Annotated in this window: 172 protein-coding genes, 4 tRNA genes and 2 pseudogenes (2 of these 178 only partly in view); 99 read left to right on the top strand and 79 right to left on the bottom strand. The window is 38.0% G+C overall.

Translation table 11 applies throughout. From position 1 onward, the window contains the following. The 6 genes from IPP32_08275 to IPP32_08250 all read left to right on the top strand — a co-directional run. Positions 1-387, top strand: partial view of a DUF3830 family protein gene (locus IPP32_08275; GenBank protein MBL0048073.1) — the 3' portion only. It extends 36 nt beyond the left edge of the window; 387 of the gene's 423 nt are visible here — the last part of the coding sequence; the start codon falls outside the window, past its left edge; its stop codon occupies positions 385-387. 416 nt (positions 388-803) lie between these two features. Further along, the gene (locus IPP32_08270) at positions 804-1,259 is read left to right on the top strand and encodes a nuclear transport factor 2 family protein (GenBank protein ID MBL0048072.1); all 456 of its coding nucleotides are present in this window, start codon (positions 804-806) and stop codon (positions 1,257-1,259) included. 307 nt (positions 1,260-1,566) lie between these two features. Further along, the gene (locus IPP32_08265) at positions 1,567-2,343 is read left to right on the top strand and encodes a CPBP family intramembrane metalloprotease (GenBank protein ID MBL0048071.1); all 777 of its coding nucleotides are present in this window, start codon (positions 1,567-1,569) and stop codon (positions 2,341-2,343) included. 180 nt (positions 2,344-2,523) lie between these two features. Then, positions 2,524-3,705: a beta-lactamase family protein gene (locus IPP32_08260; GenBank protein MBL0048070.1), complete on the top strand. Its 1,182-nt coding sequence runs from the start codon at positions 2,524-2,526 to the stop codon at positions 3,703-3,705. Positions 3,706-4,015: 310 nt separating this feature from the next. Beyond that, entirely contained in the window at positions 4,016-4,474 is a 459-nt protein-coding gene (locus tag IPP32_08255; GenBank protein ID MBL0048069.1) for an SRPBCC domain-containing protein, read from the top strand. Between the two features lie 122 nt (positions 4,475-4,596). Then, positions 4,597-5,175, top strand: coding sequence for a YdeI/OmpD-associated family protein (locus IPP32_08250; protein ID MBL0048068.1), 579 nt, complete (start codon positions 4,597-4,599; stop codon positions 5,173-5,175). A 747-nt stretch (positions 5,176-5,922) separates the two neighbouring features. On the opposite strand, the gene IPP32_08245 is transcribed toward IPP32_08250, so the two are convergent. Then, positions 5,923-8,340 carry an outer membrane beta-barrel protein gene (locus IPP32_08245; GenBank protein MBL0048067.1) on the bottom strand — a complete coding sequence of 806 codons (2,418 nt, stop codon included), beginning with the start codon at positions 8,338-8,340 and terminating at the stop codon, positions 5,923-5,925. Between the two features lie 219 nt (positions 8,341-8,559). Here IPP32_08245 and IPP32_08240 point away from each other — a divergent pair, with 219 nt between their 5' ends. After that, positions 8,560-8,979 (top strand): hypothetical protein, encoded by a 420-nt coding sequence (locus tag IPP32_08240; GenBank protein MBL0048066.1) that lies wholly within the window; start codon positions 8,560-8,562, stop codon positions 8,977-8,979. A 60-nt stretch (positions 8,980-9,039) separates the two neighbouring features. Beyond that, positions 9,040-9,540: a DinB family protein gene (locus IPP32_08235; GenBank protein ID MBL0048065.1), complete on the top strand. Its 501-nt coding sequence runs from the start codon at positions 9,040-9,042 to the stop codon at positions 9,538-9,540. Between the two features lie 119 nt (positions 9,541-9,659). Here the strand turns inward: IPP32_08235 and IPP32_08230 are convergent, their stop codons facing one another. The 4 genes from IPP32_08230 to IPP32_08215 form a co-directional block, all read right to left on the bottom strand. Beyond that, on the bottom strand, positions 9,660-23,366 hold the full coding sequence (locus IPP32_08230; GenBank protein ID MBL0048064.1) for a gliding motility-associated C-terminal domain-containing protein: 13,707 nt from the start codon (positions 23,364-23,366) through the stop codon (positions 9,660-9,662). Positions 23,367-23,482: 116 nt separating this feature from the next. Continuing rightward, the gene (locus IPP32_08225) at positions 23,483-25,177 is read right to left on the bottom strand and encodes a hypothetical protein (protein ID MBL0048063.1); all 1,695 of its coding nucleotides are present in this window, start codon (positions 25,175-25,177) and stop codon (positions 23,483-23,485) included. Further along, positions 25,144-27,375 (bottom strand): hypothetical protein, encoded by a 2,232-nt coding sequence (locus IPP32_08220; GenBank protein MBL0048062.1) that lies wholly within the window; start codon positions 27,373-27,375, stop codon positions 25,144-25,146. The genes IPP32_08225 and IPP32_08220 overlap by 34 nt, the downstream gene beginning before the upstream one ends. Further along, complete coding sequence (locus IPP32_08215; GenBank protein ID MBL0048061.1) at positions 27,368-27,784, bottom strand: hypothetical protein; 417 nt, start codon at positions 27,782-27,784, stop codon at positions 27,368-27,370. Before IPP32_08215 ends, IPP32_08220 begins: the two co-directional genes overlap by 8 nt. 494 nt (positions 27,785-28,278) lie before the next feature. On the opposite strand from IPP32_08215, the gene IPP32_08210 reads away from it, so the two are divergent. The 11 genes and pseudogenes from IPP32_08210 to IPP32_08160 all read left to right on the top strand — a co-directional run bounded on the left by IPP32_08210 (position 28,279) and on the right by IPP32_08160 (position 36,002). Then, the gene (locus IPP32_08210) at positions 28,279-28,797 is read left to right on the top strand and encodes a GNAT family N-acetyltransferase (protein ID MBL0048060.1); all 519 of its coding nucleotides are present in this window, start codon (positions 28,279-28,281) and stop codon (positions 28,795-28,797) included. A 48-nt stretch (positions 28,798-28,845) separates the two neighbouring features. Continuing rightward, positions 28,846-29,136 (top strand): hypothetical protein, encoded by a 291-nt coding sequence (locus tag IPP32_08205; GenBank protein MBL0048059.1) that lies wholly within the window; start codon positions 28,846-28,848, stop codon positions 29,134-29,136. Further along, entirely contained in the window at positions 29,133-29,327 is a 195-nt protein-coding gene (locus IPP32_08200; protein ID MBL0048058.1) for a nuclear transport factor 2 family protein, read from the top strand. The genes IPP32_08205 and IPP32_08200 overlap by 4 nt, the downstream gene beginning before the upstream one ends. A 225-nt stretch (positions 29,328-29,552) precedes the next feature. Continuing rightward, positions 29,553-30,175 (top strand): annotated as a pseudogene (locus IPP32_08195) (methyltransferase domain-containing protein). Positions 30,176-30,300: 125 nt separating this feature from the next. Then, a complete protein-coding gene (locus tag IPP32_08190) occupies positions 30,301-31,209 on the top strand; it encodes a tetratricopeptide repeat protein (GenBank protein MBL0048057.1) in 909 nt (302 codons plus the stop codon). Continuing rightward, positions 31,199-31,966, top strand: coding sequence for a hypothetical protein (locus tag IPP32_08185; protein MBL0048056.1), 768 nt, complete (start codon positions 31,199-31,201; stop codon positions 31,964-31,966). The genes IPP32_08190 and IPP32_08185 overlap by 11 nt, the downstream gene beginning before the upstream one ends. A gap of 11 nt (positions 31,967-31,977) precedes the next feature. Beyond that, the gene (locus IPP32_08180; GenBank protein MBL0048055.1) at positions 31,978-32,331 is read left to right on the top strand and encodes an adenylate/guanylate cyclase domain-containing protein; all 354 of its coding nucleotides are present in this window, start codon (positions 31,978-31,980) and stop codon (positions 32,329-32,331) included. Between the two features lie 107 nt (positions 32,332-32,438). After that, positions 32,439-33,098 (top strand): hypothetical protein, encoded by a 660-nt coding sequence (locus IPP32_08175; protein MBL0048054.1) that lies wholly within the window; start codon positions 32,439-32,441, stop codon positions 33,096-33,098. A 403-nt stretch (positions 33,099-33,501) separates the two neighbouring features. Continuing rightward, positions 33,502-34,500: a hypothetical protein gene (locus IPP32_08170; GenBank protein MBL0048053.1), complete on the top strand. Its 999-nt coding sequence runs from the start codon at positions 33,502-33,504 to the stop codon at positions 34,498-34,500. Beyond that, on the top strand, positions 34,500-34,853 hold the full coding sequence (locus tag IPP32_08165) for a hypothetical protein (GenBank protein MBL0048052.1): 354 nt from the start codon (positions 34,500-34,502) through the stop codon (positions 34,851-34,853). Before IPP32_08170 ends, IPP32_08165 begins: the two co-directional genes overlap by 1 nt. Before the next feature lie 153 nt (positions 34,854-35,006). Further along, complete coding sequence (locus IPP32_08160) at positions 35,007-36,002, top strand: T9SS type A sorting domain-containing protein (GenBank protein MBL0048051.1); 996 nt, start codon at positions 35,007-35,009, stop codon at positions 36,000-36,002. A gap of 452 nt (positions 36,003-36,454) precedes the next feature. Here IPP32_08160 and IPP32_08155 read toward each other — a convergent pair whose 3' ends face one another. Beyond that, positions 36,455-40,351 carry a SpoIIE family protein phosphatase gene (locus IPP32_08155; protein MBL0048050.1) on the bottom strand — a complete coding sequence of 1,299 codons (3,897 nt, stop codon included), beginning with the start codon at positions 40,349-40,351 and terminating at the stop codon, positions 36,455-36,457. Between the two features lie 245 nt (positions 40,352-40,596). On the opposite strand from IPP32_08155, the gene IPP32_08150 reads away from it, so the two are divergent. From IPP32_08150 to IPP32_08130, 5 genes are all read left to right on the top strand, one after another. Beyond that, a complete protein-coding gene (locus IPP32_08150; GenBank protein ID MBL0048049.1) occupies positions 40,597-41,205 on the top strand; it encodes an alpha-ketoglutarate-dependent dioxygenase AlkB in 609 nt (202 codons plus the stop codon). Between the two features lie 93 nt (positions 41,206-41,298). Continuing rightward, complete coding sequence (locus IPP32_08145; GenBank protein ID MBL0048048.1) at positions 41,299-42,063, top strand: DUF3667 domain-containing protein; 765 nt, start codon at positions 41,299-41,301, stop codon at positions 42,061-42,063. 112 nt (positions 42,064-42,175) lie between these two features. Next, on the top strand, positions 42,176-42,892 hold the full coding sequence (locus IPP32_08140) for a pirin family protein (GenBank protein ID MBL0048047.1): 717 nt from the start codon (positions 42,176-42,178) through the stop codon (positions 42,890-42,892). 148 nt (positions 42,893-43,040) lie between these two features. Further along, a complete protein-coding gene (locus IPP32_08135; GenBank protein ID MBL0048046.1) occupies positions 43,041-43,388 on the top strand; it encodes a hypothetical protein in 348 nt (115 codons plus the stop codon). A 586-nt stretch (positions 43,389-43,974) separates the two neighbouring features. Then, positions 43,975-44,892, top strand: a complete 918-nt coding sequence (locus IPP32_08130) for an NAD-dependent epimerase/dehydratase family protein (GenBank protein ID MBL0048045.1) — start codon at positions 43,975-43,977, stop codon at positions 44,890-44,892. Positions 44,893-45,070: 178 nt separating this feature from the next. Here IPP32_08130 and IPP32_08125 read toward each other — a convergent pair whose 3' ends face one another. Then, positions 45,071-45,577 (bottom strand): DUF2141 domain-containing protein, encoded by a 507-nt coding sequence (locus IPP32_08125; GenBank protein ID MBL0048044.1) that lies wholly within the window; start codon positions 45,575-45,577, stop codon positions 45,071-45,073. Positions 45,578-45,784: 207 nt separating this feature from the next. Here IPP32_08125 and IPP32_08120 point away from each other — a divergent pair, with 207 nt between their 5' ends. The 3 genes from IPP32_08120 to IPP32_08110 all read left to right on the top strand — a co-directional run bounded on the left by IPP32_08120 (position 45,785) and on the right by IPP32_08110 (position 48,665). After that, positions 45,785-46,222: a response regulator gene (locus IPP32_08120; GenBank protein ID MBL0048043.1), complete on the top strand. Its 438-nt coding sequence runs from the start codon at positions 45,785-45,787 to the stop codon at positions 46,220-46,222. An 83-nt stretch (positions 46,223-46,305) separates the two neighbouring features. Beyond that, complete coding sequence (locus IPP32_08115; protein MBL0048042.1) at positions 46,306-48,258, top strand: PAS domain S-box protein; 1,953 nt, start codon at positions 46,306-46,308, stop codon at positions 48,256-48,258. After that, positions 48,255-48,665 (top strand): response regulator, encoded by a 411-nt coding sequence (locus tag IPP32_08110; protein ID MBL0048041.1) that lies wholly within the window; start codon positions 48,255-48,257, stop codon positions 48,663-48,665. Before IPP32_08115 ends, IPP32_08110 begins: the two co-directional genes overlap by 4 nt. Positions 48,666-48,915: 250 nt before the next feature. Here IPP32_08110 and IPP32_08105 read toward each other — a convergent pair whose 3' ends face one another. Beyond that, positions 48,916-49,254, bottom strand: a complete 339-nt coding sequence (locus tag IPP32_08105) for a hypothetical protein (protein MBL0048040.1) — start codon at positions 49,252-49,254, stop codon at positions 48,916-48,918. A 129-nt stretch (positions 49,255-49,383) separates the two neighbouring features. Here IPP32_08105 and IPP32_08100 point away from each other — a divergent pair. From IPP32_08100 to IPP32_08090, 3 genes and pseudogenes are all read left to right on the top strand, one after another. Further along, positions 49,384-49,867: pseudogene (locus tag IPP32_08100) on the top strand (AraC family transcriptional regulator). Positions 49,868-50,143: 276 nt separating this feature from the next. Further along, positions 50,144-53,488: a T9SS type A sorting domain-containing protein gene (locus IPP32_08095; GenBank protein ID MBL0048039.1), complete on the top strand. Its 3,345-nt coding sequence runs from the start codon at positions 50,144-50,146 to the stop codon at positions 53,486-53,488. A 106-nt stretch (positions 53,489-53,594) separates the two neighbouring features. Beyond that, positions 53,595-54,284: a DUF2461 domain-containing protein gene (locus IPP32_08090; GenBank protein ID MBL0048038.1), complete on the top strand. Its 690-nt coding sequence runs from the start codon at positions 53,595-53,597 to the stop codon at positions 54,282-54,284. Between the two features lie 30 nt (positions 54,285-54,314). Here IPP32_08090 and IPP32_08085 read toward each other — a convergent pair whose 3' ends face one another. Next, the gene (locus IPP32_08085) at positions 54,315-55,277 is read right to left on the bottom strand and encodes a peptidoglycan DD-metalloendopeptidase family protein (protein MBL0048037.1); all 963 of its coding nucleotides are present in this window, start codon (positions 55,275-55,277) and stop codon (positions 54,315-54,317) included. A gap of 235 nt (positions 55,278-55,512) precedes the next feature. Here IPP32_08085 and IPP32_08080 point away from each other — a divergent pair, with 235 nt between their 5' ends. The 4 genes from IPP32_08080 to IPP32_08065 all read left to right on the top strand — a co-directional run bounded on the left by IPP32_08080 (position 55,513) and on the right by IPP32_08065 (position 59,537). After that, entirely contained in the window at positions 55,513-55,950 is a 438-nt protein-coding gene (locus tag IPP32_08080) for a peptidylprolyl isomerase (GenBank protein MBL0048036.1), read from the top strand. 104 nt (positions 55,951-56,054) lie between these two features. Further along, complete coding sequence (gene purE, locus IPP32_08075; protein MBL0048035.1) at positions 56,055-56,573, top strand: 5-(carboxyamino)imidazole ribonucleotide mutase; 519 nt, start codon at positions 56,055-56,057, stop codon at positions 56,571-56,573. A gap of 17 nt (positions 56,574-56,590) precedes the next feature. Further along, positions 56,591-57,409 (top strand): hypothetical protein, encoded by an 819-nt coding sequence (locus IPP32_08070; GenBank protein ID MBL0048034.1) that lies wholly within the window; start codon positions 56,591-56,593, stop codon positions 57,407-57,409. A 7-nt stretch (positions 57,410-57,416) separates the two neighbouring features. Then, entirely contained in the window at positions 57,417-59,537 is a 2,121-nt protein-coding gene (locus IPP32_08065) for a hypothetical protein (GenBank protein MBL0048033.1), read from the top strand. A gap of 187 nt (positions 59,538-59,724) precedes the next feature. Here IPP32_08065 and IPP32_08060 read toward each other — a convergent pair whose 3' ends face one another. Together IPP32_08060 and aroB are read right to left on the bottom strand one after the other, a co-directional pair. Next, on the bottom strand, positions 59,725-60,975 hold the full coding sequence (locus IPP32_08060; GenBank protein MBL0048032.1) for a 3-phosphoshikimate 1-carboxyvinyltransferase: 1,251 nt from the start codon (positions 60,973-60,975) through the stop codon (positions 59,725-59,727). Beyond that, positions 60,972-62,054, bottom strand: a complete 1,083-nt coding sequence (aroB, locus tag IPP32_08055) for a 3-dehydroquinate synthase (GenBank protein ID MBL0048031.1) — start codon at positions 62,052-62,054, stop codon at positions 60,972-60,974. The genes IPP32_08060 and aroB overlap by 4 nt, the downstream gene beginning before the upstream one ends. A 94-nt stretch (positions 62,055-62,148) precedes the next feature. On the opposite strand from aroB, the gene IPP32_08050 reads away from it, so the two are divergent. After that, on the top strand, positions 62,149-62,535 hold the full coding sequence (locus IPP32_08050) for a hypothetical protein (GenBank protein ID MBL0048030.1): 387 nt from the start codon (positions 62,149-62,151) through the stop codon (positions 62,533-62,535). A gap of 49 nt (positions 62,536-62,584) precedes the next feature. Here the strand turns inward: IPP32_08050 and IPP32_08045 are convergent, their stop codons facing one another. Next, positions 62,585-64,387, bottom strand: a complete 1,803-nt coding sequence (locus IPP32_08045; protein ID MBL0048029.1) for a flagellar FliJ family protein — start codon at positions 64,385-64,387, stop codon at positions 62,585-62,587. Positions 64,388-64,682: 295 nt separating this feature from the next. On the opposite strand from IPP32_08045, the gene IPP32_08040 reads away from it, so the two are divergent. Beyond that, a complete protein-coding gene (locus IPP32_08040) occupies positions 64,683-67,262 on the top strand; it encodes an adenosylcobalamin-dependent ribonucleoside-diphosphate reductase (protein MBL0048028.1) in 2,580 nt (859 codons plus the stop codon). A gap of 5 nt (positions 67,263-67,267) precedes the next feature. Here IPP32_08040 and IPP32_08035 read toward each other — a convergent pair whose 3' ends face one another. From IPP32_08035 to IPP32_07995, 9 genes are all read right to left on the bottom strand, one after another. Beyond that, positions 67,268-68,602, bottom strand: coding sequence for a cbb3-type cytochrome c oxidase subunit I (locus tag IPP32_08035; protein ID MBL0048027.1), 1,335 nt, complete (start codon positions 68,600-68,602; stop codon positions 67,268-67,270). Between the two features lie 24 nt (positions 68,603-68,626). After that, positions 68,627-69,070: an OsmC family protein gene (locus tag IPP32_08030; protein MBL0048026.1), complete on the bottom strand. Its 444-nt coding sequence runs from the start codon at positions 69,068-69,070 to the stop codon at positions 68,627-68,629. Between the two features lie 25 nt (positions 69,071-69,095). Next, positions 69,096-70,475, bottom strand: coding sequence for a tryptophanase (locus IPP32_08025; GenBank protein ID MBL0048025.1), 1,380 nt, complete (start codon positions 70,473-70,475; stop codon positions 69,096-69,098). A gap of 2 nt (positions 70,476-70,477) precedes the next feature. Next, a complete protein-coding gene (locus IPP32_08020; GenBank protein ID MBL0048024.1) occupies positions 70,478-70,942 on the bottom strand; it encodes an acyl-CoA thioesterase in 465 nt (154 codons plus the stop codon). Beyond that, positions 70,939-71,388, bottom strand: a complete 450-nt coding sequence (locus IPP32_08015; protein MBL0048023.1) for a hypothetical protein — start codon at positions 71,386-71,388, stop codon at positions 70,939-70,941. Before IPP32_08015 ends, IPP32_08020 begins: the two co-directional genes overlap by 4 nt. Continuing rightward, a complete protein-coding gene (locus IPP32_08010) occupies positions 71,388-72,776 on the bottom strand; it encodes a tyrosine phenol-lyase (GenBank protein MBL0048022.1) in 1,389 nt (462 codons plus the stop codon). Before IPP32_08010 ends, IPP32_08015 begins: the two co-directional genes overlap by 1 nt. A 3-nt stretch (positions 72,777-72,779) precedes the next feature. Next, complete coding sequence (locus IPP32_08005) at positions 72,780-73,148, bottom strand: cytochrome c (protein MBL0048021.1); 369 nt, start codon at positions 73,146-73,148, stop codon at positions 72,780-72,782. Positions 73,149-73,523: 375 nt separating this feature from the next. After that, positions 73,524-75,002, bottom strand: coding sequence for a phytoene desaturase (gene crtI / locus IPP32_08000; protein MBL0048020.1), 1,479 nt, complete (start codon positions 75,000-75,002; stop codon positions 73,524-73,526). A gap of 13 nt (positions 75,003-75,015) precedes the next feature. Next, on the bottom strand, positions 75,016-76,047 hold the full coding sequence (locus IPP32_07995) for a radical SAM protein (GenBank protein MBL0048019.1): 1,032 nt from the start codon (positions 76,045-76,047) through the stop codon (positions 75,016-75,018). A 279-nt stretch (positions 76,048-76,326) separates the two neighbouring features. Here IPP32_07995 and IPP32_07990 point away from each other — a divergent pair, with 279 nt between their 5' ends. The 4 genes from IPP32_07990 to IPP32_07975 all read left to right on the top strand — a co-directional run bounded on the left by IPP32_07990 (position 76,327) and on the right by IPP32_07975 (position 90,361). Continuing rightward, the gene (locus tag IPP32_07990) at positions 76,327-82,329 is read left to right on the top strand and encodes a T9SS type A sorting domain-containing protein (protein ID MBL0048018.1); all 6,003 of its coding nucleotides are present in this window, start codon (positions 76,327-76,329) and stop codon (positions 82,327-82,329) included. A 347-nt stretch (positions 82,330-82,676) separates the two neighbouring features. After that, on the top strand, positions 82,677-83,192 hold the full coding sequence (locus IPP32_07985; GenBank protein MBL0048017.1) for a hypothetical protein: 516 nt from the start codon (positions 82,677-82,679) through the stop codon (positions 83,190-83,192). Between the two features lie 19 nt (positions 83,193-83,211). Further along, positions 83,212-89,064: a PKD domain-containing protein gene (locus IPP32_07980; protein ID MBL0048016.1), complete on the top strand. Its 5,853-nt coding sequence runs from the start codon at positions 83,212-83,214 to the stop codon at positions 89,062-89,064. Positions 89,065-89,194: 130 nt separating this feature from the next. Then, the gene (locus tag IPP32_07975; GenBank protein MBL0048015.1) at positions 89,195-90,361 is read left to right on the top strand and encodes a proline dehydrogenase family protein; all 1,167 of its coding nucleotides are present in this window, start codon (positions 89,195-89,197) and stop codon (positions 90,359-90,361) included. 19 nt (positions 90,362-90,380) lie between these two features. On the opposite strand, the gene IPP32_07970 is transcribed toward IPP32_07975, so the two are convergent. Continuing rightward, positions 90,381-90,749 (bottom strand): hypothetical protein, encoded by a 369-nt coding sequence (locus IPP32_07970; GenBank protein MBL0048014.1) that lies wholly within the window; start codon positions 90,747-90,749, stop codon positions 90,381-90,383. A gap of 21 nt (positions 90,750-90,770) precedes the next feature. Then, positions 90,771-91,295 (bottom strand): NAD(P)H-dependent oxidoreductase, encoded by a 525-nt coding sequence (locus tag IPP32_07965; protein ID MBL0048013.1) that lies wholly within the window; start codon positions 91,293-91,295, stop codon positions 90,771-90,773. 133 nt (positions 91,296-91,428) lie between these two features. Between IPP32_07965 and IPP32_07960 the strand changes: the two genes are divergently transcribed. The 13 genes from IPP32_07960 to IPP32_07900 all read left to right on the top strand — a co-directional run bounded on the left by IPP32_07960 (position 91,429) and on the right by IPP32_07900 (position 103,333). Next, a complete protein-coding gene (locus IPP32_07960) occupies positions 91,429-92,109 on the top strand; it encodes a metal-dependent hydrolase (protein ID MBL0048012.1) in 681 nt (226 codons plus the stop codon). 16 nt (positions 92,110-92,125) lie between these two features. Continuing rightward, positions 92,126-92,938 (top strand): ParA family protein, encoded by an 813-nt coding sequence (locus IPP32_07955; protein ID MBL0048011.1) that lies wholly within the window; start codon positions 92,126-92,128, stop codon positions 92,936-92,938. Then, positions 92,931-93,857: a ParB/RepB/Spo0J family partition protein gene (locus IPP32_07950; protein ID MBL0048010.1), complete on the top strand. Its 927-nt coding sequence runs from the start codon at positions 92,931-92,933 to the stop codon at positions 93,855-93,857. Before IPP32_07955 ends, IPP32_07950 begins: the two co-directional genes overlap by 8 nt. A gap of 60 nt (positions 93,858-93,917) precedes the next feature. Further along, positions 93,918-94,559 (top strand): hypothetical protein, encoded by a 642-nt coding sequence (locus IPP32_07945; protein ID MBL0048009.1) that lies wholly within the window; start codon positions 93,918-93,920, stop codon positions 94,557-94,559. 253 nt (positions 94,560-94,812) lie between these two features. Next, positions 94,813-95,532, top strand: a complete 720-nt coding sequence (gene dapB / locus IPP32_07940; protein ID MBL0048008.1) for a 4-hydroxy-tetrahydrodipicolinate reductase — start codon at positions 94,813-94,815, stop codon at positions 95,530-95,532. A gap of 186 nt (positions 95,533-95,718) precedes the next feature. Further along, positions 95,719-96,948, top strand: a complete 1,230-nt coding sequence (gene lepB, locus IPP32_07935; GenBank protein ID MBL0048007.1) for a signal peptidase I — start codon at positions 95,719-95,721, stop codon at positions 96,946-96,948. Positions 96,949-97,000: 52 nt separating this feature from the next. Next, on the top strand, positions 97,001-97,618 hold the full coding sequence (locus tag IPP32_07930) for a WbqC family protein (protein ID MBL0048006.1): 618 nt from the start codon (positions 97,001-97,003) through the stop codon (positions 97,616-97,618). 110 nt (positions 97,619-97,728) lie between these two features. Then, complete coding sequence (locus IPP32_07925; protein MBL0048005.1) at positions 97,729-98,715, top strand: T9SS type A sorting domain-containing protein; 987 nt, start codon at positions 97,729-97,731, stop codon at positions 98,713-98,715. Positions 98,716-98,841: 126 nt separating this feature from the next. Next, positions 98,842-99,972 (top strand): Re/Si-specific NAD(P)(+) transhydrogenase subunit alpha, encoded by a 1,131-nt coding sequence (locus tag IPP32_07920; GenBank protein ID MBL0048004.1) that lies wholly within the window; start codon positions 98,842-98,844, stop codon positions 99,970-99,972. 82 nt (positions 99,973-100,054) lie between these two features. Next, positions 100,055-100,360: an NAD(P) transhydrogenase subunit alpha gene (locus tag IPP32_07915; GenBank protein MBL0048003.1), complete on the top strand. Its 306-nt coding sequence runs from the start codon at positions 100,055-100,057 to the stop codon at positions 100,358-100,360. Between the two features lie 101 nt (positions 100,361-100,461). Beyond that, positions 100,462-101,868 carry an NAD(P)(+) transhydrogenase (Re/Si-specific) subunit beta gene (locus tag IPP32_07910; GenBank protein ID MBL0048002.1) on the top strand — a complete coding sequence of 469 codons (1,407 nt, stop codon included), beginning with the start codon at positions 100,462-100,464 and terminating at the stop codon, positions 101,866-101,868. A gap of 143 nt (positions 101,869-102,011) precedes the next feature. Then, positions 102,012-103,106, top strand: a complete 1,095-nt coding sequence (locus tag IPP32_07905; protein MBL0048001.1) for a M42 family metallopeptidase — start codon at positions 102,012-102,014, stop codon at positions 103,104-103,106. Positions 103,107-103,117: 11 nt separating this feature from the next. Next, a complete protein-coding gene (locus tag IPP32_07900; protein MBL0048000.1) occupies positions 103,118-103,333 on the top strand; it encodes a YwbE family protein in 216 nt (71 codons plus the stop codon). 109 nt (positions 103,334-103,442) lie between these two features. On the opposite strand, the gene IPP32_07895 is transcribed toward IPP32_07900, so the two are convergent. Further along, positions 103,443-105,212: an ABC transporter ATP-binding protein gene (locus tag IPP32_07895; GenBank protein MBL0047999.1), complete on the bottom strand. Its 1,770-nt coding sequence runs from the start codon at positions 105,210-105,212 to the stop codon at positions 103,443-103,445. 129 nt (positions 105,213-105,341) lie between these two features. Between IPP32_07895 and IPP32_07890 the strand changes: the two genes are divergently transcribed. From IPP32_07890 to IPP32_07865, 6 genes are all read left to right on the top strand, one after another. Further along, positions 105,342-106,211: a hypothetical protein gene (locus IPP32_07890; GenBank protein MBL0047998.1), complete on the top strand. Its 870-nt coding sequence runs from the start codon at positions 105,342-105,344 to the stop codon at positions 106,209-106,211. Next, positions 106,097-106,972: a hypothetical protein gene (locus tag IPP32_07885; GenBank protein ID MBL0047997.1), complete on the top strand. Its 876-nt coding sequence runs from the start codon at positions 106,097-106,099 to the stop codon at positions 106,970-106,972. Before IPP32_07890 ends, IPP32_07885 begins: the two co-directional genes overlap by 115 nt. Then, a complete protein-coding gene (locus IPP32_07880) occupies positions 106,888-109,044 on the top strand; it encodes a GHKL domain-containing protein (GenBank protein MBL0047996.1) in 2,157 nt (718 codons plus the stop codon). The genes IPP32_07885 and IPP32_07880 overlap by 85 nt, the downstream gene beginning before the upstream one ends. A 62-nt stretch (positions 109,045-109,106) precedes the next feature. Continuing rightward, entirely contained in the window at positions 109,107-109,517 is a 411-nt protein-coding gene (locus tag IPP32_07875; protein MBL0047995.1) for a cobalamin B12-binding domain-containing protein, read from the top strand. A gap of 76 nt (positions 109,518-109,593) precedes the next feature. Then, the gene (locus IPP32_07870; GenBank protein MBL0047994.1) at positions 109,594-110,370 is read left to right on the top strand and encodes an enoyl-CoA hydratase/isomerase family protein; all 777 of its coding nucleotides are present in this window, start codon (positions 109,594-109,596) and stop codon (positions 110,368-110,370) included. 1 nt (position 110,371) lies between these two features. Further along, the gene (locus IPP32_07865; GenBank protein ID MBL0047993.1) at positions 110,372-111,871 is read left to right on the top strand and encodes an oligosaccharide flippase family protein; all 1,500 of its coding nucleotides are present in this window, start codon (positions 110,372-110,374) and stop codon (positions 111,869-111,871) included. A 276-nt stretch (positions 111,872-112,147) separates the two neighbouring features. Here the strand turns inward: IPP32_07865 and IPP32_07860 are convergent, their stop codons facing one another. From IPP32_07860 to IPP32_07840, 5 genes are all read right to left on the bottom strand, one after another. Then, positions 112,148-113,347 carry a pyridoxal phosphate-dependent aminotransferase gene (locus IPP32_07860; GenBank protein MBL0047992.1) on the bottom strand — a complete coding sequence of 400 codons (1,200 nt, stop codon included), beginning with the start codon at positions 113,345-113,347 and terminating at the stop codon, positions 112,148-112,150. Positions 113,348-113,525: 178 nt separating this feature from the next. Next, complete coding sequence (locus IPP32_07855) at positions 113,526-114,971, bottom strand: T9SS type A sorting domain-containing protein (GenBank protein ID MBL0047991.1); 1,446 nt, start codon at positions 114,969-114,971, stop codon at positions 113,526-113,528. Between the two features lie 7 nt (positions 114,972-114,978). Then, positions 114,979-116,703, bottom strand: coding sequence for a T9SS type A sorting domain-containing protein (locus tag IPP32_07850; protein ID MBL0047990.1), 1,725 nt, complete (start codon positions 116,701-116,703; stop codon positions 114,979-114,981). Positions 116,704-116,983: 280 nt separating this feature from the next. Continuing rightward, the gene (locus tag IPP32_07845; protein MBL0047989.1) at positions 116,984-117,451 is read right to left on the bottom strand and encodes a DUF1573 domain-containing protein; all 468 of its coding nucleotides are present in this window, start codon (positions 117,449-117,451) and stop codon (positions 116,984-116,986) included. A gap of 46 nt (positions 117,452-117,497) precedes the next feature. Beyond that, entirely contained in the window at positions 117,498-117,962 is a 465-nt protein-coding gene (locus IPP32_07840) for a DUF1573 domain-containing protein (GenBank protein MBL0047988.1), read from the bottom strand. 186 nt (positions 117,963-118,148) lie between these two features. On the opposite strand from IPP32_07840, the gene IPP32_07835 reads away from it, so the two are divergent. Continuing rightward, entirely contained in the window at positions 118,149-120,806 is a 2,658-nt protein-coding gene (locus IPP32_07835; protein ID MBL0047987.1) for a valine--tRNA ligase, read from the top strand. A 7-nt stretch (positions 120,807-120,813) separates the two neighbouring features. Here IPP32_07835 and IPP32_07830 read toward each other — a convergent pair whose 3' ends face one another. From IPP32_07830 to IPP32_07765, 14 genes are all read right to left on the bottom strand, one after another. Further along, positions 120,814-121,563, bottom strand: a complete 750-nt coding sequence (locus tag IPP32_07830; protein MBL0047986.1) for a glycosyltransferase — start codon at positions 121,561-121,563, stop codon at positions 120,814-120,816. Between the two features lie 5 nt (positions 121,564-121,568). After that, the gene (locus IPP32_07825) at positions 121,569-122,726 is read right to left on the bottom strand and encodes a glycosyltransferase family 4 protein (GenBank protein ID MBL0047985.1); all 1,158 of its coding nucleotides are present in this window, start codon (positions 122,724-122,726) and stop codon (positions 121,569-121,571) included. A gap of 14 nt (positions 122,727-122,740) precedes the next feature. Beyond that, positions 122,741-123,304: a colanic acid biosynthesis acetyltransferase WcaF gene (wcaF, locus tag IPP32_07820; GenBank protein MBL0047984.1), complete on the bottom strand. Its 564-nt coding sequence runs from the start codon at positions 123,302-123,304 to the stop codon at positions 122,741-122,743. A gap of 1 nt (position 123,305) precedes the next feature. After that, positions 123,306-124,460, bottom strand: coding sequence for a glycosyltransferase (locus tag IPP32_07815; GenBank protein MBL0047983.1), 1,155 nt, complete (start codon positions 124,458-124,460; stop codon positions 123,306-123,308). Beyond that, positions 124,460-126,349: an asparagine synthase (glutamine-hydrolyzing) gene (gene asnB / locus IPP32_07810; protein MBL0047982.1), complete on the bottom strand. Its 1,890-nt coding sequence runs from the start codon at positions 126,347-126,349 to the stop codon at positions 124,460-124,462. Before asnB ends, IPP32_07815 begins: the two co-directional genes overlap by 1 nt. A gap of 5 nt (positions 126,350-126,354) precedes the next feature. After that, complete coding sequence (locus IPP32_07805) at positions 126,355-127,413, bottom strand: glycosyltransferase (protein MBL0047981.1); 1,059 nt, start codon at positions 127,411-127,413, stop codon at positions 126,355-126,357. Between the two features lie 8 nt (positions 127,414-127,421). Beyond that, entirely contained in the window at positions 127,422-128,765 is a 1,344-nt protein-coding gene (locus tag IPP32_07800; GenBank protein MBL0047980.1) for an O-antigen ligase family protein, read from the bottom strand. Continuing rightward, a complete protein-coding gene (gene rffA / locus IPP32_07795) occupies positions 128,762-129,907 on the bottom strand; it encodes a dTDP-4-amino-4,6-dideoxygalactose transaminase (GenBank protein ID MBL0047979.1) in 1,146 nt (381 codons plus the stop codon). Before rffA ends, IPP32_07800 begins: the two co-directional genes overlap by 4 nt. A gap of 104 nt (positions 129,908-130,011) precedes the next feature. After that, the gene (locus IPP32_07790; protein ID MBL0047978.1) at positions 130,012-130,926 is read right to left on the bottom strand and encodes a glycosyltransferase family 2 protein; all 915 of its coding nucleotides are present in this window, start codon (positions 130,924-130,926) and stop codon (positions 130,012-130,014) included. Positions 130,927-130,977: 51 nt separating this feature from the next. Then, positions 130,978-131,667: a WbqC family protein gene (locus IPP32_07785; GenBank protein MBL0047977.1), complete on the bottom strand. Its 690-nt coding sequence runs from the start codon at positions 131,665-131,667 to the stop codon at positions 130,978-130,980. Between the two features lies 1 nt (position 131,668). Continuing rightward, positions 131,669-132,295, bottom strand: coding sequence for an acetyltransferase (locus IPP32_07780; GenBank protein ID MBL0047976.1), 627 nt, complete (start codon positions 132,293-132,295; stop codon positions 131,669-131,671). A 21-nt stretch (positions 132,296-132,316) separates the two neighbouring features. After that, positions 132,317-133,546, bottom strand: a complete 1,230-nt coding sequence (locus tag IPP32_07775) for an amidohydrolase (GenBank protein MBL0047975.1) — start codon at positions 133,544-133,546, stop codon at positions 132,317-132,319. Between the two features lie 71 nt (positions 133,547-133,617). After that, positions 133,618-133,980: a sulfite exporter TauE/SafE family protein gene (locus tag IPP32_07770; protein ID MBL0047974.1), complete on the bottom strand. Its 363-nt coding sequence runs from the start codon at positions 133,978-133,980 to the stop codon at positions 133,618-133,620. Positions 133,981-134,000: 20 nt separating this feature from the next. Beyond that, the gene (locus IPP32_07765) at positions 134,001-137,354 is read right to left on the bottom strand and encodes a PD40 domain-containing protein (GenBank protein ID MBL0047973.1); all 3,354 of its coding nucleotides are present in this window, start codon (positions 137,352-137,354) and stop codon (positions 134,001-134,003) included. Positions 137,355-137,455: 101 nt separating this feature from the next. On the opposite strand from IPP32_07765, the gene IPP32_07760 reads away from it, so the two are divergent. Then, complete coding sequence (locus tag IPP32_07760; protein ID MBL0047972.1) at positions 137,456-138,094, top strand: MBL fold metallo-hydrolase; 639 nt, start codon at positions 137,456-137,458, stop codon at positions 138,092-138,094. Positions 138,095-138,186: 92 nt separating this feature from the next. On the opposite strand, the gene raiA is transcribed toward IPP32_07760, so the two are convergent. The 8 genes from raiA to IPP32_07720 form a co-directional block, all read right to left on the bottom strand. Further along, positions 138,187-138,486, bottom strand: a complete 300-nt coding sequence (raiA, locus tag IPP32_07755; GenBank protein ID MBL0047971.1) for a ribosome-associated translation inhibitor RaiA — start codon at positions 138,484-138,486, stop codon at positions 138,187-138,189. 54 nt (positions 138,487-138,540) lie between these two features. After that, positions 138,541-139,419 carry a tyrosine-type recombinase/integrase gene (locus IPP32_07750; protein ID MBL0047970.1) on the bottom strand — a complete coding sequence of 293 codons (879 nt, stop codon included), beginning with the start codon at positions 139,417-139,419 and terminating at the stop codon, positions 138,541-138,543. Between the two features lie 75 nt (positions 139,420-139,494). Next, entirely contained in the window at positions 139,495-139,692 is a 198-nt protein-coding gene (locus IPP32_07745) for a 30S ribosomal protein S21 (GenBank protein ID MBL0047969.1), read from the bottom strand. A gap of 64 nt (positions 139,693-139,756) precedes the next feature. Continuing rightward, positions 139,757-140,896, bottom strand: coding sequence for an acyl-CoA dehydrogenase family protein (locus IPP32_07740; GenBank protein MBL0047968.1), 1,140 nt, complete (start codon positions 140,894-140,896; stop codon positions 139,757-139,759). A 58-nt stretch (positions 140,897-140,954) separates the two neighbouring features. Further along, on the bottom strand, positions 140,955-141,482 hold the full coding sequence (locus IPP32_07735) for an adenine phosphoribosyltransferase (GenBank protein ID MBL0047967.1): 528 nt from the start codon (positions 141,480-141,482) through the stop codon (positions 140,955-140,957). Positions 141,483-141,548: 66 nt separating this feature from the next. Beyond that, a complete protein-coding gene (locus IPP32_07730) occupies positions 141,549-142,523 on the bottom strand; it encodes a helix-hairpin-helix domain-containing protein (protein MBL0047966.1) in 975 nt (324 codons plus the stop codon). Between the two features lie 129 nt (positions 142,524-142,652). After that, the gene (locus IPP32_07725; protein MBL0047965.1) at positions 142,653-144,086 is read right to left on the bottom strand and encodes an amino acid permease; all 1,434 of its coding nucleotides are present in this window, start codon (positions 144,084-144,086) and stop codon (positions 142,653-142,655) included. A gap of 4 nt (positions 144,087-144,090) precedes the next feature. Beyond that, a complete protein-coding gene (locus IPP32_07720; protein MBL0047964.1) occupies positions 144,091-145,581 on the bottom strand; it encodes an amino acid permease in 1,491 nt (496 codons plus the stop codon). Between the two features lie 159 nt (positions 145,582-145,740). Between IPP32_07720 and nhaD the strand changes: the two genes are divergently transcribed. Further along, positions 145,741-147,006, top strand: a complete 1,266-nt coding sequence (gene nhaD, locus IPP32_07715; protein ID MBL0047963.1) for a sodium:proton antiporter NhaD — start codon at positions 145,741-145,743, stop codon at positions 147,004-147,006. Here the strand turns inward: nhaD and IPP32_07710 are convergent. Together IPP32_07710 and IPP32_07705 are read right to left on the bottom strand one after the other, a co-directional pair. Then, positions 147,003-148,286, bottom strand: a complete 1,284-nt coding sequence (locus tag IPP32_07710) for a hypothetical protein (GenBank protein ID MBL0047962.1) — start codon at positions 148,284-148,286, stop codon at positions 147,003-147,005. The genes nhaD and IPP32_07710 overlap by 4 nt on opposite strands. A 33-nt stretch (positions 148,287-148,319) precedes the next feature. Next, a complete protein-coding gene (locus tag IPP32_07705) occupies positions 148,320-149,705 on the bottom strand; it encodes a hypothetical protein (GenBank protein MBL0047961.1) in 1,386 nt (461 codons plus the stop codon). A gap of 216 nt (positions 149,706-149,921) precedes the next feature. On the opposite strand from IPP32_07705, the gene IPP32_07700 reads away from it, so the two are divergent. Then, positions 149,922-152,021: a SurA N-terminal domain-containing protein gene (locus tag IPP32_07700; protein ID MBL0047960.1), complete on the top strand. Its 2,100-nt coding sequence runs from the start codon at positions 149,922-149,924 to the stop codon at positions 152,019-152,021. A 70-nt stretch (positions 152,022-152,091) separates the two neighbouring features. Here the strand turns inward: IPP32_07700 and IPP32_07695 are convergent, their stop codons facing one another. Both IPP32_07695 and IPP32_07690 read right to left on the bottom strand, forming a co-directional pair. Beyond that, the gene (locus IPP32_07695) at positions 152,092-153,555 is read right to left on the bottom strand and encodes a glyceraldehyde-3-phosphate dehydrogenase (GenBank protein ID MBL0047959.1); all 1,464 of its coding nucleotides are present in this window, start codon (positions 153,553-153,555) and stop codon (positions 152,092-152,094) included. 165 nt (positions 153,556-153,720) lie between these two features. Beyond that, positions 153,721-154,419 carry an SDR family oxidoreductase gene (locus IPP32_07690; protein ID MBL0047958.1) on the bottom strand — a complete coding sequence of 233 codons (699 nt, stop codon included), beginning with the start codon at positions 154,417-154,419 and terminating at the stop codon, positions 153,721-153,723. 163 nt (positions 154,420-154,582) lie between these two features. On the opposite strand from IPP32_07690, the gene IPP32_07685 reads away from it, so the two are divergent. The 5 genes from IPP32_07685 (at position 154,583) to IPP32_07665 (ending at position 158,677) form a co-directional block, all read left to right on the top strand. Next, complete coding sequence (locus tag IPP32_07685) at positions 154,583-156,022, top strand: AAA family ATPase (GenBank protein MBL0047957.1); 1,440 nt, start codon at positions 154,583-154,585, stop codon at positions 156,020-156,022. 64 nt (positions 156,023-156,086) lie between these two features. Next, positions 156,087-156,845 carry a polyphosphate kinase gene (locus tag IPP32_07680; GenBank protein ID MBL0047956.1) on the top strand — a complete coding sequence of 253 codons (759 nt, stop codon included), beginning with the start codon at positions 156,087-156,089 and terminating at the stop codon, positions 156,843-156,845. Between the two features lie 6 nt (positions 156,846-156,851). Further along, positions 156,852-157,439 (top strand): NTP transferase domain-containing protein, encoded by a 588-nt coding sequence (locus tag IPP32_07675; protein ID MBL0047955.1) that lies wholly within the window; start codon positions 156,852-156,854, stop codon positions 157,437-157,439. 5 nt (positions 157,440-157,444) lie between these two features. Next, entirely contained in the window at positions 157,445-158,275 is an 831-nt protein-coding gene (gene fdhD, locus IPP32_07670) for a formate dehydrogenase accessory sulfurtransferase FdhD (GenBank protein MBL0047954.1), read from the top strand. A 3-nt stretch (positions 158,276-158,278) separates the two neighbouring features. Beyond that, positions 158,279-158,677, top strand: a complete 399-nt coding sequence (locus IPP32_07665) for a DoxX family protein (protein MBL0047953.1) — start codon at positions 158,279-158,281, stop codon at positions 158,675-158,677. Here the strand turns inward: IPP32_07665 and IPP32_07660 are convergent. From IPP32_07660 to IPP32_07630, 7 genes are read right to left on the bottom strand one after another with little or no spacing between them, the layout of a single operon-like run. Further along, positions 158,661-160,085, bottom strand: a complete 1,425-nt coding sequence (locus IPP32_07660) for a hypothetical protein (protein MBL0047952.1) — start codon at positions 160,083-160,085, stop codon at positions 158,661-158,663. The two genes, IPP32_07665 and IPP32_07660, sit on opposite strands and share 17 nt — an antisense overlap. 11 nt (positions 160,086-160,096) lie before the next feature. Continuing rightward, the gene (locus IPP32_07655; GenBank protein MBL0047951.1) at positions 160,097-162,478 is read right to left on the bottom strand and encodes a TonB-dependent receptor; all 2,382 of its coding nucleotides are present in this window, start codon (positions 162,476-162,478) and stop codon (positions 160,097-160,099) included. A gap of 38 nt (positions 162,479-162,516) precedes the next feature. Next, a complete protein-coding gene (locus IPP32_07650) occupies positions 162,517-163,398 on the bottom strand; it encodes a T9SS type A sorting domain-containing protein (protein MBL0047950.1) in 882 nt (293 codons plus the stop codon). A gap of 53 nt (positions 163,399-163,451) precedes the next feature. Continuing rightward, complete coding sequence (locus tag IPP32_07645; protein MBL0047949.1) at positions 163,452-165,749, bottom strand: CotH kinase family protein; 2,298 nt, start codon at positions 165,747-165,749, stop codon at positions 163,452-163,454. Position 165,750: 1 nt separating this feature from the next. Beyond that, entirely contained in the window at positions 165,751-166,077 is a 327-nt protein-coding gene (locus IPP32_07640) for a hypothetical protein (protein MBL0047948.1), read from the bottom strand. After that, positions 166,067-166,441 carry a phage holin family protein gene (locus IPP32_07635; GenBank protein MBL0047947.1) on the bottom strand — a complete coding sequence of 125 codons (375 nt, stop codon included), beginning with the start codon at positions 166,439-166,441 and terminating at the stop codon, positions 166,067-166,069. Before IPP32_07635 ends, IPP32_07640 begins: the two co-directional genes overlap by 11 nt. A 2-nt stretch (positions 166,442-166,443) precedes the next feature. Beyond that, positions 166,444-166,641, bottom strand: a complete 198-nt coding sequence (locus IPP32_07630) for a hypothetical protein (protein ID MBL0047946.1) — start codon at positions 166,639-166,641, stop codon at positions 166,444-166,446. 515 nt (positions 166,642-167,156) lie between these two features. On the opposite strand from IPP32_07630, the gene IPP32_07625 reads away from it, so the two are divergent. Next, entirely contained in the window at positions 167,157-172,745 is a 5,589-nt protein-coding gene (locus IPP32_07625) for a T9SS type A sorting domain-containing protein (protein MBL0047945.1), read from the top strand. Between the two features lie 305 nt (positions 172,746-173,050). Here IPP32_07625 and IPP32_07620 read toward each other — a convergent pair whose 3' ends face one another. Together IPP32_07620 and dnaE are read right to left on the bottom strand one after the other, a co-directional pair. Beyond that, positions 173,051-173,914: a sigma-70 family RNA polymerase sigma factor gene (locus IPP32_07620; protein MBL0047944.1), complete on the bottom strand. Its 864-nt coding sequence runs from the start codon at positions 173,912-173,914 to the stop codon at positions 173,051-173,053. A gap of 126 nt (positions 173,915-174,040) precedes the next feature. After that, positions 174,041-177,529: a DNA polymerase III subunit alpha gene (dnaE, locus tag IPP32_07615; GenBank protein MBL0047943.1), complete on the bottom strand. Its 3,489-nt coding sequence runs from the start codon at positions 177,527-177,529 to the stop codon at positions 174,041-174,043. A 238-nt stretch (positions 177,530-177,767) separates the two neighbouring features. On the opposite strand from dnaE, the gene IPP32_07610 reads away from it, so the two are divergent. After that, a complete protein-coding gene (locus IPP32_07610; GenBank protein ID MBL0047942.1) occupies positions 177,768-178,442 on the top strand; it encodes a hypothetical protein in 675 nt (224 codons plus the stop codon). A gap of 106 nt (positions 178,443-178,548) precedes the next feature. Continuing rightward, a complete protein-coding gene (locus tag IPP32_07605) occupies positions 178,549-179,244 on the top strand; it encodes an ATP-binding cassette domain-containing protein (protein MBL0047941.1) in 696 nt (231 codons plus the stop codon). Here the strand turns inward: IPP32_07605 and IPP32_07600 are convergent, their stop codons facing one another. After that, on the bottom strand, positions 179,245-180,369 hold the full coding sequence (locus IPP32_07600) for a glycosyltransferase family 1 protein (protein MBL0047940.1): 1,125 nt from the start codon (positions 180,367-180,369) through the stop codon (positions 179,245-179,247). Further along, positions 180,359-181,486: a glycosyltransferase gene (locus IPP32_07595; protein ID MBL0047939.1), complete on the bottom strand. Its 1,128-nt coding sequence runs from the start codon at positions 181,484-181,486 to the stop codon at positions 180,359-180,361. Before IPP32_07595 ends, IPP32_07600 begins: the two co-directional genes overlap by 11 nt. Positions 181,487-181,574: 88 nt before the next feature. Between IPP32_07595 and murB the strand changes: the two genes are divergently transcribed. Both murB and IPP32_07585 read left to right on the top strand, forming a co-directional pair. Next, positions 181,575-182,591 carry a UDP-N-acetylmuramate dehydrogenase gene (gene murB, locus IPP32_07590; GenBank protein MBL0047938.1) on the top strand — a complete coding sequence of 339 codons (1,017 nt, stop codon included), beginning with the start codon at positions 181,575-181,577 and terminating at the stop codon, positions 182,589-182,591. A 19-nt stretch (positions 182,592-182,610) separates the two neighbouring features. After that, a complete protein-coding gene (locus tag IPP32_07585) occupies positions 182,611-183,258 on the top strand; it encodes an NAD(P)-binding domain-containing protein (GenBank protein ID MBL0047937.1) in 648 nt (215 codons plus the stop codon). Positions 183,259-183,265: 7 nt separating this feature from the next. Here IPP32_07585 and IPP32_07580 read toward each other — a convergent pair whose 3' ends face one another. Both IPP32_07580 and IPP32_07575 read right to left on the bottom strand, forming a co-directional pair. Further along, positions 183,266-183,721 (bottom strand): MarR family transcriptional regulator, encoded by a 456-nt coding sequence (locus tag IPP32_07580; GenBank protein MBL0047936.1) that lies wholly within the window; start codon positions 183,719-183,721, stop codon positions 183,266-183,268. Between the two features lie 99 nt (positions 183,722-183,820). Continuing rightward, positions 183,821-184,417, bottom strand: coding sequence for a YceI family protein (locus IPP32_07575; protein ID MBL0047935.1), 597 nt, complete (start codon positions 184,415-184,417; stop codon positions 183,821-183,823). Positions 184,418-184,866: 449 nt separating this feature from the next. Between IPP32_07575 and IPP32_07570 the strand changes: the two genes are divergently transcribed. Then, on the top strand, positions 184,867-186,519 hold the full coding sequence (locus tag IPP32_07570; GenBank protein ID MBL0047934.1) for an LTA synthase family protein: 1,653 nt from the start codon (positions 184,867-184,869) through the stop codon (positions 186,517-186,519). A gap of 15 nt (positions 186,520-186,534) precedes the next feature. On the opposite strand, the gene kynU is transcribed toward IPP32_07570, so the two are convergent. Beyond that, positions 186,535-187,809 carry a kynureninase gene (kynU, locus tag IPP32_07565; protein MBL0047933.1) on the bottom strand — a complete coding sequence of 425 codons (1,275 nt, stop codon included), beginning with the start codon at positions 187,807-187,809 and terminating at the stop codon, positions 186,535-186,537. An 80-nt stretch (positions 187,810-187,889) separates the two neighbouring features. On the opposite strand from kynU, the gene hemL reads away from it, so the two are divergent. Together hemL and IPP32_07555 are read left to right on the top strand one after the other, a co-directional pair. Next, positions 187,890-189,182 (top strand): glutamate-1-semialdehyde 2,1-aminomutase, encoded by a 1,293-nt coding sequence (gene hemL, locus IPP32_07560; protein ID MBL0047932.1) that lies wholly within the window; start codon positions 187,890-187,892, stop codon positions 189,180-189,182. Between the two features lie 147 nt (positions 189,183-189,329). Further along, positions 189,330-190,070: an acyl-CoA desaturase gene (locus IPP32_07555; protein ID MBL0047931.1), complete on the top strand. Its 741-nt coding sequence runs from the start codon at positions 189,330-189,332 to the stop codon at positions 190,068-190,070. Between the two features lie 30 nt (positions 190,071-190,100). Here the strand turns inward: IPP32_07555 and IPP32_07550 are convergent, their stop codons facing one another. After that, positions 190,101-192,059, bottom strand: coding sequence for a gliding motility-associated C-terminal domain-containing protein (locus tag IPP32_07550; GenBank protein MBL0047930.1), 1,959 nt, complete (start codon positions 192,057-192,059; stop codon positions 190,101-190,103). A 208-nt stretch (positions 192,060-192,267) separates the two neighbouring features. On the opposite strand from IPP32_07550, the gene prfB reads away from it, so the two are divergent. Further along, positions 192,268-193,357, top strand: a protein-coding gene (prfB, locus tag IPP32_07545) for a peptide chain release factor 2 (GenBank protein ID MBL0047929.1) whose coding sequence is annotated in 2 segments (ribosomal slippage) — positions 192,268-192,321 and positions 192,323-193,357 — 1,089 coding nt in all. Because the reading frame shifts where the segments join, the coding sequence is not laid out codon by codon here. An 11-nt stretch (positions 193,358-193,368) separates the two neighbouring features. On the opposite strand, the gene IPP32_07540 is transcribed toward prfB, so the two are convergent. Both IPP32_07540 and IPP32_07535 read right to left on the bottom strand, forming a co-directional pair. Then, positions 193,369-194,061, bottom strand: a complete 693-nt coding sequence (locus tag IPP32_07540; protein MBL0047928.1) for a UbiA family prenyltransferase — start codon at positions 194,059-194,061, stop codon at positions 193,369-193,371. A gap of 198 nt (positions 194,062-194,259) precedes the next feature. Further along, positions 194,260-194,880: a hypothetical protein gene (locus tag IPP32_07535; GenBank protein MBL0047927.1), complete on the bottom strand. Its 621-nt coding sequence runs from the start codon at positions 194,878-194,880 to the stop codon at positions 194,260-194,262. A gap of 145 nt (positions 194,881-195,025) precedes the next feature. Between IPP32_07535 and gcvP the strand changes: the two genes are divergently transcribed. Both gcvP and IPP32_07525 read left to right on the top strand, forming a co-directional pair. Continuing rightward, on the top strand, positions 195,026-197,923 hold the full coding sequence (gene gcvP / locus IPP32_07530) for an aminomethyl-transferring glycine dehydrogenase (GenBank protein ID MBL0047926.1): 2,898 nt from the start codon (positions 195,026-195,028) through the stop codon (positions 197,921-197,923). A gap of 96 nt (positions 197,924-198,019) precedes the next feature. Then, on the top strand, positions 198,020-198,511 hold the full coding sequence (locus IPP32_07525; protein ID MBL0047925.1) for a methionine-R-sulfoxide reductase: 492 nt from the start codon (positions 198,020-198,022) through the stop codon (positions 198,509-198,511). A gap of 58 nt (positions 198,512-198,569) precedes the next feature. On the opposite strand, the gene IPP32_07520 is transcribed toward IPP32_07525, so the two are convergent. Continuing rightward, positions 198,570-200,759, bottom strand: a complete 2,190-nt coding sequence (locus tag IPP32_07520) for a glutamine synthetase III (GenBank protein ID MBL0047924.1) — start codon at positions 200,757-200,759, stop codon at positions 198,570-198,572. Positions 200,760-201,200: 441 nt separating this feature from the next. On the opposite strand from IPP32_07520, the gene IPP32_07515 reads away from it, so the two are divergent. After that, positions 201,201-201,602 (top strand): acyl-CoA thioesterase, encoded by a 402-nt coding sequence (locus IPP32_07515; GenBank protein MBL0047923.1) that lies wholly within the window; start codon positions 201,201-201,203, stop codon positions 201,600-201,602. 153 nt (positions 201,603-201,755) lie between these two features. Here IPP32_07515 and IPP32_07510 read toward each other — a convergent pair whose 3' ends face one another. Continuing rightward, positions 201,756-203,609, bottom strand: a complete 1,854-nt coding sequence (locus IPP32_07510) for a M1 family metallopeptidase (protein ID MBL0047922.1) — start codon at positions 203,607-203,609, stop codon at positions 201,756-201,758. 106 nt (positions 203,610-203,715) lie between these two features. Here IPP32_07510 and IPP32_07505 point away from each other — a divergent pair, with 106 nt between their 5' ends. Genes IPP32_07505 through IPP32_07495 form a run of 3 tightly spaced genes read left to right on the top strand, consistent with a single transcriptional unit; the run spans position 203,716 to position 206,783 of the window. Then, entirely contained in the window at positions 203,716-205,089 is a 1,374-nt protein-coding gene (locus IPP32_07505; protein MBL0047921.1) for a hypothetical protein, read from the top strand. Beyond that, on the top strand, positions 205,090-205,776 hold the full coding sequence (locus IPP32_07500) for a hypothetical protein (GenBank protein ID MBL0047920.1): 687 nt from the start codon (positions 205,090-205,092) through the stop codon (positions 205,774-205,776). Continuing rightward, positions 205,773-206,783: a c-type cytochrome gene (locus tag IPP32_07495; protein MBL0047919.1), complete on the top strand. Its 1,011-nt coding sequence runs from the start codon at positions 205,773-205,775 to the stop codon at positions 206,781-206,783. The genes IPP32_07500 and IPP32_07495 overlap by 4 nt, the downstream gene beginning before the upstream one ends. 360 nt (positions 206,784-207,143) lie before the next feature. Here the strand turns inward: IPP32_07495 and IPP32_07490 are convergent, their stop codons facing one another. Then, positions 207,144-207,923 (bottom strand): hypothetical protein, encoded by a 780-nt coding sequence (locus IPP32_07490; GenBank protein MBL0047918.1) that lies wholly within the window; start codon positions 207,921-207,923, stop codon positions 207,144-207,146. 171 nt (positions 207,924-208,094) lie between these two features. Between IPP32_07490 and IPP32_07485 the strand changes: the two genes are divergently transcribed. The 12 genes from IPP32_07485 to IPP32_07430 all read left to right on the top strand — a co-directional run bounded on the left by IPP32_07485 (position 208,095) and on the right by IPP32_07430 (position 218,602). Further along, positions 208,095-209,456: a YHYH protein gene (locus IPP32_07485; protein ID MBL0047917.1), complete on the top strand. Its 1,362-nt coding sequence runs from the start codon at positions 208,095-208,097 to the stop codon at positions 209,454-209,456. Positions 209,457-209,520: 64 nt separating this feature from the next. After that, a complete protein-coding gene (locus IPP32_07480; protein ID MBL0047916.1) occupies positions 209,521-210,534 on the top strand; it encodes a toxin-antitoxin system YwqK family antitoxin in 1,014 nt (337 codons plus the stop codon). Then, on the top strand, positions 210,531-211,616 hold the full coding sequence (mnmA, locus tag IPP32_07475) for a tRNA 2-thiouridine(34) synthase MnmA (protein ID MBL0047915.1): 1,086 nt from the start codon (positions 210,531-210,533) through the stop codon (positions 211,614-211,616). Before IPP32_07480 ends, mnmA begins: the two co-directional genes overlap by 4 nt. 9 nt (positions 211,617-211,625) lie before the next feature. Further along, complete coding sequence (locus IPP32_07470) at positions 211,626-212,333, top strand: hypothetical protein (GenBank protein ID MBL0047914.1); 708 nt, start codon at positions 211,626-211,628, stop codon at positions 212,331-212,333. A 19-nt stretch (positions 212,334-212,352) separates the two neighbouring features. Beyond that, complete coding sequence (locus tag IPP32_07465) at positions 212,353-214,020, top strand: S8 family peptidase (GenBank protein ID MBL0047913.1); 1,668 nt, start codon at positions 212,353-212,355, stop codon at positions 214,018-214,020. A 138-nt stretch (positions 214,021-214,158) separates the two neighbouring features. Then, positions 214,159-216,741 (top strand): DNA translocase FtsK, encoded by a 2,583-nt coding sequence (locus IPP32_07460; GenBank protein ID MBL0047912.1) that lies wholly within the window; start codon positions 214,159-214,161, stop codon positions 216,739-216,741. A gap of 62 nt (positions 216,742-216,803) precedes the next feature. Then, positions 216,804-217,472 (top strand): outer membrane lipoprotein carrier protein LolA, encoded by a 669-nt coding sequence (locus IPP32_07455; GenBank protein ID MBL0047911.1) that lies wholly within the window; start codon positions 216,804-216,806, stop codon positions 217,470-217,472. A gap of 18 nt (positions 217,473-217,490) precedes the next feature. Next, entirely contained in the window at positions 217,491-217,994 is a 504-nt protein-coding gene (gene paaJ / locus IPP32_07450; protein ID MBL0047910.1) for a phenylacetate-CoA oxygenase subunit PaaJ, read from the top strand. A gap of 130 nt (positions 217,995-218,124) precedes the next feature. Beyond that, positions 218,125-218,198: transfer RNA gene (locus IPP32_07445), tRNA-Thr, on the top strand. 39 nt (positions 218,199-218,237) lie between these two features. Next, positions 218,238-218,323: transfer RNA gene (locus IPP32_07440), tRNA-Tyr, on the top strand. Between the two features lie 83 nt (positions 218,324-218,406). Next, a tRNA-Gly gene (locus IPP32_07435) sits at positions 218,407-218,479 on the top strand. Positions 218,480-218,530: 51 nt separating this feature from the next. Beyond that, a tRNA-Thr gene (locus tag IPP32_07430) sits at positions 218,531-218,602 on the top strand. A 1,130-nt stretch (positions 218,603-219,732) separates the two neighbouring features. Here the strand turns inward: IPP32_07430 and clpB are convergent. After that, positions 219,733-222,360, bottom strand: coding sequence for an ATP-dependent chaperone ClpB (clpB, locus tag IPP32_07425; protein ID MBL0047909.1), 2,628 nt, complete (start codon positions 222,358-222,360; stop codon positions 219,733-219,735). A gap of 210 nt (positions 222,361-222,570) precedes the next feature. Between clpB and IPP32_07420 the strand changes: the two genes are divergently transcribed. The 3 genes from IPP32_07420 to IPP32_07410 all read left to right on the top strand — a co-directional run bounded on the left by IPP32_07420 (position 222,571) and on the right by IPP32_07410 (position 226,156). Next, a complete protein-coding gene (locus IPP32_07420) occupies positions 222,571-223,614 on the top strand; it encodes a quinone-dependent dihydroorotate dehydrogenase (GenBank protein ID MBL0047908.1) in 1,044 nt (347 codons plus the stop codon). After that, entirely contained in the window at positions 223,611-224,462 is an 852-nt protein-coding gene (locus IPP32_07415) for a hydroxymethylglutaryl-CoA lyase (protein MBL0047907.1), read from the top strand. Before IPP32_07420 ends, IPP32_07415 begins: the two co-directional genes overlap by 4 nt. A 65-nt stretch (positions 224,463-224,527) precedes the next feature. Next, positions 224,528-226,156, top strand: a complete 1,629-nt coding sequence (locus tag IPP32_07410; protein MBL0047906.1) for a T9SS type A sorting domain-containing protein — start codon at positions 224,528-224,530, stop codon at positions 226,154-226,156. 157 nt (positions 226,157-226,313) lie between these two features. Here the strand turns inward: IPP32_07410 and IPP32_07405 are convergent, their stop codons facing one another. Then, the gene (locus IPP32_07405) at positions 226,314-227,096 is read right to left on the bottom strand and encodes a hypothetical protein (GenBank protein ID MBL0047905.1); all 783 of its coding nucleotides are present in this window, start codon (positions 227,094-227,096) and stop codon (positions 226,314-226,316) included. A gap of 170 nt (positions 227,097-227,266) precedes the next feature. On the opposite strand from IPP32_07405, the gene IPP32_07400 reads away from it, so the two are divergent. Further along, entirely contained in the window at positions 227,267-227,872 is a 606-nt protein-coding gene (locus IPP32_07400; GenBank protein ID MBL0047904.1) for a hypothetical protein, read from the top strand. A 178-nt stretch (positions 227,873-228,050) separates the two neighbouring features. Here the strand turns inward: IPP32_07400 and IPP32_07395 are convergent, their stop codons facing one another. After that, the gene (locus IPP32_07395) at positions 228,051-230,162 is read right to left on the bottom strand and encodes an AAA family ATPase (GenBank protein ID MBL0047903.1); all 2,112 of its coding nucleotides are present in this window, start codon (positions 230,160-230,162) and stop codon (positions 228,051-228,053) included. 142 nt (positions 230,163-230,304) lie between these two features. Next, a protein-coding gene (gene rplQ / locus IPP32_07390; GenBank protein MBL0047902.1) for a 50S ribosomal protein L17 crosses the window boundary here: on the bottom strand, positions 230,305-230,686 show its 3' portion. The gene runs 230 nt beyond the window's last position; 382 of the gene's 612 nt are visible here — the last part of the coding sequence; its start codon lies beyond the right edge, outside the window; the stop codon is at positions 230,305-230,307.

Raw genomic sequence — 230,686 nt, 5'->3', positions numbered from 1 at the left:
AGCATACGTTTTGAATTTTACCTCGATGCTGCCCCCGCTACCTGTAAGGCATTTCTAGAAACCTTGCCTTTTACCCGCCCTTTCAAGCATGCGCGAGTTTCGGGAGCTGAAATTTGGATTGACGACGTGCCCCCTATCGATGTACCTCAAGAAAATGCCTCTGTTTTTACGGAACCCGGAGAAGTGGTGATTGGTCCGTCGAAACCTGCGCGAGCCAAGACGGCCAATTGTTTCGGCATATATTACGGAGAGGGCAAAGGATTGGATGCCTGCAATATTTTTGCAAAAGTGCTGGTAGAAGATCAGCAAAAATTGATTGAGCTGGGGAAGCGCATTTGGGGGCAGGGTTTTCAGGAATTAAGGCTTGAAGCTTATAGCACCGAATAAATTAATAGCGTCATTAACTGCAATCCATGCGCGAGTCACTGCGTTTGCTTTACCACCCCCTGCCCCCGCCGGCGGGGGATACTTATTGTTAGATGTCAAAAGATTGCTTCTTGCCAACGAAATGCCGCATTAGGGATAGCAGCGGAAATCCTTTTTTTGCGGGCATTTTGGGCCGAGCAAAAAAAGATTAGAGCGAATAGCCCGACCAGCTGCCGCTGGGAATGCCCAAGCTATTAAAACTGTATGTCATAAATTATTTCTCCGAATTTATCCTTATAATTAATTGAACATTCTATTTTTAAACTGTGCATAAACATTATCCCTTTGTTTGGCTCGGTAGTATTTTAATATATAAATTGGGAAAGTGTTGTTATCCTTAACTTCGTGTATAAATAAATGCCAAAAAAAAATCTAATATGAAAAATGCTAAGTGCTTTTTGATGCTTCTTTCTGTTTTATTTCTACTCCCCTATTCAGGAAATTGTCAAGTTAAATTGGAGGCAAACTCCAGCCTTTCGAGCTATATAATAGAGTTGGATAAAGCCGGTTGGGAAGCCTGGAAGAATAAACAAGCGGATTGGTTTGAACAAAATACAACAACTGATTTTATTTCGATAAGTGCGGAGGAAGTGAGTACAAAATCGGAAGTAATAAAAGCGACCGTTAGTGCCTGTGAAATAAAAAGTTATGTCTTAAGTGAAATCACCTGTACGCTGTTAGCGCAAAATTCTGTTTTGTTGAGTTATATCTGCACGCAGGAAGGCAGCTGTGGCAATGCCAAAATTCCTTCCAAAATAAGAGTTGCAGCCAATTACATTCAACAAAATGAAAAGTGGTTAGAGGCATTTTACATGGAAGCTAAAATAGATTGACATATCCAAGTAGTCCGCGTTTACAAAGCGTGCCTTCCTCATTTGCATGTATTCATTTTTTGATAATTTCTTAAGACATTCCTGATTCGGCTGCTTCTAACTGGTTAGGCAATAAAAAAACAATTTCAATAGAAGCTCGCGCTTGGCCGCTGCCGCAAAATACTGCGCGTCATTAATGAGAATAAATTTGTTTATTTGCTTCTTGTCGTCTTGCTTACAAAATTTGATGCGCCTGCCGAATAACATTTTTACTACCGCAAAAGCACTAGCGGCAGTACTTACAAGTTAAACAAGTTTTATAAATAAAATGGAAAGCACTGCCACACTAAACACCCAAGACCAAAAAATTAGCTTCGTCCGCTTATTTCTTTTCTTAGCTATTGCGGTGGTGATTTCCAATATATTTAGGTTTAACCTTTTTCATTTAAATGAAATTTTAGAAAGTCAATCGGGCTGGAGTTATTTGATAACAGAGGGAGTGCTGGAAGGAAGTGGAATTTTTATGGCCGGAATACTAGGATTGTTTTTGCTGCGCAAACAAAGAGCAACGAGCATTTCTTTTTGGGGCACTTCAAAAATAAAAAGCTTTGTGATGGCGCTAATTCCTACTGTACTTTTAATTGGCATTGGTGTGCAAAATAAATATAGCATAAACGCGCATTTATTTGGATTGATTGCCGCCATTGGAAGTTTTATGTATTGCATCATGGAAGAATACGGCTGGAGAGGCTATTTACAAGAAGAATTTAAATTTCTAAAACCAGTGGGCCGATTCTTACTCATTGGCTTTATTTGGTATGCATGGCACTTGGAATTTTTAAAAGAAACTACTCTTATTGATAATTTATTTTTTTTAGGAACGCTAATTTTAGGAAGTTGGGGAATTGGAAAAGTGGCGGAATTAACCAGCTCTATTTTAGCATGCGCTTGTTTTCACTTGATTGTGAATATTTTTATGTTTAATCATTTTTTTAATAATGCTATAAGCGGGGCCGGAAAATTAACGATACTCGGGATTTGCATTTTGCTTTGGGTGCTGATTCTTAATCGATGGAAAAAAGAGTTGATGGTGAATCAAGTGTAATCGGCCTCAACTTTTTCATGTAATCCTCACCCTTTACATTTCGTTCTTGCGGAATTTGAAATTTACCTTTTTTAAACATTAATTTCAATACCTCATTCTTCAGTTACTAAAGGGAGATTTCCTATACTTGTAGTGGACTTACAAATTGTAAAATAAAATTATTCCTCTCCCCTACTTTACATGAAAACAACAAACCTTTTTGCCATACTATTGCTACTGAATTTTGTTTGCTTTGGACAAAACATAGTTCAGCTCAACAAAAAAGAAGTTGCGGCCGGCGACTTAGATGCACGAATTAATTTGCTTATGAAGGCAGCGCAGGTGCAAGGATTGGCAATAGCTATATTCAATAACAACGAAGCGGTTTATAAAAAAACATTTGGCTATAAAAATGCAATTAAAAAAGAGCCCTTGCTGGCAAGTACCAATATTTATGGAGCATCCTTAAGCAAACCGGTTTTTGCGGTGATGGTAATGAAATTGGTAGAACAAGGGGTATTGGATTTAGACCAACCTTTGCAAAGTTATTTACCTAAACCCATTTATGAATACACGCCCAGCAAAAAATGGCACGATAACTATGCCGATTTGAAAGCCGATAGTGCGTATCGGAAAATTACTGCGCGCATGTGTTTGGATCACAGCAGTGGATTTCCGAATTGGCGCTGGGATGAAGCAGATCAAAAACTGCGCGTTAAAACTACTCCCGGTTCACGTTACGGTTATTCGGGCGAAGGAATGGTGTATTTGCAGGTAGTGCTCGAATATCTCTTAAACAAACCCTTGGAGCAACTGATGCAGGAAACTATTTTTACCCCTTTACAAATGAACAGTTCCTCCTACACCTGGCAAGCCCAATTCGAAAACGATTATTGTTTAGGCCATACTTCCAAAGGCGAAACGTATGAAAAAGATAAGGACAATGATGCCCGCGCAGCAAGTACCTTAGAAACAACATTCGACGATTATGTGCGCTTTACAACGGCAGTCTTGAACCAAACGGTGCTCAATGCCAAAAGCAGCAAAGAAATGTTTAGCCCTCAACTAAAAATAAAATCAGTGACTCAATTCGGACCCCTTCGCCTGCGCGACTCAACACTAAATGAAAGCATCGAATTAAGTTATGGACTTGGCTGGGGCTTACTGAAATCGCCCTACGGAATAGGCGCTTTTAAGGAAGGGCATGGAGATGGTTTTCAGCATTACAGCATTATTTTTCCGCAAGCCGGCACCGGCATTATACTCATGAGCAATAGCGATAATGCGGAGAGTATTTTTAAGGAACTGTTAGAAATTACGATAGGAGATATTTACACGCCCTGGCGCTGGCAGAATTACATTCCTTATGATTTAAAGGATTAACTGATTTGTTGATTAGCCGATTAGCCGATAAGCTGATTAACTGATGGATTTTTAAATACTTTGACTAATGATAAAATAAAAATTTCTATATCCCCCGCTGGCGGGGGTAGGGGGTGGTTAGGAACGCTGATTTGCTGATTATCCGATTAGCTGATTCACTAATTTGTTGATTTTATTTTAGCAATACCCTATCTGAAAGCTATGTGATCTATGTGCCTATGTGTTTATAAAAAGCAGGTTCATTTGATATGCTGATTTGGAAAAAATAAAAAACATTTCTTAATTTAAGCTTCCCTAAAAATTTATACACATGAAAAAATTACAATTTAAAGTAAGTATCGCTTCGCCCGCTGGAACGGTGTATAAGACCATGCTGGGCTTAGCGAATAAATCGAGCTATGAGCAATGGACGGCATTGTTTAATTCTACTTCTACCTTTGAAGGAAATTGGAATAAGGGAAGTAAAATGCTATTTGTTGGTACCGATGCCAAAGGTGAAAAGGGCGGCATTATTTCGGAAGTAGCGGAAAATATTCCCAACAAATTTGTTTCATTACGCCATTATGGTTTGGTGCAAGGAGACAAAGAAATTACAGAAGGCCCGGATGTTGAAAAATGGGCAAACGGATTTGAAAATTACACCTTTGAGGAGCAGGGTGGCAGCACATTGGTTACCGTTGATTTAGATGCTACAGCGGAATTTGTTGACTATATGGAAGAAACATACCCTAAAGCACTGGCTAAGTTAAAGGAAATTTGTGAGCAGTAAAATTTAAACACATAGAATCATAGGTATCACACAGGGCCACATAGAGGTAAGGCTATGTTCCTTATGTGCCTATGTGTTAAAAAAAAATCACATCGAAACAAACTTTATAGTTTAATAAAAGTATGTCTTTTCACGAAGTAGAAAAATTTTATCCCAAGTCGCGCAAAGCCTGGCGAAAATGGTTGGAAAAATACCATTCCAAAAAAAATTCAGTATGGGTAATTTTTTATAAAAAATCGGCACAAATGCCCACCCTCAGCTGGAGCGATGCTGTGGAGGAAGCCCTTTGTTTTGGATGGATTGACAGCGTGAAACGAACCTTAGATGAAGAACGATCCATTCAGTTTTTTAGTAAACGGAAAGCTAAGAGCACTTGGTCTAAAATCAACAAAGAGAAAGTACAAAAACTTATCGCATCAGGACACATGTTTCCGGCGGGATTAACAAGTATTGAGCTTGCCAAACAAAATGGTTCTTGGGAAATACTTGATAGTGTGGAAGAATTAAGCATGCCGCCCGACCTCTTAAGCGCACTCGAAGCAGAAACACATGCTTTAGAATTTTTCACTGGTTTAAGCAAATCGATTCGGAAAGCGATGTTGCAATGGTTGGTGATGGCTAAAAAAGAAGAAACGCGTCAAAAAAGAATTTCTGAAATTGCTGTGTTGGCGGGGAATAAAATGAAGCCTAAGCAGTTTTGATGGGGTGTGGATTTAAACACATAGGAACATAGAGATCATAGCTTTCACATAGGTATTGATGTTAATTAATTTAGCTATTGTGCTATCTTAAAAATCATAATCATCTTAATTGATCTGCGTTCTATATTGAAGGGAAATTTTTTAACACATAGGCACATAGAAAACATAGCTTTCACATCAATTTTCATCAGCTAATCATCCTTCGACTCCGCTCAGGATGACATTGGGTTACAATATTAACCCAGCATTTAATCAGCTAATCAACTAATCCGCTAATCCGCTAATCAACAAATCAGTTTTCAATCTTAAAAAAATCATAATCATCTTAATAAATCAGCGTTCAATTTGGGCGGAATTTTGAAACACAAAGGCACATAGAAAACATAGCTTTCACATCAATTTTCATCAGCTAATCATCCTTCGACTCCGCTCAGGATGACATAGGGTTTTAATATTAACATAGCATTTAATCAGCAAATCGGCATATCAGCTAATCGGCTAATCAACAAATCAGTTTTCAATCTTAAAAAAATCATAATCATTTTAATAAATCAGCGTTCCCAACCACCCCCTACCCCCGCCAGCGGGGGATATTGAAATTTATATTTTATTGCTACTCACACTAATTATAAACCCATCTTCAAATCGGCTAATCATCCTTCGACTCCGCTCAGGATGACATTGGGTTACAATATTAACCCAGCATTTAATCAGCTAATCCGCTAATCTGCTAATCAAAACATCAGTTTAACCCACTTTCACCCGATTCTTTTCCTCTTCTGCACCGCTTCTTTTCTTTACTTGTGCTCCGGACTTACCGAAACCATAGGAAAAAGAAAGCGTTGCTACTCGTGTTTCATGCCTTGCTAAGAAGCGAGAATTCACATTTGCAAAATGTACTTCGCCACTGGAATTATTCTTCCAAAAAATATCGGTGATATTCAACTTTAGTTGTCCTTTATTTTTTAGTATTTTCTTTTGTATCCCAAGGTCAGCTTCCCAACTGCCTTTCATTTCAAGTATTCCACCAATAAAACGGTGCTGATAAAAACCTCCTACCTCTACAGAAAAATCTTTGGGTAGAATAAAGGTATTTGTGCTATTAATATAAAAAGTTGGCCGAGCACGATTCAAGGTCACTCCTGTTAAAGTACCACTGTACTTGCTTTGCCAAACATCAATTTCGGTTGCGGTTTGAAACCATTTATTGAGTTGTGTAGAATAATTTATTGCTCCCAAATATTGTTCACCCCGCTCAATATTCATATCTGTTTGGATGGTTATTTTATCGGCGTCATCTTGCAAAAAAACAGTTTGAATATCATTTTTTGTTTGGCTGTAATTCAGTGTAAAAGTGAGGCTTGAATGATAGGTATAGGTAAGCTCACCTGAATATGTAAGTGCCGGTAACAAAAATGGATTTCCGGCACCGTAGGTGGTTTTATCCACATATCTTCGAATAGGATTGAGCTGTTGATAATCCGGTCGATGTATGCGCCGACTTATGGTAAGACCGGCTTCATTCTTATCGTTGAATGTATAATTCGTCGCCATGCTAAAAAAGGGTTGTAAATAGTTGCGCGAAAAAACGGAATCGTTCGACAACTGAATTCCTTTAGCCAAAGTTTGCTCCATCCGCAAACCGGCTTGAACATTTAGTTTTTCCCATTCCTTATTTGCATTCAGGTAAGCAGCATTAATGTTTTCGGAATAAATAAAATGATTGCTATTTGCACTATCGGGATAATCAATTTCAGCAATCCGGTTAAAATAACGTAACTCATTATCGGTAGTCACATAACTTACTTTTGTTCCCAATTCTAATTTTACTTGTTGAGCTAAAGGATGCACGTAGTCTGCTTTCACCGAATAAATATCCAGCACACCGCTTTGATCCCCATTTAAGATAGACTCATTTTGCAGTACACTTTGCGCATCGTAGAGATAGGTTGTAAAAATTTGATCGTTGGTATTTTGATAATGCGAGTAATCTACATCCGCCGAAAATTCCCTACCCAGTGAATCTAACTTATGTCGCAGATTAGCGTTTGCATTGTAATTGTACCAAGTGTTGTCTGTTCGGCTTTTCGTTGCAAAACTTCCGAATTCAACATTGTTTCCATCCTTCACATAAGTTGTGTTGTTGGCTTGGCCATTAATAAAGTTACCCATTCCACTGAGCTGAAACCCAACAGTTGTTTTCGTGTTCACAGTATAATCGGCACCGAAACGTGGAACATGTGCATCGGAAGGAAAGGTAGCATAAATGCGTTGATCATATACTTCATTCCCATAAACACCTTTATTAAAATTGCGTACATGCTGCGTTTTATTTATTCCTTTGCGGTGTGCATAATTATAACTGAAAAATAAATTCCAATTTCGATTCCGGTAATTTACATTTAAACCTGCTGATGCCTTAGCATAAATCCCTTGTCCATAGCTGCCGCTAAGCGTTCCGTTAGTACCCTGACGTTTATCCTTTTTTAAAATAATATTTATTATTCCACCGGTTCCTGCAGCATCGTATTTTGCTGATGGGTTTGTAATAATTTCAATTTTACTCAGGCTTGCGGAAGGAATACTTCTTAAGTAAGTTACCAATGCATCGCCGGCGAGTACGCTTGGTTTTCCATCTATCATGATTAAGGTTCCCGATTTTCCTTTAAGCAAAATACTCTCGTCTTGAGCAATCATTACCCCTGGAGCGCGACTTAAAATTTCCATGGCAGTGGAGCCTGCGTTTACAATACTGTTTTCGACATTCACAATGGTTTTATCAAACTGATGTTCTATAAAAGGCTTAATTGCTACCACCGAAATTTCTTTTAATTGTTTGGATTCACTAAGCAATTGAATAGCTCCCGCATCAAAATCTTGTGCTTGCAATTCAAACATTCGTCCGTAATATTTTTGATATCCCACATAAAGCGCTTGCAAAAAATAAGTTCCAACGGGAATATCCTCCAGCACAAAATTCCCTAATGTATCAGTAATCGCAATCTTTACTAAAGACGAATCTGCTTGCTTCAACACCATTACATTAACAAATGGAATTGCCTCGCCAGTTTGTTCTTGAATGTTACCCATAACCCTATTCCCATTGTTTTGAGCCTTCAAACAAATAGTCCAGCTTGAAAGCAAAATCAATAAAAAGCACTTCATATATCTTAAATTTTACTTGAATATAATTCTATTTTTTCGTTTCAATGCGCCGTCCTACAGAAAGCAGGAATGAACCTATGAAGGAAAGACATCGCACACACTCTGTTCTGAATCATGCAAATTTAGCTTTACGTTTACAGCAGTTCCTTACATTTTAATGACCATGTATTTTCTTTAAAACAGTTTGCATTTTGAATATTTAATATATTCGCAGCTGATATGAATACCTCGAAACCCTTTCCACTCTATAGCGAACTATCCATCTCCGAAATTTTAGCCTTTGATAATTATGCTGTGTTTTTACGTAGCGATAACATCATTCAGGTTCAAATAAAAGATGACTTTGACTGTGACGTAAAAGATGCGCAGAACATTCTTAATTGCATCAAAAAACTGAGTAATGGCAAGAAGTATCCATTGCTTGCAATTTATTCTGATTTTAATTCCTTCAGTAAAGAAGCCAATGCTTTGGTTGCAAAGCACAAACTAACATTGGCCGATGCACTTGTAACAAACAATAATTTTGGCTTAAAGTTGATGGCGAAGTTTTATCTGAAAATAAATAAACCCGTGCGTCCAACCCGAATTTTTAATGAGGTGGAAACTGCCCTAGTATGGTTGAAAACCTTTAATTCTTAAACTAATACTTTATCGGTTTATTGAATTCATTTTTTACATTTGATTTTCAAAAATAAGCTTATGAGTCTGCATCGCTTGGTAACAAATTACAGTGCCTACAATGAATGGGCAACAAACGAAATCGTAAATTGGTTAGGTAACTTAGATACTGATTTGCTTTGTCGTAAAACTCCATCGAGCTATCCGAGCTTGGATTATACGGTGCAGCATATTTTAAGGGCACAAACGTTTTGGTTGGCCTTCATTTGTGGCGAAGATACCTCCAAACTAAATTGGGCGGTGCGAGAGGGAGAAGCAAAACAAATTTTATTGGAACTGCAACACAATTCTGCCGATATGAAACTTCGATTTGCATCTTTTTCAGAAGATGATTTGTTACATCACTTAAATCTAAACATGCCTTGGGCTAAAAATAAATTAGCGCGATACGAATATATTCTACATGTAATTAATCATAGCAGCTATCACCGTGGACAATTGGTTAGCATGGCGCGCAATTTGGGCATTGAATCAGGTATTCCTATTACCGATTACAATATTTTTAATTGCATTGAAAAATAGTTTCATGGCTTTAAAACAGTTGGATTTAAACACAGCTATAGATTTGAAAACAAAGGACACCTAGGATTAAAATCTATGCGAAACCTATGATATCTATGTGCCTATGTGTTTAAAAAAAATTACCTTATAAGTACAACCTGCCCGGTATAGTCGTGCATGTTGTGGTGTACATCTTTACAAATAATTTTGTAAACATAAGCATCGATGATAGCATTACTGGTTGTAAATAGGCTGCTAACAGTTCCTTTCCAACCTTCTTCAAAATTATTAGTTTCAAATATTTTTAATCCCCAACGATCAAAAATCATAAAAGAATAATCTTCAGTCGAAACCCCTACTCCTTTTGGTTTAAACACATCATTAATGCCATCACCATCTGGAGAAAATGCATTTGGAATATACAATACAAATCCATCGCTGATGCAAATTGTGCGCAAAGCAGTATCACTACAACCTTTTAGAGTATTCACAATTAATTGCACATCATAACAACCTGTATCTTGATAGGTGTGATATGGATTATGGATGGATGCAGTATTTCCATCGCCAAAATCCCAAAGGTAATAATCAGCATTACTACTGGAGTCCTTAAAATTAATATTAGCTTCTAAAATGGAAGCAGTGTGTGGCTCTGCTTGAAATGCGGCTTTCGGTAATCCGTTAACTTCAATAAAATTTGTATGTGTGTATGAGGAAGTACATCCATAAATATCTGAAACTTGCAAGCTCACATCATAATTTCCAGCTTGGTTATAACAATGATTTTCGATGCAAGAACTAGTGCTGCTGCTGCCATCCCCATAAATCCAGCTACAGCTTGCGATATTTCCAACAGTTGTATTTTTAAGTTGCACACACAATGGCGCGCAGCCAATTGTATCACTTGCTATAAAAGAAATTGCAGGTTGTATATACACATCAATACGAATAGAATCGCGCACTGCAGGTGTGCTACACCCATCGTGCACACTTACATAAACCCATTGTGAAGTATCTGCTTGTACATCTTGCGAAGGACTCCAAGTATAAGTATAAGTGCCATCTCCCCCACCGGCAAAAGCATCGGAATGTATAAGGCTGCCTTTACAAACTGTTACATCCGCACTTTTGCTGAGCGATAATTTTGGACGCACGGCTTGTGTGATAACTTGCGTAGCGCTTATACATCCATTCGTATCGCTCACAAAAACACTGTAAATAGTTGTAGTATCGGGCGCTACCAATGGTCCGGCCGGACTCCAATTAAAAGTATATCCTGCTGTTCCACCACTCGCATTCGCGCTAAGCAAACTAGTTTGACCAATGCAAATTAATTGTGGCGTGGTAACAGTTACTAAAAGTGGAGCAGGTTGTTGAATGGTAAAATAAGCCGTATCTGCGCAAGCCAAACTATCGGTAACTATTACTTGATAAAATCCTGCGCTTAAGCTTGTAAACGAATTGGTGGATTGAATAATACTTCCATTGGAAATAGAATAGTTCAAACTTCCCGTTCCAAGCAGTGCAGAAACAAAAGCGGTACCTATCGATTGCCCGAAACATTTTTCATCCTGTGTTACCACACTTGAAATGCTTGGTGGAACCGTATTTGTAATGGCAACCGTAGTTTGAGCCACACATGCATTGGCATCTTTCACCAACAGTGTATAATTTGAAGCCGTCAAATTACTAAATGTATTTCCTGTTTGAAAAAGGGTTCCATTTGAATTGCTGTATTGATAATTTCCGGTTCCACCACTCGCGGTAATAACTACTGTTCCATTATTTTGATTACAACTTGCTTGCGTAACAGTGGTGTTAATTACAAGTGGTGTAGGTTGGCTAAGTAAAACAATCGAATCGGAAGTACATCCGTTCGCATCCCGCAATTTAAGGTGATAGGTACCCGGCACTAAATTGATAAAACTTCCTCCAGACTGATAAGTAGTTCCATTATCGATACTATACCCAATTGCTCCAGCACCACCAGAGGCTTGAATAATAATGCTTCCATTATTTAATCCGTTACAAGTACTATTGCTTTGCGCGATGGATGCAAAAATGGGAGCAGATTGATTGTTCAGAAGAACACTTTGCGCGAAACTACAATTACTGCTATCCTTAACCACAATCGCATAATTGCCTTGCGATAAATTTGCAAATAATGAATTTGCTTGAAATGTAATTCCACCATCCATACTATAAGCATAATTGCCCATTCCCCCATTCACATTTAAAATTTGAATGGCTCCATTCGTATTTCCACAGGTAGTAGCAGTGAGCAGGTAGTTAAATTGAATAGCGCTCGGTTCTTGAATAACAAAATAAGCAGTATCCGCGCAAGCATTCACATCTTTTAAAATAACCATATAGTTACCTGCAGTCAATGCATTAAAATTAGCTGAAGTTTGAAAAGAAGCTCCCGAATCAATACTAAAACTTAACACACCCGTTCCATTGCTAACACTCACACTTGCACTTCCATCATTATTGCCATGGCAGGTGACATTACTTGTAACAACAGTTGCAATAGAAGGTGCAGGAATAGCTGATAACAGTGCAACAAAAGAATGTGTGCAAGCATGCGCATCTTTTACCACCACATAATAATTACCGGAAGCGAGATTGCTAAAACTGTTGGTGGATTGATAAGTTAATCCATTGTTAATGCTGTACTGTAATGTGCCACTCCCTCCGCTTGCATTAATTTGCAACGTTCCATTATTTGCACTGCAGGTTGTTGAACCATTTGTAACAGTAAATACAATAGGGCTTGGTTCTGCAATAAAAACAATGGAATCAACAGGACAGGCATTTGCATCGCGCACGATAACCGAATATATACCGGATGAAAGATTAGTGAACACAGCTGAACTTTGAAAATTTGCTCCATTATTTATACTGTAACCCAACGTACCACTGCCACCAGATGCCACAATACTAATGCTTCCACTATTGCCGCCATAACACAATGAACTATCAAGTGCAATAGATACAATGCTCGGACCATTTAAATTAGGCAGTAAAAAATTTTGTGTAGCTAAACAATTATTCGTGTCCTTCACAGCCAACACATAGTTGCCGCTTTGCAAATTGTTAAACACTGGACTTTGCTGAAAAGTTAATCCACCATCCTTACTATACCGATAATTACCGGCTCCACCACTCACATTTAAAATACTTATACTTCCGTTGATATTGCCACAAGTGCTAGCATTACTGAGGGCATTAAATGAAATACTCAACGGCTCTGAAATTGTAAAAGTACTTGTATCTGCGCAAAGCAAATCCTTAACAATTATGCTGTAGTTCCCGGCAGTTAAATTTGAAAATACATTTGACATTTGGTAGCTGCTTCCATTATTAATGCTGTATGAATGAGGTGCAACTCCGGCGTTTACAATGATAGTTGCAGTTCCATCCGCACTCCCATTACATGCAGCAGCAGTAGTGCTCACTGTTGCAATAACTGGTGAAAGAGGCGAATTACTAATAGTCACAGTTTGCGCTAGCTGACAATTGTTTACATCTTTCACCACGCAATCGTAATTACCTGCAGCAAGATTGTTGAATTGATTACTGAGCTGAAACGTCAAGCCATTATCGATACTATATTGCAATAGGCCTGTGCCACCGCCTGCATTTAATGTTAGTATTCCATTACTTAATCCACATGAAGCTGAATTAACAGCAACATTTAAGTTAAGAGCGAGTGGATCACTTATAGAAAGTGCGACACTTGCTAAACAATTATTTGCATCGCGCACAACGATTGCATAATTACCCGCAGTTAAGTTTGAAAAGAGATTTCCGGCTTGGAAACTAATGCCGTTGTTGTTACTGTATTGAATAGCACCGGTTCCACCTGTAACAGCAATCGCAATTGTACCATCATTTCCTCCATGGCATGTAGGTGAAGTGGATTGTGCACTTGTAATTATTGGACTTGCCTGGTTGAGAATAGCAGCTGTAGCAGCTATTTGGCAATTATTTGCATCCTTCAAAACCACGGTATAATTTGTAGCTGCTAAATTTGAAAATAAATTTCCGGCTTGAAATGATGCACCATTCGTAATACTATATTGATAATTTCCGCTACCCCCACTTGCATTTATCACGGTAAGTGATGCATTGTTTAGTCCGCAAGTAGCAGGAATTACTGAGGTAGCAAATGAAAGTTGCTGCGGCTGTGCAAGTATAAAATTTGAGGAAGCAATGCAGCCATTTGCATCTTTAACAAGCACAGTATACTGCGCCGGTGCGAGGTTTGTAAAATTATTTCCGGCTTGATACGTTACACCATTATTTATGCTATACTGTAAAGTACCGGTGCCTCCAATAGCCGAAAGGAGTGCAGCACCATTATTCAATCCAAAGCATGAAACATTTGTAACACTTGCTGCTACAGCACTTGGGCCGGCAGCATTTTGCACAATTGCTGTGTTTGATGCGGTGCAATTATTTGCATCTTTAACTACAATTTGGTAATTCCCGGCAGGCTGATTTGTAAAAATGGATGCTGCTTGATAGCTGATACCATTGTTAATGCTGTATTGCAAACTGCCGGTCCCACCACCTGCAAGAACTGTAATTTGTCCATTGGCTCCTCCACAGCTTGCGGTATAAGCGGTTGTTCCAACAAAAATTGCTACCGGCTCAACAATGGCAATCGAACTCGTAGCAAAACAGGAAAGCGCATCTTTTATTTTTATGGAATAGTTGCCTGGAGCTAAGGAGCTAAACAAATTAGCGAGCTGATAAGTTAAGCCGCCATCGATGCTATATTGAATTGCACCGGTTCCACCTGTTGCCGTAATGGTAATGGTTCCATTGTTAGCTCCACTGCAAGTAATATCGGTTTTTGCAGTAGCTACTAACGTTGGTGCTGCTTGATCAAAAATGCTTACTGCATTTGTGGCTGTACAATTATTTACATCCTTCACTACTATTAAATAATTACTTCCAGGCAATCCCGAAAATAAATTAGCGGCTTGAAAACTTACACCATTGTTCACGCTATAAAGCAATGTTCCTGTACCGCCTACGGCATTAATTGTAATTGACCCATTGCTATTTCCGCAGGAACTTGGAGCACTTAAACTGTTTACAACAAGCGCAGCAGGCTCACTAATGGTAGCGTTGGTGGTAGCAATACAACCGCTTGCATCTCTTACTACAATACTATAAATACCTACATTCAAATTGGTAAATGTTGCTCCTGCGCTAAAGCTTGTTCCATTATTGATGCTGTATTGCAAAAGTCCTGTTCCGCCGCTTGCAGCAATAGTTATACTCCCATTTGCAGCTCCATTACAGCTTGAATTTTGAACTACCGCATTTACAATTGTCGGAGAATTTGTATTGCTTACCGAAGCAACTAATGGTAAGATACATCCGTTCGCATCCTGAATTAAAATGGAATAATTTCCAGCCGAAAGGCCTGTAAATACAGCCGAATTTTGATACGTCAAACCCGAACTAATGCTGTATTGCAAAATACCTGTACCACCATTGGCAATAATTGTTGCACTACCATCCGGACTTCCGCAACTTGCCGCAACTGTTGTTGCACCTGCTACAATTGCGGTCGGCTCACTAATTATAGCAGAACTTGAGGCTGTACATCCATTTGCATCCTTAACTTGTACAGCATAATTTCCGGATGAAAGCAAAGAAAATAAATTGGAACTCTGAAAGGTAAAACCACCGTCGATACTGTATTGCAAAACTCCTGTGCCACCATTTGCAGCAATATTAATACTGCCTGTAGCCGCACCATTGCAAGTGTTATTCACTGCAGTTACTTGCGAAATAATTGGAGCAGCAGCATTAGGCACATTCACATTCTGACTTAACTGACATAAATTAATATCCTCCACAACAACTGAATAAATTCCTTGTGCAAGGTTTGAAAAAACGTTTCCGCTCTGAAAAGTAAGTCCTCCATCCACACTATAAAGTAATGCACCGCTCCCACCACTGGCATTAATTACTATTCCGCCATCCGAATTTCCACAAGTAGTGCTGCTCGCATTGCACAACATTGTTAATGCTGTTGGTTGATTTAATTGAACAGCGCCATTTGTTTGGCATCCATTTATATCACTCACCACAACTGCATAAGTTCCTGTCGACAATAAATTAAAAACATTGCTGCTTTGAAAAGTTAAACCATTGTCGATGCTATAAGTGAAGGGTAAACCACTTCCGCTTACTGCAATTGAAATTGTTCCGTTGGTTCCACCATTGCATAATGGATCCGTCCCAAGTATTGATGTTATAATTGGACTGGCTGCAACTGCAACATTCACAAGCGCATTCGATATACAATTATTAGCATCCTTAACAACAATAGTGTAATTGCCGGATGTGAGCGAATTAAATAAATTTCCACTTTGAAATGTTAAGCCGTTATCTTTACTATATTGATAGGGCACTGTTCCTCCACTAGCTGAAATGTTTATACTCCCATTCGCATTACCACAAGTTTCCTTGGATGTGCTTGCAGAAAAAGTAAGCAATGCCGGCTCGGTAATTAATACTGTTGTAGCAGCTGTGCAGCCACTTGCATCCTTCACCAACACACTGTAATTTGCCGGCAACAAATTGCTAAATAAACCGGCCGCTTGAAAACTACTTCCATTCGTTATACTGTATTGTAGAAGTCCTGTACCTCCGGTAGCAGTGATGCTGATACTTCCATTTCCTGCTCCATTGCAACTCACATTTGTTGCAAGACTTGCTGTAATGCTTGGCGCAGAGGCCGTTCCTACGTTTGCTGTGCCGGTAAGTTGACAATTGTTTGCATCCTTCACCACTAAATTATAACTACCTGCTGCAATAAATGAAAAATTATTACTGCTTTGAAAGGATGCTCCTCCATCAATACTGTATTGCAAAATTCCGGTGCCTCCGCTTGCTGTAATGGTTATACTTCCATCAGCATTTCCACAACTCGCTAATGTTGTGGTGCTGCTTAGCGCGATGGCTGTAGGTTCGGTAATGCTGATGCTTGTTGTTACCAGGCAATTGTTTGCATCCTTCACGGTGATGTTATAAAGCGCTGGTGCTAATCCTGTAAATAAATTTATGGCTTGAAACGTTGCTCCACCATTAATGCTGTATTGCAAAGGCGCTGTGCCTCCCAAAGCATTTATCGTAATGCTTCCATTATTGGCGCCATTACATGTGCCATTCGTTTTAGGTGTTGATGTCATGGTGGGTGAAGGAGCATTCGGCACAACTGCTGTTCCGTTAGCTTGGCAATTATTTGCATCTTTTAAAACAACCGCATAAGTAGTCGCAGCAAGTGAATTAAACACATTGCTTGCTTGAAAGCTTGTGCCACCATTGTTACTGAATTGCAAAATTCCTGTACCACCGCTTGCATTAATTGCGATACTTCCGTTTGAATTGCTGCAGGTGCTACCTAAAATTACTGTGGTAAAATTTACTGCCAGTGGTTCTGTGATGATTGCCGTGCCCAGCGTTTGACATCCGTTTGCATCTTTCACCACTAAATTATAAGAACCGGGCGATAAATTGGTAAATGAATTACTTGCCGTAAAAGTTACACCTCCATTACTACTATATTGTAAAGCTCCTGTACCGCCTGTAGCTGTTATTTGTAAACTTCCATTGTTAGCACCATTGCAAGTAGCGTTCACAACCGGTATAGTTGTAATGCTTGGTGCAGCAGCCGTTCCCACATTTGTAGTTCCCGTAAGTTGACAATTGTTTGCATCCTTCACGACCAAGTTGTACGCACCTGCTGCAATAAATGAAAAATTATTACTGCTTTGAAAGGATGCTCCTCCATCAATACTGTATTGCAAAATTCCGGTGCCTCCGCTTGCTGTAATGGTTATACTTCCATCAGCATTTCCACAACTCGCTAATGTTGTGGTGCTGTTTAGCGTGATGGCTGTAGGTTCGGTAATGCTGATGCTTGATGTTACCAGGCAATTGTTTGCATCCTTCATGGTGATGTTATAAAGCGCAGGTGCTAATCCTGTAAATAAATTTATGGCTTGATACGTGGCTCCACCATTAATGCTGTATTGCAAAGGCGCTGTGCCTCCCAATGCATTTATCGTAATGCTTCCATTGTTGGCGCCATTACACGTGCTATTTGTTTTGGGTGTTGATGTCAAGGTGGGTGAAGGAGCATTCGACACAACTGCTGTTCCGTTAGCTTGACAATTATTTGCATCTTTTACAACAACCGCATAAGTAGTCGCAGCAAGTGAATTAAACACATTGCTTGCTTGAAAGCTTGTGCCACCATTGTTACTGAATTGCAAAATTCCTGTGCCACCGTTCGCATTAATTGTGATACTTCCGTTTGCATTGCTGCAGGTGCTACCTAAAATTACTGTAGTAAAATTCACAGCCAATGGTTCTGTGATGATTGCCGTGCCCAGCGTTTGACATCCGTTCGCATCTTTCACCACTAAATTATAAGAACCGGGCGATAAATTGGTAAATGAATTACTAGCCGTAAAAGTTACACCTCCATTACTACTATATTGTAAAGCTCCTGTACCGCCTGAAGCTGTTATTTGTAAACTTCCATTGTTGGCTCCATTGCAAGTAGAATTCACAAGCGGGATAGCTGCAATGCTTGGCGCTGAAGCCGTTCCTACATTTGCAGTTCCGGTAAGTTGACAATTGTTTGCATCTTTCACCACTAAATTATAGCTACCTGCTGCGATGAATGAAAAGTTATTACTGCTTTGGAAAGATACTCCTCCATCAATGCTATACTGCAAAACACCGGTGCCTCCGCTTGCTGTAATGGTTATACTTCCGTCAGCATTTCCACAACTAGCTAATGTTGTGGTGCTGCTTAGCGCGATGGCTGTAGGTTCGGTAATGCTGATGCTTGTTGTTATCTGGCAATTGTTTGCATCCTTTACAGTGATGTTATAAAGTGCCGGTGCTAATCCTGTAAATAAATTTATGGCTTGATACGTGGCTCCACCATTAATGCTGTATTGCAAAGGCGCTGTGCCTCCCAATGCATTTATCGTTATTGTTCCATCGTTGGTGCCATTACATGTGCTATTTGTTTTGGGTGTTGATGTCAAAGTGGGCGAAGGAGCATTCGGCACAACTGCTGTTCCGTTAGCTTGACAATTATTTGCATCTTTTACAACAACAGCATAAGTAGTCGCAGCAAGTGAATTAAACACATTGCTTGCTTGAAAGCTTGTGCCACCATTGTTACTGAATTGCAAAATTCCAGTGCCACCGTTCGCATTAATTGTGATAATTCCGTTTGCATTGCTACAGGTGCTTCCTAAAATTACGGTAGCAAAATTCACAGCCAATGGTTCTGTGATGATTGCCGTGCCAAGTGCTTGACATCCGTTCGCATCTTTCACCACAACATTATAAGATCCGGGCGCTAAATTGGTAAATGAATTACTAGCTGTAAAAGTTACACCTCCATTACTACTATATTGCAAAGCACCGGTACCACCCGAAGCTGTTATTTGTAAACTTCCATTGTTGGCTCCATTGCAAGTAGCATTCACAAGCGGGATAGCTGTAATACTTGGTGCAGAAGCATTACCAACAATAACATTGGTACTCGAAATGCAATTATTTGCATCCTTCACTACAATACTATAATTTGATGCAGAAAGCGAGCCAAATAGTGTACTTGCTTGAAAAGTTAATCCCCCGTCATTACTATATTGCAAGGCTCCGGTTCCACCAGTTGCATTTACTGTTATAGATCCATTACTCTGTCCACAAGATGCATTTTGTACAACAGTTGAAAACGAAAGTGCTGATGGTTGAGTAATAGTTAGGCTTGAACTAACCTGGCAATTATTTGCATCCTTCACAAGCACATTATAAGTAGCTGCCGTAAGTGTTGCAAACAAATTCCCTGCTTGAAAATTTGTTCCTCCATTGATACTATATTGAAGTGGAGCAGTACCACCTGTTGCGTTAATCGTGATGCTTCCGGTATTGCCTCCATTGCATAAAACATTTTGTTGTGGTGAGGAGGTGATAGTTAAAAGTGGTGGTTCTGTGATTGTAACTGTTGATGTTACTTGACAATTATTTGCATCTTTTACTACAATGTTATATGCAGCTGCAGTGAGTGTTGAAAATACATTCCCTGCTTGAAAACTTGTTCCTCCATTTATGCTGTATTGCAGTGGGGATGTGCCGCCTGTTGCGTTAATCGTAATGCTTCCGGTATTGCCACCATTGCATAAAACATTTTGTTGTGGTGTGGAGGTGATGGTTAAAAGGGGTGGTTCTGCGATTGTAACTGTTGTTGTTACTTGACAATTATTTGCATCCTTCACAAGCACATTATAAGTTGCGGCAGTGAGTGCTGCAAAAACATTTCCTGCTTGAAAACTTGTTCCTCCATTTATGCTGTATTGCAGTGGTGCTGTGCCACCTGTTGCATTTATAGTTATGTTTCCAGTATTGCCTCCATTGCATAAAACATTTTGTTGTGGTGTCGAGGTGATGGATAAAAGTGGAGGTTCTGTGATTGTAACTGTTGATATTACTTGACAATTATTTGCATCTTTTACTACAATGTTATATGCAGCTGCAGTGAGTGTTGAAAATACATTTCCTGCTTGAAAATTTGTTCCTCCATTAATACTGTATTGAAGTGGAGCAGTGCCGCCTGTTGCGTTAATCGTGATGCTTCCCGTATTGCCTCCATTGCATAAAACATTTTGTTGTGGTGTGGAGGTGATGGTTAAAAGTGGTGGTTCTGTGATTGTAACTGTTAATGTTACTTGACAATTATTTGCATCCTTCACAAGCACATTATAAGTTGCGGCAGTGAGTGCTGCAAAAACATTTCCTGCTTGAAAACTTGTGCCGCCATTTATGCTATATTGAAGTGGAGCAGTACCACCTGTTGCGTTAATCGTGATGCTTCCGGTATTGCCTCCATTGCATAAAACATTTTGTTGTGGTGTGGAGGTGATGGTTAATAGAGGTGGTTCTGTAATTGTAACTGTTGTTGTTACTTGACAATTATTTGCATCTTTTACTACAATGTTATAAGTAGCTGCAGTGAGTGTTGAAAATACATTGCCTGCTTGAAAATTTGTCCCGCCATTTATACTGTACTGAAATGGTGCTGTACCTCCTATTGCATTTATTGTTATGCTTCCGGTATTGCCTCCATTGCATAAAACATTTTGTTGTGGTGTGGATGTAATTGCCAAAACCAGAGGTTCAGTAATTGTAACAGTTGTTGTAACCTGACAATTATTTGCATCTTTTACTACAATGTTATAAGTAGCTGCAGTAAGTGTTGCAAACAAATTCCCTGCTTGAAAACTTGTTCCTCCATTTATACTGTACTGCAGTGGAGCAGTACCGCCAGTTGCATTAATTGTTATGCTTCCCGTATTGCCTCCATTGCATAAAACATTTTGTTGTGGTGTGGTGATGATGGTTAAAAGTGTTGGTTCTGTGATTGTAACTGTTGATGTTACTTGACAATTATTTGCATCTTTTACTACAATGTTATTTGCAGCTGCAGTGAGTGTTGAAAATACATTCCCTGCTTGAAAACTTGTTCCTCCATTTATGCTGTATTGCAGTGGGGATGTGCCGCCTGTTGCGTTAATCGTGATGCTTCCGGTATTGCCTCCATTGCATAAAACATTTTGTTGTGGTGTGGAGGTGATGGTTAAAAGGGGTTGTTCTGTGATTGTAACTGTTGTTGTTACTTGACAATTATTTGCATCCTTAACAACTACATTATAAGTTGCAGCTGTGAGTGTTGAAAACACATTCCCTGCTTGAAAACTTGTGCTGCCATTTATGCTATATTGAAGTGGAGCAGCACCACCTGTTGCGTTAATCGTGATGCTTCCGGTATTGCCACCATTGCATAAAACATTTTGTTGTGGTGTGGAGGTGATGGTTAAAAGGGGTGGTTCTGCGATTGTAACTGTTGTTGTTACTTGACAATTATTTGCATCCTTCACAAGCACATTATAAGTTGCGGCAGTGAGTGCTGCAAAAACATTTCCTGCTTGAAAACTTGTTCCTCCATTTATGCTGTATTGCAGTGGTGCTGTGCCACCTGTTGCATTTATTGTTATGCTTCCCGTATTGCCTCCATTGCACAAAACATTTTGTTGTGGTGTGGAGGTGATGGTTAATAGAGGTGGTTCTGTAATTGTAACTGTAGATGTAACCTGGCAATTATTTGCATCCTTAACAAGCACATTATAAGTTGCAGCAGTGAGTGTTGAAAATAAATTCCCTGCTTGAAAACTTGTGCCACCATTTATGCTGTACTGCAGTGGTGCTGTGCCACCTGTTGTATTTATTGTTATGCTTCCGGTATTGCCTCCATTGCATAAAACATTTTGTTGTGGTGTAGATGTAATTGCCAAAACCAGAGGCTCAGTAATTGTAACTGTTGTTGTAACCTGGCAATTATTTGCATCCTTTACTACAATGTTATACGTAGCTGCAGTAAGTGCTGCAAACAAATTTCCAGCTTGAAAACTTGTGCCTCCATTTATGCTGTATTGAAGTGGTGAAGTGCCACCTGTTGCATTTATTGTTATGCTTCCCGAATTGCCTCCATTGCATAAAACATTTTGTTGTGGTGTAGATGTAATTGCCAAAACCAGAGGCTCAGTAATTGTAACTGTTGTTGTTACTTGACAATTATTTGCATCTTTTACTACAATGTTATACGTAGCTGAAGTGAGTGCTGCAAAAACATTTCCAGCTTGAAAACTTGTGCCGCCATTTATGCTGTATTGCAGTGGTGCTGTGCCACCTGTTGCATTTATAGTTATGCTTCCCGTATTGCCTCCATTGCACAAAACATTTTGTTGTGGTGTGGAGGTGATAGTTAAAAGTGGTGGTTCTGTGATTGTAACTGTTGATGTTACTTGACAATTATTTGCATCTTTTACTACAATGTTATATGCAGCTGCAGTGAGTGTTGAAAATACATTCCCTGCTTGAAAACTTGTTCCTCCATTTATGCTGTATTGCAGTGGGGATGTGCCGCCTGTTGCGTTAATCGTGATGCTTCCGGTATTGCCTCCATTGCACAAAACATTTTGTTGTGGTGTGGAGGTGATAGCTAAAAGTGGAGGTTCTGTGATTGTAACTGTTGTTGTTACTTGACAATTATTTGCATCCTTCACAAGCACATTATAAGTTGCGGCAGTGAGTGCTGCAAAAACATTTCCTGCTTGAAAACTTGTTCCTCCATTTATGCTGTATTGCAGTGGTGCTGTGCCACCTGTTGCATTTATAGTTATGCTTCCCGTATTGCCTCCATTGCATAAAACATTTTGTTGTGGTGTGGAGGTGATGGTTAAAAGGGGTGGTTCTGTGATTGTAACTGTTGATGTTACTTGACAATTATTTGCATCCTTCACAAGCACATTATAAGTTGCGGCAGTGAGTGCTGCAAAAACATTTCCTGCTTGAAAACTTGTGCCACCATTTATGCTGTATTGCAGTGGTGCTGTGCCACCTGTTGCATTTATAGTTATGCTTCCCGTATTGCCTCCATTGCACAAAACATTTTGTTGTGGTGTGGAGGTGATGGTTATAAGCGGTGGTTCTGTGATTGTAACTGTAGTTGTAACTTGACAATTATTTGCATCTTTTACTACAATGTTATATGCAGCTGCAGTGAGTGTTGAAAATACATTTCCTGCCTGAAAACTTGTGCCGCCATTTATGCTATATTGAAGTGGAGCAGTGCCGCCTGTTGCGTTAATCGTGATGCTTCCGGTATTGCCTCCATTGCATAAAACATTTTGCTGAAGTGCGGAGGAGATGGTTATTGCCACTGGTGCAACCAAATTCACTGTATCGGTTTGTATTGTATAAGGTATGACACAGGTATTATTTAAATAAGTTGCTACACCACTTCCACTAAAATTAACTACAGCACCATTATCATTCGCTGTGTTATGCCCGCCACTTAAGTGACAAGAAAATTGGCATTATAAGTAACATTATCAGTGCATCCTGCACCAAAATTCATCACCAAATTTCTTAGGGTATTTGCAGTTGCAGTATAATTTGAAAAATGTCCAAATGTATTACCAGCGCATTGAAACAACACATAAAGCGTATCACTTAGGTTTGCAAAACTGTTAAAGGAACTTGTAGGTGTATTACTTGTGAGTAAAACTGCATTTGCGCCAGCCGGCAAAATACCGCTTGGAGGAGCCGGTAAAACAATTCCTCCTCCGGTTATAGTAGAATTTACATTAGCAATAAAAGTAGGATTAGTGCATAAACCTAACCAAGGGTCTTGTACACCACCTGATACTGTAAAAGTTGGCCAAGTAACTGACAAGCCGCTAAAGTTTAATGGGTTTTGACCAACTTGAAAAAACACCATCTCCTGATCTGATTCAGTTGGGGAACATGCATCAACAAGTATACTTTGTATTTGAACACAAGCAGCCGGAATTATTGGCTGAGTAGAAGATACACAACCATTAGCGTCTGTTACAGTCACAATATTAGTGCCTGCACAAAGGCCACTAATTGTTTGTGAAGTACTCGGATTTCCTGTCCATGCGTAGGTGTATGGCGATGTACCTCCGGAAACATCAACCGTTGCGGTACCGTTACAAACGCCTGCACATGTTGGATTCACACCATGAGCATAAATCACAAGTGGATCAAGCGTTTGGGTGATGGTGATAGGAAGCGTGCTGCTACAATTATTTGCATCACTCACGGTAACTGTATAATTTCCGGCAGATAATCCGATGGCAGTTGAAGCATTTTGAACCGGCACTGTGTTCCAAGAATACGTGAAAGGTGCAACTCCACTGCTCACTGTAACTTTAGCACTTCCGGTAGATGCGCCATAGCACAAAACATTTGTAGAAGCTGTAATTGCTGCAGTCAAAACATCCGGTGTAATTGCAGTAGTCGCTGAAGAAAAACACCCTGCAGAACTAGTTCCGGTAACTGTATAAGTTGTTGCAAGTGCCGGATTTGCTGTAACTAATGGCCCGGTTGAAATGGATAATCCACCAACAGGAAGCCAAGTATAAGTACCTCCTGCCCCAGCTCCACCAGCCGATAACACAACATTGCTCGTACTACAAAAAGTTGCAGTTGTTGGACTAACAGTAATTGTTGGTAATGGGTTTACAATTACCGTTACACTTGCAGTATCACAACATCCATTTGCATCACAAACCCTATAAGTAAAAGAAGCACTACCTGTGAATCCACCTGTGGGCGTAAATAAAATTTTTCCTGCGCTAATTACCGCAGTACCTTGTGATAATGTTGGATTAGCCGATATCGAAAGTGTTGCACTTTGGATGGCGCTTCCACCGGGCAAGTCATTTGCCAATACAGGAATTAATACACTTGATCCACTGCACACTGCAGCATTATCTTTTAATGCATTTGGTGGAGCACCAACAATTGTTGGGTAAAGGGAAATATCATCAACACCCAAATCAAAGCCGATGCTACCACAATTGGCATTATATAAACACACATTTATAACCCCTCCGGCACCCGAATTAAATTGCACGCCGTAATTATGCCACACACCATCCTCGGCAATAAGTGGAGTAGTAAAAAGATTTGCACCGTTAACATAAAAACTCACAGAAGGAGCTGGTACCCCTGTTCCAGGCACATCCAAATTAATAAAGTATGCGCTAAAACAATAATCTGTGTTAGGCAAAAGCGTAACTGATTTACAATAAAAGGGCTGAAAAAAGCGGGTCCAACCGGATAATCAACAATTAACATGTTGCTTGAACCTGTAGTATGATCGCCAATTGCAGCCCAGGTTGGATTACATGGAGGTGGCGTAGTTCCAACCGAATAAGCATACTGGCACATGTATGTACCGCCACAAAGCGGGTTCGCACCGGCAACACAAGCGCCATTATTTTGAAAGCTTGTACTAAAAGAAGCAGCAGGATCAAAACTTCCATCGCTAATTAAATTGGCCCCAAAACATCCGGTAACTGAACTACATGAATTAGCAATGGCACAATTTGCATTTGGCAGATAAGCTGCAGATGTGCATGTTCCGGCAGTAACAGTGATAGCAGGATTGGTGCCGGTTGGTATCGCAGATGAGGTAAAATTATTTCCTGTTAAAGTGCCACTCACACCATTTACAGTGAACGGACCGGTTCCTGTAATTGAAAAAGTAACCGTGTAAAACGTACCGCTTGCATCGCAGGTGGCAGTTGCGGCAGTGATTACCGGAACGTTAGCAACAGCAATGGGTAGAGTTGCAGGTGCAACACAGCTCCCCACCGCCACAGCTGTATAGGTAGTGGGTACGGTAGGTGAAACAGTAATGGAAGGACCAATAGGATAAACTCCAGCAGGCACAGATGTCCAGGAATAATTTGCAGAAGGAGAAGCTGTAAGGGTTGTACTGGAACCCATACAAACGGTAGTGTTGCTTGCACTCACTGTAGGGTTGGTAACAACTCCAGAAGCAGCGCCAATTACAAAATCACAATTATCCCCGGCATTGCCATCAATCATTAAATAGTAAGTATTGCCAATTGTTAGTCCTGTTGCTGAAATGGTTCCATTCTGCATTACGCCGGGGTTCCAACAATTTGAAACAGATGTAAAATTTGTACAATTGGCAGTTGAATAAATTTGCATTTGTATACCATATCCCAAGGCACAATTCGAAACCCATATATTTAAAGTAGCAGTTGTTGCATTCGCAACAAAACTCAACCAAGAATTATTTTCAATGGAACCACAAAAAACAGCAGACAAATTTCCTCCACCAGTTGCAGTATAGGCGGCACTAGTATTTCCACAAAAACCATTTAAATTACAAATGGGAGTAGCTGAACCACATAAATCATTCGCCGCGGGATTGGCTAAACAGGTAGGTGGCGGCGGTGGCGGTGTGGGAGAAGTAATGCAAATACCAAAAGTACCGTTGTTATCGTTTCCATATTCCCACATGCGAATGTAAATGGTTGCACCAGCAGTTAAGCCTGATAAAACAAGCTCCGGCATTAATCCGTTCGGGCTGTTATCATCGTCACATGCTATTTGGGTTAGTGCATTACAAGATCCGGTGTATACAGCCATTCCACCATCCGTAATAGTCCCGGTTTGAGTATTAATATCGAGTGAACCATTTGGCGGTACGGTTATCGAAAACCAAATATCTCCTCCTAAATAGCTGGAGCAAGTTGGTGCTGGAACTATTGGAGTTGAAGTTGCTCCTGCATTGGAATAAATGGCGTAATTACAGGTAGCACCAACTGTTAAATTAATAGCCGCGCATGGATTATCATTTGCGGGAGGCGGTGGAGGTTGAGTAACACATAATCCGAATGTTCCATTGTCTGCATTATCGTATGAAAAAAAACGCAAAAAAACAGTTGAGCCGGGAGTTAATCCGGTAGCCGTAAACATTGGCATAAAGCCATTTGCACTCGCATCGTCATCACAAGCTACTTGTGTGAGAGTGCCTCCGCATGTGCCGGTATACAAGGCCATTCCACCATCTGTCATGCTTCCGGTTTGACTATTAATTGTAAGCGAACCGGATGCAGGAACAACTATCGAAAACCAAACATCACCCCCCAAATAACTAGAACAGCTGGGTGTAGTTTGACCTGCAGTAGCTGTGGCAGCCACATTTGTATAAGTAGTATATACACAAGAAGCATTTACAGGTAAACTAATTGCATTGCAGGGATCATCGTTAGAGGGAGCGGCATAAGAAATGCTAAATTGTGAAATAAAAAAAAGCAACGTAAGGATACCTGCCCGAAAAAATCCGCTCAATGCTATTCCTATTTTTAGCTTCGTTTTCAATACAAACCAAGATTTACTCATGCGTAAAAAGTTCCTCTTTATACTGTTCAATTTGCCATTTGGTGTGTAATTGCATCACTTCCTTTATTTGCTCAATACGCACATAATTAATTTCCTTCTCCGATTTCACGTATAGCATAAAACTTTTAGAATCCAAAAAACAATCTATCACCCCCTTTGTGTTTCTCAGGGCTGCTATGAATTGAGCGGAAGTTTCAGGTGAAATTTTTATGCTGCTAATGTTGATAGAATACAAAACGGAGACAGCATGAAACGGCGACAAGCCCTTTGTGCGGTTGGCATATATAGCCTTTTCGAGAGAAGAATTATCAAGAATATTAAGATTTTGAAAATCCTGTAGCTTGCTTTGAGCAGATGAAAACTCAAGCGAAAAAAGAAATACTAAACTGATGAGTAAAAGTCTAACCATACACCACTGCTCTTAAATCAATAAAATAAACTTGCCGATGGTGTGACAAAAGGGGTGTGAAAATGTTAATTGCTACTCTTATAATTAAAAGCTCCTTTTGCAATTAGTGAGCAATTTATAAAAATATTATTCCTTTCGCAAAATAAAGTTGCCAACCGAAATAATTTTGGTTCATATGAAAAAATATATTTAAAATGATTACTATAAATTCATTGGCATATTCCTAAATACTATTTTTGTTGATACACATAAATCCCTTTCACCGCGCACCTTTAATACAATAAATGAATTTTGAAGTACCTTCCTATTTCTGCCAAAATTCAAAAGCAAGTCCGAGGAAATAGTTAGTCTGCTGTTGATAAATTTTTACGTATTGGAAATCAATATTTATTACCTTTTAAAAAATAATTAAACACAAAAGCATTTCGATAAATGAATTTGGATATACTAATCTTTGAACTTAATTCGCAATCTTATTTTATAAAGTAAAGAATATGAATGAACAGATACTTTACAGAAACGCAATTCCTGAAGATGCTATAAAACTCTCGATTCTCTATAAACAGGTATATATTCAAACCTACGGAAAGGAAGGGGTTTCGGACGAGTTTGCGAATTTTATTGTCAAACAATTTGCAGTCGAAAAAATTGAAAAAACCATTCAAAATCAGCCAGACACCCTGTTGGTAGCTGCTTATAAAAACAACTTAGTAGGTGTATTAGAATTGGAGTATGATAAAAAATGTCCCATAAATAATATTGTAGCCCCTGAATTAAACAAGCTATATATTCTCGAATGGTTTTGTGGTAAAGGTATTGGACACGCCTTGTTGCAGCGTGCCGAACATCTTTTAAAATCTAAAGGAAAAAATGAGATGTGGCTCTGGGTGCTGGAATCCAATAGCAGGGCAATTAAATTTTATGAACGTCAGCACTATAAATGGATTGGGAATGCACCCTTTCAAATGGAAGTAAATAGGTATGACAATAAGGTGATGCACAAAATTTTTTGAATCGCATACTACCTCAATTAAAAACAGTAATAAACAAAATAGTATACCATGAAAAAATCAAATCGATTACTAAGTTATTTGCTCCTTCTATCCTTGCAATTTGGCTTCTTGCAATCTACAGCACAAACTAAAAAAGTTGCTCCTACTCCGCTAGCGCTTTATACCGAAATAGCGCAAATGGATAGCCTCTTGTTTCATTATTTCAACACACAAAACTTAAATCCATTTAAAGCACTCTTTTCAGAGGATTTAGAATGGTATCAAGACAATGAAGGTTTGATACCCTATCCAAAAGTTTTTGAAAATTTTTCGGATAACTTTAAAAAGAAAATAAATTGAGCCGCAAATTAGTTAATGGAAGTTTGGAAGTTCATCCTATAAAAGATTTTGGCGCAATCGAAATTGGCACACATGAATTTAGGCACATGGAAAATGGAAAAGAAGAACTTGGTGTTTTTAAGTTTGTGATGATATGGCAAAAACAAAACGATGGTTGGAAAATTTCACGCGTAATCAGTTTTGATCATTAATTAAATCCATTACAGCTGTTGCTTTTTTTATTCAAAACCATAAAATAAATTGGCTATTTGCAAAGAGGCGAGTTTATTGGAAAGAACAAAAGTGAAAAAACTGTAAACGGTTTATTCTTAAAGGAGCTAAATACCATCAAGATTATGTAGATTGGCATTACCATGAATATAGATGATTTATTTTTTAGATTAGTTTATACCCAATCCAACCAAAATTAAATAGCCATGAACACAGAGGAAGCATACAATAAATGGGCAGTACAATATGATAACAATGAAAATAAAACGCGAGATCTTGAAGCCTTAGCGTTGCGAATTATTTTAAAAGACTATGACTTTACTTCTAGTATAGAACTAGGATGTGGAACAGGCAAAAACACAAGTTGGCTAAGTGCAAAATCAAAGGAACACCTTGCAGTTGATTTTTCGGAAGAAATGCTTGCATTTGCACGTGCTAAAAAACTAAGGCAAGCTCCATACAATTTATCAAGGCCGATTTAACACAAGCATGGAACTTTGGTGTGGAAAAATTTGATTTAGCTACTTTTAGTTTAGTGCTCGAACACATAGAAAATTTAGATCATATTTTTTCAGAATGCGCTAAAGCAATAAAAGCGGATGGACTACTTTACATTGGAGAATTACACCCTTATAAACAATATGCAGGATCAAAAGCCCGATTTGAAAGTTCTGGGGAAATGCATTATCCTGATTGTTACACCCATTCTATTTCAGCTTTCATTCAAACTGCGAAAAAAAATAATTTCCGGCTGCTTGATTTAAATGAATTTTATGATGCTGAGAATGACCTACCAAGAATATTAACCTTGCTTTTTAAAAAAAGATAATCCTATCCCATTTACTCATTTGTAATATTATTTTGATTGCCGATATATTTGGCAAGTTTCCCGAAAGTAAATTAACCGTTATAATTTTTTTTTGCAAATTTCGACATTAAAACACCCCACTGCTTATGAAAGAATCACCCCATTTCATTCGCCAACTACTTCTCTTCTTATGTTGCTTTAGCTTGACTATTTGTTTGGCTCAAAACAACACAAAAATTGATTCATTAGTAAATCAGCTGGTGATTGGAAAAGCGGATACTTTGCGGGTTGCTCTATACATAGAGCTTGCAGAAGAATATTATATGAGTGCTCCAAATATTTCTATAGGCTACTGCCTAAAAGCTAAGACACTCGCAGATAGTCTTTACTATACAAACGGACAAACAGTTGCTTTGGGCTGGTTGGCCTATTTATATGAACAACAAGGAGAACTAAAAAAAGCACTTGAGTATTACCAAATTTCTTTGGCTATTGCGACTAAATCAGGTAAAAAAAAAGCTATTGGAGCATGTTTAAATAATATGGCTGCTATATACAAAGACTTGGGAAACATACCGGAAGCAATTCGCTATCATTATAAAAGTTTAGAAATAAAATTCGCTATTAACGATATAGAGGGGCAGGGTTCATCATACAATAATCTCGCATTTATTTACCAGTCGCAAGGAAAAATACCGCTGGCGCTCGACTACTTTAGTAAAGCCTTAAAAATTTTCGAAAAGATAAATGATAGCGATGGAATTGCAACCACTTTAAATAATCTTGGAAACTTATACAAACAGCAAAAGCAATATTCCGAAGCTTCCGCATACATTCATAAAGCCTTTCGCATCTATAAAAATCAACAAAATTATTATGGTGAAGGATACTCCTTAAATGCTTTGGGAGGATTGTATGAGGAACAAAATAATTTAGATGCTGCCCTAGGATTTTATCAAAAAGCCCTTCAAGTAAGAACTAAAATTGACGACAAACAAGGCATTGCCTATACACTAAAAAAACATAGGAAATGTTTACATAAAATTGAATCGTAAGGAGGATGCTAAAAACCATTACCTAAAGAGTTTACAAAATTTTGAAGAAATGGGTGATAAATTAGGTCTTACCGTTGTTAGCGATTTATATGGCACTACTCTAATTGCCGAAGGGAATGCTGCAGGTGAAGTGTATTTAAAAAAGTCATTGTTACTAGCCCGTGAACTGGGTTATCCTGAAAATATCAGAAATGCAGCCTACAATTTAGATGCATTATTTCGACAAAAAAAGCAATACAAGGATGCGCTTGAAATGAGCGACCTGTATATTCAAATGCGCGACAGTGTTGAAAATGATAAAAGTAGAAAAGCTGCCTTACAAACACAGTTTAAGTATGAATACGAAAAAAAGGAAGCCGTTTTAAAAAGTGAACAAGAAAAGAAAGATGCCATATCTAAAGCCGAAATAGCGAAACAAAAACTCATGCGTAATGGATTTGTGGCAGGCTTTGCAATTGTGCTGCTATTTGCCGGAGTTGTATTTAGGCAGCGTAACCGCATCTTCAAAGAAAAACAAAGAAGCGATGAATTATTACTCAACATTTTACCCCAAGAAACAGCCGAAGAGTTAAAATCGACAGGTGCAGCAAAAGCAAAAGATTTTGATCAAGTCACCATCCTATTTACCGATTTTAAAAATTTCACCAAGGTAAGTGAGCAAAAATCAGCTCAAGAACTGGTTAATGAAATTAATTTTTGTTACAGCGAATTCGATAAAATTGTGCAGCGCTTTGGTGTCGAAAAATTAAAACGATAGGCGATGCCTATATGTGCGCAGGCGGATTGCCTGTGGCTAATTCAACGAATGCTGTAGATACTATTTGCGCGGCACTAGCCATTCGTGATTTTATGCTTGCTGAAAAAATAAAACGCGAAGCGCAAGGTGAACTCTTTTTCGAAATTCGTATTGGCGTGCATACCGGACCGGTAGTAGCAGGAATTGTAGGCATCAAAAAATTTGCCTACGATATTTGGGGTGATGCCGTAAATACTGCTTCACGCATGGAGAGCAGCGGCGAACCCGGCAAAGTAAATATCAGTGGAAGTACTTATGCACTTATTAAAGATCAATTTATATGCACTTACCGTGGAAAAATTGAGGCAAAAATAAAGGCGAAATAGATATGTATTTCGTGGAAGGACATCAAAACGCTTCTTTCGTTTCATGAGAATTTATAATTTAGCATTAAGAAGGTACTTTAATGTACTCCTCAAGAATGCTTTGATTCATGAAATTGAATAATAAAATAATATTTGCACTAATTTTATTACTACCGTTTGTTGCTTGTAAACGTAAGAAAGTAATTGATTGTCCCGGTTTCCCGGAATCACATTTGGATTGGCTTCCATACGATGAAGGAGACACAATTCGATTTACAGATTCAATTGGGCAGCAAATAATTTTTATAGGAAAAGCGAAGTACGCAACAGCATTCGAACAACGAACATGTAGAACATCTTTTCCCACGCCTTGTGAGTGTTATAATTACCCGCGAGCAGGCGCTTCGGCTCATACGAATGATACTTCATATCGAAAAACAAATTCAGCCGGAAAAACCATACTTTTATTTAATGATCTTTATGTGGATATATATGGCGATGAAACAAATGGCTTTACTATTTCATACCATGTTTTGGATGGAACCAGCACTTACCATCTAAATCCGGATATCGAACTTTCAGGAAACGACATTCTTTTGCCCAGCTATTCAGTTGGTGGTCAAACCTATTCTAAGGTAGTTGAACATACAGTTGACACGGCAAACAACCCATATGTTGACCCGGGATTAAATGTAAATTTTGTATATAAAATGTATAGCAACAAATCACACGGTGTTATCGCATTTCAAGATTTAAAAAGCAATTCGTTTTATTACCGCAAGCTTTAAAAAAGAGTTTTGTTGTTAAAAGTAGGTAGACAAATGGTATACATTTATCAATATGTTCCCATTTTTAATAAAATCCACAAAAATATCTTCACATTTGTGATGTGCTCCTTTTAAAGAGAAGTGTTGAATTGTTGCGCTAAATTTTGAAGTGAAAAAATAATCCCATTCCTGTTTCTTATTGTACAATGCTTTCAAGCACTTACTGCTGAATCTGACATACATATTCAAAAGGGTTGGGCCAATTTATTAAAAGACAACGATACTACGGCACTGCGAAATTTCGAATCAGCCTATCAATCGGCTTTAGCCGAAAGCAATACACTAAACGCTGCAACAGCGCTGCTAAACATGGGTATTTGCAGCTTTGGTGCAAGTTACAGCCATGGTCTTAAGTTTTGTTTGAATGCTATGGCTGAATTTAAAAAAACTCGAACAAAGCAATCCGCAACAGGCACTCACCGGGCGTTCCAAATGCCTTCAACTCATCAGCACTATTAAAAGCCGACAAGGAAAATACCGCGAATCCATTTCATTAAGCAAAGAAGCTCAAAAAGGATTTCCGGATAAAAACGATACCAGTTCTTACTTAGGCTTAATTTACAATAGTCTTGGAATTGCTTATACCCGACTAAACCAGCATGATTCGGCCGAATATTTTCACCGACTTGCGCTAAATGAAAGAATACTAACCCACAATTGGATGTACTTACCCGGCTCTTATCTAAGTGTGGCAGAAATTGAATTGCGACACGAAAACAAGGATTTGAGTTTAGCTTTATTTTCCAAATCACTCGCTATTGCAGATAGCACAGGGAATCGCCAAGCACAAGTATCGGCATGGATTGGATTGGGGAAATGGCATTCTCATTTCGAAAAAAATGATGTTAAAGCGGAGGCAAATTATCAGCAAGCGAAAGAAATCGCAAGTAACTTATCAGATAAATCATTTTATTTGAATGCCTTGAATGCACTTCTTCAATTAAAAAAGCAACAAAGTCGTTTTGCTGAAGCACTTCAACTGGATGAAGAAATACGCATTTTAAAAGATTCGCTCGCCAATTGGGAAAAAGATAAGGTTACCAAAAGCCTGGAAGTGCAATTCGATGTTGCCGAAAAGGATCGCTTACTAAGCTTATTACAAAAGGAAAAAGACATTGCAAAACTCACCAATTACCTCTTGTACCTTGGAATCGCTTCCTTGTTGCTAATTGCAGCCGGAATAATTTTGTTTTTAAGAAAAATAAATGCGCGCGACAAACAACTCTTAGCCGCAAATGCTTCGCTATTCATCGCACAGGAAGAGCAAAAAAAATTAAAGGAACAGCAATTGCAAAATGAGCTTGAATTTAAGGAAAGTCAATTGAGCGCCATGACTTTACAAATGCTTCAAAAAACGAATTGATGCATGAACTTCAAGAAAAAGTGGAATCAGATGAGAAACTTCAAAAAGATAATTCCCTCACAAAGCTTATAAACAAAGGATTAAATCACGATAAGGAATGGACCGATTTTAATTCTCACTTTGAAAGCATTAACAAAAACTTTTATGCACGACTCAAACAATCCTATCCGGATATTAGCCCGAATGATTTACGCATTTGTGCGCTCATAAAACTCAATCTCTCCACAAAAGAAATGGCAGGCATTTTAAATATTTCGCCCGATAGCGTGAAAACAGCACGCTATCGTTTACGTAAAAAATTGCAATTAAATACCGAAGATAATCTTACTGATTTTATACTAAATCTAAAATAAATACTTTTGTTTACCTCTTGCATACATTAAAAATCAAACTTGTCTACCTCCTGTATACCTCTAAAATTATGAAAAAGTAAAAGGCCACTGTAGTTTTATCCTGTTCAACTAAATTGAAAGTTGAAGGAAAATACTAACCAAAAATAGAACCTTATGAAAGCAAGAATTTACCAAAACAGCACGCAAATGAAAAACGCAATCAAAACCGGAATAATAAAAATGAAGACTTTTGGCATCCTAATTTGTATCACTTTTATAGTTCATTCATTTGAAAGTTTAGCTCAAATTCCCAACAGTAGTTTTGAGAAAATAAATCCGGATGGAAGCCTTTGCAATTGGGGTAATGTGTATATATTTTCCGTCTTCATTGATTCAAATGGAGTGAGCCACAACGACTCAATTGTGTACGACAATCCTTTTTATGCACCGGTAAATGACGCATTTGGTGGCACGCATGCACTTCAACTTGCTAATGCATTCAATTATACCACCAATACAGGTATTGCGGGAGCTGTAGCGTGCGATGAAGATTCAGTGTTCAGTTCTTGGGGTTTGCTTAATTTGATTCCCACCCACTCCACTCCATTTACACCATTTGCGCCAATTAATTTTGGCTTTACCTATAAGTTTTTTCCGGTGTATGGAGATTCAGCCTATGCACAAATTGCACTGTGGGACAGTCTAGGCAATCAATTGGCCGGTGGAATTTTAATCATTTCTGATTCAGCTAGTACCTATACACAGGCTGCGGCGCCAATTAATTACTACCTTGCCGGTGATGCGGCATTTTACAGTTTAAGCATTCACAATTTTTACACCGCCACTCCCGGATTGCGACAACCAACTTTTGGAACAAGACTTATAGTTGACAATGTTGGATTTAATTTTGTAACCAACACTACAGCAATTCAAGCAAATGAATCAAAATCACAACTTAACATCTCCCCTAACCCTGCTGCAAACCGTATAAAACTTAACTTAACTCAAACGTCTCCATTTGAGGTGAGAATAATTAATAAACTCGGAGAACAAGTTGCTTATGTTAAAAATCAAACCGAACTTGATTTAAGCGCATTGGCATCCGGAATCTATTTCATATCCGTGATGCAAAACAATCAAGTTTTAAGTTCAAAATTTGTAAAAAATTAAGATAACGCTCTAACCCCAATTAAAACCGCAAAAGGGAAGTATCGAGTTAAATCGTGTCTTCCCTTTTTAGTTTATGATTTGATCCTTAATCGAGAGTTTACTTTTTGACTTTAATTTAGTACTGTGTTTGTGCGCGGTTACAAAGGTGAAACGAAGTAATTGGTATTTTATTCAAATCAAAAAATAAGCATGAATCATTGAACAAGTGATTTATAATAAACTGATGAATTACATACTGCCAGCGCGTTCGAAAATAGGATGCAAATTTTAATGAACTAAAAAAATAAGGCACTCAGTGTGTTGGATGCAATACTTTATATACCGTTTGGGCAACGAGTTAATCGTGAAAGTTCGCAATATTATTGGTTTTCAGTGTAGTATTTGCGTTAATTTGCAACGAATGTGAATAGTATATTTGAAGCTAAAAGTCAATTGGCTTTCTTTGCATTTCTTTAAACTCTTACACCAATTATACAAACATCATCCACCTGTTTTAAATTTCCTTTCCAATTATCAAAAACATCATTCAAGATGTTTCTTTGCACTTCCATCGGCTCGTAATTAATTGATAATAATAACTCTTGCAGTTGCTTATTTTTAAACTTTTTACCGCGGGCTCCACCAAATTGATCAGGAAATCCATCCGTAAGCGCATATATTACATCCCCCTTTTGCAATTTTACGGTATGTCTAGTAAATGCGTTCATATCGTTACTATGCTTTCCAATCGGCATTCTGTCAGCCTTAATTTCTATTAATTTGTACTCGCTCACATCGCCTTCCATCCCACTATTACGAACTAACCAAACTGAATTATAAGCACAAGCACATTCCAAAATATTGTTCTTAAAATCAAAACTAAGTATACTTCCATCCATTCCATCCTTTCCGCCTTCCTCGCTTCCATCGTATCTTAAATTCTCAATAATCAATTTCCTAGTTTCATTCAACAATAAATCGGGTCGTGCTATTCCTTTTGAAGATGCTTCTCTTAAACTTGCAATATTTAAAATACTCATAATAGCGCCTGGAACACCATGTCCGGTGCTGTCTGCAGTAACAAGAAGAAAATTATTATCGTTCAATTTTGTTGCCCAATAAAAATCTCCACTCACAATGTCCTTTGGATTAAAGAAAATAAAATACTCCTTTAAATTTTCATCCAAAAGAGCTTTATTTGCGAGCAAAGCTCTTTGAATTCGTTCTGCATAATTTATACTATCCGTTATTTCTTTATGCTTTTCTTCGATAACTTGTTTTTGTTCAATAACAACAGCTGTTCGCTCTTCGACAGTTCTTTCGAGATTTTCATTTTCCTTTCTTAAAAGTGCTGTTCTCCATTGAAAAAATCCATAAGATGCCATAATCAAAACGATTACCATAAATGAACGAAACCACCAGGTAAGCCACCATGGAGGGCGAACAACAAATTTAAATTCAAATGGCCGGCTCCAAACACCACTTTGGTTCAAGGCTCTAACTTTAAAAATGAAATTACCATTGGGTAAGTTGCTGCAAGTTGCTTCTGTTTTATCTGTGATGGCACTCCATTCCGAATCTAAGCCTTCTAATTTATATTGGTACAGAATGTGATTTCGGCTTTGCATATGTACACCTATAAAAGAAAAGCTAAGATTGTTGTTTTTATAGGGTAGACTCAAATGCTCAGGCAAATTGTACCATTGTGATAGCCCATCAAATTTTATTTCCTTTAACTGTATTCCATTTGATAAAATTGTATCTCGCATAGTTCCATTAACTATTTCCTTTCCTAGGCTATCAACACTAACAGAGTTTAATTTTGACCATTCAATTTCTTCACCAAATAATTTTACACTTGTTATATTCACTAAGGGAGCAATAGTATCTAAATGATCTTCTTTGGGTTCATAACAAGTAAGTACATCTGCACCCCACCAAATTCTACCTTTACTATCTTGAAAAACTGAATTACGGCGGCAGTTCAATCCAAAGAATCCATCATTATATCCATAGTTATAAAACAATGACACATTTGAAGCGACGGAGGGATTGCTTTTTTGGCTCAACTTATTCAATTGAGCTGCGCCCATTTTACTTAATCCTTTCCTTGTACCAAACCACATATTTCCATCAACATCCTGAATAATGCCTTGTACAGCATTATTCACGAGCCCTTCCTTCTCAGTTAAAATAGTTAAATATTTACCGTCGTAAAACATACATCCTTCAGATGTGCCTAACCAAAGGTGACCACTTTTATCTTGGCACATGCTTGAAATCGAATTATTAGCTAATCCTTCTTTCTCAGTATAATGGGTAAAGGTTTTTCCATCATAGCTACAAATACCACCTCCTTCCGTTGAAAACCAAATGTTTCCTTGCTTATCTTCTAAAATATCCAAAATTAGATTACTGGATAGACCTTCCTTTACTGTATAGTTAGTAAAGGTTTTAATCCATTTTCCATTTTGTTTTATTAGATTGTGTTGCGCTGCTATTGGAATATTTTCTCCTCGTTCAATAGCTTCAACTCGATTTCCGTCATATCTGCAAACTCCGTAATCCGAACCAAACCAAATGTTTCCTTCCCTATCTTCGAAAATAGTATTGATAAAATTATTAGTTAAGCCTTCATTAGTTGTAAAAACAGCAAACGATTTACCATCATAACGGCATACACCACCACCATTAAATCCAATCCAGATATTGCCATTTCTATCTTCTAACAATGAAAAAATAAATTTTTTTGGCAAGCCTTCTTTCTCTGTGAAATTGGTAAAGGTTTTTCCATCATAATGACAGAGTCCATTATTCGTTGCGAACCACAAATTTTTACTTTTATCTTCTATAATACAGGTAACGAAATTGTTGGTTAAGCCATCTATTTCTGAATAATTGGTAAAGATCTTTCCATCATATCGATTGAGCCCTCCGTTATAAGTCCCAACCCAGAGGTTTCCACTTTTATCCTCCAGCAAACTCCAAATAATATTATCTGACAATCCTTCATTCTCGGTATAATGAACGAAGGTTTTTACCAACTTTCCATTTATTTTTTGAAGATCAAATTGTTGATCTAATGGAATATTGTCTCCACGTTCAACTGCATCTACACGGTTTCCATCAAATCGACACAGGCCTCCTCCATAGGTGCCAAACCAAAGGTTTCCAACTTTATCTTGTATGATTGAGGGTACTTCTTTGTGCGATAACCCTTCCTTTTCGGTATAACGAGTTAAAGTTTTTACCAATTTACCATGGAGTGTTTGAAGATCCTTTTGGTATTTCTGAGGTATTTTTTCACCGCGTTGAATTGCCTCCACCCTGTTTCCATCATATCGACAAACACCGTTGCTTGTGCCGAACCATAGGTTTCCGATTTTATCTTCAAGAATACTCCAAACTAAATTATCGTTTAAGCCCTCATTTACAGTAATATTTGTAAATGATTTTCCATCGTAACGATTCAAACCACCGCCATATGTTCCAAACCAAAGCGCTCCGGTTTTATCATTAAAAATACAGGTGACAAAATTATTGGACAAGCCTTCATTCACAGTAAAATTCGTAAAAGAATTTCCATCAAAGCGGCATACTCCCTTTTCTTTAGTTCCAATCCAAAGATTTCCATCTTTGTCATCTGAAATACTCCAAACATAATTATTAGATAGGCCTTCCTTTTCAGTATAAGTGGTAAAGGTTTTACCATTGTAGCAACACACACCACCGCCATTGGTACCGAACCAAAGCTTACCACTTTTATCTTCAAAAATGCACATCACCATATCGTTGCTCAGACCTTCTTTCTCAGTAAAATTTGTAAAAAATTTCCCGTCATAACATCCCACTCCACCGCCTCTTGTGCCGAACCATAGGTTACCCGCTTTATCCTTAAGCAAACAGCGAACATTGTTATGCTTAAGCCCTTGTAAGGTTTTATAATAAGAAAAACTTGCCGGGTTATTGTCTTTGGTGTCTGCATCTTTAGCAAGCACAATTTCCGGTTTACCTGCAGGTAATACTTTGCCTTTAGCACGAATTATTTTGGGTAACAAAAAGGTATCAACACCCGGGGTAATTTTTCTTAAGGCATCTGTATTTAGTATTGCTGTTGATGGGACACCGGCAACGTGCGTATTTAAATGCGCAAGAACCACATTTGGCTTGCCAACCTTAATAATTTCCGGTGATCCAACAGGTATAACTTTAGCCTCACTTACACTATCTTTTGGGACAATATATCCCTTAACTTCAATAGTTTTTGATGCAATAGAAACTGGATGGGTTTTATTTTGTTCTTTACACGAAACTACAAAAACGAAAAATAGACAAATAGCTTGGATAGCGCTTATTTGGGAACGAAACATAATGAATTAGATTTATGAACACAATACCATAAAAATAGTGAATTTAGAATTATTGTCAAGACAAAATCAAAAAATATCACACCCAAAAGGAAATCGAAATTTATAAACGTGTCTCATAAGGATAAAACACTTCTGAATCTGACCATAATTATAGTTAAGAACAATTATCAAGTCTAATATAATTAAATCCTATCAAAAGAAGTTACGTACTTTTAACATAAATGATTCCTCCTTAATTTACCCAAATGGACTTATTCAATACTGAAGTTATTTCCACTATATTACCCTTTGACGGTGAAGTAATATATTATGGAAAGCTTATGAATACAAGCGCAGCAAATGCTTTTTATACTGCCTTGTTAGCCAACATCCAATGGGAAAACGACCAAGCCATCATTTTTGGAAAACGTATTATTACCAAAAGAAAAGTTGCCTGGTATGGCGATTCACAATTTGAATATACCTATTCAAACACTACTAAACAGGCGCTTCCATGGACTAAAGAACTACTGGAATTAAAAGCACTTTGCGAAACTTCAAGCGGAGAAACTTACAATTCCTGCTTATTAAATTTATACCATAGCGGAGAAGAAGGAATGGCCTGGCACAGCGATGGTGAAAAGGACTTAAAAAAGAACGGTGCCATCGCCTCACTTAGTTTTGGTGCTGAAAGAAAATTTGCATTTAAACACAAGCAAAGCAAAAAAGTAGTTTCACTGTTGCTCGAACACGGCAGTTTGTTGGTAATGAAAGGAACCACCCAAAACAATTGGCTGCATCGCTTACCGCCTACAAAAAAGATTTCGCAAGCACGCATCAATCTTACTTTTAGAACCATAATTGAATCTAACTAGTTCCTCCGCCTGAATAATTAGTTAAGCAAATCATTTTTTTTAATTTTGAAGAGCAGCTTTTTTTGCTGTGATGTGTCGCTTAATTAAATTATTATGAAGAAACAAAATTGCCTCAATTGTGGAACTGAAATAAACACAAAGTATTGCAGCAATTGCGGGCAGTCTGCCAATACCCACCGCATAAATCTAAGCTTCTTATGGCACGATATTCAACACGGTTTGTTGCATGTGGATAAAGGGATATTTTTCACTTTGCGTGAATTGTTTACCCGTCCGGGATATAGCATTCAAGAATTTATTTCCGGAAAACGGGTGCAGCATTTTAAACCCCTCTCCTTAATAATTGTGCTGGCCGGGGTATTTGGAATTCTTTCACATTATTTCGACATAAACATTTTAGCCAATAAAATTGAAGTCACTGGAACTGGTGAAGTGGCTGATAAATTAAAAAACGAAGTCTCTAATTTTGGAATTTGGCTCTCGCAACACTATTCCCTTTTTATTTTTATTGAAGTCCCCCTTTTTGCTGTTGGAACTTATTTTACCTTTAAATCAACAGGCTATAATTTTATTGAACACTGCGTTTTGCATACATTTTTAGCGGCACAGCGTCTTATGTTGCACATACTCTTTTTGCCGCCCCTGTATATTTTTCATGCCGAAAATTATTTAAAACCCGTTGAGCGAATGATTGATATTGTTGGAATTTCACTGGTGTTTTGGTCGCTCATGCAATTCTTCAAAAATATTTCTTTAGTGACGCGAATACTAAAAATAATCCTAAGTTTAGTGCTGTTTTTTGGATTGATGTTTTCACTGCTTACCGGCTTATCCTTGATAGTTTTTCCGATCCACTAATTTGAATGCATAAACAACAATTCACTTAATCTAGGTTAAGTACATTTCTTAACCTTGTTTATTGCAATAGCTTGCACTTGCATCGCACCTTTGTCGCACAATATTTAGAAACATGAAAAATACAGTATTACATAAAGCAGCAACGCGCGGACATGCCAGCCACGGCTGGTTAAATAGCTACCACACTTTTAGTTTTGCCAATTATTATCAGCCGGATCGCATGAATTTCGGGGTGCTTCGTGTGCTCAACGATGATACAGTGCAAGCAGGTATGGGCTTTGGAAAGCACCCGCACGACAACATGGAAATAATTTCGATTCCATTAGAAGGAGATTTGGAACACCAAGACAGCATGGGTAATAAAACGGTGATTAAAAATGGCGACATCCAAGTAATGAGCGCAGGCACCGGGATTCAGCACAGCGAATTCAATCGAAATAAAGATAAACTAGTTAAGTTTTTACAAATTTGGATACTTCCTAACAAACGTAATGTTACACCGCGTTACGATCAAATTACACTTAACGTGGACGATCGTCACAATAAACTGCAACAGATACTCTCACCCAATGAAAACGATGAAGGAGTGTGGATACATCAAGATGCATGGTTTCATTTAGGAAGCTTTGATAACGGATTCTCAACCGAATACAAGATAAAAAAAGCAGGAAACGGTGTTTATGCATTTGTACTTAAAGGCAATATTACAATTGATGATACCGCATTAAATGAAAGAGATGGCCTGGGTTTTTGGAACACTGATGCACTCACCATAAAAGCCGATAGCAATGCTGAACTTTTGCTGATGGAAGTGCCAATGACAATTTAATTAATATCAAAATGAAAAATTTAAAAATAGCTTTCACCCTTTACCCTGTGATAGACGAAATAAAAAATCATTGGAGTGCACCTGCATTTTCTCATAATCACTTATCAAAACTAACACGCAAAGCGATTTCAGAATTTGTAACGACACTATGAAAAAATTAACCCTTCTCGTTATTGGACGTCATGATCTTATTCTTGACTTGCTGTTGAATCAATTAAATCAAATCGAAAATTGGGAAGCCATCGGAACGCTCGAAGATGAAAAAGCAATTGAATTATTTCATCAATACAAATTTGATTTTGTGGTGTTAGGTAGCGGGATTCCTCAAGAAACACAAGCTAAATACCGCAAATTATTTAGGCTACAAAATCCGCATGTAAACATTATCCAACATGCAGGTGGAACTAGTGATAAACTCGAATTTCATATCCGCAACATAGCAGAAAATCAGCAAAATGGTTCGCTTAATGTGTTGGATAATCCTTTTCAAGTGTAAAGAAGAATAAGGACCAGATGCTCGATATTATTGACATTTTGTTAAGGAATAATATATCAATTAATTCCTTAACGCTAATAACATTTTCACTCTCCAACTTTAAACTGATAATCGAAACCGAAAACGACCGGCCTATGAGAAATTGGCGTTAAGAAATCCAATTAATTTTTAAAGCGTTGGCCTGGCGCCAAGCAATCCTCGAGCGAAAACGCAATTTGGTAATTATACCTACCTATTATTGAGCGCTTGGATTGCGTAGCTAAAAATTGGTTGGATTTTAGTCGATTTATCATAAGCCTTGATTTCTTGTTTCTTTTTTATCAAGAAAAAAGAAATAAAATAGCATTTGAAACGCCTGTAAAATATACCCTGTGGTGTCCTTAATAAAAAGTATATTCATTAAATTATTTTGGCAAATTACCGGATTAATAACCATTCAATAAAAAATGAACCCGCTTTTCGTTTAGACATTCAGCGAGAGCCGGTTTGAGTTAGGCTGCTAATAGTAAAGATAGCTTAACATAATTCTAGATAAGCTTTATGTAAAATAACTATTTTTAGGGACCAATTTTTAATTAAAATTTTCATGCAAACAATACTCGGCGCAAACGGAACAATAGGCAGTGTGCTCGCAAAAGAACTAACTGCCTATACCAGCAAAATCAGATTGGTGAGTCGGAATCCCAAAAAAGTAAACGAAACAGATGAACTTTTTCCTGCCGACCTTTCCAACCCAAGTCAAGTAGATAAAGCCGTGGAAGGCTCGGAGGTAGTGTATCTGTTGGTAGGATTTGAATATAAACTGAGTGTATGGCAAGATAAATGGCCCAAACTGATGCGCGCCACAATCGATGCCTGTGTAAAACACAAAGCCAAATTGGTATTTTTCGACAACGTTTATTTATACGATGTATCTGAAATTGGGCACATGACTGAAGCATCCAAAATTAATCCGCCCAGCAAAAAAGGAGCCGTTCGGCAACACATTGCGGAACTCTTAATGCAAGAAGTTAAAGCAGGAAAATTAACTGCAATGATTGCACGTTCTGCTGATTTTTACGGACCCAAAAATGAAAAAAGCTTTTTGTTGGAATTGGTTTACAACAACCTCAAAAAAAATAAAAAACCACAATGGATAATGGATGCTTCCAAAAAGCACTCTTTTACTTTTACACCGGATGCGGCAAAAGCTACTGCATTATTAGCAAATACAGCTGATGCATACAATCAAGTTTGGCATTTGCCTACCGATAAAAACACTTTAACAGGGAGTGAAATCATTGCGCTTTTTAATGCCGAGATGCACAGCTCCAAAAAGGAAATGGTGCTACCCATGTGGATGATAAAATTAATCGGATTGTTTATTCCCATTATGCGCGAAATGCCCGAAATGATGTATCAGTATGACCGTGATTATGTTTTCGATTCTTCAAAATTTGATAGTCGCTTTAATTTCAAAACCACGTCGTATCAAGAAGGAATAAAATTAACTGTACAAAATTAGTTTACCACATCTGGCACGCGCGTGAAGCGCTTGCATATATCTGGCGCACGCTTGCAGCGCGTGACTTCCATAACTAGCGCGCGCTTGTAGCGCGTGCCTACCTACTTACCTTTCTTGCAACTGACACTGGCGCGCACTTGCAGCGCGTGCCTACAACTTTATAATCAAGCAACATTTCTCATAAATAAATCAAACTCACATTAAACTTCATCGAATCCAACGAATCCACTGTAAATTTTAATTGATTGAAGGAAGGAGCTCCAAATGTTATTCCCGGATTGTTCGAAAAACCATAGCCCTCCGTGGGGGCACCAAAGAAATTTTTATCGAGGACATTATTCGAATTCGCGTCGTGAAAACAGCTCATGCAATAGGTTCCAGACGGGATGCTATCAAAACGAATTACAATACTATCTGCAAGCAACGGAGCGGTGTATGATTTGAAACGAACACTGTTAGTGTAATTTGAAGGAGAATTAAAGAGCGCTGCCAATACGTTCCCGCTATTCGAATTAAATGTTTTTATGCTAAAAATGAGTTTCGTATACTTCACAACAATGCTGTCCATTGCTGTAGTGTCTTGTATTGCCAGCGGAGCTGCTCCCGGGCTTATCTCATTATCCTTCTTTTTACAGGCTGTCGCCAATCCAACTAAAAGCAGCAAAAAACTTAAATACCTTTTCATAAACATTAAATTAAAATATGTAAACCCAACAGTCAAAGTCGCAAGATGTTTAGAAAAGGTGTATCAACTTAAAATGATTTATGGTTGATATAGTCCAATCATTTAAATACCGAACCAAAACGCACAATATGCTTGATAATTTGAAAGTATCTTGCTTTCTTCGTATAAAAATCAACTCAATGATTAACCAACCCCTAAATTCAAACCATGGATATAGTAGATATTTTACTTGTAGAAGACAATGATGCCGATGCAGAGATTTGTATTCGGACACTGAAAAAAACAGGGCTCAGTAATTTGATTTTTCGTGTCAAGGATGGACTGCAAGCCCTTGATTTTTTATTTGCAACCTCCGACTTTTCGTATCGTAAAATAGAAAATGTTCCTAAATTAATTATCCTCGACCTCACAATGCCCAACATTGATGGACTTTCCGTGCTGAAAGTAATTCGTGGTGATGATTGTACATTAAAAATTCCAGTTGTAGTTTTTACAGCATCAGCGGAAGCAGAAGATGAAGCAAAGTGCCGTGAATTGGGAGTAAGCCGCTACATTCAAAAACCAATCGAGTCGGCAGAATTTGCAAAGGTGGTGGACGAAATTGGCAGGTATTGGTTAAGTCCCGATAAGATTTTAAACGAGTAATTCAATTTTCATTCTACCCGAAGGACTGATTTTGGAATACAAAATCAGCACTTTCTTACAATTTAACTTTCTTACACATATCTATGGAATCAGGGCGTCTGAATTGGTTCAAAAATATTTCCATTTCTAAGAAATTATATTTTGCCGTGGGCGTGATGGCCTTTCTGATTTTAGTGGAATTAGCCACTCTCTTTTTTTCTATTTCCACCCTTTCTTCAGTGCGCGCATTTGTGGGAGCAGAAGGGCTTTGGTCAAAAGCTCAAAAAGATGCTATTTATCATTTACGTAAGTATACCCGTTCGGGAAATGAAAAAGATTATCAAGATTTTTTGCACTTCATGAAGGTTCCATTGGGTGATCGCAAAACGCGACTCGAAATGGGCAAAGCCAATCCTGATAAGGAAATTATGCGGCAAGGATTTATTGAAGGCCGAAATCATCCTGATGATGTGGATGGCATGATACAATTATTTTTGCGCTTTCATTCCATTACCTATATCAATAAAGCCATAAGAATATGGACAGAGGCGGATTCCACCATCGCAGAAATGCAAATTACAGCTGCTAAATTACATGCGGCAATTGTGGCATCGGGCGTAAATGCGGCTCAAATGGAAGAAAATTTAAAACACATTAATGACATAAATAAAAAACTCACGCAGTTGGAAGATGATTTTTCATTTACCCTCGGCGAAGGCTCACGATGGCTCGAAAACCTGATTCTGAAAATATTATTGCTCATCGCACTAACCGTTGAAATTTCAGGCCTTTGGCTTTCTATCTCAATTAGTCGCAACATCTCCAAAGGAATAAACGAAATCATTAACACCTCGAAAGCAGTTGGTGAAGGTAATTTTTCGAGCCGGGCAAATATTTATTCTACGGATGAAATTGGCCAATTGGCAAGCCATTTCAATGGGATGATTGGAAAATTAGATGAAAAAATAATTGCCTTAAGTGAAAGCGAGGAAAAATTCTATTCCATTTTTCATTCCAGTTCGGTGGGCATGACCATTAGCCGCTTCTCCGATAAAGTCATCTTGGAAGCCAATGAAAAATTTTTAAGCTCCTTGGGCTTCAGCAAAGATGAGGTTATTGGAAAAACCTCTTCCGAAATGGGCATCATTGCCAATATGGATCAACGAAATCAGGTCCTTAAACTAATTAATGAAACAGGTAAAACACCCGACTTTGAACTTACCTTTCGCACTAAAAGCGGCGCCTTGATGGATGCACTCATCTCCTTAACGGTGATGAAAATAAATGGCGAACAATGCGTAGTTTCTATCTTCTACGACATTACCGAAAAAAAACAAATTGAATTGGCCTTACATAAAAAAACACTAGAACTGGCCTCCATAAATAAGGAACTCGAGCATTTTGCACACATCTCTTCCCACGATTTGCAAGAACCATTGCGCACTGTTTCCAATTACATGCAAGTTTTTGAAGAAGACTATTTAGATCAACTCGATGAGAATGCACGTAAATACATTACTTCCGTAAACAATGCAACCAAACGGATGAGTCAACTGGTTAAAGCACTGTTAGATTATTCCCGCTTAGGCCGAAATAAAAACTTGATTAAAGTAAGTTGTACCAAATTAGTTTCGGATGTGATCGCTGATTTGAACAGCACTATTAGTGCTTCCGGTGCTGAAATAATTGTTTCGGAGCTTCCTGAATTGATGATATATGAAACCGAATTCAGGCAATTATTTCAAAACCTAATTACCAATGCAATTAAATTCCAGAAAAAAAGCATTGTTCCCAAAATCCAAATCTCGGCAGCTTACGTAAATACTGTTTGGCAATTTACAGTGAGTGATAACGGGATTGGAATTGAACCGAATAATTTTAAGAGAATATTCGATATTTTTCAACGCTTACATGCCAATACTGAATACGAAGGGAGCGGAATTGGATTAGCCAATTGCAAAAAAATTGTAGAACTGCATCAAGGCGAAATCTGGGTAGATTCTATCTTCGGAGAAGGCACAACATTTACGTTTACTATTCCAATTTTAGAAACATGATTAAAAAATTAAATTGCATATTACTGATTGACGATAATCCGGATGATAATTTTTACCACGAACGTGTAATTCAAAAAAGCAATGCAGCACATTCAGTATTGGCAAAAACATCAGCAAAGGAAGCACTCGACTTTTTAGCTGCTAAAAAAGCCGGTGAGGCACCACCCGAACTCATCTTACTCGATATAAATATGCCGGGCATGAATGGTTGGGACTTTTTGGAGGCATATCAAAAATTAGATTCAGAATTAAAAAGTCAGGCCGTTGTGGTTATGCTCACCACCTCACAAAACCCCGACGATAAAAAAAAGGCTGAAAAAATTAATATAATCTCAGATTTTAAAACAAAACCCTTAACAAAAGAAACCCTCGAAGAAATCTTAATCGCTTTTTTTTCAGAAAAATAGGTTTGATTTGTTGATTAGCCAATTAGCTAATTTATTTCTATGTGAAGCCTATGCTTCCTCTGTGCCTATGTGTTATATAGAATCACGTTTCAAATTCAATTCTCTGATATAGAACGCTGATTTTTTATGATGATTATGATTGTTTATGATAATTAGTTGATTAGCCGATTTTATGCTGTGTGATTCCTCTGTTTCCTATGCTCCTATGTGTTTAAATAGAATTTAGATAGAATTGAAGTTACAAAATGTGCTATTGAAAAATAAAAACCAAACCACCAAACACGATGCACAATCCAAGTATGGTTAGGCCATAAAGTGGCAAACCAATCTCACCACCTGTGTTATGGATAATCACACACGAAATAAAACCCATGCCCAAAATCAATACCCCCAATACCACTAACAAACTCCCGTTGCGTGTACGCATTGCATGACGCATGCGCTTAGCACTTGCAAGCAATTCGGGTACATAGAGTTTATCAATGCCCTTCTCAAGCAAATGTTGCTCAATAAAAACATTGTCATGCCCCTGTGCAACCAGCGTTCTGATTACTTCTTGCTGCGCTTGAGTATCTGCACTTTGCTCCATGAGTGAAATTTTAAAAGCCAAGTTAAAAATTAATTGCAATAAAAAAAGTAGCATACATCACAGCTGCAAAATTTCTCTATTCAAAATGAATTTAAAATTTTGTTATTACTTTTCCAAAAATTCTTTGCCATGTTTTCACGGATAACCCAACTTTCAGAAAAAAAATTAATTGGACTAAGCCTAAAAATGAGCTTAGCAGAAAATAAAACGGTCGAATTGTGGCGCAGTTTTATGCCCCGCAGAAATGAAGTTAAAAATCGTATTAATGCAGAATTAATTTCACTCCAAGTATATCCAGCCGATTTCAATTTCGAACAATTTAATTTTTTGCCCCTTTTGATAAATGGGCTCTAGCCGAAGTGAATTCCTTTGAGTTTGTTCCGGAAGGCATGAAAACTTTTATTTTAACGGAAGGTATGTATGCCGTTTTCTTGCATAAAGGTCCGGCCAGTGAAGCAGAAAAAACATTCCGTTATATTTTTGAAAGCTGGTTGCCCGCTTCGGGCTATGCGCTAGCTCAAAGACCCCACTTTGAAATTTTAGGTGAAAATATAAAAACAATGACCCTTCCTCTGAAGAAGAAGTATGGATTCCTGTAGCAAAGAAAAACTAAGCTATTCCTTACCTCAATTAATTGTTTACAAACAATTCTTTCGCATAAATCACTTTTTCAACTTACCGTTAAATAGGTTTTTTTCACAAAATAAAATGGGCCTCTGTGCTAAGTAATAAGTTAAATATCCAATATCTTCAGGTGTTTCAAACTTTTTAACACTAGGACTATCGTCAATCAAATCCTTTTGAACTTAGCATGGTCAAACAAACTAATAATTTTAGTTGTAATTTTAGGTAGCTTTCAAATGAAATTTAACACAACAAAAAAATTCCCATGAAATATAACTTTAACCTTCCATCAGGACTATTTAGAAACATACTGTTTTCTTATTTAAGTTTTGTTTTAATTGGAAATATTAATGCTTCCCAAGTATATTGTATTCCCCCTTTTTCGAATTGCTTTGTCGAAAACATCGATGCAGTTGCCATTGCAGGAACTGGCTTCAATAATTCCGGTACAGGCTGTGCCAACACAAATTCCATGGGATATTCCGTTTATGCACCCAGCTATTATACCACCGCTTCATTAACCAAAGGAGGCTCCTACACCATTAGCGTAACAACTTCCGTTTCGTGTATAATTTCGGTATGGATTGACTTTAATCACGACAATGATTTTGATTTTTTGGAGTGGAAGCAAATTAGTACTGCATCCACAGCAGGGGTGCCTGCCTCAGCAACCATGTCTATTCCTACAAACGCGCTTACGGGTGCAACACGAATGCGTGTAAGGGCACGTTACCGCGGAAATTATAATGGATCAGGCGACTATTGTACAAACTTCACGAATGGTGAAACCGAAGATTACCTAGTAACGATTTATGATTATTGTGATATACTATATGGTGGCTTGCAATGCAACGGACTTTATAACATAAATGATTTTTCCATTGTTGGAACTTCATTAGTAAATAATGGAACCGGATGTTCGGGACTTAACAATAAGGCTTTTAAAGTTTACCCACCTAGTGGAAATACAACCACCTCACTTCAAAAAAATACCACTTATTATTTTAGCGCAGCTTCTCCTACCAGCCATGCCATTGCTGCTTGGGTGGATTATGATCACAGTCATACTTTTGATGCCAGTGAATTTACTCTCATTTCAAGTGGAAGTAGTCCGGGAAGCGCATCAATTGCTCCCTTTACAATTCCGGCTAGTGCACTATCGGGGCCAACCGCAGTTCGGGTTCGAGCAACCAGTCCAAGCTTTCAAATTACAGCGGTGGATGCTTGCAAAATTTTTACAACAGGGGAAACTGAGGAGTACACCGTAACAATTGTATCCTCACCAAATATTGAGGCAACATTTCGCGTAAACATGAGCAATCAAATAATTTCACCCAATGGAGTTCATTTGGCGGGAAGTTTTAATAATTGGGACGCCAATGCAACGCCCATGCTGCCTATAGGAGGCAATGTGTATGAAGCAATTGTTAGTTTAGATACTACTAGCACCATACAATATAAATTTATTAATGGAAATACTTTTGCAGGTGAAGAAACGGTACCTGCCTTATGCGGAATTACGAATGGCTTAGGCGGATACAACCGAAATTTAGTAGTACCACAAAATAATACTATTCTAAATACAGTTTGCTTTTCATCCTGCTCCAATTGCTCATCACCCGGAAATTCAGCTATCACTTTTCAAGTAAATATGAGCAATGTATCTGTATCACCCAATGGGGTTCATTTGGTAGGTAGCTTTAATAACTGGGATGCCAATGCAACGCTTATGTCTCCAAGTGGTAACAATATTTATACTGTCACTCTCAATTTAGATAGTACTTCTATTGTTCAGTATAAGTTCATTAATGGTAATAGTTTTGGTTTTGATGAAGAAGTCCCTGCATCATGCGGCGTACCTAATGGTGTAGGAGGTTATAACAGAAGCTTAGCAATCCCACAAACTTCAACTACTTTGCCGCTTGTTTGTTTTTCATCCTGCACAAATTGCATTGTATCAACAAATGTAAACGTTACTTTTCGAGTTGACATGAGCAATGAATCAGTGTCACCAAATGGAATTCATCTTGCCGGAAGTTTTAATAACTGGAATGCAGCTAGTACTGCTATGAATCCGATAGGATTAGGAATATATGAGGTTACGCTTCCGTTGGATTCGAGTGCTACTATTCAATATAAGTTTATAAATGGTAATGCTTTTGGTATGGATGAACTGGTTCCTGCTGCATGTGGCGTATCAAATGGTGTTGGAGGTTATAATCGAAATTTAGCGGTACCTGAATTTGGAACTACTTTAAATTCTGTTTGCTTTAGCAATTGTAGCAACTGCACAACTTCCAACCCAAAAGTGAATGTAACTTTTAGAGTGAATATGAGCAATCAAGTAATTTCTCCGAACGGAATTCACCTTGCAGGAAGCTTTAATAATTGGGATGCGGATTCAACTGCTATGGCACTTGTTACTGCCGGCATTTATGAAGTAACATTAGCACTCGATTCAACGAGTACAATTCAATATAAATTTCTAAATGGAAATACCTTTTCAGGAGAAGAAACGGTGCCGCAGGCATGCGGTTTATCAAATGGCTTTGGAGGTTATAATCGTAATTACAAAGTGCCGGAGGCAAATGCTACACTTCCTTTGGTTTGCTTTTCCTCTTGCAATAACTGCCCAACAAATTCCCCTCTTGTAAACGTAACTTTTCGAGTGAATTTAGGCAATCTGCAGGCATCCGCAAACGGTGTTCACCTCACAGGTAGTTTTGTAAACTGGGATGCCGATTCCATCCAAATGATTCCGGTAGGTGGCAATCTTTATGAGGCTACACTAGCATTGGATTCAACAAGTAGTATCCAATACAAATTCTTAAACGGAAACACTTTTTCAAACGAAGAAAGTGTGCCCAGTACTTGTGGTATTTCAAATGGTTTCGGTGGTTATAACAGAAGTCTAAATGTACCGCAACAAAACACAGTTTTATTTCCAGTTTGTTTCGCTGCTTGCACTGCATGTGCAACTCCTGCTTCCTATATAAACGTTCAATTTCGTGTCGATTTGAGCGGAAATAGCATATCACCCAAAGGAGTTCATTTAGCTGGAACTTTCAATGGCTTTGATGCCGATTCAACTGAAATGATGCCTATTGGAGCTAATGTATACGCTGCTTCTATCAGTTTGGATAGCACACTTGTAGTGCAATATAAATTTTTAAATGGCAATGCATTTGGAATTGGGGAAGACGAAATCGTTCCTGCTCAATGCGGCTTTCCCAATGGTTTAGGAGGCTATAATCGACAATTAAATGTGCCGGAATCAAATACTGCATTGCCTACTGTTTGTTTTGAAGCTTGTAACCCCTGCAATACGGTTGGTATAGAAGCAACTGAAGAAGCACTGCATGGCTTGAGTATTTTCCCTAATCCAGCCAATGTTTTTGTTACAATACGCTACACACAAAAAAGCAGTGTTCCTATAACCATCTTAATCTTTAATTCTAGCGGAAAAATAATAGAGAACCATTTCATACAAAATGGTACCGCTAATTATCGCTTAGACATTAACACTCAAAATTATTTACCGGGGCTCTATTCAGTTCTGATAAATGATGGAAAAGAGCAACACAGTAAAAAATTTATCATAAATAGGTAACTCCTCTCTTTACGTTGATTTTGATCAAATGCGCATCTATTCCTGAATCTGCTTTTATTAGTACATTCATAGTTTTAAAATTGTTTGTTAAACAGGAACTAGTAAAATGACGCGAGCGCAGTTGAATAAAAGCACTTTAACTTTTCTAACCAAACTCAGTGAAAACAACAATCGGGAATGGTTTACCAGCAACAAAAATACCTACCTCAGTAGCCATCAAAACCTTTGCGATATTGCAGATGCTTTGATTAAGGAAATGAACAAACACGACCAACTCGAGAACGAATCAGGTAAAAAGAGTTTATTCCGCATTTATAAAGATGTCCGTTTTAGTAAAGATAAATCGCCCTACTCTCCCCGCTTTGCCTTTGGTTTGAAACGTGCTACCAAACTACGTAGAGGCGGATACTACATCCATATTCAACCCGGAAAATCTTATTTAGCTTGTGGATTTTTTGCTCCTAATCCAGAAGATTTAAAACGAATACGACAGGATATTGAACTGAATTATGTAGATTGGAATAAAATTTTATCCCAGAAAAAACTCAAAAATTCCTTTGGTGCAATGCAGGGCGAAAAGCTACTAACTTCACCCAAAGGCTTTCCAAAAGAACATCCAGCAATTGAATTGTTGCGTTATAAACAATTTATTTTTCGACACCCTCTTAACGACAGCGAAATTTTGGCCAGTGATTTTGTAAATAAGGTAAACGAACTATTTAAACGAATGCGCCCTTGGCTTGATTATATGAGTGAAGTGCTCACTACTGATACGAATGGAGAATTGATTCGTTGAAAATAAAAAGAAGAAATTAATTTTCTGAAATTAAACCAATCGCAACTTCTTGCCGGGACGCAACACAGTTGTGGATTTTATTCCATTTAGACGGCATAATTTTTTAAGCGGAATATTTTTGCGCTGTGCAATTTTTCCTAAGGTATCACCTTTTCGCACCACATAATATTTTCCATGCTTTCCGTGTTTAGAGGCATATTTTGAATGATCTCTAAAATCAACTAAATAATGGAAACAGCTACGGTCAATTGCCACACTATCCATCATCAATCTACTGTCAGAAAACGAAATAATTGAATTTGGATTAATGGGCATGCCTTTGTAACGCACTTCAAAATGCAAATGGCTACCAAAAGAATGTCCGGTATTGCCACCCAATCCAAGCAATTCGCCCGATTCCACATGCTGTCCAATTCTAACATGGATAGCAGATAAATGCGCATAAATAGTTTCCAAACCATTGCGGTGACGCACCATAACTACATTTCCAAAAGTGGAACTTCTGCGGGCAATTCGAACTGTTCCTTCAAATGCACAACGCACCGAATCGCCGGTGGCCAACTTAATATCTACACCATAGTGATAACGCACGCGACTTCTCGGGCCAAAATCAGAGGTAATGACACCCGAAAACGGATGATTGTAATCGCAACGGTATTTATCTTGTAATATAATTAAGGAAGTATCACTTTTTAGGGTTAAATCAATTTTATAAGGATTTACACTTATCGTATCCCAAATTCCGTAATAATCGAAGTTAGGATCGTAACTGCTGGCTTCCGATTCGTTAATGTTATCAGAATTATCAATATCATCAAAACTCTCGATATCATCCGCTTTCATAAAATTTTCAGGTGAAATAGGATAAATAAGGGTGTCTTTGCCCCTGTCGGCAGATGCAGTTGAAGGGCCGGCGTTCTTTTCGCTGCCCGCAAATGCACTTACTAAAAGCAAGTTACAAAAGACTAGTACCAGTGTTAAACCTTTTTTCAAACTCAATTATTTTTACAAATTCGATGAATGGTAGTTTTTTAACTGCGGCTAAAATATTAATTAATGTTTAATATCAAAAAAATATTTAGCCCAATTGGGATAAACTTGCTGTTAAGTTTCGTTAATAAGTCCGAAAGTATGATTTGGCGGGCGCTTGCTAATTTTTTATACTTTTGAGGAAATTTCCTGAACGGGAATTTTTTTATACTCAAAAATCATACAATAATTTTTTATCATGAAGACAGCAGAGATTGTAACAAACAAAGGAACTTTAAAAGTGGAGTTTTTCGAAAAAGATGCTCCCAATACAGTTAAAAACTTTATAGACCTTGCCAAAAAAGGCTTTTACGATGGACTTACCTTTCATCGCGTTATTCCTGATTTTGTAGTCCAAGGCGGTTGCCCTAAAGGAAATGGCACCGGTGGTCCGGGATACAAAATTAAATGTGAATTAGACGGTGAAAATCAATACCACGATAAAGGCGTGCTTTCAATGGCTCATGCAGGAAGAGATACCGGCGGCTCACAATTTTTTATTGTGCTTAGCCGAAGCAATACCGCACACCTCGACCGCAACCATACTTGTTTTGGAAAAGTCGTAGAAGGCCTCGATATTATTGATGATTTGCGCATGGGGGATGTGATGGAAAAGATTACTGTTTCCGAAAATTAATCCCCAACCAATTGGTTGCCAAAAAATGCAAGCTGCTTATAAAATAAAGTAGCTTGCATTTTTTGTTTTGATTAAGAAAAAAAATAATCCTATTTTCAACCTCTATGTTTCAAGCACTCGTCGGCATCATTATGGGTAGCAGCTCTGATTATACTATCATGAGCGAAGCTGCAACACTCCTCGAAAAACTGGAAATTCCTTTTGAAGTCAATATTGTATCGGCTCACCGAACACCCGAAAAAATGATGGAATATGCACATACTGCTCATACACGTGGGATAAAAGTAATTATTGCCGGAGCAGGTGGAGCAGCACATTTACCTGGAATGGTAGCAGCGGTAAGTCCCTTACCGGTGATTGGAGTACCCGTAAAATCAAGCAACAGCATTGACGGATGGGATTCTATCCTAAGTATCTTGCAAATGCCAAACGGTGTTCCGGTGGCAACTGTTGCCTTAAATGCAGCTCAAAATGCAGGAATTATTGCTGCCCAAATTTTAGGTACTGGGGATGCCGCAATTCAAAACCGTATCATCACGTTTAAAGAAGAATTAAAAATCAAGGTGAACTTGTCGCAAAAAGAAGTGAGCGATAAGGGATATAAATTCCAAACGAAATCATAAATCTATACTCACAATTGATGCAAAAATATATAAGCTCCCTCCTTTTATTTAGCGCACTTTGGAGTATAGCGTTTGCAGGAAATGACAACCTTCCACTTGGTGCACGTTCGGCCGCGTTAGGAGGAGCAAGTGCTACCCTCAGCGATTTGTGGAGTGCCCAAAACAATCAGGCAGGTCTGGCACAATTAGATACTATTGAAGTTGGCGTGTATGCCACACGAAATTTTTTATTGCCCCAACTTGCCTATAATGCTTTTGCCGGTGCCTTGCCCATTAAAGGTGGTACTTTTGGTTTGAGTTATTCTCGTTTTGGGTATTCAAAATACAACGAAAATAAAGTTGGAATTGCATTTGCAAAAAAATTGGGCGATCATATTTCAGCCGCTGTACAACTCAATTACCTCAGTAAATTTATTGGGGATGGTTACGGAAAAAACGGAACAATTGCTGCCGAATTCGGCATACAAGCAAAACTGGTGAAAGGCCTTTCAGTGGGTGCGCATGTATTTAATCCAACCCGCGCCAAAAGTGCGGATTACAACAAAGAAAAAATTCCAACTATTATTAAGGTTGGCGCTCAATATGCTTTCTCAGATAAAGTATTTTGGGCCATCGAATCCGAAAAAGACATTGATTACAAGCCCAATTTTAAAACCGGTATAGAATATCGTGTAGTCCCTCAACTATACATACGCGGTGGCATCAGCACACAACCTACCTTAAGTTCTTTTGGCTTTGGCTTAGTATTGAAAAACTTCAAGTTAGATGTGGCTGCCAATTACCATGAGCAACTTGGCTTTACCCCTCATCTTGGATTAAGTTATGGTTTTAAATAAGGAGCGCATGAAACTGCATCGACTCACTTTTTTAACTTTCCTATTTTTTTTACTTGTATTTATTTTACCCCATGCCCTGTTGGCACAAGATAAAGAGACCAAACTAGACATTCAACAACGCATCGAAAATGCTGCTGAAAATGCAGAAAATGAAGAAACAGATTACACTATTTTATTGGATGAACTTCAATATTATCAAGAACATCCTATTAACTTAAATTATACAGATCGGGACGAACTCAGTAAATTGGAATTACTCAGCGATATTCAAATCAATTACCTCTTAAAACACATCGATAAAAATGGAAAATTAATGACCATTTACGAATTGCAAACCATAGAAGGTTTTGATTTGAATTTGATTTTTAGAATTCTTCCTTACGTGAAAGTTGAAAATAATTTTGACAACCCCCATGTTTCCTTTAGTGAAATTTTTAAATACGGAAAATTCCAACTAGTATCACGCTACCAGCAAGTACTGGAGCAGCAATTGGGCTATTATGCGGCGAATCATTTGTCGGATAGCGTAAAAAAGGAACACCCCAATTACTATTATCTCGGACCACAATTTAAATTGTATGAACGATTTAATTTTACTTATGCCAATAAGATAAATTTTGGCGTGGTAGCTGAAAAAGATCCGGGCGAAGAGTTCTTTAAAGGTTCACAAAAAAACGGATTCGATTTTTATTCGGCTCATCTCTTTCTCAAAAAATTTGGAAAACTTAAAGCACTTGCTCTTGGCGATTTTCAAGCGCAATTCGGTCAAGGCATTACGTTTTGGAGCGGTTTAGCCTTTGGAAAAACAGCTGACCCAACGGTGATAAAAAAAAGTGCCCGAGGTTTAAGTGCCTATAACTCGGTGGATGAAAATTTATTTTTGCGTGGCGGTGGCGCTACAGTTGCCATTAAAAATTTTGAATTCACTGCTTTTGGTAGCACAAAAAAAATTGATGCCAATGTTTCTGTTTTAGATACACTAAGTAATAATGCAGAAGAATTTAGTGCTTTTCAAACATCGGGTTTACACCGCACCAAAACTGAATTAGCCGATAAAGATGCTGTTACCGAAAATATTTTTGGAGGCAATGTATCGTATGTGACACGCAGTTTTTCGGCCGGAATTACCGGAGTAAAAACAGAGTATAAAGCCAGCTTAAAAAGAAATTTAGGGGTGTACAATAAATTTGAATTCAATCAAAATCACAACTTAAATATTGGAGCCGATTACAATTATCTCTGGCGAAACTTCAATATTTTTGGAGAAATCTCCCGCAGCGAAAATGGTGGTATCGCATACATGAATGGCGCTTTGATAAATTTGGATCAACGCTTTTCTATTTCTGTTTTGCATCGGCATTATGGCAAAGATTACCAGCCATCAAAATCAAAAGCATTTGGAGAAAGCTACACGAATTTTAATGAACAAGGTTTATTTATTGGTGCAAGTGCTAAAATTCTGCCCAAGTTTACTTTAGCAGGATATTTCGATCGATTCACTTTTCCTTGGTTGAAATACCAAGTGTATGCGCCTTCTCATGGCTACGATTACCTTGCCCAACTTAATTATACCCCTTCTAAAACCATAGATATGTATGTGAGAGTGCGCACCAAACTCAAACAGAAAAACACTCCCGAAACAGTTGATTATATTGATTATTTAGTCAACACAGAAAAAACAAATTACCGATTTAATATTTCGTATTCCTTAAGTCCGGAATGGAAATTTGCCAATCGGGTTGAACTTATTAAATACAAGGAATCAAGCTCCCCAAGTAGCACCGGCTATTTAATTTATCAGGATATAAAATTCAAACCACGAGGATATAAACTTTCGGTGATTGCACGCTACATGTTGTTTCAAACACAAAGCTTCGATTCACGTGTATATACTTACGAAAATGATGTTTTGTATTCCAATTCCATTCCCTTTTTTAGCGGAAAAGGAAGCCGCATATTTGCTTTAGTAAATTACGATATCAGTCGTAATGTTGAGGTATGGGTGCGCTATTCCCAAACTTATTTCACCAATCCAAATGTATTTATCATCACAGATTCAGGCAGCTTGGATACCGTAATCGGAAACAAAAAATCGGAAATAAAAGTTCAGGTGAGAATCAGCTTTTAAATAATTTCTTTTGGTGATTAGCTGATTAGCCGATTAGCTGAATTTTGTATCCCCCGCAGGCGGGGGCAGAGGGTGGAATGGAACGCGTATTTGTTGATTGGCTGATAGGATAATTACCGAACTAAAAACTATGTGAAACCTATATTTCTATGTGTCTATGTGTTAAAAAAAAATGGCAACTCTGTTCCTACACCTCATCCACCACAAATCCCACCGAGCGTAAATCCTTCCAAAAATTAGGATAAGATTTAGTTACCACTAGCGGATCTTCAATTTCCACTTCATCAAAGAGCATCGATAACGGAGTTAAACACATGGCCATTCGATGGTCGTTATAGGTTTTGAAAAAGGATGTAGGTGCATGAATCGATTTTTTAATTTTAGGAATTAAGAGATTTCCAATGTCCAAATCGGTAGCAGATACTCCAATTTTTTTTAGCTCTATGATGATTGCTTTTATACGATCGGTTTCTTTTATTCTAAGCGTGCGTAAGCCATACAGCTCCGCGTAAACTTCCATTGCAGCATAAGTAACAGCAAGTGTTTGAGCAATGTCTGGTGTATTCATCAATTCAAGATGAACATTGGCAATTGGAATAGTGATAGCTTTTTTAGTAAGATGAATTCCGCCTTCAATAAAAGTAGTCTTCACACCAAGAGGCTCAAAATAATCCACGAGCGCAGAATCGCCCTGCAAGCTATTTTTTCTTAATCCCCAAATTTTAAAATCCACCTCTTTTGCAAAGGCAGCTATTTGATACCAATACGAAGCGGCACTCCAATCGCTTTCGATGTTGTATTCCTTTAAGTTAAGAGGATTATATGCTTGTGGAGCTATTTCAATTAAAGAATTTTTCCAAGTAGATTTTACACCAAAAAAATCCATCATTTTTAAGGTCATTGCCAAATAAGGTTTTGAGATAATCTCACCTTTTAACTGGATAATAAGTCCACTGGGCAAAGTGGGAGCAATCAGCGCAAGTGCCGATAAATATTGACTGCTCATGCTTCCATCTATTGCAATAGCACCTCCTGCTAAATTCTTTCCGATAATTTCTAAGGGTGGATATCCATCCTTTTCAAGATACTTGATTTGTGCACCCAACTCGTTTAGTGCTTCCACCAATAATTTAACAGGTCGTTCCTTCATCCGCTCCGATCCAGTTAACACGCGTTTACCCTCAACTAATGAAAGGTAAGCTGTTAAGAAACGCATAGCCGTTCCGGATGCTCCAACGTCAATAACAATATCCTGTTTATCAGATTTTAAAATCGCATCCAACACCACTGTATCATCTGCGGTTGAAAGATTATTGATTTTAAATTTTGCACTGCAGAGCGCCTGAATAATAAGGGCTCTATTGCTTTCGCTCTTGGAAGCGGGTAAGTGTATTTCTCCGATTAAACTTTTAGGCGACTTCGAAATTCTGTATATCATCCAATCAATTTTCTATAAAACTCAAGCGATTCAAGAATTAATGCTTCTGAACACTGGCAATTAATTTCGCACTTTCCAATTTCCGACAACAAGGAAAAATTAAATTGCGTTCCCTCATTTTTCTTGTCGTTACGCATAAAGCGGATCAATGTTTCAAAATTTTGAGTCTTAATTTTATATGGCTTGAAATCGGCGATGAAGTATTCAACTATTTCGTTGAATTGTTTTTTGGCTAAACCTGATATTTTAGTCGAAAGGTAACTCTCACAAAGCATTCCAATTGCAATTGCTTCACCATGCAAAAGTGGCTTTTTATCCTTTTGAAGAGAAAAGCTCTCTAGCGCATGACCAATAGTATGCCCAAAATTCAAACTTTTTCGAATGTTCTTTTCTAAAAAATCTTGTTTAACTATTTGATTCTTTATGCGCACACTTTGCTTAATAAGTGATTCCAGGTTTGAATTGTTTAATGTATTGGACTTTACTTGTTGCCACAATTCCTCATCGGTAATCAACGCGTGTTTCACAATTTCGGCATACCCCGATTTTAGTTGAATTAGAGGCAATGAATTAACAAAAGGAGGATAAATAAAAACCGCTTTAGGATTCGAAAATAATCCCACAGCATTTTTTAGCGCATTTAAATCAATACCCACTTTGCCGCCAATGGAGGCATCCACTTGAGCTAATAATGTAGTAGGGAAATTAACAAAATCAATTCCTCTTTTATAGGTACTTGCTGCAAATCCGCCTAAATCGCTTATTACGCCACCGCCTAGGTTTATGAAGAGTGTATTTCGATCGGCATTAAAATTTGCCAATTGCTCCCAAATACGTGAACAGGTGCTTATATTCTTATTCGTTTCACCGCTTTCAATTTCAATAAAAAGTGCATCCTTTAAATAATCAATTTCGATTAAAAGTGGAGTGAGGCAATGCTTGCTCGTATTCTCATCGAGCAGCACTACATATTTTGAATAGTTGCTTTGTGCGCCCGAAAAAAAAGAGTTAGTTAGCTCATAAAAATCTGAACCGATATAAACAGAATAACCTGTGGATTTTATTTCGGTAGCTTTCATAGAAATATTTTTCACAAAGAAACAAAAACTTTAAATTCTATTTTTTTTAGCACATCCACACATTTAAGCCTAGTTTTACCTTCTACTAAATACAATGAAACTCGACTATATTCCCAATATTAATTCTTACAAAGATGATTTGGTGCGGCTTTATGCATTTAATCAAGCGGAAGCAAAACTATTTCACGATAAAATTCATGAAGTGTTGGTGCTGCAAAAAAATAACCTGGCGCTTGAAAGTCTTGATTTTATTGAATCACGTAACTGTAAACTTACGTTACGTATGGCAAATAGCGACGAAGGAATTACCTCAGAAGATGCTACGAATTTCTATTGCGATTTAACCTTGGAGGGCTACATTAACATGCTTGAGCTCCTGAAACCTTTTTGCAGCAAAGAAACCAAAGGGCATCAATATTTGTATTCCGATATCGATTCTCCTACCGATTTCCTTTTCTCTCCGGCAGGAACTTGGGAGTAAACTAATTTCCTTTCAGTAAAAATTGTAAGATAGAAAAGAAGACAAAATCTTAACTAAATTGATAATTCAACTTTATCGAATTTAATTCAATCAAGGCCTGCTGCAAGCCCTCTCTAAATAGTTTAAAATTACTAAAGGAACTCTCTTTCAAGTTTTGATAATACTCAATTGCATCGGCCAAATTCTTAATAAAATTTTGAAAATGATTTTTTCTTTTGGCATCCAAACTATCCCCCTTTAATTGATTTAATTCATCCGTGAGATAGTTAAAATAAATTTTCATCTCTGCTATAAAAACGTGCGGTCGCTCTGCATTTCGGATAATATTTACCTTTCCATAAATATGATCAATCATGGTTTTTAAGCTTACCACTTCCGAAAAATTTGCAATGTTAGGTCCGGGGCAAACATTTACCGATTTTAAATTTTTAAGAAATGGTTCATCGTAACTCAATGCAGCGGAATTGCTCAAGCCAACGCACAAACATTCCTTAGCAAGTACTGCAGACTTCTGCATTTCATAATCAGCCTCAGGCAAATTTTGTTGGCTCAAACTTTCCAATTTTAGTTTTTGATACTTATGCGATGCAGTGCAAATAGGCGCTTTGGTAAATTCGGTATTAAAACTCAAATGCTTTTCTGTACACGGACTACCCGGCTTTCCATCCTTTATTCGCTTTTGTTTTTCAAGGTCAGACGTTGTGCCTTTTAAATAATGAAAGCGCACACCTAAAGGTGAATTGTTACTCAATACCACATCTTCCTTATTTGCTTTTGCAAGTAATTGAAGAGTATGCTCATCTACTGTGGTAGCTTCAGGAACCAGCAAAAAAGGCGTTCCCCAACCGGTGCTGCTCACTTGGTAATTAGAGCGCAAAAATGAATCCTCTTCGGCTGTTCCAATTCCACCTTGAACAGAAATTTCAATCGCAGGAAAATCAGTAAACAGGAAGCCCGTCTTTTTTTCAATACAAATTTTATAAATATCAAAAATGGATTGAGCCAATTCATTTCGTTTAGTTTTAAATTCTTCCAGGATAGGCCCCAACAAAAAGCCATCTGTAGCAAAAGCATGCCCACCGCAATTCAAGCCCGATTCAATTCTAAACTCACTTACCCAAATTCCCTTCTTTGCTAAAAACTTTCCTTGAATTAAAGCAGAGCGAAAATCACTCACTTTAATCACCACTCTCTTTTTAAAATTAAAATCCTTATCGGGATCAAATGCGCTAACACTTTCCATGTAACTATACAATCGCGGATTCATACCTGCCGAAAAAATGATGGAGGAATTGCTCAGTGAACTGTTGATATATCCGCGCAAAGCAGCAACCGCTTCGGATCCATCCGGAATTGAATTCCCCTGCACATCGAGTGTTTCTTGGTCTACTTTTGTCATGATGTTCACATCAATACCACCTGCTACCACCTGTGAAACAAGGTACTCTTGCTGTTCCTTTTGTATTGTTAAATCAGCACAGTTCAACATTTCAGCATATAAAATAGCCAAATGACTCGTTGCCGGCAACATTTCAAAATATTTACACAAATCGCTGCCTGCCTCAAAAGACTGCACTTTTAGTTCTTCCACTTGCTTGCTAACGAGCAAATCCACCAAATTCAAATAATCGCAAATGCGCTTTGCGCGATAATCCGGTTCTTGATCTGTTATAGGAACATAGGTCAATCCGGAAAGCGGATAATAATGTTTGCGCATCATTTCAATCAATCGATCTTCAATGATTGATATCACCGACGAAATGCCATATTTAGCGACTTTAATTGGAGAATCAATAGTATAAGCTAATCCCATCACCGGGATGTGAAAGGTATGTGCTGATTTTTGGTACATGCTGTTGTCCGCTAATTTTAAAATGGAGATTGTAAATGCTTCTAAGAACAAGTGTTGGGTTCCATTTTACTCAGCACAAGAAGCGAAAAGAGGGCGCAAAATTACTTGTAATTCCAATCATAAAAAATGACGAGCATCATAAATTCACGCCAACAAAACCGCTTCAAGGAATTGCAAATTCTGAACAAATTTGGGTTGAAAAGATTCAATCGGATATGATTCCAATCAGTTTTTTCATTCCGCTTCCATTCTACTATTGAGGAAATTTTTGACACTAATTATAACTCCCAAAAAGATGACACTTGTGCAATCCCAAACGCTTGTAAATACAAACACACAACAAACATTCACCTATGAAGAAGCACTAGCAGCTTCGCTTAACTATTTTGATGGCGATGAATTGGCCGCTACAACTTGGCTTAATAAATATGCGGTAAAAAATAAGAAGGGTAAGCTAACCGAACTTACCCCCGAAAATATGCATCGCCGAATGGCTCGTGAATTTGCACGCAAAGAAGCTTTGAGTAAAAGCAAATTAAGCTTAAATGGTAGTTTTAAACACCTGTCAAACTATGGACAAAAACGGATTATGCTCGAGGAAGAAGCCATTTTTCAACTCTTTCATCAATTTAAATATGTGATACCACAAGGGAGCGTAATGTCCACTTTAGGTAATCCCTTTGTTATTGCGTCCCTAAGTAATTGTATTGTGTTGCCGGAAGTGTATGATTCTTATGGAGGGATTTTTTATGCCGATCAGCAAATGGCACAGCTTTTTAAAAGACGATGTGGGGTTGGATTAGATATTTCCACGATTCGACCGGAAGGTATGTTTGTTTCCAATTCAGCCGGTTCTACCACAGGGGCAGTATCTTTTATGGAGCGATTTTCGAATACTACCCGTGAGGTAGCCCAAAACGGAAGGCGCGGTGCATTGATGATTACAATGGATATAGCGCATCCTGATATTGAAAAATTTATCACCCTAAAACAAGATTTAAAAAAAGTAACCGGTGCGAATATTTCCATTCGCTTATCCGATAAGTTTATGAAGGCAGTGGTTGCAAATGAAAACTTTAAACTACAGTTTCCAATTGACAGCCCAAATCCTGAATTTGAAAAAACAGTTAAAGCCTCCGATTTATGGAACAGCATAATTACCTGTGCACACAATACTGCTGAACCCGGACTAATTTTTTGGGATCGACAACACCATTATTCCACCTCTTCGGTGTATCCCGAATTTAAAAATGTTTCCACCAATCCCTGCTCCGAAATTGCAATGCAAGGAGGCGATAGCTGCAGATTAATGGCACTTAACCTTTATAATTTTGTGGAGCATCCCTTCACCGAAAATGCAGTATTTAATTATTCAAATTTTTACGAAAAAACCTATGAAGCGCAACGTTTGATGGACGATTTGGTGGACCTCGAATTAGAAGCCATTGAGCGCATTCTCGAAAAAATAAAAAGTGACAAAGAGCCGGATTATATTAAAGAAACGGAGCTACGCACATGGAAGTTGCTTTATGAATCAGGTAAAAAAGGACGTCGCACAGGACTTGGATTTACAGCACTTGCAGATGCAATGGCAGCGCTTAATTTAAAATTCGATTCAGAAGCCGCCCTGAGTGAAATTGATAAAATCATGAAGCAAAAATGCCGCGCCGAATTTGATAGCAGCATTGATATGGCCATAGAACGTGGTGCTTTCGAAGCCTTTGATCCCGCAATAGAAAAAACATCCGATTTTATTAAAATGTTAGAGACTGAGCTTCCCGATGTATATGCACGAATGATGAAATTTGGAAGAAGAAATATTTCGCTCAGTACTGTCGCTCCTACCGGAACACTAAGCCTTCTAGCACAAACTTCTTCGGGAATTGAACCGGTGTTTATGCTGGCCTACAAGCGTCGAAGAAAAGTGAATATACATGACAAGAATGCAAGCATCGATTTTATAGACCCAATGGGTGATGCTTGGCAAGAATTTACAGTGTATCATCCCAAACTAAAAATTGCGATGAAGACCACAGGAGATAAAAATATAGAAAATAGCTCGTACTATGGTTCCACTGCTAACGACATCAATAGTGAACGTAGAATTGAACTGCAAAGTATTGTTCAAAAATACACCACACACTCTATCAGTTCCACTATCAATTTACCAAAGGAAGCCAGTATTGATGAAGTGGGCAAAATCTATTTGAATGCTTGGGAGCAAGGATTAAAAGGCATAACGGTGTATCGCGACGGTTCACGCACGGGTGTTTTAGTAGCCGCTAATGAACCCAAAAGTCAAGAAAAAAGCAGCAGCATTGTTGAAACAAATGCCCCCATTCGCCCAAAGGTTATTGATGCCTCTGTTATCCGTTTTCAAAACGCTGATGAGAAATGGATTGCCTATGTTGGTTTGTTAAACAATAAGCCTTATGAAATATTTACCGGCAAAGCACAAGATGCTTTTAGTATTCCAAATTGGGTTGAAAAGGGTTGGATTATCAAAGAAAAAAACGGAAAGGGCAAATCGCGTTACGACTTCCAATACATGGATGCAGAAGGATATCGCGTCACCATTGAAGGCCTTTCGCGCTCCTTTGACAAAGAATATTGGAATTACGCAAAACTATTAAGTGGCGTACTTCGTCACGGTATGCCACTTCCGCAAGTTGCTAACTTAATTGAGGAGTTACATTTGCTGGATGAAAATATAAATACCTGGAAAGCAGGTGTTGAACGCGCATTAAAAAAGTTTATTCCCAATGGAACACTAGCAGCGGATCATGCTTGCGGAGAATGCGGTGATCCCGAAGGTTTAATTTATGAAGAGGGCTGTTTAAAATGTAAAAACTGCGGTCACTCTAAATGCGGGTAGCATTCTTAGGATGCAGATTTTATTGCCAGTAAGCTTTTGATGGCAGGTATTACTAAAATAAAAAATCCAATTAATAAACCGATTCCTGCAAAAGTAAATAGTTCGAATACCACTGATAAACTATGCATGAGCGCTTGAAAATTTGTAACCTCACCGGGGCTGCTGTGAACTGCCTTAGTAATGCCTGCCGCAAGTAAGGCAATCCAAAATACAAGCAATGAAATATTACTTAACCATAGTCCTAATTTTAATCTTACTAAGTTGGCGGAAATGAACCGGCTATCTTCCAATGACAAAATATAAAATATGGATGCCAACAAGAGCATTGAATTTATTCCAATAGTAGTGCCCATGGCATGTGCAACAGTGATGTGTGTGCCATGCGTATATTGATTCACCGCCGGAATAGATAGTAAGATGGCAAGTATTAAATTCAAAAATATCCAAACGTCTGCCGCCATTAAAAATCGATAGGGAATAAAATGAATATGCTTTAGTGAAGCGCTAACTGTCTTACTCCAATTTCGGATGATGTTTCCCAAAATCAACAATTCCGTCATGCTTATAATATATGCAGTATTCTTAATCCATGGTGCTGCAGGAATAATATAAGTGTGATGTCCCCAATTAAACATCAAGTTTGCTAATCCTAAAAAATAAAAAAAGAAAGTACTCGGAACTGTTGCCAACTTTTTGTCCCCACTTATTTTTTCCATCACATAAAATGCTGTTCCATAAATAAGCATATTCCAGGAGCCTACCATGCTTCCATTCGCCTTCCACTGAACAGTCATATCTCGAACAACATCATTCCCGAAAAATGCAAATTTCCACATGTATGATTCTCCAAATGTTATCAGAAAAAATAATACGCCGGTTGCCCACATCCACATATAAACAGGCCATTCACGCAGATTCCAATTTATGGTGAAAATAAAATTAACTGTAAACAAAAGCCAAGTGAGTAACATGGGGAGCGCAAAAATGGGGGGAAATTCTAAATATTCGCGTCCACCAAAATACCCCAATAAATAAGCAATTAAAATGCATACACCGGTAAGAAGTAATAGCACCAAATGTGCATGAGCAAGAAACATGGAATACAATTTACGCCCGCCGATTTGTGGCAAATAATAATAAACTCCACCCAAGGCTGCTGTAAATATCCAAGTAATAACAAGGCTTACATGTATTGGTCGCGTTTTATTAAATGGAAGGACTTCTTTCAAAAACTCAGGAAGTATATACTGAAAACTACCAATAACTCCCGCAAACAATCCTGCTAATAATGCTACTAATGCGGTAGCAATAAAAAGAAACGATATGCGCGAAGTTTTCATTAGCATTGAGGACTGACCAGCAAATTAATTCACAAAATTAATTTCGGTATGCAGGCTTGCAAACATCCTTGCCATGGCTATTACACCACAATATTTATCAATAGCTAAATGTACTGCTCTTTCAATTTTTTGGTGCTCAGTTGCTGCACTCTTAATATTTATCTTTAGAATAATTTCTTTGTACATTTTAGGTTGAGTATCGGTAAGTTCGCCACTCACTTCCATTTCAAATGCATCAATCTTTAACCGCATTTTATCGAGTATGCCCATAATTTCCATTCCTGCACAACCCCCAATGGCCGATAGGATAAGCGGTTTGGGACGTGGACCAAAATTATCTCCACCGTGTTGCTGCAATTTATCCAAGTGAATAGTATGTTCATTTACTTCGCTTGTAAAATGCATTTTGCCTTCCCATTTGGTAATTACTTGATGAACATCTTTTTTAATTGCTGACTGCGTTTCCATTTTTTAGATTTTTAATTCTTTGTATTTAACTAATGGGTTGAAAATGTGCTGTAAAATGCCTCAAAAATTGAGGTTCCTTTGTAATTTTTATACCCTTAGCATTTTGCTTAGTGCGCATAATCTCATCAAATACTTCCACCACATAGTCAATATGCGATTGAGTATACACCCTGCGAGGTATAGCCAGCCTTACTAACTCCATCGGTGCAGGAATTAATTTTCCGGATGCATCGTATTTTCCAAACATTACCGAACCAATTTCACAACTTCTAATTCCACCAATTTTATAAAGTTCACACACCAAAGATTGGCCAGGGTATTGCTCCACAGGAATATGATCGTACAATTTTTTTGCATCAATATATACCGCATGCCCTCCCACAGGATAAATTATGGATATGCCCTTTTTTAAAATAGCTTCACCCAAATATTGTGTACTGGTGATTCTATACTTTAAATAATCCGGTTCAAATACTTCTTTCAGTCCAACAGCAATTGCTTCCATATCACGTCCTGAAAGACCTCCATAAGTGGTAAATCCTTCGGTAATAATTAGCAATTGCATGCAAGCATCCGAAAGCTCTTTACTTCTTAAGGCAAGAAAACCGCCCATATTAACAAGCGCATCTTTCTTGGCACTCATGATGCAAGCATCCGCAAGTGAAAACATTTCTTGAGCAATTTTTTCAAATGAAACATCTTTGTAGTCCGCTTCATGGGCATGCACGAAATAGCTGTTTTCAGCGATGCGACAGCAATCCAAAATAAATAATACACCGTATGCTTTGCAAATCTTGCTCACTTCCTTTGCATTTTGCATACTCACCGGTTGCCCGCCACCACTGTTATTGGTAACAGTGAGTATAACTCCTGAAATAGAATCTGCTCCGTATTGTTTAATTAATTCTTCAAGCTTCACTGTATCCAAGTTGCCTTTGAAGGGATAATTAGAAGTATAATCAATTGCTTCCTTTACAGGAATATCAATTGCAGTAGCTCCACTGAATTCAATATTTGCACGAGTGGTATCAAAATGTGTATTGCTTATAAAGTACTTTCCTTTACCTCCGATGTGACTGTATAAAATGCGCTCAGCTGCACGTCCTTGGTGTGTAGGAAGCAAGTAAGGCATTCCGGTTAATGCGTGCACTGCTTTTTCAAAACGCTGCCAACTTCTGGCACCGGCATACGATTCATCACCTTGCATCATTGCCGCCCATTGGTCGCTGCTCATGGCAGACGTACCACTATCGGTTAAAAAATCAATAATTACTTGATCTGAATTTAACAGAAAAGTATTGTAATGCGCTGCTTCCAAAAATTGCACGCGCTCTTCGGCAGTGCTCATGGTTATTGGCTCAACCGTTTTTATTCGAAAAGGCTCGATAATTGTCTTAAAGTTCATAATTAATTTATTTTGGTTCTGTCTGATTTTCGTTTCAATGCTAATTTAAATTGTCTTTTTTCTTCTGAAGTGCTCGGCGCAAAATCACAGATTTGGGTTGGTTTTGCCTGTTCGTCCAATGCCACAAATGTAAAATAGGCCTCAGTTGTTAGTACGGATTCCATAGTTGGAAGACGTTTAGCCCACACTGCTGCATAAATCTCCATAGAAGTCTTAAAAGCCCTTGCAATTTTTGCTTTAATAGTTAAGATGTCGCCCAATTTTGCCGGTTTTATAAACGAAACTTTATCGATGGATACAGTAACCGCAATTTTTTGCGCATGTGTTTGCGCGCATATTGCACACGCAATATCCATCAGTTGAATGATACGTCCACCCTGCACAATACCCATTGGATTGGTATCATTCGGAAAAACAACTTCCGACATCGTTACTTCTGAATCTACCGATGTTTTATATTTTTTCATTGCGTTTTAATTTCAGGCTTTTCCATTTTTCCAATCTCCCATTTCAATTTTTTTCCAAAGCCAAGTGTGCTGTCTATCATTTTAATACTATGCAACTCTATTGCCCAAAAATCGCCATGCATTGCTATCGAAACCGGATGTTTTAAAAAATACCTTTTCTTCGCTTCTGCAAGAAGATCATCATTTAACTCTAAAAATTTTCCAGTAAACTGAATACCTTTTACAACACCTGCTTTGTGTGTTCCGGGAGTGATGGTACCTGCAACCGCATTATTTTCTAGTGCGTTTTGAATGTGCTTCGTACTTCTGTCGGACTTAATTATAAGGAAATTTATTACCTGCATATATGCATAAAAACAGCTTGCACAATAAGGTGCATTTAATGAAACGGTGCATAGGGTGAGTTGGCTTTCCGCTGAAATAAACGACTGAATTGAATTTTCCATTAGCTTAATTTTTGAAATTTGGCTTGAAAAAATCTCAGGTATTGCGGCTCATAAACCATTTTTAATCCTTTAATTTTTTTTCGATTTAAATACACCTGCTCCACCGATTCAGCAACAACATCCATGTGTGCTTGCGTGTATACACGGCGGGGAATTGTTAAGCGTACCAATTCTAATTCGGGTAAGTAATCTTCTCCTGTTTCTTTATTCCTTCCGGCAGATACTATTCCTCTTTCCATAGCACGCACACCACTATCGAGATACAATTCGGCAGCCAGAGCTTGCGCTGGAAATTGTTTTTGTTTAATGTGTGGAAGAAACTTTTTAGCATCCAAAAATATTCCGTGACCACCAATAGGTCTCACAATTGGAATCTTGGCATCGATTAATTTATTTCCCAAATACTCCACCTGCCCTACCCTTGCACGTATGTGATTGTCATCCACCGACTCGGTAATTCCAATCGCCATGGCCTCCATATCACGTCCTGCAAGCCCTCCGTAGGTATGTAAACCTTCATACACCACCACCAAATTGCTTGCTTCCTCATAAAGTGCTTTATCATTCAAGGCCAAAAATCCACCTATATTCACCAATGCATCCTTCTTCGCACTCATGGTAGCACCATCTGTAAGCAAGCAAATTTCTTTCACAATCGATTTAATGGTACGCTTTGCATAACCGGCTTCTCTTTGTTGAATAAAATAGGCGTTCTCTGCCACACGCGTCATGTCGTGTATTATTTTAATCTTGTACTTATTGGTTAAAGCTCTTAATCCTCGTAAATTTTCCATCGAAATGGGTTGGCCACCTGCCATATTTACGGAAGTTGCTAAAGACACATAGGGAATTTTCTTGGCTCCAAATTTTTTGATAATCCCTTCCAGTTTTTCCAGATTTACATTGCCTTTAAATTTATGCTCACTTACTGAATCATGCGCTTCATCAATAATAATATCCATAAAAGTTCCACCTGCCAACTCTTGATGCAAACGTGTAGTGGTGAAATACATATTGCCCGGAACAATGTCACCCGGCTTAATCATAAGCTTTGAAACAATATTTTCTGCTCCTCTTCCTTGATGTGTTGGAACCACATATTTGTAGCCATAGTAATTTTTTATCACCTCTTCTAAGTGATAAAAATTTTCGCTCCCTGCATACGATTCGTCCCCCATCATCATTCCCGACCATTGCTTGTCGCTCATAGCACTTGTTCCACTATCGGTAAGCAAATCAATATACACATCGCGCGAACGCAATAAAAAAGTGTTGTAACCTGCTGCTGCAATTGCTTTTTGTCTTTCTGCTCGTGTGGTCATTTTAAGCAATTCCACCATTTTAATTTTATAGGGTTCTGCCCATGAGCGTTTTAATTGTGTTGCCATAATTTATTTTTTAGTAGGATATGTTATTGCAGTTGCATCAATATATTTTAAGTACGCTATCATTTCATTAATTTCATTTTCGCTCAAATTAAAATTGGGCATCCTTTGCGATCCCGCTGCCAATAAAGCTTTTGCGTAACTGTCGTTATTTCCTCTTGCCCGTATGCAGGTAGTTAATTCAGGTCCAAGGTATCCGCCCAAACCATAAATTTGGTGACAAGCTGTGCAGTTGAATTTTTGATACAGTAATTTTCCTTTCACCGCTTCAGGGTTCATGTGCACAATAGCTGTGGAAGTTCCTTTTGTATAAACTAAAAAGGAGTAACTCAAAAAAAGAAAAAATAAAAAAAGAAACACTAGTGGCTTGTACACTGCTTATGAATATAAAGGTGTATGATTCAGATTTCGACGCAGTTCGAAACTTTGTTGATTCTTCTGACGAGTAACTTTTAAAACTGAATAAGAGAAATATGGCGAATGCAAAAGGTTCGAATTTTTTTGCATTCCGCAAGCACAAAAACCATTTTGATTCTTTTCAAACAGACTGATTATAGCCTGATTCAGTGGTAAGCGCTCGGATAAGGAAGTTGTTTCAAACGTTTCCATTAGGTTCTTCTCTTTTAAAGAAGCATGCTATTTTTAACATCCAATTTAGGAATGCTAGCAGGAAACAAAATTCTGTTTTTTAAGTACGACCTTCTATGACCATTATCATGAAAATCGACAATATTAAAAAGGAAGAAAGATTTAAAGCGGAAAATTTTTCGCCACCTCTTTCGCAACAATTTGCCCCGATATTATGGTTGGGGGAACGCCCGGACCTGGAATACTTAATTGTCCGGTATAAAATAAATTGCTAAGCTTTTTGTTTCGGATGGAAGGCTTTAATACAGCAGTTTGCATAAGGGTATTGGCCAAGCCATAAGCATTGCCACCAAATGAATTATAATCTTGCTTGAAATCAGAAATACAAAAACTTTTTTTCACAACAACATGTGGCAATATAGATTGCTGGGTCAAATGCTCCAAACGTTTCATAATGATGTTATAATACCTTTCTCTTATTTCTTCTGTATCTTCTAAATCAATTGCAATGGGAATAAGCAGTACTAAATTCTCTTTGCCTGCCGGAGCAACGCTCGAATCGGTTTGAGTAGCACAGGTAACATAAAAAAGCGGATCGCTCGGCCATTGTGGGCGATCATAAATTTCTTCACTATGCGTTGAAAAAGAACTGTCAAAAAATAAATTGTGGTGCGCCAGTCGCTCTAAGCGTTTATCAATGCCCACATAAAACATTAAACAAGAAGGCGCCATTTTTCGGCTCGACCAATACTCCGCACTGTAGTTTCGATACTCGGCAGCAAGTAATTTTTGTTCTACATGATGATAATCAGCAGCAGCAACCACTACATCTGCCGCAATGAAAACACCATTCGACACTACTCCTTTAACCAATCCCTGCTCCACTTGTATTTTTTCAACTACTTCACCCGCTAATAATTTAACGCCTTGCTTGCGAGCAACATTCACCATTGCCTCCACAATTTTAAACATCCCACCCATCGGATACCAAGTACCTAAAACCAAATCGGCATAATTCATCATGCTATATAAGGCAGGCGTTTCGCTGGGTTTAGCTCCTAAAAACAAAACAGGAAATTCCAGCAATTGTATTAAGCGTGGGTTTTTAAAATGTTTCTGAATGTCTTTGCTAATAGACTTAAACAAATCCATTTTAAAAAGAGCTTTCAATATTTTAATATCCATAAACTCCAAAATACTTAAACTGGGTTTATGAATAAAATTGGTCATGCTGGCGTGGTACTTAAATTCAGCATCGGCTAAAAATTTTTTTAAGTGAGCGCTACTGCCCTTTTCTTCTTTCTCAAAAAGTGCATACAATTGATCCAAATTTGCCGGAATTTTAAAAATATCGTCCGGTCCAAAAAACATGTGGTAAGCGGGATCCAGGCGAATTAAATCATACTGTTGAGCAACAGTTGTATTAAATTGTGCAAAATAATTTTCAAAAACCTCGGGCATCCAATACCAACTTGGTCCCAAATCAAAAGTGAATCCATCCAATTGCAAGATGCTAGCACGGCCACCAAAATTTTTGTTCTTTTCGAGTAAGGTAACTTCGTATCCTTTTTGTGCCAGGCTTGTTGCTGCCGATAATCCCGCAAATCCCGACCCTATTACCACTACCCTTTTTGAACTCATATAATTTTTTTGTTTACACAACAAGTATTTCTTGCAATTGTTTTGAAGGTGCACTGCACTTTAAAAAATACTTGCAACCTTTACAAGGCAAAGGTACATTATCTAATTTTGATTGATCTGAAAACATAGATCTGGAGGTCACGTATTTTTCATTATTCCATATCGTTTTAAAATCCGAAGATAATAAGTTCCCAAATGATTCACTTGGTCGAAAAGCAAGGGAACAAGGAAATACTGTTCCATCCGCACCTACATAAATACTTGCCCATAAACTTTTGCAATTGCTGGTTAAGCCATCAAGTAACGCTGGATCCTTTCTGTAATTTTCCGCTTCATCATATATATCCATCAACTTTAAATTCGCATCAAAAACCTCGAAGTTGCTCACCCCAATTTCGGTTGCTTTTGCTTTTGCAGTTTCCAATTCAAATTCATTGTGTGGAAATTTTAAAAATTTCCAGGTGACAAAGGGAAGCGAACTTTTACCTTTTCGTTTAGCATCCACCATTAACTGCAGATTATTTGTTACGGTATCTATATTTCCTTTCACTCTATATTTCGAATACACCTCCTGACTCGCTCCATCAATTGATAAATACAAGTGCGTAAGTCCCGATTTCACAGCTTCCTCCGCCATACTTTCATTAAAATGATTAAAGTTGGAATGCAAAGTGGTTCCCACTTTTTGCTCATTGGCATAGGCAATAATGTCGAAAATTTCCTTGTTTAAAAAAGGTTCACCCCAGTTGTAAAGCGCAATGCTTATTGCACGATCCTTTACTTGATCAAACATGTGTTTAAAATCGTTCAATTTCATAAAGGCCGGCTTTACCATTTCTGCATGCTTAATACCGGTGTGACAACCCGGACAGCGCAAATTACAAACGTTACCAGGGTCGAAGGTATACTTGTAAGGATAACTCTTTAAACGAGCTTTTCCGCTTTTGTATTCTCTTCTATTTTCAAGTATATTTAATAACTTTTTAGGAGTTGAAAAATGATTCAAATAGTATAAATATTTCTTGTAGGCTGTGTATCGTATCATGACAAAGAATTTTAATAAACCCACAAAACAAGATTTTTTTTCACGAAAACAATATGTCCAAAATCATGTTCTTTAAAAAAAAGTCTTGCTACTTGATAAACGCAAAAAAATAATACACCTTTTGAGCTGCAATTGGCAATCCTTGCAATTACTTATCATAAGTTTTAAAAAATTAATCTAAATCACTTTTATTCGGCAATATTTATTCTATATTCAACCATTAATTAATTTATTCTTTCCGGTAATAAAACGCTTTCATTCAGTAACATTCAACTCATTATGAAAAATAACTACTTCACTTTAATTACGCGCAATTTCAGCAACAATGTGTTGCGTATTCAACTCGTATTACTATTTCTTTTTAGTGGTGCGAAATTAGTTGCGCAAGATGCAAATGCATTAAAAGTTTGGACCGATATTCCTGAAACTGAAATAGTAAATAAAGCCGATCGGTTTACAATTCCTAGTGCATACCGCACGCTTCACATCAATAAAATAGAATTGCAAAATCAACTTGCAAGCGCACCAAATGAGCCTGCAAATACTGCAGATCTGAGGAATGGACAACTATTTTACCTTCCCTTTCCGGATGGCAGCTTCCAAAAATTTCAGATTTTCGAGTACAATGTGATGCATCCCGATTTGGCCGCTAAATATCCTGAAATAAAAACATATACCGGTGTTGGATTAGATGACAAAAGCGCAAAAATAAAACTGGATTTTACTCCACATGGTTTCCATGCACTGGTGCTTTCACCGAAAGGAACCATTGTTATTGATCCCTATTCTAAAGGAACTACAGAAGAGTATATCAGTTATGATAAAAAAAATGCACCGTCAAGCTCACCTTTTCAATGCGAAACATCAAACGAAATAATTTCAAAAAAAGCAATAGAGTCTAACCTCACTGCATTACGCACTTCCGGCGCCAATTTGCGCACCTACCGTTTGGCGCTAGCTTGCACAGGCGAATATGCTGCTTTTCACGGTGGTACAACTCCGCTTGCACTTGCTGCTATGGTTACTTCCGTAAACCGCGTTAACGGAGTATATGAAAGTGAAGTAGCCATTCGATTGGTACTGATAGCAAATAACAATTTACTTGTTTATACCAATGCTGCAACCGATCCCTACACCAATAACAGCGGTAGTACCATGCTTGGAGAAAACCAAAATAATCTTACAACCATTATTGGTACCGCCAATTTCGATATTGGACATGTATTTAGCACCGGGGGTGGTGGCGTTGCCGGACTCGGTGTTATTTGCAATGCTGGTAATAAAGCGCGCGGTGTTACCGGAATGAATGCTCCAATTGGTGATAATTTCGACATTGATTACGTCGCGCATGAAATGGGACACCAGTTCGGTGGAAACCATACCTTTAATAGTGTAACCGGAAGTTGTAGTGGAAATAGATCTACTAATTCAGCATACGAACCAGGAAGTGGAATTACAATTATGGCCTATGCCGGTATTTGTGGTGCCGATGATTTGGCACCACATAGTATTCCTTATTTTAGCACAAGAAGTTTCGACGAAATTGTAATTTACTCCACCACTTCTACCGGCAATACTTGTCCTGTTACCACAGCAACCGGAAATACAGCTCCAAATGTTACCAGCATGGGCGCCAATAAATCAATTCCTATTTCCACACCTTTTACTTTAACAGGTGCAGGCACAGATGCCGATAACGATCCGCTTACCTTTTCATGGGAACAATTCGATTTAGGAACTGCCGGTGCTTGGAATGCCAACCTTGCCTCAGCTCCTCTGTTCCGGCCATTTAGCCCCACAACTTCTCCATCACGCACTTTTCCGCAGATTTCAGACATTGTAAATAACGTGACAAGTATTGGTGAAATATTGCCCAATGTGGCACGTACCCTACACTTTCGACTAACCGCAAGAGATAATAAGAGCGGTGGTGCCGGTGTAATGCATCCGGATACAACTTTATCGATTAATGTGGTGAACAATGGGGGAGCCTTCGCAGTGACTGCTCCAAATACAGCTGTTTCTTGGATTGGGAATTCAACTCAAACAGTTACTTGGAATGTAAGTGGAACCACTGCAGCACCTATTAGTACTGCGAATGTTAATATTTTGCTTTCTACCGATGGAGGTTTCACTTATCCTACCCTAGTTTTAGCGAACACTCCAAATGATGGTTCTCAAATAATTACTGTTCCAAATTCTCCTACCACTACTGCACGTATTAAAGTGGAAGCAGTTGACAATGTTTATTTCGATATCAGTAATACTAATTTTACCATCACCGCGCCCACCATTCCGGATTACACACTTTCTGTAACTCCCGGTACACAAAATGTGTGTGTGAATGTTGCTGCCGTTTATACTATTAATACCTCTTCTATTTTAGGATACACAGGTGCGATTACCTTAACTGCAAGCTCTTTACCTCCTGGAGCTTCCGCATTATTTAGCCCCAATCCAATAACTCCCGGGGCAAGCAGTACACTCACACTTTCTAATTTAACTCTTGGTGGTGCTTATACTTTTAATGTAGATGCTGCATCTGCCAGCTCTAACAAAAATTTTAGTACCGGATTAACCGTTTTTGATAGCCCCGGAAATTTTAGTTTGCAAACCCCTGCTAATAATGCAACGGGCCAAAGTGTGCTCCCAACATTAACATGGACTTCAAGTGCAAATGCTTTAAGCTATGATCTAGAAATCGCCACAAATGCTGGTTTTACAATAGGATTGCAAACGTTTAACGGTATTAACACAAACAGCTATACCCTAGCAAGTTCACTCAGCTCATCTACCGTTTACTTTTGGCGAGTACGTGCTGTTAATTCTTGTTTTACCGGAAACTTTAGTTCAGGATTTAGCTTTACAACTTCAAATGTGTACTGCACCACATTTAACAGTACAAATATTCCTCTTGCAATTTCAGCTACTGGAGCTCCAACAATTACTTCCAATTTGGTTATTCCGTTTACTGGAACGATTTCCGATATTAATTTAGTAAACGTAACCGGTACTCACTCGTGGATAAACGATTTAACTTTTACGCTAAGAAGTCCGGGTGCTGTGAACGATATTGTGTTGCAAAATATTTGTGCAAGTGAGGATAATTTTAATGTAAATTTTGACGACGAAGCTGCAAACCTTTATACAGCTTTACCTTGCCCACCAACAAGCGGACTGTTTTATAAACCAAAAAATCCGCTAAGCATTTATGATGGAACTGCCTTATCGGGTACGTGGCAATTAATTGTTAACGATATTGCTGATCAAGATGGTGGTAGCCTAGCTACGTGGGGTTTAAATGTTTGCTATACTCCTATTTGTAATTTACTTGTAAACGTTACTCCGGTAAACGCATCCTGTCCTGCCGTTTGCGATGGTACCGCAAGTGCTGTTATTTCAAATGGAATTGCACCCTATGTGTACGCATGGTCAAATGGACAAAGTTCCGCAACCGCCAGTGGATTATGTGTACAGAATTACTCCTTAACTGTTTCAGATGCGCAAGGTTGTTCAGTAAGTCAAAATTTTTCAGTTGGAACTAACGGTTCAGTGCCTTCGCAACCTGCTTCCTTCACCGCCTCTACATCATCGGTATGTGTTGGTCAAACGAATGTGACTTATACAGTTCCATCAGTGGCTGGCGTAACGTACACTTGGTCCTACTCCGGAACAGGCGCAAGCATTTCTGGAACCGGTAATTCCATCAGCATCGATTTTTCGCTTTCAGCGACTTCCGGTGACTTAACTGTTACCCCTTCGAATGCTTGCGGAAATGGAATTGCCCTACAAATGAGCATCACGGTAAGTAGTGGAATTAATTGGTACCTCGATGCCGATTTAGATGGCTATTATACCGGATCCCCAATAGCCTCTTGCAGTTCTCCGGGTAGCGGATATACTTCGGTATTGCCTCCAAATGGCAGCGGTGATTGTGACGATGCAAATATAAATGTGCATGCATTTCCTGCTGCAAGTACCATCTCGGCAAACGGACCCCTTACCTTTTGTGAAGGCGAAAGTGTTACCTTACTTGGAAATACTTCTGGTGGTGAATGGAATACAACAGAAACAAGTAATGCCATAAATGTAATTAGCAGCGGCACTTATTTTGTAATCAATAGCAATTCCTGTGGCAACACAAATTCAAATAGTATAGTCGTTACAGTAACACCTGCTAGCATCGCTCCGGTTGGCGTAACTGCTGCAAGTCCCTATAACTATGGTTTTGAGAATGCTACTCCCCCAGCTGTGTTTTGTGGCATGATTATCAGCAATGACAATTTCCCTGCTGATATCGAAAAATGGCATACTTCCACACAAGCGCCACACAGCGGCAACAATCACATGGCAATAAATGCTAATGCTGATGGTGTTAGCGCTAAGGAGGATTGGTTTTTCACTGCTCCGCTTACTTTATTGGCAGGTAAATCGTATCGAATTTCGTTTTGGTACAGAAGTACTAATGCTGCTAAACTCGAAAAATTGCAAGTATTTACCGGACTGTTAGCTGATGCAGCAAATATGCAAATTAATGCTCCGCTCTACAGTAAAAATAATATACAAAATACATCTTATAGTATTGACTCCTCAAGTGCTTTTATTCCATCTTTTAGCGGTACTTATTATTTTGGATTCCATGCGTTCAGCGCTGCCAATCAAGCTAATTTATTTGTTGATGACATTCAAGTTAAAGAAGTATCCACGACCAACTTAAATCCAATTTATTGCACCACTATACCAAGTTTGTACAGTCAAATTTTTGTTCAACCGGTGCCGGGTGCATCCAATTACCGCTTTAAAATTGTTGGCTCTGGCGCGCAAGCCAGTTATAATTATGAACATTACCGCAACAATGCAAATCCTGATTATCGCCTTAAATGGGCTCCCGGCGTGATTTATGGCTATACTTATGACGTTTCTGTAGCATACTTTAAAAATGGTGTTTGGAGTCCCTACGGCGCCTCATGTCCGGTTTCATTGGGCGCTTTCCCAACAATTAAATTGCGTAATAATCCGCTCACCCCGGGGCAATGCAATTACACCATTTCCGACTTAAACGCTCAATTGTTTACCGATTCACTATCAGGTGCAAATGATTATATGTATAAAATAGTAGAAAACAATTCAGGCAATTCCTACAATTATGATCACACTTGGCAGCGCTATAGCGGAAACCTCGATTACCGTTTGGTGTGGGCTTATCAGACATCACCATTAATTGATCGGGTTAGATTTGGCTATAAGTACGATGTGCAAACACGCGCACTTGTTGGGAAAACAAACGCTGCTTTTGGAAATCGTCCAGGCGAATGGGGCAATTATGGTGCTACTTGTGAATTAGATTTAAGCACAAACTCGCCAACTACTTCGCTAAGCAATTGTAACATCCTATTGTCATCGCTCAACCAACAAATTTTCACAACCCCTGTTAACGGTGCAACCAATTATGAGTATGAATTTACGGCGCCCGGGTACACAGCTGTTGTTTACCGTGGCAATGGGAATACCGATTTTCGCTTGATATGGATACCTACAAGTCCTGCAGTGCCCGGAGGTCCTCGCTATGCCACTACTTATAGTGTGCGGGTTAAACCTTATGTTGGGGGTGTATGGCTTAATTATGGAGCAGCTTGCACAGTAACTACACCGGCAGCACCAAGCACTACTATTTTGGGAATATGTGGTACAACTCTATCTTCGGGTCAATTCAGCAGCACAATCAGCTGTACTGCCGTTCCGGGCGCTAGTATGTATTCTTATCGCATTACAAATGTTGGTGGAGTAGCTTATTCAAAAGTGTTTTACAACTTTAATCCAAACAACACTTTCAGCTTAGCGCGAACATTAGCTTGCTGTGGACAACAAAACCTCTTGCCAAATGCAACTTACACTATCGAAGTGGCTTATTATGCCGGTGTATGGAGCGCTTACGGTCCTGCGTGTACATTCACCACAGGGACTACTGTTCCGCGCTATTCTCCCTTTGAATCAAACAGTGTAACGATAGATGAAAACTCTTTTAATCTTTCTATTTATCCCAATCCTTCTTTGGCTAGTGAAGGTATTTCAATCGAATTAAATAGCACTAATTTTAAAAACCAAGAAGCTGAACTTGTTATTTATAGTGCAATGGGTAAAAAGGTTTATAACAATAGCTTTATGATTACCGAAGGGTCGAGCTTTGCTTATCAGCCTAACATCCGCTTGGCAGCCGGTGTTTATATGGCAGAAGTGCATATTCTGGAATCCGTGCACTATCAAAAATTTGTAGTGAAGTAATTTTCGGTTCGCATTTGCAAAATCCGATTTAGCCTTGCTAGATCGGATTTTGTTTTTAAGTAAGGTATCCTTCTATACTAAAAAGCGGTATAGTCTAGATTATCCTGACAAAATAATTTTAATAATCACTCTCGAACAAAATTTTTTTCAAGAAAACATAATGTCCAAAATCATTGTCTTAAAGAAACTTTTTAACGTGGTAAGACATTAACCTCATAGGTATTATTTTAAAACCTGATATTGACGTTCAATAGCATTTTAGGTAGATTTCATACCTAACATTTGTCCTGTTTTCTTAGCTAAAATTCTAATAGATTTACCCACTCAAAATTTTAATAAATGTCCAAATGAAAAAACTACTATTCCGAAGCTATTTAAAACAAAAGCTAATGCTGCTTTTTATTCTACTCACCAATGCTTTAGCGCAAGCACAATCAAATACATCAAAAGAGAGTGAATACCGCAATAGCCCTTTATGGATAACGATGATGAATGATCCAAATGAAAATTATTTTGAAACCGTTAAAGCGTTTCGGATTTTTTTTACAGATAGATTTTTACCCGAAGAGCCTTGGGAAAAAATGCAGGAAGGAGCCGATTCATTCGAAAAAGAAGTTGGATTAGAAACGGGTAATGAAAATAGCAGGGAAAAGGAAAGAGAAAAAGAACGTGAAAAAAGAAAACAAAAACCAAATTCACCAAATTATGCTGCCGAAGTGCGTGCATTTAGAAGTTGGTTTTATAGTGTTCAACCTTGGGTGCAAAGTGACGGCTCAATTGTTACGCCCGATGAACAACAGCGCATTATTGATGCCCAACATAAAGAATTGAAAGAAGAAGAATTAAAAAATGGCAAAAACTAATTCAAGAAATAAAATGAATATGAAAAAACTTACCCAATTTTTACTGCTTCTTTTAATAACAGGTAGTACATCTTTTGCTCAATTGGCGAATTGGACACCCGGTTCAAATCCAACATTTACAAATTTCCCTGTCAATGTTTCGGGACAAATTAATGGGCTTTGCCGCATTAGTCAAATGAAATTTCACAGCACCGATCCCAACAAATTATATGCAGTTACCGGAGAAGGCGGCTTTTTTGCAAGTAATGATGGCGGCACCAATTGGACGGTTAAAGCAGGCACCGAAAATCTAACCGGTAGTTGTGCATCCTTGTGTATTGATTATACCAACGATCAAATTATTTATCTCGGTTCAGGCGATGCCAATTATTATTCCAATGGACAAGGTATTTACAAATCAACCGATGGCGGAAACACATTTACTTTGTCGACTTTAACAAATTGTCTTGTTATTGAAATCATACAAGATCCGAATAATTCCGCAACTTTTGTTGCAGCTACAAACAAAGGAATTTACAAATCCACCAACAACGGTGCGAATTGGGTGGCAACTACTTCAACTGCATTACAATTTTGTGATTTAAAACAAAATGCCGCGGCTAATTCTAGTACTTTGTATGCTTGTACTCGTGAAAATAGTGCACGCTTTTATCGTTCAACCGATTTTGGAAGCAATTGGACGCAGATAACTTCCGGAATTACGACTGCAGTAAATTTTGTTCAAGCCGGTGGTCGAATTGGTGTAACTCCTGCCGATCCCAATGTGGTTTATTTTGAAGCTATTGGTGGCGGTGGAATTGTGCATAAATCGAGCGATGGTGGATTAAATTTTGTGGTTACTAAACCCGAAGGTGCCGGAACTGCATCCCTACCTTATATTACATTTTATGATTTCGACAACAATAATACTTTAACAGGACAAGGTAATTACAACAACGCCATTTGGGTGGATGTAGCAGACCCTTCTAAACTATGGTTACAGGCACACAATACTTGGTTATCGCTTGATAATGGCGCCACTTGGACAGAAATTACGCACTGGTCAACAAAAGTGCATACGGATATGCATCAGGTACAGCAAAGTCCGTTTGATGCCAATAAACTTTTTAGTTGCAACGATGGCGGGATATGGCTCAGCACAGATGGCGGATTTAATTGGACTACCAAAAGTAATGGACTATATGCCTATGAAACCTACAACAATTGTGGAAAAAGCAGTAATACCGACCGCAATTATGTAACGTTAGGAACACAAGACAATGGACGAGTTTTCAGAAATGCAGCCGGTTGGTTTACCGATAGAGGTGGCGATGATACACGACAAAAAGAATACGACTACCTACCCAATGGCGGATTTTATTATGAAAAAACACAACTCAATCGCAAGTCAGTAAGCAGTGGAGCAACGTCATCATCCGGACTTCCTACCACTGGAAATTTTTGGGAATACCTTGCTTTTAATCGCAGTAATACCAGTTTAGGATTTATGTGGTTTACCGATAATAATCTTTACCGAACAACAAATCTTTCAGCAGCTCCTCCCACATGGTCCTCTGTTTTCACTTTCACAGTTCCGGTTATGGCTATGCACAGTTGTGTTGCCGACCCTAACCAACTGTATGTGATAACCAACGATGGCAAAATTCAGGTTTCAACCAATGCTTTAGCGGCAAACCCAAGCTTCACCACTTTTAATTTACCTTCCGCATCCTCTTCACTTGCTAGTATTACAGCTATTGCCAACGATGCAAATAAAGTTTATATATCCATAAACAATAGAGTTTACTATTCGAGCGATGGTGGAGCTACTTGGACAAATATTTCTTACAACCTGCCAAATGTAAATCATAGAAAAATTATCGCTGAAGAAATTGGTGGTACGCAGGAATTAGTTTTTATTGCCACCAACAATGCGGTGTACTACAAAAAAGCAGGTCAAATTACTTGGACAAATTACAGTACAAATCTTCCAGGACGAAGGGCTCCAACAAATTTTACTTTGTATGATGATGGTACCTCACAATCACTAATTCGCTACTATACTTATGGTCGTGGTGTTTGGGAATCTTCCTTTGCTAACTTGCGTCCACTTAACGCACAAATTACAGTATTAAATGAGGCTAATCCCGATTGCAGCGCACATACTGTAACCTATGGTGATGCTTCTATGGGGAATGTTGTTTCTTATGCTTGGAGTTTCCCGGGTGGCAATCCTTCAACTTCAACTTCACCCACACCAACAGTAAGCTATGCTGCAAACGGAAACTATAATGTAAGCTTAACCGTCACAGATAATTTAAATGTTACTTCATCAACAAGTATCTCAAAAGCAGTTCAACTCATTCCACAAATTAAATCCGCGCTCTCTGTAATACCGGCCCCGGTTTCGGCCGACTTTTGCAGAGGTGGACATGTTAATTTAACCACAAATGGAGGTGTTTCGCCAAGTTTTGTGGAACTTGGAAATGGAAGTTCTGTTACGGTTGGTAATTCCTCCTCCTCTACTTTAGGCCCAAACCCGCTGCAAAACTGGTATGGCGGTTCAAAGCAGTTAATGCTCTTTACTGCTGCCGAGTTAAATGGTTTAGGTATTATCGGAGGAGCACAGCTATCTGGTTTTGCGGTGAATATGCCTAATGCAGTTACATCTTATGTGCTGCAAAACCTTCAAGTAAAAATTCAAAATACGTCGTTAACTAACCTCTCCGGATTCTTGACATCGGGTTGGACTGTTGTCAGAAATGCAGCAAACTATACACTTAGCGGCAATGGCTGGAATACGATTACATTTAATTCTAATTATACTTGGGATGGTACGAGCAATTTACTCATTGAAATAAATTATTCCAACAACAATGGCGGGAACTCCGGAAACACTGCTCTTTATGGAACAACTACAAATGTAAGTACGCTGCTTTATCGGGCTGATAATGTAACCGCCGCCGCAGTTGATACCTATAGCGGAGGTGCTACTTATATGTATAGTGCACGAAACAACGTACGATTTTTCATGAGTGGAACTGCATCTTCCTATAGCTGGTCGCCCTCAAGTGGGTTAAATATAGCCTCGGGAACAAGTGTTGTTGCAAGTCCTTTAACCACTACAAACTATACTGTTACTGCAACATCTGCCGGAACGTGCCCTGTTGCTGCAAGCCAAGTGGTTACCCTCTTAACAAATACGATAAGTGCTAGCGCCGGTAGTAACGGAATCATTTCTCCATTAGGTAACTCTACAATAAATTGTGGTACTGATCTCTCTTACACAATTACACCCGATGCCGGCTATACAGTGCAAGATGTTCTTGTGGACGGTATTTCACAAGGTGCAATTACTTCTTATACTTTTACTAATGTTATCCTCAACCATACCATAAGTGCAAGCTTTGTGGCCAATTGCATTCCTTTTAACTGGTATCTCGATGCCGATTTAGATGGCTATTATACAGGCGCCCCTGTACTCTCTTGCACTTCTCCGGGGAGCGGGTATACTTCGCTATTACCTGTAAATGGAAGCGGCGATTGTGACGATGCAAATATAAATGTGCATGCTTTACCGGCTGCAAGTACCATCACGGCAAACGGACCACTTACCTTTTGTGAAGGCGAAAGTGTTACCTTACTTGGCAATACATCAGGTGGTGAATGGAATACAACTGAAACAAGTTACGCAATAAATGTAATTAGCAGCGGCACTTATTTTGTAACTAATAGCAATTCTTGTGGCAACACAAATTCAAATAGTTTAGTCGTAACAGTAACACCTGTTAGCATCGCTCCGGTTGGCGTAACTGCTGCAAGTCCCTATACCTATGGTTTTGAGAATGCTACTCCCCCCGCTGTGTTTTGTGGCATGATTATCAGCAACGACAATTTTCCTGCTGATATCGAAAAATGGCATACTTCCACGCTAGCGCCACACAGCGGCAACAATCACATGGCAATAAATGCGAATGCCGATGCTGTTAGCGCGAAGGAGGATTGGTTCTTTACTGCACCGCTTAATTTATTAGCTGGTAAGTCCTATCGAATTTCATTCTGGTACAAAGGAACAAATGCATCAAAACTCGAAAAACTGGAAGTATTTGCAGGACTGTTAGCTGATGCGGCTAACATGCAAATAAATGCTTCGCTCTTCAGCAAAAACAATATACAAAATACAACTTATAGCAATGACTCCTCAACTGCTTTTATTCCATCCTTTAGCGGTACTTATTATTTTGGATTCCATGCATTCAGTGATGCCAATCAGGCTAATTTACATATTGATGATATACAAGTTAAGGAAATATCTACTACCAACTTAAATCCAATTTATTGTACAACTATTCCAAGTTTATACAGTCAAATTTTTGTCCAACCGGTTCTTGGCGCTTCCAATTACCGCTTTAAAATTGTTGGCTCCGGTGCACAATCCAGTTATAACTTTGAACATTACCGCAACAATGCGAACCCTGATTATCGCCTTAAATGGGCTCCCGGCGTGATTTATGGCTATACTTATGACGTTTCTGTAGCCTACTATAAAAATGGAACATGGAGCCCTTACGGTGCATCGTGTCCTGTATCATTAGGCGCCTTCCCAACAATTAAATTGCGAAACAATCCAGTAACTCCTGGATTTTGTAACTATACTATAAGTGATTTAAATTATCAATTATTTACCGACTCCCTTCCCGGTGCGAATGATTACATGTACAAAATAGTAGAAAACAATTCAGGCAATTCCTACAACTATGACCACACTTGGCAGCGATTTAGTGGAAACCTCGATTACCGATTGGTATGGGCTTATCAGGCTTCACCGCTTATTGATCGGGTGAGATTTGGCTATAAGTACGATGTGCAAACACGCGCGCTTGTTGGGAAAACAAATGCTGCATTTGGCAACCGTCCGGGCGAATGGGGCAATTATGGTGCAACATGTGAATTAGATTTAAGCACAAACTCGCCAACTACTTCACTAAGCAATTGTAACATCCTTTTGGCTTCGCTCAATCAACAAATATTTACAAACCCTGTTAACGGTGCAACCAATTATGAGTATGAATTTACTGCGCCCGGATACACAGCAGTAGTTTACCGCGGCAATGGAAATACGGATTTTCGCTTGACTTGGATTCCTACAAGCCCTTCAGTACCTGGTGGTCCACGCTATGCCACCACTTATAGTGTACGCGTGAAACCATTTGTGGGTGGTGTGTGGCTTACTTATGGCTCGGCATGTTCTGTAACTACTCCGTCAGCGCCAAGTACTTCAATAACCGGAATTTGCGGAACAACACTAAGTCCCGCGCAATTCAACAATACCCTCACATGTACTGCTGTTCCTGGCGCAAGTATGTATGCGTATCGCATCACAAATGTTGGCGGCGTGGCCTATTCAAAAGTGTTTTATAATTACAATTCAAATAACACATTTAGCCTATCTCGAACATTACAATGCTGCGGACAACAAAACCTGTTGCCGAATTCCACTTACACCATCGAAGTGGCATATTATGCCGGAATTTGGAGCGCTTATGGTACTGCGTGTACTTTCACAACTGGAGCTACAGTTCCACGCTATTCTCCTTTTGAATCAAATAGCGGGACAACACGTGATAACTCATTTAATTTTGTGATTTATCCTAATCCTTCCAAAGTGGGTGAATCTTTTTCGTTAGAGTTATATGGCGTTAATTTCGTAAATGAAAAAGCAGAGCTTGTTATTTATAGTGCAATGGGGAAAAAGGTGTTTTACAACAACTTTACAATCAACGAAGAAGCCAGCTATACGTATCAACCTAACATTCAATTAGCGGCCGGAGTGTATATGGCAGAAGTGCATATTTTCGGATCTGTGTATTATCAAAAATTTGTAGTGAATTAATTTTATTAGCGCTACTATGCAAAATCCGATTTAGCCCTGCTTGGTCGGATTTTGCTTTTTTGAGCAGTATCATTCCATTCCCAAAAGCGGGTAGTCTATTAAATTTTATCTTTGCACAAAAATTCAATTTATGATCTCATTTGACAATACCGAAATTGCCTTTTCAGCTAAAAAAAATGCAGACTTAAATCGTTCCTTCTGGTTGTTCAATATGGTAAGCCGACCTTGGATGGTTAACCTTGGAAAAGTGCTTACCGAATGGTCATTGGCAATTAACCTTCCTATAAAATCTGCTGTTAAAGCAACCATATTCAAACAATTTTGTGGCGGTGAAACCATTGAAGACTGCAACAAGACCATTGCCGAACTAGGAAATTTCAATATTGGAACCATTTTAGATTATTCGGTCGAAGGCAAAGAAAGTGATGATGATTTTAATGCCTCCACCCGCGAAATTATTGCGACCATTTCCCGCGCCAAAGGCGAGAAAAATATTCCCTTTAGTGTATTCAAAGTTACAGGTGTTGCGCCCCTAGCCCTTCTCGAAAAGGTGAGTGCTAAAATACCTTTGACTAAAGCTGAAGAAATTGATTTTGCTAAAGTGCATCAACGTGTTAAAAATATTTGTGAAGCAGCTTACAACGCCGGTGTTCCTCTATTTATTGATGCAGAAGAAACCTGGATTCAACCGGCGATTGATGACCTTGCCAATGAAATGATGGAAAAATACAATACCCAAAAAGCGGTGGTGTATAATACCTATCAGCTATACCGCAAAGACAGACTTGCCTACCTTAAAGAATCATTTGAAAAAGCCCGACAAAAAAATTATTACATAGGAGCTAAGCTGGTGCGCGGGGCTTACATGGAAAAAGAGCGGGAACGCGCCCTCGAAAAAGGATACCCCTCACCCATTCAGGACACAAAAGAAGCTACCGATAAAGACTACGATGCAGCTGTTGAGTTTTGTATACTTAACCGAGAAACAATTTCGCTTTGCGCCGGAACCCATAATGAAAATAGTTCTTTACGCTTAGTGGAGCTTATCGAAGCAAGTAAAATAGCTAAAAACGATAAACACATTTATTTTTCGCAATTGCTTGGCATGAGCGACCACATCAGCTACAACCTTTCCAAAGCCGGTTATAATGTAGCTAAATATGTTCCGTATGGTCCCATCAAAGAAGTGCTCCCTTACCTCATTCGCAGAGCGCAGGAAAATACTTCGGTTAAAGGCCAAACCGGTCGCGAATTAAGTCTCATTATTAAGGAGCGTCGCCGCCGAAACGGGAAATAATTTTAAGTTTAAATTCCAATCAACAATTCCGATTGGGATTTGGATAATTATCGGATTGGTCTTCTGTGGTATGATCGAGGCACACAAAATCCTTTTCTATCAAAATAAATAACTGCTTATCCGAAGCTGTTTTCATTTTATTTTCAAAACCCACCCGGTCTGTTGTGGTCCATTCCTTTTGGATATTTAATGGAACAAACACCGTCATTCTTGAAGCTTCGAATTGGGCTGTCAATTCAGTTGCACTTTTATCAGCAGATAAAGCATAATAAAAAGTTCCGTTTGGGAATTCGGTTTTTTCTTCCAGGTTTCCAACTTCTCCAAATCGGTCTATTTCGGATTTACTCAACCGCAAGCGAATGGAATTTCCTCTGATTCTGATTTTCATGGATTCAAAAATACACTTTAGCTAAAACTTCTCGAAAAAATTCAATTGGTTCTCAATCGCTTTAAGGGTTGCGGCATCCAGCAATTTACCTTCCTTTACCAGGATGTGAACAGACGAAATGGGGAGCTTTTGAGCCAGTACATTGGCTTGTAAATAATTGAAAATATTGGTAAGATGATCCAAACCACGCAAATTACCGGCCCTGCCATTGGAAACCCCAACTAAGGCTATCTTTTTGCCATGAAAAAACTCTGGACGGATAAAATCAAGAAAGAGCTTAAAAATACCCGTAAAACTTCCCTGGTATTCCGGTGATACAACAATTATCTTATCGGCCGAAGCAATATACTCCTGAATAATAGCAGCCATTCCCGCCTTTTCTGCTGCAGTTTTTTCACTGTCCAGTTTTAAAAACTCAAACGGTAGGTTTTGCAAGCTAAAATATTTTACTTCCAAGCCTCTGGCTTCGAGCACATCCAAATAGGCACGTGCTACAATCTGCGTTTGGTTATCGGGTCTATTGGTGGCATTAATGAGTGTAATCATAAGCTAAATAATTCACAATCAAAGTGTTTAAAAGAAATTAACAATGCCTTTAAAAAAGGTGAATAAACCCTACCTTTGCCCTTTAGTAAAATGCCTTTGTCAGCATAAATCCAAGACAAAGAAATACAAATTTATGAAGATAACATATTACGGCCATTCTTGTTTTGAAATCGTTGTGAATGGTAAAAAATTACTGTTCGACCCTTTTATTACTCCAAACGAGCTAGCAAAAGCGGTCGACATCAGCAAAATAATGCCCGATTATATTTTGGTCTCTCACGGGCATGCGGATCATATCGCCGATTGCATGACAATTGCCGAACAAAGCGGTGCTACTGTTGTTGCAAATTATGAAGTGGTATCCTGGTTACGCAAACAAGGACTGAAAAACGGACATGAAATGAACGTAGGCGGAAAGTGGATGTGCGATTTCGGAAAAGTAAAATGCGTGGCTGCAGTGCATTCCAGCAGTATGCCCGATGGTGCTTACGGCGGCGTGGCAATGGGCTTTATTATTGAAAGCAGCGAAGGAAATTTTTATTATGCCGGAGATACTGCACTTACTTACGACATGAAACTAATTGGTGAGTTTCGTCAATTGAATTTTGCCTTTTTGCCTATTGGCGATAACTTTACGATGGGTATTGATAATGCGGTAATTTGCAGCAAATTTATTAAATGCGATAAACTAGTGGGAATGCATTACGATTCATTTCCACCTATAAAAATAGATCACGAAGAAGCGCTTTCAAAATTCCGAGATGCAGGAAAAGAGCTGATTTTAATGAAAATTGGCGCATCAGTTGAACTTTAATAAATACGATAAGAGGATGGGAAAAATTATTTCGATAGCGAATCAAAAAGGAGGTGTAGGTAAAACTACCACCGCCATTAACCTTGCTGCAAGTTTAGCAGTGTTGGAATTTAAAACATTACTGGTGGACGCCGACCCGCAAGCGAATTCTACGTCGGGCGTTGGCTTTGACCCACGCAATATTAAAACCAGCATTTACGAATGCTTAATCAATGAAGTGGAGCCTCAAGATATAATTCTTGAAACAGCTTCGCCTAATTTATATTTATTGCCCGCACACATCGATTTAGTAGGTGCCGAAATTGAAATCGTAAACCTTCCCGACCGTGAGCGTATGATGCGTGCTGCCCTTGCAAAAATTAAGGATGATTACGATTTTATCATTATCGATTGCTCTCCTTCTTTGGGATTGGTTACCATCAATGCCTTAACTGCATCCGATTCGGTAATCATTCCGGTGCAATGCGAGTACTTTGCCTTAGAAGGTTTAGGAAAATTACTTAACACCATTAAAATTGTTCAATCCCGCCTCAATACCGATTTAGAGATTGAAGGTATTTTACTTACCATGTACGACATCCGTTTGCGCTTAAGCAATCAGGTGGTGGAAGATGTTAAAACACATTTTCAATCCATGGTATTTGATACCATTATACAACGCAATACCAAGTTGGGCGAAGCCCCTAGCTTTGGCGAAACCATTATCATTCACGATGCCAGCTCAAAAGGTGCTATCAATTACTTGAATTTAGCACGTGAAGTATTGCAAAAAAATAACTTAACAAAAATTTCTTCAGAAGAAAAAATCATAGACGTACAAGATGAGTAGCATTAAGAAAAGCGCACTGGGTCGTGGACTCAGCGCATTGTTAGAAAATTCGGAAACAGATATTACCCAAACTAAGTTGGAAAACGATGGCTCTCGCGACCATCACGTTTCCGGTTCAGTTCCTTTATTGAAAGTGGAGCAAATTGAAGCCAATCCCTTTCAACCCCGCACCCATTTCGAAGAAGAAGCTTTACTCGAACTTTCTGAATCCATTCGCAAACACGGCATAATTCAACCGGTTACCGTGCGCAAAATGGGTTATGATAAATACCAACTTATTTCAGGGGAACGCAGGTTTCGTGCTTCTCAAATTGCAGGCTTAACCGAAGTACCGGCCTATGTTCGCGTTGCAAACGATCAGGCAATGCTCGAAATGGCCTTGGTTGAAAACATTCAACGCGAAAACCTCGATGCCATTGAAGTAGCCATAAGCTACAAACGCTTAATTGACGAATGTAACCTCACCCAAGAAGAATTGAGTAATAAGGTAAGTAAACAACGCTCTACCATCACCAATTTTTTACGCTTGTTAAAACTTCCAATAGAAATTCAATTGGGAGTGCGCGAACGTAAAATCTCGATGGCGCATGCTCGTACCCTTATTAATGTAGAAGATAAAGAAACTCAAATCGCTTTATTTGAAGCCATTTCAGAGCAAGATTTATCGGTTCGCCAAGTGGAAGAAATGGTAAAAAGCCTCAACGAAAAAGAACCGGATGAGGTGATTGCTACTAGCGTTCCCAAGGCTAAAAAATTAATTGAGCTAAGTGGAGAACATAAAAAAATTGCTTCCGAATTAAAAAGCAAGTTCAGTAAAAGTGCCGAATTTAAAAGACTACCAAATGGAAAAGGAAAAATTGTGATTCCTTTTAATTCGGATGAAGATTTAAATAAGTTGCTTTCAATGCTTGGTGTTTAAGTGCAAAACAATTTTTCTTAACCCACTTTGAGTGAATTTTTGGCTGAACGCAAGCGCTTGATGAAAAAAACAAAATACATTTTTTGCCTTCTTTGCTTTTTGCTGTTTGGATATGTTTTCAGCTTTGCACAAAATCCATATACCCATATCGAAGGTGATTCAACCGTAGAAAAAGCCAATTTTGATACCGTAAAAATTAATAATGCAAGTGCGCCCGCCATTAAATTGGATAGCACTAAAACTGCTGAACTACACGCTCATTCCCCGCGCAAAGCAACACTCTATTCAACTATTCTTCCGGGATTAGGACAAGCCTACAATAAAAAATATTGGAAAATCCCCATTGTTTATGGCGGTTTTGGTGCGATGGCTTATTTTTTTACGAGCAACAATGCGAAATACAACAAATTCAAAAAAGCATTAATTCTTCGTTCGGATGGCGACGAAACAACAGTGGATGCCTATGCCACACAATATCCCAATCAGCAAAGCCTTATCGATTACAAAGATTATTACCGCCGCAACCGCGATTTAAGCGTGATTGGTTTTGCACTTTTCTACATCTTAAATATTGTGGATGCCAACGTGGATGCCAATTTATATTACTTTGATGTAAGTGATGATTTAAGTTTGCAATGGAATCCCGCAGTAATTCCTGGAGCTACATTTGCTTCGGGAATTAGTTTGAGGTTGAAATTTTGAATCCCAAGCCTCGCCCTTTCCTTAAAACAAACTTTCGCTCGCATCCTGCGAGTGTAAACACAACCATGCGCTCTACAAAACATTCGCCCGCATCCTGTGAGCGTGAGCTATTATTAAAGCCTCTGGCTTAATGCAACCCCATATTAAAAAATCTCAATTCAATCAATATTCCCTCAATTCCAAACAAAGTTTTGCAAGCTCACAGCAATACCGTTATTTTGCACGCAAATAAAAAAACAAAACATTTAGCTGAATGAAAATTGCATTGCTCGGTTATGGAAAAATGGGGAAAGAAATTGAAGCTATTGCACTTCAACGCGGGCATACAATTGTGTTAAAGGTTAGCTCCCAAAATGCTTCCACCTATACCAACGACGATATAAAATTAGCGGATGTTGCCATCGATTTTAGCAAACCTCAATGGGCTGCGGCCAACAGCATACGTTGCTTTAATAGTGCAATACCAATAGTTATGGGCACTACGGGTTGGTACCAAAAGTTAAATGATGTTAAGCTAATTGCTACTCAATTAAATCAATCTTTCCTTTACGCCAGCAATTTTAGTGTGGGTGTAAATTTGTTTTTTGAATTAAATAAAAAATTGGCGGAGTTGATGAAGAATAATCCCGAATACACTATAAGTATGCAGGAAACGCATCACCTCCAAAAGCTCGACGCGCCAAGCGGTACAGCAATTTCACTGGCAGAAGATGTTATAAAAGTGTTGCCTGAAAAAACGAAATGGGTGAACCATCTATCAACTGAAAAAGCAGAAATTGGAATTGAGTCCTTTCGTGAAGAAGGAGTTCCCGGTACTCACGCAATTACATACACATCAGAAATTGACAGCATCGAAATAAAACACACCGCCCATAACCGAAAAGGTTTTGCGTTGGGCGCAGTACTCGCAGCAGAATGGCTCTTAGGTAAAAAAGGAGTGTTCACCATGAAAGATGTGTTAGGTTACGAATAAACGGATGGTTACGGATAAACGGATGGTTACGGATAAACGAATCGTAACGAATAAACGAATTGTTACAATTAACGAATGATTAGGAAGAAACAAATAGTTACGATTAAATAAACAATAGAAGTCTTTGTACTAAATACTAAAATCTTTGTACTAAAAAATATGGCTGAATCAAAAAAGAAAAACATAATGGTGGTTATCTTCTTAGGATTAATCACGTTTGGATTATACTTCGTCCTCCGCAAAAGCGACAAAAAAAAATCAATGGGGCGCGAATGGGCCGATGCCATTATTTTTGCAGTGATTGCAGCCACTTTAATTCGTACCTTTTTTATTGAAGCCTACACCATCCCAACCTCTTCGATGGAAAAATCCTTGCTCGTGGGCGATTTTCTTTTCGTAAGTAAAGTGAGTTATGGCGCACGCATTCCTAACACGCCTCTTTCGTTTCCTTTTGCCCACCATACACTTCCATTTACCGACGATACAAAATCTTACTTAGAGTGGATTAAACTTCCTTACTACCGTTTGCCGGGATTGGGCGAAATTAAAAACAACGATGTGGTGGTTTTCAATTATCCTATGGAGGATTTCAGACCGGTGGATAAACAAGAAAATTATATTAAACGCTGTGTTGCCATTCCCGGCGATACATTGCAGGTAAAAGAAAGCACGCTTTACATCAACAATAAAATGGCCGAAAAGCCGGCCAACATGCAATTCCGTTACCATGTGGTAACCGATGGAACCATGCTTAATCCCAAAACGATTCAAGAACTAAATATTACCGATGGTAATCCGCTCGAAACTCCGGGTGAATATGTGATGATGCTTACCAAAGAAACAGTCGAAAAGGTAAAACAAATTGCCGTGGTGAAAAGTGTGGAACCTTATATCGAAAATCCAAAACTTGCGGATACCATGAGCATGTATCCACACGATAGAAATTTTCCTTGGAATGTGGATAATTATGGGCCCATTGTAATTCCTAAGGAAGGTGCCACTGTTAATTTAACAAGAAAGAACCTTGCACTTTATTCCCGAGTTATAGAGACTTACGAGCACAATAAATTGGAAGTAAAAGACAGTATAATTTACATAAATGGAAATGTTGCCAATTCCTATACTTTTAAAATGGATTACTATTTTATGATGGGTGACAACCGCCATAATTCAGCCGATTCACGCTTTTGGGGATTTGTGCCTATTGATCACATTGTTGGAAAAGGTGTGTTTGTATGGTTGAGTTTAGATCCTAATGAAAGCAATCTCTTTAAAAAAATACGCTGGAATAGAGTATTCTCCTTTATTACCGATTATGGTGTAACGCATTCCTTTTTCCTACCCATTGCAGGTGTAATTGCTTTAATTTATGGGGGATTAGCACTTTACAGAAGACGAAAAGGCGCAAAAGTTTAAGTATGATTTTGCATCTATTTCAAATTGCTAGATGAATTAGAAGCATCATTTTATGCAACACGACTCCATTTTGTTAAGCACTGCTTACTTTGCGCCGGCGGAGTATTACAGTGAGTTGCTTGCGCATCAAACCATTCATATTGAGCAGCACGAATTTTTTTTAAAGCAAACCTTTCGCAACCGCTGTGAAATTTTAGCAGCCAATGGAAAACAAACGCTAAGTATTCCGCTTCAAGAACGCAAAAATAAAAGCCTTACAAAAGACATCCGCATTGATTACAAAACACCGTGGCAATTGCAGCATTGGCGCAGCATTTCTAGTGCCTACAACGCTTCCCCGTTTTTCGAATTTTATCAAGACGATTTATTTCCACTTTTTGAAAGAAAATTTGATTTTTTACTGGATTTAAATCAAGCCGCACAAGAAAAGATTCTTGAAATTATGGGCATCAAAATAAAAACGCTGCTAACCCCACACTATGATGCGGAACCGGAATCAATAACCGATGCGCGCAATCTATTTACTCCTAAAATCAAAAGTCAAAAAAATTTTCCACCCTACATTCAAGTCTTCGAAAACAAGTACGAATTTGTTCCCAACCTAAGTATTTTAGATGCGCTGTTTAATTTAGGAAACGAATGCGAATATTATTTAAGAAGCATTTACTAATCGGCAATTCCAAATTTTGTAAAATTTAGATTTTTTAGCCTGCGCTTTCACTTCATTACTTTTTTATTGCCCATAATAATAGTAAGTTTGCGCCTCTTAAAAATGATGGGATGAAACATGTTATTTTGATTTTTCTTGCACTATTAATTTCATGCGCAAGCTTTGCTCAACGCAATTTTGTGAAAGAACAAAAAGTCGGAACAAATGGAATTGCTTTTGTAAAAACCTTAAGTTGTGCAGATACCTTGGGTTTATGTGCGTATAATGCGTCTCCTCAAGCTTTGTACAAAGACCAATTGGGTGGTTATGCAGTAGGAACAAATTTTTTTGGGGATATTGCCAAAGCACAAGAATTTTTAGTGGATGATACCGCTCGCTACAACATTCGCAAAGTAATGTTCTTTTTTGCCGCCAAGAAAAAAGCTGCACAAGATTCCTTTCTATTGGTTAATATTTATAAAATAGACAGCATTGGCTTTTCTGCAGGAAATACCACAAAAGCCTGCCCGGATACAATTATCGCCTCTCGTAAATTATTTTTAGATTCAATTGATACCATTGCCGGACACCCTACCGTGTTGGATTTTGAATGGGGTGTGAGTACCAAAGGCAAATTCGCAATAGGTTTCGACATGAGTCATTTGGATACAGCAGATAGAGTAGGCTTGTATTCAACAAAAGACTCATCTGCATTAAAAACAGAACTATCCTGGGAAAAACAAAGTAATGGCCGCTGGTACACCATGCTCAGAAGTTGGCCGCTGGATGTTGATTTTGCAATTTTTCCAATTGTAGATAAAACAGCAATCGGAATAAAAGAGCTTAGCGCTTCATCATCTTTGGCGCTTTCCATTCATCCCAATCCTTCCAATACCACCTCTAATGTTCAATTTACCATAACTGAATCCAGCCCGGTTCAACTCAGCATCTGCGACAAAAATGGAAAAATGATTCACCTTAAAAAATATAGCATTCTTGAAAAAGGACTTCATGAAATAACTCTTCCTACTGCCGACTATGCTTCGGGGGTTTACACACTAAAGGTTCAAACTGCTGCCGCCTATAAAAGCTTAAAATTGATTGTCCTGCACGATTAGTGTTAGGCACATAATATACAAAAAAATAAGTCCAAAAACCTGAGGCATATCTGACCTGTTCTTTCAATAAAATTTCTACTTTTGCGGGCGATTTTTTAAATTACTAATTCATTAAAAAATAACCCATTGATACTATCTGTTCCCAAAGAAACCAAAGAAAAAGAAAACCGAGTGGCACTTACTCCTGATGTTGTGAAAGCCCTCGTTAAAGCAGGTTTCGAATGCCGCATACAAAAAGATGCCGGTGCACGCTCCTATTTTCCCGATGAAGCTTATCTTGCTGCAGGTGCTACAATTGTTGAATCAATTAATAAGGTTTACTCGGAAGCCGATGTAGTGCTTAAAGTAAATGCACCCCATCCGGCCGAAATCACTTGGATGAAAAAAGAGGCAGTGCTTATTTCTTTTATGTTCGCTGCAACCAATCCCGATTTAGTAGATGCCTGTGTGAAAGCAGGAATTTCGGCCTTTTCGATGGATGCAGTTCCGCGTATTTCACGCGCACAAAAAATGGATGCGCTTTCCTCTCAAGCTAATTTAGCCGGATATAAAAGTGTTTTGCTTGCCGCTGATACACTAGGTAAAATCTTACCAATGATGACCACCGCAGCTGGCACAATTCGCCCTTCGAAAGTGGTGATATTTGGTGCAGGTGTAGCAGGTTTACAAGCCATTGCAACAGCTAAACGATTGGGTGCTGTGGTGGAAGTGAGCGACGTGCGCACCGATACTAAAGAACAAGTGGAATCCCTTGGCGGTAAATTTATTGAAGTTCCTTCCGATAATACCATTATGGTTGAAGGGGGTTATGTTCGAAGCGTTTCAGAAGAATTTCTAACCAAGCAAAAAGAAACCGTTGCAAAACACGTGAAAGATGCCGATATCGTAATTACGACGGCACTCATACCAGGCAAAAAAGCACCTTTGCTCGTAACCGACGAAATGGTAAAAAGCATGCGCTATGGTTCTGTAATCTTGGATATGGCCGTTGAGCAAGGTGGAAATGTAATAGGAAGCGAATTAAATAAAACAGTTCAAAAACACGGCGTAACCATCATTGGCGAAAGTAATTTACCTTCTATGCTTCCCATGAACGCGAGCGATTTATACGCTAAAAATATTCAAACTCTCCTCCTTCACCTTGCCGATAAAGACAAATTCAAATGGGAAATGGAAGAAGACATCACAAAAGGTAGTCTTATCACACACCAAGGAAAAGCAGTGCACACCAGTGTTGCAAAGCCAGTAACTGCTTAATTTAGATACAATGTTAACCAATTTTCAAACCTGTCACAAATCAGCTAATCGGCTAATCGGCTAATCAATAAATTAAAAAAATATGTCAGAAATATTAGATTTTATCGGGAACAATAAGGATATGATTTACTTCATCGTGCTTTCCATTTTTGTGGGTGTAGAAGTAATTGGCGGTGTTCCAACGGTTTTGCATACCCCCTTAATGTCGGGTGCAAACGCCATACACGGTGTAGTAGTAGTAGGTGCAATATATGTGATGATGAGCGTAGATCCAAGCGATTACCTAGCTTTAGGTTTGGGCTTCCTTGCAGTTGTGCTTGGAACCTTAAACGTGGTAGGTGGATTCGTAGTAACCGACCGCATGCTCGACATGTTTAAAAAGAAATAAATTCAGGCTACCGGTATTCGTAAATTCGGTACGATTCGTTTATTCGTAACCATTCGTTTATTCGTAACCATTAAAAAACTAGATTACCCAATATCAAAAATATGAATCATAATCTGCTCGAAATCTGTTACCTCATTGGCTCTGTAACCTTCATACTAGGTTTAAAAATGATGGGGAATGCAAAAACCGCTAAAAAAGGAAATTCAATTGCCGCAATCGGAATGACATTGGCCATACTTGGAACAATTGTGTTGCATGAAGGCGAAGTTAGTGGAATAATTTACGGATTAATATTCGGCGCCATTGCCCTCGGAACTGCCATTGGATGGTCTACCGCTAAAAAAGTGCAAATGACTAAAATGCCCGAATTGGTATCCATGTTTAACGGTATGGGTGGTGCCTGTGCTGCATTAATTTCGCTTATCGAATTAAATCACCATTACCACAACGAAGTTACCGGTGCTACCACTGGCTACGGAACCATGATTGCAATCGTAGCCGGATTAATAATCGGTACCGTTTCCTTTTCGGGAAGTATTATTGCTTACCTAAAGTTAAATGGAACCATGGGAAAACCGGTTCGCTTACCAAGTTATAATATCATAAATACAGCGGTGATGCTTGCTGTACTTGGATTTGGAGCTTACTTTGTTGCCACCGGTGGAAACATGATGCTTGCTTATACTTTATTTCTTTGCGCAGCCGTTTACGGAATTTTATTTACCATTCCAATTGGTGGTGCGGATATGCCGGTTGTGATTTCCTTGCTTAACTCTTTCACAGGATTAGCAGCCGCTTTCGGAGGATTTTTGTATGACAATAAAGTAATGTTAACAGGTGGAATTTTAGTGGGATCAGCCGGTACATTGCTAACTTTAATTATGTGCAAAGCCATGAACCGCCCGCTTAGCAACGTTATTTTTGGAGCCTTTGGCGGTGGAAATGCAACGATTGGCGACGGACCGGATGTAAAAGGTTCAATTAAAGATATTCAGGTGAGCGACCTTGCCGTGCAAATGAATTATGCACGTAAAGTGGTAATTGTTCCAGGTTACGGACTTGCAGTTGCACAAGCACAACACGTAATTCACGAATTAGAAATGCTGCTCGAAGAACGCGGCGTAGAAGTTAAATATGCCATCCATCCTGTTGCCGGTCGTATGCCCGGTCACATGAATGTGTTGCTGGCAGAGGCAAATGTTTCTTACGATAAATTAGTCGAAATGGATGACATTAATCCTGAATTTGAACAAACCGATGTGGTATTAATTGTGGGCGCCAACGATGTGGTAAATCCGGCTGCAAAGAGCGACCCCTCCTCTCCTATTTACGGAATGCCAATCTTGGAAGTGGATAGAGCCAAATCAGTTGTAGTTAACAAACGCTCCATGAATGCCGGTTATGCCGGGATTGATAACCTGCTCTTTTATGATCCCAAATGCAGCATGTTCTTCGGCGATGCTAAAAAAGCATTGACCAGCTTGGTTGCTGAACTTAAAACAATGTAATGATATACTTGAACAATTAGTAATCGAAGGCTGTTTCATCTAAGAGACAGCCTTCTTAATTTCAGAATTTTAAGTTTATACTTGACAATCCTCAAAAAATATTTTTACTTCATACTTTATTTCAAAATTAACAGCATCATAACATGGCCAAGAAAACCCAATCTATCCTAACCAAAAACTCTCTTACTTTTTTAGAAAAATACATCAATAATGCTGCCCCTACAGGATTTGAAAAAGAAGGACAAAAATTATGGCTGAATTATATCCGCCCTTATATTGACGAGCATATTGTGGATACCTACGGAACAGTTGTTGGGGTAATAAATCCGAAGGCTGAGTATAAGGTGGTAATTGAGGCCCATGCCGATGAAATTTCCTGGTTTGTAAATTACATTACGAATGATGGTTTTATTTACTTGAAACGAAATGGAGGGTCTGATCACCAAATCGCGCCCAGCAAAAGAGTAAATATTCATACCGATAAAGGCATCGTTAAGGCTGTATTTGGATGGCCCGCCATTCATGTTCGAGATGCCGCAAAAGAGGAAACTCCTACCCTTAAAAACATTTTTTTAGATTGCGGTTGTAACTCCAAAGAAGAAGTTGAAAAGCTGGGCGTACAGGTAGGATGTGTGATTACCTACGAAGATGAGTTTATGATATTGAATGATCGCTATTATGTTGGCCGTGCTCTAGATAATCGTATTGGAGGCTTTATGATTGCTGAAGTTGCTCGCCTTTTGCACGAAAACAAAGTGAAACTACCTTTTGGATTGTACATCACAAATTCGGTTCAAGAAGAAGTTGGTTTGCGTGGCGCTGAAATGATTACACACCGTATTAAACCTAACGTTGCAATAGTTACCGATGTCACACATGATACACAAACACCCATGATGAATAAAATTGTGAGTGGTGATATTCATTGCGGAAAAGGACCATCGTTAACAGTTGGACCCGCAGTTCAAAACAATTTATTAAAATTGATTTTTGACGCAGCGGAAAAAAATAAAATTCCTTACCAACGTGCCGCAGTTTCGCGCGCTACCGGAACGGATACCGATGCATTTGCTTATTCAATTGGCGGAGTTGCTTCTGCGCTTATTTCGCTTCCGCTGAAATACATGCACACCACTGTAGAAGCAGTGCATAAAACGGATGTTGAAAATGTAATTTTATTGATTTACGAAAGCCTTAAACAAATTAAAAAAGGACACGATTTTAATTACCTGAAATAGTTCATCCCTGCATGGAAAGCAATAACAAAGCCCATTACAGAGAAAATATTCGCTTGGGAATGGAGGTTGCCATTGTGCTAAAAAAAGATCAAAAAACCGGCAAGCGTACGCTTGGAAAAGTGCAGTGGATTTTAACCAGCGCCCCCTATCATTCAAGAGGCATAAAAGTGCAACTGGTAAACCGACAAGTGGGTAGAGTGCAAGAAATTATTTCTGCAGAAGCATGAAGTAATGGCTGTTTAATGCACAAAATATAAACTTAGGCACATTGTTTTATTAAAGTTCGAAAAGTGCGCTTTGTGCTTTCCTTAGTGGTTTAAGCAAATCTTGCACAAGCTAACTAACTTCCTCAAGCACCTCTTCCTTAAACTGCAAATCCACCAATTTTTTATACTGCCCGTTCTGCGCCATTAATTGGCTGTGCGTGCCACTTTCAATAATTTCACCCTTCTCCAAAACAAGAATTTTATCCGCCTTTTGAATAGTACTTAAGCGATGCGCTATGATAATTGAGGTGCGATTTTTTGTCAATACTTCAGTAGCTCGTTGAATTAATACTTCCGATTCCGTATCTATAGAAGAAGTAGCTTCATCCAAAACCAAAATTTTAGGATTATAAACATAGGCACGAATAAAACTTAACAACTGCCTTTGCCCTACCGATAGCGTTGCCCCACGCTCCATAACATTGTAGTGATACCCTTTTGGGAAATTTTGAATAAACACATCTGCACCAACTTGTTCTGCAGCTGCACGTATTTGTTCCAAAGTGATATCAGGATTGTTTAAAGAAATATTATTTTCAATACTATCCGAAAATAAAAAAACATCTTGTAAAACCACACCAATATTGGCGCGCAAAGAACCCAACTCATATTCACGTATGTCCTTCCCATCAATGGTAATAGAACCGGAATTGTACTCGTAAAATCGATTTAATAAATTTATAATGGAAGATTTACCCGAGCCTGTGGCACCCACTAATGCAAGCGTTTCGCCTTGTTTCACTTGAAACGAAATTTTCTTCAACACATAATTCTCATGCGAATAAGCAAAATGCACATCTTTAAACTCAATTGCTCCTCGAATGCCTGCTGCACTTATTGTTCCCTTGTTTTCAATTACTTCAACAGTATCCAACACTTTAAAAACGCGTTCCGAACTTACCATTCCCATCTGCAAAGTATTAAAGCGATCGGCCAATTGTCGTATGGGACGAAACAACATGTTGATATACATGATAAATGCAATTATACTACCCAAAGTAAACTCATCTTTCAAAACTTGCTTTGCACCTATCCAAATAAGCAAACCAATGGTTATGGATGAAAGAATTTCCACCACAGGAAAGAATACCGAATAATGCCATATTGATTTAATGTTCGCTTCCCGATGTGCCGCATTTATCTTTTCAAACTTTGCCAATTCTTCCTTTTCACGGTTAAAAATTTGTACAATATTCATCCCAGAAATATGCTCTTGCACAAAAGCATTTAAGCGCGCCACATGTGTACGCACTTGTTGAAATGCCGATTTGATCGCATTCTTAAAAATATAGGTAGCAAAAAGCAATACCGGAATCGTACTCAAACTTATCAACGTTAAGCGCCAATCGGTATAAAACATTACCGCAATAATTACAACTAAACGCAAGACATCCCCCAATATCTCCAAAAATCCTTGAGAAAACACATCTGCAATGGTTTGAATATCGCTAATGGCACGCGTCACAAGTGTACCAATAGCCGTATTGTCAAAATACTTTAATCGAAATTGCAATAAGTGTTTAAACAACTGCACCCGCATATCTTTTATAACACTTTGCCCCAGCAAATTTGCCAAATACGTGTCAAAAAACTGCAGCACTGATTCTGCAATCAACAAACCTAACATCGCTAGCGTCATCTGAAGCAACAATGCAGCATTTGGCCGAATAATATAATGATCAAGGGTGTATTGAACTAACCATGGTCGAACAGGTGAAATCAGTGCGATAACAATAGTTAGCGTGAGTGTAGAATAAAATATTTTTCCGTACGGTTTGGTGTAGGATAATATGCGATTAAAAATCTTGAAGTCGAATGCTTTTCCCGAAACGCTGCTCACTTGCCTTTGCTGATGGTAATGGATTATGTTTTTTTAAGACAGTAAAGTTAAGCTTAAATAGATTAGTTTAGTAATTTCGTAACGACCTTAAGTCGGCATTTATAACAAATCAGAAAGAAGAAAGTTCTTTTGAAAAAACATTCCCTCTCACTTTATTTCCTGCTCTCTTTAAGCTGCTTCATAATTGCTGCTTTGGTGCAATATCGCAGTTCGTGGCTACGTATCTCTGATAAAAAAGTAAAGCAAGATTTTCAGCAAACCATTTGGAACAAAGAAAAAAAGCTGCAAAGCATCGTAAACGATTTATCTCAAAAAGCAGAGAATAAAAATTACCATCAACTCCTCAACGAAAATATCGACTATTACCATAACCTGCTCTCCACCGAAGGTTTTGCGCTGCTTATTTATGAAAACGATTCCCTTCAGTTTTGGTCCGATAACTCCATTCCGGTAGAAAACTACCTCAAACAAATTTGTCTCGACCAGCCGGTAGAGAAGTTAAATAACGGATGGTTTCGAATTTTAAAAAAAACAAGCGGGCACAAAACTACCTTGGGCTTAATGCTCATTAAAAAGGAATACCCTATCCACAATCATTTCCTGGAAGATGAGTTTCAAAAAGATTTTTCAATGGCTGCCGAATCACAGCTGATTTATACCAACAACAAGGATCCCAATAAAATTTTGAGCTCCGATGGCAGCTATCTATTTACTCTAAAACTTTTTCCGAATACTGAAAATAATTTTCGCCTTGGTATTTTAATACTGCTCAACTTAATTGGAATTTTATTTTTAGCGTTGGTCATCAAAATGCTTGTTGATAGCACTTCGAAGCGTTTTGGAGATACCTCTTCATTTATAGTACTTTCGGTAGTTTACTCCTTTTGCGTGCGACGGCTATCTATTTTTCATTTCCTGCTGCTTTTTATAAACTCGAATTATTTACACCGGCCATTTATGCCAATTCCATCTATATCGCATCACTCGGTGATTTATTAATTCATTGCTTGCTCATTTTTTGTGTGGCCCATTCCTTCTATAAACGCGTTAATTTTAAGCGTGCTGCTATTTCCTTTGGAAACACTTTTAATACCCTAATTCCACCCCTTTTACTAGCCTTCTTGTTTTTCTTTGGATGGTATATTATTCAATTAAATATCAGCATTATCAGAGATTCTAAAATCCCATTCAACATTGATAATCTCTTAAGCTTAAATGGCTACAGTTATATTGCCTTTTGCAGCATTGGCCTTTTGCTTATGTCTTTCTTTTTGGTGGCGGATAAGATTGCAACTTCAATATTTTTCTTCAAGTATTCAAGAGTTACCGGCATTATTTCAGCAGTCCTGCCCTTAGCGGGATATATTACTTATGCGCATTTTAATGGAGGGAAGGATTTATTAATAACCTTATGGTTTGTTCCTGCACTTGCCCTTATTTTTTATGGTAGAAGCATGCGTAAAGTCATGTACAGTTTTTCTCAAACAATTATTTTGCTCCTACTTTTTCAGCAAGTACCGACTATGTCTTTTATAAAGAACTCGGAAGAAAAGAACACGACAATAGAAAGCTTTTTGCCGAAAATCTTTCAGAAGAAAAAGACCCCATTGCTGAATTTTTATTTTCAGATATTGAAAAGAAAATCACCCACGATAAGAAAATCCCCTCCTTGCTTGTGCATTCCAACGAAGGCTATAGCGCCTTTCAAAAATCACTCAGCGAAAATTATTTTACCGGTTATTGGGAAAAATACGATTTAAAATACATTGTTTATGATTCCCTTTGTAACGTTATAGTGAAGTCGAATAATTCAGTAAACGACAAACTCGACCATTACGAAGAAGTGGTTAAAAAAACTGGCACACCCACTGCTAGTAAATCACTTTTTTATATTCCAGTGAACCAAGATGAAAATGCCGGACTTCTCGCAAAGCTTAAATTCATTGTTCCACAAAACAATTTTTCAAACCCCGCAACGCTTTATGTAGAACTTCTACCTAAATTCATTACCGAAGAAATTGGATATCCCCAGTTGCTGCTCGATAAAGCCATTGTACCCCGCCACGATGAAGAAGCTTATTCTTTTGCCAAATACAAAGAGCACTCCTTTGTTCCTTTGCAAAGAGTCGGGAAATATAAGTATCCGCTTAACAGTAGCATTTTCGACAGCCTTCTCAATCGTGCCAGTTTCATCGATTTAAATGGCTACAACCATTATCTCTATCGCTTCAATAACCGCGATTCCGACCTAATTGTGGTAAGCAAAGAGCCGGTGCAACTGCTCAATAGATTAACCATTTTCTCCTATTTCTTTACCATTTTTAGCGGCATGATGTTGCTTTATTTTGCATTGTTTAGATGGAATATGCGCATTGCCGACTTTGGAAATAAATTCAAAAACCGCATTCAGGTTGTATTAGTTGGCGTGGTGCTTAGCGCGATTTTGCTAATTGGCGGAGGTACGATTATTTTTCTGAAACGAGAATATAAAGCAAAAAACTTAAGCAGCATCAGCGAAAAAATTCACTCTGTTAATGCAGAATTAGCGCACGAAATTGGCGACGAAAAATCATTGAGCTTCACCAGCAATCAATACCTAAATTACGTGCTTTCAAAACAAAGCAATGTGTTTTACTCCGACATTAATTTTTACGACCTCTCCGGAAACCTAATCGCTTCATCTCGTCCACAAATATTCGAACAAGGCCTCGTTTCTCAAAAAATCGACCCTGTAGCCTTTTATCAATTAAAAGTAAATCGTCAGTTTGAATTTACACACAACGAAAAAATTGGAGAACTTGATTTTCTTTCGTGTTACATGCCCTTTATCAGCAACAACAATGAATTATTGGGTTATTTAAACTTACCCTATTTTAACAAGCAAAATGAACTCGAAAATGAAATTTCGAGTGTGCTGGTTGCCTTAATAAATGTATATGTTCTCTTGTTCGTTTTATCAATTGTACTAGCCGTGTTTATCTCCAACCGAATTATGGAGCCCTTAAAATTGCTGCAAAATAAAATTAGTCACATTCGATTAGGCAAATCAAATGAACTCATTGAATGGAAAAACAAAGATGAAATTGGCGAATTAATTTCCGAATACAACCGCATGATTTTAGAACTTAGCAACAGTGCCGAAATGCTTGCTAAATCAGAACGTGAATCCGCTTGGCGCGAAATGGCTAAACAAGTGGCACATGAAATTAAAAATCCACTCACGCCGATGAAATTAAGTGCCCAACACCTTGAACGCTCTTACAAAGATGGTGCACCCGACTGGGATAAAAGACTCGAAAAATTTACAAAAACACTGATCGAACAAATAGATGCGCTAAGCAACATTGCCAACGAATTCAGCAATTTCGCCAAAATGCCAAAAGCAAATCTGGAAGAAATTAATCTATCTCAAATCATTTCAAGTGTTGTGAGTTTGTACCAAAACTCAGAGGAGTTCGCAGTAGAAGTCGAATTCAATGGATGCGAAAAAATTAAGGTTTTTGCCGATAAGGACCAACTTATTCGATTATTTAATAACCTTATTAAAAATGCCATTCAGGCAATTCCTGATTCCCGAAAAGGACTTATCAAAATAAAATTTGAACGCTTGACTTCCAATATAAAAGTGGAAGTGTGCGACAATGGCAAAGGTATTGAAGAACATCAAAAGCAAAGTATTTTCACTCCAAATTTTACAACAAAAAATGCCGGAATGGGTTTAGGACTTGCGATGGCAAAGAGTATTGTCGAAAACTGTAAGGGAGAAATCAGTTTCACTTCCGAAGAAAATGTTGGGACTGTCTTTTCAATTGTTTTTCCGATTGCCGATTAGGTGTTAGAGCTAAGCCTGTTATCAATTCAAAAAAATAATAACTTTGGTGCATACAATTAATTATGAGTAATAGACCCATTCGAGTTTTAGTAGCTAAAGTTGGCTTAGACGGACATGACCGTGGAGCAAAAGTAATAGCGTCATTTCTGCGAGATGCCGGAATGGAAGTGATATATACCGGCTTGCGCCAAACTCCCGAAATGGTTGTTAATGCTGCCCTACAAGAAGATGTGGATGTAATTGGGGTGAGTATTCTATCAGGCGCTCACAACACTGTTTTCCCAAAAATAATGCACCTTCTAAAAGAAAAAAAAATGGAAGATGTACTCCTCACAGGTGGTGGAATTATTCCTGAAAAAGACATGATTAAACTTCAGGAAATTGGGGTTGGGAAATTATTCGCACCCGGCACCGACACTAGCGAAATTGTAGAATACATTACAACATGGGTAAATCAAAACCGAAGAACCTAAACCAAAAGAAAATTCGAATCATTTAGTAAATTCATGACCATTCGTTTATCCGTAACCATAAGTAAATTCGTAACCCATGCAAAATCTTCTCCTTAATACCGAAAATAATATCCTCACCATCACCATCAATCGTCCGGATAAATTAAACGCCCTCAACAAGGCAACCATACAAGAGTTGCACGATGCCCTAAAGGCAAACAGCTCAAACCCTGAGATTAAAGCGATTATTCTAACCGGCAGTGGTGCCAAAGCTTTTGTGGCTGGGGCCGATATATCTGAATTTGCGCATTTTAGTGTGCAAGAAGGTGCTATGCTAAGCGCAGATGGTCATAAATTATTGTTCGATTTTGTGCAAAATTATCCCAAACCAATTATTGCTGCTGTGAATGGATTCGCGCTTGGTGGCGGATTAGAACTAGCTATGTCGTGTCATTTTAGAGTTGCAAGTGCAAATGCAAAAATGGGATTACCCGAAGTTTCATTAGGTGTTATACCCGGTTATGGCGGTACACAGCGATTGGCGCAATTGGTTGGAAAAGGGAAAGCCATGGAAATGATTTTAACCGCGGATATGATTACTGCCGAAGATGCATTAAAATGGGGATTAATTAATTATGTTGTTGCTCCGGAAGAACTCTTGAAAAAATGTATCGAATTGGCTTCCAAAATTTGTACACGTTCGCCTATAGCCCTTACCAGTGCCATCAAAGCTGTGAATGCCAATTACCTAAGCGGAGTTAACGGATTTGAAATTGAAATTGAAGAATTCGGAAATTGTTTCGGTACCGAAGATTTCAAAGAAGGAACAAGTGCCTTTATGGAAAAACGTAAAGCTAATTTCCCAGGAAAATAAATTGAACCCATTTAAAAAACTAGCCTCTCAAACCGCCATTTACGGCTTACCTACAATTGTAGGTCGATTGTTGAATTATTTATTGGTTCCATTATACACCAATGTATTTTCACCTTCGGAATATGGCGTGGTTACAGAGCTTTATGCCTATGTTTCTTTTTTAGGTGTGCTCTTAACCTATGGCATGGAAACCGCACTTTTTCGATTCTCCGAAAACAAAGACGACAAGGAAAAAGTTTTCTCTACTTCACTAATTTCAATATTTACCAGCTCTGCTGTATTTATTTTTTTCATTTTAATTTTTCTTCATCCGCTTGCAAAGAGTATGCGTTATGAAACGCACCCCGAATATATTTTATGGTTTGCAATCATTATTGTGCTGGATGCAGTTACTGCCATTCCTTTCGCAAAATTGCGCCAAGCCAATCGCCCCAAAGCTTTTGCACTTATTAAATCCAGCAATATTTTTTTAAATATTTTGTTTAACTTGTTCTTCATTGTTTTTTGCAGCCGTGTTTATAGCCATCCCGACAGTTCCTTTTATCCTTTGGTTTCAAAAATTTATTCTCCGCAAATCGGAGTAGGCTACATTTTCATTTCCAATTTGCTTGCAAGCATCGCTACTTTGCTCATGCTACTGCCCGGTTTACTTAATGTAAAATACAAATTGGATAAGCCACTTTTAAAGCGCATGCTTATATATGCTATTCCCTTACTCATTGCCGGTTTGGCCGGAATGGTTAACGAAACAATGGATCGTATATTATTAAAATATTTACTTCCGGCTTCTTCCAATATAATGGCGCAGATTGGGATTTATGGTGCTTGTTACAAAGTTTCCATCATCATGACCATTTTCATTCAAACCTTTCGTTATGCCGCTGAACCTTTCTTTTTTGCCGAGGCCAGAAACAAAGATGCCAGTGAAATTTATGCGCATGTAATGAAATATTTTGTAATTGCTTGTTGTCTCATTTTCTTAGGAACACTGCTGTATATGGATATTGTAAAATATTTTGTGGGCGAAAAATTCAGAGAAGGTTTATTTATTGTTCCAATCTTATTGCTCGCCAATCTTTGCCTTGGAATATTTTTTAATCTATCTATATGGTATAAGCTTAGTGGGCAAACAAAATATGGTGCTTACCTTACCATACTGGGTGCAATCATTACGATAGCAGCAAATTATTTTTGGATTCCCATTTGGGGATATGCAGGTGCTGCATGGGCTACCTTAGCCTGCTATGCGAGCATTATGCTAGCTAGTTATTTTATTGGCCAGCGCTTTTATTATATTAAATATGATATAAAACGAATTTTGGGCTACCTGCTTGGCGCGATACTCATTTATTTTATCAGCACCACATTTAGCACTTTCTCTCTTAGCCTTCGATTAATCCTAAATACAATACTATTACTCAGCTTTTGCGGAATTGCATACTACCTCGAAAAAGACAGCTTCCAGTTAAAAAACGCAACTTCTCATTCCAACGAAATTTAGGCTAATAGATCCCTTTTCGGAAAAACGTTTTAATGTTAAGTGTTTGACTAAATTATTTAAGTCACAACCAAGGCTGAAAAAGGACCGGCCTATGAGAAATTGGCGTTAAGAAATTTTAATTCCCAAATTATTAGGATGAATGCGACAAAACCCTAGTGTAAGCAAGTCCTCAGGGCAGAAACTAAATAAATTTTTTTGAATGTTCCGGCTGAACAAAACCTCAATCAAAAACGAAAAGGACCGGCCTTTGAGAAATTGGCGTTAAGAAATTTGAATTTAAATCCTTCTTCCGGGATACACTTTTAATGCCTCCTCCAAACACTTCATCGCCTTTTGCAATGCATCCAAATTCAACACATACGCAATACGCACCTCATTTAAACCTGCACCCGGTGTAGAGTAAAACCCGGTAGCCGGCGCCAACATCACCGTTTGATTCTCATATTGAAAAGATTCCAACAACCATTGACAAAATACATCCGCATTGTCAATCGGCAACTTAGCAATACAATAAAATGCTCCATTCGGCATAGGACAAAATACACCCTCCATTTTATTTAATGCATTCACCACATAATTACGACGTGCTGTATACTCTTTCTTTACCGCATCAAAGTAGGATTGCGGCGTATCAATGGCTGCTTCTGCTCCCACTTGACCAAATGTAGGTGGACTTAAACGCGCTTGGGCAAATTTTAATGCAGTTGCCATCACTTCCTTATTTTTGCTGATAAAAGCACCAATGCGTGCCCCACAAGCACTGTAACGTTTGGAAATCGAATCCAATAAAATTACATTGTTGTCTAAACCGGATAAATGCATCACCGACACATACTCTTTGTCGTCATAGCAAAACTCCTTATACACCTCATCCGAAAACAAAAACAAATCGTGTTTCAACACAATCTCTTTCAACGATTCCAACTCTTGTCGGGAATACAAATAACCGGTAGGGTTACTCGGATTACAAATCATGATTGCCTTTGTTTTAGGCGTAATCACTTTTTCGAATTCGCTTATTGGTGGCAAGGCAAAACCTGTTTCAATATAACTGCGAATGGGTTTCACCACTACATCTGATTGACAGGAAAAACCATTGTAATTCGCATAAAATGGTTCAGGAATAATTACCTCATCGCCCGGATTCAAACAACTCATCATGGCAATTTCAATGGCTTCCGAACCGCCGGTAGTAATCATCACTTCGGTGTAATCGATATTGATTCCAAAGGAATTATAATAACCTGCCAATTTTTTTCGATAACTCTCAATCCCTGCACTATGGCTATACTCCACCACCTTTTGCGAAAAATTACGTATCGCATTCAGCATCGTTTCAGGGGTTTCAATATCCGGTTGCCCGATGTTTAAATGATAAATGGTTCTACCTTCTTTTTTAGCTTTATCAGCATAAGGAACTAATTTACGAATTGGGCTAGCTGGCATGTTGGTGCCTTTATTGGATACTTTTGGCATAGTTAGAGTACAAAGATGTTAGTACAAAGTATTAAGATAAAAATTGAATTATTTTACTTTCAAACGCTCCTCAACAAAATTGTCCTCCTGAGCGTAGTCGAAGGAGGAAAAAAAATCCCGCTGCAACTTACGTTGAGCGGGACAAAAGTAATAAAATACTTTTCTTAGCGATTTTATACTATTTTACAATCACCAATTTTTTAGCTGTAACAATTCGCTCATTTGAGATCAAGCTACAGACATAAATACCGGAAGGAAACATAGATGCTTCCAATTGGATTCTTTCATCGTTGGTGCTAATTTTTTGATTGAATATTACTTGTCCAATAGTATTTTTAATTTGTAGCAAAACATTATTATCAAAACCCATGTAATGCATACTTACCACATTGTTAGCAGGATTGGGATAAATATGAAAATAACTTTCCTTGCGCTTCTCAATTACGCTTAGTGGATTAAACAAATCACCATTGGCATCCAATTTAACAATATAGCTTTCGCGACTGCCATTGGGTCGCATCGCTTGACCGCATGCTAACAATCCGCTATCGCTAGTGGCTATTACATCGTAAAAATCAGTTTTAAGAGTGGTATCGCTTGGGCTAAATTTTTTAAACCATAAACTATCTCCATTCGTATCAAAGCAATACAAAAAAGCTCTACCTGCGGGTGCGTTTAAACCACCCGGAAAACCACTTATAACAAAGTTTCCGTTGGGTAAAATGGTATGAGAAGTTACATAACAATTTGACCTATTAATACCTCTTACTGGCTTGCGCCAGATTTTATTTCCTAATGAATCTAATTTTGAAAGCACAAAACCATAAGCGTTTGGAACAACAACAGTTGGTATTTGAGCAAATACTATAAAATTATCCTGATAAATATTCGTGTAGGGCGCCCCCCATGCTGAATCCAAGTTTACAGCAAAGGAGCTAATACTATCTCCATTTTGATCTACTAGTAAAATTCGCGGGCTGATTGGGCCTCCGATTACTTGACGATATGCGGCATTATAGATGAAATTATTGCCCTTCTTTTCCATATCTGATTTTCGAAAATAATCAGAATTGCTCCGATAATAGTTATAATCCTTAATAACCAAGTTATTTGAGTTAGTATCCAATTTGTAAAATCCTCCGCTATACCCATTTGTGAACAAGAGCCCATCATTGACAACACTAAAGGATAAACCCCAATCTAATAAAGGAAGAAAGATATCCGCTATGTTTTTTTTCCAAATAAGATTTCCATTCAAGTCGAATTTACAAAGCCAGAGCATTAAATCTACTGTTACCGTTGAATCATCGGCTACTCCTGCAACGTAATAAGCTGTAGCTGACTTTCGCAACATGCGTACTTCTGAATTATAACTACGTGTAAAAACGGTGTACCATAAAGTATCTCCATATCCATTTAGGTGTGTTAATCCAAATTCTCGTGTGCTGTTAGGCGAATTCCATTTACCGCCGGTTGCTATAACACATCCTCCATTGCCATCTTCAATCACACTATGTGCTGCTTCATCTTGAGCTAAATTTTTATATGTCTTCTCAAAAGTGATTTGTGCAGGAACATTAAAAGCATACATCGCAATGATTAGCGTTAATAGTATATTTTTCATAGCGCCCTTATTTTATGATGGTTATTTTTTTGTTCGAAGATGCATGCCCATTATTTACTCTACACAGGTATGCACCAGCTGGGAGATAGCTTAAAGACAAATTTTGCCGGCCGCTATTTATTTTTGCCTTTAAAACTTCTTTGCCTTCTGTATTAAATAGTTGCAAATTAGCAGCCTCACTTTTTTCATAGTCTGCGGTCTTGACGCTTAGGATTGCTGTGTTCGGATTAAAATAAATTTGAGCTAAAAAAAGTTCAGCTGGCAATTGATTTTGTGATTGACGATTATAAGCAACCGTATCGCGCCATACATTTTTTAAAGTGCTGTAATTAAACCACATAAAGCCTGCAATATCTTGCCTAAGTGTGTCGATTGTATCTAGAGTACTTCCTGTATTTTTATATTCCCAATTATTGCTAAATCGCTTATTATCTGTAATAGAAGATTCTAATTGTTCCATATATAAATTCTCAAATTCAAACATCGTCATTCCATTTGCTAAGCCCTTTCCAAAAAAATCATCTCCCCATTCTGATGTATCAGGAGGTACTTCGGTATTGAATTTTAAAGTATCAAAGCACTGTTTATACTCACCAATTGTTGCCGCTGAAAAAAGTGGCATTAGTTTATGTCTGTCATTTTCATTTAAATCGTTTGGCCAATCGGCTAATTTAGTGTGTATATTACCCGTTTTATTTATCATTTTGGGATAATCAAGATCATCCCAAGCACGGTAGTCACTCATTAAAACCCTATTAAACGCTCTAGCAATATACTGTGCTTGCATACTGATTGGAAGCATGTTTTCTGCAGCTAAATCACCAGGATTTGCTGGATATGATCGATTTGCATCTTCATCAGCTGGTGCTAACCTCCATTCTAATTCCATTTTCATTGCGTTGCACATGTGTCCATACACATAAATCATTGCTTGCGATATTTGAAAAAAAGCATTCCAACCTCCCTTCTTACCGGTTATACCTGTTGAGTCTGCGTTTTTATAGGTACTATAATCCCAATATTCATACTCTAAACTCATGTAATCAAATAAATATTTGGGTGAAGCCGGTGCAACGGTGCTGGTGCGTGAGGTACAACCAACACAGCCATTGGCAATAGTAGAATCGCGTACCCAATAACTGTACTGATATACGCGTAATACCTGCTTTAGCATTTCGGCCAATTCATAAGGAGCCGGGCACTCTTCAATGGTACAGCTTGGTCCGGGATTTAAATAACCATAATCAGGAAATGAACCGGAAGCAATTGAATTTGGTGCACCCTTACCCAAACTAATACAAGTGCTATCCCAAGGAAGTGTTGGCTCCTCCCAAAAAAAATCAGATGTAACAAAAGTTCCAAAGTTTGTTTGACTTTCCAAAAACTCTTTGTTCGAGATTACTATTCCTACCTTAATTCCATTATCATGCATTACCTGCAAAAATCGTTTTACAGCATCAAAAAATACAAAATTTCCTACTATCGGGTTTGGGTCGCCGGTTGTATACTTTTTTCCTAATGAATATACAGCTACATAATTTATGTATCGTGTGTTACAAAACTCAATCAATCCGCACATTTTTGGTGTTTTACCACAATCGGTGGAGTCATAAACATTAGCATTTCGGAATAGCTCCAATATTAATTCATCTCCACAGCTCACATACATGCCACGCAAGGTGGAATCATGATTTGAATTTAAGGGTGGTGGAGCACTTTGGGAATGTACCATGTTACAATTTAGAAGAACGGACAGAACAACCAATACGCAACTAACTGATATTGAATTTTTTAGATCGGGGGGGGGGGGGTAAGGTTAATTAATTTCCAATTTTGTGCCCTTGAGAAAAATGATTTCATAGTTGAGAAATTTAAGGGGTGAGTATTCTATTTATCTATAACAAGGATAGTCAATATTTTAGATAACTAAAAATTAAAAATCAAACAAAATCAAAAACAAAAAGCCCACTGTATTTGAATACAGCAGGCCTTTATAAAATTAAACCTATTTCTTAATGTGATTCAGTTGGAGCAACTGCATCTTTTACAGGAGCTTCAGCCGGTGTAGGATCTGGTTTCACAACTCCTTTGATTTTAATAACTTTTGAAGGAGTTTTTGCATTGGATGTTACCGTTACAGTTTTTTCAAATTGCCCAACACGGTCAGTTGCATAGTGCACTTTAATTGAACTGGTTGCTCCCGGCTTAATTGGTTCTTTTGGCCAAGTTGGAACAGTACATCCGCATGAACCTTGGCAATTGGTGATAATTAAGGGTTCTTTACCGGTGTTTTTAAATTTAAACTCACGGTTTCCATCTGCATTGTGCTCAATTGTACCGTAATCGATTGTTTCAGTTACGAATGCAATTTCAGCTGCATTTGGATTTGCTGCTGCATCAGCAGGTTTTGCTGCTTCCTGTGCGTTTGCTGCAAATACACTGCAAACTACCACAGCCATCGATAAAATTACTTTTTTCATTTGTTTGTTGTTTTTAATTGTTGGTTTGTTGTTTATTTATTTTTGATTATTTCATTTCAAATGGACTGCCATCTGCTGATTTCTTGCCCGGAAAAGTTTCTTCCTGCGGCTCCTCTTGCACAACTCCCTTAATGTTAATAATCTTTGAAGGAGTTTTTGCATTGGATGTTAAGGTTACGGTCTTTGTGAAAGGGCCTACTCTTTTTGTATCATAAGTTACTTTTATCACGTTTCCCTGTCCCGGCAGTATTGGTTCTTTTGGCCAGGATGGAACAGTGCATCCACATGAGCCCTGCGCATTACTAATGATCAATGGCTCCTTACCGGTGTTTTTAAATTTAAATTCATACGTCCCATTGGCGCCTTGTTTTATGGTACCATAATCATGGGTTTCATTTTCGAAGGTAATTTCTGCAGCGTTTGGATTTGGAGCAGGTGCCGCATTTTCTTGGGCAAACCCTTTTAATCCAATTCCCGAAATAAATAAGCTTAGAAGTATTAGTTTTTTCATTTTAATTAGGTTTTAAACTTGTTTTCGCAAATCTAAAAAATCTGTTTCATTTTCGCAGGATTAAAATTTAGCTAAAATCGTGCCAAAAAACATAATTTTTATCTCCAAATTCATATTTTCGAGTCGAGCGAGTATCGCCTTCCCACTATATTTATAAATTTGCATCTTATTTTTTGAAACCTATTTATGGAAATCCCTAAAACCTACGCTCCTAAGGATATTGAAAACAAGTGGTACAGCTACTGGTTGGAAAAACAATTTTTTAAATCCACACCCGATGCACGCGAACCTTATACCATTGTTATACCTCCACCCAATGTTACCGGTGTGTTGCATATGGGACACATGCTAAACAATACTATTCAGGATGTGTTAATCCGTAAGGCGCGCATGCAGGGAAAAAACGCTTGTTGGGTGCCGGGAACCGACCATGCTTCTATTGCCACCGAAGCCAAAGTAGTGGCCTTATTAAAAGAAAAAGGAATTCAAAAATCCGACCTCAGCCGCGAAGATTTTTTGAAACACGCCTGGGAATGGAAGGAAAAATATGGGGGAATTATACTCGAGCAACTAAAAAAACTCGGAGCTTCCTGCGATTGGGACCGCACCCGCTTTACCATGGAAGCGGATTTAAGTGAAGCCGTAATTGATGTTTTTATTGATTTGTACAACAAAGGTCAAATTTACCGTGGCGTACGAATGGTAAATTGGGATCCTCAGGGATTAACAGCAGTAAGCGATGAAGAAGTAATTCACAAAGAAGTTAATTCAAAACTTTATTACGTAAAATACAAAATTGAAGGAAGTGCGGACGAATGGATTACCATTGCTACCACCCGTCCTGAAACCATTTTGGGGGATACTGCAGTATGTGTGCATCCGGAGGATGAACGGTATAAAAATCTAAAAGGAAAGTTTGCAATCATCCCCATGGTAAACCGCAAAGTGCCTATCATATTCGACGATTACATTACCATGGAATTTGGTACCGGTGCTTTAAAAGTTACACCGGCACACGATATTAATGACTACAACCTTGGTGTGAAGCATAAGCTCGAAGTAATTGACACCATTGCTGCCGATGGTAAAATGAGTGCTGCCGCGCAATTTTATATCGGAGAGGACCGCTTTACCGTGCGCAAAAAAATTGCGAAAGACCTCGAAGAAATGGGGCATATCGTGAAAGTGGAGGACATCAAAAACAAAGTAGGTTACTCCGAACGCACCAATGCTGTAATTGAACCCAAATTATCCCTGCAATGGTTCTTAAAAATGGATACCATTTCGAAACCTGCCTTGGAAAACGTGCTAAATGGTGAGATAAAATTAATTCCCGATAAATTTATCAATACCTATAAGCACTGGATGGAAAATGTACACGATTGGTGCATCAGCCGTCAGTTGTGGTGGGGACAACGCATTCCGGCCTGGTACGATGATAAAGGAAATACAGTAGTTTGTAAAACCAAAGAAGAAGCTTACGAAAAGATAAAAATCCTTAATCCTAAATCCTTAATCGAAAATCTGAAACAAGATGAAGATGTTTTAGATACTTGGTTTAGTTCCTGGCTTTGGCCGATAAGTGTTTTTGACGGCTTTAAAAATCCCGAAAATGCTGATATAAAATATTATTACCCAACGAATGATTTGGTGACCGCTCCTGAAATATTATTTTTTTGGGTGGCACGTATGATTATTGCCGGTTATGAATACCTTGGAGAAAAGCCTTTTACCAACGTGTATTTAACAGGAATTGTGCGCGACAAACAAGGTCGCAAGATGAGTAAATCTTTAGGAAACTCACCCGACCCTCTTGATCTAATTGAAAAGTACGGTGCTGACGGCGTTCGCGTGGGAATGCTCTTGTCTTCACCCGCCGGTAACGATTTACTTTTTGACGAATCTTCCTGCGAACAAGGAAGAAATTTTTCGAATAAAGTATGGAATGCTTTTCGTCTGGTAAAAGGTTTGGAAATTGATGAAAAGAAAACCACTTCTGAAAGTAATAAAATTAGTATAAATTGGTTTGAAGCTCGCTTTAATCAACAGTTAGAAAGTCTTACCGATTTGTATGGTAAATACCGCATGAGCGAAGCCCTAATGGTAACTTACAAGTTAATTTGGGATGACTTTTGTGCATGGTATTTAGAGTTAGTTAAACCGGAATTTGTGGATGGCAAAGCTTTACCAATAGATGCTTTTACTTATAACGCAACGCTTGATTTTTTTGAAAAAATCCTAAAAGTACTCCACCCATGGATGCCATTTGTAAGTGAAGAAATTTGGCATTTGCTTAAGGAGCGAAAAGAAAACGAATGCCTCATTGTTGCTGCATGGCCTATTAACGGAGAGATGCAGCCTGATTTGTTGAAGGATGCGGAGAAAATTTTTGAATTGATTGCACACATAAGAAATTTCAGAAGCGCTAAACAAATTTCACCCAAAGTATCCTTAAAACTTTTTGTAAAAAAGCATACAGCTGCCGGAAAATCCTTTGAAAAACATTTCGATGCTTTTGGAAACGCACTTTCAAAATTGTCAAATATTTCGGAAATAGCTCATGCCGAAAAAGCTGAAAATTTAATTTCTGTTTTTATCTCAGACACACATGAATTTTTTATTCAAGCCGAAGGCGCTGTGGACAAAGACAAAGAACGTGAATCACTTCTTAAAGATCTAGATTACAGCAAAGGTTTTTTAAAATCCGTTGAAGCAAAACTATCAAACGAAAAGTTTGTAGCAAATGCTAAACCGGAATTGGTTGCAAGCGAAAAAAAGAAACAAGCGGATGCTATTGCAAAAATAAAAGCTATTGAAGAGCAGCTGCTAAGTCTGGCGAATTAAAACGGAATTATTTTTTTAAAAATTGTCCCAACTTGGATAAGGGTTTCATGAGTAGCGTATAGAATTTCGGTTTGACACTATTCAATTCCCAAGCTAATTTGTCTTCTCGATTTGCTTTAATACGGTTCATGAGCGTTACATTGCTTTTTCCGCCAACACGCATCCTCACTAGCACTTGTGGAATATAAGCAGTTTTAATTTTATGCACGTGAATCATCCGCAACATCAATTCATAATCAGCTGCCGATTTTAGTTTTAAATTAAAAACGCCATACTTTTTATAACATTCATTTTTTATAAAGAAGGTGGGATGTGGTGGCATCCAACCACTGTTAAACATACCTTCTTTGTAATTTCCGGCTACCCAATGCCGAGTAACCTTATCGGGATTTTCGCGTGAAACGTACTGCAAATCACCATACACACAATCACATTGGCTTGTTTTGAATGTATTAATAACAGTAGCTATTACTGTATCATCCACATAAAAATCATCTGAATTAAGCACGGCAACAATTTCGCCTGTAGCGAGATGCACTCCTTTATTAATAGCATCGTAAATGCCTTTGTCAGGTTCAGAAACTACCTTTGCAATTTTATTTTTATACCGTCCAATAATTTCAAGCGTCCTGTCCTTTGAACCTCCGTCAATTAATATGTATTCAATATCCGGATAACTTTGATTAATTACTGAAAGAATAGTATCCTCAATGGTTTCTGCACTATTATAACATACCGTAACGATAGAAATCTTCATAATTATTAGGCCAATGCTTGTGTATATATCTCTTCCATGCGCTTGGTATACACATCCATATCGTGCTCTTTTAAAATCCGTTGCATGGCTTTCTCTCCCTTTTGCCTGATAATACCGGGGTTGTTTAAAGCTTCCAAAACAAATGCGTACAATTTTTCTTCCACCACTGCACTAAATGTTATTTTCTGATCAGGCTCCTTCGGCAAGGAACGTCCATCTTTAAATAAAGGTACATCAATCATCCAGCCCACTTCATTGTTATTTATTTCAGGAAGTGCTCCTCCATTGGTAGAAATTACCGGGCATCCAAATGCTTGACATTCCAACACAAAATATCCATAGGTATCGTCGTAAGTGGGCAATAAACCAATGTCAGTTTTCAGCAATATTTCCATTACAGCTTCATTGGGAATAGCACTGTAATGGCTTATGTGTTCATACTTATTAATAATTGTCAAAGCTTTTGTTTGATCCTCCTTTGTGGCCAAGGAGGCATAATCACCATAATCTAAACTCGAAATAATATTGAGTTTTACATTCCTTCCTTCTTTAAACAAACGCTCAAAAACATGCAAGACCTCCATGCCGCCTTTTCTAAAAAAATCGGCACCCACTATAGTAAAGACAGTGAAATCAGGGTCTTTCTTTTTTTCCTCCCAGTGCTGTATCATTAATTTTTGTGGGGGATGCAAGACAATAATTTTACTTAAAATTTCATTTTGATACTTGCCATATTCCTCTAAGTAGCGGACTTGAGAACGGTAAGCATAATCACTAATTGCTATCAGCTTTTTACAACTTTTATGCGCCACTCTTTTTAACACATAATTGATGTACCAGTTTTCTTTTGGCTCCTCCCCGGGATGATGTGCGTCTCTGGGTAAGTAACGCTCGAAAGTGGTTAACCAGGGCTGATTTCCCATATTGATGGCATTAAAAAAATGCAACAATTGGTACTTATTTAATCCAAAATCACAAAACAGATTGGTTAAAAAGGGATGTGGTTTCTTTTTTATACGCCAATACAAATGTGCCGGAAAACGCACAAAATCAATCAGCTTTTTTACCTCGTAATTTTTTAAAGGAATGCCTGCAAATAAACGCTTCTCAGCATAATTTAAGCTGTGCGTTCTTACTACAATTCGTGTATTCGAATCAGACATTTCTAGGTTAAAAATTAGTTCTTTTCGAATTGCATTTTCCGTTCTCTCAACTTTTGTGCAGGATTACCTTGATACACCCAATATGCTTCAAGATTACTTGTTGCTATGGAGCCAACTGCTAATACTGCATGCGAATGACAGGTTACTCCGGGACATACCACCGACTTTGCTCCAATCCAAACACCTTCCTCGAGCAAAATTTTGCCAATCTCCAAATCAAAGGTCGGCTTTTTATAATTGTGATTGCCACAAAGCAAGAATGCACCTTGCGAAATGCAAACATTCGATTCAATATTTACTTCCGCCAAGTTATCAATCCACACATTTTCTCCTATCCAGCAATTATCTCCGATGCTTAGCAACCACGGATACTTAATGTTCACAGACGGTTTTATTATCACTCCTTTCCCAATCCTGGCGCCAAATAGCCGCAATAAAAAAAGTTTAAATCTATTGAAAGCAAAGAGCGGATTAATAAAAAAAGCCACATTCATACAAAACCAAAGCAAACGCTTTATGATTCCCGCTTGTGGCGAATACCATGAATTCGAAAACCGAGATAAATCCGTTTTAACCATATTATGCATTGACTTCGAACAAATTTAAGTTTTGTTTTAAAACTTCAGGGTTATTCACGAATTCTTTTCCAAAATTATAAGCCGCAAGCGACCACTTCGCAAACTCATCACCATCTAGCGCAGCCATTTGCTCGATTGCATTTACGAATGACGCTTTATCATTTAAAGATACGTCAAATCCCAAACTCCTGTTTTGAAGATCCTTCCATGGTGTTTGGTCACTAATCAAAACAGGGCTCCCAGCTACCAAAGATTCCAAAATAATGTGTCCAAAATTCTCGCCCAAAGTGGGCATAAATAGGGCGTGATAACTCTGAAACACCTCATTAACTTTGCTGCTTTCGATACTATCTTTATAGGTAACCTTAATATTTGAAGGCATTTGCGCAATCAGCAATTTACATTCTTCGTAATATGCTTCAGCGTAAATCGGACCATAAAAATCAAACGCAACATTCGCTTTCACTTCACGCAATATTTCCAATGCAAACTTTAAGTTCTTTTCAGGTGCGATGCGTGCAATGTTTACCAGCTTTATACTTCCCGAAACTTTTTCTCGTTTTGAAAAGTGGTGTGGTGCGGCCTTTTTGGGCAGATTTGCTGCGAGTACAATCTTTGATTCCTTGCCCATTACCCTTTTAATATCGCTCACTTCAGCAACAGTGCTGGCCTGAAATGTAACGTGCTTAAATAATCCCAAGCGTTTTGACACCTGAAGAAAAATTGATTTCTTCGTTTTTTTCACTGCTATAGCACTCTCAGCAAGCATTCCTCGGGTGGCAACTACAACTCTTTTGGCAACAACATTTCGAAGATAAAAGAGGGGAAGAATTGAAAAATAAAAGGAGTACACTCCATTGATGTAAACAAAATCAAATTTCGTTTCTACGCATATTTTTTTTATAAAAACACGGTTCAATGAAGCAGTAGAAACATAATACACTTGAGTTCCATTATCCAAAATATTCCACGCATCAGACACAATTCCTTCATAGGGTTTGGTTTCGCAATAATCCGTGTCTCTCGTTACTATATAAAATTCGAATTCAGCACTTAAGTGATCCACCAAATTGGCGCATGATTGTATTGGACCGCCTGCACGGAAACCGGGAAGGTACCAATCAATAAAAACAAGAATCCTTTTTTTTGCAGGCATTAATCTTCAATATTGTTTTGAATCAGCCAATCCTCAAGCACTACCAAATACCAAATGCGGCTCCAAGTAATGCGCACATCGTCGGCCAAAAATGCATTCCACAAATTTAGAATTTCGGTTTTGTGAAAAGAATTACGCGCGCTTAAGGATTGCATGCGTTCTTCGCAAAATTGCTTCATTTCATTTTTCATCCAATGTTTCCAAGGCAGCGTGAAGCCCATTTTAGGGCGATTTACAATTTCTGCCGGAAGGAGTGGTCCTAGCGCATCAATCAATAATTTTTTAGGTGTGCTGGGGTATTTATAAGCATCGCTAAGTGATAACACATATTCAACCAAGTGATAGTCGAGAAAGGGTACACGCACTTCAAGGGCACTTGCCATACTCATTTGATCGGTATCACGTAAAAGCACATTTTGCATGTACGTACTAATCTCGGCCACCGAAACTTTACTCAATTCCGAATCAAAACGATTTAACTGCAAACCATTTAATATTTCTGAAACAGCATTTACAGGAAGTTGAGGCATAGCCACCAATTGTGCTATCTTTTCTTCCAACATTACTTGTCGGGATAGTGGGTAAGTACTTTCAAAATTAAACTCCTTTAAAGCTAGTAATTCTGCTATTTTATCGGATGCGATTCCTGCCTTGAAGGTTTGTAATAAAAGTGCCGGAACCCTTTTCGCGAAAGCCGGAATACTTGCTAACCATTTATAATTTTGCAATTTCAAGCTACGCTTAAAAATATCATAGCCTGCAAATAACTCATCACCTCCCAAGCCCGATAAAGCCATAGTAATGCCTGAATTTTTTGTAACTTTTGAAACAATGTATGTATTAGGGCCATCACCACTTGGATGATCCATGGCACGCAGGGCGGATGGCAATTCTTGCATAAAATACTCGGCTGTAAGCTTAATCTCGTGATGGTCGGTCTTAAATTTATCAGCAACCATTTGGGCATACTTTGCTTCGCTAAATTCGCGTTCATCAAAGCTAACCGAAAATGTTTTTACGGTTTGTGATGAAGCTTTGCTCATTAATCCTACCACTGCACTCGAATCAATACCTCCACTTAAGAATGCCCCAAAAGGAACATCTGCAATCAACCGTCGTTGAACCGATTTAAAAAGCAAGTCATATACTTCCTCGCAAACTTGTTTGTATGATTTTGGCGCATTTTCAGTTGCCTTATCGGCATTCAACTGCCAATATTTTTTAGCTTCAATTACAGTTTTACTTTCTGTATTAATTAATAAATAACTGCCCGGCATCACCATTTTAACACCTTCAATAATTGTTTGTGGTGCATGCACTGTTTGATACCTTAAATAATCTACTAAGCCCGATTTATTTAGCTTTCGCGGAATTAATCCGCTTGAGAGCAGTGATCGAATTTCAGATGAAAAAATGTGCGTGCCATTATTTTCGTAATAATACAAGGGTTTAATGCCTAATCGATCGCGTGCTATAAAAACTTCCTTCTTTAAGCTATCCCAAATGGCAAAAGCAAACATCCCATTAATGTGCTCGAGGCAATTAACTCCCCATTTATGGTAGGCAGCCAATATCACTTCCGTGTCACTCGCAAATTTAAATTCGTAAGGGTTAGCATCTTGCAAGAGTTGCGCTTTTACTTCTCGATAATTATAAAATTCACCATTGTACACAATCTGGTAGCGCTCATTGGCTCCCGACATAGGTTGATTTCCGGCGGCACTTAAATCGATGATAGAAAGTCGGCGGTGACCAAGTGCAACATTTACCTCCGTAAAAATGCCATCGTTATCAGGTCCGCGATGCGCCATTGCGGCATTCATGGCTCCAATTACCTTGTATGCTTGTTGTTTGTCAGCAATTCCAACTACGATATTTATTCCGCACATACGGTTTATTTTTTATACACTGAGTAAATTGTTTCCACCCATTTTTGAGGTGTTATTTTAAGCGCCAATTCAGCACTCAAATCGCTCATAGCATTTTTGCTTTTATCAGAAAGCTGCATCATCTTTTTCATGGCCCTTTTAATCTCGGGAATGTTACCACCGGTAAATGAAAAACCGTTCTCCCCTTCTCTCAAAAAATTACTGATGGATCCAACTTCCTTACTTAGTAGAAGTGGAAAACCTGCTGCAGCATACTCATGCACAACAACCGCCCATGGCTCAAATTTGCTCGGTAAAACAATGATACCGGTTTGAGCAATATACTTTTTCTGTGCTTCGAGTTGAACAAAGCCAAAGTGTTTAATTTTGGGATGTACCAAAGGTGTTAAATCGCCGGTTCCAAAACACCAAAGCTCCCATTCGCTTGGGGATTCAGCTTGCAACTCAACGAATGCTTTCCATAATTCTTGAATTCCTTTAAAATCGTAATAACGCCCCACATAAATAAATCGCTTGGGAAATTTTTTTCTTTTCGATTCCTTGTTGTCTAGGTATTGCTGGTAAAAAAAATCCACATCTGCGGCGTAAAGTCCGGGAAGAATATGAGCTTTATCGAAGCCTAATTTGAGTGCATATTTATATTGCTGTTCACCCGGAACAAAACAATGGCTGAAATATTTTTTTATGGTAAACGGACTTACCATCGAAGCAATGTGCTGCTTTAAACTCCCTTTCCATTTGTTGTCGAATGCCGTAATAACAGGAATTGATTTACGATACTGCTTACAAATTTTAACATAGTCTTTATCCATCCAACCGCTGCAATAAATAACATCCGGCTGAATCGCAGCAACAAATTTTTTCAATTTTGGGAGGGTAAATTCCTCCTTCTGACGCACCACAATATTATCGGGAAAAGAAAACTCAAAAGGGGCTTCTTTATTTACCGGCCAGCGCACCACATATAGCTCAACCGATTTTGATGCAGCAAGCAATTTCATGCAGGCTAACATATATCCGGCTAATTCAGAATAGAGAAACAGAAATTTACCTGGTTTTGTCATGCGGTTTATTAGCGAGGGACAAATCGTTGAGGATAAAAATCTGGAATTTCTTCTGGCAATTCTTGCTTTCCCCTATTAAATTCTTTTGTAGCCACGGATGCAATAACTAATATCATTATCAGATTTATGGTATACGGATTTAGTGAAGAAGCCAGCCAGGATTCAAAAAATATTTGAAATAGCAAAGCATACATAATTGGAATAGTTACATGCGTTTTTTTAAACGATCGAATAAACTCGGAGATTAAAGCAAATAAATAAAAGAACAATCCCACCAATCCGGTTTCCAACCATAGTGTGAGGTAGGAATTGTGCGCATTACCTTGATGCCCCTTAACACTTAGGCTCTTCTCATTCACATGGAACAAAATATCGGTATACGAAAATCCACGTCCAAAAAATATGTTCTTTTGAATTTCCTCCCATGCAAAACTCCATGCGATGATGCGTCCGGAGGCTGTGTTTATCGTTTCTAAACGAATATACTTCTCGAGGTTCAACGCATTCACTATTAATGCAAAGTTATCTTCAAAAAGTTGATAGGATAAAATAATCAAGAGAAATACAATGAAACCAAGAAAGGACGACATTTTATAAAAATAATTAAACAGCATAAAAATTCCCATTGCCAAAATGGAGCTGCGTGCGCCTGAAAGAAACACCGAAAAGAAAATGACTAAATAAATAAAAAGATATTCCCTTTTAGTAAAACAATCCGGATACAAATTTTTAATGGTAGATAATAGCAAAAATATCATCATACAATAAATTCCCAATCCATTGGGATTTCCAAGTAAACCACAATATCGTTTTGCGAAAAAAACTAAATCGTAGGAAACAAAAACAAAAACTAATCCTACCAATAACACCAAGCAAGCGAGCATGATAAGCGAATGAAAGAACCGCTGTGCATCTTCGTAATACAGCTTTATTACATAATTAGGTACTACTGCCAGCAATAAAAAATAAGACAATGTTTTTTGAAGTGCGAGCCAAACATCCGGCGAGTCCATATCACAATATACCGCTACCAAAAGAAATGGAAGAAAGCGCTGATAAAACGTATTAGAAACTGCAAAACTTTTTCTATCTAAAAATAAGAAGATACCCAAAAACACAATGTATACCTCTTTGACACCTGCTGCCCACATCATTTCATAGTGCCTGCTATCGCTAAATATCAGCACCAAAAAAAATCCAAGAAATAAGTACATTATTTGATTTTGAACCTTCAGCAAAACAATACTCAAAGGCAAATAAATATATATAGCAGGTCCAAAATAAATTCCAACAATTGTCCAACTGATAACTAAAAATAGAAACAAAAACTCCTCCTTAATAAATCTAATCACGTATTTAATGTTTTTTCAAAATTATAAAATTCTTTAACGCTTGCTACTATTTGACGCACTTGCTGGATGCTTAATTCAAAATACATCGGAAAACGAACCAGACAATTACTGTAGCGGATGCATTCATTTAAACTTTGGGGAATAACCGTATTTCGCTGAAAGGGTGCTAAATGCAAAGGCAAATAATGCCCAAGGGCCTGAATTTCATTACCATTCAAATGCAACAGCAACTGCCCTCTCTCCTCGGCACTCTTGCATAACAAATAAAACAAATGTGCATTATGGTGTGCAAAATCGGGAATAAAGCAGTTATTCATCCTATTGCTATCTATCAATGGCTGCATTAAGCTGGCATACTCATTCCACAAAGCGATTCTTTTGCTCTGAATACTTTCAATTTGTTGAAGTTGCGCGTAAAGAATTGCAGCGGTAATATCAGACGGTAAATAAGATGAACCAATATCCATCCAGTTGTATTTAGCTATTTCTCCGCGAAAAAAAGCTGCACGATTTGTTCCCTTTTCCCATATTATTTCAGCACGGTCGAAAAACTTGGTGTCATTTATAACCAACATTCCACCTTCTCCGGAACTAATATTTTTTGTTTCATGAAATGAAAATGCCGCAAAATGACCAAAGCTTCCCAAGGGCTTGTCCTTATAAAAAGCATGTATTGCATGCGCTGCATCCTCCACCAAATAAAGTTTGTACTTATGCGCAAGCTCAACTAGCGCTTCCATATCGCATGCAACACCGGCATAATGCACAACAACAATTGCTCTTGTTTTTGGTGTAATTAAAGTCTCGAGTCGACTAACATCGATATTGGGATTTCTTGATGAGCTGTCTGCAAATACAATATTAGCCCCGCGCAACACAAATGCATTTGCAGTAGAAACAAATGTAAATGAAGGAACAATAATCTCATCCCCTTCTTTAATATCCATAAGCAAAGCTGCCATTTCGAGCGCTGCAGTGCAGGAAGTAGTGAGAAGCACTTTCTGAAAGCCGTATTTATCCTCAAAAAAACGATGGCATTTTTGAGTATATGCTCCATTCCCGGAAATTTTCATGGATGAAACTGCCTCCTTTATATTTTCCAGTTCTGTCCCAACAAAAAAAGGCTTGTTAAAAGTTATCATGCGCTAATTGGAGCATAAAAGTAGCATTAATTTTCGCTCACGATTCGATTAAAAGTAATGAAAGCATGCGTCAATGCACATTTTTGTTTTCCTAGGCTCAAAAGCTACAGTTTAATTTTTTTTTGGATATGATAAAGCGGGCGCTGTTGCACTTCTGTATATATGTTGGCCACATAGCGTCCAATAAATCCTAACACTAGTAAATTGAGGCTTCCAAAGAAAAAAATAGCTAAAATAGTGGATGTATATCCGGGAAGTATATGCCAATAAAAATACTGATAAAGCTTATAAATTGACGCAATTGAGGTTGCAATAAATGTAAAAAGACCTACATAAATGGCTGCATTCAAAGGTGCTTTGCTAAAACTAATCAGCAAATCCAACATCAGCGCAAATCGAGTAAAAAAACCATAATGACTCCTTCCCACTTTACGCTTTTCATTTTCAACTTTAATCACACTGGATGTAAATCCAATATCATTCACAATTCCAACAACAGTTCGACAGCGCTCGCGATAAGAGTTAAAATGATTCAAAAAATCCTTTGTCATAATTTTCATCATGAGCTGATGGGGAACAACTTTAACTTTAAAAATCTTCGCTAAAGTCCACCAAAAAACAGCAGAACTAAACTTGTCAGACCATGAATTACGTGTTGTTGATGTCGTATACACAAGATCATATCCTTCTTTAATACGCTGATACAATGCAGGAATTTGATCGGGAGGGTTTTGTAAATCTCCGTCCATAATTAGTACAAAATTACCTTTGGCACATTCCATTCCGGCGCTCATGGCTATTTGCTGACCATAATTACGGCTTAGGCCAATTCCTTTTACGTGCGGGTAGTGCTCCGACATTCTTTCAACTTCACTTCCACTCTTATCGTTGCTTCCATCGTTCACCAAAATAATTTCATACTCAACTTGCATTGGGTTCACATGCATGCATATCTGCTCACAAAGTGACTGCACCAAAGCAGCATCGTTATAAATTGTAGCAACTATTGATAGCTCCATGTGTGACTTCATTTGAGTGTTCCACCCAATTTAATTGCGCAAAACCAATACTCAGCTTTCCCAAATATGCTCATTAATTTTATCATAAGAAACATGTGCAATTAAATCGAGAATTGAAACAGGTGAAGCAAATGGTTGTTCAAATTGTTTGTAAGGCTTATAATCCGGATACTTTTTAAAGGTCAACAAAATATTATTTGAAGAAAATAGTGTTGAATAATCTGCTAAATATATTGATGCACCAGGTCCTGTTATATATTCGTTTGCTCCCAACCGTTGCAACAAGGAAAGCAAACGCTCCACCCTATTTCCTTCCAGATTAAAATCAACTGAATTTTTGAACTGTGTGTGTATTCCAATTTTACTGCTAATTCTTGTTATCAAATATTGATTTAGTTCGCTGAGTGTTTGCCAATTATTTTTCACCAAATAATCTTCCATTAATTCTTCCAGTTGAAAATAAAAAGGGGCGGATTGATATCCATTTTGAAGCGTTTTGAAATGTAATTTTTGCCAGTTTGAGTTTAATTTCACTTCACTTATTTTTTGTTTCGTTGCTTCCGCTGATATCGGAATCGTTAACCATTGCAATCCATTCTTGGTATAGATTTTATTTCGGTTACGCCAGTCGTTTTTGGTGTACTGCACTTCGTCATAAAACACAAATACATCCGCATCGTGAATCAGGTCAAAATAACCTTTCCAGGGAATATAGTTGGATTGTAGAATTACTACTTTCAATTTAACCTAAATGAAGGGGTTGATGCAATATGTGTAAGGGATTTCCAATGGCATGGGTATTATCGGGCAATGATTTAGTGACAACCGAGCCAATCCCAATTCTGCAATTGTTACCGATTTCTACACCGTTTGCTACCACACATCCACTCCCAATAAAAGTAGTATCGCCAACAATAACATTTCCGGATATTACGGCTCCCGGCGAAAGGTAAGCACATGCTCCAATTGTGGAATCGTGCGATACGATTACGGAATTATGCAGCACAGCTCCTGCTTTCACCCACACATTTGCATCAATATTTACGAAAGGGTAAATCATACAGCCTTCATCAATCCTACTCGAAGAGGCAACAAATGAACGAGGATGAATAAATTGAGGTAATTTTCGATGCTGTTGCAGTATTGACTGAACAATCTCATTTCTTTTTTGCAAGTGCAAATAACCCAAGCCCACATAAAAAGAAAAATCAGCGTAAGCCTCCTTCAAATAATCAGAAAATGCCTCGCCTATATTCGATTCTGCCAAAGCATCATCAAAATAAACTACTTTTTCCACCGAATGCACTTCGGATATGAAATGCTGAATTTGCTTTCCAAAATCTCCAAAACCTATGTATCCAACTTTCATGTTTGTAAGCTTTTAATTGAATTAGGAAGAAATCGAAAGCTCATGAATTGCCATCCAACACATTAAGCCAACTCCTATTTCGAGCGCAGCCTCATCTACATCAAAAGTGGATGTGTGCACATTGGCAACAATATTTTTTGATTTATTTCCGGTGCCTAATCTATAAAAGCAAGCAGGAGTTAACTGAGAATAAAATGCAAAATCCTCGGAAGTCATTCTTAATTCCAGATCAATTACATTTTCTTTACCAAGAAATTCTATTGCAGCGGCTTTACCTCTTTCGGTAACAGCAGCATCATTTACTAAAAACGGATAGCCCAATTCTACTCTAAAATCACAAGCTCCATTCATCTCTTTGGCAATTGTTTCAGCAATCTCCTTCATTCGCTTATGAGCATCTGCGCGCCAGGCTTCATCGAAAGTGCGGAAGGTACCTTCCATAAAAACTTTTTCAGGAATTACGTTGGTAGCTCCGGCGGCTGTTACTTTTCCAAAGGCCAAAACCGTTGGTATTACCTCCTTTTCAGAACCAATGTGTTGGTTTAATCCAAGCTTATCCGTCATAAATTCTTCTTGCAAAGCCAATAAAATTTTTGAAGCAATGAGCAAGGGATTATTGTAATGCGCCGGTAATGCAGCGTGTCCCCCCTTACCGGTAACGGTAAGATAAAGTTCATCTGCGGATGCCATATACATTCCGGACCGAAAACCTACTTGTCCATGCTCCAATTGAGGCGTAACATGTTGTCCCAAAATTGCACTTGGCTGCGGATTTTCAAGCACTCCTTCACGAATCATTAGTGAGGCGCCTCCCGGAAGTTTTTCTTCACCGGGCTGAAAGATAAATTTTACGGTCCCTTCAAACTCGTCTTTTAATTCGTTGAGAATTTTGGCAACTCCCAGCAAACAGGCAGTATGCACATCGTGCCCACAAGCATGCATCACACCAACATTAGTGGAACAATAAGGAACTTTACTTTCTTCTACTATTGGGAGTGCGTCCAAATCAGAACGCAATGCAATTACTTTTTTCTCCGGATTTTTTCCTTTCACCAATGCCACAATTCCGGTTTTCACCCAACCCGAAGTATACTCAACTCCATACTCCTTAAGCTTTTCACATACATAAGCAGAAGTTTCAAATTCTTGAAAAGAAAGTTCAGGGTGCGCATGGAGGTGCCTCCGAATCAAGCTTACTTCATGAAGCAGTTCATTGCTGCGCAATTTAATCTTTTCAAGAATATGTTTCATGAAGCGTGCGAAATAGAAATATAGTTAAATGTTGGGCAAAGGGTCAAGCGTGCAACAGATTGAACAATCAATTACTTTCCGAATATCATTCTCAATGACACAATGAAAATTAATATTCCGAATAACTTTTTTACAGTGTTTTGATCCAAAGCTAAGGCAGCTTTTGATCCAATATAACTTCCAACTAGAAAGGTACATCCGATAATTAAGGCTGCTTTAAAGTCGACATTACCGGCTTTATAGTAATTGTAAACTCCTAAAACGCCAACCGGCAGCATAAACAAAAACAAAGTGGTTCCTTGTGCGTGGTGCTGAGTATATCCCAGAAAAAAAACAAGTACCGGCACAATAATTATTCCTCCCCCTACTCCTACCAAGCCACTTAGCATACCGGCAGCTAAGCCAATGGCAAGTAAAATTAAAATTGCATTCATAGTTGTTTTCTTTTGCATCGTTAAAAATCCAAACTAAATGAAAGGTAAAATATATATGGTTTTACTTCTCCGTCCTCCACTCCCCATGCCCAATCGGCGCGAATAAAATATCCAAACAAACGGCTTCGTAAACCAAATCCATATCCACCCACAATCGGTTCGCGTTGGCTTTTTAAGAAAACTTTAATGGGCTGTTGCGAAATCGTTTCGGTATTAAATGAATTGTCGTTAGAGTAGGGCGATTTGCCTGTCCAAGCAGCACCTACATCCCCAAAACCAATAAGTTGAAAGTTGTTTAAAAAATCGCTTTTGAGAGGACGGTTAAATAAATAATTAAAAATAGGGAATCGAATTTCACTGTTTAAGACCGCAAAACTATTACCGTTTCGAATGTTTTGGTTAAACCCACGAAGGTTGGTTGCCAATGTTTGATACCCATAATTCTGCGAATAATCGATGGCTTGTTTATCATTGAAGGTGCTGTATCGCCCCACATTTAGCCAATTGTCGACACTTCCGAGATAATACACCAATTTTTGTTTTCCAAAAGAAGTGGATGCCGCCAAGCGATTTGCCCAAATTAAACTGCGGTGAATTTTTCGATAATGTCGCACATCAAATCCCAATACCGACATATTAACTTTGTTCTTATTGAGTTGATTAAAATACTCTCCAAAAATTTTGAACCGGGTGCCATTGTATAAATTCAGACCTTTGTTAATCGTATTATCAAACACATACTCCAATTTAGCAATGCCCCAATTTTCATATTGAGTAGCTTGTTTTAAACCTTGCAAATCAGACGATAAAAAAGTTAAGCGATCATTGCGGTAAGCAATACTTCCACGTACACTTGCCACCTCGCTAAATGGATATTTTAAAATATACTTTGCCTGCTGTGTCAGCACCTTAGGAGCTCCTGCCGAACGCACAACCGGAAAACTCTGACGGTGCAACACAAATTGCTTGTCCCATCGGTGCACCCTATTTTCGTAACTCACAAAAAACTCATTGCTTTTTAAATCTGCCGAAAGGCGCATGGCACCAACAAAGCGATAATCTTCAAACAAATCACTTATTCCAATTTTTAACAATCCATTCAATCCGGGATTAAAATAAACTGCACTTCCGGTAAATTTTTGATAATTGGAATTCAAAAAACCATAATCCAATTGCGATACAACTTGATCAACATTAAATATCAAATTATAGTTTCGTTGTTTAGGAATCTCTAATACATTGCCACTTGCTGTCGGAAGTATACTTAAGGATTGGTTAGATAAAAAAGTAGTACGCGTATTGCGGCTTGTATCCTGACTTTCACCAATTTTAATTACTACTTTATTCGATTTTGGCACCTCTTGCTTTGCACTGTTCTGAGCACTGTTTCCCTCTGATTCAAAACGATAATTATTAATGTCAATTTTACCATCCTTGGCTTGCTTTTCTTCGGGCTCCACATAAACTTTTACCGGCTTAATGTGTTTACGCGGTTTAGTTAACGTATCAGAATTAGCCAATCCCACTGCTGTTTCAGCGTTTTTGGGAGCAAATAGTTTAATATCCGATTGTGCTTTGGTATCGTCATACGTTCCCTCGTACAAGCGGTATTTACCATTATAAAAAACTACTTGAGAATACTTTTTTGATTCGGGATTAAAATCCTGTTCCAAAATATTTCGAGAGGTATTGGTAAGTGGCTTCGATACCGTAAAATAACGATAATGTTCAGTAGTATCAACAAAAGTTAAACTGCTGTCGTACTGCGCCACATAGCGATTTATTATTCCATTATTGTCTCCTAAGTAAGCAATGCGCTCTTTATCAAATTGCACCGGATACCGCTCATTAACATTTGGTGTGTTTGTATAGCGTTTCAATACTTTTGATTTTGATTTCAAATCATAAATAAACAAGTCATGTGTGAGTGCAGCTGGTCGTTTACTCAATTCGTCACCAATACGGAGTGTATCTGTATTTCGGTTGGATGAAAAAACAATTTGTGTGGATTTATTTACAAAGCGCGGATTTAAGTCATCATAGGCATCCTGAGTTATAGGAACAGCTGTATTAGCTGCTACACCATAATTGTAAATATCCGTACTGCCATCTTTCACCGCCGAAAAAACAATGTTTTTACCATCGTCAGAATAAGCTAAATCCAATACCTTATCAAAGTCGTACAAAGGCGGATGCTTTTCCTTTTTTTTCCTTTCGATGTTGTAGTAGGTCAAAGCTACTTCGCCCTTTTCTTCGGTAATAATCGCAAACAATTCGCTGGTTGGATGCCAAGCAATAAGCGGATAAGAATAATCATTAATGCGATCGAGCTTTTTCCCAACCTTCATTATTTTTTTTGCTTTCCCTTTTTCATAGTTGTATACAAACAATTTGTATTGCCCCATTTGATTGGTTACATAGGTTGCATATTTACCATCCGGACTGATCTTAAACTGGGTAATGGTTTTAAACTGCTTGGGTCGTTTCACACCACTAAATTCCTTAGCGGGACTTAATGTACTTCTTTCGGTTAACGCATAACGGCCTGAATAATAATTTTGATAATCACGAAATAAATTTTTTAAAGATACACCGAGCACAAAATAAAATCCGCTTTCCATATTCCTGCTTACACTTGTCATGTATAAGATATTTGGAATAACAGCTTTACCATACGTTTGTGCCACATAATTCCAAAGAGAATGTCCAGCATTAATAGCGTCAATACCTTCGAGTCTATTAAATTTACGGTATTTACCTGTGCAAATGCCGTCGCGTGTCCGGTTATCAATTTCTGGATTCCAATCTTCTGCCACAAATTGCACCAAACCTTTTACATACCAATCAGGTAGATTAAGAAGTGTACTGTTTCGCAATTTTTCTTTCCAGTTTCCGCCATACATAATTTGACTCATAAGCACATCCGCAATACCTGCACGAATTTGATGCTCCAGTTTTTTATGATCGCCTTCGTTGTAAATAATCACTTTTGAGCCTACCAAGCGGGTTTGTCCGCCAATGTTAAATTGATCGCTCACTGCAATACCTATGTTGCTTTGCCGAAAATCAGATAACTTGTTATAAATTATGAATTGAATCTTTTCATCAATCGTATAATCGAACAATTTTTCCAAATCATCCATATTTTTTTGTGCTACTTGCGCAGTAAACACGGCCAGTTCCTTACCTCCTAAGTAAAAGTAGGTATCAAACTTTTCAAACTTCATACTTTGCCACAAAAAATCGTTGTATTGAATGCGGTTCTTTCCAAACTCCATTTGCAATCCATTATAGAACTGTGCCTGAACTGTTGAACCTAAAAGGAAAGTAAATAAAATGGCGCTATTAAACCATTTTTTGATTGCCAATCGCATAAATGCTTCTCAAAATTATAGGTAGCTAAGGTAATTAATTTTGCTTAGAGCAGCATTCACAAATGTTAAAGCTTACTTTTGCACCCACTTTTTAGAACGATATGATAACCATACAACCTTTTACCTTTAATCCTTTTCAGGAAAACACGTATTTACTTTTTGATGAAACCCTAGCATGTGCCATAGTTGACCCGGGATGCAGCAATGCCACTGAGCGAAAAACACTTCAAGATTTTATTTCTAAAAATAAACTCAAGCCGGTAAAATTACTTAACACCCATACCCATATTGACCATATATTGGGCAATAAATTTGTTGCTGATACCTATCAGCTAGACTTGGAAATGAATGAGAACGATTTGAAAACCCTTGCCAGCGGGACGGTTTCAGCAGCCATTTTTGCCATAGAGTATGAAGAATCTCCTCAGCCAAAAGTATTTTTGAACGAAGGCGATATCGTAACATTTGGAAACACTCAACTCGAAATTGTATTTACCCCGGGCCATTCCATGGGAAGTATTTGCTTTTACAACCGGGCGCATAAATTCATCATTGGCGGCGATGTACTTTTTTATCAAAGCATTGGCCGGACTGACCTACCGGGAGGTAATCACGCACAATTGTTAACGAGTATTCGCACCAAATTATTTTCCTTACCGGATGATTTTATCGTATATCCCGGACATGGGCCAACTACTACCATAGGGTTTGAAAAGAAGAACAATCCATTTTTGAATTAATTTTAAACTCAGTGGTCCGACCACTGAGGGGAGTATTTACAAAAAAGCCGCTCAAAATTTCTTCTGAACGGTTCCTATTAAATTTATAGCAATTAAATACTTTTAATCTTTTCCTTGTGCTTAATTACTTGCTTACTTAAAGCATCAATCGCAGTATCCACAGCCTCTTCAAATGTTTTACACTGCTTTTTAGCAAACAACTCTTGCCCCGGAATATGAATTCGTATCTCGGCAATTTTGTTTGAACTATCGTCTGACTTGTCGATTTTTAAAAACACTTCACTCTGTATGATGTGGTCATAAAAATGCAGGAGTTTATCCATTTTTTCGGTTATAAAATCCAGCAATTTTTTGTCCGCATCGAAGTGGATGGATTGAATTTTAACTTTCATGTTTTTGTTATTAAGTGAATACTAAAATTTGTTACTTGATCAAGTAAAGTTTTATCATGCTTTTGGATGGGCTTGTGAGTGAATATTTTTTAATTTTTTAATCGTATTGTGCGTGTATACTTGGGTTGCCGAAAGACTGGCATGCCCCAGTAATTCCTTAATTGCATTGAGTTCCGCACCATTATTTAACATATTGGTTGCAAAACTGTGACGCAACACATGCGGACTCTTCTTTTTTGCAGTGGTAACGTTGCCTAAATTGCGCTTAACCAAATCGTACACAAATTTAGGATACAATTTTTCACCTTTATTGGTTACAAAGAAATAGGCAGCATTGGGAAAACTCTTTTTAAGCACCATCAAATATTTCTGCAATTGTTCTTTGGTGAAAAAAGATATTGGAATGATGCGCTCCTTATTACGTTTTCCGAGCACTTTAATGGCATTGTTATAAAAATCAAAAGAGTAGTGATTTAAGCTGATGAGTTCGCTTAAGCGGATACCGGTTGCATAAAACAATTCGATAATCATTTTATCACGCATCCCTTCATAACCTTCTTTAAACTCAGTAAAATCGAGCAAACGGTCCATTTTTTCCTGTTCCACATATTCTGGCAGCCTTTTGCTATTTTTTGGGGCTACAATTTTTAACATAGGGTTCAGACTTACTTCGCCTTCGCGTAGTAAAAACTTATAATATGTCTTGAGTGTAGTAATTTTTCGGTTTATGGAACGCGGGCTAATTTCTTGCTCCATCATTTTTACCAACCACGTTCTAATAAAGGTGTGGTTTACTTCTTTAATGTCAGTCAGGTCGTATTCGGCTTTTAAAAAATTGTAAAACTGCGTGAGGTCGTTGCTGTAAGCAGTAACTGTGTGAGGAGAGAATCTTTTCTCGTATTGGAGGTACTCAACAAATCGCGCTTTCACCATAAAAAGAAAAACTTACTTCAGATACCAATAACTGTATCAAAAGTAAGTTTTAAATAATATAAAGCGAAATAATTCTTAAGAATTTTCTTCTGTTTGATGTAATTTTTGAACGTAAACAGCTTTTATTTTTTGCATACGTTTAACAACAGATGGTTTTGTGAACTTTTGACGGTCACGCAATTCTCTAACCATGCCTGTTTTTTCAATCTTCTTTTTAAACTTTTTTAGTGATTTCTCAATAGATTCACCATCTTTAACGGGTACTATAATCATGTTATATTATTTTTCGTTTTTAAATTGGGACTGCAAAATTAACAATTAATCATAATTGAGCAAATTATTTTAATATTTCACGGGCAATCACTATTTTTTGAATTTCGCTGGTTCCTTCCCCAATGGTGCATAATTTTGAATCGCGGTAGTACTTTTCGGCCGGAAAGTCTTTTGTATAGCCATATCCACCAAAAATTTGCACACCATTATTGGCAGCACGCACACACACTTCGCTGGCATAATATTTTGCGTATGCTCCTTCTTTGGTCATTTTTAAACCACGGTTCTTTTTATCGGCTGCTAAAAAGGTAAGTAATTCGGCTGCTTCAATTTCGGTTGCCATATCGGCCAACATAAAGGATACACCTTGAAAATGTGAAATAGGTTTTCCAAACTGCTGACGTTCTTTCGAATATTTTAATGCAGCTTCAAAGGCACCACGAGCAATACCTACAGCAAGCGAAGCAATTGATATCCTACCACCATCCAATACTTTCATGGCTTGTATAAATCCATCCCCTTCTTTACCTAACATTTGGCTCTTGTGCACGCGGCAATCTTCAAAAATAAGTTCTGCTGTTTCGGAAGCTCGCATTCCCAATTTATTTTCCTTTTTACCCGATTTAAAGCCTGGTGTTCCTTTTTCAATAATAAATGCGGTCATGCCATGAGAATCGCCTTTTTCGCCGGTACGGGTTATTACTACCGCAACGTTTCCACTAATGGCATGGGTAATAAAATTTTTTGAACCATTTAAAATATAGTAATCGCCGTCCTTCTTCGCTACCGTGAGCATCCCGCCGGCATCCGAACCGGTTGCGGTTTCGGTTAATCCCCAAGCTCCAATCCATTCGGCTGTGGCAAGCTTTGGCAAATACTTTTTCTTTTGTTCTTCGTTACCAAATTGAAGAATATGACCTGTACACAATGAATTGTGCGCCGCCATCGACAATCCAATAGAGCCACAAATTTTAGATAATTCCACAATGGCAGTAACATATTCGGTATATGAAAATCCTGACCCTCCGTATTCGGTGGGTACTAAAACACCCATCAATCCTAACTCACCGAGTTTCTTAAACACCTCTACCGGAAAAATTTGGGCTTCATCCCATTCCATCATTTTGGGTTTTATATGCTCTTCGCCAAACTTGCGGATCATATCGGCAATCATTAATTGATTTTCACTAAGTGAAAAATTCATTGCTGCGGGCGCTTCAGTTAAAGTGCTCATGGATTTTGGGTTTTAATTTTTTGGGTTATTAATAAGTAACTAAACTAATTATATTAGTTGAATAAGGAGTAATTTTTTTATCCCCATTAAGGAAATCGAGACCAACTAAAAATGCAAATCCGGCCACCGATGCGCCTTGTTTTTGGATTAATTCGGCAGCTGCAGCAGCAGTACCACCAGTGGCGAGCAAATCATCATGCACCAGAACATGCCAACCTTCCTTAATTACATCCAAATGCATTTCCACCTCAGCCGAACCGTACTCCAAATCGTATTTATGCGAAATCGTTTTATAGGGCAACTTACCCTTCTTCCTCACAGGAATAAAAGGTACACCCAACTTATTGGCCAACATCATCCCAAACAAAAAACCTCGGCTTTCCACACCTACAATAGCATTCAATTTAGTATCCGCAAATTTGCGCACAAATTCATCGATGATTTCGGAACACAATCGGGCATCTTCTAAAATTGGTGTAATGTCCTTAAAAATAATTCCTTCAATAGGAAAATCCTTCACATCGCGAATCGCCGCCTTAATTTTATTTACCAACATATTTAATAGATAATGACCTGAATAAGTCGTGCCAATTGCCTCGTAATAAATGATTCGCAAAAGTGCTTAATCCAAAGTCAAATAGGGTGCAATTTTACGGAACAATTCTTCATTTACCAAAACCGCCTGACGGATGTCCTGAAGCTTAGTAAAATCGCCATGTCGGTCGCGGTAAAGGACAATGTTATTGGCAATATTGTAATTTAAGTAAGGATGCTTTTTAAGGTCCGACACATTACAATGGTTGATTGGGATTTTGCGCACCATTGCTGTGTTAAGTGTTAATTGGGGTATAATTTTACTTACTGTTTCGGTGTCAACTCCCCACACTTCATACAATTGTTTGAACGATAAAAAACCACCTAATTTTTCACGGTAATTTAAGATGCGTTTTGCAAAGGCGGAACCAATTCCTTTAATAGCTTTAAGTTCTGCCGTATCGGCCGAATTAAGTTCAACCTGCTGAGGTGTTTCCTGCTTTTGCGCAAATGTTTGCCTTTTATTAAGTGTATCTCCTTTTTGCTTGTCCCAATTAGATTCAAAATTATCACGTTTCTCTTTCTCAGGTAGCTGAATAAAAGGTTCCAATTGCAAATAAAGGCTTTCAGAAATACCATATATTTTTTTAAGGTCCTCCTTTTTAAAAAATTTCCCGCCCTTTTCTTGATAGTGGGTTATGGTGGTGATTTGTTTGGGCGATAATCCCAATTCCTTCCAACTTTCAGGGCTTTGAGTATTCGGATTAAATGGAAACAAGTGCGGCTCAGGCTTTGAATGGGAAATACCCGAATTGAAATTGCCTGAATTCTTTACCTGACTTGATTGTAGAACGGTATCTGAGAAGAGTGCATTCCCTTTATCAGCGGCCTCCAACTCCTTTAAGATGTTATCGAAAGTAACAAAATCAACTTTTTTAGTTGGAATAAGTGCGTTTAGAATGCTTAACGTAAAGAGCAGCGCAAGAATCAGAAATAGCAATACAAGTATACCATTTCGATCCCCTTTATTAAATGTAAAATAATCCTTTAAAAACTGCTTCATTGTGAACCCAAGTAATTGGTTCAAAAGTAAAGCAGGCTTTGCCCTTATAAATTTGAGCGAAGGGTGATTTTAGGATGATTTTTACATCGCATTCAAAATTATAATAAGAAGTAAAATGGAGGTGAAATTCTATTTCTTCCGAAGAAAATAAACCGGAATTCCCAAAAAAACTATTGCTAAACCAAGGCCTGTATTGCGGGTGTCGTAAATCATTAAATCAATGCAGATAGCCAACGTAATAATTATATAAAGAATTGGAACCACAGGATATCCCCATGCTTTGTATGGCCTTGGTGTATTTGGTTCCTTCTTTCGAAGGATAAAAATACCACCAATGGTAAGCATATAAAAAAGCAGCGATGCAAAAGTCGCATAGGTTAGCAAATCGCTGTATTTTCCTGATAAGCACAATAAACATGCCCACACGCATTGCACCACTAATGCAAATGCAGGCACTTGATTTTTATTGAGCTTTTCTGCTTGTTTAAAAAACAATCCATCTTTGCTCATGGCATAAAATAAACGTGCACCGGCTAAAATAATTCCATTGTTACAGCCAAATGTAGATACCATAATTAGCGCTGCCATAAGGTACAAAGCATTGTTGTCAAAAATAATAGATGCAGCAGCTGTTCCCACACGATCATTACTTGCAAATTGAATTCCTTGTGCATAAGCATCAGCACCGGTAGGATCACCATGCAAGGGCAGCAAGGCAAGGTAGGCGACATTTGCCAAGATATAAATTACTGTAACGATTAGCGTTCCTAAAAACAAACTCCGCGGAATATTTTTTTGTGGATCCTTTATTTCCCCTGCTATAAACGTAACATTGTTCCATGCATCGCTGCTAAACAGCGAATTAATTATGGTTGCACCCATGGCACCCATAAGTGCAAATCCTGTTAAAGGCAAAATATGAACTGAGCCATTTTCGACAGTTGTTTTAGAAGCCGCCCACATGTTCGAAAAATTTTGTGCAAGTGTATCGCTCTTAAATCCCCATGCCAATCCCAACACGATTAATGCAAACAAGGCAATAAGTTTGGCTGAAGTAAAAACAAGTTGCACTACTTTACCGCTTTGAATTCCTTGAGCATTAATAAAGGTAAGAAACACAATTAAAGCCATCGCCAATAATTGAGCGTAACTAATTTTAAAGCTTGTAGAAAGGGAGACAAAATCGGCAGTTAAGCCGGGAAAAAACACAGCGGTATACTTTGCAAAAGCCACTGCAACAGCTGCAATTACTCCGGTTTGTATTACTGTAAAAACGGTCCACCCATATAAAAAGGAAGTTAATTTCCCGTAGGCGCGCTGAATGTAAACGTATTGTCCGCCTGCATTGGGCATCATTCCTGCTAATTCGCCATAACTTAAAGCGGCTGTAACTGTTATGAATCCGGTAATCACCCAAAGCAAAAGTAAATAACCGGATGAACCAATATCGCGTGCCATAAAAGTGCTCACAATAAAAATTCCGCTGCCAATCATGGAGCCTGCAACTATGCTCGTTGCATCCAATAAACCAAGACTGCGTTTTAGTTCAGTTTGTTCAGCCATAGCGTTATTTCCCGGGATTATTGAGCTTGCTATTTTTTATGCTGTAGCCAAAATAAATAACAAAGCCAATAGCCAACCAAATAATTAACCGCAACCATGTGTCACCAGGCAATGCAAGCATCATAGCCAAGCAGGATAAAATTCCAAGGATTGGAACCAAGGGCACCAGTGGTGTTTTAAAAGCCCGCGGTAAATCGGGTTGCTTTTTGCGTAATACAATTACTCCAACACATACTAAAACAAAAGCCAGTAATGTTCCAATGCTGGTCATTTCACCTACCACACGAGCAGGCACAAAAGCAGCAAACAAACTCACAAACAACATAAATAATAAATTTGATTTTGCCGGAGTTCCAAATTTAGGATGCACGTTTGAGAATACTTTTGGCAATAGCCCATCTTTCGACATGGAGAAAAAGACACGTGATTGACCTAAGAGCATAACCATAATCACCGAAGAGTAGCCGGCAAGAATGGCAATGATTATTGCTTTATTCAACCAAGGGTAAGCTGGTACGATAACTCCATCGGCACCAGCAGTTCCCATATGGTCGATTGCTACTGCAACCGGAGCAATGCCATCGGCACCTTGAAAACTGGTATAATTTGCAACACCGGTCATAACGTGGGCAAATAAAATATAGAGGATGGTACAAATAAATAAGGATAGCAAAATGCCAATTGGCATATCTCGCTTTGGATTTTTAGCTTCCTGTGCAGCAGTGGATACCGCATCAAATCCAATATAAGCAAAGAAAATTATACCAGCAGCACGCACGATACCACTCCATCCAAAACTTCCAAAATCGCCGGTATTAGCAGGTATATATGGTTGATAATTGGCGGAGTTGATGAAACCCCATCCCAAGGTTATAAAAATTAATACAACGGCCACTTTTAAGGCAACAATAATGTTGTTAACCGCTGCTGATTCTCTTGTTCCTCTTACGAGCAAAAGCGACATTAACACTACGATAAATATAGCCGGAAAATTAATCATTCCATGCACCACCGATCCGTCGGCTAAAGTGGCTGAATCAAAAGGAGACATGCTGAATTGGGCGGGCAAATGAATATCGTAATAACCTAAAAATTTTGTAAAATACCTCGACCAACTTATAGCTACCGTTGCGGCACCAACTGCATACTCTAACACTAAATCCCAACCAATAATCCATGCAATAAACTCTCCCATGGTAGCATAAGAATAGGTGTAAGCACTTCCCGCTACCGGAATCATCGAAGCAAATTCAGCGTAACATAATCCAGCAAAACCGCATGCAACTGCTGCAATAACAAATGAGATGGTTACTGCAGGTCCTGCGTTGTAACCCGCTGCTCCTCCGGTTATGGAAAACAAGCCTGCTCCAATTATTGCGCCTATACCCAAGGCAACCAATGAACGAGCCCCGAGCGTTCTTCGCAATCCACCGTGCTCTTCAGACGATTCAACTTGCAAGGAGCTAATTGTTTTTTTTATCCACAGGTTTGCCATACAGAATGAAATTGTTTTAGGTTAATAATGGGCTAATATAAAAAAAAATTGATTGGATGCTTTTAATCAGTGCAACAACTAGAGCTCAAAGATTACTGACTGATTATAAGAGCTCCCAAGTACAAAAAAATTATATTTGCCATTACATCAAAACTGATTATGACTGCCCTTCTTATTATTGTATTTGTTATTGGTTATTTTTTTATAGTTGTCGAATCCTGGATAAAAATTAACAAGACTGCCACCTCCTTGTTAACCGGGGTGCTTTGTTGGGTGATACTTTCCGGTGTAAAAGGCCCCATGCTTGTCATTCCTGAACTTGGGCACCATTTAAGCAGTCTTTCTGAAATTTTATTTTTTTTACTGGGTGCCATGACCATTGTTGAGTTGGTAGATGCGCATCAAGGCTTTGATGTTATTGTGAGCCGCATCAGTACTACAAAAAAAGTAAGATTGCTTTGGATTGTGAGTTTACTTGCATTTTTTTTATCGGCTATACTCGATAATTTAACCACTGCAATCGTTATGGTTTCTTTGATACGGAAACTAATTCAAGATAAGAACGATAGAATGCTTTTTGCAGGCATGATAATTATTGGTGCTAATGCAGGCGGGGCTTGGTCTCCAATTGGGGATGTTACAACCACAATGCTTTGGATTGGAGGGCAAATTTCAGCACTTAATATTGTGCTTAAACTATTTTTGCCTTCCCTTATTTGTTTGCTTACTCCTCTTATTTACCTCAGCTTTCGGTTAAAAGGTAATGTCCAAACACCTGTGGATATTGAAAATGAAACTAAAAAGAACATTCGACCAATAGAGAAAAATAGTGTTTTCTTTGCAGCCCTTACGCTCTTGTTCTTCGTCCCAGTTTTTAAGCTGCTCACGGGCATGCCACCTTATATGGGAATTTTATTGGGATTGAGTCTGTTATGGATTTTGACCGAAATACTTCACAAATCAAAAAATTCAGAATTTAGGGCTCAATACTCTGTTGCTGCTGCTTTGCAACGAATAGACGTTCCGAGTATTCTATTTTTTTTAGGAATATTACTTGCAATAACAGCACTTGAATCGGCCGGAATATTAGGTCAACTTGCAGTTCAACTCAATACCCTCACGCAAAGTAAAACGATTATTGCTTTAACCATCGGGGTCTTATCAGCAGTGGTGGATAATGTTCCCCTTGTAGCTGCAAGCATGGGAATGTACGACTTTAAAATGGATGATTTTTTCTGGGAATTTATTGCGTATTGTGCTGGAACAGGTGGCAGTATATTAATTATTGGTTCGGCGGCTGGAGTTGCTGCGATGGGTATGGAAAAAATTGAATTTGGTTGGTATCTCAAAAAAATTGGCGGTTTGGCGCTAGCAGGCTATTTAGCAGGCGCAGCAGTTTACCTTATTACATCATACCTTTTTTAATGTATAACTATGAATTTTTTCTCAAAATGCCCTTCATTACTTCGTAAGTAAATATGATAGTTTGAAGCCGGATAATTGCTAACATTTAACTTAAACTGATGCTCCCCTTTGGGCAGTGTTCCTTTCCAAATTTGTTCCACACAAATCCCCTTTTCGTCAAGCACATCGAGCACCGCCAGCGTGTTTGATTTTAAAATTAAATGTATTTGCAGTTCCTTGTCGGCAGGATTGGGTTGCACGTAAATTTCATGCAAGTTAAGCGCATAAGTTTCCTTATCGGTTGGAGTACTTAAGGTAAAATTATTCTTATAGATTTTATTTCCTGAGGCGAGTAAAGTGGACGCATTCAAACGAATAATACGATTTACACTCACTCCAAAATTTACATAGGTCCAACTCAATCCGCCGTTGGTTGTTTTAGCCATTCCTTGCTGATGTTGTTTTCCTAGCCAACCAACACTATCGTTAATAAAACCTACCGAACCAATGTCAAACATTTGTGATAAACCCGTTGAATGTTCTGTCCATGTTGTTCCAAAGTCGGATGTTTTAAAAAAGCTTGCATTCCCAAAATTTTCAACAGCTGCATAACCCACGCCACTTGGCAGCATGTCTATTTTCCAGGAATAGGTAGTATTAAAAGCTGAAATTCCAACTTGCACCCAATTTAATCCCCCATCGTTAGTTTTTAAAATTACAGCCTTTTTATTAGGAGCCAAACCAATTCCGCCAAGAATATAGGTATTCGTGTCGAGCATTTGACATTCCACCAGTCCGGATGCAAAGGCACTCATATCAGTAAGTGCCCATGTTTTACCCCCATTGGATGATTTAATGAATTTTGCAGGTTCGGCATAAACTCCTACACCTATTATTACATTTCCAATATGTGCCAATCCACAAATACCATCGTGTGCAGCTGAAATAGCAGTATCAATTATAAAAAAAGAATTGCCCCCATCGGAGGTTTGATACAAGTGTGCCGGGACAGCGTCGGGCAACGTACCTACAAATCCGAGCGTATCGTTAATAAATTCAATACTTCTGATATAGGCACCCGGTTGAAAAGTGCAAGTTGGCGTCCAGGTATTGCCACCGTCAATTGTTTTATAAATGGTCCCATCTTGCCCGGTCCACCCTACCGTATCGTTAATAAATGACACATCGTCAAAACGACCTAAAGTGCTTGAAGGGCTGCCGGCAACAGCGGTCCAATTGCCTTGCGAAAAACAGCTTGTGGAGATAAGGAGCAGCAGTAAATTCAGTACACTTTTTTTCATTTGGCTTGAAGAAGCATATAAAAATACAAAATTTCAGATCCTTTTTTTCATTAAACGGGCTTGCATCATTGGAATTAAGTCACAATAAAGATTCCGAAGTTGATCATGTATGCTTTTGCATTCCACTTGCAAGGAAGCAGATAGTTCCTTCCTTTGCTCGATACAGTTGATTAATGCGGCAATCATTTTAAAAAAGTGGCGGTAATTCTTGTGTAATTCTTCCGATTTTTGATTGATAATGTATTTCGTGTTTCGCAAGGAAAGTTGTTTTGCAAAATCAAAATCGCCTTGAAAGAAAAAATAAATATTTTCCAAAGCCCGCAATTGAATCTCGAAAGGAAGGTAAAACGATTTTTCATTAATCTCCATCCCCAGTTGAATATACTGAAGTGCTTTTTTAAACTCACCAATACTTAAATACAATTTTGCATAAGTAAGCGCTCCTCTTGTAGCATAAATATCGTTCTTTTTATGTATGCAATCATCAAAATAAGTTGCCGCCAATTCTTCCGCTTTTTCGTATTTTTTTAAAAGTATGGCACTGATCGCATACTGTTCGCAGTGATAATAAAATCCATACATGGCCTGATCAATGCCTTCCTTAAAAACTTCCTGATATAAATCGAAAGCAGCTTGCTCATTGTTAAAACCCAATAAAGCATCTGCGTAAAGCAAGCGCAAAAATTGATGAATATTAATGGGAAAAAACTCCGCAATCTTATCCTTCAACTGTATTGCCTTTTCCAAGTAGCTAAGCGACAAGACAGCATCCTTCCGATAATATTTATAAAAATTACAAAGTGTTCGGTACAAATAATAGCGTGCTAAAAAATGTTCGCTACTTGTCAACTCATTTTCCATTTTTAAGAGATCCGCTTCGCTATACCCAAATTTTTTAGCCGGGTTTTTACTGGCAGCATATCTATTGCAATCGGCAAAAAGCAAATGAAAAGTAACATATTTATCGTCCGATAGGCTTCGTTTTTCTAGCGCTCCTAGATAAGCATTACCTACCTCTTTTGTGAGTCTATCATCATAAAATTTGTACGGTAAATCAATCAACATGCGAAACAGATTTAAATAATATGGACTCGCGTGTTTGCCTTTTAATTGATCCTTGATTTCATTTTTGAGAATTGGATAAAGCTCTTTTCTACGCAGCCATAATAATAATTCATAGGATCCTTGTGGGACAAAATGAGCATATAATTTATCCAGAAGTATGGAATTAATTTTATAATAATGACTTTGTGTGATTTGCAATTGGGAACAGATTTCCTCCGGACTTGGAATTTCATCGCAGGTGTATCGAAGTAAGGCATTTAAAACTTCACGCTCCTTGCCAATTAACCTCAGTTTATTGAGTTGTAAAAGCTCCTCTTCATTTAACGCGGTAAGCAAACCATGTAGCCAACTCATACTTGATTTTAGTAAGATAATTTAATTTTAGGCAAAAGTAATTTCTTTTGGCTTAATTTACTCACATTTCTTCAAAAGCCTTTAAATTAAGGAAACAACGACAGAAGTTTATCCGGAAATGGGAGAAAAAACAGTGTTCTTATTTGAATTTTTAAATTTAAGGGAACAATCGTATATTCGCAGCCCAAATTAAAAATTTATATATATATAAAGCGTATGACAGTTTTAGGTAAAATCAGACAGCGATCAGGTTTGTTGGTAACAGTAATTGCTATTGCATTATTAATATTTATTCTTGAACAAGCCTTGGAATCAAAGAATTCCTTCTTTTCAGGCGATCAAAAAAGAGTGGGTGAAGTGAATGGAAAAAATATTTCCATTGACGATTATCAAGCCCAACTTGACCAAGCTATTGAAAGTCAAAAAGAAAGAGATAAAAAAACTACTGTCGACGACAATACAATGGAGTCGCTGCGTGGACAGGTTTGGAACCAATTGGTGTACCAATACACCATGGAACCTGAGTACAAAGAATTAGGAGTAACAGTAAGTGTAGACGAATTAGATGATATGGTTCGTGGTAAAAACCCGCATGCATCCGTAAAACAAGCGTTTACAGATCCTAAAAGTGGTCAGTTTGATCCAGCTTCTGTTACTAATTTCCTAAAAAACATGGATAAGGATGAAACCGGTGCTACAAAGCTTCGTTGGTTAAATTTTGAAGACGCAGTTAAAAAAGAACGTATTGCTGCTAAGTTCAATAACCTAATTAAAGGTGGGCTTTATGTTACAAAAAGCCAAGCTAAACAAGCATACATCGATAACGAGCAAAAGGTGAAATTTTCTTATGTATTGCAACGTTACAGTAACGTGCAGGATTCAGCTGTTAAAGTAAGCGACGAAGAAATCCAGAAACAATACAATGAAAACAAGAATAAATATAAGCAAGCAGAAACAATGCGTTCAATTAGTTACCTCACTTTTGATGTAACTGCTTCTCCAAGCGATGTGCAAGCTACACAAGAGCAAATGAACAGAGTAGCAGCCGACTTTAAAACTGCTGCAGTTGATTCCGATTTTGTGAATGCCAATTCTGATAACAAATATGTTGCGAGTTTTTACAATAAAGGTATGATGGATCCTTTTACAGACTCATTGCTTTTAAATGCTGCTAGCGGATTTGTATATGGTCCGGTTTCCATGGGTAATTCAATTAAAATTTACAAAGTAACCGGAATTAAAATGGTTCCTGATTCTGTTAAGGCACGCCATATTTTAGTTAAGATAAACAACGGAAACACCGCAGCAGCAAAAGCTAAAGCCGATAGCTTGAAAGGACTTTTAAAGACCAAAAAATTTGATGAATTGGCCAAAACAAATTCTGAAGACCCTGGTTCTGCTATTAAAGGTGGTGATTTAGGATGGTTTAGAGATGGAATGATGGTTAAACCATTTAACGATGCTTGTTTCAACGGTAAAGTGGGTGATATAGTGGTTGTTGAATCTCAGTTTGGTATTCACCTCATTGAAGTAACCGGAAGAGGCATAGAAAAGCGAAAAGTGGAAATTGCAACAATTGATCGCTCTGTAGAACCAAGCTCTCAAACCTTTCAAGCCATATATGGAAAAGCAAGCGAATTTGCAGGTAAAAATACTTCTGCTCAATTATTTGATTCAGCAATTGTTAAACAAGGACTTAATAAAAGAATTGCTGACAATATCCGAGAAACTGACCGCAATTTAGCAGGCTTAGAAAATGCGCGTGAATTAGTACGTTGGGCATACTCAGCTAAAAAAGGAGATATTTCAAAAGTATTTGAATTGAGTAACAAATATGTAATTGCTCAATTAACCGAAATTAAAGATAAAGGTATCCTACCTTTAGATGCCGTTAAAGCACAAGTAGAAACCGAAGCGAAGAAAGAAAAGAAAGCACAACAATTCAGTTCATCTTTTAAAGCTGCAATGGCAGGTGTAACATCACTTGATCAATTGGCACCAAAAGTAAAATCAACTGCCGAAAAAGTGGAGAATCAAACTTTCGCAAATTCAAGTGTGATGGGCGTGGGAAGAGAAGGTGCTGTGGTTGGTAATGTATTTGCCATGAAGGTTAATAAAATTTCAGAACCTATTAAAGGGGATGCCGGAGTATTCGTGGTTCAAGTTACGGAGATTACACCACCTGCTGCAACCAAAGATTATAAAGCAAATCAAACACAAGTTCAAGGTGCATTAAAGCAACGCGTAGATTACGAATTGTTTGAAGCATTAAAAGATAAGGCCGATGTGCAAGATAATCGTGCTAAATTCTATTAAGAATCGGCAACTTAAAGCATAAAAAAACCCTGAGCAAATCGCTCAGGGTTTTTTCTTTTATAACCTTGTTTTAATAATAACGCAAACGCATTACACCTGATAATTGTTTCGCAAGACGCATTACTTGACGGGTATATCCATACTCATTATCATACCATACATACAACACAATGTTCTTACCATCTTTTGATACAATTGTTGCCGGGCTATCAAAAATAGAGGAACAAGGATTACCAACTAAATCAGAAGATACTAATTCATTGCTGAAAGAATATTGAATCTGCTCTACTAATTCGCCTTTTAAAGCAGCATCTTTCATAATGGAATTCACCTCATCTTTACCTGCCAGTTTTTTAATGGTTAAACTCAAAATGGCTAATGAAACATTCGGGGTGGGGACTCTTACTGCATTTCCGGTTAGTTTTCCGGCTAAATGCGGCAATACTTTGGCAACCGCTTTATCTGCTCCCGTTTCGGTAATTACCAGGTTTAATGCAGCAGATCTGCCACGACGGTATTTAGCATGGTAATTATCCAATAAGTTTTGATCGTTTGTATAGGAGTGAATGGTTTCGATGTGGCCACGTTCAATGCCTAAACTTTCTTCTATTACTTTTAAAACCGGAACAATTGCATTGGTTGTACAAGATGCCGCCGAAAATACAGTTTCTTTACTGTCGTATGCTTCGTGATTTACTCCAAAAACAATATTAGGAATATCCCCCTTACCAGGGGCTGTCAACAATACTTGGGCAACACCTTTCGCTTTTAAGTGCTTACTTAAGCCTTCACGATCGCGCGCAACACCTGTGTTATCAATTAAAAGTGCATTATCAATTCCGTATGATGAATAATCAATATCCTCCGGATTTTTTCCGCTTAGCATCAATACGCTGTGTCCATTAATTACAATGGCCTTATTTACCAAATCCTCCACAACGGTTCCCGGAAAAGGACCATGCACCGAATCTGTTCGCAACAAATCAGCACGTTTACTAATATCCTCATCGCTGCTGCTGCGCGTTACAATGGCACGTAAGCGGAGTTGTTCTCCTTTTCCTGCTTGCGTTACCAGTTCGCGGGCTGCTAATCTTCCTATTCTACCAAATCCGTATAGAATTACATCTTTTGGTTTAATGGTCTTTTTTTCAGAACCTAAAAATCCGGCTAATTTATCTTCGATAAAATGTGTAGCACTGATGCCCATTTTCTTTTCTACCAACCATTCAGCGCCCAATCGTCCAATATCAATTCGCGACGGAGCGATGTTGCGTAATTTTGCGATTTCTTTCGCAAGCAAGAGTGTGTCCTGAACGTTTATGGGTTGTTTGATAATGTTTAAAGCATACAAATGCAAATTCAGAATCTCGCTTGCACTTCTATCTACTAATTGATTTCGGAAAATAATTAGTTCAACAGATTTGTCAAACCATAAATTCCCAATTACATTAATTAATTCTACGGCTGCTTTTTCGCTCTCAATCCACACGTTAAGCTTACTTTCGTAGTCGTTTTTGGCTTCGGCTGTTTTCATTATTTTTAATTTTTTTAAGGTTGGAAAAGGAATTAGGCTTTTTTGATTTTAAACGGATAAACCGATTAAAAACTGCGACAAAATTATTTAAATTTTTGAGATAGATAAATCCCCTCCATATCCTTAACGGGATTATGATTTCACCAAAATAGAATAAATGGGCTACTAAGTCCTTAGCTGCAGCATTCCCCCATCCACATGTAACACTTGGCCACTGATCCAACTTGCTTTTTCGCCACTTAAAAACTCGGCCATGTTAGCTATGTCTGCAACTGTTCCGATCCTTTTCAGGGGATGTCGTTGTGCGTTGGCATGTATCTTTTCATCCGTATTTAATAATCCGGCCGCCAAGGGAGTATTCGTTAACGATGGAGCGATGCAATTTACCCGAATGCCCGGTGAAAGCTCGGCAGCCAAAGCTCTGGTTAATCCTTCCAATGCAGCTTTTGAAGTGGAAACCAAGGAGTGAAAATTTAGACCCAGTTGAGCCGCTACACTTGAAAACAATAAAATAGAAGACCCTTCCACCTTTTTCAATTTAGGCAAAACGGCTTGAATTACCTTAATTGCACCTATAACTTGCAGGTTAAAATCTGCGTCAAACTCCGAAGGTTTAATCCTATGAAAAGGCTTTAGTACAATTGTTCCCGGACAATAAACGAGACCATGCAACTCATCAGGCAAAAAACTAAGCTCTACTGCTTCATCCAAACAATTTAAAGGATGATAGGAAAGGTTGTGTGTTTCCTCAGAAGGCTCATGGCTATTATACGTGCCATACACCCGGTTATTTTTTTCGCACAGCTGCAAAGCCAATTGTCTGCCAATTCCGGAAGATGCTCCAATAATTAAGTAGTTTTTCATAGGGTGATAACAGCTTTCACTTGGGATTGTTTTGTAACGTAAATCAAAATAATAATCGTAATGCTGCTTTACTTTTCAACTAATATCTTCTATTACAACTCGCTGCACAATTTCCCTTTTTTGTTTGTATTATAATAAATAACTTGCTGCATCTAAAAACAGCATGACAGACAAGGAAAGCTTTGAAAAATTAATGCTCAAAAATTTTGTACATGAGCCTACAATTGGTCAAAGTAAACTCATTAAGCAACTTACGGCATTTGCTTTTTCTGAAAAAGAAAATTGCGTTTTTTTGCTAAAGGGTTATGCCGGTACAGGTAAAACCAGTATTGTAGGAGCATTGGTAAAAACGCTGCCTACATATAAAATTAACTATTTGTTGCTGGCTCCAACCGGGAGAGCAGCAAAAGTCTTAAGTAACTATTCCCGCAAACCTGCTTTTACCATCCATAAAAAAATATATACGCCTAAAGCGGATAAGGATACCGGAGGGCCCAAATTTGTTTTACAAGCCAATAAGTATGAAAATACTATTTTTATAATTGACGAAGCGTCCATGATTGGCGATGGCAGTTCAGCGCAAGATGCCCCCATTGCCGGAAGCAGAAACCTCCTGGATGATTTAATGCAATTTAGCATGCAGGGAAAAAATTGCAAATTGCTTTTCATTGGGGATACGGCTCAACTTCCTCCAGTTGGTTTGGATCAAAGCCCTGCTTTGAGTTTAGACTACCTTAAAACGACTTTTCCTCTCACCATTCATTCATTAGAATTGACTGAAGTAATGCGGCAAGCGGAAGAATCGGGAATTTTGAGTAATGCTACCGCCTTACGCTATGCTATTAAAATGCAACGCGAAGAAATACCGAAATTTAGTTTGGAAGGCTTTTCTGATATTCATCTAGTGCACGGTAACGACTTAATGGAAGCATTGGGCGACTCCTTTCGAAAATATGGAGAAGAAGGCACAATGGTGATTTGTCGCTCCAATAAGCGCGCTAACGCTTACAACCAGCAAATTAGAAATCAAATTTTATGGCGCGAAACAGAATTGGCAGAAGGTGATTTACTTATGGTGGTTAAGAATAACTATTACTGGTTACCGGAAGAATCGAAAGCCGATTTTATTGCTAATGGCGATATTTTAGAACTAAAAAAAATAAAACGATTTACGGATAAACATGGTTTTCGATTTGCAGATGTTACTGTAAAAATGCTCGACTATACTGACGATGAAGAGTTTGATTGCAAATTAATTTTAAACACCATTAGCTCCGAATCTCCTGCTTTAACTTTTACCGAAAACAACAAATTATATCAGTCGGTAGCTGCTGAATACATGAATGAACCCCATAAAGGAAAACGCTTTTTAAAAACAAAAAATGACCCTTTTTTTAATGCCCTTCAGGTAAAGTTTGCTTATGCAGTTACCTGTCATAAAGCACAAGGAGGCCAATGGCCCAGCGTTTTTGTGGAACAAGGCTACCTTACCGAAGAGATGGTTAATACAGAATTTTTACGTTGGCTGTATACTGCAATTACACGCGCTTCTTCAAATTTATACCTGCTCAATTTTAATGCTGAATTCATTAAAGAAAGTTAACTTTACGGAGTGCGCTCACAACACTAAATTGCACACTTAACTAATGAAAATCAATACACCCTCAATGTCAAAAAATAAAATTACCGAAACCGGTTACCGCGCTCCAAAGAAGTTTAGTAAAGAAAAAACCAAAAGAGAGCTAGAGCTGTTAAAAATAAAATTGGGGGATTTGCAAAATTTGCTGTTTGCAGAAGGCAAACACAGTGCGCTAATTGTGATACAAGGAATGGACGCATCCGGTAAAGACGGAGCAGTGAAAAATGTTTTTGAAGCAGTAAATCCAATGGGCTGTAGGGTGATAGCATTTAAAAAACCCAGTGAGCTGGAAATGAAGCATGATTTTCTTTGGAGAATACATCAAAATGTTCCTGAAAAGGGCATGATTCATATTTTTAATCGTTCACATTACGAAGACGTCTTAATACAGCGGGTGCACAAATGGGTAGATGAAAAAACCATTCGTCAGCGCTTTGAGCACATCAACAATTTCGAAAAATTAATAGTGGAAAGTGGAACGGTTATTTTAAAGTTCTATTTGAATGTTTCTAAAGAGGAACAATTGGGTCGCTTAAAAGAACGCATGAGTGATCCTACAAAAATGTGGAAACACAATGCAAATGACATTAAGGAACGTGAACTTTGGGAGGATTACCAGAATGCCTACGAAGATGTATTTGAAAACTGCTCAAAAAATGCGCCTTGGACAATTGTTCCAAGTGATCAAAATTGGTATAAGGAATATGTGATGGCGAAACAAATAGTAGAAAAACTAGAATCCCTAAAAATGAAATATCCTCCCCTAAGTTCGGTGGCGGTAAAATAATTTTACATGGATTCTCTTATCGGATTGGTAGCATGCGGTGGGAAAAGCACCCGAATGGAGCAAGATAAGAGCTTGCTCAATTACCAAGGTGTCGAGCAACGCTATCATTGTTATAATTTACTCGCATTAGTTTGCAAGGAAGTATATCTCTCCTGTTCAAAACTGCAATCCGAATCAATTGTTGAAAAATACCAATACATTTCAGATGCCGAAGAATTTTCTAACATTGGTCCAATGGCAGCACTGTTAAGTGCGGCAAAAAGAAATCCTAATGCTTCCTTTCTTTTATTAGGATGTGATTATCCATTAATAGCGGCTGAAGATATACAACATCTTTTCGTAAACAGAAGTATGCACCATACTGCATCAAGCATTTATAATTTTGAAACAGGATTGTATGAGCCATTAATTGCGCTTTACGAAAAGAAGTCAATACCTTTACTTTATAATTCATTTCAAAATAAAAATTACTCACTTCAACACTTTTTAAGTGAAACAAGTGCTTTTAAACTTGCTCCTAAAAATCCTGCACATATTGTTAGTGTTGATACTCCTGAGCAAGCAAAAAAAATTAAATTTACAGGTAAATTATAATTTGCATGTCAATTAGCCCTACAACCAAGGTTTTCATTCGTAAGATTGATTCAAAAAAAGCAATAGAAATGGAAGATGTTCTTGCAGTTGAAGAACCCCTTGAAATTCGATTAGCGTATGGACCGTTAAACGCGCGAATTCAAAAAAGCATTTCGGTTACCATGCGTACACCGGGCAATGATGTAGAACTTGGACTTGGATTTTTGTTTACTGAAGGTGTAATAAAATCCGGTTCCGAAATTAAGAATACTAAACACCTTGATTTTGAAAAGAATTTAATTCTTTTTGAATGCCATGAAAATAGTTCACCCTCCATCGCAAAATTAGAACGGAATTTTTATACTACTTCCAGCTGTGGCGTTTGCGGAAAATCCTCTATTGATGCAATTCGAATTGTATGTGAACCAATTATCGAAATTGAAAATATCCAAGTAAGCATGGATACCATTGTAAAACTCCCGGAGCAGTTGCGCGAACAACAATCCATTTTTGAAAGCACCGGTGGATTGCATGCTTCTGCATTATTTGATTTGGATGGAAAATTTGTGGCCTTAAGAGAGGATGTTGGCAGGCATAACGCCCTTGACAAATTAATCGGATTTGCACTTGCTTCAAACTTACTACACTTACAAAATCATATTCTAGTGCTAAGCGGGAGAGCAAGTTTTGAGCTGATTCAAAAAGCTGCAATGGCCAATATAAAAGTAATTGCTGCGGTTGGTGCTCCTTCGAGTCTAGCGGTGCAATTGGCACAAGAATTTGGTATTACCTTAATAGGTTTTTTAAGAGGGGAGCGATTCAATATTTACTCCAATAAACAACGCATAAAAATTTAATATATGGAAACAGTGCTTCCCTTTGAACTATTGGCCAAATGCGCAGTTCTAGCCTTTTTCGCCATTTTATTTCTTCAATCTTCTTTAGATAAAATTTATAATCGCAAAGAAAATAGCATCTACCTTACAGCTGTATTCGAGAAAAGTTTTTTAAATAATTCAGTTACCATTCTCTTACCGCTAATTTCATTACTAGAATTCATAGCCGGTTTTAGTTCCCTACTTGGGGCATTTCTTATTTGGATAGGTATTTCATGGGTTGGGCAACTAGCTATTTTATTTTCAACGCTAGCTTTATTGTGCCTCTTTTTTGGACAACGTATCGCTAAAGATTATGCTGGCGCAGCAAGTCTTGCAGCATATTTTGCGGTTGCTTTGGTAGGATTTATTTTACTTCTTTAACCTGCATTCCTTTAACAGCAATACCCCGGCTCAGTTGTAAAGCATGTTGCAGGTGCTGATTGCTGTAAAAATTCGAATCCACACTTATCTCAGCCGAATAAAGCATCCCACTCGGTGGCAATGAATCGAGCAGCAGTGGTGCTCCATTTTGCATTGATCTATTTTTTAAAATTTCCATTCGAGCATCATACAATTCAGCATATTTGCTGGTTACACGGTATTGGTTAATAATGATTGTGAGCAATAACACAAGCATTATCCATACTGAAAAGCGGCTAAGAAATTCTACTTTTCTTGATGCAAAAACAACCTCCTTTCCGGCAGCATAAAATAACAGCGCTGTTGCAAAACAAAGCACAAAACTAAATTGTTCTAATGCCCTAACCGGCGGTGTTTCGTTTAAAACCATAGTGGATGGTAAAATCAAAATAAACAGCAATACAGCTGTTGCAAAAAATACAAACTTGATTTTTTTGACGAACTCAAGCAATGAAATAAGCTCCTCTCCTCTTTGCTTGAAACCTAAATAAAACCATGGAAAACTAAATAAGATTAAATAAACAAACTGATTCTTGAAGGTTAAAAAACCAACTTTTACAAAGGCTTTAAAAGGAGCTAATAACTGCGAACCAACTGTGGGATGAGGAAGCATCGACAAGCGAATACTATTACCAGGGGCCAATGCAGTAATGGTAAAGGCTACAGATAACAACAGCAAAGCTAGTCCCAATTTTATCCGATGATTTGTTTTAACCAACATGCGCAGCTTGGGATGTCCGGAAAAACTTAAAGTAAAAACAAACAGTAAAGCGAGTATTCCCATAACAGCAAACGATTCACTGGAACCACCTATGAATAATGGGAAAACAATCAAGATAAAAATACTACTTAAACTTACCTTCGATTTTGACAGTTCTGTAATTAAGAAAATTAGCGCTCCCAAGCTCAGCAAATAGGAACATACAGAGGTGTACCAAAACCAGGTTTCAGCAATTCCAAAATTCACGAAAAAAAAAGCACATAGAAGCAATACGCTATGCAAAACAATTTCATTTCGCTTCATCTTCATTCCAACTAGTTCATTTGTACGATGAATTAAATTACCAATTGCCAAACCGATGAACGACACTGTTAGAACTCCAAAAACCAGCAAAAAATAAGGAGTATTAGCATACTGCAACGCGCCACAAGTTAAGCTATATGCCATCCAGCGTCCGCTAAATGTGGCATAACAATATTTAACGCAGGCAAGTGTTCCCAGTTGTTGTTGCGCAAACAAAAAATAAAAATCATCTGCCGCAAGGCGATTAAAAAAACAAAGTAGCAGAACTAAAAAAAGAAATAAAATCGCTGTCAACCAAAGTAAACCCTGATGAGAAAAGAAAGGATATTTTTTTTCTTGTATCAATTCAACAGTCCTTATAATTTTAATGCTAGCTGAATGGCGATTGTTCGAGGAGCCTCTATTTTTAAAGGTCTCAGGCTATATTCCAAGTTAAATAAATTAGTTGCCACGCAAGCAATCCGCAAATATTTTGTTGCTTGTACTGCCACACGAGCATCAAATAATTGTGTTTCGTTGTGGTGTTTTTGACGGTATTTTTTTATTCCTGTTGGAAGTAAATAGGGTTCATCCAAATCATAAAATGTTTTATCAATATTCTTCATAAAGCTGTAATATCGCCAACTTCCTCCTATTGAAAATAATTTGTAGGTGAGTTCAATATCCAATTTTGCTAGGTGCTGAAAGCGGTATTTCAAAATAGTGGAATTTGTATCTGTACTCGTATTCGCAAAGGTTAGCAGCGTTTGTGTAAAGCCTTCCGCCGGTCGATCTTTTGCAAAAACATAGGCAGTATCTAATGCTTCCGGCTTGGTGTAAGTATAGCCACCTAAAATACTTAATGACCAGTTTTTAGATAATTTACCTTCCGCCCCAAGCGAAACTTCCACACCACGAACTCTTGTATTTCCGGTATTCACAAACTTAAATCCGGCCGAATCCGGACTCCATTTTGCATAAATATATTCAATGGTATTTCTATACTCCTGCCAAAAAGCAGCAACATCAATGAATCCTTTAAAATTTCGGATTTTAAATCCCTGTTTTAAGCCCACTTCTTGATTGGTGGATGTTTCGGGAACCAAAGAATCATTTGGAAAAATAGTTATTCCCCCGGCACTGGTTAGTATAAACTTTTCGGTAATGGTTGGGAAGCGATATCCCTGTCCGTATGAGTAGCGCAGAAAGGTTCCTTCCGATAATTTAATATTCATCCCTGAACGAAATATGGGTTGAACCACTGTTTCCTGAGCGTTGATTTTAAAATATTCTCCTCTAACTCCTAGCGAGAGATTTAACACATTCCAAATTTTTTTATCCAATTGTGAGTACACTGAATAATTTTGAAGTGTATTGTTGGCGGAGCCACTTGCAGCATATAACGCGGCATGTGAATACGTTTTATTAAGCACAATACCCCCGGTAACATTTAAATTAGCCAGCACAGGAAATTGTTTATGAAACTGATATTCATAATAAGTTACTGTGCTCTCATTCGACTGATTGTTGCTGTTTTGATTGTTGGTGTAGAAATAACGCCCTTTTAAATCGTGTTTAAATCCATTTTTGGAAGTGTAGGAAACAAATGGATCAACATATAAAATACTTCTATCGCTAATGGTCATCGTTCCCGGAAAAGCACGATAAATGCCGGAAGTATCATCATTCCAAACAAGCGAAAAATTGGAATGCGACAACATAAAATTTCCATTAACACCTATAGCTAAGCCACTTATTTTGGATGGCCGATAACGAAAATTAAAATTAAATCTTCCATTGCGTTCTGCTACATCGCTGTTGGTAATAGTATCCGCCTTTATTGGTAAGTAAGGATGTGGGAGTGGCGGGCCGATAAATCCATGATCGTAAGATGCCATTCCACCCAACACGAGATCTATTTTTCCAAATTTTTGCGCGTGTAAAAAATTAAATCCTGAAAAGTTATTCATTCCTTTCCACCATTTTGCGGAATCATTTTTAGGGGAACTGTAAAGCCCTGAATACAAGTTTACTTTTGTAATTGGTTTATCCTTAGGATATGCAGTACGAATATTAATTGTACCGCTCAAAGCGGATGAACCATAACATACTGAAGATGCGCCTTTAATTATTTCAACTTGCTCAATGTTTTCGGTGGGGATAAAATTCCATTCTGTTCGTCCGGCATCACCCGCCATTACAGGAATCCCATCGATTAAAGTTGCTACCCTACTTCCCACTCCAAAACTAAACCCGCTTCCTCCTCTTATTTGCGGCTCACCATCTAATATATTCAACCCTGGAGTTTGTTCTAAAGCAGTTTTAATGTTTACGGTATTTCTGTGTTCAATTAAGGTAGGCTTCAATACCTCCATCGACACAGTAATCTCTTCCAATTTTTGTTCAAATTTTCCGGCCGAAACAACTACTGTTTGCAACTGCTGTTCTGAACTTTTTAACAAAACATCATGATTAAGTGCCACACTACTATCGGCATTCACCCAAAAAGTATCGGCTTGCATACTGATAAATGTGCAAACTATACGCTGTTTCCCAACAGGAACAAGCAAGGTATATTTTCCGTTAGCATCGGTAATCGTTGCAATGCTTTTATCGGATAACAAATAAAGCGTTGCTCCAACAAGTTCCTCTTTGTTTTCACCATTACGTACAATACCCTGTATAATTGAGCTAGACTGTGCAAACGAAACAATAACTGAGAATAAAACTAGGCTCGTTAAACTAACTGCAAATCGCATATCCTTTCACTAATTTTCTTAAAAAAATCGCAGAGGAATTAACGTGCAATAACTAGTTTTCCCCGCTGTTCAATACTTCCGTCGGAGTTTAAAGCGGTATAAAAATAAAGTCCTGAGGAAAGTTGATTCAAATCAATTTTGTTCTTTCCAAATTCTAATTCTGCTTGAATTACCTGATTTCCCAAAGCATCAAACAATACAAAATGGAGGTTTCTTTTGGAACTTGAAATCGTTAAATTTTGAGCAGCCGGATTAGGTGAAATGCTAATCACCTCTTCGTTAAGTTCATGCACTCCGGCACCGGTATTGGTAATTAATTCCAAATCATCAATAAACAGTGTACTGTTTACCTGTGCTGTAAATCCAGCACTTGAAGATAAAATCCAAATAGATTTATCGACAGGATTGGCAGAACGATAAACGATGGGTAAAGAAAATCGTGTGTAGGTTCCAACAGTAGATGCTGGAGTCAAAAATCGCACATATCCAATTGTATCGGGAGTTGAAGCAGATCCCAACAATTGAAACTCCACAAAACCATTGTCACCACCCACCGAAGTATATTTATACCAACCCGCAATACTATCCGGTCTACCGGTATAAGCCACCCCTCCGCTAACCCCTGGAGGAGCAATACTAATGGTTCCGGTGGTTGCCAAGCCGTTTGCATTTTGACCAAATACCGATTTCGTAATTAATTTTATTGCCGCATTTCCGGAATGCACATCGGCACCACTTGCCTTTAAACAAGTAAGTACACCAACTATAGAAGTGTTGGGATTTAAGGTATTCCAATTATCGGGATCCATACGAGTACCCACTTGCGTCCAATTTTCGAAGCCCGGATTGGGCAGCACATTTTGCGCTGTTGAAGTAAATAAGGTAGTAAGTGTGCAAAGAAGTGTAAAGATTATTTTCATCGATTGCTTTTTGGTTCTCACAAACCTAATATTTATCTCCGAAAAAGAAAAGTTTATTGCTTAATGAAAGTGACGTGATTCACTTTATCCTGATTCACAATTTTTAAACAATAAACACCGGGTATTAAATTATCGATGTTTATTTGGTTCTTTGTAAATACAGGATTTTGAATAAAAATTGTGCTGTATACCTTTTCACCTGCGGTATTAAAAATAGTCAATTCCAATTTATTTTTTAAATTTTTTGTATCCAGGATGAGCTGTTTATCTGCAGGATTGGGATACATTTTAAAATTTTGTTCACTTAATAAGGAATAAACGGAAGCAATTAAGTTTGAATTTCCGGGTGTGGATGGGCCTTGCACAACTATAGGTTTAATGCCATCGGGATAGCAACCAACACTTTGATCATTCGCCAAAAGCCCAAATGACAAGGAATCCAAAATACGGTAATTTACTCCATTGAATTCGCTTAGTGCAATTTTTTCGCCTGAACCGCTAAGCTTAAAATTTGCATGATTGGCTCCCTGACTTCCATCTTCATCCGCCCAGCAAAGTAAAAATCCATTCGCCGCGAGTGTGCTATTTCCAACATTCCATTTTCCCAATCGGGTAAAATCATCTGATACAAAAATTCTGTTCATATCTGCAACAGCTCCGGCATTGTATAGCTCAAACCAATCGTCGTATTCCCCAAAATTATCAGCGAGTGTGCTTATATTTTTTGTCATCAATTCATTGATAAACAACTGAGGCTTGGGTGCAACAACTATTGATAAAAACCCCAATCGAGGTTCTCTTCCCTTAACAGCAAATACATCGCTATTGCTAAGATAGTAATACAAAGTATCTCCTAAATTTGCTCCCGAAATTCCTGCACCAAAAATACCATCGCCTAATGCATCATCCCTATGCTGACTGTCATCCGCCATTAAAACAGAATCAAGCATACCGGAAGTATTTATTTTATAATGCAAATACACATTCGCTATTGGATTTTCATCCTCTACCCATGATTTTATATAAATACTATCTCCAGCGTAGGGTGCAAATGGGTTATGACGTGTTTCACTAAAAATCGGGGCCACATTATTTAACACTAATTGAGCAGTTGCATTTGAATTTCGCGTACTAATAAAATCCTGAATTCCGTATGGCGCATGCCCTCCCAAGGGCTGTGTGTAAGCATCCAGAAAATCATTAAAACTATAGCCATAATCTGCACTGTGGTAGGTGTCATTAATCACATAAGTGCTAATTAAATCCTTTAAACTATCACTCAATGCTACCATCGCCGAAGTGGACGCATAAGACGCCAGCATCTTTTTCATAAAAAAAGAAAATCGATTGCGGTAATCGGCTTTTGCTAATAATTTTGTTACCAAAGGACGATTCGCAGTATCCAGTGACCAGGAATAAATACTTCGGGTTCCCCAATTTTTATTCAACCAATCAATTCCATAGGTATTATCCACATCATAAGTGATGTAGTCCATTTTACCGGTTTCGGGATTATGGTAGAGGTAATAATTATTGTTATTTCCACCGTAATTATCCCAATTTCCGGTCAAGATATCAAAGGCATAGGCGCGTAAAAAAGCATTTACATTGAACAACTTTTCTAAATTATTTTGATAATTAGGACCATTAGGAGCATGCAAAGCGGTGATAAAATCTTTTAAATCGGTATAGTCATCAGCGCTGGTATTTGTTTTTAAATCGTACACGCGGGCAGCACTTCCTCCAAGCTTATAGTTGTTCGGGTTTGCACCCAGATAAGCTAAGTTGGCGGGATATAAACACTTGTAAAAATTACCTGAATTGTTGAGATAACGCGATTGCAAAAAATTTTCATCGTTGTGCTCTACATTAATATATAATCCAAAATAGTTTCCATTAATATACACCTCCACGTGATTTGCACGTGAATAGGGCATGCGCAAGCGAACAGCTGTTTCCCAAAACAGTTTGGAACGCACAATTGCCGGGTCGTTGTGCTCGCCATTCAAATTCATTTTTTCTACCCCATAAAATTTTTGTCCGGGTATAAATGCATTAAACGAAACCTTAAAAGATTTTTTTCCTGCAGTGCGGGATGTATTTCCGCGCAAGCGAAAACCTACGTTGCTCACTGAAACACTTCCACTGGCGTCGGTAAATAAAAAATCGGCCGGATATTCGTGATCACTGTAAACGTTGGCATAAATATCAATAAGCGAATCAGGGTCAATACTGATATCGATGCGCGGCACTTCTGCATCGTTAAAAACTCTTCCTTTAGCGGGAAAATAAGGTTGTGATTGCACATTAATAGCCAGTGCAAGAAGTATAAAGAGGATTTTGTTTTGCATTTTAATCCTTCTCAAGAAACTTTGTTAAATAGCTTATTGCAAGCGTAAGTAGGGAAGTTTTTGCAAGCGAAAAAATACTAGATCCAAAACCGGAATCTTGCTCCTTCTTATTGGTAAAAAAAGCGGAAACTAAGTTTACAATGCTATTTTCACGTATATCGCGGGGAATAATTTCAAGAATAGCTTCTTTAATCATTAAGGTAGGATTCAGTTTTGCTTTGAGTTGCACAAAATTATCGGCCATGTCCTTTTCCTGAGTGGAACACTCCAATTTCAAACGTTGCTTTTCCAATAAAAGGCTTTGATAATCACTAATTTTAGCTTTCATTTTCCTGGTCCTCCATTAATTTTTTGATGGTTTGATTCAGAATCGGTTTCTCAATTTGATTTTTACGCAACATCAGTGTCAGCAAGAACAACAGCAAATAAAATCCGGCAATAATTCCAAAACCCCAATAGTAATCGCCCATTCTTTTGCCAATAAACAGTGCCAAGGCGAAACTTGCAAAGACAAAAAATGCAAAAAAGGTAAAAAACAAAATAAGGTTGGATGTAACCGAAGCAGCCGCTTTGGCAACTGCTTCTACTAGCGATAATTTAACTAAATCGATTCGATTGTTGGAATAGTTTTTAAGCCGAGGCAACCATTCCTCCCACAATTTTTCGTATTCATTTTTATATTCTTCAGACATACTTATGGTTTTTCGGCGGTTTTTGTATCGTTGTTTCTGGAAGCTAATTCTTCTTCAAGTTTCGCTTTGAGTTTAGCAGCCGCATCTTTTATACGCGCTGCCATTTTAGCTTTATCCTCTTTGGATATTAAGGTTGAAGCCAATGCACCTGCAGCAGCGCCGGCAAGGAATGAAAAAAAGAGATTTTTATTCGAACTCATAAAATTCTAACTGATCTATCATGCAAATTTACCTATTTAGTAAGCCGAATCAAAGAAATAAAAAGCAAGCCACGAATAAAGGATAAAGGATATATTTTAACGAATAGCACAAATCATATTTGCAATGATTTAGCTCATATTATAAAAGTTACTATGCTAGAAGTCATCCCATTTAACATTGTCTTTCATGTCCAAAGTTGCGCACTTCTTGTCGATTAAACCGCTCATCGGGCGAAAATTGCCACTCATCGATTATTGAAACATTGTAGAACATTCACTACATTCAAAATTTGATTTGCTGTTAAAAATAGTTAACATTGAAACGTTAATAAAATTAAAGCAGCTAAATAAAATCTATCCACTTAATAGTTTAAGCTATGAAAAAAAATAAAATAACTAGCAATTTGATGCGCGGACATCCAATCGAAATCCCCTATTTTCATTCCTAAAGTTAGTCAATAGTTATTTGGCTGCAATACCAATAAACCAAGTTAAACCCCCTAAAATTAATAAATATGAAAAAAATCAAATTACATTTAGTTGTATTACTTATTCTGCTGATATCAGCAATAAGTTTTAAAACCCAAGCTCAGGCGTTTTATTATACAGCAGTGAATTCATCGAATGTTGCTGGAACCTATACAGACCTTGGCTCAAATGGAACTGTTATTACCACTCCAGATTACGATGAATCATTATCTAATCCTGAAAACATTGGATTTAACTTTAGCTTTAATGGAAATATTTTTACTCAATTTATTTTGAGTACAAATGGATTTATTAAACTAGGCGCCATAGCTCCTTCTGGATCATTACCAGGAACTGCAGGACCTCAAGACTGTGGGGGAAGCGCACTACAAAGTGCCGACCCATTAGATATTAATATTATTTCACCGTTCAATATCGATTTAGATAGTGCTAAAAATGCCGGCGGTACAGTCATTACTGAGTATCGTGTATTTACAACAGGGGCTCCGGGAGCTCAAACCTGTACCATTCAATGGAAAAATGTAAATGAATATAATTTAGGTGGCGGATTCATACAACAAGCCAAGAACTTTAGTTTTCAAGTAATCTTATATGAAGGAAGTAATAAAATTGAATTTGTTTATGGTACAATGAAATCCGGAACCAGCACGCAATTCCATACTGCAGGCTGTGGAATTAAAGCAGCTAGCAATGCTACTGCTCAAATATTGCTGGCAAAAAAAGGTTCTGCCACTGCGTGGGCCTCTTCTACTTTTTCCAATTTATGGACTGGCGCACCTCCCACTTATCAATGCTTGAGCTTTAGACAAGCTATTCCGCCTGTATCTGGAAAAACTTTCAGATTTTTATCTGCAGCGCCGAACGATTTATCCATTACTAATATTTACACCTTAGGTAGTCTTGCATCTGGATATTCTGACCCACACGTGCTTTCAGTTCGCATTCAAAATGTAGGCTTAAATGCCATGGCTGCATCAACAGTCACATTGGATGTTTCTGGCTCGAATTTATTTAACAATGTTCAAGTAGTTCCAGCTTTGATTGCAGGCGCATCTACTGTTGTTAATTTTCCTGCTTATTCATCTCCTGTGCAAGGCACAAACAACATATTGGTGACTATACCGGCCGATGACGTTTCAGGCAATAATACATCTTCCATGACGCAAGCCGTTACAGCAAACTTAACTTCTTACAAATACAATGCACCATTTACCGGTGGGGTTGGATTTACAGCACCATCTGAAGGCGTATTTGTTGCCCAATTTCAATCTGGTAATAAATATGGTAACTCAGATACATTGAATGAAGTTAAAGTTGATTTTCAAGCTGCAGCTGCAAGTAGAATAATTCGATTAGCAATTTATGCAGATAGTGTTGGATTGCCCGGAACTCCATCTCGAACAGCTCTTTATATGTCGGCACCTATAACTGTTACCGCGGCTGCTCAGCAATCTACCATTACAATTCCAAATATTGTTGTTCCAACTATATACTATGCAGGATTATTGCAAACAGCTGCAAGTACAGTAAATATGGCTTTCTCCTATCAAGCGGAAACTCCAATAAGAAGCACAAGCTTCTTCTTTTCACTTGCTGTACCTGTCGCTTCTTGGATTAATTTTGCTCCCAATAATGCGTTTAGAATAGCAGTTGAAGTAAGGTATAATATTCCATTGCCACCATCTTGTGTTATTAACCATAGCCCTGTAGATTTAGAGCCTTCATTATGTTATAAGAGTCTATTAAGTTGGGCTGCTAATGGTGGTGCTCCAACTGGGTATGATGTTTATTTAAGTACAGTTCAAGCTGATGTTGACAATTCGGTTATTGGAGCAAAAGTATCCAGTAATCAACCGGGATTGACTTTTGATCCAACTGGGCTTGTCACTGGTAATACTACTTATTACTGGAAAGTGGTTGCCAAAAATACTGCTGGTGATGCATCGGGTTGTGCAACGTTATCGTTTACAACTGCACCTTCACCATCCTTACCATTTACTGAGAGTTTTACAAGTATTACATTTCCTCCAACATGTTGGGATGCTACAAGTATAGTAGCTATTGATAGAGCTCCAGAAAGTGCATATGGTGTGGGATCTGGTTCTACAATATTTGATTTTTATAATAACGGGCCAGGGAATTTCGACTTTACAACACCTAGTTTTGGAAACACACCTGCCGGACATGTACTTTCATTTGATTATGCCTATGCAACTTTTCAGACAGAAGTAGATCAATTAGAGTTATTTTATTCAACTGATGATGGGACAAATTTTACGTCCTTAGTATTATTAAATGGTGGACTTAACGGTATATTAAATACTGGCGGAGCAAATACAAATGCTTTTATTCCCACAGCATCCCAATGGGCAAAATATCAAATTGTATTGCCAACAGGAACCAACAAAATTCGATTCCGTGGAATATCAGTTTTTGGTAACAATTTGTATATCGATAATGTTAGTGTGGATGTACCCCCTCCAGCGCCTTCTTGTGCCATTAATCTATTACCGGCTGATTTGGCAACAAATCAATTCCGAGATGTAACCCTTACTTGGGCATTTGGTCCGGGCGCTGTTCCATCCGGATACGATGTTTATTTGGATCAGAATATTTCACCTACTACATTGGTTTCAGCTAACCAAGCAGGATCAAGTTATACTGCATCTGGTTTACTTGCCAATGCTCAATACTATTGGAAAATTGTTCCTAAAAATATTTCTGGTGATGCAATTGGATGTACAATTCAATCCTTTACTACCGGGCAACTCTATAACTATTGTACCCCAACACATTCGGTTATATGTGGTGTAGGAAGTATAACCAACGTTAAGCTGCGTTATACCTTAGACAACACAACTACTTGTAGTGCTCCAGGATATCAATCATATCCTGCTAGTGGCGCAACAACAACCAGTTTGCCTAGAGGTCAAAATCATTTTGTTTCCGTAACAACTAGCAGTAGTGCTATAGTATCGGTTTGGATTGATTTCGATCAAAATGGAATATTTGACACCTACGAATGGACTCAAGTAACAACTGCATCAACAGCAAATGTGGCCAATGTTGCTACTGTTAATTTTCCTTTAACTGCTGCACTTGGTCAAACAAAAATGAGAATTCGTTCAAGAGGTGCATTAAATCCTAATTCAAATTTGGATGCTTGTACCTCTTTTGGATCAGGCGAATCAGAAGATTACATAATTACTATTTTACCTGAAGCGGTTGTTGCTCCAGCTTGCGCTGCTACAATTTCAGCAGGAAATATTGCTTGTGTAACACAAACTACTTTAAATTGGACAGATGGTGGTGGTTTCCCTGAAGGGTATCATGTAAGCCTTGCAACGGATATTGGCATGAATAACCTGATTTTGTTTCAGGCCGACGCAGGCAATGCATTATCATATACGCTACCTGCACTACAACCAAATACTCCGTATTATTATCAAGTTGCTGGTTATGTGGGATTATTGGAGAACCTTGCTTGTGCAGTTGGTACTTTTACCTCTGGACCTTCTCAAGCCGTAACACCTGCTGTTGCAACAAATATTTTACCGGCAGTTAACTGGAATTTTGGTGCTGAAGGTGTTACTCCTCCTGCCTTAAATTGTGGAATAACTGTTGAGAACTATGACCAATTAGGAACCAGTAATTGGTACACTTCTTCTATTGCACCTCGCAGCGGGTCTAACCACATGCGAATCGACAAAAATCCAGATAATACTAATGCTTTGGATGATTATTTCTTTACTGTTCCAATTAATGTTACTGCAGGTAAAGTATACCGCATCACTTGGTGGGATAGAGCATCCTCAGCTAGTTTTACTGAAAACTACGAGGTACGTATGGCTAGTTTACCAGATGGTTCTACCATGTCGGGATCAGCTCCTGATTTGTTCTCCACAAACAGCACTACTTATGCTCAAAAGCAAGCAACCGATTATTTAGTTCCAATTAATGGTTCCGGAACCGTTTATTTTGGATTCCATGCTATAAGTGGAGCCGCTAAAGGAAGCATTTATATTGATGACATCGTGGTGAGTGAAGTACCAGTACCACAACTTAATCCGATTTATTGTACTACCATTCCTAGCATGTACGATCAAATTTTTGTTACCCCAATACCGGGAGCAACTAACTATCGTTTCAAAATAGTGGGTACTGGTGGTCAAGCCGGATACAACTTCGAACACTATCGTAATAATTCAAATCCTGATTACCGCTTAAAATGGGCTCCGGGTGTGATTTATGGATACACTTATAATGTGCAAGTGGCTTCCTTTAAAAACGGCGTGTGGAGCCCTTATGGCCCATCTTGTCCGGTTTCACTTGGTGCATTCCCACAAATTAAATTACGTAACAATCCTGCAACAATTGCCGGTCCTTGCGACTATGTTATCACTGACCTTAATGATCGCATCCTAACGGATTCCTTATCGGGTGCCAATGATTATATGTATCGCATTGTAGAAGATGTACCGGGTGGTGCATACGATTATGACCATACATGGCAACGTTATAGTGGTAATTTAGATTTCCGTTTATTATGGGCATTCCAATCTTCTCCGCTTATCGACCGTGTACGCTTTGGATACAGCTACGATGTACAAACACGTGCTTTAGTTGGAAAAACAGGCGTTACTTATGGAAATCGTCCGGGTGAATGGGGAACTTATGGAAGTACTTGTAAAGTTGATTTAACAGCTGCATCTCCAACTACCACTTTGACCAACTGTAACATTTCTTTAACTTCACTCAACGATCAATTTTTCATTGGCGGAGTTACCGGTGCTATCAATTATGAATATGAATTTAGTGCTCCTGGATTTACTACAGCTACTGTTTATCGTGGCAACGGAAATCTTGATTTCAGAATGGTTTGGCTTGCAGGTGTAAAATATGCAACTACTTTTTCAGTGCGTGTAAGAGCGTATGTGGGTGGAGTTTGGCTAAATTATGGTACTCCTTGTACTGTAATCACACCGGCTGCTCCATCAACCTCAGTGCTTGGCATCTGTGGAACTACGCTTAGTCCTGGGCAATTTAGCAGCACCATTTTCTGCACCGCAGTACCGGGAGCAAGTTTGTATTCTTACCGCATTACAAATGTAGGTGGAGTGCCTTACTCAAAAGTAGTATACAACTATAACTCAAACAACTCGTTCAGCTTATCACGTACTTTAGTGTGCTGTGGATATCAAAACATGTTGCCTAATGCAACTTATACTATCGAAGTAGCATACTATGCAGGAGAGTGGAGTGCTTACGGACCAGTTTGTACCTTTACAACAGGTGCCACTGTGCCACGTTACTCACCATTTGCGAGCGAAGGTGTTGAAGCTGTTGAAGGAGCACTTAATTTAAGTGTATATCCAAATCCTGCAACAGTAAATCAGCAATTTGCCCTCGAGTTACAAGGGATTACAGCTGCTAATGAAAAAGTTCAAGTAAGAATTTTTAACATGATTGGCGACAAAGTTTACAGCGCTGAAGTTATCACCAAAGAAGAAGCTATCTTAACCATTAAACCTGAAATGCAATTAGCAGCAGGAGTTTACATGGCCGAAGCGCAACTCAATGGAAACGTTTACCGCGTGAAATTTGTAGTGAAATAAATAATTAATAATTAGTAATCAAAAAGCCTCTGCTCATGCAGGGGCTTTTTGATTTTATACACGTCCCAATTTGCACTAGAATTCTCAGCTTGGCTAAACTTGCATGCTAATGAAACGCTAATAGGAAAGGATTACTTATCTCATGCAATTAATCAAGATCTGATAGCAGTCGAATTAGCAGATCTGAAATCATATCCAAACCAATCTGCGCCTAGGAGTTTTTCAAAAAAATAGTTATCAGTTCTTCAATAAAAAAAGGGGCTACTCAATTAAGAATAACCCCTTTTATTTTGTTTGAGAATTAACTATCCCAAGTATGTTTTTAAATGCTTGCTTCTTGATGAATGCTTTAAACGTTTAATTGCTTTTTCTTTAATCTGACGCACGCGTTCACGTGTTAAGTCAAATTTATCTCCAATTTCTTCGAGCGTAAATTCATGGCTAAAGCCGATTCCGTAAAATAATTTAATAACATCTCGCTCTCTGTCGGTTAAAGTAGATAAAGATCGTTCAATTTCACGTTGAAGCGATTCAGAGATTAATGCTGTATCTGCTCTTGGAGAGTCGCTGTTAATCAAGACATCCAATAAAGTATTTTCTTCACCCTGCACAAAAGGAGCATCCATGCTCACATGTCGGCCAGATACACGCATGGTATCAGCAACTTTATCTTCGGGCAATTCCAAAATTGCTGAAAGTTCTTCGGCTGATGGAGCACGTTCGAACTCTTGTTCTAATTTTGAGAAAGCTTTGTTGATTTTGTTTAAAGACCCAACCTGATTTAAAGGTAAACGCACGATACGCGCTTGTTCAGCCAAGGCTTGTAAAATAGATTGACGAATCCACCACACAGCATAGGAAATAAATTTAAATCCACGGGTTTCATCAAATCTTTTTGCTGCTTTAATCAAACCTAAGTTTCCTTCATTTATTAAATCGGGCAAACTCAAACCTTGATTTTGATATTGTTTTGCTACGGAAACAACGAAACGTAAATTGGCTTTGGTTAATTTTTCGAGTGCATTTTGGTCGCCATCTCGGATTTTTTTTGCCAATATCACTTCCTCTTCAGCACTGATTAATTCTTCTCGACCAATTTCTTGAAGGTACTTGTCTAACGAGGCACTTTCACGATTGGTAATGGATTTGGTGATTTTGAGCTGTCTCATATTCCGGTATTTTCTAGTTGAAAGTTATCACTGAATTAAAACGAAAGTTCTAATTATTTAAGCCCGCAAATGTAGTGTTTTTAGTCAATTTCACCAAACATATTTTGGCTTCTGCTTCCCTGCAAATTAATTTAAGGAGTATTTCAAGCCTTTAATACCTTTTAAATGCTCTAAAAAATCATTGTTAGGGCTTACCTTAAATTTCTTAGAAAGCATTTCAATCGAAATCTTTTCGGTGGGTTCTGAAATGTTAAATTTAAGATTTACATTACCAGGGTTCTTATGAATTATTTCGTTTACTTCATTCACTAAACCATCCGATAAATCAGATAAACTAACCTGAAGTGTTACTGATTTAATTTTCTTGTCGCGCACATCGCTTAACAATTGGATTTGGTTAATTTTAAATTCAAACTGATCCGTAGTTTTCCATCGTAAATCCACTTTACCACTCAAAAACAGAAATGAATTTGGGACTAAAAAGTGCTTCATTTTCAAATAACTTTCCGAAAAAAGTGTAAACTGAAAACTTCCTGAATAATCCTCCAAGGTAAAATTACCAAAAGGATTTCCGGTTTTAGAAACCCTGTGATTCACAGCCGTTACCATCCCGGCAAGGGTTACATCTTTATTTCTCCATTTAGGCAAATCAGAAAGATCGGTAAGTGTATTGGAGCAAAAACCCATTTCTACACTAAAACTATCCAAGGGGTGGCCCGAAATAAACATTCCTATAACTTCCTTTTCGCGATGCAGTTTTTCCATTGGGCCCCAAGGTTCACACACGGGAATTGCGGGTTCCGGAATTTGCGCATCCTCTGCAGAGTCACCAAACAAGGAATGCTGTGCAGCGTTTTTTCCCTCTTGCACATTGTTCCCATAACGCACCACTTTCTCTAAAAAATTATTTTCGTTTCCGTTTTCACTGAAAAAATACTGCGCACGATGGGCTTCTTTAAAGCAATCGAATGCACCAGAAAGCGCGAGACTTTCGAAGGTTTTTTTATTGGCAGAACGTAAATTAACTCTACGTGTTAAATCAAAAATAGTAGCAAAGGGTCCATTTGCTTTACGCTCCGCAACAATATCCAAAACAGCTGCCTCTCCTACCCCTTTTAAAGCGCCCAGTCCAATTCGAATTTCGCCTTTTTTATTTACCGAAAATTTAAAATTACTCTCGTTTATATCCGGTCCCAATACCGGTAAATTCATGTTGCGACACTCTTCCATAAAGAAAGAAATGCTCTCAATATTACCTTGACTATCTAAAGTAGCAGCCATGTATTCAGCCGGATAATGCGCCTTTAAATAAGCCGTTTGAAAGGCAACAAAAGAATAACAGGTAGCATGACTTTTATTAAAAGCATAACTGGCAAATGCTTCCCAATCTGTCCACACTTTTTCGGCTACTTTGGTATCGTGCCCATTGCTTTGGCAGCCGGCTAAAAATTTACTTTTCATTTCCTGAAGCACCGCGATTTGCTTTTTACCCATGGCTTTGCGCAACACATCCGCATCGCCTTTGCTAAATCCGGCTAAACGCTGAGAAAGCAACATCACTTGCTCTTGATAAACCGTTACACCGTAGGTTTCACTGAGTAAATCTTCCGTAACATCAAAATCATATTTAATCTTCTCGAGCCCATGCTTACGCTTAATAAATGTTGGAATATACTCCATAGGGCCCGGTCGATACAAGGCATTCATAGCAATTAAATCCTCAAACTTATCGGGCTTAAGGTCTTTTAAGTGCTTTTGCATACCCGGACTTTCAAACTGGAAAATACTGATGGTATCTCCACGTTGAAAAAGTTCATAGGTTTTTTTATCGTCCAAGGGAATTAAATCCGGATCAATTCTAATTCCGTGATTTTCTTCAATGAGTTGAATGGCATTTTTTATGATGGTTAAGGTTTTAAGTCCTAAAAAGTCCATCTTCAGCAAACCGGCATCTTCAATAACTTTTCCATCAAATTGAGTCACCCACAAATTAGCGTCTTTGGCAACACTTAAAGGTATATAATTCATCAAATCGTCGGGCGCAATAATTACTGCCGATGCGTGAATGCCCGTATTTCTTACAGAGCCTTCTAATTTTATCGCTTCCTTTAAAACTTGTGCACGTAGGTCATTTCCTTGGCGGATAGCTTCCAATTCGGGAACCGATTTAAATGCCTCTTCCAATGTAGTTCCCGGCCGATCCGGAACCAATTTCGTAAGCGCTACAGACTCGCTCAAATGCAAATCCATAACTCGGGCAACATCCTTAATAGCCGATTTTGCGGCCATTGTACCGTAATTAATAATTTGAGCTACTTGATTTTTGCCATACTTATCAATTACATAATCCAGCACTTTTTGACGTCCCACATCATCAAAATCCGTATCAATATCGGGCATACTCTTACGCTCCGGATTTAAAAAGCGCTCAAATAGTAATTTATACTTTATTGGATCTATATTGGTAATGCCAATGCAATAAGCCACTGCCGATCCGGCTGCAGAACCCCGGCCGGGACCAATCAATACCCCCAAATCGCGTCCCGCCTTTATAAAATCGGCTACAATTAAAAAGTAGCCCGGAAATCCCATTGTTTTGATGGTATGCAATTCGAAATTCAAGCGCTCTTCTATTTCGGCACTCATGTCGCTGTAGCGCTTATGAGCCCCTTCAAATGTGAGGTGATGCAAATAATCATCGGCATCAATAAACCCTTGAGGAATGGGAAAGTGTGGAACTAAAATATCGCGCTTCAATTTTAAATGCTCTATTTTATCTACAATTTCATTTGTATTATCAATGGCTTGCGGCACATCGTGAAACAAGGCCGTCATTTCAGCGGTTGACTTAAAATAAAATTGATCGTTAGGAAATCCAAAACGATATCCTTTACCCCCTTCTTCATCGGTTGCTTTAGGAGTGCTTTGCATATCGCCGGTATTAACACACAGCAAAATATCGTGGGCATTGTAATCCTGCTGATCCACATAATGTGAATCGTTGCTTGCAATAACTTTAACACTATACTTGACTGCCCATCTCAGCAATACTTCATTCACTGTATTTTGATCATCTATATCATGCCTTTGTAATTCGATATAATAATCCTCACCAAACAAATCAAGCCACCATTTAAACACCTTCTCCCCTTCGGCTTCTCCCTTTTGCATTATTGTTCGCGGCACTTCAGCACCAAGGCAGCAGGTGGTGGCAATTAATCCTTTGTGGTATTTTAAAATTAGTTCTTTGTCGATTCGAGGCCATTTACTGTACATGCCTTCAATATAACCCATCGAACACAAACGAGATAAGTTGGCATACCCTTCCGGATTTTTTGCAAGAAACAATTGGTGATAACGCACATCACGAGCTTCCTTCGTAAATTGCTTTTTATGGCGGTCTTCAACCACATAAAACTCACATCCAACAATTGGTTTTACTCCATGCTTACCTGCTTCTGCAACAAACTTAAATACCCCAAACATATTTCCATGGTCGGTAATTGCCATGGCTTTCATGTTGTCGGCTTTTGCTTTTTTAAATAATTTTGAAATATCCGCAGCACCATCCAAGAGCGAAAACTGGGTATGCACATGCAAGTGAGAAAAATCCATTTATCTAGTTTGAGTCGAAATTTAAATTGAGAAGCACTTCCAAAATGCGATTTGTAAAAGTAAAAATTCAAGATGGATTTTTTGTTCGTGTTGAAAACTATATTCTGTCTATTACTGATGCGCTTAGCACTCGATTTTTAAAGACACACTGTTTAGGAACCGGGATTGGGCAATAATAAAAAATCATTGCACCAAACACGTTTTATCTTCATAAATATTTTTTACATTTATCCTGAAAATGCTAACACAACTCCCTGCCTATATCTCCCTAGTTTTTATACTAACTACTTTTTTAACTGTGGCACTGTTTTATAAAGCCAGCCATTATTCAAAACAAGTATTGGTAATACTTTCGGTTTGGCTTTCGCTGGAAGGGATTGTAGGTTATTCGGGATTTTATACTGTTACAAATACACTACCTCCCCGTTTTATTTTTCTGATATTAATTCCGGTTTTGCTCATTATTGCTACCTTTTTTACTGAACAAGGAAAACAATTTATCGACAGCTTGGATGTGAAATGGTTAACCCTTTTACACGTGGTTCGTATTCCGGTTGAATTGGTTTTATATTGGTTATTCTTAAACAAAGCGGTGCCGGAACTGATGACTTTTGAGGGCAGAAATTTTGATATTTTGTCCGGATTAACTGCTCCTGTTGTTTTTTATTTTGGCTATGTAAAAAAGAGTCTGGGAAAATATGCATTGCTCGCATGGAACATTGTTTGTTTAGGATTACTAGTCAACATTGTTGCTAATGCAGTACTTTCAGCGCCCTTTCCATTTCAAAAATTTGCTTTTGATCAACCTAATATTGCAGTACTTTATTTTCCATTTGTGTGGTTACCTTGTTGCATTGTGCCCTTGGTATTATTTTCCCACCTTGCAAGTATTCGAATCATTTTAAAAAGCTAATTGGATTTGCTTTGGCAGTGGTTCATTGCTTTGTTAAGAAATCGCCATAAGCTTCTCCAATTCAAAATCAAACATTTAATACCTTTGTATAAAATCTGTGCATCTTATGGGAATGGATACCGTTATTGAGATAAAGAATGTTTCTGTTTTTCAGAAATCGAATTTAGTGTTAACCGATGTAAATATTGAAATAGACAAAGGCGAATTTGTATATTTAATTGGTGAAACCGGAAGTGGTAAAAGCAGCTTGTTAAAAATATTATATGGTGAATTGCATTTGAATGAAGGCATAGGAAAAGTTTCAGGCTTCGATTTAAAGGCTCTGAAGATAAAAGAAGTTCCATTTTTGAGGAGAAAATTAGGAATTGTTTTTCAGGATTTTCAATTGTTAAGTGATAGGAGTGTGAACGAAAATTTACTTTTTGTGATGCGAGCAACCGGATGGGTGGATAAAACAAAAATGCAGGAAAGGTGTCAAGAAGTATTGAATAAAGTTGGATTAGGCACCAAAGGATTTAAAATGCCACATGAACTTTCCGGGGGTGAGCAACAACGCGTTTCAATTGCAAGAGCTTTGGTAAATGATCCCGAAATTATTTTAGCAGATGAACCCACTGGAAATCTTGATCCAAAAACTTCGGAAGAAATAATGACCTTGCTATTTGAAATCTGTAAAACCGGTCGTGCTATTTTAATGGCTACTCATGACTATTCATTATTTAAAAAATTCCCATCGCGCACCATTAAGTGTGAAGCAGGTAGAATTGTTGATTCAAAAATTTCGGTTGCAGGCATGTTGTAACTAAAAGACCAGGGACATCAATTTTTCAGCATTTGCGGCATTTGAATAGTTTTTATTCAATTCCATTTTGCGTTTTTCAATGGCAGTAACTTCGAATTCTTGAGTAAATAAAAATTCTATTTTGGCAATCATTTCCTGTGGATTAGCTCCAATTTCGCACAGTGAAGCCAAGCCGGTTCCGGCAAGCATTTCAGTATTTACAAGGCAAAATCTGCCACTATACAATACGTTTAAAAGTTTAAGTTTTAAACCGGTTTCCTGAAAAGTGAGCAGCATATTAATGTGTGCTTCTTGCACCAATCGCTTCATTTGGGCATCATCCGGATTGGCAATCAAAGTTACATTCGTTAGAAGGGAAGCTTGTTTTACTATCTCTTTTGATGGGTTTAATCCGGCTATAATGAATTGTCGATTGCTTTTAGAAGCAATTTCCTTGAGGATATAAGCAGCAGCAAGGTAATTTTCGGATACTGCCAGGTTGCCATGATAAAGTATATACTCTCCTTTCCCTGCAAGAGATTCTACGGCATCATTGGGGTGAAAACTAGGAAGGTATTCCACTCGTTTAGTGGGGTAATTTTTTTTAAAATAATCCGTATCACTTTGTGAAACGATTAGCATCAATTGCGCATGAGCAACAATTTTTTCAAAACGCTTTAATTTTAAACTTTCCAAATAGTAGAATATTTTTTGCCACAATTTAGTTTCCGCCATAAATAAATGGTAATAATATTCGTGTTCAATATTGCTTTCTCTAAAAACTTTAAATCTTTTCAGCAAGCGGGCATCGTCTAAAAGGTAACAACAGTGCAACCCTTCCAAAATAATAGGAAAATCATCTTTCATTAAATTGTTAACTAAAGCATCTGATTTTCGAGTTAGCACGATAAAAGGAAGAAAATGAAGGCTATACAGAATTCCACTTTTGCGTGGATAATAATTTACGGAAGCACAAATTTCATCCAATTCAGGAGCCTCTTCTCTACCGTATTCAAAACAATGCAAATGTACTTTTACACCCAATTGGTGCAGGCAACGTATTTTATGGTACACATCAATTACACCGCCATAATTAGCCGGAAACGGAACATTAAAGGATACAATGTGAAGTTGTTTATTTTGCAAAAGGCCGGTAGATTTCAATCAATTTTTTCTCTTCGTTTTCCCAACAATATTTTTCGGCTGCAAGTTTAGCATTTGCTTTCCATTCTTTCATCTTTTCTTCGGAAGCAAGCATAAAATTAATCTTTGCGGCAATGTGTTTTGGGTCATGACTTTCTATCATTTCACCGCTGTTAAACTCCTCCATAATGCGCTTTATCTCAATTAAAGGAGTCACCAGTACCGCAATTCCGGAATGAAAATAATCGAACAGTTTATTTGGCAAACTAAAACTATAATTTGGGCTATTGTCTTTATCCAAAGAAATTCCAATATCTGCAATACGTGTATATTGAAGCATTTCAGCAAAAGGAATTTTTTTAATAAAAAACACTTTTGTTTCCAAATTCAACAAGAGCACTTTTAGTTTAAGTTCTTCCACCACATCGCCGCCGCCAACTATTAAAAAAACCGCGTCGCTAACGTGTAGCATTGCTTCAATTGCTTCTTCGGCACCACGATTCACATTAATACCCGCACCTTGTAAAATCACAATTTTTTTATTCGCTGGAAGGCCTAATTCTTCCTTTGTTTTTTGTAATGAAACAGAAGTAAAATTTTTACGTGCAGGGACATTTTTAATTACATGCAATTTTTTTCCATATTCCCTTTCATACACCTGAGCAATGGAATCGTTAACGGTAATGATCGTTTTGAGTTTGGGGAAAATCCATTTCTCTAAAGCTAACCAAGTTTTTTGCTTGAGCGGACGATGTATTAATTCGGGTACGTAACAAAAATACTCATGCGTATCGTAAACTAAATCGACTCGCTTTATTTTTGAGATTAAATAATTAGGCAGTAAGGTATCCAAGTCATTTGAAACCAACAGATGCGGCCTTTTAAATAGGAGGTAAAAAAATAACTTAAACGTATATTCGAGATAAAAGAAAACCCCCTTAGTAAAAAACAAATTCATACGGTGTGTAGCATACACGCGATCATTAACAGCTAAACTTCCCTTTAACTGACGACCTACGAGTAACACTTCAAACCCTTGCTCGTGCAGACACATGCAGGTTTTATGCACCCTTTGATCGGTAGCTAAATCATTAATAACAGATACAATTGCAGTTTTCACGATGTTTTAATGTGAACGAATTTACAAAATATAAGGGGATTGAGATTCAATATTAATTCTAATTTTGTGTTTAGCAGGCTGCTCTATTATGACACTAATCGAAAATCAATCGCTCAAAAAATACAACACATTTGGAATTGAAGCTACAGCGCGTTATTTCCTAGAATTGAATACAAAGGAAGAAATTTCCGAGTTTATTCATACACCAAAATTTAAGAACACTTCTCAATTAATCCTTGGCGGAGGAAGCAACTTATTGTTCACAAAGAATTTTGATGGCATTGTTTTAAAAAATAATTTGAAAGGAATTGAACTGATTGAAGAAACACCAGAATATATTTTTGTAAAATCGGCAGCCGGTGAGCTCTGGCATAATTTTGTCAGCTTTTGCATACAACACAACTATGCAGGTATTGAAAACCTTTCATTGATTCCCGGCTGTGTGGGCGCTAGTCCGATGCAAAATATTGGAGCTTATGGAGTTGAAATAAAAGATGTATTTCATAGCTTAGAAGCCATTCAGCTCAGCGATGCAAGTATTCATAATTTTTCAAAAAACGAGTGCGAATTTGGCTACAGAGAAAGCGTTTTTAAACGAAAACTAAAGAACCAGTTTATGATTAGCTCCGTTACCTTCCGATTAAACAAAATTCCGAAATTTAACACGAGTTACGGAGCCATCGAAACGGAAATGGAACAAATGCATGTGAAGGAGGTTACAATTGCAGCAATTAGTGCAGCTGTTTGCAATATAAGACGCAGCAAATTACCCAACCCTTCCGAAATTGGGAATGCAGGTAGTTTTTTTAAAAATCCGGTTGTTCCCACTGTGCAATTTGAAAATATAAAACAAGCCTTTCCGAATATTGTTGGATATAGAAACTCAGACACTGAAACAAAATTAGCAGCAGGCTGGCTAATTGAACAGTGTGGATGGAAAGGTTTTCGAAAAGGTGATGCAGGTGTGCATAAAAATCAAGCACTTGTATTGGTAAACTACAAAGATGCAACAGGTGCTCAAATTTTAGATTTATCGCAAGAAATAATGGATTCGGTGCAAACCAAATTTGGGGTTGCACTCGAAAGAGAAGTAAATATTATTTAAACTAAAAATCCTTATCCTCATGAAAAAAATCGGCATCCTTGGAACCGGAACAGTAGGAAAAACAATCGGTTCGGCACTAATTAAATTAGGTTATGAAGTAAAAATGGGTTCGCGCACCGCAGACAATGCAAGTGCAAAAGAATTTGCAGAAGCTAATGGACCAAATGCGTTCCATGGCACTTTTGCGGAAGCTGCTCAGTTTTCAAGTATTATAATGAATTGCACCATGGGTATGGCTTCCTTACAAGCCCTTGAATTAGCAGGCAAGGAAAACTTAAAAGGAAAAACACTTATTGATATCAGCAATCCTTTAGATTTTTCAAAAGGAATGCCGCCCAGTTTATCGGTATGCAATACTGATTCGTTAGGTGAACAAATTCAACGCGCTTTCCCGGATTTAAATGTGGTGAAAACGCTCAACATTGTAAATTGCGAAATTATGGTAAACCCTGCAAAAACAGGCGGAGTGCCAACCATGTTTGTTTGCGCTAATAATGCTACTGCAAAAAATGAAACCATTTCACTATTAACTGAATTTGGATGGAACGACATTATTGATTTGGGCGATATCACTAATGCTCGGGGAATGGAAATGCTGTTACCGATATGGGTGAGAACTTATGTAGCTACAAAAAATGGTTATTTTGGCTTTAAGGTGATTCGCTAAAGTCTTCTCATTGAATTATTTTTTCAAGGAGTTTTGTTAATTCTTTCGCTTCCTTAACGGTTAACTGATGCATTGGAGCTTCTAAATCATCAATTTGTTGATCAATTTTTGCAAGCAATTTTAAGCCACTTTTTGAAATTTTAATTTCCACTTCTCTTCTGTTTTTTTCATTTAAGCAACGTTCAACATATCCCGCAATTCTTAGTCTTTCTATGATTCGCGACACATCACTCATTTTATCCAACATGCGTTCCTTAATCAGCAATAAGTTGCAAACATTGGGATACTGACCTCTTAAAATGCGCAGCACGTTAAATTGTTGCATTGTTATGTCGTACTCCTTAAAAAATCCTTGGTGTGCATAATTCAGCTGATTAAAAGCATAAGCTAAGGCAACATATGCTTTATGAAACTCATTACGAAACTTAGTTTGAACGATTGCTTCAGAAATTGATTTTGTCATAATTATTGCGCTTTTAGAATGTTAAAAGTAAAAGAATTATAAATAAAAAAGGGTGCACCTATAAATTTGTGCACCCTTCTCCACTAAAACTAATCCACCTTATTTGCTTTTAACCATTTCCATATTAATACTTACCACTACATCTTCACTAACCAATACTCCTCCTGCTTCTAATGTTTTATTCCACTTTAAGTTATAATCCATACGATTTATAGTTGTGCTAGCTTTAAAACCCGCTACTGTCATTCCCCATGGATTTTTACCTGTTCCGTTGTAAGTAACATCAAATTTCACTTTTTTGGTTACATCACGAATCGTAAGCTCACCTTCCAAAACGTATTTTTTTCCGGATACTTTTTTGAAAGAAGTACTTTTAAATTTCATTTGCGGAAATTTTTCAGCATTAAAAAAATCGTCCGACTTTAAGTGGCCATCGCGTTTTTCATCATCGGTGTTTACACTGTTAACGTCCACAGTAAAATTAAACTGAGCATCACTAAAATCATCGTTTGTTGATAGAATTGTTCCATCATACACTTTGAATTTACCATCCACTTCAGTTACCATCATGTGTGTAACTGTAAAGTTCACATTTGAATGCGATTTGTCTACTGCCCAAGCTGTAGCATCCGGTTTTGCTGTTGCTGATACTAGCATTCCGCCCAATAGAGCGGCACTTAACATTATTCTTTTCATTTCTCTTAAATTTTAGTTTTAGTAAATATTTTTATAACGACGCAAATCTATGTTAAAACAATTGATGTTGCAACATCTTTTATTAAAATAATCACATTGCACTGTATTTCAATACTTTAAAATTGAATCAGAATTGCCTATTTTTGAAAAATGAATTCATTTGCAGTTTAACTATGCGGTCAAAAACCTTTTTATCCTACTTATTCTATTTGTTTCTACTCAGTTTAGGGATTTTATTCTTGGAAAGAATTGGCTTTGCTCTTGTGCATTTTGATTCTTTTAAAAATGTAGCACCAACGAGCTTGCTTCACTCTTTTTTGATTGGCTCATTTATGGATAGCTCAGTTGTTGCTAGTACTTTGCTATTACTTTACTTACCACTTTCCCTAATGGAGTTGCTAGTAAAAAGAAACTTGACCAAGATTTTTTACCTCCTTTCCTCCCTCCTCTTGGCATTAATATTCTTTGTAAACTTAGTCGACATTTATTATTTTAGTCAATACGGAACACGCCTCAATATGATGGTATCGGAAGGTGTTCAGCGCTATGCTATTATTTTTACTTTAATTTGGAAATCGTATCCTGTGTTGCGCATTTTTGGGATTTATGGGATAGGAGTTTTTATTTTTATTAAATTACATAAACGTATTTTTCAGCAAATTAAAGCTGCTGAACCGGCGCACTGGAAATGGATTCCACTGAATACCTTATTGCTTTTCACCTTCACCTTTTTTTATTATGGACCTCCTTTTTGGTTTCTTACCTCATTTAGCAGCAGCACCGCAGCGAATCAAATGGCAAGTAACGGTGTGTACACTTTTATTAAGGCCATTGATCAAAAGAACATTTTTGACAGAGACATTGCGGCTTATGAATTTACAACTCTTGATAGCGCCTTAAAAGGCTTGCGTGCAGCCATTATAAAACCGGATGAAAAATCAGAAAGCGACTATTATCCAAGCTTAAGAAGCTTTACAGCGTCACCAACGGCTAAACAAAAGAACGTGGTTATTATTATGATGGAAAGCTTTGCAGCGCGCAACATTGGTTGCCTAAATGGAAAATTACTATCACCAAACTTCGATCGGTTTGCCAAACAAGGATTGCTATTTACAAGTTGCTTTGCAAGTGGAGTGCGCACACAGCATGGGCTTACGGCTGTGATTGGCTCATTTCCACCCTTATTAGGGAGCAGTTTAATTCGGCGCAAGGGGTTTATTGAATTCAGTACCTTAGGAAATATTTTTGAAAATGCAGGATACTCCACGCACTTTTATCACAATGGACATGGCAGTTACGGGGATACCGATTTCTTTTTAAAGCAAGGCGGATTTAAAACATTTTTGGATGAAAAGGATTTTAAAACCTGGCATTTTAGGAATGAATTGGGCGTGAGTGATGATGATTTATTCGAAAAAATTTATCCGGAAATTTGGAGCAATGATGGAAAACCCAAACTCTCCTTAATTCTAACCATGAGCAATCACGCCCCTCACGAATTGCCTGCTGATTTTATTGAAAGTCATCCGGAAACAAAAATGCTTGACAAAAAAGAAGCAACATTTTTATATTCGGATTATGCACTCGGAAAATTTTTAGACAAGTGCCAACAACATCCGGATTTTAAGAATACCCTTTTTTTAATTATTGCTGATCACGGGGAGATATATGAGGATGCTGATTTTGGGTTTAAATTATTCCATATCCCGGCGTTACTTTTGAACACCTCTCGCGGTAACGGAACAATTACATCAATTTGCTCTCAAATTGACTTTGCGCCAACCCTTCTTTACGAAACAGGCTATACTGGAAATTTTAATTGTTTGGGACAAAACCTATTCGACAAAAATTATCGTGCATTTGCTTTTAGTAAAGATTATGAATCTCAAATAACCTTATGTGAAAATGACATTGCGATGCAATGGGATATGCGAACAAATGCACCAAAGTATTTCAAAATAGATGATACCAAACACCTAAAGTTGAACGAGCAAATTCCGAACAAAGAAAAAATGGAGCTGAAACATTTTGCAGAAAATTACCTTCAATCTATCTCCTACATCTATCGAAATGGAAGATATCGTTTGGATGCGCATAATTAAAGTGGCTTGTGCACACTAATTGTTTAGTTGCCGCATAACTTGAACCATTTGCCACACATCTTCGAATGAATTGTATAAAGGAGCCGGCGCAACGCGGATAACATTGGGCTCACGCCAATCGGAAATAACTCCCATTTGAGTTAATTGATTAAAAAAATCACGCGGGTCGCCACCATGCGCTAAGATACTTAATTGAGCAGCGCGTTGATTTTTATCGCGTGGTGTAATAATTTCCAACTGGTACTTGCCTTTGCTTTGATTTAATTCTTCAATCAAAAATTCCAAAAACCCGGTCAATATATCCCGCTTAGCCGCCAATGCTTCCATGCCTACTTCATCAAAAATATCTAAACTAGCCTTACATGCCGCCATACTCAATACAGGGGCGTTGCTGAGTTGCCAACCTTCTGCGCCTTTCATAGGGACAAAGCCTTTTTCCATTTTAAAACGCGCTTCTTTATTATGTCCCCACCATCCTGCAAGTCTGGGCAAATCCTCACTTTCGTGCTTATGATGTATGAAGGCTCCTGCCACTCCACCGGGCCCGGAATTCAAATATTTATAACTGCACCAGCAGGCAAAATCAACCTCCCAATCGTGTAATTTTAAAACAAGATTTCCGGCAGCATGTGCCAAATCAAAACCAACTAGCGCACCGGCTGCATGACCAGCTTTGGTTATAGACAACATATCGAATACTTGTCCTGAATAATAATTTACTCCGCCAATCATCACCAATGCAAGGCTATCCCTATTTTTTTCAATAGCACTCAAAATGTCTTCGTGTCGAATACAATGTTCGCCTTCCCTCGGAAACACTTCAATTAAGGCCTCTTCGGGTTTAAATCCATGCAACTTCACCTGGCTTTCAAGTGCATATTGATCGGATGGAAATGCCTTTGCCTCGCAAATTATTTTAAATCGCTTCTCGGTGGGTCGATAAAAGCTAATCATTAATAAATGAAGATTAACTGTTAATTGATTCATCATCACTACTTCGGAGGGCAATGCGCCAACAATTTTGGCCATTTGCTGGGTGAGAATTTCATGATAGGAAACCCATGGATTTTTGGCTAAAAAATGGCCTTCCACTCCGTATTGTGCCCAGTCATCCAGTTCTTGTTTGAGTTTTTCAAGCACTGTTTTAGGTTGTAATCCCAGCGAGTTACCGGTAAAATAAAGGGCTTGCTTCCCCTTGTGTTGCGGAAATAAAAAGCGCTCACGAAAAGCGTTAAGCGGATCTTGAGCATCCATTTGACGCGCAAATTCAAGGGAGTTAAGGTACTTCATTCAAAAAAGGTTGTAGGTTAGAAATGGTATTTTCAATTGGCTAAAGATATATCTTTGGGCAGAATTATTATATCAAAAATATGAAACGCGAAAAATCAATATCCCTTTTTGAAAAAGCCAAAAACTATTTTCCGGGCGGTGTGAATTCACCCGTACGTGCATTCCGCTCTGTAGGCGGAACTCCCATTTTTATTGAAAAAGGTGACGGTGCACGAATATGGGATGCCGATGGAAATGAATTTATTGATTTTTGTTGCTCCTGGGGGCCATTAATTTTGGGTCACAACAATGCTAAAGTAAGGAACAAAATTACTGAATCATTAGCAAAAGGCACTTCCTTCGGAGCGCCAACACGCTTGGAAAATGAGCTGGCCGAATTAATCTTAAGCAACAATAAATTTATTGAAAAAATTCGCTTCGTTAGTTCAGGAACTGAAGCTGTAATGAGCGCCATTAGACTTGCACGTGGATATACAGGAAGATCAAAAATATTAAAGTTTGAAGGCTGTTATCATGGACATGTGGATTCCCTTTTAGTGAAAGCAGGTAGTGGCTTGGTAACATTTGGAAACTCCTCATCTGCAGGAATACCTGAGAGTTTTGTTAATGAAACTATAGTTGTTTCGTTAAATAATTTGGAAGCAGTAAAAAAAGCATTTATAGATTTTAAGGGGCAAATTGCCTGCATCATAATTGAACCTATTCCAGCCAACAATGGACTTTTATTGCAAACAGAAGCCTTTTTAAACCAATTGAAAACAATTTGCAAAGAAGAAGGAGCACTCTTGATTTTTGACGAGGTAATTTCCGGGTTCCGTGTTGGTTTTACGGGTGCTGCAGGGTATTATAACATACAACCGGATATTTGTACGTATGGGAAAATTATTGGAGGTGGATTGCCGGTTGGTGCTTATGGATCAAGAGCTGAAATTATGGCACACATATCACCGGAGGGAAATGTTTATCAAGCAGGAACATTATCCGGTAATCCGGTTGCAATGAGTGCTGGGATTGCTCAATTGACAGAATGTTTGAAACCGGGTTTTTACGAAAACTTAAAAATCAAAACCGAAATTTTTTGCAAAAAAGTTTGTAGTTATGCTGATTCGAAAAATTACGAATTCACCATTTTCTCCATTGGTTCTATTTTTTGGGTAGCCTTTAGCCGCGCCGAATCCATAAGAAGCTCTGAAGAAATTGATGCTGCAGGTATGCAGAAATTCAAAGTTTTTTATCATGAATTACTCGAACACGGGGTGTATATGGGCCCTTCCGGTTACGAAGTAGGCTTTATATCGGAAGCCCATAGTGATGCAGATATAAAACGGGCCGCCGAAAGCATGTGTGCTGCATTAGATGTTGTTTTTAGTTAATTTTTGCTCATCTGATCAGAATCATTTCAGAAACAGCCTACATTAAAAAGTATTTTCCGTTCTTTGCGCAAAATTTCAAAAAGGGAAACCTCAATTGAAACATTTGAATTGATTAACTGTTGTACCATTAAATAACCTAAACGATACATGTACTGGATTATCCTTGTAATTTTCTTTGCCCATTGGTTCTTCTCCTTATTTTTTCATACCGCTTTTTTGCACCGATTCGGTTCGCACAAAATGTTTACCATGAGCAAAACAACTGAAAAAGTATTTTATTTTTTTACCTGGTTTTTTCAAGGTTCATCGTATTTGGTACCACGCGCGTATGCTGTGATGCATCGCATGCACCACGAGTATAGCGATACAAAACAAGATCCCCATTCTCCTATCTTTTATAGAGATGTTTTTCAGATGATGTGGGAAACAAAAAAGATTTACAATGATTTTAAAACGGGCGCCATCACCCCTGATTCAAAGTTTTCACAAGATTTGCCGGTATGGGACAAAATGGATCGATTTGGTGACAATATGTTTGTGCGCCTAATTTGGGGTGTGATTTATTTTTCAATCTACGCTTTAGTGATAACCCATTATGATTTATCCTGGTGGTGGTGCGCTTTGCTTCCGATACATTTTTTGATGGGTCCAATTCAAGGTGCTTTTGTTAACTGGTGTGGACATAAATACGGTTATCAAAATTTCGACAACCATGATCATTCGCACAACAGCACCCCTTTTGGTCTTTTATTGATGGGTGAGTTGTTTCAGAACAACCATCACAAATATCCTTTGGCTCCTAACTTTGCTAAAAAGTGGTTTGAGATTGATTTCACTTATCCCATTTTAAAATTTTTATCCTGGATAAAAGTGATACGTTTTGCCTAAAGCTTGGTAAATCAATCAAAAAATAAGACCCTATTCTGAGAACAAACTTACACTGCCTTTTTGCAGCTTATTCACATGCAAATAATTGGTGTATTCCACAATCCAATAGTAAACCCCATCCGGACACTTTTTACTATATGCATTACCGGCCCATGGGCGATTAATAATATCTGTTGTATAATAAATTTCTTGGCCCCAACGATTAAACACTTTTAGTTGGGCATCAATAATTCCGCGCATTTCGATGGGAAGAAATGCATTGTTAAATCCATCATTATTAGGTGTAATTACATTCGGAAGGAGCAGTATTTCGCAATCCTCCACTTTCGTTTCAAAAGATTTGGAGCAATTCAGGTAATTGATATTTACAACATAGTTGCCAGGTTGATTTATTGTTATGTTAGCGGAAGAAGACCCCTCGCTCCACATGTAGCTCGCCCCGGGAATAAATGCATTTAACTCAATCCCATTTTCACTGCAAATACTGGTATCCCTTAAAAGACTTGGCTTAGGAAAAAATTTAAAGTCGACAAGTATGGTATCACTAACACTCTCCTGCCTGCAGGAGTTTGAAGCGCGTAACCAGTATTTGCCGGGTTGAGAAACAATAATTTGAGCAGCAGTTTCGCCGGTAGACCAAACAAACAAATCGAATTCAGCATTGCTTTTATTTTGCAGGGCAATGGAGCTTCCAGCGCATAAGCTAGTATCACCACCCAAGTTGACTTGCAAAGGCGAGAAGCTAGAGCAAATAAAGTAGGTGGAATCGATTCTAGTTTCGCTTATCAAAAATTGATTGTTGGAAGTATAGCTGCGCGATGTGACGCTTGTAGTTAAGCTATTTTGAACAAGTGGCACATTAGTGCTATTTACCACCAATCCGGTATCACAAGAAAAATGCTGATTTATATCAGCCTTAAGAAAAGCCAAACGAGAAATTACCGCAGGATCGTTAATGGTAATTGCTCCTCCAATCACCGCACTGCTATCCTTTAAAAAACAAGCAGAAGAAAAATTATAAGAAATATTAAAGGCATTGTTTTCGATCGCAGTTTGATTTATCACATTTAAATCCTTGTCAAATTCGGTAATGGTTTGATAACTTTTTCCGTTGACTTGTTTAGGATGCAAAAAAATAAAATTGCCATTGTACTTGCTTGTGAGTTGCATGGGAACGCCAATAAAATCAAGTTGCCTTTTTCCTCCCCAAAGCATATTACCCAATTTATCAATTTTATAAAAACAAACCGTATCAGTGCTGCCAATTCCATTAGTATAGCCGTTAAAAATAAAGCCATCATCTACTTCCACAGGTTTATAATAATGATACATACCATCTAGAATCTTGCTTGTCCAAAGCTCATTTCCATTTATATCTGTTTTAATAAAAATATTTCCGGTGCGCATTAAAAAGCCGTTATCCTTGGTAAGTATAGCACCGCCCCAAATACCCCCATGATTATAAAGTTTGCTCCAGATAATATTCCCTGAATTAGAAATTTTAGATAGGGTATTAAATACCTCATTTGTAGCAAGTAATGTGGCATTTCCATAAGTAAAAAAATTACCGGAATGGTCTTGTATGAGCGTGTATGGAGCTTCACCATAAAGTGGATCTGAGAATGATTTACACCAAATAACATTTCCTTGTGCATCGGCATTTACCATAATTGGATAATAATTCGAACCCGGGCTGCATCGCACTAAAAAAGCAAATCCACCGCTATTGGTGGGAATTAGATCTATACCATGAATGCTTAAGCCACTAAACGAATATTTTTGCGTCCATTGAAAAATCCCACACGAGTTAAACTTGTAAATCTTGCAACTATCGAGTGTAAATAAAAGCCAACCCCCATCATTTGAAGGTATTACCCTCACTTGCTGACTGTAGTTGAATTGATGCAATGCTTTCAAAAATGTTGGCCTTTGAGCTATTCCTTCAAAAACAAAGAATAGCAATAACGTCACCATTAGTAATCGTTTCATGTTCACAGTGTAAAACCCATTTTTATATATTTCGCTTATGGGATTAAATTTACATTAATCTAATTTGCTTTTAAAGCAGTTAACAATAAAAAGTATTTGTAGCCGCTAAACAGCAAGTATCCACCAATCAACGGCGCCCAATTACAACAAAAAATAATCATCCTGATTGAATTCCAAGAGCATTTCATTTTTTTAATACATTTGCCGCATGATAACTAGCGACCAATTAAGAGACGTGAGCTCCCGAAGAGAGGAACTGAGGAGGCATCTTTGACGTTGATAAAAAATTAAAAGACATAGCCGAGGTAGAAGAAAAAACCCTTGCTCCCAATTTCTGGGATGACCCTAAAAAAGCCGAGGAAACGCTTAAACAAATCCAGCAAATTAAGCAGTGGACTGGAGCATACTCCGAATTAGAAGGAAGTTGCGACGATCTTATGACTATTTATGATTTTTATAAAGAAGGTGAAGCCACAGAAAAAGAAGTGGATGAACATTATGCTTCATGCATTTTACTGTTGGAAAAACTAGAATTTAAAAACATGCTGAGTGGAAAAGAAGATGGCTTAAGCGCTATTCTTACCATCAATTCGGGTGCAGGCGGAACAGAGAGTCAAGATTGGGCCGAGATGCTCATGCGCATGTACATCATGTGGGCACAAAAGCACAATTGTAAAGTAACCGAAGAGGATTTGCAACCGGGTGATGGCGCAGGAATAAAATCTGCCACCTTACAAATAGAAGGAGATTTTGCTTATGGCTATTTAAAAGGAGAAAGTGGTGTGCACCGATTAGTGCGGATTTCGCCATTTGATGCCAATGCAAAACGACATACTTCCTTTGCCAGTGTTTACGCTTATCCTCTTATTGATGATACTATCCAAATTGATATAAATCCAGCCGATATAGAATGGGATACTTTTAGAAGTGGTGGAGCCGGAGGTCAAAACGTAAATAAAGTGGAGACAGCAGTTCGCCTGCATCACAAGCCAAGCGGTATCATAATAAAAAACCAAGAATCGCGATCGCAATTACAGAATAAAGACAAAGCCATGCAACTTTTGAAGTCGCAATTGTATGAAATTGAAATGCGTAAACGTCGCGAAAGCACAGCTCTGATTGAAAGTGGTAAAAAGAAAATTGAATGGGGATCTCAAATTCGAAACTATGTATTTCATCCCTATAAATTAGTTAAGGATTTACGAACCGAAACGGAAACAAGCGATGTGCAAGCGGTGATGGATGGAGAATTGGACGATTTTATTAAAGCTTATTTGATGGAGTATGGAAGCAGTTAATCTAAAAAAAATTAGGTAAGTAGAAAGTGCGCAACAAGCAGTAAAATAAACTGCAGTAACATTAATCCTTCAATCCAAAATGCCACAAAATACTCATTTTTTTTAGCTGAAGATTGTGCAATAAAAAAAAGTGAAATTATACCTGATAACAAATAGCCCACTCCAGTTGCCCTTGCATCAAAATAATGAAAATACACACCTACAAGTTGCAACAATATAAAGAGTAGCATGCTTGCAATAGAAAGTTGAACGGATTTTTTTTCGCCAAACACCACCGGAAAGGTTTTGATTCCATTTTTTTTATCCACTTCAATGTCACGAATATCAAATGGCAGGGTAATTGAAAAAATAAATACGACACGTGCACAAAATGAAAAAATAACAGGTGTAGAAAATAGATTTTGAAAATCATTTTCGATTATCGGAAACAACACTGTTACGGCACTCCAGACACCTGCTACTAAAAATATTTTCAGGAAAGGAAGCTGACGCAAGCGCTTCATAGAATCCATATTTCTTGAAAAAGGAGTCGCATACAAAACCGAAATAACAAACAAAGGAAGTAAAAACAGCAAGGTTCGTTTACTTAAACTGAACATTGAAATAATTATTCCCAAAACCGAAGAAAAGCAAATTATGGCAATTGAAAGTCGATTCGCAAACACCCATTTGGCACGTTTGGTAAACGGTTCTTTTAAATCCAATTTTGCAAATAAAAGTTTACGATAATTGTAGATAAGAAGGGTGGAGAAAAAAACGAAAATTGAGGTAGGATTTACTAAACTTAGTTGTGAAGAAAAATAAAGCTCGTTCAGGGTTTGGAAATAAGCACATAGTGCAACAAAGATATTGCCGAATAAAAATAAATGTCCTATTTTATTAAGCAAACGCAAATTTTGAAATCACCTTTTAAGCAAAATTAAATTAGCGGTAGCATATCCAACCAGCATTCCAATACCTCCCCCAATAATTGAATTTTGAATAACTTTTGAACGGGCTTCCTTTTCGTAACCCATTCGATACACTTCTTCCTTTAATAAATCGGGATTGGAAACATATTTCTTTCGAATTTTAATCCAACGTGAACCTACAATTACAGTGTAAAGTGCCGGAGCTATTGGTGCCAAAAAACTAAGTACCAAACCGCCACCTAGGCCTACAACTGCTGCTCCTGCTGTAGCCGCTGGCGTTTTGTAGCCTGCAGCAGCATCCTGCTCACCTTGAATATAAATGCGCATTTCGGCAGGCGTGAAATACTCATTTTCGAGCGTATCCTGATGATATACTATGACTTCCTTTCCGTCTGCATATTTTATGGAATAAATATCCTCTTTGTACCAGGTTTTTATTTTTGCTTTACCGGGACGCTGCACGCTAATTCGCTTATAATCGGTGGTGTCTAACACTTTCACATTTGCATAGTCACCGTTTATAAACAATACCTCATCCTGCGCAACTGTAACGTGTGGCAAAATAAGCAGGGCAAAAAAGAAAGAAAGCAGGAAACAATTGTATATTCTCATAAACGAAAGGGTATAAAAACCAAAGATACGGTTCTGATGGGAAATGAAAAATAAATCCCGATTTTTAGTTCAAACTGAACCATTTTTTACTTCAAATGTTCGTACATTTGCACGCCTAAAATTATTAACCGAAAACCAACGAAAAATGCCGCATACAAAATTTGAATATCGTCATATTGGACCTAATAAAAACCAAATTGAAACAATGCTCTCTAAAATTGGAGCAAGCAGTTTGGATGCACTCATTTCCGAAACAATTCCTGCAAATATCAGACTAAAAAAACCGCTAGCAATAGGAGATGCGATGTCGGAATACGAATACCTTGTTAGTTTAAAAGAACTCGGAAAAAAGAATAAAATTTATAAATCATTAATTGGATTGGGGTATAACAATTGTGTAGTTCCTCCGGTAATTCAAAGAAATATTTTGGAAAATCCGGGTTGGTACACAGCCTATACTCCCTATCAAGCCGAAATTGCGCAAGGGCGCTTGGAGGCACTGCTTAATTTTCAAACCATGGTAATGGATTTAACCGGTATGGAAATCGCTAATGCATCACTATTAGATGAAGCCACTGCAGCAGCTGAAGCAATGATCATGTTTTATAATAATCGCTCACGCGATGCAGTAAAAAAGAATGTTCATCAGTTTTTTGTTTCAAAAGATTGTTTTCCGCAAACCATTGCACTTTTGCAAACACGTTCTGCTCCGCTTGGCATCGAATTAGTTATTGCTGACCATACTAGCTTTGAATTTACAGAAGCATTTTTTGGCGGAATAATTCAATACCCGGATGTCAATGGAAAAGTTTCAGATTATGCCGCTTTTGTTAATGCGGCACATGCAAAAAATGCTTCTATCGTTGTAGCTGCCGATTTGTTGAGTTTAGCCTTGCTTACACCACCCGGTGAATGGGGCGCAGATGTAGTGGTTGGAAATTCTCAACGTTTTGGCGTACCAATGGGGTATGGTGGTCCGCATGCTGCATTTTTTGCAACCAAAGAAGATTTTAAACGCATTTTACCCGGTAGAATCATTGGTGTTTCGGTTGACACGCATGGAAATCGTGCATTGCGTATGGCTTTGCAAACACGTGAACAGCATATTCGTCGTGATAAAGCAACTTCTAATATTTGCACGGCTCAAGCTTTATTAGCGATTATGGCAGGTATGTTTGCCGTATATCACGGTCCTGCCGGAATTAAATCGATGGCGCAAAAAATAAATTCCCTCAGCTTTTTGCTTGCTGAAGAATTAAAAAAACTAGGGTACACCCTTAGCCATGAAATATATTTTGATACTGTAAAAATTATTTTCCCCAATACAGTTATTGAAGGCACAGTGCATCAGCTTGCTCTTGCGCAACAATATAATTTCAGGTTTCCGGATTCCACCAGTGCCTGTATCTCGCTTGACGAAACAAGCAGCCTTACAGATGTAAACAATATCGTAAATATTTTTGCACAAGCACTTCAAAAGGCGCCTGTTACACTCGAAGGCAAGGATTTACCAGCACAAAAATCGGCTGTATTCAATTCTATTTTTGAACGTAAATCAGCTTACTTAACGCATCCAATATTTAATTCTTATCACAGCGAGACAGAATTAATGCGCTATATAAAGCGCCTTGAGAACAAAGATTTATCGCTCACGCATTCTATGATTTCCCTTGGGTCATGCACCATGAAATTAAATGCAGCGGCCGAATTAATTCCTATTACTTGGGCTGAATTTGCTTACATACATCCCTTCGCACCCATTGAACAAACGGAAGGATACCAACAAATTTTTATTGAATTGGAGAAAATGTTATGTGAAATTACAGGTTTTGCTGCCATGTCTTTTCAACCCAACTCAGGTGCCCAAGGAGAATATGCAGGTTTATTGGTGATTCGTGAATACCATATTTCAAGAGGCGATGCACACCGCACCATTGCATTAATTCCATCCTCAGCTCACGGTACAAACCCCGCAAGTGCTGCCATGGCCGGAATGCAAATTATTGTAGTAAAATGTGATGAAAACGGGAATATCGACATAAACGACCTCAGACAAAAAGCAGAACTTCACAAGGAAAAGCTTTCTTGTCTAATGGTTACTTACCCTTCTACACATGGTGTGTATGAAGAAGGTATTATTGAAATTACAGATATCATTCACCAAAATGGTGGACAAGTATATATGGATGGCGCCAACATGAATGCTCAAGTGGGCTTAACAAGTCCAGGAAATATCGGTGCTGATGTTTGCCATTTGAATTTGCATAAAACCTTTGCAATTCCGCATGGTGGAGGCGGCCCGGGTATGGGACCAATTGGCGTAGCAGCGCATCTTCAACCATTTCTTCCCTCCCACCCTTTGGTTAAAACAGGCGGAGATAAAGGGATTAAAGCAGTTTCAGCGGCCCCTTGGGGTAGTTCTTTAATTTTGCTTATATCCTATGCTTATTGTAAAATGCTTGGCGCAGAAGGGCTTACCAATTCTACTAAAATGGCCATTTTAAATGCGAATTACATCAAAGAAACATTGAAAGATTATTACAGCACGCTTTATACCGGTAAAAATGGTCGTTGCGCGCACGAGATGATATTAGATTGTGCTGAATTCAAAAAGACAGCGCAGGTAGAAGTTGCAGATATTGCAAAACGTCTAATGGACTATGGTTTTCATGCGCCAACCGTTTCCTTTCCGGTGCACGATACGATCATGGTGGAGCCAACAGAAAGTGAATCCTTGGATGAACTGAATCGTTTTTGCCAAGCAATGATTTCAATTCGTAAGGAAATAGATGAAATTGCTAATGGTAAAGCAGATGTAACAGATAATGTAATTAAAAATGCCCCGCATACGGGTAAAGAAGCTACCGCTGATGTATGGTCACATTCTTACTCACGTCAAAAAGCTGTTTATCCACTAAAATGGGTAGCTGAAAATAAATTTTGGCCAAGTGTTGGTCGCATTGACAATGCTTATGGCGACCGCAATTTAATTTGCTCTTGCCCTTCAATTGAAAGTTATGCTGAGGAATTAATTGCGAATTAGGGCTTTAACTATTATTGGCAAAGATTATAGAAAACTGTCAGTTGGCTTACATCGTATGTTTATGGGCAACAGTAATTTTGCTAAAAAAATATACAGATGAAAAAATCATTTAGCGGTTTAGCCTTGGCTATTAGTTTACTTTCAAGTAGTTGCCAAAGTCAAACTTCACCTCAACATCCAAAACAAAAAATGACATACAATAAGCTTACACCAGCCGAAGAATATGTGATACTAAACAAAGGAACGGACATGCCTTTTACAGGGGAGTATTACAAGAAAAAAGACAAGGGAATTTACATTTGCAGGCAATGCAATGCGCCCTTATATGCATCGAAAGATAAGTTTGATTCAGAATGCGGTTGGCCAAGTTTTGATGATGAAATTAAAGGTGCAGTATCCCGTATAACAGATGCTGACGGCCGAAGAACAGAGATTGTTTGCAACAATTGCAAGGGACATTTGGGCCATGTATTTTTAGGAGAAGGGTTTACCTCAAAGGAAACAAGGCATTGTGTAAATACAAGTTCCATTAAATTTGTAGCAGCTGATGACATAAAAAATATCCCTACTGTTATTAAAGCAAAATAAAATTATGAGCTAATAAAAAAGAGGCTGTCTCACTAGGGGCAGCCTCTTTTTTATTTTATTACTTAGTAAATAGTAACTCTCTATATTTTGGTAAAGGCCATGCTTCATCATCTACGAGCAACTCCAATTTATCCACATGCTCACGAATAATGTCGAAATAAGGTTTAACGTTATCGCAATACGCAACCGCTTGTTTTTTTCCACCATCCAATTTATTTGCCTTCTTGCGTTCGTTTATCATTTTTTCAACACCGGTCTTAATTCCGGTAATATGCTCCGAAATTTCACTTACCATTTTAATTTGAGTTTCTGCCATTTTCTTAAATTCTGAGGCTCCGAATATCGCTTTCAAACCTTCCACATTCTCAATCAATAAATTTTGATATTTAAGTGCTGTTGGAATGATGTGATTTATTGCGAGATCACCCATTACCCGTGATTCAATTTGAATTTTTTTAGTGTAGGTTTCTAAAGCTATTTCGTGACGGGCTTCCATTTCGCGGTGACTCAAAATGTTATGTTTTGCATACAAGTCGAGTGTTTTCTTACTTACCATCGCATCCAATGCATCTGGGGTAGTTTTTATGTTTGATAAACCACGCTTTGCTGCTTCCTTCACCCATTCTTCGCCATACCCGTTTCCTTCGAAGCGAATTTTTTTGCTTTCGATAATGTATTTTTTCAACACTTGGTAAATGGCTTCATCCTTCTTCACATCCTTTGCCAATAAAGCATCAACTTCCTTTTTAAATACATTTAATTGTTCAGCCAAAACCAAGTTTAATACAGTCATGGAAGGCGAGCAGTTTGCTGAAGAACCTACCGCGCGGAACTCAAATTTATTTCCGGTAAATGCAAAGGGTGAAGTTCTGTTTCTATCGGTATTATCCAATAGTATTTCCGGCACCTTTGCAAAGTTCAATTTCAAATCGGTTTTTGCTTCTGGTGACATTTTTCCACTGTGCACTTTTTTCTCTAACTCATCTAAAATGGCACTCAATTGAGAACCAATAAATGCTGAGAAAATCGCTGGAGGTGCTTCGTTCGCGCCTAATCGGTGATCATTACCTGCAGAAGCAATCGTGGCGCGCATCAAATCTGCATTGTCATGAACTGCTTTAATGATGTTTACAAAAAAGGCTAAAAACTGAAGATTCGTTTTAGGCGTTTTTCCAGGTGATAATAAATTTTTTCCGGTATTGGTACTCAAGCTCCAATTGTTATGTTTACCCGATCCGTTCACGCCGGCAAAAGGTTTTTCGTGCAACAAAATTCTGAAATTATGGCGACGTGCTACTTTCTCCATCATATCCATCAGCAATTGATTGTGATCCACCGCCAAGTTCGCTTCTTCATACACAGGAGCACACTCAAATTGATTCGGAGCCACCTCGTTGTGACGCGTTTTTATAGGAATACCCAGCATTAAACATTCTGCTTCTAAATCGCGCATAAAATTTAATACTCTGTCAGGGATCGAACCAAAATAATGATCTTCCAACTGCTGCCCTTTTGCTGGTGCATGTCCAAATAAAGTTCTTCCTGTCATTAATAAATCAGGGCGCGCATTGTGCAACGCTGCATCCACCAAAAAATACTCTTGCTCCCATCCAAGTGTCGCAACAACCTTGGTTACATTTTTATCAAAATATTGACATACTTCGGTTGCTGCTTTATCGATAGCGTGAAGCGATTTCAATAAAGGAGTTTTGTAATCCAATGCCTCACCGGTATAAGAAACGAAAATAGTTGGAATACATAATGTAGTACCAATAATAAAGGCAGGAGAAGTAGGATCCCAAGCTGTATATCCGCGTGCTTCAAAAGTATTGCGAATTCCACCACTCGGAAAGCTGGAAGCATCCGGTTCTTGTTGCACCAATTGCGCAGCATCAAAATTTTCGATAGCCTTTCCATCCCCTATTGGTTCAAAAAAAGCATCGTGTTTTTCGGCTGTAGCTCCGGTTAAAGGCTGAAACCAGTGCGTGTAATGTGTTGCTCCCTTTTCCAAAGCCCATACTTTCATGGCAGAGGCAACCTGACCCGCTATTTTGCGGTCAATTTGTGTTCCTTGCTCCATAGCCATCATCACACTTTCGTATGCTTCTTTAGGAAGCGACTCTTGCATGACTTGTTTGCTGAAAACACTTGCTCCAAAAAGCTTAGAGCTTACTTTACCATGGTCAACCGGCACTATTGGTGTGCGGGCCATCAATTCTTCTAATGCTTTAAATCGGTGTATTGCCATTTTTTTATTGTTGAATTATTGATTTTTTGAATTATTGAATTAGTAATTAATTGAAATGCGATAATTATCAATTTTTAGTATAAACGGTTTTTAAAAATTTAGTCTTCCAACTCATATCTGCTCACAACTATGTGAACCCTTTGTTTCCTATGTTCCTATGTGTTTAATTTATCCTCCATGCGCCATTCCTAACAGCATATAAACACTTGAAGCAATCTTAAACTTCGGTTTGAAACGGAGAATTTGTAAAAAGGTTATCCATTTCGGACACAAATGTATTTTTTTTTTGAATACCCCCCTATTTTTTCAATACAATTTTAAAAATAAATGATTTTTTTTATTAACAACCCCCTATTAATTACTTTTAAATCTAAAAGTAGTTTATTTTCGCTTGCAGCAAAATAATGTTTGTACCTTCGGGCTCCATTCAATTCCCTCACAATGAAAAACGCTGAAACTGCGATACAAATTCGATTTGTGGATTTGGATCAATTTGGTCATGTCAACAATGCCATCTATCTCTCTTACTTAGAAGTATCTCGTCTTCCTTACTTTGATAACATTATTGGCACCATCGACTGGCTCAACGAAGGAATTATTTTAGCGAAAGCAGAGATAGATTATAAAATCCCCATTTTATTAAAAGACCAAATCAAAATTAAAACCTGGTGCAGCCGCATGGGCTCCAAGAGTTTCGACCTTTCCTATTCTATTTTAAAAACAGAAAACAACCTGGATGTGGAAGTAGCCACCGCAAGAACCGTAATGGTGTGCTTTAATTATGTGAAACAAATCAGCATCGCGGTGCCGGATGCATGGAAAGGACGTATGTTAGCTACTTAATTGACTTTGCGCCAAAAGCAATTGCCAGTCAGTTATAAATCACATTACTCTTTTGCAGAAAAAAATCCGCGACCTCTGCGACTCCATAGCGCTCTTTGCGGTTAAATACGAAACATAAATCCTAAAGTACTGTTGGCAGAAATTCTGCGTACTTTATTTACCATCCAAAATTTGACGAATCTTAATCGCCGTAAGCGGATGATAATTCGCTTGGGATTGATCAAATATTTTCTGCGCACGGGCTTTCCCATCAGCACTTTTAAGCAACTCTCGATAAATAGGTTCTAAAAACTTTTTTCTACCTACACTTCCTAAAAAACGCTCCATTGCCGGATTAGCGGTTGTATAGCCCGAAGCAATTGACAACTTAAACCACTCCGCTGCAATTTCGCTGTTGCCCGTTTCGGTTAAATTAAAATCTGCATCCAATTTTTCAAGCTTAGCCAAAGGCTGGGGCCGATTTAATTTTCTTAAAAATTGTAACCACTCGTGTGTGGTCCATTCCTTTGCTTGGATAGTGCTCATCTCTACACTGTTCTCAAATGCCTCCCTAACTTTATCAACCACTTCAAATCGAGTTGGGTTTTCGTGCACAAAAGAGTTTGGCAAAGCAGTTCCAAATACCCATTCCTTAATATGAAGATTATTAAAAATGGAAGTATCCCCGTCTGCTAATTTTTCTTCCATAAAATCCAAACAAGCTTGTGTAGTAATAGGTGTAAACGCATATTTACTAATATACTCGTTGAGATAAGCATCAAATTTTTTTCTTCCAATTTGTTCTTCTAACACCTTTAAAAAGATGGCCCCTTTTTCATAAGGAATATTCGAAAATGCGTTCTCCGGATTTCTATTGTTCAAATCCAATCGTAAACGTGTATCGGGATTATTGGCTCCTAGGGCTGCGTAATCGCTTTCCATATCTTGATAGCCTTGCTCCCAAAGCATATCGGTATAGGATTTTCCCGAAATACTTTCCATGATTCTCCGCTCAAAATAGGTAGTAAAACCTTCATTTAGCCAAATATCATCCCAGGTTGCATTCGTAACCAAATTACCACTCCAACTATGCGCCATTTCATGCGCTATAAGCGAAACCAGGCTTTTATCGCCGGCTATAATTGTGGGAGTAGAAAAAGTGAGACGGGGGTTCTCCATGCCTCCAATTGGGAATGAAGGTGGAGCAATAAGTACATCGTAATTTCCCCAACGGTAAGGTCCGCAAATAGCTTCTGCAGCCTGCATCATTCTGGGAATATCGCTTAATTCATTGGCTGACTTCTCTAACATGATGGGTTCGGAATAAACTCCACTGCGGGCATCAATGGCTTTGTATTCAATATCTCCAACTGCTAAAGCAATTAAATAACTGGGAATTGGGATTTCCATTTGAAAAGCATAGCGCCCGGATTCATTCTTATGTTGCGGATTTTTTGCACTCATCAGCGCAAGCATGCCTTTGGGAACCTGCACATTTGCATTATAGGTAATACGAATTGCCGGCACATCCTGGCAAGGGAGAAGTGAGCGCGCTTGTATACTCTCGCATTGTGTAAATAAAAATGGCCTTTTCTTCCCGGCTGTTTGCGTGGGCTCCAACCATTGAAGCGCTTTTGCCTTTGGACCAGTGGTGTATTCAATGCTCACCAAAGAGTCGTTTTCTTCAATAGGAATAACTAAACCGCTTCCATACTCCGCATTAAATGTACCCACAAAAAAGTCAACTTTTCTATCATTTACTTTCACACTTTTTACATTCAAATCGTAGCTGTCAAAGCGAATAAATTTTGTCTTCGTTTTATTTTTAAAACTCCAAGTGGCTGTAGCGTGAATTTGTCTGGTTTCAAAATCAACCGCGGCATCCCATTGCAAATGTGTTGTGCGCACACTGTCGTAATTGGAGTAAGTGCTCATTCTTTTGTTTAATGAGATGGTGGGTTGAGCTTGTTTTTGTTTACAAGCTGCCAAGCTAAGTATTAAAAATAGCAGTAGATAGTATTGTCGCATACAGGGTTATTTTTTACAGCTTCAAATGTAAGAGATAAAAATAGTTTGCTGCATCATATATTTTTAGACCCGCAGAAATGCTTAATTTTATGCACCACAAAACCTTATGCAAATCAAATCTGCTCTTCGTGCTTTTGTTATTTTATTTTTTATTAGTTCTAATATATGGGCGCAGCATTTTTGGGTTCCTGATGCTGCATTTAGAAACCAATTAAAAATTAAGTATCCAAGCTGTTTTACATTACAGGATTCACTTCTCACTAATTGTGCTCCTATCACAACTGATACAGCGCTGAATGTGAGGTATAGCTCCTTGCAAAATTTAACAGGTATACATTTTTTTAGCGGACTTAGGTATCTTGATTGCGCAGGAAATAATCTTACCTCATTACCAACCCTGCCTGTTTCACTTAGAACTTTATTTTGCGCACACAATTATTTGGATAGCCTTCCTTATCTTCCTGATTCATTAATTTTTATTGATTGCACAGCTAACCTATTAACAAGTATTCCAATTCTCCCAAATTCCTTAATCACACTTCAGTGCGATGGAAATTTACTTCCAACTCTTCCTACATTGCCAAATGCTTTAAGGGCCTTGTCTTGTCGAAATAATTTGTTGACAATATTGCCTTCACTTCCCAATTCGCTTTCCGGCTTAGGCTGCGGTTATAATTTATTAACCACTTTGCCTGCTATGCCTGTTGACCTAAGAGGATTATATTGCGAAGGCAATTTTTTAAGTACTATTGGGCCATTACCAGCTTCCTTAGAATACTTTTGGTGTTCCAATAACTTACTCACCAGTTTGCCCACACTGCCTAACCTAATTCAATTGGCATGCAGTCAAAATTTTATTCCTATCCTTCCTCAACTACCTAGTTCGTTATACGAAATGGGTTGCTCTGGAAATCTGTTGACCTCACTGCCATCACTTCCAAATATGATGCGGTCTCTGGATTGTTCTAATAATTTACTTACAGCTCTCCCCGCATTACCCGATTCGCTGGAATGGTTGGAATGCCCACTCAATCAAATTTCGAGTATTCCACAACTTCCCACAAAACTTCATTACCTTAATGTTTCAGATAACCCCATTGCCTGTTTGCCACAATTACCCATTAGTTTAAATTATTTTGTAATGAACAATACTTCCATTATTTGCTTGCCAAATATCCTAAATGGAGTTACACCCAATCTCCCAATCTGTACATCTGCTTCTCCATGCAACCCTTTATTCATTGATAAATTAAACGTTGCTCAAATCAAAATTTTTTCGAACCCCATCAGCAAAACAGCATTGATTTCTTGCAATCAAGGTGAAATTATTGGAAAGGTTGAATTAATAAACAACTTGGGAATTACCCTACAAACAAAAATTATTTCAAGTACTTCTTTCATTTGGGATTTGGAGAACTTACCTTCAGGAATGTATTGGTTTAAAGGTCAACAATGGATCGAGAAATTTCTTAAAATATAGATGAGAGCATACTTAATACTCCTTTGTTACTTTTACAGCATAAGTATAAATGCACAGGAAAGCTTTAAAATTAAATTTGTGGCAAATTCTGGATTTTCAGAATTTGGCCAGGTAAACACATCCATTATTAAGCTAAACTCCAAGGATAGTATCCAACTTGAAACACTAAAAATTTACATATCAGAACTTAGCATTTTAAATGACAAAAATGTAATTTGGAAGGAACAAAATAGTTTTCATTTAATTGATTTTAGTCATCCATCAACCCTTTTGCTTATTTTGAAATTGCCTTCTTATCAGTCCTTCAATAAACTAAAATTCAATCTCGGCATCGATAGCTTAACCAATGTATCCGGTGCAATGGGCGGTGATTTAGATCCAACTAATGGAATGTATTGGACCTGGCAGAGTGGTTACATCAATTTTAAACTCGAAGGAAAAAGTAATTTAAGTACTGCCAGAAAAAATGAATTCCAGTTTCATTTAGGTGGATATCACTATCCTTATAATTGTCTACAAACAGTTGAATTAGCTGTACCAATCCAAGATTCAATTACACTCGTTTTTGACATAAAAAAGCTGCTTTCTGAAATCGATTTTTCACAGATCTCGCACATTATGTCGCCCGGAAAGGATGCCCTTGATCTTTCACAAAAAGCAGCAAAAGCATTTTATGTTAAACCATGACGGTAAAGAAAGTCGCTTCCCTCCTATTAATATGCTCTGTTATTAGTGCTTTTCATCAAGCCGAAGAATTGCTTTTTAAAGTACCCACAAATTGGCCAAAACCTGCATATAATTTTGAAAAAAATCCACTCAGCACAAAAAAAATAGCATTAGGCAGAAGTTTATTCTACGACCCTCAACTATCGCGCAACAATACAATTTCCTGCGCCAGCTGCCACAACCCATTCTCCGCCTTTGCGCATGTTGACCATGCTTTGAGTCATGGCATCGATGATAAAATTGGCACACGCAATGCACCCGCATTGATGAACTTGGCTTGGAGCAAAACGTTTATGTGGGATGGTGCCATAAATCACCTCGACATGCAAGCCCTTGCTCCAATTTCTAATCCCAAAGAAATGGACCTTCAAATGAACCAAATGGTGGCCAAATTGCAAACCACAAAAAAATATCCGCAACTATTTAAAGAAGCTTTTGGCGACAGCATAATTAGTGGTGAGAATTGTTTGAAATCCCTCTCTCAATTTATGTTAACATTAATCTCAAGCAATTCGCGTTACGATAGCGTAATGCGCAAGCAAGCAACATTTACAGAACAAGAAAAAAATGGGTATTTCTTATTTCAAAAAAAATGTTCCAGCTGTCACACAGAGCCGCTCTTTACCAATTTACAATTCGAGAACAATGGCTTGTCAATAGATACAACACTAAACGACTTTGGACGAATTAAGCTTACACATCTAAAAGATGATTCATTAAAATTTAAAGTTCCAACCTTACGAAATATCGAATTCACCTATCCCTATATGCACGATGGGCGTTTTAAACATTTATCGGAAGTACTCAATCATTACACAAAAGAAATTAAGGAGAGCAAAACACTTTCGTTTCAATTAAAAACACCTATCAAATTAAGTTCTAATGAAAAAGTGGATCTAATCGCCTTTCTGCTTACACTTACTGATAGGAATTTTTTATTCCATCCGGATTATTCTTATCCAAAATAATTAATAACAAACTAAAAGGATTTTACTTCAATTAAAAAGAAGATAAAAATAAACAGAAATCAAATTCATCCGCTTAAATCAGCGTTCTTTTTCCTGTTTATTAGCGAATTAAATTTTCTTATAAGTATAAAATAATTCTAATTAAATCGAGTAGAAAAATTTAACCGCTGGGAGCGCAACGGAGGCGCAGAGGGCGCTTTGAGTTGTAAAGTGAAGCAATATTGTTTTAAATCTTATAAAATCGAATCTCTGAAATAATCCCGAACCAAATCTGCAAAAATCAGCAGTATCCGCGTCATCCGCGTTCCATTAAGCCGTTTATCAATCTGCTTGCTTTCATCTTCAAAATCTTTACTCCTCCTAATAATACTGATAAACTGAAATGGTCTTCTCTAATTCGTTTCCATCCTTGTCAAATGTGAGCACTTCTTTTTGCAAACCACTTTTATCAAATACATTCAAGTACTTTTTATACAATGCCATCGATGCATCCAATTGTCTTACTTCAATATTTTGTTTCTCTGTATTATAAACATACACCCATTTCTCATACAGCTCACCATTTCCATCCAGCTCAATCAATTCAGCGGGTTTATTAAATGAAGTGTAAGAAATAATATAATGGTAATTGATTTCACCGGCTGCATCATAATTTATTTCCTCCACAATATTTCCAAAGTCATTGAATCGGTAAATGGTTTTTTCCTTATTCGAATTCCCTTTAAAAATGTGCTTTTCGAGTGTTTTGGTGCGGTCGTCAAAACTGTATTCCCACTTATTGAAAAAGCTTCTATTCTGTTTCAAGCCCAAGCACTGCGCTTCTCTACCGTATTCATCATAAGTATAGGTTATTTCAAGTAAGGGTAAGCCTTCACGGGTATAATTCGCTTCCTCCATTTTTTGGCCTTGGCTATCATATCTTTCATACCCAATCTTAATACCTGCTGACGCAATTTTTCCATTGTACAATTTATACACCCAATCTTCCCTAAATTTTATTTTTCCGGATTTGGGTAACTCTAATGATTTCGAAAAGGTTTCATCAGGGTAATAGCCAATTGCTAATGTTTGTGAAGTGGCTGTAAATAAGCATAGAAAAAAAAGCAGAGGTGCTATTTTAAATACTCGCATTGCATTCATGAGTTCATTTTGTGTTTTAACTCTTAAACGGAACAAGTCCTTTTAAGGTTTCAAATTTTTAGGATTAACCGATAAAAAATGGGCAAACAGCCAAAATTAAAATGCAATTACCCTTTTCTCTACCTATTACTAAAAAATTAAAATTACTTTGTCACAAAATATTATTTACCAATGAAAAAAATACTCCTTAGTCTCTCTCTTTTACTTTCACACACACTTTTTATTCAAGCTCAAACTAATCCTGCCATCCTAAACTGGTTGCAAAATAATACGGTAACAGGCCGGCATTATGTGAGTGGAAATTCAACTGCCATTGCAGATGCTGTTTTAGCAAATGTACAATCGGTTCAGTATTCCACTAACTTTGTATATGTTAGCACCAAAGGCATTCCTGCCTATATTACCGGGCCATTTCTGGATGGAAATCCCTCTCTTGCTTCCAACCAAAACGCTATTTTTAAATTCCCATTAAATCCGGTTCAAAACACGGGCACGCTTACCAATACTACAGGAGGCAATATTGGTGTTTTTATTAATGGGGTGGCATTATTCGATTATCGTGATGGTGTATCTTGGAAAAATTCCACCAATGCGCTTGCAGGAGGACCATTACCCGGTGGGCCGGGAGATGGCGTATGGAACCGCGATGCCATTGTTGGTGAACGTCTTGGTTTTGATTGCTCCAAAGGACATCCCGCCATGGGAAATTACCATCACCACCAAAATCCAAGTGCTTTTAAATTAGATTTAAATGTAATATCTACGATTTGTACTTTGTACGATGCTGACGGTTTATACGTAATTGATAGCACCCAACACTCCCCTTTAATCGGATTTGCCTATGACGGATTTCCAATCTATGGCGCCTATGCCTATCAAAACACAAATGGTACAGGAGCCATAGTTAGAATGAAATCGAGTTATTCAAAAAGAAATATTAGCACACGAACTACTTATTCAAGTGGTAATACAGTAACTGCCGGCCCCACTGTAAGTGCTACTTATCCAATCGGATATTTTCGCGAAGATTATGAATACATTCCAACCAGTGCGGCTACACCCGATTTTTTAGATGAGCACAATGGTAGGTTTTGTGTTACACCCGAATATCCTAGTGGAATATACTGTTACTTTGCTACAGTTGATGCAGGTTGGAATTCTGCTTACCCGTATGCAGTTGGCCCCACCTTTTACGGTACAAAAGTGGCAGCAAAAGTTACCAGTATCAGTGAGCCGGTAAGTACTTATACTGCGCCAAATGGTATTACAGAAACGCCTCTTTCTGACTTAAACATAAATGTATTTCCAATTCCTGCGAATGATTTTATTGCTTTGCAATTAACAACCCTTGCAAGCCATTCAATAAACCTAGGACTTTATGACTTAAACGGAAAGCGCCTTCAACAGGTCTCTATTTACCAAGGCAGTTCTATTGCATATTTTGACACAAAAAAACTGTATGCCGGCGAATATTTTATAAAAATTGAAAACGCTCCAAACCAAAATGCAAAACGGATTGTTGTGGTGAAATAGCCTACAAAATCACACTTTCATAAGCAGTAAATTATCCGCCAAATTCTTCGTAATTTTGCCACTTATGAAGAAATACGTTTTTATTCTATTTCTAGCTTCCCAGTTGTGTGGTGTGTTTAGCTTTGCGCAAGAAAATAAAAAAGATGCAAAAGGTCTAAAACAAGGTGCTTGGGTAAAATTTGATGCGAACACAAAAGTCAAATTATACGAAGGTAGTTTTGTGAACGATAAGCCAAACGGCTTGTTTAAATACTATTTCCCTTCAGGAAAAATAAAAGCAATTACTACCTACAGCAATGAAGGTCAAAAGGCACGTGCCTTATTGTTTGATGAAAAAGGCAATAAAATAGCGGAGGGAATCTACATCAACGAAAAAAAGGACAGTATTTGGAATTACTACAATCCAGAACATGTTCTGATTTCGCAAGAAAGTTATTTGAATTGCATAAAAGATGGCTTGTGGAAAATTTATTACGAAGACGGAAAACTATTTGAAGAAACTTCTTGGAAAGCTGGCGTTAAAAACGGTATCTGGAAACAATATTTTAAAAGTGGTAACCCTAAAACGGATGCCTCATACAAAGCGGGCGAATTGGATGGAGTAATGAAATTATTTCAACCGGATGGTAAACTCGAAATGTCGGGCACATACGTAAATGCTATGCGTGAAGGAGCTTGGATTTATTATCTCCCTTCCGGTGAAATAAAAAACAGGGAACTTTACAGCAAAGGCACACTGCTAAATCAGGAACTCATGAATGGCGTTTTCACAGATAAGTATGACAACGATATTTTAAAAAGCAGTTATACCTATAAAGACGGAAAAAAAAATGGAGAATTCATTGAATATTATCGGGCCGGTCAATGGAAAAAACGCTTAAAACCAGCTGATGGCGAATTTGCGGAAGAAGAGGAGGAGTATTTTGAAGGACAAAAAATACAACGCAAAGGAATCTTCGTGAATGATAAATTGGACGGAAAAATCAGCACTTTCAATTTAGATGGAAAGCTGGATAAAACAGAGGAATATAGCAATGGCATGTTGATTAGCGGAAGTAAAGGAGGAAAAATTAAATGAGTAAAAAAGGTAGAATATTAGTAGCGATGAGCGGTGGAATTGATAGTTCCATTGCAGCCTTGCTATTGCATGAAGAAGGCTATGAAGTGGTGGGTATTACAATGAAAACTTGGGATTATCAAAGTTCAGGCGCTCAAAAAAAGGAAACCGGTTGTTGCAGCTTAGATTCGATCAATGATGCACGAAGCATTGCCGTAGACAATGGATTTCACCATATTATTTTAGATATACGGGATGAGTTTGGCGATTATATTATCGATAATTTTGTGGATGAATACTTAGCCGGACGTACACCTAATCCTTGTGTATTATGCAATACGCATATAAAGTGGGAGGCATTGTTAAAACGTGCCAATCAGCTGGATTGTGAATTTATTGCTACCGGTCACTATGCCAATGTGCGCTTAGAAAACGAACGTTATGTGATTTCGAAAGGCTTGGATGAAAGCAAAGATCAAAGTTATGTGCTTTGGGGATTAACCCAGGAAAGCCTTAAGCGCACTAAATTCCCGCTAGGAAAATACCGCAAAAGCGAAATAAAAAAAATGGCCATCGATCGAGGCTTAATTGATTTAGCCAACAAGAGCGAGAGCTATGAAATTTGTTTTGTGCCGGATAACGATTACCGTGCCTTTTTAAAACACAAGGTGGATGGCCTCGAAGAAAAAGTGGCAGGTGGTAATTTTATGAGCACCGATGGCAAAATATTGGGAAAGCACAAAGGTTATCCTTTTTATACCATTGGACAACGTAAAGGATTGGAAATAGCGGTGGGTGAACCCTTGTTTGTTACTGAAATTATTCCCGAAATAAATACAGTGGTGCTTGGCAAGAAAGAAGATCTCGAGAAAAAGGAAATGACCGTGCGCAACTACAACCTTATCAAATATGCAAATTTGGGTGAGGGAATGGATTTTTTAACTAAAATTCGTTACAAAGATCCCGGAACCATTGGAACAGTGCGTGAAGATAACGGCAAAGCAAAAGTGTTGTTTCATCAAAATGTTTCTGCAATCGCACCCGGACAATCTGCAGTATTTTATGAAGGCAATGATTTGGTAGGTGGTGGATTTATTGTTTAATTTTAGAACATGAAAAAAGTACTTGCACCATTTCTAGTTTTGATGCTGCTTTTATCGCTTGCCTGTAAAAAGGAAAAAAAAGCAGAAGCAGTGGATTTAGGCTATACTTATTTTCCAACTGAAATAGGGCGTTACGTAATTTATCAGGTTGATTCTATTTCGTACAATGATTTTTTTAATCCGGTAAAAATTGACACTGCTCACTTTCAAATCAAAGAACTGGTTCAATCCCATTTTACCGATAACGAAGGCCGAGAAAGTGATCGCTTGGAGCGTTACGTGCGAAAAAACGATTCTTTGCCCTGGATACTGAGAGACGTTTGGTATCAAACCCGAACTTCCACGAAAGCCGAAAAAGTGGAAGAAAATGTGCGCTTTGTTAAACTCATTTTTCCTGTAGAAGTGAACCAAAAATGGAATGGCAATGCATTTAATCCAATTGGAAACTATGAATATGAATACAAAACGGTGGATGTAAAAAAGACAGTAAATAAAATTAATTTCGATTCAACACTAACTGTAAATCAAATTCTTGATTCCAATTTGATAGAAAAAAAATACCAGGTTGAAATTTATGCAAAAAATGTAGGTATGATTTACAAACGCTTTGTAGATGTGCAAGACAAAAGCACCAGCATAGAACCTAAACCACTTTCGGAACGTATTGACGCCGGGTCCGACTGTACCTACAAAATAATTGCATTTGGTAAACAATAATTAATAACCCAACAATACAATGAAACTAAGACTTTTACTTGCCGGTTTATTTCTCTCAATTAGCTTATTTAGCAAGGCACAGAGTGATAAATATGTTGTTTATTTTGCAGATAAAAATGGCAGCCCTTATTCGATTACAACCCCTTCTGCATATTTATCTCCCAGAGCAATTCAACGCAGAATTACTCAAAACATTCCAATTCAACTGGATGATTTACCTGTAAATGCATCCTATATAAGTCAGGTGGAAGCTTTGGGAGTAACTGTTCTAAATCGTTCTAAATGGTTTAATGCCATTTCTATTCAAACAAGCGATACTAATAAAGTAAATGCAATTAAAGCACTGCCTTTTGTGCTTGGAACAAATGTGCTTAACAGAAGTGCTAATCTTAAAAAAGATGAACCCATAACTAAATTCGATTTTGAAGCAAAATTACCCACCCTCGTTGAATCTGCGAATCGAACCGCAAGTCTAAGCTATGGTATGGCCGAAAATCAAATTCAAATGTTAGGCGGAAACCTGCTTCATGATTTGGGATTTCAAGGTCAAGGAATGGTGATTGCTGTGTTGGATGCAGGATTTACCGATGTCGATAATATGGTTGTATTTGACAGCTTAAGGGCAGGAAATCAAATTCTTGGTACACGCAATTTTGTGGATGGTGGTACTTCGGTGTATGGATTTAATAGCCACGGAACCTCTGTATTGAGTACAATGGGGGCAAATATTCCGGGAACATTTATCGGTACTGCACCTAAAGCTAGTTATTACCTTATCCGAACCGAAGATGTGTTATCTGAAAACCCTATCGAAGAATTTAATTGGCTTTCGGGTGTGGAGTATGCGGATAGCGTGGGTGCAGATGTGATAAACTCATCCTTAGGATATACCACATTTGATAATGCTGCATTAAATCACACTTATGCGGATCAAAATGGTCATACCAACATTAGCGCTAAAGCCGCGTCACGTTGTGCGAGCAAAGGAATTGTGGTAGTTGTTGCTGCCGGAAACGAAGGCAGCAGCTTTTTTCATTACATCAGCTCGCCTGCCGATGCCGATAGCATTCTTGCCATTGGTGCAGTTGACGGAGGTGGAAATTATGTTGGTTTCAGTTCCACTGGCCCTGCATCTGATGGGCGTGTAAAACCAAATGTTGCGGCACAAGGTTCAGGAACCATTGTGGCTTATCCGGGTGGCACTATTGGCGGTGGCAGCGGTACTTCATTTGCCTCACCCGTTACTGCAGGAATGGTGGCTTGTTTACGTCAAGCAAATCCAACAAAAAATTACCTCGAAATTATTGATGCCATTCAACAAAGTGCAAGTCAATACTTAACACCCGACAGTTTAAAGGGTTATGGAATACCCAATTTTAACCTTGCCAACATTTTAATTTCCGGAATTCAAGTTAACAGTAAATCCAACTATGGATTGCAAAAAGTATTTCCAAATCCATTTAGTGAAGACCTAGGGTTTCTTTACTTAGCTGATCAAAATGAAATGTTACAAGTGGAACTATTTGATGTTTCGGGAAGAAAGGTCTTTGCGTCTGAAGAAAAAACGTATCACCATAATTTGAGCTATATAAAACTCGATATCAACAAACAACTTTCCCCTGGCTTTTATCTGCTGCGTGCCAAAAGCACCTTAGGTAGTTTTGAGCAAAAAGTAATGAGAAAATAAAATCCTTCCACTCGCCTAATATTCGCCTAACTTTTTACGTTACTTATTAAGTTTTAGCTGTTGAAAACAAATTTGAAAAGCAACAGCTAAAACAAAAAAAATAGTCAATTTTATTCTGTTAATATTGAATAAATTGAAATGGCAGAAGTAAAAGAAAAAGTGCTTAAAAATCAGCCGGTTGAAGCAGAACCCAGCGCTGAGGTAAAGAAGCCGAAAAAGGTAAAAAAGGAGCAAGTGGAAAGTGAACCGCAAAAAAAATCATTCTCTGCCGTTGTCCGCTTTTTGCGGGATGAGCGCACGCATAAAGTTACCGGCCTGGTTTTTCTGGTGTTCTCGCTCTATCTTTTCATTGCTCAAGTTTCTTATATTTTTACTTGGCAAAACGACCAAGACAAAGTATTGGGTTCTTGGTGGGCACTGCTTGGTGACAATCAATTACAGGTTGAAAACTGGTTAGGTAAAATGGGTGCAATTGTTTCGCACCAGTTTATTTACAATTGGTTTGGGATTGCTTCCTTCATTTTTTGCTTTGTGTTTTTTCTGATTGGGACAAGAATTATGCTTAAGAAGCGCATTCTTCCCATGCGTAAATCCTTGCGTATCTCTTTCTTTGCTTTGCTCTGGATATCGGTGGCGATGGCCTTTGTATTTAAAAATCCTGACTTGCTTTTTATGGGCGGAAGTTTCGGATACTTTAGCAATCTATGGCTAAGTGGGATATTGGGAACTATTGGTGCTGCCATTTTTATTGTTGCTGCCGCGATGGTATTTTTAATTGTTGGAAATTATTTGCCAATAGCTATGATGAAAAAAGCAGAGGCTGGGAAAGAAGCGGAAACGATTCCTGAAAAAGAAGAAATTAAAGCTAAAAACGAAGATGCACAAGGCTTTGAAATCATTGAAACTCCAGAAACCAATGTGCATAAAAACATTGTAGAGCGCATCAAAAACAAAAAAGCCACCGCAGTAAAAGAAACAGAATTTGTTTTTGCTACCACAAATATGATTCCTGAAGTAAAGGAAACACCCAACAAAGATTTTCTTGATTTAGATATTGAAACTCCTTCTCAAACGGCCAAAATAGCGGATTTAACCATGGAGGTAATTGTTCCGGAACCGCAAATCAAAGCGGATGAAATTCCATTTGTGGTAGAAGAAAAAACAGCTCCACTTGAGGATGAAATCACCGCCGAATCAATCATCGCCGAGCTTCCATTAGAAGATTATGACCCTACTTTGGAGCTTTCTTCTTTTCAGTTTCCACCGGTTGAATTGCTCGAGAAACATGGAAGTGATACCATAACCATCAACAATGAAGAGCTTCAAGCCAATAAAAACAAAATTCTCGAAACACTTAAAAATTACAGCATCGAGATCGAAAAGATAAAAGCTACCATTGGCCCAACGGTAACTTTATATGAAATTATCCCTGCAGCCGGAGTTCGAATTTCAAAAATTAAAAACCTGGAAGATGACATTGCATTAAGTCTTTCGGCTCTTGGAATCCGCATCATTGCGCCTATTCCGGGTAAAGGCACCATTGGAATTGAAGTTCCAAATCAAAAACCCGAAACGGTTTCCATGCGCTCCATCATTGATTCGGATAAATTTAAAAATAGCACGTTCGATTTACCAATTGCCTTGGGTAAAACCATCAGCAACGATATTTTTATAACCGATTTGGCAAAGATGCCACACTTACTCATGGCGGGAGCAACCGGACAAGGGAAATCAGTTGGATTAAATGCCATATTGGTTTCTTTGCTTTATAAGAAGCATCCTTCGCAACTTAAGTTTGTATTGGTTGATCCTAAGAAAGTTGAGTTAACGCTATTCAATACTATTGAACGACACTACTTGGCTAAGCTGCCAGATTCTGCTGAATCCATCATTACCGATACTAAAAAAGTTATTAATACGCTAAATTCCTTGTGCATCGAGATGGATCAGCGTTACGATTTGTTGAAAGATGCTGCGGTTCGAAACCTTAAAGAATACAATGCAAAATTTATTTCACGGAAACTCCTGCCGACCAATGGTCATAAGTTCTTGCCTTATATTGTGCTTGTAGTGGATGAGTTTGCAGATTTAATTATGACGGCAGGTAAAGAGGTGGAAACACCCATTGCGCGTTTGGCACAACTTGCCCGTGCCATTGGAATTCACTTAATTATTGCAACTCAAAGGCCATCCGTAAATATCATTACCGGAACAATTAAAGCCAACTTCCCTGCTCGCATAGCGTTTAGAGTAAGTTCCAAAATTGACTCCCGCACTATTTTGGATTCCGGTGGAGCTGATCAATTAATTGGTAGAGGTGACATGTTGTTAAGTACAGGTAATGATTTAATACGCATACAATGTGCTTTTGTGGATACACCTGAAGTGGATAAGATTACTGAATTTATTGGCTCTCAGCGCGGTTACCCGGATGCATTTTTACTGCCGGAATACATTGATGAAACGGCACAAGGTGGAACAGAAGATTTTGATCCATCCGAACGCGATGCCCTTTTTGCTGAAGCAGCTAAAATAATAGTACAACATCAACAAGGCAGTACATCTTTAATTCAAAGGCGCTTGAAGCTGGGTTATAATCGCGCAGGCCGAATAATCGATCAATTAGAGTCGGCTGGCGTAATTGGACCATTTGAAGGAAGTAAAGCCAGACAGGTATTAATTCGCGACGAAAATAGTTTGGAACAATTATTGAATCCGTAAATTTGCGCTGAAAAGAATTATACCTTCAGCGCACAACACCTACTATTTTTTAATTTTCAAACATGAAAAAAAATCACTTAATCCTAACCGCCATTTTACTGGCTAATACCCTTATTGCATCCGCTCAAATTGATGAAAAAGCAAAAAAAATATTAGATGAACTAAGCGCAAAAACAAAGGCATTCACTACAATTATTGCTAACTTCTCCTACACCATCGAAAACAAAACCGAGAAAACCAGTGAAACGCAAGAAGGAAAAATAACAATTAAAGGCAAAAAGTACCGTTTAGAAATTGCAAATCAAACCATCATTAACGATACTAAATTTAGCTACACCATATTAAAAGACGCAAAGGAGATTCAAAAAAATACGGCTGCTGTAGCTGGCGGCAAAAATGGTGATGACATTAACCCCAGTAACATTTTTACGATGTACGAAAATGGATTTAAATACCAGTTTGTAAAAGAAGAGAAACAAAGCACCGGTGCCGTTTATCAAATTATTAAGCTCTTCCCAACAGAAGCAAAAAAGCGAAATTTCCACACGGTTATGCTTACGATTGACAAAACAAAAAAACAGATTGTTGCAATAAAAATACTTGGAAAAGACGGAAACGACATGACCTACAATGTGAAAAAATTTATTGCCGACAGCAAGGTTGATGATTCGGTATTTGCCTACAACATCAAGAGTTTTCCCGGATATGAAGAAATTGATTTAACACAATAATTAGTATTTCATACGCGAATGAAAACCGAAGCGCTTAGTTCCAACCAACTTATTTGGCAGTTACTTGCTACTATACCGGATCCTGAAATTCCGGTAATTAGTATTGTAGATTTGGGCATTTTAAGAGAAGTAGAAATAATAAGTGCAACTGAAATTACAATTACCATCACACCAACATATAGCGGATGCCCTGCCATGCGCGCAATTGAAGACGAAATTAAGGTATTGCTGCACAAGGAAGGGTTTGAAAAAATTACGATCAAAACAACCTTAAGTCCAGCCTGGACAACTGATTGGTTAAGTAAAGAAGCAAATGAAAAGCTTCGAAAATACGGCATTGCCCCACCTGAAAAAACTTCAGTAGATAAAAATTCAATTCTTGGTAAAACAAAAAAAGTAGCTTGTCCCCAATGCGGTTCCGAACAAAGTGAGATGATTAGTCAATTTGGTTCAACAGCCTGTAAAGCACTATACCGCTGCCTTTCCTGTAAAGAACCTTTCGACTATTTTAAGTGTATTTAGAAAAAAACACACAAGAAAAACAACTTTTTTTTGCATATCATTTTTAGTTTTCTACATTTGCAGTCCTTTTTAGAAAAAGCAAGTAAAGACAGCTTCAAAATTTTGTCTGAATCGCCTAAAATTAAGGTATGCCGATGTAGCTCAGTTGGCCAGAGCAGCTGATTTGTAATCAGCTGGTCGGGGGTTCGAATCCCTCCATCGGCTCTAAATTTTGTTCTTTAAATAGTGTAATTAATTTTAGAAGGGGAGATACCAGAGTGGCCAAATGGGACAGACTGTAAATCTGTTGCTTAATTGCTTCGAAGGTTCGAATCCTTCTCTCCCCACCAATGGGAATTAAGATGGAGGAAATGGGATTTCAATTTAGGATTCAATTCCTATCTTTGATTCCGAAATCCTAAAAAAATTACAAGCGGAAGTAGCTCATTTGGTAGAGCATCAGCCTTCCAAGCTGAGGGTGGCCGGTTCGAGCCCGGTCTTCCGCTCTTTTAAGAAATGCGATTTTCATATCGCATTTCTTAATCTCTTCTTAACAAGCTGTTGTAGCTCAGGGGTAGAGCACTTCCTTGGTAAGGAAGAGGTCACGGGTTCAATTCCCGTCAACAGCTCAAGAATTTTCCTAAAAATTTTACGTTTTTCCGCACCACATACTACAATTTTTTTTGATGCTCTGGGGTAGAGCATCCGCCGCAGGCGGAGAAGAGGTCACGGGTTCAATTCCCGTCAACAGCTCAAGAATTTTCCTAAAAATTTCACGTTTTTCCGCACCACATACTACAATTTTTTTTGTTGCTCTGGGGTAGAGCATCCGCCGCAGGCGGAGAAGAGGTCACGGGTTCAATTCCCGTCAACAGCTCAAGAATTTTCCTAAAAATTTCACGTTTTTCCTAACCACATACTACAATTTTTTTTGATGCTCTGGGGTAGAGCATCCGCCGCAGGCGGAGAAGAGGTCACGGGTTCAATTCCAGTCAACAGCTCAAGCTTTTTTTCAAAGAATAAAGAACCACCTAACTTACTGAACTATTCGAAGCTCCAGAACCATCTGTCTTGCTGAGCTATGCGAAGCAACTCTTCAACTCGATGAATTTCGAAGCTTAGATCAAAGTCGAAATCTCAAGCCAGTTGCGAATTATGTCTTGCTGAGCTATGCGAAGCAACTCTTCAACCTCGATGAATTTCGATTCTTTAATCAAAGTCGAAATCTCAAGCCAGTTGCGAATTATCTGCTTCAAAATAAAGATCAGACCAATTTATAATTGTTAAAGAGCTCCTTCACTTCGTTCAGGAGGACAAATTAATTGGATCACAAAACCCTCGCTGGCGCATGACTTACAAGTCTTATGCCTTATAAATAAGTCACGTTTTTAACTTGACAATACTAAATAGAAATGTAAATTTATTTTTCATAGAAATTAAACAATGGGCCGTAAATAAAAGTTTTATAAACCGGAAGGAATTTATTTTCTCAGCCTAGAGTAAGAGCAATTTACTCCCCGCGAGCTAATAAATGCCCCAGTAGCCGACATTGAATTAGCTATTTTGCATGAATTATTTCATGTGGCTCATTAGTACCACTAAAGAATTTTAGAGATTGTCAACTAAAGAACTGCTGAATTGGGGCAATTATAAGAATAAAAAGGTGGGATTGCTTGCTTAAAAAAACTACAATTAACTGCGATTTAATAGTGCAAAAATGAAGCGCCACAAATGTCTTGAGGCGCTTCGTTGATTGCTATTATTTCACTTTCTGCTTCTTCAATTCCTTCTCAATCTTTCCGCGAAACACAAATTCTCCATCAAACACATCCAACATAATTTCGGAATCTGCATGAACTTTACCGGCCAATATTTGCTTGCTCAATTCATTCACTACCCGTTTCTGCAAAACGCGTTTCACCGGTCGTGCTCCAAACTGAGGATCATATCCCAATTGTGCCAACCAATCAATTGCCTCTTCGGTGGCTTCAATTTTTATATTATTCTCTGCTAAGGTTTTAGCCAATAATCCAAACTGAATTTTTACAATTTGCTTCACATCTTCACGCGAAAGCGGCGTAAACATTATGGTTTCATCAATTCTGTTCAAGAATTCGGGGCGAATACTTTTCTTCAGTAACTCAAACACCTCGAGCCTAGTTTTAGAAAGTATCTTATCCTTATTGCCTTCATTCATACCTTCAAAATTTTCCTGAATAATGTGCGAACCCATGTTGCTGGTCATGATGATAATCGTGTTTTTAAAATTCACCACTCTGCCCTTATTGTCCGTCAATCGACCATCATCCAACACTTGCAACAAAATATTAAATACATCAGGATGCGCCTTTTCAATCTCATCTAACAAAATTACACTGTAGGGTTTTCTGCGTACTGCCTCGGTCAATTGTCCGCCTTCTTCATATCCCACATATCCCGGAGGAGCCCCCACCAAGCGCGATACCGAATGACGCTCCTGGTACTCACTCATGTCGATGCGTGTCATGGAATGTTCATTATTGAACAGAAAATCGGCCAATGCTTTTGCTAACTCTGTTTTTCCAACACCTGTGGTTCCCAAAAAAATAAACGATCCAATTGGCTTGCGCGGATCTTGCATGCCGGCTCTGCTTCTGCGTATTGCATCGGCAATTGCTTCAATGGCTTCGTCTTGCCCAACCACACGCTGGTGCAACTCATCTTCTAAGTGCAGTAATTTTTCACGTTCACTTTGCAACATGCGTGTTACCGGAATTCCCGTCCAACGGGATACCACATCGGCTATATCCTGGCTATCCACTTCTTCTTTAATCATGGGTGAACCATTTGCCTTTAACTCATCCAATTTTGCCATTGATGCAGTTACTTTTGCTTCCGCATCTTTTATTTTACCATAGCGAATTTCAGCCACTTTCCCATAATCGCCATTTCGCTCTGCTTGCTCTGCTTCAAATTTAAGGTGCTCTATTTCTTCCTTAACTTTTTGTATGCCTTCCACAATTTCCTTTTCACTTTGCCACTTGGCTTTTAAGGAATTTCGCTGATCGCTTAGCTCTGCAATCTCCTTTCCCAATCCTTCCAATTTTCGTGTGTCGTTCTCACGTTTAATGGCCTCGCGTTCAATTTCCAATTGACGTATTTTTCGCTCCAATTCATCCAACTCCACCGGCATCGAATTAATTTCCATGCGCAATTTCGAAGCGGCTTCATCCATTAAGTCAATCGCCTTATCGGGAAGGAATCGCTCGTTTATATATCGCTGCGAAAGCTCCACAGCCGAAATAATTGCCTCGTCTTTGATACGCACTTTATGGTGTGTTTCATATTTTTCTTTTATCCCGCGAAGGATGGAAATAGCATCCTCAGCACTTGGCTCTTCCACCATTACTTTTTGGAAACGACGTTCGAGTGCCTTATCTTTTTCGAAATATTTCTGATACTCATTTAAAGTGGTGGCACCAATTGCTCTGAGCTCTCCACGCGCCAAGGCTGGTTTCAGAATATTCGCAGCATCCATCGCTCCTTCACCCCCACCGGCACCTACCAGCGTATGAATCTCATCAATAAAAAGAACAATTTCCCCTTCGGCTGCAATCACTTCTTTGATTACGGATTTCAAGCGCTCTTCAAACTCTCCTTTGTATTTTGCACCGGCAATTAAAGCTCCCATATCGAGCGAATAAATCAGCTTCGATTTAAGATTTTCAGGCACATCGCCATTCACAATACGGTGCGCTAATCCTTCGGCAATAGCTGTTTTACCAACTCCCGGCTCACCAATTAAAATTGGATTATTCTTGGTTCTTCGGGTAAGAATTTGCAGCACTCTTCTAATTTCCTCATCTCTTCCAATAACCGGATCCAGCTTACCTTTTCGAACCTGTTCATTTAAATTAATCGCATACTTATTTAGCGAATTGTAGGTTTCATCAGCACTAGCCGAATTTGAGGTGGCCCCTTTTCGCAAATCCACTATTGCTGCTTTTAAGTCTTTCTCCGAAATGCCACTATCTTTCATCAGTTGTGAAATTGTATCTTTTGTGGATAGGATTCCGAGTAACAAATGTTCAATGGAAACAAATTCATCCTTAAACTCTTTTAAAAAGTTACTTGCCTTTACAATAGCTTGATTGGCAGTGTTGGATAAATAAGGGCTTGCCCCTGTTACCTTCGGATAAGATTCCACCACCTTATCCAGCGCTTTTATAAAATTGGGGGAATTGACATTTAATTTTTTTAAGATGTAAGGTGTAACATTTTCATCCACCTTTAATATTCCTTTCAGCAAATGGCCATTTTCAATTGCTTGCTGATCGTTAGCAATAGCGAGGTTTTGGGCCTCTTGTATTGCCTCCTGAGATTTAATTGTAAAATTTTTTAAGTTCATTTTCGGAAATTTATAGATAGCAATATAAAGCAATACAGCTCTACATGAAGCATCTGTGTTAGTGTTTTAATTGCTTAACCTTCTTGTCAAAAAACATTCCCACCTATTTATTGTAAGTAATTAAGTAATTTTGACGTACAATTCTCAAAAATAGCGACTATTTGTCTTGTAAATAAAGGAATACAGCGCATTTCGTCAGGTAAAAATTTTATGTATAAAAAACTCATACGCCCTGTATTTTTTCTATTTGCACCCGAAGCAATTCATCATTTTGTGTTTCGCTTTTTAAAACTTGCATTTAAAATCCCTTTTGTTTCTTCCTTGGTTAAAGCTTTTTACCTCATCGAAGATAAGCGTTTAGAACGTACCTTATTTGGAATTAAATTCCCTAACCCGGTTGGTTTAGCTGCCGGTTTTGATAAGGATGCTAAATTAATGGATGAGCTGTCCTGCTTTGGATTTGGAGCCATTGAAATAGGTACTGTAACTCCATTAGCTCAACCGGGCAATGATAAACCACGCATGTTTCGACTTCCAAAAGACAGTGCTTTAATTAATCGAATGGGCTTTAATAACAATGGTGCAGATGCGGCTGCAGCGCGCTTAAAACGTCGAAAATCCAAGGTAATTGTGGGTGGCAACATCGGAAAAAATAAAATTACTACCAACGAAAATGCGGCCGATGATTATGAAAAGTGTTTTAACAGTTTGCATGCTGTAGTGGATTATTTTGTAGTGAATGTGAGCTCTCCCAATACACCCGGTTTGCGGGCACTGCAAGACAAGGAACCACTAAGCGCCCTACTTTTTCACTTAAAAAAACTCAATGCCCAAAAACGGCAACCCAAGCCCATCCTGCTAAAAATTGCTCCTGACCTCAGCAATGAACAATTGGATGAAATCGTAGAAATTGTTCAAGTCACAAAAATTGATGGAATTATTGCCACCAATACAACAATTGAGCGCAGTAACTTGTTAAGTGATTCCACCTACATCGAACAAATTGGCGCCGGCGGATTAAGCGGAAAACCACTTACAAAAAGAGCTACGGAGGTAATACGTTACCTGGCCGAAAAGAGCAAGCACGCCTTCCCTATTGTTGCTGTGGGCGGAATACACAGCGCCAACGATGCTATCGAAAAACTGGAAGCGGGTGCAAGTTTGGTGCAGCTATACACCGGTTTTATTTATGAAGGCCCCGCTTTGATTCGAGCAATAAATAAACGAATTTTGAAACACGATTTTAAGCAATGAAAATAATTGAATGCCCGCGCGACGCAATGCAAGGAATACATGAGTTTATTCCCACGCAAAAAAAAATTGAGTACATCAACTCCTTGCTAAAAGTGGGGTTCGATACTATTGACTTTGGAAGTTTTGTATCTCCCAAAGCCATACCTCAGTTGCGCGATACAACGGAGGTTTTGAATGGCTTAGAGCTCAGCAACACAAAGTCAAAATTGCTTGCCATTGTTGCCAACGTGCGAGGTGCTCAGGATGCTGTAGAGTTTGATGAAATTAATTACCTTGGATTTCCATTTTCCATATCTGAAACGTTTCAGCAACGTAATACTAATTCCAGCATTGAAGAATCGCTCGGCCGCGTGGAGGAAATTCAAAACCTGTGTGTGCGCAACAATAAAGAATTGGTGATTTATATTTCGATGGCTTTTGGAAACCCTTATGGAGATGATTGGAGCAGCGAGGTAGCCATACAATGGACAACAAAACTCAGTCAATTGGGAATAAAAATTATTGCGCTTGCCGATACCGTTGGCGTGAGCACACCAGATTCGATACGTTATCTTTTTACCAAACTTATCCCACGTTTTAAAGAAATTGAATTTGGAGCTCATTTGCATTCCACCCCACAAGCAAGAGCCGAAAAAATTAAAGCAGCATACGAAAGTGGGTGTAAGCGTTTTGATGTGGCCATCCACGGATTTGGCGGATGCCCTATGGCCAATGACGACCTGGTAGGGAACTTAGCAACTGAGAGTTTGATTGATTTTTTTAAGTCCGAAAAAATAAATTTGAATTTGGATGAAGCAAATTTATTGTCGAGCTATCAGCTTGCAAATAGCGTATTTCCGGCGGTCTAGCATATTATTTATAGCTGTTCATTAAAGCAACAAAATCACAATTTTTAGCTAGTACAATTTGCATCATGAAGGCTACGATTAGTAAATATTTATTCCTTTTGCTTTTTCTTTCAGTTGTTGGGGTGCTTGCTCAGCCTACGCTTAGTTTGGAATGGATCAACAAATACCCTAATTCAGCAGGTAAAAAAATTATTAAGGATAGCGATAATAATATTATTATATGTGGCCAAGAATCTTCAAGTTCTACTTGGGGTTCAACATACTCAAATTTATTCTTAAAAAAAATTGACACACTTGGAAATACTAGTTGGAGTGAGATCATTGGATTTGGGCTTCCACAAGGAGGATATGGTGTGCAACAATTATTAATAGATAGTTTAAATAATATATACTTAGTTGGAGTTTTGACTGTTAATCCTAATACTCCGATCGAAGTAGGTTTTCTTATTAAATATGACTCACAAGGTAATTTTATTTGGGAAAAGAAATATGGAGCAATGCAAGGATTTAATTGCTATTTCCTAAATGCGGCAATTTTTAAAAATAGCTTTATATCTCTCTCTGGTTTTATTGACTCCTCTGGCACTTTTAATAAAGCCATTATAGCACAATACTCTTTAACTGGAAATCTTAACTGGGTGCATATTGATACCAATTCATACATGACAAGGGCAAGTTCGATTGTTCATGATAATCTCGGAAATGCTTATCTAACGTTTATTAGTAATTGTTGTCCTCCTTCCACTACAGGAAGTATTGTAAAGTTAGACTCTTTAGGGAATCAACTATTTCAAAACCCAATCATAGGAGGAAATTATCACCATATGTTGCCTAGCGTTATTGGCATTGATGATTCATCAAAGGTATTTATTGCGACAACAACTACAGGAGTTGGAACAAATAGCGGCTATGATTGTGCCTTAGTTCAATTTGATACTTCCGGAACCCAAAAATGGTTTACCATATACAGAAACAGCCCTGTTACGGGAAAAGATGAATTTCCAAAAAAGATATTTTTTGACACTGAAAATTGTTATGTTTTGGGAAGCATTGATTCTTCATTTTCATATTCAAATGGGTTCATTACAAAATTTAGTAAAAACGGAACATTAAAATGGGAATACATTTATTCTCCAACAAATCAAGGCCAAGATGGAATAGTGAGTGGATGCTTAATGAATGATAGTTCGATCGCTATTTCAGGAACAGGGGTTTTTTCTCAGTCGAGTTGGGGAATGTTTGCACAAATCATCGATACGTCAGGGGTATTGAAAAGTAATTTTCAAGATCCGATTTCCTCTGTAATATGGGACATGGAAAGAATCGACAAGAATTTATTTTTGATTGGTAGTGTAAGTGATACGAATGAATTAGTACAAGATTCAGCCATAGTTTGCAAATTAATCTTTGATCAAACTACTTCGTCTTTTCATAAATCGGATTATTTAAAAGGGGGGAAAATAATTCTTTATCCCAATCCTGTCACAGATAATTTGGTAATTGAAAATTTAGATTTAAAATCTTTAAATGAGAAATTCTCCTATAGCATTAGAAGCCCACTAGGGGCAATACTTTTGAGCAAGAATGTTACTTTCCCAGCCAAAATAAATTTGCAACAACTTTCTCCCGGATTTTATATTATTAGCATATGTAGTAAGGATTTTTATTTCAACCATTCATTCATTAAGTTCTAGTAGTTTAAGGAATAATACTAAATAAGGATGGCTGATATAAGTGTAAGAAGCCAAATAGTGTAGTAACTATAGTTCGAAGTTTTAGCACATAAAGTAGAAATGCGAAAAGTCAGCAGCAACCAACCTCAATACTCAAAAATTAGTTTATTGTAAAGTGCTATTTAAAAAACTGGTATTCCGATACAGTCCGTTCTATTTCAATTCCGTTTTTATCCACCGTCATTATTTCCTTTTGATTGCCGTACTCGTCAAATGTATTGAGGTACTTTTTGAAAAGCTCCTCGCTGGCATTAAACTGCATGACTTCAATATTTTGATTTCTTTTGTTGTAGAGGTATATCCATTTTTCATAAAGGGTACCATTGCCGCTTAATTCAACAATTTCGGCCGGTTTATTAAAAGTGGTATACTTTATCACATAGCGGTAATTTAATTCGCCATTTGCGTTGTAATTGATTTCTTCGACAATATTTCCGGCAGCATCAAATCTATAAATCCATTTTTCCTTACTTGCATTATTAAATACCCGTTTTTCGAGGCATTTTGAAGAATCAATAAAATCATAAGCCCATTTTCGGTAAAATATTTTACTTTCTCGATAGCCTAAACATTGGGCCTCTCTCCCCCATTCATCATAAGTATAGGTAACTTCCAACAAGGGATTCCCTTTTAAATCGTAGTTTGCCTCTTCAACCTTCAAACCCAACGAATCATAACGATCGTAGCCGATTTTGATGCCGAGTGGGGTCATTTTTCCGTTAGTAAATTTATACAACCAATCCTCTCTAAATTTTATCTTTCCCGAAGGTGTGGGTAATAAAGGTTTTGAAAAGGTTGCATCCGGAAAAAAACCTTGTGCTTGACCGGTTGAAATGGCATGAAAAAGCAAAAGCGTCAACACAGCCCCACTTAAAAAACTCAAACTTGCTTTGTGATTCATTTATATAGTTAAAATACTTGAACCTTTAACGCATACTTCCGGCTAAAGTTCTCCACAAGTACCGTTATTGCAGGCAGAAAAACTGCATATTTCACAAATTTAGATAGTTTTGATGGCGCTTCCACAAAACAATAGGCCAGTAGCTAACATTTCACTGTTAAAAAGAATACATGCAAAATAGCGGTCAACTCAGCCCTTCTCAGCTTTCTTTACTAAAAAACACCGAGTTTATACATCAAAAGACAGCGGCTTTACAGCAAATCAATTATCTTTTTCAAAACTTCCAGCAAGTGCTTGCACCGGTGGTATTGGACCAGCAAACGCATGCATTAAAAGACATTCCCTTCGCTTCCCCAAAAATATCAAAGGGTGAAAATTATTTAGGACTGCCCTACTTGGTGCTAGATTACCCGGCTCATTTCGCCACGCCTTCCATTTTCTCTTTTCGCACCTTTTTTTGGTGGGGAAACTTTTTCAGCTTTACCTTGCATTTGCAAGGGCCAATTTTGGATAAATACAGAGCTGCACTAATCAATAATAAAAATAGAATTCATGAATCTAACTTCTACATTTGTATTGCCAATAATCCTTGGATGTATAACTATGAAACATACAACTACAAACGAATTTCAGACCTTACACAAATTGAGCTTATTCAAATTTTGGAAGAAAAACCTTTCATTAAATTTAGCATTCCAATAGAGATTGAACATTACCCTTCATTAATATCCCAAGGCTACAATTATTTTTCAATTTTTATTGGATTTCTTTCATAACCAACTAAAAATATTTGACAATAGTTGTAATTTCTACTAAAATGAAAAGATTATCAGAGCATCTCTAAGTTTCGATTTTTCAATTCGATAAATACTCGTTAATTAGAAATAGTACTTTTTCAAGAATCAAGAAAGCATCAAATTATATTTTATAACGAGAAAAAAGTTACCTTAAGACCTATTTATTTCGGTTCTCGGAAATAAATGCATAAATTTCTTCTGTTAATCTTTTTGCTTCGCTTGACATTGTATCCCATTCAATACCATCACTTACCAATTGAGCCAATTTCTTCTTATAATAAGTTCTCAATGTGCCACTAGCCGCCTTTATTGATTTTGGAAACTTTTTTTGTAATTTTTGTTCTAGAAAATCTCCCAAATACTTTCTCTTATATTCACTATGAATGAATTTAGGAATTTTCACATTTATGAATTTGTTGTGAAGTTGCGGAATTAATATTTCCAACTGTTTTGGAGATATCAGATTTTCAATTTCTTGAAATGCCAAAACTCTATATTTAAAATTGGAATTTACCCTTCTCAGCAAATCATCGTGCTTCTTTGATTTGTCTCGATCTAAGTCAGCAATCAAAAAAATTCTATTGCTTAAAAATTGAGTATTAATCTTTTCTTCCTCACCTGACTTTAAATTCTCCTTTGCGTCTTTATAATTAAATAAATAATGTTCAATATTAGAACCAGCATATTCAAAAAAACAGTAGTCCAAATCTTCCTTTAGTGCAAATTTATTTTTCCCCTTTTCATTAATTTCCTTGTGTCTTATATATGCTTTTAAAAATGAGTTAATGTATATTCTATCCGTTATTCCTTCAACCCAGATACTGCAGTTTGCCATAAACACAGACGAATTTTTAGCCCCAATTGTATCCAATATTTCGATATCTCCACCTTTCATATTTCTTATTAAATGAGCATATTTCTCCTTTCCTGCTTCAATTTTCTCAAAAACAAAAATTGAAGTTTCACTTTGCTCAATTGTTAAATCAATTAAATGATTAGAGTGTGTTGTTATGAATAGAGTCAAGTTCAATTTAATTAAATATTCATTCTTTAAAAGTTGATTTAATAAAATTCTTTGCATACCTGGGTGCAAATTGATTTCAGGTTCTTCAATAAATATCCAAGAGTCCTTCTCTGCTGTAAATATCGGATACAATAAAACTATTAAAGATTGGATTCCATCTCCCAAATCATGAAGTGAATGGTCTTTCCCATCAATGAAAATCGATATATGTTCATCAGAATCTTTACCATTCGCATCAAACGCAACAATATCAAGATTACTGTTCGGGAAAAAATTATCTCTAAGAAATCTTTCAAAGGCGTCAAAGCCTTCCCTTATCCTTCGATAGTTGTTTCTCGCATTTTTAATTTTATCATACAAATCAAGTCCTGTCTCTATTTGTGAAAGAACTCCATTTCTCTCTTTATTTAAGAACTTATAGTTTTCTACAGTTGTATTTAAGAAAACATTTTCACGAATTTTGTACTTTGCATCAGACCTTACGCTTAATGTATCATTGAAAAGAGAATTCGCCGATCGAAGTACTGGAAAATATAAAGATTTAACTCTTTCAAGTTTCTCTTCTTGAAAATCAGCACAAATCCTAAATTGCTCTATTAAGTCACCACATATTACTAACAAATCTTCCTTTTCATCTAACCCTAAATTGTCAGGCATCTGATAAGCACCATAGTTTCTAAATTCTCTTACGAACCTTTCATGGGGAGATTTTAAAATATGGCATGTTAGTTTTAAAATGTGGTAGTTTAGAACCAAAGTATCAACTAATTTAGCGAGCTGATTGTCGCTAAGAAGTTTATTAATCGTTTCGGCCAGTGATTCAAAAAAGGAAGAATTAAATTGTATTTGTTCTTTAAAATTATTTTCATGTAAAAATTTATGGCTTGTATTAATATATTCCTTGCCAAGATGCCTTTCAGTGCTAATCTTTCTATCTGAATTTAGCATAATTGAGGGAACATTTTTTTGATATTGTAACTTTTTGCTTGCAGCCGATAACTTTGAAGCAATTATTTCAAATTTCTTTTCGAAATTCTCATCAAAGACAAGCGAAAAATTAGACATTTTAGCTAACGCTCTTAACATTCTACTTTTGCCCGAGTTATTAGCTCCGATAAATATGTTTAATTTGTTTATAGGGCCAAAATTAACTACCTTCTTTAGATTTTCTTTATTAAATGTATAGTGAGAATCCAACAATTCATCTGGCAAATTTTTAACGAATCTTATGTAAGCTTGTTTCATAATTATACATCCAAAAATTATTGGTTAATCATACAAAAATAATATAATAGTTGCCCAAAATAACTATGTTAAGTTTTGAATAGGTCACAAAAAAAAGGGACAAGCAAATTGCTCATCCCTTTTCTTATCCTTTGAAGTAAAATTACTCTTTATCTTCTTTCTTTTTAGCTTTTGGCTTAGCAGGTGCTTTTTCAGCTTTCTCTGCTTTTTCTTTCGCAGGAGCCTTAGCTTTAGCAGCAGCTTTAGGTTTCTTAGTTTCTGTAGCTTCTGAAGCAGTTTCTTCCACCACTGTTGCATCTGCATCAGCTTTCACACCACTTGCTTTTGCACCACGTGAACGACGGGTTGCTTTTGGTTTAGCAGCAGCAGCTGTTTTAGTTTCGCCCAACAAAAATTCGTTGTAATCTACTAACTCAATAAAACACATTTCTGCATTATCACCCAAACGGTTTCCGGTTTTAAGGATGCGTGTATAGCCTCCCGGACGTGTTGCCACTTTCACAGCCACATCTCTAAACAAAGCG

The sequence above is a fragment of the Bacteroidota bacterium genome, from assembly GCA_016721765.1.
Taxonomy (GTDB): domain Bacteria; phylum Bacteroidota; class Bacteroidia; order UBA4408; family UBA4408; genus UBA4408.
Note: the sequence above shows the minus strand (reverse complement) of the source record. Positions and strands in the feature narration are given on the sequence as shown.

What these genes read in the sequence shown, in the direction of transcription:
- IPP32_08060 (MBL0048032.1), bottom strand. Translation starts at nt 60,975, where the DNA reads ATGATATACAGAATTTCGAAGTCGCCTAAAAGTTTAATCGGAGAAATA.
- IPP32_07910 (MBL0048002.1), top strand. Translation starts at nt 100,462, where the DNA reads ATGAATCATAATCTGCTCGAAATCTGTTACCTCATTGGCTCTGTAACC.
- IPP32_07875 (MBL0047995.1), top strand. Translation starts at nt 109,107, where the DNA reads ATGAGTAATAGACCCATTCGAGTTTTAGTAGCTAAAGTTGGCTTAGAC.
- IPP32_07970 (MBL0048014.1), bottom strand. Translation starts at nt 90,749, where the DNA reads ATGAAAATCAGAATCAGAGGAAATTCCATTCGCTTGCGGTTGAGTAAA.
- IPP32_07815 (MBL0047983.1), bottom strand. Translation starts at nt 124,460, where the DNA reads ATGCCTGCAAAAAAAAGGATTCTTGTTTTTATTGATTGGTACCTTCCC.
- IPP32_07955 (MBL0048011.1), top strand. Translation starts at nt 92,126, where the DNA reads ATGGGAAAAATTATTTCGATAGCGAATCAAAAAGGAGGTGTAGGTAAA.
- IPP32_07705 (MBL0047961.1), bottom strand. Translation starts at nt 149,705, where the DNA reads ATGAGTTGGCTACATGGTTTGCTTACCGCGTTAAATGAAGAGGAGCTT.
- purE (MBL0048035.1), top strand. Translation starts at nt 56,055, where the DNA reads ATGTTTCAAGCACTCGTCGGCATCATTATGGGTAGCAGCTCTGATTAT.
- IPP32_08080 (MBL0048036.1), top strand. Translation starts at nt 55,513, where the DNA reads ATGAAGACAGCAGAGATTGTAACAAACAAAGGAACTTTAAAAGTGGAG.
- IPP32_07870 (MBL0047994.1), top strand. Translation starts at nt 109,594, where the DNA reads ATGCAAAATCTTCTCCTTAATACCGAAAATAATATCCTCACCATCACC.
- IPP32_07985 (MBL0048017.1), top strand. Translation starts at nt 82,677, where the DNA reads ATGAAAAAACTACTATTCCGAAGCTATTTAAAACAAAAGCTAATGCTG.
- IPP32_07555 (MBL0047931.1), top strand. Translation starts at nt 189,330, where the DNA reads ATGTACTGGATTATCCTTGTAATTTTCTTTGCCCATTGGTTCTTCTCC.
- IPP32_08270 (MBL0048072.1), top strand. Translation starts at nt 804, where the DNA reads ATGAAAAATGCTAAGTGCTTTTTGATGCTTCTTTCTGTTTTATTTCTA.
- IPP32_07405 (MBL0047905.1), bottom strand. Translation starts at nt 227,096, where the DNA reads ATGAATCACAAAGCAAGTTTGAGTTTTTTAAGTGGGGCTGTGTTGACG.
- IPP32_08255 (MBL0048069.1), top strand. Translation starts at nt 4,016, where the DNA reads ATGAAAAAATTACAATTTAAAGTAAGTATCGCTTCGCCCGCTGGAACG.
- IPP32_08235 (MBL0048065.1), top strand. Translation starts at nt 9,040, where the DNA reads ATGAGTCTGCATCGCTTGGTAACAAATTACAGTGCCTACAATGAATGG.
- IPP32_08165 (MBL0048052.1), top strand. Translation starts at nt 34,500, where the DNA reads ATGCATGAACTTCAAGAAAAAGTGGAATCAGATGAGAAACTTCAAAAA.
- IPP32_08205 (MBL0048059.1), top strand. Translation starts at nt 28,846, where the DNA reads ATGAAAAAATCAAATCGATTACTAAGTTATTTGCTCCTTCTATCCTTG.
- IPP32_08095 (MBL0048039.1), top strand. Translation starts at nt 50,144, where the DNA reads ATGAAATATAACTTTAACCTTCCATCAGGACTATTTAGAAACATACTG.
- IPP32_07760 (MBL0047972.1), top strand. Translation starts at nt 137,456, where the DNA reads ATGATAACCATACAACCTTTTACCTTTAATCCTTTTCAGGAAAACACG.
- IPP32_08070 (MBL0048034.1), top strand. Translation starts at nt 56,591, where the DNA reads ATGCAAAAATATATAAGCTCCCTCCTTTTATTTAGCGCACTTTGGAGT.
- IPP32_08170 (MBL0048053.1), top strand. Translation starts at nt 33,502, where the DNA reads ATGCTATGGCTGAATTTAAAAAAACTCGAACAAAGCAATCCGCAACAG.
- nhaD (MBL0047963.1), top strand. Translation starts at nt 145,741, where the DNA reads ATGACTGCCCTTCTTATTATTGTATTTGTTATTGGTTATTTTTTTATA.
- IPP32_08265 (MBL0048071.1), top strand. Translation starts at nt 1,567, where the DNA reads ATGGAAAGCACTGCCACACTAAACACCCAAGACCAAAAAATTAGCTTC.
- IPP32_07775 (MBL0047975.1), bottom strand. Translation starts at nt 133,546, where the DNA reads ATGAAACATATTCTTGAAAAGATTAAATTGCGCAGCAATGAACTGCTT.
- IPP32_07965 (MBL0048013.1), bottom strand. Translation starts at nt 91,295, where the DNA reads ATGATTACACTCATTAATGCCACCAATAGACCCGATAACCAAACGCAG.
- IPP32_07805 (MBL0047981.1), bottom strand. Translation starts at nt 127,413, where the DNA reads ATGACAAAACCAGGTAAATTTCTGTTTCTCTATTCTGAATTAGCCGGA.
- IPP32_08020 (MBL0048024.1), bottom strand. Translation starts at nt 70,942, where the DNA reads ATGAAAAAATATAAAACATCGGTAGATTCAGAAGTAACGATGTCGGAA.
- IPP32_08215 (MBL0048061.1), bottom strand. Translation starts at nt 27,784, where the DNA reads ATGGTTAGACTTTTACTCATCAGTTTAGTATTTCTTTTTTCGCTTGAG.
- IPP32_07635 (MBL0047947.1), bottom strand. Translation starts at nt 166,441, where the DNA reads ATGTCTGAAGAATATAAAAATGAATACGAAAAATTGTGGGAGGAATGG.
- IPP32_07410 (MBL0047906.1), top strand. Translation starts at nt 224,528, where the DNA reads ATGAAGGCTACGATTAGTAAATATTTATTCCTTTTGCTTTTTCTTTCA.
- IPP32_07710 (MBL0047962.1), bottom strand. Translation starts at nt 148,286, where the DNA reads ATGAAAAAAAGTGTACTGAATTTACTGCTGCTCCTTATCTCCACAAGC.
- IPP32_07900 (MBL0048000.1), top strand. Translation starts at nt 103,118, where the DNA reads ATGGAAAGCAATAACAAAGCCCATTACAGAGAAAATATTCGCTTGGGA.
- IPP32_07655 (MBL0047951.1), bottom strand. Translation starts at nt 162,478, where the DNA reads ATGCGATTTGCAGTTAGTTTAACGAGCCTAGTTTTATTCTCAGTTATT.
- dapB (MBL0048008.1), top strand. Translation starts at nt 94,813, where the DNA reads ATGAAAATTGCATTGCTCGGTTATGGAAAAATGGGGAAAGAAATTGAA.
- IPP32_07825 (MBL0047985.1), bottom strand. Translation starts at nt 122,726, where the DNA reads ATGTCTGATTCGAATACACGAATTGTAGTAAGAACGCACAGCTTAAAT.
- IPP32_07980 (MBL0048016.1), top strand. Translation starts at nt 83,212, where the DNA reads ATGAAAAAACTTACCCAATTTTTACTGCTTCTTTTAATAACAGGTAGT.
- IPP32_07630 (MBL0047946.1), bottom strand. Translation starts at nt 166,641, where the DNA reads ATGAGTTCGAATAAAAATCTCTTTTTTTCATTCCTTGCCGGCGCTGCT.
- IPP32_07855 (MBL0047991.1), bottom strand. Translation starts at nt 114,971, where the DNA reads ATGAAAAATATACTATTAACGCTAATCATTGCGATGTATGCTTTTAAT.
- IPP32_07905 (MBL0048001.1), top strand. Translation starts at nt 102,012, where the DNA reads ATGGCCAAGAAAACCCAATCTATCCTAACCAAAAACTCTCTTACTTTT.
- IPP32_07580 (MBL0047936.1), bottom strand. Translation starts at nt 183,721, where the DNA reads ATGACAAAATCAATTTCTGAAGCAATCGTTCAAACTAAGTTTCGTAAT.
- IPP32_07915 (MBL0048003.1), top strand. Translation starts at nt 100,055, where the DNA reads ATGTCAGAAATATTAGATTTTATCGGGAACAATAAGGATATGATTTAC.
- IPP32_07860 (MBL0047992.1), bottom strand. Translation starts at nt 113,347, where the DNA reads ATGCCAAAAGTATCCAATAAAGGCACCAACATGCCAGCTAGCCCAATT.
- IPP32_08105 (MBL0048040.1), bottom strand. Translation starts at nt 49,254, where the DNA reads ATGGAGCAAAGTGCAGATACTCAAGCGCAGCAAGAAGTAATCAGAACG.
- IPP32_07640 (MBL0047948.1), bottom strand. Translation starts at nt 166,077, where the DNA reads ATGAAAGCTAAAATTAGTGATTATCAAAGCCTTTTATTGGAAAAGCAA.
- IPP32_07520 (MBL0047924.1), bottom strand. Translation starts at nt 200,759, where the DNA reads ATGGCAATACACCGATTTAAAGCATTAGAAGAATTGATGGCCCGCACA.
- IPP32_07745 (MBL0047969.1), bottom strand. Translation starts at nt 139,692, where the DNA reads ATGATTATAGTACCCGTTAAAGATGGTGAATCTATTGAGAAATCACTA.
- IPP32_07725 (MBL0047965.1), bottom strand. Translation starts at nt 144,086, where the DNA reads ATGGCTGAACAAACTGAACTAAAACGCAGTCTTGGTTTATTGGATGCA.
- IPP32_07995 (MBL0048019.1), bottom strand. Translation starts at nt 76,047, where the DNA reads ATGATACGATACACAGCCTACAAGAAATATTTATACTATTTGAATCAT.
- IPP32_07645 (MBL0047949.1), bottom strand. Translation starts at nt 165,749, where the DNA reads ATGCAAAACAAAATCCTCTTTATACTTCTTGCACTGGCTATTAATGTG.
- kynU (MBL0047933.1), bottom strand. Translation starts at nt 187,809, where the DNA reads ATGAAGTACCTTAACTCCCTTGAATTTGCGCGTCAAATGGATGCTCAA.
- IPP32_08050 (MBL0048030.1), top strand. Translation starts at nt 62,149, where the DNA reads ATGAAACTCGACTATATTCCCAATATTAATTCTTACAAAGATGATTTG.
- IPP32_08065 (MBL0048033.1), top strand. Translation starts at nt 57,417, where the DNA reads ATGAAACTGCATCGACTCACTTTTTTAACTTTCCTATTTTTTTTACTT.
- IPP32_08135 (MBL0048046.1), top strand. Translation starts at nt 43,041, where the DNA reads ATGAAAAAATTAACCCTTCTCGTTATTGGACGTCATGATCTTATTCTT.
- IPP32_08025 (MBL0048025.1), bottom strand. Translation starts at nt 70,475, where the DNA reads ATGAACTTTAAGACAATTATCGAGCCTTTTCGAATAAAAACGGTTGAG.
- IPP32_08110 (MBL0048041.1), top strand. Translation starts at nt 48,255, where the DNA reads ATGATTAAAAAATTAAATTGCATATTACTGATTGACGATAATCCGGAT.
- IPP32_08115 (MBL0048042.1), top strand. Translation starts at nt 46,306, where the DNA reads ATGGAATCAGGGCGTCTGAATTGGTTCAAAAATATTTCCATTTCTAAG.
- IPP32_07650 (MBL0047950.1), bottom strand. Translation starts at nt 163,398, where the DNA reads ATGAAAATAATCTTTACACTTCTTTGCACACTTACTACCTTATTTACT.
- IPP32_08090 (MBL0048038.1), top strand. Translation starts at nt 53,595, where the DNA reads ATGACGCGAGCGCAGTTGAATAAAAGCACTTTAACTTTTCTAACCAAA.
- IPP32_08220 (MBL0048062.1), bottom strand. Translation starts at nt 27,375, where the DNA reads ATGAGTAAATCTTGGTTTGTATTGAAAACGAAGCTAAAAATAGGAATA.
- clpB (MBL0047909.1), bottom strand. Translation starts at nt 222,360, where the DNA reads ATGAACTTAAAAAATTTTACAATTAAATCTCAGGAGGCAATACAAGAG.
- IPP32_07960 (MBL0048012.1), top strand. Translation starts at nt 91,429, where the DNA reads ATGAAGATAACATATTACGGCCATTCTTGTTTTGAAATCGTTGTGAAT.
- lepB (MBL0048007.1), top strand. Translation starts at nt 95,719, where the DNA reads ATGGTGGTTATCTTCTTAGGATTAATCACGTTTGGATTATACTTCGTC.
- IPP32_07845 (MBL0047989.1), bottom strand. Translation starts at nt 117,451, where the DNA reads ATGAAAAAAGTAATTTTATCGATGGCTGTGGTAGTTTGCAGTGTATTT.
- dnaE (MBL0047943.1), bottom strand. Translation starts at nt 177,529, where the DNA reads ATGGATTTTTCTCACTTGCATGTGCATACCCAGTTTTCGCTCTTGGAT.
- IPP32_08015 (MBL0048023.1), bottom strand. Translation starts at nt 71,388, where the DNA reads ATGGAAAATTCAATTCAGTCGTTTATTTCAGCGGAAAGCCAACTCACC.
- IPP32_07585 (MBL0047937.1), top strand. Translation starts at nt 182,611, where the DNA reads ATGAAAAAAATCGGCATCCTTGGAACCGGAACAGTAGGAAAAACAATC.
- IPP32_07770 (MBL0047974.1), bottom strand. Translation starts at nt 133,980, where the DNA reads ATGAATGCAATTTTAATTTTACTTGCCATTGGCTTAGCTGCCGGTATG.
- IPP32_08145 (MBL0048048.1), top strand. Translation starts at nt 41,299, where the DNA reads ATGAAGAAACAAAATTGCCTCAATTGTGGAACTGAAATAAACACAAAG.
- IPP32_07460 (MBL0047912.1), top strand. Translation starts at nt 214,159, where the DNA reads ATGGCAGAAGTAAAAGAAAAAGTGCTTAAAAATCAGCCGGTTGAAGCA.
- IPP32_07610 (MBL0047942.1), top strand. Translation starts at nt 177,768, where the DNA reads ATGCTAACACAACTCCCTGCCTATATCTCCCTAGTTTTTATACTAACT.
- IPP32_07400 (MBL0047904.1), top strand. Translation starts at nt 227,267, where the DNA reads ATGCAAAATAGCGGTCAACTCAGCCCTTCTCAGCTTTCTTTACTAAAA.
- IPP32_07675 (MBL0047955.1), top strand. Translation starts at nt 156,852, where the DNA reads ATGGATTCTCTTATCGGATTGGTAGCATGCGGTGGGAAAAGCACCCGA.
- IPP32_07485 (MBL0047917.1), top strand. Translation starts at nt 208,095, where the DNA reads ATGAAAAAAATACTCCTTAGTCTCTCTCTTTTACTTTCACACACACTT.
- aroB (MBL0048031.1), bottom strand. Translation starts at nt 62,054, where the DNA reads ATGAAAGCTACCGAAATAAAATCCACAGGTTATTCTGTTTATATCGGT.
- IPP32_07395 (MBL0047903.1), bottom strand. Translation starts at nt 230,162, where the DNA reads ATGAAACAAGCTTACATAAGATTCGTTAAAAATTTGCCAGATGAATTG.
- IPP32_07780 (MBL0047976.1), bottom strand. Translation starts at nt 132,295, where the DNA reads ATGAAAGTTGGATACATAGGTTTTGGAGATTTTGGAAAGCAAATTCAG.
- wcaF (MBL0047984.1), bottom strand. Translation starts at nt 123,304, where the DNA reads ATGGTTAAAACGGATTTATCTCGGTTTTCGAATTCATGGTATTCGCCA.
- IPP32_08130 (MBL0048045.1), top strand. Translation starts at nt 43,975, where the DNA reads ATGCAAACAATACTCGGCGCAAACGGAACAATAGGCAGTGTGCTCGCA.
- IPP32_08175 (MBL0048054.1), top strand. Translation starts at nt 32,439, where the DNA reads ATGAAATTGAATAATAAAATAATATTTGCACTAATTTTATTACTACCG.
- IPP32_07470 (MBL0047914.1), top strand. Translation starts at nt 211,626, where the DNA reads ATGAAAAAAGTACTTGCACCATTTCTAGTTTTGATGCTGCTTTTATCG.
- IPP32_07840 (MBL0047988.1), bottom strand. Translation starts at nt 117,962, where the DNA reads ATGAAAAAACTAATACTTCTAAGCTTATTTATTTCGGGAATTGGATTA.
- hemL (MBL0047932.1), top strand. Translation starts at nt 187,890, where the DNA reads ATGAAACGCGAAAAATCAATATCCCTTTTTGAAAAAGCCAAAAACTAT.
- IPP32_08045 (MBL0048029.1), bottom strand. Translation starts at nt 64,387, where the DNA reads ATGTACCAAAAATCAGCACATACCTTTCACATCCCGGTGATGGGATTA.
- IPP32_07495 (MBL0047919.1), top strand. Translation starts at nt 205,773, where the DNA reads ATGACGGTAAAGAAAGTCGCTTCCCTCCTATTAATATGCTCTGTTATT.
- IPP32_08150 (MBL0048049.1), top strand. Translation starts at nt 40,597, where the DNA reads ATGGACTTATTCAATACTGAAGTTATTTCCACTATATTACCCTTTGAC.
- IPP32_07575 (MBL0047935.1), bottom strand. Translation starts at nt 184,417, where the DNA reads ATGAAAAGAATAATGTTAAGTGCCGCTCTATTGGGCGGAATGCTAGTA.
- IPP32_08040 (MBL0048028.1), top strand. Translation starts at nt 64,683, where the DNA reads ATGACACTTGTGCAATCCCAAACGCTTGTAAATACAAACACACAACAA.
- IPP32_07490 (MBL0047918.1), bottom strand. Translation starts at nt 207,923, where the DNA reads ATGAATGCAATGCGAGTATTTAAAATAGCACCTCTGCTTTTTTTTCTA.
- rffA (MBL0047979.1), bottom strand. Translation starts at nt 129,907, where the DNA reads ATGATAACTTTTAACAAGCCTTTTTTTGTTGGGACAGAACTGGAAAAT.
- crtI (MBL0048020.1), bottom strand. Translation starts at nt 75,002, where the DNA reads ATGAGTTCAAAAAGGGTAGTGGTAATAGGGTCGGGATTTGCGGGATTA.
- IPP32_07740 (MBL0047968.1), bottom strand. Translation starts at nt 140,896, where the DNA reads ATGAATTTTTCACTTAGTGAAAATCAATTAATGATTGCCGATATGATC.
- IPP32_08245 (MBL0048067.1), bottom strand. Translation starts at nt 8,340, where the DNA reads ATGAAGTGCTTTTTATTGATTTTGCTTTCAAGCTGGACTATTTGTTTG.
- IPP32_07930 (MBL0048006.1), top strand. Translation starts at nt 97,001, where the DNA reads ATGCAACACGACTCCATTTTGTTAAGCACTGCTTACTTTGCGCCGGCG.
- IPP32_07535 (MBL0047927.1), bottom strand. Translation starts at nt 194,880, where the DNA reads ATGAGAATATACAATTGTTTCCTGCTTTCTTTCTTTTTTGCCCTGCTT.
- IPP32_07695 (MBL0047959.1), bottom strand. Translation starts at nt 153,555, where the DNA reads ATGAAAACAGCCGAAGCCAAAAACGACTACGAAAGTAAGCTTAACGTG.
- IPP32_08030 (MBL0048026.1), bottom strand. Translation starts at nt 69,070, where the DNA reads ATGGAAACGCAGTCAGCAATTAAAAAAGATGTTCATCAAGTAATTACC.
- IPP32_07605 (MBL0047941.1), top strand. Translation starts at nt 178,549, where the DNA reads ATGGGAATGGATACCGTTATTGAGATAAAGAATGTTTCTGTTTTTCAG.
- IPP32_07500 (MBL0047920.1), top strand. Translation starts at nt 205,090, where the DNA reads ATGAGAGCATACTTAATACTCCTTTGTTACTTTTACAGCATAAGTATA.
- murB (MBL0047938.1), top strand. Translation starts at nt 181,575, where the DNA reads ATGACACTAATCGAAAATCAATCGCTCAAAAAATACAACACATTTGGA.
- mnmA (MBL0047915.1), top strand. Translation starts at nt 210,531, where the DNA reads ATGAGTAAAAAAGGTAGAATATTAGTAGCGATGAGCGGTGGAATTGAT.
- IPP32_07750 (MBL0047970.1), bottom strand. Translation starts at nt 139,419, where the DNA reads ATGGTGAAAGCGCGATTTGTTGAGTACCTCCAATACGAGAAAAGATTC.
- IPP32_08140 (MBL0048047.1), top strand. Translation starts at nt 42,176, where the DNA reads ATGAAAAATACAGTATTACATAAAGCAGCAACGCGCGGACATGCCAGC.
- asnB (MBL0047982.1), bottom strand. Translation starts at nt 126,349, where the DNA reads ATGTGCGGAATAAATATCGTAGTTGGAATTGCTGACAAACAACAAGCA.
- IPP32_07515 (MBL0047923.1), top strand. Translation starts at nt 201,201, where the DNA reads ATGAAAAACGCTGAAACTGCGATACAAATTCGATTTGTGGATTTGGAT.
- IPP32_07690 (MBL0047958.1), bottom strand. Translation starts at nt 154,419, where the DNA reads ATGAAAAACTACTTAATTATTGGAGCATCTTCCGGAATTGGCAGACAA.
- IPP32_07415 (MBL0047907.1), top strand. Translation starts at nt 223,611, where the DNA reads ATGAAAATAATTGAATGCCCGCGCGACGCAATGCAAGGAATACATGAG.
- IPP32_08190 (MBL0048057.1), top strand. Translation starts at nt 30,301, where the DNA reads ATGAAAGAATCACCCCATTTCATTCGCCAACTACTTCTCTTCTTATGT.
- raiA (MBL0047971.1), bottom strand. Translation starts at nt 138,486, where the DNA reads ATGAAAGTTAAAATTCAATCCATCCACTTCGATGCGGACAAAAAATTG.
- IPP32_07950 (MBL0048010.1), top strand. Translation starts at nt 92,931, where the DNA reads ATGAGTAGCATTAAGAAAAGCGCACTGGGTCGTGGACTCAGCGCATTG.
- IPP32_08250 (MBL0048068.1), top strand. Translation starts at nt 4,597, where the DNA reads ATGTCTTTTCACGAAGTAGAAAAATTTTATCCCAAGTCGCGCAAAGCC.
- IPP32_07420 (MBL0047908.1), top strand. Translation starts at nt 222,571, where the DNA reads ATGTATAAAAAACTCATACGCCCTGTATTTTTTCTATTTGCACCCGAA.
- IPP32_07990 (MBL0048018.1), top strand. Translation starts at nt 76,327, where the DNA reads ATGAAAAATAACTACTTCACTTTAATTACGCGCAATTTCAGCAACAAT.
- IPP32_07465 (MBL0047913.1), top strand. Translation starts at nt 212,353, where the DNA reads ATGAAACTAAGACTTTTACTTGCCGGTTTATTTCTCTCAATTAGCTTA.
- IPP32_07850 (MBL0047990.1), bottom strand. Translation starts at nt 116,703, where the DNA reads ATGGTACATTCCCAAAGTGCTCCACCACCCTTAAATTCAAATCATGAT.
- IPP32_07685 (MBL0047957.1), top strand. Translation starts at nt 154,583, where the DNA reads ATGACAGACAAGGAAAGCTTTGAAAAATTAATGCTCAAAAATTTTGTA.
- IPP32_07830 (MBL0047986.1), bottom strand. Translation starts at nt 121,563, where the DNA reads ATGAAGATTTCTATCGTTACGGTATGTTATAATAGTGCAGAAACCATT.
- IPP32_08180 (MBL0048055.1), top strand. Translation starts at nt 31,978, where the DNA reads ATGTGCGCAGGCGGATTGCCTGTGGCTAATTCAACGAATGCTGTAGAT.
- IPP32_08035 (MBL0048027.1), bottom strand. Translation starts at nt 68,602, where the DNA reads ATGAAAACTTCGCGCATATCGTTTCTTTTTATTGCTACCGCATTAGTA.
- IPP32_08010 (MBL0048022.1), bottom strand. Translation starts at nt 72,776, where the DNA reads ATGGCAACACAATTAAAACGCTCATGGGCAGAACCCTATAAAATTAAA.
- IPP32_07505 (MBL0047921.1), top strand. Translation starts at nt 203,716, where the DNA reads ATGCAAATCAAATCTGCTCTTCGTGCTTTTGTTATTTTATTTTTTATT.
- gcvP (MBL0047926.1), top strand. Translation starts at nt 195,026, where the DNA reads ATGCCGCATACAAAATTTGAATATCGTCATATTGGACCTAATAAAAAC.
- IPP32_07975 (MBL0048015.1), top strand. Translation starts at nt 89,195, where the DNA reads ATGATCTCATTTGACAATACCGAAATTGCCTTTTCAGCTAAAAAAAAT.
- IPP32_08120 (MBL0048043.1), top strand. Translation starts at nt 45,785, where the DNA reads ATGGATATAGTAGATATTTTACTTGTAGAAGACAATGATGCCGATGCA.
- IPP32_07455 (MBL0047911.1), top strand. Translation starts at nt 216,804, where the DNA reads ATGAAAAAAAATCACTTAATCCTAACCGCCATTTTACTGGCTAATACC.
- IPP32_07835 (MBL0047987.1), top strand. Translation starts at nt 118,149, where the DNA reads ATGGAAATCCCTAAAACCTACGCTCCTAAGGATATTGAAAACAAGTGG.
- IPP32_08125 (MBL0048044.1), bottom strand. Translation starts at nt 45,577, where the DNA reads ATGAAAAGGTATTTAAGTTTTTTGCTGCTTTTAGTTGGATTGGCGACA.
- IPP32_07525 (MBL0047925.1), top strand. Translation starts at nt 198,020, where the DNA reads ATGAAAAAATCATTTAGCGGTTTAGCCTTGGCTATTAGTTTACTTTCA.
- IPP32_07510 (MBL0047922.1), bottom strand. Translation starts at nt 203,609, where the DNA reads ATGCGACAATACTATCTACTGCTATTTTTAATACTTAGCTTGGCAGCT.
- IPP32_07735 (MBL0047967.1), bottom strand. Translation starts at nt 141,482, where the DNA reads ATGTTGGTAAATAAAATTAAGGCGGCGATTCGCGATGTGAAGGATTTT.
- IPP32_07700 (MBL0047960.1), top strand. Translation starts at nt 149,922, where the DNA reads ATGACAGTTTTAGGTAAAATCAGACAGCGATCAGGTTTGTTGGTAACA.
- IPP32_08260 (MBL0048070.1), top strand. Translation starts at nt 2,524, where the DNA reads ATGAAAACAACAAACCTTTTTGCCATACTATTGCTACTGAATTTTGTT.
- IPP32_07680 (MBL0047956.1), top strand. Translation starts at nt 156,087, where the DNA reads ATGTCAAAAAATAAAATTACCGAAACCGGTTACCGCGCTCCAAAGAAG.
- IPP32_07730 (MBL0047966.1), bottom strand. Translation starts at nt 142,523, where the DNA reads ATGAAGCAGTTTTTAAAGGATTATTTTACATTTAATAAAGGGGATCGA.
- IPP32_07790 (MBL0047978.1), bottom strand. Translation starts at nt 130,926, where the DNA reads ATGGAGCTATCAATAGTTGCTACAATTTATAACGATGCTGCTTTGGTG.
- IPP32_08155 (MBL0048050.1), bottom strand. Translation starts at nt 40,351, where the DNA reads ATGTTTCGTTCCCAAATAAGCGCTATCCAAGCTATTTGTCTATTTTTC.
- IPP32_07925 (MBL0048005.1), top strand. Translation starts at nt 97,729, where the DNA reads ATGAAACATGTTATTTTGATTTTTCTTGCACTATTAATTTCATGCGCA.
- IPP32_07720 (MBL0047964.1), bottom strand. Translation starts at nt 145,581, where the DNA reads ATGGCAAACCTGTGGATAAAAAAAACAATTAGCTCCTTGCAAGTTGAA.
- IPP32_07765 (MBL0047973.1), bottom strand. Translation starts at nt 137,354, where the DNA reads ATGCGATTGGCAATCAAAAAATGGTTTAATAGCGCCATTTTATTTACT.
- IPP32_08240 (MBL0048066.1), top strand. Translation starts at nt 8,560, where the DNA reads ATGAATACCTCGAAACCCTTTCCACTCTATAGCGAACTATCCATCTCC.
- IPP32_07665 (MBL0047953.1), top strand. Translation starts at nt 158,279, where the DNA reads ATGGAAACAGTGCTTCCCTTTGAACTATTGGCCAAATGCGCAGTTCTA.
- IPP32_07945 (MBL0048009.1), top strand. Translation starts at nt 93,918, where the DNA reads ATGAAAAAAACAAAATACATTTTTTGCCTTCTTTGCTTTTTGCTGTTT.
- fdhD (MBL0047954.1), top strand. Translation starts at nt 157,445, where the DNA reads ATGTCAATTAGCCCTACAACCAAGGTTTTCATTCGTAAGATTGATTCA.
- IPP32_07480 (MBL0047916.1), top strand. Translation starts at nt 209,521, where the DNA reads ATGAAGAAATACGTTTTTATTCTATTTCTAGCTTCCCAGTTGTGTGGT.
- paaJ (MBL0047910.1), top strand. Translation starts at nt 217,491, where the DNA reads ATGAAAACCGAAGCGCTTAGTTCCAACCAACTTATTTGGCAGTTACTT.
- IPP32_08160 (MBL0048051.1), top strand. Translation starts at nt 35,007, where the DNA reads ATGAAAGCAAGAATTTACCAAAACAGCACGCAAATGAAAAACGCAATC.
- IPP32_07625 (MBL0047945.1), top strand. Translation starts at nt 167,157, where the DNA reads ATGAAAAAAATCAAATTACATTTAGTTGTATTACTTATTCTGCTGATA.
- IPP32_07620 (MBL0047944.1), bottom strand. Translation starts at nt 173,914, where the DNA reads ATGAGACAGCTCAAAATCACCAAATCCATTACCAATCGTGAAAGTGCC.
- IPP32_07550 (MBL0047930.1), bottom strand. Translation starts at nt 192,059, where the DNA reads ATGAAACGATTACTAATGGTGACGTTATTGCTATTCTTTGTTTTTGAA.
- IPP32_08210 (MBL0048060.1), top strand. Translation starts at nt 28,279, where the DNA reads ATGAATGAACAGATACTTTACAGAAACGCAATTCCTGAAGATGCTATA.